This is a genomic window from Bradyrhizobium sp. AZCC 1577, assembly GCF_036924575.1.
Lineage (GTDB): Bacteria > Pseudomonadota > Alphaproteobacteria > Rhizobiales > Xanthobacteraceae > Bradyrhizobium.
This window is the reverse complement of the sequence record NZ_JAZHRQ010000001.1, coordinates 4,493,829-4,716,943: the sequence shown is the minus strand read 5'-3', so window position 1 is coordinate 4,716,943 and position 223,115 is coordinate 4,493,829. Positions and strand designations below refer to the sequence as shown.

General features: G+C 62.6%; 222 protein-coding genes, 2 tRNA genes and 3 pseudogenes (2 of these 227 cut by a window edge). 103 read left to right on the top strand and 124 right to left on the bottom strand.

All coding sequences use genetic code 11. From position 1 onward, the window contains the following. Positions 1–494, bottom strand: the 5' end (the start) of a protein-coding gene (locus V1278_RS22365; protein ID WP_334362540.1) for an ATP-binding protein. The gene continues 1,015 nt to the left of window position 1, outside the view; only the first 494 of its 1,509 coding nucleotides appear in the window; the start codon lies at positions 492–494; the stop codon falls past the left edge of the window. A 271-nt stretch (positions 495–765) separates the two neighbouring features. Continuing rightward, positions 766–894, bottom strand: a complete 129-nt coding sequence (locus V1278_RS37020) for a hypothetical protein (protein ID WP_442894653.1) — start codon at positions 892–894, stop codon at positions 766–768. Positions 895–1,149: 255 nt separating this feature from the next. Here V1278_RS37020 and gvpJ point away from each other — a divergent pair, with 255 nt between their 5' ends. From gvpJ to V1278_RS22310, 10 genes are all read left to right on the top strand, one after another. Beyond that, on the top strand, positions 1,150–1,446 hold the full coding sequence (gene gvpJ, locus V1278_RS37015) for a gas vesicle protein GvpJ (protein ID WP_141686522.1): 297 nt from the start codon (positions 1,150–1,152) through the stop codon (positions 1,444–1,446). A 20-nt stretch (positions 1,447–1,466) separates the two neighbouring features. Continuing rightward, positions 1,467–2,201: a GvpL/GvpF family gas vesicle protein gene (locus V1278_RS22350; RefSeq protein ID WP_334382216.1), complete on the top strand. Its 735-nt coding sequence runs from the start codon at positions 1,467–1,469 to the stop codon at positions 2,199–2,201. Further along, entirely contained in the window at positions 2,198–2,458 is a 261-nt protein-coding gene (locus V1278_RS22345) for a gas vesicle protein GvpG (protein ID WP_334382215.1), read from the top strand. Before V1278_RS22350 ends, V1278_RS22345 begins: the two co-directional genes overlap by 4 nt. Further along, a complete protein-coding gene (locus tag V1278_RS22340; protein ID WP_334362542.1) occupies positions 2,455–2,778 on the top strand; it encodes a gas vesicle protein in 324 nt (107 codons plus the stop codon). The genes V1278_RS22345 and V1278_RS22340 overlap by 4 nt, the downstream gene beginning before the upstream one ends. Then, positions 2,775–3,560: a GvpL/GvpF family gas vesicle protein gene (locus V1278_RS22335; protein WP_334362543.1), complete on the top strand. Its 786-nt coding sequence runs from the start codon at positions 2,775–2,777 to the stop codon at positions 3,558–3,560. The genes V1278_RS22340 and V1278_RS22335 overlap by 4 nt, the downstream gene beginning before the upstream one ends. Continuing rightward, a complete protein-coding gene (locus tag V1278_RS22330; protein ID WP_334360054.1) occupies positions 3,557–3,754 on the top strand; it encodes a gas vesicle protein in 198 nt (65 codons plus the stop codon). The genes V1278_RS22335 and V1278_RS22330 overlap by 4 nt, the downstream gene beginning before the upstream one ends. After that, the gene (locus tag V1278_RS22325) at positions 3,751–4,056 is read left to right on the top strand and encodes a gas vesicle protein K (protein WP_275188756.1); all 306 of its coding nucleotides are present in this window, start codon (positions 3,751–3,753) and stop codon (positions 4,054–4,056) included. The genes V1278_RS22330 and V1278_RS22325 overlap by 4 nt, the downstream gene beginning before the upstream one ends. A 436-nt stretch (positions 4,057–4,492) precedes the next feature. Further along, positions 4,493–5,512: a TRAP transporter substrate-binding protein gene (locus V1278_RS22320; RefSeq protein ID WP_334362545.1), complete on the top strand. Its 1,020-nt coding sequence runs from the start codon at positions 4,493–4,495 to the stop codon at positions 5,510–5,512. A gap of 19 nt (positions 5,513–5,531) precedes the next feature. Then, positions 5,532–7,430, top strand: coding sequence for a TRAP transporter large permease (locus V1278_RS22315; protein ID WP_334362546.1), 1,899 nt, complete (start codon positions 5,532–5,534; stop codon positions 7,428–7,430). A gap of 30 nt (positions 7,431–7,460) precedes the next feature. After that, complete coding sequence (locus V1278_RS22310; protein ID WP_334382214.1) at positions 7,461–9,110, top strand: acyl-CoA synthetase; 1,650 nt, start codon at positions 7,461–7,463, stop codon at positions 9,108–9,110. A gap of 3 nt (positions 9,111–9,113) precedes the next feature. Here V1278_RS22310 and V1278_RS22305 read toward each other — a convergent pair whose 3' ends face one another. Genes V1278_RS22305 through V1278_RS22275 form a run of 7 tightly spaced genes read right to left on the bottom strand, consistent with a single transcriptional unit; the run spans position 9,114 to position 16,380 of the window. After that, positions 9,114–9,746: an antibiotic biosynthesis monooxygenase family protein gene (locus tag V1278_RS22305; protein WP_334382213.1), complete on the bottom strand. Its 633-nt coding sequence runs from the start codon at positions 9,744–9,746 to the stop codon at positions 9,114–9,116. Positions 9,747–9,789: 43 nt separating this feature from the next. Continuing rightward, positions 9,790–10,596 carry an MBL fold metallo-hydrolase gene (locus V1278_RS22300; protein WP_334382212.1) on the bottom strand — a complete coding sequence of 269 codons (807 nt, stop codon included), beginning with the start codon at positions 10,594–10,596 and terminating at the stop codon, positions 9,790–9,792. Further along, the gene (locus V1278_RS22295; RefSeq protein WP_334384229.1) at positions 10,593–11,384 is read right to left on the bottom strand and encodes a TatD family hydrolase; all 792 of its coding nucleotides are present in this window, start codon (positions 11,382–11,384) and stop codon (positions 10,593–10,595) included. The genes V1278_RS22300 and V1278_RS22295 overlap by 4 nt, the downstream gene beginning before the upstream one ends. A 14-nt stretch (positions 11,385–11,398) precedes the next feature. After that, positions 11,399–13,339 carry a methionine--tRNA ligase gene (metG, locus tag V1278_RS22290; RefSeq protein ID WP_334382211.1) on the bottom strand — a complete coding sequence of 647 codons (1,941 nt, stop codon included), beginning with the start codon at positions 13,337–13,339 and terminating at the stop codon, positions 11,399–11,401. A gap of 52 nt (positions 13,340–13,391) precedes the next feature. Continuing rightward, a complete protein-coding gene (locus tag V1278_RS22285; protein ID WP_334382210.1) occupies positions 13,392–14,432 on the bottom strand; it encodes a DNA polymerase III subunit delta' in 1,041 nt (346 codons plus the stop codon). Further along, complete coding sequence (gene tmk, locus V1278_RS22280; RefSeq protein WP_334382209.1) at positions 14,429–15,115, bottom strand: dTMP kinase; 687 nt, start codon at positions 15,113–15,115, stop codon at positions 14,429–14,431. The genes V1278_RS22285 and tmk overlap by 4 nt, the downstream gene beginning before the upstream one ends. 2 nt (positions 15,116–15,117) lie before the next feature. After that, positions 15,118–16,380 (bottom strand): D-alanyl-D-alanine carboxypeptidase family protein, encoded by a 1,263-nt coding sequence (locus tag V1278_RS22275; protein WP_334382208.1) that lies wholly within the window; start codon positions 16,378–16,380, stop codon positions 15,118–15,120. A 165-nt stretch (positions 16,381–16,545) separates the two neighbouring features. Between V1278_RS22275 and V1278_RS22270 the strand changes: the two genes are divergently transcribed. Beyond that, complete coding sequence (locus V1278_RS22270; RefSeq protein ID WP_334382207.1) at positions 16,546–17,490, top strand: alpha/beta fold hydrolase; 945 nt, start codon at positions 16,546–16,548, stop codon at positions 17,488–17,490. Between the two features lie 74 nt (positions 17,491–17,564). Here the strand turns inward: V1278_RS22270 and V1278_RS22265 are convergent, their stop codons facing one another. Beyond that, on the bottom strand, positions 17,565–18,488 hold the full coding sequence (locus V1278_RS22265; RefSeq protein ID WP_334382206.1) for a septal ring lytic transglycosylase RlpA family protein: 924 nt from the start codon (positions 18,486–18,488) through the stop codon (positions 17,565–17,567). A gap of 939 nt (positions 18,489–19,427) precedes the next feature. Here V1278_RS22265 and V1278_RS22260 point away from each other — a divergent pair. Further along, a tRNA-Ser gene (locus V1278_RS22260) sits at positions 19,428–19,517 on the top strand. A gap of 201 nt (positions 19,518–19,718) precedes the next feature. Here the strand turns inward: V1278_RS22260 and V1278_RS22255 are convergent. From V1278_RS22255 to V1278_RS22245, 3 genes and pseudogenes are all read right to left on the bottom strand, one after another. Beyond that, on the bottom strand, positions 19,719–19,964 hold the full coding sequence (locus V1278_RS22255) for a DUF2934 domain-containing protein (protein ID WP_334382205.1): 246 nt from the start codon (positions 19,962–19,964) through the stop codon (positions 19,719–19,721). A 183-nt stretch (positions 19,965–20,147) separates the two neighbouring features. Further along, positions 20,148–20,333 (bottom strand): cbb3-type cytochrome oxidase assembly protein CcoS, encoded by a 186-nt coding sequence (gene ccoS, locus V1278_RS22250; RefSeq protein ID WP_334382204.1) that lies wholly within the window; start codon positions 20,331–20,333, stop codon positions 20,148–20,150. Then, a pseudogene (locus V1278_RS22245) lies at positions 20,333–20,705 on the bottom strand (HAD family hydrolase); the annotation flags it as partial. The pseudogene V1278_RS22245 and the gene ccoS, both read right to left, overlap by 1 nt. Before the next feature lie 139 nt (positions 20,706–20,844). On the opposite strand from V1278_RS22245, the gene V1278_RS22240 reads away from it, so the two are divergent. Both V1278_RS22240 and V1278_RS22235 read left to right on the top strand, forming a co-directional pair. After that, positions 20,845–21,132, top strand: coding sequence for a hypothetical protein (locus V1278_RS22240; protein ID WP_334382203.1), 288 nt, complete (start codon positions 20,845–20,847; stop codon positions 21,130–21,132). Between the two features lie 4 nt (positions 21,133–21,136). Next, on the top strand, positions 21,137–21,448 hold the full coding sequence (locus V1278_RS22235; protein ID WP_334382202.1) for a universal stress protein: 312 nt from the start codon (positions 21,137–21,139) through the stop codon (positions 21,446–21,448). A 61-nt stretch (positions 21,449–21,509) separates the two neighbouring features. On the opposite strand, the gene V1278_RS22230 is transcribed toward V1278_RS22235, so the two are convergent. The 6 genes from V1278_RS22230 to V1278_RS22205 all read right to left on the bottom strand — a co-directional run bounded on the left by V1278_RS22230 (position 21,510) and on the right by V1278_RS22205 (position 30,103). Beyond that, positions 21,510–24,203, bottom strand: a complete 2,694-nt coding sequence (locus tag V1278_RS22230) for a bifunctional acetate--CoA ligase family protein/GNAT family N-acetyltransferase (protein ID WP_334382201.1) — start codon at positions 24,201–24,203, stop codon at positions 21,510–21,512. Positions 24,204–24,368: 165 nt separating this feature from the next. After that, positions 24,369–24,737 (bottom strand): hypothetical protein, encoded by a 369-nt coding sequence (locus tag V1278_RS22225; RefSeq protein WP_334382200.1) that lies wholly within the window; start codon positions 24,735–24,737, stop codon positions 24,369–24,371. A 265-nt stretch (positions 24,738–25,002) separates the two neighbouring features. Continuing rightward, a complete protein-coding gene (locus tag V1278_RS22220; RefSeq protein ID WP_334384228.1) occupies positions 25,003–25,893 on the bottom strand; it encodes a CHAD domain-containing protein in 891 nt (296 codons plus the stop codon). A 2-nt stretch (positions 25,894–25,895) separates the two neighbouring features. Then, positions 25,896–27,461, bottom strand: coding sequence for a bifunctional aminoglycoside phosphotransferase/ATP-binding protein (locus tag V1278_RS22215; protein ID WP_334382199.1), 1,566 nt, complete (start codon positions 27,459–27,461; stop codon positions 25,896–25,898). 2 nt (positions 27,462–27,463) lie between these two features. Next, on the bottom strand, positions 27,464–28,447 hold the full coding sequence (locus V1278_RS22210) for a zinc-dependent alcohol dehydrogenase family protein (RefSeq protein ID WP_334382198.1): 984 nt from the start codon (positions 28,445–28,447) through the stop codon (positions 27,464–27,466). Positions 28,448–28,840: 393 nt separating this feature from the next. Then, entirely contained in the window at positions 28,841–30,103 is a 1,263-nt protein-coding gene (locus V1278_RS22205) for an aminotransferase class III-fold pyridoxal phosphate-dependent enzyme (protein ID WP_334382197.1), read from the bottom strand. A 248-nt stretch (positions 30,104–30,351) separates the two neighbouring features. On the opposite strand from V1278_RS22205, the gene V1278_RS22200 reads away from it, so the two are divergent. After that, complete coding sequence (locus tag V1278_RS22200; protein WP_334362702.1) at positions 30,352–30,987, top strand: DsbA family protein; 636 nt, start codon at positions 30,352–30,354, stop codon at positions 30,985–30,987. Positions 30,988–31,072: 85 nt separating this feature from the next. Next, on the top strand, positions 31,073–32,041 hold the full coding sequence (locus tag V1278_RS22195; RefSeq protein ID WP_334382196.1) for a Bug family tripartite tricarboxylate transporter substrate binding protein: 969 nt from the start codon (positions 31,073–31,075) through the stop codon (positions 32,039–32,041). Positions 32,042–32,046: 5 nt separating this feature from the next. Here V1278_RS22195 and V1278_RS22190 read toward each other — a convergent pair whose 3' ends face one another. After that, complete coding sequence (locus tag V1278_RS22190) at positions 32,047–32,337, bottom strand: PilZ domain-containing protein (RefSeq protein WP_334382195.1); 291 nt, start codon at positions 32,335–32,337, stop codon at positions 32,047–32,049. A gap of 248 nt (positions 32,338–32,585) precedes the next feature. Here V1278_RS22190 and V1278_RS22185 point away from each other — a divergent pair, with 248 nt between their 5' ends. Beyond that, complete coding sequence (locus V1278_RS22185; protein ID WP_334382194.1) at positions 32,586–33,782, top strand: acyl-CoA dehydrogenase family protein; 1,197 nt, start codon at positions 32,586–32,588, stop codon at positions 33,780–33,782. An 11-nt stretch (positions 33,783–33,793) separates the two neighbouring features. After that, positions 33,794–34,195: a VOC family protein gene (locus V1278_RS22180; protein WP_028346045.1), complete on the top strand. Its 402-nt coding sequence runs from the start codon at positions 33,794–33,796 to the stop codon at positions 34,193–34,195. Positions 34,196–34,489: 294 nt separating this feature from the next. Here the strand turns inward: V1278_RS22180 and V1278_RS22175 are convergent, their stop codons facing one another. Next, entirely contained in the window at positions 34,490–35,257 is a 768-nt protein-coding gene (locus tag V1278_RS22175; protein WP_334382193.1) for a Spy/CpxP family protein refolding chaperone, read from the bottom strand. Positions 35,258–35,713: 456 nt separating this feature from the next. On the opposite strand from V1278_RS22175, the gene V1278_RS22170 reads away from it, so the two are divergent. The 7 genes from V1278_RS22170 to V1278_RS22140 all read left to right on the top strand — a co-directional run bounded on the left by V1278_RS22170 (position 35,714) and on the right by V1278_RS22140 (position 43,172). Further along, positions 35,714–37,054: an ABC transporter substrate-binding protein gene (locus V1278_RS22170; protein ID WP_334382192.1), complete on the top strand. Its 1,341-nt coding sequence runs from the start codon at positions 35,714–35,716 to the stop codon at positions 37,052–37,054. A gap of 112 nt (positions 37,055–37,166) precedes the next feature. Further along, positions 37,167–38,102 carry a carbohydrate ABC transporter permease gene (locus V1278_RS22165; protein WP_334362710.1) on the top strand — a complete coding sequence of 312 codons (936 nt, stop codon included), beginning with the start codon at positions 37,167–37,169 and terminating at the stop codon, positions 38,100–38,102. Continuing rightward, on the top strand, positions 38,102–39,013 hold the full coding sequence (locus tag V1278_RS22160; RefSeq protein WP_334362711.1) for a carbohydrate ABC transporter permease: 912 nt from the start codon (positions 38,102–38,104) through the stop codon (positions 39,011–39,013). The genes V1278_RS22165 and V1278_RS22160 overlap by 1 nt, the downstream gene beginning before the upstream one ends. A gap of 4 nt (positions 39,014–39,017) precedes the next feature. After that, positions 39,018–40,118, top strand: coding sequence for an ABC transporter ATP-binding protein (locus tag V1278_RS22155; protein WP_334362712.1), 1,101 nt, complete (start codon positions 39,018–39,020; stop codon positions 40,116–40,118). A gap of 30 nt (positions 40,119–40,148) precedes the next feature. After that, positions 40,149–41,138, top strand: coding sequence for a hydroxyacid dehydrogenase (locus V1278_RS22150; RefSeq protein ID WP_334382191.1), 990 nt, complete (start codon positions 40,149–40,151; stop codon positions 41,136–41,138). Between the two features lie 66 nt (positions 41,139–41,204). After that, entirely contained in the window at positions 41,205–42,629 is a 1,425-nt protein-coding gene (locus V1278_RS22145) for an amidase (protein ID WP_334382190.1), read from the top strand. Positions 42,630–42,746: 117 nt separating this feature from the next. Next, positions 42,747–43,172 carry a hypothetical protein gene (locus tag V1278_RS22140; protein WP_334382189.1) on the top strand — a complete coding sequence of 142 codons (426 nt, stop codon included), beginning with the start codon at positions 42,747–42,749 and terminating at the stop codon, positions 43,170–43,172. 19 nt (positions 43,173–43,191) lie between these two features. Here V1278_RS22140 and V1278_RS22135 read toward each other — a convergent pair whose 3' ends face one another. Then, a complete protein-coding gene (locus tag V1278_RS22135; RefSeq protein ID WP_334382188.1) occupies positions 43,192–43,704 on the bottom strand; it encodes a DUF1993 domain-containing protein in 513 nt (170 codons plus the stop codon). A 96-nt stretch (positions 43,705–43,800) separates the two neighbouring features. Between V1278_RS22135 and V1278_RS22130 the strand changes: the two genes are divergently transcribed. The 3 genes from V1278_RS22130 to V1278_RS22120 all read left to right on the top strand — a co-directional run bounded on the left by V1278_RS22130 (position 43,801) and on the right by V1278_RS22120 (position 46,122). Then, on the top strand, positions 43,801–44,577 hold the full coding sequence (locus V1278_RS22130; RefSeq protein ID WP_334382187.1) for a transporter substrate-binding domain-containing protein: 777 nt from the start codon (positions 43,801–43,803) through the stop codon (positions 44,575–44,577). 195 nt (positions 44,578–44,772) lie between these two features. Then, positions 44,773–45,624 carry a DUF2147 domain-containing protein gene (locus V1278_RS22125; protein ID WP_334382186.1) on the top strand — a complete coding sequence of 284 codons (852 nt, stop codon included), beginning with the start codon at positions 44,773–44,775 and terminating at the stop codon, positions 45,622–45,624. 144 nt (positions 45,625–45,768) lie between these two features. Beyond that, positions 45,769–46,122 (top strand): hypothetical protein, encoded by a 354-nt coding sequence (locus tag V1278_RS22120; RefSeq protein ID WP_334382185.1) that lies wholly within the window; start codon positions 45,769–45,771, stop codon positions 46,120–46,122. Positions 46,123–46,134: 12 nt separating this feature from the next. Here V1278_RS22120 and V1278_RS22115 read toward each other — a convergent pair whose 3' ends face one another. Both V1278_RS22115 and V1278_RS22110 read right to left on the bottom strand, forming a co-directional pair. Then, a complete protein-coding gene (locus tag V1278_RS22115) occupies positions 46,135–46,539 on the bottom strand; it encodes a (R)-mandelonitrile lyase (protein WP_057845510.1) in 405 nt (134 codons plus the stop codon). 24 nt (positions 46,540–46,563) lie between these two features. Then, positions 46,564–47,262, bottom strand: coding sequence for a ribonuclease activity regulator RraA (locus tag V1278_RS22110; protein ID WP_028346033.1), 699 nt, complete (start codon positions 47,260–47,262; stop codon positions 46,564–46,566). Between the two features lie 227 nt (positions 47,263–47,489). Here V1278_RS22110 and pxpB point away from each other — a divergent pair, with 227 nt between their 5' ends. Genes pxpB through V1278_RS22095 form a run of 3 tightly spaced genes read left to right on the top strand, consistent with a single transcriptional unit; the run spans position 47,490 to position 50,078 of the window. Beyond that, positions 47,490–48,221 (top strand): 5-oxoprolinase subunit PxpB, encoded by a 732-nt coding sequence (gene pxpB / locus V1278_RS22105; protein WP_334382184.1) that lies wholly within the window; start codon positions 47,490–47,492, stop codon positions 48,219–48,221. Next, the gene (locus V1278_RS22100; protein ID WP_334382183.1) at positions 48,218–49,273 is read left to right on the top strand and encodes a biotin-dependent carboxyltransferase family protein; all 1,056 of its coding nucleotides are present in this window, start codon (positions 48,218–48,220) and stop codon (positions 49,271–49,273) included. The genes pxpB and V1278_RS22100 overlap by 4 nt, the downstream gene beginning before the upstream one ends. A 34-nt stretch (positions 49,274–49,307) precedes the next feature. After that, positions 49,308–50,078: a LamB/YcsF family protein gene (locus V1278_RS22095; protein ID WP_334382182.1), complete on the top strand. Its 771-nt coding sequence runs from the start codon at positions 49,308–49,310 to the stop codon at positions 50,076–50,078. A 2-nt stretch (positions 50,079–50,080) separates the two neighbouring features. Here the strand turns inward: V1278_RS22095 and V1278_RS22090 are convergent, their stop codons facing one another. The 5 genes from V1278_RS22090 to V1278_RS22070 all read right to left on the bottom strand — a co-directional run bounded on the left by V1278_RS22090 (position 50,081) and on the right by V1278_RS22070 (position 55,913). Then, entirely contained in the window at positions 50,081–50,233 is a 153-nt protein-coding gene (locus V1278_RS22090; RefSeq protein WP_176721835.1) for a hypothetical protein, read from the bottom strand. Between the two features lie 179 nt (positions 50,234–50,412). Next, entirely contained in the window at positions 50,413–52,014 is a 1,602-nt protein-coding gene (locus V1278_RS22085) for a sulfite reductase subunit alpha (protein WP_334362729.1), read from the bottom strand. Beyond that, a complete protein-coding gene (locus tag V1278_RS22080; protein WP_334362730.1) occupies positions 52,011–53,807 on the bottom strand; it encodes a NirA family protein in 1,797 nt (598 codons plus the stop codon). Before V1278_RS22080 ends, V1278_RS22085 begins: the two co-directional genes overlap by 4 nt. Positions 53,808–54,159: 352 nt before the next feature. After that, positions 54,160–55,326, bottom strand: coding sequence for a CmpA/NrtA family ABC transporter substrate-binding protein (locus V1278_RS22075; RefSeq protein ID WP_334362731.1), 1,167 nt, complete (start codon positions 55,324–55,326; stop codon positions 54,160–54,162). Then, positions 55,323–55,913 carry an ANTAR domain-containing response regulator gene (locus V1278_RS22070; protein WP_028346026.1) on the bottom strand — a complete coding sequence of 197 codons (591 nt, stop codon included), beginning with the start codon at positions 55,911–55,913 and terminating at the stop codon, positions 55,323–55,325. Before V1278_RS22070 ends, V1278_RS22075 begins: the two co-directional genes overlap by 4 nt. A 112-nt stretch (positions 55,914–56,025) precedes the next feature. Here V1278_RS22070 and rimO point away from each other — a divergent pair, with 112 nt between their 5' ends. Together rimO and V1278_RS22060 are read left to right on the top strand one after the other, a co-directional pair. Continuing rightward, a complete protein-coding gene (gene rimO, locus V1278_RS22065; protein WP_334362732.1) occupies positions 56,026–57,351 on the top strand; it encodes a 30S ribosomal protein S12 methylthiotransferase RimO in 1,326 nt (441 codons plus the stop codon). Between the two features lie 243 nt (positions 57,352–57,594). Beyond that, entirely contained in the window at positions 57,595–58,791 is a 1,197-nt protein-coding gene (locus V1278_RS22060; RefSeq protein WP_334362733.1) for an acetylornithine transaminase, read from the top strand. A gap of 100 nt (positions 58,792–58,891) precedes the next feature. Here V1278_RS22060 and V1278_RS22055 read toward each other — a convergent pair whose 3' ends face one another. The 3 genes from V1278_RS22055 to pcsA all read right to left on the bottom strand — a co-directional run bounded on the left by V1278_RS22055 (position 58,892) and on the right by pcsA (position 61,418). Beyond that, complete coding sequence (locus tag V1278_RS22055; protein ID WP_334362734.1) at positions 58,892–59,866, bottom strand: quinone oxidoreductase family protein; 975 nt, start codon at positions 59,864–59,866, stop codon at positions 58,892–58,894. Positions 59,867–59,961: 95 nt separating this feature from the next. After that, positions 59,962–60,690 carry a TerC family protein gene (locus V1278_RS22050; RefSeq protein ID WP_334362735.1) on the bottom strand — a complete coding sequence of 243 codons (729 nt, stop codon included), beginning with the start codon at positions 60,688–60,690 and terminating at the stop codon, positions 59,962–59,964. Further along, entirely contained in the window at positions 60,687–61,418 is a 732-nt protein-coding gene (pcsA, locus tag V1278_RS22045; protein WP_334362736.1) for a phosphatidylcholine synthase, read from the bottom strand. The genes V1278_RS22050 and pcsA overlap by 4 nt, the downstream gene beginning before the upstream one ends. A gap of 135 nt (positions 61,419–61,553) precedes the next feature. On the opposite strand from pcsA, the gene V1278_RS22040 reads away from it, so the two are divergent. Beyond that, positions 61,554–62,744, top strand: coding sequence for a UbiH/UbiF family hydroxylase (locus V1278_RS22040; RefSeq protein ID WP_334362737.1), 1,191 nt, complete (start codon positions 61,554–61,556; stop codon positions 62,742–62,744). 87 nt (positions 62,745–62,831) lie between these two features. On the opposite strand, the gene V1278_RS22035 is transcribed toward V1278_RS22040, so the two are convergent. Continuing rightward, a complete protein-coding gene (locus V1278_RS22035; protein WP_334362738.1) occupies positions 62,832–63,785 on the bottom strand; it encodes an AEC family transporter in 954 nt (317 codons plus the stop codon). Between the two features lie 124 nt (positions 63,786–63,909). Here V1278_RS22035 and hspQ point away from each other — a divergent pair, with 124 nt between their 5' ends. Further along, entirely contained in the window at positions 63,910–64,242 is a 333-nt protein-coding gene (gene hspQ, locus V1278_RS22030; protein ID WP_028346018.1) for a heat shock protein HspQ, read from the top strand. Between the two features lie 69 nt (positions 64,243–64,311). Here the strand turns inward: hspQ and V1278_RS22025 are convergent, their stop codons facing one another. Beyond that, a complete protein-coding gene (locus V1278_RS22025) occupies positions 64,312–65,130 on the bottom strand; it encodes an invasion associated locus B family protein (protein ID WP_334362739.1) in 819 nt (272 codons plus the stop codon). Between the two features lie 262 nt (positions 65,131–65,392). On the opposite strand from V1278_RS22025, the gene V1278_RS22020 reads away from it, so the two are divergent. From V1278_RS22020 to V1278_RS22010, 3 genes are all read left to right on the top strand, one after another. Further along, a complete protein-coding gene (locus V1278_RS22020; protein WP_334368907.1) occupies positions 65,393–67,219 on the top strand; it encodes an extracellular solute-binding protein in 1,827 nt (608 codons plus the stop codon). Between the two features lie 45 nt (positions 67,220–67,264). Next, positions 67,265–68,770, top strand: coding sequence for a class I adenylate-forming enzyme family protein (locus V1278_RS22015; protein WP_334382181.1), 1,506 nt, complete (start codon positions 67,265–67,267; stop codon positions 68,768–68,770). Between the two features lie 91 nt (positions 68,771–68,861). Next, positions 68,862–69,836, top strand: coding sequence for a GGDEF domain-containing protein (locus V1278_RS22010; RefSeq protein WP_334382180.1), 975 nt, complete (start codon positions 68,862–68,864; stop codon positions 69,834–69,836). Between the two features lie 122 nt (positions 69,837–69,958). Here the strand turns inward: V1278_RS22010 and mfd are convergent, their stop codons facing one another. Together mfd and V1278_RS22000 are read right to left on the bottom strand one after the other, a co-directional pair. Continuing rightward, the gene (gene mfd / locus V1278_RS22005) at positions 69,959–73,474 is read right to left on the bottom strand and encodes a transcription-repair coupling factor (RefSeq protein ID WP_334382179.1); all 3,516 of its coding nucleotides are present in this window, start codon (positions 73,472–73,474) and stop codon (positions 69,959–69,961) included. Next, on the bottom strand, positions 73,471–73,761 hold the full coding sequence (locus tag V1278_RS22000; RefSeq protein ID WP_334382178.1) for an FAD assembly factor SdhE: 291 nt from the start codon (positions 73,759–73,761) through the stop codon (positions 73,471–73,473). The genes mfd and V1278_RS22000 overlap by 4 nt, the downstream gene beginning before the upstream one ends. A 187-nt stretch (positions 73,762–73,948) precedes the next feature. Here V1278_RS22000 and recG point away from each other — a divergent pair, with 187 nt between their 5' ends. Next, on the top strand, positions 73,949–76,057 hold the full coding sequence (recG, locus tag V1278_RS21995; RefSeq protein WP_334382177.1) for an ATP-dependent DNA helicase RecG: 2,109 nt from the start codon (positions 73,949–73,951) through the stop codon (positions 76,055–76,057). Here the strand turns inward: recG and V1278_RS21990 are convergent. From V1278_RS21990 to V1278_RS21975, 4 genes are all read right to left on the bottom strand, one after another. Further along, positions 76,009–76,989 carry a dihydrodipicolinate synthase family protein gene (locus V1278_RS21990; protein WP_334382176.1) on the bottom strand — a complete coding sequence of 327 codons (981 nt, stop codon included), beginning with the start codon at positions 76,987–76,989 and terminating at the stop codon, positions 76,009–76,011. The two genes, recG and V1278_RS21990, sit on opposite strands and share 49 nt — an antisense overlap. Before the next feature lie 15 nt (positions 76,990–77,004). Beyond that, complete coding sequence (locus V1278_RS21985) at positions 77,005–77,790, bottom strand: DUF502 domain-containing protein (RefSeq protein WP_334382175.1); 786 nt, start codon at positions 77,788–77,790, stop codon at positions 77,005–77,007. A 146-nt stretch (positions 77,791–77,936) separates the two neighbouring features. Continuing rightward, positions 77,937–79,763, bottom strand: a complete 1,827-nt coding sequence (gene glmS / locus V1278_RS21980; RefSeq protein WP_334382174.1) for a glutamine--fructose-6-phosphate transaminase (isomerizing) — start codon at positions 79,761–79,763, stop codon at positions 77,937–77,939. Between the two features lie 822 nt (positions 79,764–80,585). Then, on the bottom strand, positions 80,586–81,164 hold the full coding sequence (locus V1278_RS21975; protein WP_334382173.1) for a hypothetical protein: 579 nt from the start codon (positions 81,162–81,164) through the stop codon (positions 80,586–80,588). Between the two features lie 661 nt (positions 81,165–81,825). Between V1278_RS21975 and V1278_RS21970 the strand changes: the two genes are divergently transcribed. Further along, the gene (locus tag V1278_RS21970) at positions 81,826–82,302 is read left to right on the top strand and encodes a hypothetical protein (RefSeq protein WP_334362752.1); all 477 of its coding nucleotides are present in this window, start codon (positions 81,826–81,828) and stop codon (positions 82,300–82,302) included. A gap of 239 nt (positions 82,303–82,541) precedes the next feature. On the opposite strand, the gene V1278_RS21965 is transcribed toward V1278_RS21970, so the two are convergent. Continuing rightward, positions 82,542–82,922 (bottom strand): winged helix-turn-helix transcriptional regulator, encoded by a 381-nt coding sequence (locus tag V1278_RS21965; protein ID WP_334382172.1) that lies wholly within the window; start codon positions 82,920–82,922, stop codon positions 82,542–82,544. 142 nt (positions 82,923–83,064) lie between these two features. On the opposite strand from V1278_RS21965, the gene V1278_RS21960 reads away from it, so the two are divergent. Together V1278_RS21960 and V1278_RS21955 are read left to right on the top strand one after the other, a co-directional pair. Then, entirely contained in the window at positions 83,065–83,454 is a 390-nt protein-coding gene (locus V1278_RS21960; RefSeq protein ID WP_334382171.1) for a DoxX family protein, read from the top strand. Positions 83,455–83,583: 129 nt separating this feature from the next. Then, on the top strand, positions 83,584–84,225 hold the full coding sequence (locus tag V1278_RS21955) for an NAD(P)-dependent oxidoreductase (RefSeq protein ID WP_334382170.1): 642 nt from the start codon (positions 83,584–83,586) through the stop codon (positions 84,223–84,225). A gap of 109 nt (positions 84,226–84,334) precedes the next feature. On the opposite strand, the pseudogene glmU (V1278_RS21950) reads toward V1278_RS21955, so the two are convergent. The 3 genes and pseudogenes from glmU (V1278_RS21950) to glmU (V1278_RS21940) all read right to left on the bottom strand — a co-directional run. Continuing rightward, positions 84,335–84,821, bottom strand: a pseudogene (gene glmU, locus V1278_RS21950) (bifunctional UDP-N-acetylglucosamine diphosphorylase/glucosamine-1-phosphate N-acetyltransferase GlmU); the annotation flags it as partial. Between the two features lie 231 nt (positions 84,822–85,052). Then, positions 85,053–85,211 carry a hypothetical protein gene (locus tag V1278_RS21945; RefSeq protein WP_334362756.1) on the bottom strand — a complete coding sequence of 53 codons (159 nt, stop codon included), beginning with the start codon at positions 85,209–85,211 and terminating at the stop codon, positions 85,053–85,055. 762 nt (positions 85,212–85,973) lie between these two features. After that, entirely contained in the window at positions 85,974–87,332 is a 1,359-nt protein-coding gene (gene glmU, locus V1278_RS21940; RefSeq protein WP_334382169.1) for a bifunctional UDP-N-acetylglucosamine diphosphorylase/glucosamine-1-phosphate N-acetyltransferase GlmU, read from the bottom strand. 164 nt (positions 87,333–87,496) lie between these two features. Between glmU (V1278_RS21940) and V1278_RS21935 the strand changes: the two genes are divergently transcribed. Both V1278_RS21935 and V1278_RS21930 read left to right on the top strand, forming a co-directional pair. Beyond that, positions 87,497–88,834, top strand: a complete 1,338-nt coding sequence (locus V1278_RS21935; protein ID WP_334382168.1) for a hypothetical protein — start codon at positions 87,497–87,499, stop codon at positions 88,832–88,834. A 97-nt stretch (positions 88,835–88,931) separates the two neighbouring features. Next, a complete protein-coding gene (locus V1278_RS21930) occupies positions 88,932–89,312 on the top strand; it encodes a hypothetical protein (RefSeq protein WP_028346004.1) in 381 nt (126 codons plus the stop codon). Here the strand turns inward: V1278_RS21930 and V1278_RS21925 are convergent. Further along, positions 89,272–90,897, bottom strand: a complete 1,626-nt coding sequence (locus V1278_RS21925) for a glycoside hydrolase family 17 protein (protein WP_334382167.1) — start codon at positions 90,895–90,897, stop codon at positions 89,272–89,274. The genes V1278_RS21930 and V1278_RS21925 overlap by 41 nt on opposite strands. Positions 90,898–91,146: 249 nt before the next feature. Between V1278_RS21925 and V1278_RS21920 the strand changes: the two genes are divergently transcribed. The 3 genes from V1278_RS21920 (at position 91,147) to V1278_RS21910 (ending at position 94,833) form a co-directional block, all read left to right on the top strand. After that, a complete protein-coding gene (locus tag V1278_RS21920) occupies positions 91,147–91,716 on the top strand; it encodes a beta-1-3, beta-1-6-glucan biosynthesis protein (protein ID WP_334362761.1) in 570 nt (189 codons plus the stop codon). Between the two features lie 215 nt (positions 91,717–91,931). Then, positions 91,932–94,610 carry a glycosyltransferase gene (locus V1278_RS21915; protein ID WP_334382166.1) on the top strand — a complete coding sequence of 893 codons (2,679 nt, stop codon included), beginning with the start codon at positions 91,932–91,934 and terminating at the stop codon, positions 94,608–94,610. Positions 94,611–94,757: 147 nt separating this feature from the next. Beyond that, positions 94,758–94,833 (top strand) — tRNA-Lys (locus V1278_RS21910). A gap of 287 nt (positions 94,834–95,120) precedes the next feature. On the opposite strand, the gene V1278_RS21905 is transcribed toward V1278_RS21910, so the two are convergent. Beyond that, entirely contained in the window at positions 95,121–95,354 is a 234-nt protein-coding gene (locus V1278_RS21905) for a hypothetical protein (RefSeq protein WP_334382165.1), read from the bottom strand. 587 nt (positions 95,355–95,941) lie between these two features. Here V1278_RS21905 and V1278_RS21900 point away from each other — a divergent pair. Next, a complete protein-coding gene (locus tag V1278_RS21900) occupies positions 95,942–96,133 on the top strand; it encodes a hypothetical protein (RefSeq protein ID WP_156908450.1) in 192 nt (63 codons plus the stop codon). A gap of 1,245 nt (positions 96,134–97,378) precedes the next feature. Then, the gene (locus tag V1278_RS21895; protein ID WP_334382164.1) at positions 97,379–97,507 is read left to right on the top strand and encodes a hypothetical protein; all 129 of its coding nucleotides are present in this window, start codon (positions 97,379–97,381) and stop codon (positions 97,505–97,507) included. Positions 97,508–97,512: 5 nt separating this feature from the next. Here the strand turns inward: V1278_RS21895 and V1278_RS21890 are convergent, their stop codons facing one another. Then, positions 97,513–98,439 (bottom strand): sialate O-acetylesterase, encoded by a 927-nt coding sequence (locus V1278_RS21890; RefSeq protein ID WP_334382163.1) that lies wholly within the window; start codon positions 98,437–98,439, stop codon positions 97,513–97,515. Positions 98,440–99,058: 619 nt separating this feature from the next. Between V1278_RS21890 and V1278_RS21885 the strand changes: the two genes are divergently transcribed. The 3 genes from V1278_RS21885 (at position 99,059) to V1278_RS21875 (ending at position 101,121) form a co-directional block, all read left to right on the top strand. Beyond that, entirely contained in the window at positions 99,059–99,850 is a 792-nt protein-coding gene (locus V1278_RS21885; RefSeq protein WP_334382162.1) for a hypothetical protein, read from the top strand. A 723-nt stretch (positions 99,851–100,573) separates the two neighbouring features. After that, positions 100,574–100,807 (top strand): hypothetical protein, encoded by a 234-nt coding sequence (locus tag V1278_RS21880; RefSeq protein ID WP_334362769.1) that lies wholly within the window; start codon positions 100,574–100,576, stop codon positions 100,805–100,807. Between the two features lie 170 nt (positions 100,808–100,977). Next, positions 100,978–101,121, top strand: a complete 144-nt coding sequence (locus V1278_RS21875; protein ID WP_334362770.1) for a hypothetical protein — start codon at positions 100,978–100,980, stop codon at positions 101,119–101,121. Between the two features lie 306 nt (positions 101,122–101,427). Here the strand turns inward: V1278_RS21875 and V1278_RS21870 are convergent, their stop codons facing one another. Next, on the bottom strand, positions 101,428–101,598 hold the full coding sequence (locus tag V1278_RS21870) for a hypothetical protein (protein ID WP_334362771.1): 171 nt from the start codon (positions 101,596–101,598) through the stop codon (positions 101,428–101,430). A gap of 444 nt (positions 101,599–102,042) precedes the next feature. On the opposite strand from V1278_RS21870, the gene V1278_RS21865 reads away from it, so the two are divergent. Then, positions 102,043–102,276 carry a hypothetical protein gene (locus tag V1278_RS21865; RefSeq protein ID WP_334382161.1) on the top strand — a complete coding sequence of 78 codons (234 nt, stop codon included), beginning with the start codon at positions 102,043–102,045 and terminating at the stop codon, positions 102,274–102,276. Positions 102,277–102,309: 33 nt separating this feature from the next. Here V1278_RS21865 and V1278_RS37010 read toward each other — a convergent pair whose 3' ends face one another. Continuing rightward, entirely contained in the window at positions 102,310–102,792 is a 483-nt protein-coding gene (locus V1278_RS37010) for a DUF6894 family protein (protein ID WP_442893748.1), read from the bottom strand. A 365-nt stretch (positions 102,793–103,157) separates the two neighbouring features. Here V1278_RS37010 and V1278_RS21860 point away from each other — a divergent pair, with 365 nt between their 5' ends. The 4 genes from V1278_RS21860 (at position 103,158) to V1278_RS21845 (ending at position 106,149) form a co-directional block, all read left to right on the top strand. Then, positions 103,158–103,352 carry a hypothetical protein gene (locus tag V1278_RS21860; RefSeq protein ID WP_334362773.1) on the top strand — a complete coding sequence of 65 codons (195 nt, stop codon included), beginning with the start codon at positions 103,158–103,160 and terminating at the stop codon, positions 103,350–103,352. 837 nt (positions 103,353–104,189) lie between these two features. Continuing rightward, positions 104,190–105,056, top strand: a complete 867-nt coding sequence (locus tag V1278_RS21855) for a class I SAM-dependent methyltransferase (RefSeq protein ID WP_334382160.1) — start codon at positions 104,190–104,192, stop codon at positions 105,054–105,056. Beyond that, complete coding sequence (locus V1278_RS21850) at positions 105,053–105,742, top strand: glycosyltransferase family 2 protein (RefSeq protein WP_334382159.1); 690 nt, start codon at positions 105,053–105,055, stop codon at positions 105,740–105,742. Before V1278_RS21855 ends, V1278_RS21850 begins: the two co-directional genes overlap by 4 nt. Then, positions 105,739–106,149: a DUF2304 domain-containing protein gene (locus V1278_RS21845; RefSeq protein ID WP_334382158.1), complete on the top strand. Its 411-nt coding sequence runs from the start codon at positions 105,739–105,741 to the stop codon at positions 106,147–106,149. Before V1278_RS21850 ends, V1278_RS21845 begins: the two co-directional genes overlap by 4 nt. A gap of 32 nt (positions 106,150–106,181) precedes the next feature. Here V1278_RS21845 and V1278_RS21840 read toward each other — a convergent pair whose 3' ends face one another. The 3 genes from V1278_RS21840 to V1278_RS21830 all read right to left on the bottom strand — a co-directional run bounded on the left by V1278_RS21840 (position 106,182) and on the right by V1278_RS21830 (position 110,190). Continuing rightward, the gene (locus V1278_RS21840; RefSeq protein ID WP_334382157.1) at positions 106,182–107,783 is read right to left on the bottom strand and encodes a hypothetical protein; all 1,602 of its coding nucleotides are present in this window, start codon (positions 107,781–107,783) and stop codon (positions 106,182–106,184) included. Between the two features lie 537 nt (positions 107,784–108,320). Next, a complete protein-coding gene (locus V1278_RS21835) occupies positions 108,321–109,391 on the bottom strand; it encodes a glycoside hydrolase family 88/105 protein (protein WP_334382156.1) in 1,071 nt (356 codons plus the stop codon). 634 nt (positions 109,392–110,025) lie between these two features. After that, the gene (locus V1278_RS21830; protein WP_334362779.1) at positions 110,026–110,190 is read right to left on the bottom strand and encodes a hypothetical protein; all 165 of its coding nucleotides are present in this window, start codon (positions 110,188–110,190) and stop codon (positions 110,026–110,028) included. A 50-nt stretch (positions 110,191–110,240) separates the two neighbouring features. Here V1278_RS21830 and V1278_RS21825 point away from each other — a divergent pair, with 50 nt between their 5' ends. Both V1278_RS21825 and V1278_RS21820 read left to right on the top strand, forming a co-directional pair. Next, positions 110,241–110,579 carry a PilZ domain-containing protein gene (locus V1278_RS21825; protein WP_334362780.1) on the top strand — a complete coding sequence of 113 codons (339 nt, stop codon included), beginning with the start codon at positions 110,241–110,243 and terminating at the stop codon, positions 110,577–110,579. Between the two features lie 426 nt (positions 110,580–111,005). After that, positions 111,006–111,320: a hypothetical protein gene (locus V1278_RS21820; RefSeq protein WP_334362781.1), complete on the top strand. Its 315-nt coding sequence runs from the start codon at positions 111,006–111,008 to the stop codon at positions 111,318–111,320. A gap of 500 nt (positions 111,321–111,820) precedes the next feature. On the opposite strand, the gene V1278_RS21815 is transcribed toward V1278_RS21820, so the two are convergent. The 3 genes and pseudogenes from V1278_RS21815 to V1278_RS21805 all read right to left on the bottom strand — a co-directional run bounded on the left by V1278_RS21815 (position 111,821) and on the right by V1278_RS21805 (position 114,745). After that, positions 111,821–112,243 carry a response regulator gene (locus tag V1278_RS21815; RefSeq protein WP_334382155.1) on the bottom strand — a complete coding sequence of 141 codons (423 nt, stop codon included), beginning with the start codon at positions 112,241–112,243 and terminating at the stop codon, positions 111,821–111,823. Between the two features lie 68 nt (positions 112,244–112,311). Continuing rightward, positions 112,312–114,069, bottom strand: a pseudogene (locus tag V1278_RS21810) (PAS domain S-box protein); the annotation flags it as partial. Positions 114,070–114,352: 283 nt separating this feature from the next. After that, positions 114,353–114,745 carry a hypothetical protein gene (locus V1278_RS21805; protein ID WP_334362784.1) on the bottom strand — a complete coding sequence of 131 codons (393 nt, stop codon included), beginning with the start codon at positions 114,743–114,745 and terminating at the stop codon, positions 114,353–114,355. A 162-nt stretch (positions 114,746–114,907) separates the two neighbouring features. Here V1278_RS21805 and V1278_RS21800 point away from each other — a divergent pair, with 162 nt between their 5' ends. From V1278_RS21800 to V1278_RS21785, 4 genes are all read left to right on the top strand, one after another. Beyond that, positions 114,908–115,156, top strand: coding sequence for a hypothetical protein (locus V1278_RS21800; RefSeq protein ID WP_334382153.1), 249 nt, complete (start codon positions 114,908–114,910; stop codon positions 115,154–115,156). Positions 115,157–115,298: 142 nt separating this feature from the next. Then, entirely contained in the window at positions 115,299–115,898 is a 600-nt protein-coding gene (locus V1278_RS21795; protein WP_334382152.1) for a formyltransferase family protein, read from the top strand. Between the two features lie 202 nt (positions 115,899–116,100). Further along, on the top strand, positions 116,101–116,454 hold the full coding sequence (locus tag V1278_RS21790; RefSeq protein WP_083754438.1) for a hypothetical protein: 354 nt from the start codon (positions 116,101–116,103) through the stop codon (positions 116,452–116,454). A gap of 67 nt (positions 116,455–116,521) precedes the next feature. Continuing rightward, on the top strand, positions 116,522–116,956 hold the full coding sequence (locus V1278_RS21785) for a hypothetical protein (RefSeq protein WP_334382151.1): 435 nt from the start codon (positions 116,522–116,524) through the stop codon (positions 116,954–116,956). Positions 116,957–117,113: 157 nt separating this feature from the next. Here V1278_RS21785 and V1278_RS21780 read toward each other — a convergent pair whose 3' ends face one another. Next, a complete protein-coding gene (locus tag V1278_RS21780; protein ID WP_334382150.1) occupies positions 117,114–117,317 on the bottom strand; it encodes a hypothetical protein in 204 nt (67 codons plus the stop codon). Between the two features lie 78 nt (positions 117,318–117,395). Beyond that, positions 117,396–117,794 (bottom strand): RidA family protein, encoded by a 399-nt coding sequence (locus V1278_RS21775; RefSeq protein ID WP_065729279.1) that lies wholly within the window; start codon positions 117,792–117,794, stop codon positions 117,396–117,398. A gap of 158 nt (positions 117,795–117,952) precedes the next feature. Between V1278_RS21775 and V1278_RS21770 the strand changes: the two genes are divergently transcribed. The 3 genes from V1278_RS21770 (at position 117,953) to V1278_RS21760 (ending at position 121,525) form a co-directional block, all read left to right on the top strand. Then, the gene (locus V1278_RS21770; protein ID WP_334362789.1) at positions 117,953–118,828 is read left to right on the top strand and encodes a DMT family transporter; all 876 of its coding nucleotides are present in this window, start codon (positions 117,953–117,955) and stop codon (positions 118,826–118,828) included. Between the two features lie 174 nt (positions 118,829–119,002). After that, positions 119,003–120,430, top strand: a complete 1,428-nt coding sequence (locus V1278_RS21765) for a caspase family protein (RefSeq protein WP_334362790.1) — start codon at positions 119,003–119,005, stop codon at positions 120,428–120,430. Positions 120,431–120,529: 99 nt separating this feature from the next. Beyond that, positions 120,530–121,525 (top strand): hypothetical protein, encoded by a 996-nt coding sequence (locus V1278_RS21760; RefSeq protein WP_334382149.1) that lies wholly within the window; start codon positions 120,530–120,532, stop codon positions 121,523–121,525. A 153-nt stretch (positions 121,526–121,678) separates the two neighbouring features. Here the strand turns inward: V1278_RS21760 and V1278_RS21755 are convergent, their stop codons facing one another. Together V1278_RS21755 and cysK are read right to left on the bottom strand one after the other, a co-directional pair. Beyond that, positions 121,679–121,918, bottom strand: coding sequence for a BrnA antitoxin family protein (locus V1278_RS21755; RefSeq protein WP_334382148.1), 240 nt, complete (start codon positions 121,916–121,918; stop codon positions 121,679–121,681). Positions 121,919–121,920: 2 nt separating this feature from the next. Continuing rightward, the gene (cysK, locus tag V1278_RS21750; RefSeq protein WP_334382147.1) at positions 121,921–122,898 is read right to left on the bottom strand and encodes a cysteine synthase A; all 978 of its coding nucleotides are present in this window, start codon (positions 122,896–122,898) and stop codon (positions 121,921–121,923) included. A 231-nt stretch (positions 122,899–123,129) separates the two neighbouring features. On the opposite strand from cysK, the gene V1278_RS21745 reads away from it, so the two are divergent. Continuing rightward, positions 123,130–123,345, top strand: coding sequence for a hypothetical protein (locus V1278_RS21745; RefSeq protein WP_057845369.1), 216 nt, complete (start codon positions 123,130–123,132; stop codon positions 123,343–123,345). Positions 123,346–123,477: 132 nt separating this feature from the next. Here V1278_RS21745 and V1278_RS21740 read toward each other — a convergent pair whose 3' ends face one another. Beyond that, positions 123,478–124,092, bottom strand: coding sequence for a bifunctional transcriptional activator/DNA repair enzyme AdaA (locus V1278_RS21740; protein WP_334382146.1), 615 nt, complete (start codon positions 124,090–124,092; stop codon positions 123,478–123,480). 115 nt (positions 124,093–124,207) lie between these two features. Between V1278_RS21740 and V1278_RS21735 the strand changes: the two genes are divergently transcribed. Further along, positions 124,208–125,377 carry an MFS transporter gene (locus V1278_RS21735; protein ID WP_334382145.1) on the top strand — a complete coding sequence of 390 codons (1,170 nt, stop codon included), beginning with the start codon at positions 124,208–124,210 and terminating at the stop codon, positions 125,375–125,377. Positions 125,378–125,408: 31 nt separating this feature from the next. Here V1278_RS21735 and tgt read toward each other — a convergent pair whose 3' ends face one another. From tgt to V1278_RS21710, 5 genes are all read right to left on the bottom strand, one after another. Next, complete coding sequence (tgt, locus tag V1278_RS21730; protein WP_334382144.1) at positions 125,409–126,542, bottom strand: tRNA guanosine(34) transglycosylase Tgt; 1,134 nt, start codon at positions 126,540–126,542, stop codon at positions 125,409–125,411. 323 nt (positions 126,543–126,865) lie between these two features. Next, entirely contained in the window at positions 126,866–127,120 is a 255-nt protein-coding gene (locus V1278_RS21725) for a hypothetical protein (protein ID WP_334362796.1), read from the bottom strand. Positions 127,121–127,388: 268 nt separating this feature from the next. Beyond that, positions 127,389–127,673 (bottom strand): DUF1488 domain-containing protein, encoded by a 285-nt coding sequence (locus V1278_RS21720; protein ID WP_334362797.1) that lies wholly within the window; start codon positions 127,671–127,673, stop codon positions 127,389–127,391. Between the two features lie 48 nt (positions 127,674–127,721). Continuing rightward, positions 127,722–128,018, bottom strand: coding sequence for a hypothetical protein (locus tag V1278_RS21715; RefSeq protein WP_213288844.1), 297 nt, complete (start codon positions 128,016–128,018; stop codon positions 127,722–127,724). Beyond that, positions 128,011–128,280 (bottom strand): hypothetical protein, encoded by a 270-nt coding sequence (locus V1278_RS21710; protein ID WP_334362798.1) that lies wholly within the window; start codon positions 128,278–128,280, stop codon positions 128,011–128,013. Before V1278_RS21710 ends, V1278_RS21715 begins: the two co-directional genes overlap by 8 nt. 367 nt (positions 128,281–128,647) lie before the next feature. Between V1278_RS21710 and V1278_RS21705 the strand changes: the two genes are divergently transcribed. The 5 genes from V1278_RS21705 (at position 128,648) to V1278_RS21685 (ending at position 133,120) form a co-directional block, all read left to right on the top strand. After that, entirely contained in the window at positions 128,648–128,797 is a 150-nt protein-coding gene (locus V1278_RS21705; RefSeq protein ID WP_334362800.1) for a hypothetical protein, read from the top strand. Between the two features lie 184 nt (positions 128,798–128,981). After that, the gene (locus V1278_RS21700; protein WP_334362801.1) at positions 128,982–130,073 is read left to right on the top strand and encodes a patatin-like phospholipase family protein; all 1,092 of its coding nucleotides are present in this window, start codon (positions 128,982–128,984) and stop codon (positions 130,071–130,073) included. A 136-nt stretch (positions 130,074–130,209) separates the two neighbouring features. Further along, positions 130,210–130,962, top strand: a complete 753-nt coding sequence (locus V1278_RS21695) for a TetR/AcrR family transcriptional regulator (protein WP_334368908.1) — start codon at positions 130,210–130,212, stop codon at positions 130,960–130,962. Positions 130,963–131,263: 301 nt separating this feature from the next. Beyond that, on the top strand, positions 131,264–131,842 hold the full coding sequence (locus V1278_RS21690; protein WP_334362802.1) for a PepSY domain-containing protein: 579 nt from the start codon (positions 131,264–131,266) through the stop codon (positions 131,840–131,842). Positions 131,843–132,094: 252 nt separating this feature from the next. Next, positions 132,095–133,120, top strand: coding sequence for an aspartate-semialdehyde dehydrogenase (locus V1278_RS21685; protein WP_334362803.1), 1,026 nt, complete (start codon positions 132,095–132,097; stop codon positions 133,118–133,120). Between the two features lie 186 nt (positions 133,121–133,306). Here the strand turns inward: V1278_RS21685 and purT are convergent, their stop codons facing one another. The 7 genes from purT to coaD all read right to left on the bottom strand — a co-directional run bounded on the left by purT (position 133,307) and on the right by coaD (position 139,314). Continuing rightward, positions 133,307–134,470, bottom strand: a complete 1,164-nt coding sequence (gene purT / locus V1278_RS21680; protein ID WP_334362804.1) for a formate-dependent phosphoribosylglycinamide formyltransferase — start codon at positions 134,468–134,470, stop codon at positions 133,307–133,309. A 168-nt stretch (positions 134,471–134,638) separates the two neighbouring features. Beyond that, a complete protein-coding gene (locus V1278_RS21675; RefSeq protein ID WP_334362805.1) occupies positions 134,639–135,940 on the bottom strand; it encodes a PQQ-dependent sugar dehydrogenase in 1,302 nt (433 codons plus the stop codon). Between the two features lie 180 nt (positions 135,941–136,120). Beyond that, entirely contained in the window at positions 136,121–137,197 is a 1,077-nt protein-coding gene (gene queA / locus V1278_RS21670) for a tRNA preQ1(34) S-adenosylmethionine ribosyltransferase-isomerase QueA (RefSeq protein ID WP_334382143.1), read from the bottom strand. Positions 137,198–137,344: 147 nt separating this feature from the next. Beyond that, positions 137,345–137,809 (bottom strand): peptidylprolyl isomerase, encoded by a 465-nt coding sequence (locus V1278_RS21665; RefSeq protein WP_334362807.1) that lies wholly within the window; start codon positions 137,807–137,809, stop codon positions 137,345–137,347. Continuing rightward, a complete protein-coding gene (locus V1278_RS21660; protein WP_334362808.1) occupies positions 137,785–138,225 on the bottom strand; it encodes a hypothetical protein in 441 nt (146 codons plus the stop codon). The genes V1278_RS21665 and V1278_RS21660 overlap by 25 nt, the downstream gene beginning before the upstream one ends. A 4-nt stretch (positions 138,226–138,229) precedes the next feature. After that, positions 138,230–138,772, bottom strand: coding sequence for a peptidylprolyl isomerase (locus tag V1278_RS21655; protein WP_028345954.1), 543 nt, complete (start codon positions 138,770–138,772; stop codon positions 138,230–138,232). A gap of 44 nt (positions 138,773–138,816) precedes the next feature. Next, positions 138,817–139,314, bottom strand: a complete 498-nt coding sequence (coaD, locus tag V1278_RS21650) for a pantetheine-phosphate adenylyltransferase (protein WP_334362809.1) — start codon at positions 139,312–139,314, stop codon at positions 138,817–138,819. 272 nt (positions 139,315–139,586) lie between these two features. Here coaD and V1278_RS21645 point away from each other — a divergent pair, with 272 nt between their 5' ends. From V1278_RS21645 to V1278_RS21635, 3 genes are all read left to right on the top strand, one after another. Further along, a complete protein-coding gene (locus tag V1278_RS21645) occupies positions 139,587–139,844 on the top strand; it encodes a hypothetical protein (RefSeq protein WP_334362810.1) in 258 nt (85 codons plus the stop codon). Between the two features lie 233 nt (positions 139,845–140,077). After that, positions 140,078–141,415 (top strand): 3-carboxy-cis,cis-muconate cycloisomerase, encoded by a 1,338-nt coding sequence (gene pcaB / locus V1278_RS21640; RefSeq protein WP_334384227.1) that lies wholly within the window; start codon positions 140,078–140,080, stop codon positions 141,413–141,415. A gap of 173 nt (positions 141,416–141,588) precedes the next feature. After that, positions 141,589–144,933: an adenylate/guanylate cyclase domain-containing protein gene (locus tag V1278_RS21635; RefSeq protein WP_334382142.1), complete on the top strand. Its 3,345-nt coding sequence runs from the start codon at positions 141,589–141,591 to the stop codon at positions 144,931–144,933. Positions 144,934–145,052: 119 nt separating this feature from the next. On the opposite strand, the gene V1278_RS21630 is transcribed toward V1278_RS21635, so the two are convergent. The 4 genes from V1278_RS21630 to V1278_RS21615 all read right to left on the bottom strand — a co-directional run bounded on the left by V1278_RS21630 (position 145,053) and on the right by V1278_RS21615 (position 149,815). Further along, a complete protein-coding gene (locus tag V1278_RS21630; protein ID WP_334362812.1) occupies positions 145,053–145,562 on the bottom strand; it encodes a hypothetical protein in 510 nt (169 codons plus the stop codon). A gap of 189 nt (positions 145,563–145,751) precedes the next feature. Further along, on the bottom strand, positions 145,752–148,478 hold the full coding sequence (gyrA, locus tag V1278_RS21625; protein WP_334382141.1) for a DNA gyrase subunit A: 2,727 nt from the start codon (positions 148,476–148,478) through the stop codon (positions 145,752–145,754). Positions 148,479–148,681: 203 nt separating this feature from the next. Further along, a complete protein-coding gene (locus tag V1278_RS21620; protein ID WP_334382140.1) occupies positions 148,682–149,080 on the bottom strand; it encodes a DUF2306 domain-containing protein in 399 nt (132 codons plus the stop codon). A gap of 246 nt (positions 149,081–149,326) precedes the next feature. Then, the gene (locus tag V1278_RS21615) at positions 149,327–149,815 is read right to left on the bottom strand and encodes a single-stranded DNA-binding protein (protein ID WP_057841921.1); all 489 of its coding nucleotides are present in this window, start codon (positions 149,813–149,815) and stop codon (positions 149,327–149,329) included. A gap of 505 nt (positions 149,816–150,320) precedes the next feature. On the opposite strand from V1278_RS21615, the gene V1278_RS21610 reads away from it, so the two are divergent. From V1278_RS21610 to V1278_RS21595, 4 genes are all read left to right on the top strand, one after another. Continuing rightward, entirely contained in the window at positions 150,321–151,100 is a 780-nt protein-coding gene (locus V1278_RS21610; protein WP_334362814.1) for an outer membrane protein, read from the top strand. Positions 151,101–151,378: 278 nt separating this feature from the next. Beyond that, the gene (locus V1278_RS21605; protein ID WP_334382139.1) at positions 151,379–152,035 is read left to right on the top strand and encodes an outer membrane protein; all 657 of its coding nucleotides are present in this window, start codon (positions 151,379–151,381) and stop codon (positions 152,033–152,035) included. Positions 152,036–152,312: 277 nt separating this feature from the next. Beyond that, the gene (uvrA, locus tag V1278_RS21600; RefSeq protein ID WP_334382138.1) at positions 152,313–155,294 is read left to right on the top strand and encodes an excinuclease ABC subunit UvrA; all 2,982 of its coding nucleotides are present in this window, start codon (positions 152,313–152,315) and stop codon (positions 155,292–155,294) included. A 6-nt stretch (positions 155,295–155,300) separates the two neighbouring features. Then, positions 155,301–156,086 (top strand): hypothetical protein, encoded by a 786-nt coding sequence (locus V1278_RS21595; RefSeq protein ID WP_334382137.1) that lies wholly within the window; start codon positions 155,301–155,303, stop codon positions 156,084–156,086. 93 nt (positions 156,087–156,179) lie between these two features. Here V1278_RS21595 and V1278_RS21590 read toward each other — a convergent pair whose 3' ends face one another. Together V1278_RS21590 and V1278_RS21585 are read right to left on the bottom strand one after the other, a co-directional pair. Further along, positions 156,180–156,506, bottom strand: coding sequence for a PRC-barrel domain-containing protein (locus V1278_RS21590; protein WP_334362818.1), 327 nt, complete (start codon positions 156,504–156,506; stop codon positions 156,180–156,182). A gap of 252 nt (positions 156,507–156,758) precedes the next feature. Next, positions 156,759–157,529 (bottom strand): AAA family ATPase, encoded by a 771-nt coding sequence (locus V1278_RS21585; protein WP_334382136.1) that lies wholly within the window; start codon positions 157,527–157,529, stop codon positions 156,759–156,761. 79 nt (positions 157,530–157,608) lie between these two features. Here V1278_RS21585 and V1278_RS21580 point away from each other — a divergent pair, with 79 nt between their 5' ends. Together V1278_RS21580 and V1278_RS21575 are read left to right on the top strand one after the other, a co-directional pair. Next, complete coding sequence (locus V1278_RS21580) at positions 157,609–157,932, top strand: hypothetical protein (protein ID WP_334362820.1); 324 nt, start codon at positions 157,609–157,611, stop codon at positions 157,930–157,932. A gap of 325 nt (positions 157,933–158,257) precedes the next feature. Continuing rightward, on the top strand, positions 158,258–158,923 hold the full coding sequence (locus V1278_RS21575; RefSeq protein WP_334362821.1) for an outer membrane protein: 666 nt from the start codon (positions 158,258–158,260) through the stop codon (positions 158,921–158,923). Positions 158,924–159,077: 154 nt separating this feature from the next. Here V1278_RS21575 and V1278_RS21570 read toward each other — a convergent pair whose 3' ends face one another. Together V1278_RS21570 and V1278_RS21565 are read right to left on the bottom strand one after the other, a co-directional pair. After that, positions 159,078–159,935: a PCC domain-containing protein gene (locus tag V1278_RS21570; RefSeq protein WP_334362822.1), complete on the bottom strand. Its 858-nt coding sequence runs from the start codon at positions 159,933–159,935 to the stop codon at positions 159,078–159,080. A gap of 4 nt (positions 159,936–159,939) precedes the next feature. After that, a complete protein-coding gene (locus tag V1278_RS21565; protein WP_442893749.1) occupies positions 159,940–161,577 on the bottom strand; it encodes an acyl-CoA synthetase in 1,638 nt (545 codons plus the stop codon). A 133-nt stretch (positions 161,578–161,710) separates the two neighbouring features. Here V1278_RS21565 and V1278_RS21560 point away from each other — a divergent pair, with 133 nt between their 5' ends. Then, positions 161,711–161,854 (top strand): hypothetical protein, encoded by a 144-nt coding sequence (locus V1278_RS21560; protein ID WP_334362825.1) that lies wholly within the window; start codon positions 161,711–161,713, stop codon positions 161,852–161,854. A gap of 63 nt (positions 161,855–161,917) precedes the next feature. On the opposite strand, the gene V1278_RS21555 is transcribed toward V1278_RS21560, so the two are convergent. Next, a complete protein-coding gene (locus tag V1278_RS21555; RefSeq protein ID WP_334362826.1) occupies positions 161,918–162,319 on the bottom strand; it encodes an SPW repeat protein in 402 nt (133 codons plus the stop codon). Positions 162,320–162,701: 382 nt separating this feature from the next. Here V1278_RS21555 and V1278_RS21550 point away from each other — a divergent pair, with 382 nt between their 5' ends. Then, positions 162,702–162,974, top strand: a complete 273-nt coding sequence (locus V1278_RS21550; RefSeq protein ID WP_334362827.1) for a GNAT family N-acetyltransferase — start codon at positions 162,702–162,704, stop codon at positions 162,972–162,974. Between the two features lie 157 nt (positions 162,975–163,131). Here V1278_RS21550 and V1278_RS21545 read toward each other — a convergent pair whose 3' ends face one another. After that, positions 163,132–163,923 (bottom strand): fumarylacetoacetate hydrolase family protein, encoded by a 792-nt coding sequence (locus V1278_RS21545; RefSeq protein ID WP_334362828.1) that lies wholly within the window; start codon positions 163,921–163,923, stop codon positions 163,132–163,134. 158 nt (positions 163,924–164,081) lie between these two features. Further along, positions 164,082–164,462 carry a DUF3597 domain-containing protein gene (locus tag V1278_RS21540; RefSeq protein ID WP_334382135.1) on the bottom strand — a complete coding sequence of 127 codons (381 nt, stop codon included), beginning with the start codon at positions 164,460–164,462 and terminating at the stop codon, positions 164,082–164,084. Positions 164,463–164,758: 296 nt separating this feature from the next. Here V1278_RS21540 and V1278_RS21535 point away from each other — a divergent pair, with 296 nt between their 5' ends. The 5 genes from V1278_RS21535 (at position 164,759) to V1278_RS21515 (ending at position 170,004) form a co-directional block, all read left to right on the top strand. After that, entirely contained in the window at positions 164,759–165,664 is a 906-nt protein-coding gene (locus V1278_RS21535) for a DUF2189 domain-containing protein (RefSeq protein WP_334382134.1), read from the top strand. Positions 165,665–165,881: 217 nt separating this feature from the next. After that, complete coding sequence (locus tag V1278_RS21530) at positions 165,882–166,694, top strand: lytic murein transglycosylase (RefSeq protein WP_334382133.1); 813 nt, start codon at positions 165,882–165,884, stop codon at positions 166,692–166,694. 493 nt (positions 166,695–167,187) lie between these two features. Further along, positions 167,188–167,340, top strand: a complete 153-nt coding sequence (locus V1278_RS21525; protein WP_074278622.1) for a DUF1127 domain-containing protein — start codon at positions 167,188–167,190, stop codon at positions 167,338–167,340. A 132-nt stretch (positions 167,341–167,472) separates the two neighbouring features. After that, on the top strand, positions 167,473–168,906 hold the full coding sequence (gene trmFO, locus V1278_RS21520) for a methylenetetrahydrofolate--tRNA-(uracil(54)-C(5))-methyltransferase (FADH(2)-oxidizing) TrmFO (protein ID WP_334382132.1): 1,434 nt from the start codon (positions 167,473–167,475) through the stop codon (positions 168,904–168,906). Between the two features lie 3 nt (positions 168,907–168,909). Beyond that, on the top strand, positions 168,910–170,004 hold the full coding sequence (locus V1278_RS21515) for a serine/threonine protein kinase (protein WP_334382131.1): 1,095 nt from the start codon (positions 168,910–168,912) through the stop codon (positions 170,002–170,004). Positions 170,005–170,120: 116 nt separating this feature from the next. Here V1278_RS21515 and V1278_RS21510 read toward each other — a convergent pair whose 3' ends face one another. From V1278_RS21510 to yajC, 5 genes are read right to left on the bottom strand one after another with little or no spacing between them, the layout of a single operon-like run. Next, positions 170,121–170,984 carry a phytoene/squalene synthase family protein gene (locus tag V1278_RS21510; RefSeq protein ID WP_334382130.1) on the bottom strand — a complete coding sequence of 288 codons (864 nt, stop codon included), beginning with the start codon at positions 170,982–170,984 and terminating at the stop codon, positions 170,121–170,123. Further along, on the bottom strand, positions 170,981–171,364 hold the full coding sequence (locus V1278_RS21505; RefSeq protein ID WP_334382129.1) for an Mth938-like domain-containing protein: 384 nt from the start codon (positions 171,362–171,364) through the stop codon (positions 170,981–170,983). Before V1278_RS21505 ends, V1278_RS21510 begins: the two co-directional genes overlap by 4 nt. Before the next feature lie 2 nt (positions 171,365–171,366). Next, a complete protein-coding gene (gene secF / locus V1278_RS21500) occupies positions 171,367–172,389 on the bottom strand; it encodes a protein translocase subunit SecF (protein WP_334362836.1) in 1,023 nt (340 codons plus the stop codon). Between the two features lie 9 nt (positions 172,390–172,398). Then, entirely contained in the window at positions 172,399–173,997 is a 1,599-nt protein-coding gene (gene secD, locus V1278_RS21495; RefSeq protein WP_334382128.1) for a protein translocase subunit SecD, read from the bottom strand. A gap of 54 nt (positions 173,998–174,051) precedes the next feature. Next, the gene (yajC, locus tag V1278_RS21490; protein WP_028345926.1) at positions 174,052–174,414 is read right to left on the bottom strand and encodes a preprotein translocase subunit YajC; all 363 of its coding nucleotides are present in this window, start codon (positions 174,412–174,414) and stop codon (positions 174,052–174,054) included. Between the two features lie 194 nt (positions 174,415–174,608). On the opposite strand from yajC, the gene V1278_RS21485 reads away from it, so the two are divergent. Then, positions 174,609–175,607 carry an ATP-binding protein gene (locus V1278_RS21485; RefSeq protein ID WP_334382127.1) on the top strand — a complete coding sequence of 333 codons (999 nt, stop codon included), beginning with the start codon at positions 174,609–174,611 and terminating at the stop codon, positions 175,605–175,607. 138 nt (positions 175,608–175,745) lie between these two features. Here the strand turns inward: V1278_RS21485 and V1278_RS21480 are convergent, their stop codons facing one another. Both V1278_RS21480 and V1278_RS21475 read right to left on the bottom strand, forming a co-directional pair. After that, positions 175,746–177,125, bottom strand: coding sequence for a LysM peptidoglycan-binding domain-containing M23 family metallopeptidase (locus tag V1278_RS21480; RefSeq protein WP_334362839.1), 1,380 nt, complete (start codon positions 177,123–177,125; stop codon positions 175,746–175,748). A gap of 109 nt (positions 177,126–177,234) precedes the next feature. Next, positions 177,235–177,879 (bottom strand): protein-L-isoaspartate(D-aspartate) O-methyltransferase, encoded by a 645-nt coding sequence (locus tag V1278_RS21475; protein ID WP_334382126.1) that lies wholly within the window; start codon positions 177,877–177,879, stop codon positions 177,235–177,237. A gap of 258 nt (positions 177,880–178,137) precedes the next feature. Between V1278_RS21475 and V1278_RS21470 the strand changes: the two genes are divergently transcribed. The 3 genes from V1278_RS21470 (at position 178,138) to V1278_RS21460 (ending at position 179,766) form a co-directional block, all read left to right on the top strand. Further along, a complete protein-coding gene (locus tag V1278_RS21470; RefSeq protein WP_082637436.1) occupies positions 178,138–178,515 on the top strand; it encodes a response regulator in 378 nt (125 codons plus the stop codon). A gap of 53 nt (positions 178,516–178,568) precedes the next feature. Next, complete coding sequence (locus V1278_RS21465) at positions 178,569–179,261, top strand: helix-turn-helix transcriptional regulator (RefSeq protein WP_334382125.1); 693 nt, start codon at positions 178,569–178,571, stop codon at positions 179,259–179,261. A gap of 85 nt (positions 179,262–179,346) precedes the next feature. Then, positions 179,347–179,766 (top strand): nuclear transport factor 2 family protein, encoded by a 420-nt coding sequence (locus V1278_RS21460; RefSeq protein WP_334382124.1) that lies wholly within the window; start codon positions 179,347–179,349, stop codon positions 179,764–179,766. Positions 179,767–179,809: 43 nt separating this feature from the next. On the opposite strand, the gene surE is transcribed toward V1278_RS21460, so the two are convergent. The 12 genes from surE to V1278_RS21400 all read right to left on the bottom strand — a co-directional run bounded on the left by surE (position 179,810) and on the right by V1278_RS21400 (position 191,717). Then, complete coding sequence (surE, locus tag V1278_RS21455) at positions 179,810–180,577, bottom strand: 5'/3'-nucleotidase SurE (RefSeq protein ID WP_334382123.1); 768 nt, start codon at positions 180,575–180,577, stop codon at positions 179,810–179,812. Between the two features lie 96 nt (positions 180,578–180,673). Continuing rightward, on the bottom strand, positions 180,674–181,027 hold the full coding sequence (locus V1278_RS21450) for a hypothetical protein (protein ID WP_442893833.1): 354 nt from the start codon (positions 181,025–181,027) through the stop codon (positions 180,674–180,676). 71 nt (positions 181,028–181,098) lie between these two features. Further along, positions 181,099–182,430 (bottom strand): serine--tRNA ligase, encoded by a 1,332-nt coding sequence (gene serS, locus V1278_RS21445; protein WP_334382121.1) that lies wholly within the window; start codon positions 182,428–182,430, stop codon positions 181,099–181,101. A gap of 176 nt (positions 182,431–182,606) precedes the next feature. Then, positions 182,607–183,428 (bottom strand): twin-arginine translocase subunit TatC, encoded by an 822-nt coding sequence (tatC, locus tag V1278_RS21440; RefSeq protein WP_213287475.1) that lies wholly within the window; start codon positions 183,426–183,428, stop codon positions 182,607–182,609. Then, a complete protein-coding gene (gene tatB, locus V1278_RS21435; protein WP_334382120.1) occupies positions 183,425–183,940 on the bottom strand; it encodes a Sec-independent protein translocase protein TatB in 516 nt (171 codons plus the stop codon). The genes tatC and tatB overlap by 4 nt, the downstream gene beginning before the upstream one ends. 121 nt (positions 183,941–184,061) lie before the next feature. Next, positions 184,062–184,301: a twin-arginine translocase TatA/TatE family subunit gene (locus V1278_RS21430; RefSeq protein ID WP_028345916.1), complete on the bottom strand. Its 240-nt coding sequence runs from the start codon at positions 184,299–184,301 to the stop codon at positions 184,062–184,064. A gap of 168 nt (positions 184,302–184,469) precedes the next feature. After that, positions 184,470–185,201 carry an SMC-Scp complex subunit ScpB gene (scpB, locus tag V1278_RS21425; protein WP_247512925.1) on the bottom strand — a complete coding sequence of 244 codons (732 nt, stop codon included), beginning with the start codon at positions 185,199–185,201 and terminating at the stop codon, positions 184,470–184,472. Between the two features lie 18 nt (positions 185,202–185,219). Then, entirely contained in the window at positions 185,220–186,047 is an 828-nt protein-coding gene (locus V1278_RS21420; RefSeq protein WP_334362846.1) for a segregation and condensation protein A, read from the bottom strand. Further along, complete coding sequence (gene nagZ, locus V1278_RS21415) at positions 186,044–187,066, bottom strand: beta-N-acetylhexosaminidase (RefSeq protein WP_334382119.1); 1,023 nt, start codon at positions 187,064–187,066, stop codon at positions 186,044–186,046. The genes V1278_RS21420 and nagZ overlap by 4 nt, the downstream gene beginning before the upstream one ends. 47 nt (positions 187,067–187,113) lie before the next feature. After that, positions 187,114–188,586 carry an SPOR domain-containing protein gene (locus V1278_RS21410; RefSeq protein WP_334382118.1) on the bottom strand — a complete coding sequence of 491 codons (1,473 nt, stop codon included), beginning with the start codon at positions 188,584–188,586 and terminating at the stop codon, positions 187,114–187,116. A 119-nt stretch (positions 188,587–188,705) separates the two neighbouring features. Beyond that, entirely contained in the window at positions 188,706–190,499 is a 1,794-nt protein-coding gene (gene argS / locus V1278_RS21405; protein ID WP_334382117.1) for an arginine--tRNA ligase, read from the bottom strand. Between the two features lie 9 nt (positions 190,500–190,508). After that, the gene (locus tag V1278_RS21400) at positions 190,509–191,717 is read right to left on the bottom strand and encodes a deoxyguanosinetriphosphate triphosphohydrolase (RefSeq protein ID WP_334382116.1); all 1,209 of its coding nucleotides are present in this window, start codon (positions 191,715–191,717) and stop codon (positions 190,509–190,511) included. 104 nt (positions 191,718–191,821) lie between these two features. On the opposite strand from V1278_RS21400, the gene erpA reads away from it, so the two are divergent. Continuing rightward, a complete protein-coding gene (gene erpA / locus V1278_RS21395) occupies positions 191,822–192,151 on the top strand; it encodes an iron-sulfur cluster insertion protein ErpA (RefSeq protein WP_028345909.1) in 330 nt (109 codons plus the stop codon). 192 nt (positions 192,152–192,343) lie between these two features. Here the strand turns inward: erpA and V1278_RS21390 are convergent, their stop codons facing one another. Then, complete coding sequence (locus tag V1278_RS21390) at positions 192,344–193,249, bottom strand: LysR family transcriptional regulator (protein WP_334362851.1); 906 nt, start codon at positions 193,247–193,249, stop codon at positions 192,344–192,346. A 227-nt stretch (positions 193,250–193,476) separates the two neighbouring features. Between V1278_RS21390 and V1278_RS21385 the strand changes: the two genes are divergently transcribed. Beyond that, positions 193,477–194,550, top strand: a complete 1,074-nt coding sequence (locus V1278_RS21385; protein ID WP_334362852.1) for a tartrate dehydrogenase — start codon at positions 193,477–193,479, stop codon at positions 194,548–194,550. 78 nt (positions 194,551–194,628) lie between these two features. Continuing rightward, positions 194,629–195,597 (top strand): tripartite tricarboxylate transporter substrate binding protein BugD, encoded by a 969-nt coding sequence (locus V1278_RS21380; protein WP_334362853.1) that lies wholly within the window; start codon positions 194,629–194,631, stop codon positions 195,595–195,597. Between the two features lie 75 nt (positions 195,598–195,672). Here V1278_RS21380 and V1278_RS21375 read toward each other — a convergent pair whose 3' ends face one another. The 3 genes from V1278_RS21375 to V1278_RS21365 are packed head-to-tail and all read right to left on the bottom strand — an operon-like array spanning position 195,673 to position 196,586. Continuing rightward, positions 195,673–195,897, bottom strand: coding sequence for a GDCCVxC domain-containing (seleno)protein (locus V1278_RS21375; protein WP_334362854.1), 225 nt, complete (start codon positions 195,895–195,897; stop codon positions 195,673–195,675). Between the two features lie 4 nt (positions 195,898–195,901). Beyond that, positions 195,902–196,186, bottom strand: a complete 285-nt coding sequence (locus tag V1278_RS21370) for a cation transporter (RefSeq protein ID WP_334362855.1) — start codon at positions 196,184–196,186, stop codon at positions 195,902–195,904. Between the two features lie 13 nt (positions 196,187–196,199). Further along, entirely contained in the window at positions 196,200–196,586 is a 387-nt protein-coding gene (locus V1278_RS21365; protein WP_334362856.1) for a mercuric transporter MerT family protein, read from the bottom strand. Positions 196,587–196,634: 48 nt separating this feature from the next. On the opposite strand from V1278_RS21365, the gene V1278_RS21360 reads away from it, so the two are divergent. After that, positions 196,635–197,078, top strand: a complete 444-nt coding sequence (locus V1278_RS21360; RefSeq protein WP_334362857.1) for a MerR family transcriptional regulator — start codon at positions 196,635–196,637, stop codon at positions 197,076–197,078. 5 nt (positions 197,079–197,083) lie between these two features. Here the strand turns inward: V1278_RS21360 and V1278_RS21355 are convergent, their stop codons facing one another. From V1278_RS21355 to V1278_RS21345, 3 genes are read right to left on the bottom strand one after another with little or no spacing between them, the layout of a single operon-like run. Further along, a complete protein-coding gene (locus V1278_RS21355; protein WP_334362858.1) occupies positions 197,084–197,938 on the bottom strand; it encodes an amidohydrolase family protein in 855 nt (284 codons plus the stop codon). Continuing rightward, the gene (locus tag V1278_RS21350; protein WP_334362859.1) at positions 197,935–201,063 is read right to left on the bottom strand and encodes an efflux RND transporter permease subunit; all 3,129 of its coding nucleotides are present in this window, start codon (positions 201,061–201,063) and stop codon (positions 197,935–197,937) included. Before V1278_RS21350 ends, V1278_RS21355 begins: the two co-directional genes overlap by 4 nt. Before the next feature lie 3 nt (positions 201,064–201,066). Continuing rightward, positions 201,067–202,197 carry an efflux RND transporter periplasmic adaptor subunit gene (locus V1278_RS21345; protein WP_334382115.1) on the bottom strand — a complete coding sequence of 377 codons (1,131 nt, stop codon included), beginning with the start codon at positions 202,195–202,197 and terminating at the stop codon, positions 201,067–201,069. A gap of 157 nt (positions 202,198–202,354) precedes the next feature. Between V1278_RS21345 and xth the strand changes: the two genes are divergently transcribed. Next, complete coding sequence (gene xth, locus V1278_RS21340; protein WP_334382114.1) at positions 202,355–203,146, top strand: exodeoxyribonuclease III; 792 nt, start codon at positions 202,355–202,357, stop codon at positions 203,144–203,146. A 152-nt stretch (positions 203,147–203,298) separates the two neighbouring features. Here xth and V1278_RS21335 read toward each other — a convergent pair whose 3' ends face one another. Continuing rightward, entirely contained in the window at positions 203,299–204,150 is an 852-nt protein-coding gene (locus tag V1278_RS21335) for a tetratricopeptide repeat protein (RefSeq protein WP_334362862.1), read from the bottom strand. Continuing rightward, a complete protein-coding gene (ilvD, locus tag V1278_RS21330; RefSeq protein ID WP_334362863.1) occupies positions 204,137–205,861 on the bottom strand; it encodes a dihydroxy-acid dehydratase in 1,725 nt (574 codons plus the stop codon). Before ilvD ends, V1278_RS21335 begins: the two co-directional genes overlap by 14 nt. A gap of 819 nt (positions 205,862–206,680) precedes the next feature. Between ilvD and V1278_RS21325 the strand changes: the two genes are divergently transcribed. Continuing rightward, positions 206,681–207,637: a calcium-binding protein gene (locus V1278_RS21325; RefSeq protein ID WP_334362864.1), complete on the top strand. Its 957-nt coding sequence runs from the start codon at positions 206,681–206,683 to the stop codon at positions 207,635–207,637. 163 nt (positions 207,638–207,800) lie between these two features. Here the strand turns inward: V1278_RS21325 and V1278_RS21320 are convergent, their stop codons facing one another. The 13 genes from V1278_RS21320 to eno form a co-directional block, all read right to left on the bottom strand. Further along, positions 207,801–207,965: a hypothetical protein gene (locus V1278_RS21320; RefSeq protein WP_334382113.1), complete on the bottom strand. Its 165-nt coding sequence runs from the start codon at positions 207,963–207,965 to the stop codon at positions 207,801–207,803. A gap of 59 nt (positions 207,966–208,024) precedes the next feature. Continuing rightward, the gene (locus V1278_RS21315) at positions 208,025–208,993 is read right to left on the bottom strand and encodes a tripartite tricarboxylate transporter substrate binding protein BugD (protein ID WP_334382112.1); all 969 of its coding nucleotides are present in this window, start codon (positions 208,991–208,993) and stop codon (positions 208,025–208,027) included. A gap of 33 nt (positions 208,994–209,026) precedes the next feature. After that, the gene (locus V1278_RS21310; protein WP_334382111.1) at positions 209,027–210,268 is read right to left on the bottom strand and encodes a threonine synthase; all 1,242 of its coding nucleotides are present in this window, start codon (positions 210,266–210,268) and stop codon (positions 209,027–209,029) included. Between the two features lie 121 nt (positions 210,269–210,389). Continuing rightward, on the bottom strand, positions 210,390–211,808 hold the full coding sequence (gene lpdA / locus V1278_RS21305; RefSeq protein ID WP_334362868.1) for a dihydrolipoyl dehydrogenase: 1,419 nt from the start codon (positions 211,806–211,808) through the stop codon (positions 210,390–210,392). Between the two features lie 76 nt (positions 211,809–211,884). Further along, positions 211,885–212,430: a PH domain-containing protein gene (locus tag V1278_RS21300; protein WP_334382110.1), complete on the bottom strand. Its 546-nt coding sequence runs from the start codon at positions 212,428–212,430 to the stop codon at positions 211,885–211,887. Between the two features lie 68 nt (positions 212,431–212,498). After that, a complete protein-coding gene (locus V1278_RS21295) occupies positions 212,499–213,860 on the bottom strand; it encodes a pyruvate dehydrogenase complex dihydrolipoamide acetyltransferase (RefSeq protein WP_334382109.1) in 1,362 nt (453 codons plus the stop codon). Between the two features lie 2 nt (positions 213,861–213,862). Continuing rightward, the gene (locus V1278_RS21290) at positions 213,863–214,168 is read right to left on the bottom strand and encodes a DUF5076 domain-containing protein (protein WP_028345892.1); all 306 of its coding nucleotides are present in this window, start codon (positions 214,166–214,168) and stop codon (positions 213,863–213,865) included. A 4-nt stretch (positions 214,169–214,172) separates the two neighbouring features. Continuing rightward, entirely contained in the window at positions 214,173–215,573 is a 1,401-nt protein-coding gene (locus V1278_RS21285; RefSeq protein ID WP_334382108.1) for a pyruvate dehydrogenase complex E1 component subunit beta, read from the bottom strand. A 105-nt stretch (positions 215,574–215,678) separates the two neighbouring features. Next, a complete protein-coding gene (gene pdhA / locus V1278_RS21280) occupies positions 215,679–216,701 on the bottom strand; it encodes a pyruvate dehydrogenase (acetyl-transferring) E1 component subunit alpha (protein ID WP_334362874.1) in 1,023 nt (340 codons plus the stop codon). A 214-nt stretch (positions 216,702–216,915) separates the two neighbouring features. Next, positions 216,916–217,233, bottom strand: coding sequence for an FtsB family cell division protein (locus V1278_RS21275; protein WP_057843085.1), 318 nt, complete (start codon positions 217,231–217,233; stop codon positions 216,916–216,918). A gap of 161 nt (positions 217,234–217,394) precedes the next feature. Continuing rightward, positions 217,395–217,952: an NADPH-dependent FMN reductase gene (locus V1278_RS21270; RefSeq protein WP_334382107.1), complete on the bottom strand. Its 558-nt coding sequence runs from the start codon at positions 217,950–217,952 to the stop codon at positions 217,395–217,397. Positions 217,953–218,101: 149 nt separating this feature from the next. Continuing rightward, positions 218,102–219,238: a zinc-binding dehydrogenase gene (locus V1278_RS21265; protein WP_334382106.1), complete on the bottom strand. Its 1,137-nt coding sequence runs from the start codon at positions 219,236–219,238 to the stop codon at positions 218,102–218,104. A gap of 46 nt (positions 219,239–219,284) precedes the next feature. Further along, complete coding sequence (gene eno / locus V1278_RS21260; protein WP_334382105.1) at positions 219,285–220,568, bottom strand: phosphopyruvate hydratase; 1,284 nt, start codon at positions 220,566–220,568, stop codon at positions 219,285–219,287. 176 nt (positions 220,569–220,744) lie between these two features. Here eno and V1278_RS21255 point away from each other — a divergent pair, with 176 nt between their 5' ends. The 4 genes from V1278_RS21255 to V1278_RS21240 all read left to right on the top strand — a co-directional run. After that, positions 220,745–221,731, top strand: a complete 987-nt coding sequence (locus V1278_RS21255; RefSeq protein WP_334382104.1) for a Vgb family protein — start codon at positions 220,745–220,747, stop codon at positions 221,729–221,731. After that, positions 221,728–222,099: a c-type cytochrome gene (locus V1278_RS21250; RefSeq protein ID WP_334382103.1), complete on the top strand. Its 372-nt coding sequence runs from the start codon at positions 221,728–221,730 to the stop codon at positions 222,097–222,099. Before V1278_RS21255 ends, V1278_RS21250 begins: the two co-directional genes overlap by 4 nt. Before the next feature lie 56 nt (positions 222,100–222,155). Then, the gene (gene queF, locus V1278_RS21245) at positions 222,156–222,620 is read left to right on the top strand and encodes a preQ(1) synthase (RefSeq protein WP_334382102.1); all 465 of its coding nucleotides are present in this window, start codon (positions 222,156–222,158) and stop codon (positions 222,618–222,620) included. 240 nt (positions 222,621–222,860) lie between these two features. Beyond that, positions 222,861–223,115: the beginning of an FkbM family methyltransferase gene (locus V1278_RS21240; protein WP_334382101.1), read on the top strand. Its footprint extends 627 nt past the window's final position; 255 of the gene's 882 nt are visible here — the first part of the coding sequence; it begins with the start codon at positions 222,861–222,863; its stop codon lies off the right edge, out of view.

Here is a 223,115-nt window from a genome sequence, read left to right as displayed (position 1 = left end):
GTCATGGCGCCGAGCGAGAGTTTGCGCGCCTCGTCCGAAACCTCGCCGGCGACTGCCGGTGCGAAGAGCTGCGCCTCATCCACCACCACCAGCATAGGATACCAGTGGTCGCGGACGACTTCGAAAAGCCCGCTGAGGAAGGCGGCGGCGCGCCGCATCTGGTTCTCGGCGTCGAGCCCCTCGAGATTGAGCACCGTGGAGACGCGATGGATGCGCGCCCGTTCGCCGGCGACCTGCAGACCCCGCTCGGTATGGTCCTCGGCATCGATCAGGAGGTGGCCGAAACGGTCGGAAAGCGCGACGAAGTCGCCTTCGGGATCGATGACGGTCTGTTGCACCCAGGGGGCACTCTGTTCCAGCAGCCGGCGCAGCAGATGGGATTTGCCGGAGCCCGAATTACCTTGGACCAGCAGGCGAGTCGCAAGCAGTTCCTCAAGGTCCAGAGTCGCCGGGGCGCCTGCGGTCGTGTGTCCCATCTCGATCGCAACGGTCATGTCTCGACTCAAAGTCTCTCCAGGGAGGCGGGGCTTAACAACCTGATCGCAGCCCGTCGAGCAGCCCATGGCCGATCACTCTGCGTTCTCCACGGTTTGTCGTTTCTGATCGGATCTAAGTCTCGGCAGCAAAAAACGGAGATGTTCGCCGGCTGTTTCACCGCTGCATTCGAGTCCACTCTTGGTTCCATTCGAGTCAAACCGCCGATTTTCCTAGTTGCATCGGAGTCCCCTAAGAGCACCAAGGCGCGACGCCCGATTGGAAGTTTGGCTAGGACATGATCTTTGAACGTACGATTAAAAACCGTACGCGACTGATTACGGTAATTAGCGATGGGCGAGGGAACTGATGGAGCAGATGACCATGCGCTCCGTGGATCTCGATCCCTTCGAGTCCAATTTTGGCAGCCCGGCGGGCGGCCGCTGCAAATCGTCGCGCACGCGCTGCCAGCGAAGCGCCGCGTTATGCCGGCAGTGAGGCCCGACGGAAACCCTTTGCGCTGACAGTGAAAATTGGCGGCGAGCGCATGCGGCAGCGCGAGGCGACGCGGCTTACGTCCTCGTTTTGAAACCAGTGCGAAGCCATGCGCGTATCAGTTTCCTGAAGGACAAATCGTGTTTTCCGGAAGGAGCAAACCGTATGACTGGAATAGCAATGACTCAAACGCCTCAAGCAAACGGCAGATTGTCGGGCGAGCTGTACAAAGTCGTTGAGTTGATCCTGGACCGCGGGCTGGTCATCGACGTGTTCGTGCGTGTGTCGGTGATCGGCCTCGAGGTGGTCACCATCGATGCGCGGGTCGTCGTGGCCGGCGTCGATGCTTACCTGCGCTTCGCCGAGATGTGTGGCCGCCTCGATCTCACCGGCAGCAGCCCCCGGATCGGCCGCTCGCTGCCCGACGGCGCGCTGCCGCTCGAGCTACCCGGCCGGGCGCGCACGGAAATCGGCTGACCCAACGGAAAGGATGACTGATGAGCAGCTATGTCTACTGTGTCACGCGTGCCTCGCACCCACTACCGCTCGAAGGCGCGGTGGGGGTGGGGGAGCGAGCTCCCGCCCTCCGGCTCGTGCGCGAGCAGGATCTCGTCGCGGTGGTTAGCGACGCGCCGGAGAACTTGCGCGCGAAGCGGCGCGATCTGGTGAAGCACGATGCGGTCATCGGACGGATCTACGCAGCCGGCACCGTGCTGCCGATGCGGTTCGGGATGGTCGCGCCCGACGACGAGGCCGTGCAGACGGAGCTTCGATCGAGGGCGCGTCGCTATGGCGAACTGCTGTGCCGGATCGATGGCCATGTCGAGCTCAACGTCAAAGGCTTTCATGCGGAGGAAGCTCTTCTCCGCGACCTCTTGCTTCAGAACGACGAGTTACGCGCGCGAAATCACGCACTTCGCGCCGCAGATGGCGGCAGCCATCAGGACAAGGTGGCGTTCGGCGAGCGCGTGGCCGCCGCCGTTGCGGAGCGGCGCGCGCGTGACGCGGGCCAGGTCATCGCCCGCCTGCAACCACATGCCGCGCAGATACGTCGGGGCCCGCCGGTCGACGGTTGCTTCGTCAACGTATCGTTCCTGGTGGCGTCGGGCGCCCGGGCGGACTTCGATGGTGCCCTGTCGCCGCTGCGCCGCGAGCTGCCCGGCTACGCAAGCGTCGAGCTGTACGGGCCCTTGCCGCCTTACAGCTTCGTCGGCAACGAAGCGGACGTGTGAGGGCCGTGGCGGTGGGACTCCTGTCGCATGTCTTGTTGCTGCCGCTCGCGCCGGCCCGCTTCGCGCTGTGGACCATCGACCGGGTCGTCGACGCCGCTGCCGAACAGCATTGCGGCCCGGCAGCCATCCGGCGCGAGCTGGCCGAGCTTTCGCGGCAACTGGATGAAGGGTTGATCGATGCCGAGGAATTCGATCGACGTGAGGACGAGATCCTCGACCGGCTGGACGAGGGACGAAAGCGAGGAATGATCGCATGATGGAATCTGATCGCATGATGGAGTGGCACGGACCCCAGGGTGCTTCGCCGAACCTGGCTGACATTCTGGAGCGGGTTCTGGACAAGGGGCTGATCATCGCAGGCGACATCAAGATCAACCTGCTCGACATCGAGCTTCTAACCATCAAGCTCCGGCTGTTGGTCGCGTCGGTGGACAAGGCCAAGGCGATGGGGATCAACTGGTGGGAGCACGATCCGGCGCTTTCCCAGACGCGGCCGCGGCAGCTCGCGGCCGAGAACGCGCGGTTGCGCAAGAAGATCAGGGCGCTGGAAACCGCCACTCTGGAGGCACAGCGATGAGCACGGCGAGCTATACTTACGCGGTCGCGCGCCCGTTCAATCCAACCCAGGCGGCCGGTCTCGTCGGCGTCGACGGCGCCGCGATCCATCTGGTCCGCCACCAAGACCTGGTCGCCGTGGTCAGTCCGCTTGCACCTGCCGACGCCGACGAGACCGCGCTGCGAGCCAGGCTGGAGACGCTGGCCGAGCTAGAGGTGATCGCACGCGCGCACCACAGGGTCGTGGCGGCGGTTGCCGCGTGCACACCAACGCTGCCGTTCCGCCTCGCGACCGTTCACCGCACCGACGACCGCGTTGCGCAGTTGCTACGCCGGGAGCACCGGCGCTTCCGCGAGACGCTGGATCGATTCGCGGGCCGCGTGGAGGTGGGGGTGAAGGTCTACGTGCAGCACGCGGGTGCATCTGCCGGCGCCATGTCCGTGGCCGAGAAAACCGACGGGTCCGGATCGGCGGGCGCGGGCAGGGACTACCTGCGCAACCGCCGCGAGCAGCGCGATCGGCGCCAGCACGCGTGGCGGCGCGCAACCACTGCGGCCGAGCAGATGGACGCCGTTCTCGCCGGGCTTGCCGTCGATCGCCGCCAACACCGAACGCAGAGCGCCGAGCTGTCCGCTGCTCCAGGCGAAAATGTATTCAACGCAGCCTACCTGGTGGATGCCGGGCGCGCCGAAGAACTCGCCGCCCGTGTACAGCGGCTGGGCGCCGAAAACCCGCACGTGACGCTCGAGATCACGGGCCCCTGGCCGCCCTATTCGTTCGCCGACAGCGAGGAGCGCACGTGAGCCCCGCCGCGTTCCCGGACCGAGAGGTCGCACTAGTCGACCTGCTCGACCGGCTCCTGGCGGGTGGCATCGTGCTGGCCGGAGACATCACGCTGGCGATCGCCGACATCGACATGGTGCAGATCTCGCTTCGCGCTCTGATCACGTCGCTCGGCCGGACCACGCGATCTGGCGCAGCGGAGCGAGACCAGTGAGCGCCGGCGTCGCTGGACATGAGCCGGGACCGCGCCAGCGAATTTCGATGGCGCCTGACACGGTCGAACGAGATCTGGCCCGCCTGGTGCTCACCGTCGTGGAGTTGCTGCGTCAGCTCGTGGAGCGACAGGCGCTTCGTCGTGTCGACGAGGGCGGCTTGACCGAAGCGGAGGAGGAGCGCGTCGGCATGACGCTGATGCTTCTAGACAACCGCATATCGCGCCTGCGGGAGCACTTCGGGCTCGCCGCCGAGGACCTGAATATCGACCTGGGACCTCTCGGTCCGCTGCTTCCGCGTTGAGTTCCCTCGGTCTAACGTCGAGCACATTCTGGCTGCGAAATTCCTAGACCTGAAATTCCTAGACCTGAAGTGCACAGGGCGCCGTAAATCCAGGCAGACTCAAATAGAGCACGAATGACTCGGATCGAACCCGAAACGACGAGGCGCGAGTGCCGGATACACCCTAAATTCGCATAAGGTATATTATGGAATATCAACATCTACAATTAGATCAGATATTTAGGCGAATATGCTGGCAAATCTAGTCAGCTCTGGCGCCGAAGCTGCTCGTCTTTGTCGGCCATGACAGTCCTGATCTGCTGCGTCCCGGCCATTCCTATTGCCGACACTTGCTGACGCTGCAATAAGCGCGCGAGCGCGGTGATCGCTGATGATGCCGTGGACCGCAGGTCCGTGTCGCGGACCTCAAGAACAATAACTCTCAAGGGAGACTGGAATGAGCTTTTCACGACGCACGCTTCTCAAGGCATCCGCTGCGTCAGCGGTTTTGGGCGGCATCGGCGCACCGTTGGTGGCGCGGGCCCAGAGCGCGGAATTCACCTACAAGTACGCCAATAATCTTCCGGACGGCCATCCCATGAACGCCCGCGCCAAGGAAATGGCCGCGGCGATCAAGGCCGAGACCAACGGCCGGTTCGATCTGCAGATTTTTCCGAATAACCAGCTCGGTTCCGATACGGACATGCTGAGCCAGATCAGGTCTGGCGGCGTCGAGTTTTTCACGCTCTCGGGGCTCATTTTGGCGACGCTGGTGCCGGCGGCGTCCATCAGCGGCATCGGTTTTGCGTTCCCGGATTACGACACGGTCTGGAAGGCCATGGACGGCGGCCTGGGTGCCTATATCCGCGGCGAGATCACCAAGGCGAACCTCGTGGTGATGGACAAGATCTGGGACAACGGCTTCCGCCAGACCACATCCTCGACCAAGCCGATCAACGGCCCGGAGGATCTCAAGGGCTTCAAGATCCGGGTGCCGGTGTCGCCGCTCTGGACCTCAATGTTCAAGGCGTTCGATGCAGCGCCCGCCTCGATCAATTTCAGCGAGGTTTACTCGGCGCTACAGACCAAGATCGTCGAGGGCCAGGAAAACCCGCTGGCGATCATCTCGACTGCCAAACTATACGAAGTGCAGAAATTCTGTTCGCTGACGAATCATATGTGGGACGGCTTCTGGTTCCTGGCGAACCGCCGCGCCTGGGAAAAGCTGCCTGAGGATGTCAGGACGATTGTCGCCAAGAATATCAACGCGGCGGCCATCAAGGAGCGCGAGGACGTCGCCAAGCTGAACGCCGGGCTGCAGCAGGAACTGGCCGGCAAGGGCCTGACCTTCAACCAGCCCAACGTGACGCCGTTCCGCGACAAGCTGCGCTCGGCCGGCTTCTACGCGGAATGGAAAGGTAAATACGGCGAGCAAGCTTGGGAGCTGCTCGAGAAATCCGTGGGCAAGCTGTCCTAAGCGCATGTGAGGGGCCGTCGTGGCTCATGCCGAACTGAGTGAAGTGGTTGGCGGTGAGGTGGCTCAGCCCCCTCGCCGCCGTTCGTTGCTGGCGTCGATCGAGCACGCCCTTGGAATGCTGGTCGAGCTTCCCGCAGCGCTGCTGGTCGTCGCCGAAATCGTCATCCTGTTTGCCGGCGTAGTGGCGCGCTACGCGCTGCACCGGCCGCTGGTCTGGTCTGACGAACTGGCCTCAATCCTGTTCCTGTGGCTCGCCATGCTCGGCGCCGCCGTCGCATTCCGACGCGCCGAGCATATGCGGATGACGGCGGTCGTCGCCAACGCGAAGCCTGCGATGCGCGCCTATCTCGATCTGGTGGCGACAGCAGCCGCCCTGGCGTTCCTCATCCTGATCGCCTGGCCGGCTTATGAATACGCCTACGAGGAAAGCTACATCACCACGCCGGCCCTGCAGATCCTCAATAGTTGGCGTGCCGCGGCGCTGCCGGTCGGCATTGCCCTGATGGCGCTGTTTGCTTTCCTGCGTCTGGCCCGCGTCGGCAACATTCGCACGGTGCTGGGCGCGATCCTGTCGGTCGCACTTGTCATCGCGATATTCTGGCTGCTCAGGGGCTCGCTCAAACCGCTCGGCAACCTCAATCTGATCATCTTCTTTGTCGGCGTGGCCGGCTTCTGCGTGTTTGCCGGCGTACCGATTGCGTTCGGCTTTGGCTTGGCGACCTACGGTTATCTGGCACTGACCACGGGCACGCCGCTGATGGTGCTGGTCGGGCGCATGGACGAGGGCATGAGCCACCTCATCCTCTTGTCGGTGCCGCTGTTCGTGTTCCTGGGCCTGCTGATCGAAATGACCGGCATGGCGCGCGCCATGGTGGCGTTCCTCGCAAGCTTGCTCGGCCATGTCCGCGGCGGGCTACATTACGTGCTGGTCGGCGCGATGTATCTGGTATCGGGTATCTCGGGCTCCAAGGCCGCTGACATGGCCGCCGTGGCGCCGGTGCTGTTTCCCGAGATGAAGGCGCGCGGCGCCAAGCCGGGCGATCTGGTCGCCCTCCTCTCCGCCACGGGCGCGCAGACTGAAACCATTCCGCCGAGCCTCGTGCTGATCACCATCGGCTCGGTCACCGGCGTCTCTATCGCGGCGCTGTTCACCGGCGGCCTGTTGCCGGGCCTCGTGCTGGCGATCACGCTGTCGGCGCTGGTGTGGTGGCGTTACCGGAACGAGGATCTGCGCCACGTCACGCGGGCGAGCGCCGCCGAGATCGCCCGCGCGTTTGCCATCGCCCTGCCGGCGATCGCGCTGCCCTTCGTGATCCGCTACGCCGTGGTCGAAGGCATCGCGACCGCAACCGAGGTTTCCACCATCGGCATCGTTTATGCCTTTGTCGTCGGCTACCTGATTTACGGTCTCTTGATCTACCGCAATTTCGACTGGCGGCGGATCGTGCCAATGTTGGTCGAGACCGCGTGCCTGTCGGGCGCGATCTTGCTGATCATCGGCTGCGCCACCGGCATGGCCTGGGGCCTCACGCAGTCCGGCTTTTCGCGGACGCTGGCGGCCGCCATGACCGGCCTGCCCGGTGGCTCGGCGACGTTCATCGCGGTCTCGATCGTGGCCTTCGTGATCCTGGGCAGCGTGCTCGAGGGGATTCCTGCGATCGTGCTGTTCGGGCCGTTATTGTTTCCGATCGCCCGTGCGGTCGGCGTCCACGAGGTCCATTACGCGATGATCGTTATTCTCGCGATGGGTATCGGGCTATTCGCGCCGCCCTTCGGAGTGGGCTATTATGCGGCCTGCGCCATCGGTCGCGTCGATCCGGCCGAGGGTATCCGGCCGATCTGGGGTTACCTGCTGGCGCTGATGGTCGGCCTGATTATCGTGGCGATCTTCCCGTGGATTTCCATCGGGTTCCTGTAAGGTTACACCTTTGTAGATGGGACACAGCCAATGAGCGCAGCCCAGAACCAGTATTCGGCCGGATTGGACAAGACTCCCGCGAACTACGTACCGCTGACGCCGCTGAGCTTCCTCGCCCGCAGCGCCGCGGTCTATCCCGATCACATCAGCACGGTCTATGAAGGCCGCAGCTTTACCTGGGTCGAGACTCATGAACGCTGCCGGCGCTTTGCGTCGTGGCTCGCCGGGCGGGGTATTGGCGTCGGCGACACCGTCGCGGCGATGTTGCCCAACGTACCCGCGATGAACGAGGTGCATTTCGCCGTGCCGATGGCGGGTGCGGTGCTGAATGCGCTGAACATCCGGCTCGACGCGCCCTCGATTGCCTTCCAGCTCGACCATGGCGGCGCGAAAATCATCCTGGTCGATCCCGAATTTGCCGGCGTGATTGCGGAAGCGCTGACGCTGATGAACGGGCCAAAGCCCTTCGTCGTCGACGTCGATGATGTGGCGTTTGCAGGCGGCAAGCGGATTGGTGAGATCGAGTACGAGGCGGCGGTCGCGGCGGGCGATCCTGGCTTCGTCGCACGGCTTCCGGGCGATGAATGGGACGCGATTGCGCTCAGCTATACCTCGGGCACGACGGGCAACCCGAAAGGTGTCGTTACTCATCACCGCGGCGCTTATCTCAATGCTGTCAGCAATATTCTGGCCGGCAATCTCGGCCAGCATCCCGTGTATCTCTGGACGCTGCCGATGTTTCATTGCAACGGCTGGTGCTTCCCGTGGACGGTCGCGGCCGCCGCCGGCACCAATGTCTGCCTGCGTAAGGTCGATCCGGCAAAAATCTTCGAGTTGATCGCCAAGCACGGCGTCACCCACATGTGCGGTGCACCGATCGTCTACAACACGCTGATCAACGCGCCCGGTGCGCCCAAGGGTGACAAGGCTCGCCGCGTGGTCGGGTTGATCGCGGGTGCCGCACCTCCGGTCGCCGTGCTCGAGGGCGCCGAAAGCATCGGCATCAAGCTGACGCACGTCTATGGTCTGACCGAAGTCTACGGCCCCGCCTCCGTCTGCGCCGAGCAGCCGGGCTGGGACGAACTGCCGGCCGACCAGCGCGCGCAGCTCAAGCGCCGGCAGGGCGTGCCCTACCCGCTGGAAGAAGCCGTCACCGTGCTCGACCCGCAAACCATGCAGGAGGTGCCGCGCGATGGCGAAACCATCGGCGAGGTGATGTTCCGCGGCAATATCGTGATGAAGGGCTATCTGAAGAACGAGAAAGCGACGCAGGAAGCCTTCGCCGGCGGGTGGTTTCACACCGGCGATCTCGGCGTGCTCGACGAGCATGGCTACGTCATCATCAAGGACCGCTCCAAGGACATCATCATATCCGGCGGCGAGAACATTTCCTCCGTCGAGGTCGAGGATGTCCTCTACAAACATCCTGCCGTGCTGTTCGCAGCGGTGGTCGCAAAGCCCGACTCCAAGTGGGGCGAAGTGCCTTGTGCCTTTGTCGAGCTGAAGGATGGCGCCAAGGCGACGGAGGCCGAGATCATCGCCTTCTGCCGCAGCCATATGTCTGGCTTCAAGACGCCCAAGGCCGTCGTGTTTGGCGCCATCCCGAAGACATCCACCGGCAAGATCCAGAAATTCATGCTGCGCAACCAGGTGGACTCGGCGAAGGCGATTTCGGCGTGACCGTTATTGCGAGCGAAGCGTGACGGGCGGATAGTACTGCGGCGCTTCGGTCCGTTCGTACATCCCGTAGTCGCGCATGACCTCGAAAACGCGGAAATACTCGGTTGTCGGATCGGCAAACAGCCGGGCGCCGAATTCGATGCCGGCTTGATCGTCTGGTAGATCGATCAAATGCGCGAAGCGCCCGTCACGATAGACGCTTGCGAAAGCGTCACGGCGCCATCCGGTCTCTGCCGGAAGCGTGGCGTTCTTCGATTCAGCCACCAGCACATAAGTCGGCTTGCGCCTTGCCGGATCGTTGTAGGGCGTACGCCGCTCGGGCTGCCAGATCGGCTGGCCGGGCTTTGCTTCGTGGATCACCTGGGCGACCCGGATGCGATAGTCCGAAAAGACCTTCTCGCGGCCGATCGTCTGGACGTCGTGATGGTGAGCATGGGCTCGCCACGCCGTCAGGGTCCCCTCGTCCTGCCATATCTGATACGACAGCAGCAGGTTCTCCCGTGTCAAACTGCTGAAGCGATCGATGAAGAGGCAGCCGCCCATCGCTTCAAGCTCGGGCTTCAGCGAGGCCGCAAGATCGAGATATTGATCGCGGTGCCCGGGCCTTGTCTGGACTTCAAAGAACAGACCAATCATCGACGTCCCTCCGCTTCCGGCGCGCAGACTTGCCGCGGCAGGCTCAGCCTGCGCTGTTCAACATCAGCCGCAAGCCATCATAGGCCGGGATCACGCCCGGCGGCAGGCTCTGGCGCAATACCTCGTAGTCGAGGTCGGAATGCATGTTGGTGATTACAGCCTGCTTTGGTTTGAAGCGCTCGATCCAGGACAGCGCGTCGTTGACGCTGAAATGGCTGGGATGCCCGGCATAGCGCAGCCCGTCGACGATCCAGAGATCGAGGTTTCGCAACGCAGGCCAGCTCTCCTCGGGAATGTCGTGGAGATCGGGCGTGTAGGCGGCGTTGCCGATGCGGAAGCCGAGCGCGGGAATTCTGCCGTGGTGAACCAGGAAAGCGGAAAGCTTCACCGGCCCGCCCTTCCCTTCGGTCTCATGACTCTCACCGGCTTCGATCGCGTGGCGCGTCAGGATCGGCGGATATTCGCTCCCCTCCGGCGAGATGAAGCAATAGGAGAACCGCGCCATGATGTCTTTGGCGGTCGACTGGTTGAAGTAGACGGGAATGCGGCGGCGCTGGTGCAGCACGACCGATCGGAGGTCGTCTATGCCGTGGGTCTGGTCGGCGTGCTCATGGGTCAGGAACACCGCGTCGATGTGATCGACCTCCGCATCGATCAACTGCTCGCGCAGATCGGGCGAGGTGTCGATCACGATCCGCGTGGTGCCGTGGGCACCCGTCCGCTCGACCAGCAGCGAGCAACGGCGGCGACGGTTCTTGGGATTGTTGGGATCGCAGGCGCCCCAGCCGAGTGCTGGCCGCGGTACACCGGCGGAAGAACCACAGCCGAGGATCGTCAGCGTCAGCGTCATGCCGCAACCTTCGGCACCGGCACTTTGGAGAATAGGCGGAAGAAGTTTTCGGTCGTCTGCCGCGAAATCTCTTCCAGCGAGACGCCGCGCGTTTCCGCCAGCACTTTGGCGACTTCGACCACGTAAGACGGCTCGTTGCGCTTGCCGCGAAACTTGCCGGGCGCCAGATAGGGCGAGTCGGTTTCGACCATGATGCGGTCGGCCGGAAGTTCGGCCGCGAGCTCGCGCAAGGCTTCCGATTTCTTGAACGTCAAAATGCCCGTGAACGAGATCGACAGGCCCAACGCAATTGCCTTCATCGCCAGTTCGCGGCCGCCGGTGTAGCAATGGAGGACGGCTTTAAACGGTCCCTTTGCCACTTCGTCTTCGAGAATACGGCCGCAATCCTCGTCGGCTTCGCGGGTGTGAACGACCAGCGGCAGGCCCGTGGCGCGCGCGGCCGCGATATGTGCGCGAAAGCCGCGCTCCTGCGCCTCTCGCGAACCGTGCTGGTAGAAGTAATCCAGCCCCGCCTCACCGAGCGCCACGATCTTCGGATGCCTCGTCAGCTCGATCAGCTCACTGGCCGGAATGCCGTCTTCCTCATCGGCTTGATGCGGATGGGTGCCGACCGAGCAATAGACGTTGGGGAACCGCTCGGCGATCGCGAGCAGTCCGCCGAGTCGCTTCACCCGGGTCGAAATCGTGACGATACGACCGATCCCGGTGGCCTCGGCGCGCGCGACGATGGCGTCGAGATCCTCGGCAAAATCCGGGAAGTCGAGATGGCAGTGGCTATCGACGAGCATGGCTTGCAAACGGCTCAATCCACCTTTGGTTCGACGTAGCGTGGAAATACGCCGACCGGCGGCGGCAGCGTCGTTCCCGGCTTAATCCGCGTGGCAAGCGCCGCGAAATCGCGCGCTTGTTTCTCGTTGGGAATGCCGAGGCTATCCAGCAACTTGGCCGACGCATCCGGCATCACCGGCTGGGTCAGAATCGCGACCTGACGCACCACCTCCGCCGTCACGTACAGCACGGTTTTCTGTCTGTCAGGATCGGTCTTGGCCAGCGCCCAGGGCGCCTCGCCCGCGAAATAGCGGTTGGCCTCTGCCACCACGGCCCACACCGCGTTCAGCCATTGATGGATCTGCTGGGTCGCCATCGCAGTGCGCGAGGTTTCCAGCATGGCGTCGGCCTGCGCCAGGATCGCCTTGTCGTTGTCGGTGAACTCGCCGGGCTCCGGCAGCACGCCGCCGAGCTGCTTTGCGATCATCGACAGCGAGCGTTGCGCCAGATTGCCGAGATCGTTGGCGAGGTCGGCGTTGATGCGCGCGACGATGGCTTCATGGCTGTAGTTGCCGTCCTGTCCGAACGGCACCTCGCGCAGGAAGAAATAGCGCATCTGGTCGACGCCATACTGATCGGCCAGATTGAAGGGATCGACGACGTTGCCGACGGACTTCGACATCTTCTCGCCCCTGCTAAACAGGAAGCCGTGCGCGTAGACCCGCTTCTGCACCGGAATGCCGGCCGACATCAGGAACGCCGGCCAGTACACTGCGTGGAAGCGAATAATGTCCTTGCCGATGACGTGGACGTCCGCCGGCCAGTAGCGCCAATTCGGATCGTTTTCATCGGGAAAGCCGACGCCTGTGATGTAGTTGGTCAGCGCATCGACCCAGACATACATCACATGCTCGGGATCGTTCGGCACCTTGACGCCCCAGTCGAACGTCGTGCGCGAAATCGACAGATCCTTCAGACCGCTCTTTACGAAACTGACGACCTCGTTGCGGCGCGAATCCGGGCCGATGAAATCCGGCTGGGTTTCGTAGAGCTGCAGCAAGCGGTCCTGATAGGCGGATAGCTTGAAGAAGTAGCTCTTCTCCTCGACCCACTCGACCGGCGAGCCCTGCGGGCCAAGGCGCACATTGTCCTCGCCGAGGACGGTTTCCTCCTCGGCGTAATAGGCTTCGTCGCGCACCGAATACCAGCCGGAATAGGTATCGATATAGATATCGCCATTCTGCTGCATCCGGTCCCAGACCACCTGAACCGAGCGATGATGGTCAGGCTCCGTGGTGCGGATGAAGCGGTCGAACGAGACGTTGAGGCGCTCGTCCATCTCCTTGAACCGGCCGGCATTGCGCGCGGCAAGCTCGGCAACGCCCATTCCTTCGGCTTCAGCGGTTTGGACCATCTTGAGGCCGTGCTCGTCGGTGCCGGTAAGGAAAAAGACGTCCTTGCCGTTGAGCCGCTGAAACCGCGCGAGCGCATCGGTCGCAATCGCCTCGTAGGCGTGGCCGATATGCGGAAGGCCGTTCGGATAGGCGATCGCGGTCGTGATGAAGTAGGTGTCGCGCTCGGCGGCTGCTGCCGGCTTGGCGGCGGGAGCCGGCTTCGCACGTGGCGCTGCGGGCTTCGGAATTTCTGCGACCGGCGCCGCTTGAAAGGCAGGGCTCGCTTCCTTCGGCGTTACCGCGCGCTTCTTCGACGGAGTTTTCGTAACGGATTTCTTCGCCGACTTTTTGACAGCTTTCTTGACAGCTTTTTTGGTCGACTTCTTCGCCGACTTCTTCGAAGCCTTCTTTGCGGCCGTTTTCGAAGCCTTGCCGTCCTTCTTCACGACGCGCTTGCTCTTGGTCGCACCTTTCCTGGCCGCACGCTTCTTCGCCGCCTTCTTGCTGGCACTAGCGGGCGGCGATTTGCGAGCCTTCTTCGCCTTGCGCTTTTTCGAAGCTTTCTTTGCAGCCGTCGCCACCACGAATTCCTTTATTGCTCATAGATTGTCGGGATTGATATCCGGCGGAGGATTACCGCGTCGCGTCCGCGAGCATCCCGAACACCGAGAAAACCAGCGGTTTTCGCTCCAAATTATACGCTTCGGTGTCGCGCGCGGCGCGGATGATCTTTTCCCATACCTCCGCCAGCCGTGCAAGGCGGGGCAGATTTGCATTGGCATCGTCGACGCGCAGCTTTTCGCCGATCCAGCGATCGATGCCGTCGATGAAAGCAGCCAGCGCAACCCGGTCGCTGGTGCCCAGCGCATCGCCAAGTGCATGCAGCTCGCGCGGGTCGACCTGCGGCAGCGTCGCCAGCAGCGCCGCTGTCCGCTGCTGCAACTTCAGCGCGTCGCCGCCGAGCAGCGTCAGTGCGCGGGACACGCTCCCCTCCGAGGCATCGGCAGCTTCCGACAGCGCGGCATCATCGGGTGCGATGTCGGCGGCTCGCGCAGCCGCGCGCACGACGTCGCCGGTCGCAAGCGGCCGCAGCGGCAGCTTTCGGCAGCGGGACAGAATCGTGGGCAGAGCCCGCGCCGGCGAATGGCTGACGAGCAGAAACAGCGATCGGTGCGGCGGCTCCTCGAGGATCTTGAGCAGCGCGTTGGCGGCGTTTGGATTGAGCTCGTCGACGGTGTCGACAATACATACGCGCCAGCCGTCGACCGCCGCGGTCGAGCCGAAAAACGAAATCGTCTCCCGCGTATCATCCACGGTGATGACTGTCCGCATCACGCCGCGATCGTTGAGACCTCGTTCCAGCACCAACAGGCCACCATGGGAACCGGCGGTGATCTGACGCGCGACCGGATCACCCGGATCGAGTGCCAGCGTCTCGGCGCGCTGCACCGAAGGCTGCAATGGATTGGGATTGGCAAGCACGAAACGGGCCATGCGATAGGCCAGCGTCGCCTTGCCGATGCCCTGCGGGCCGCCGATCAGCCAGGCATGCGGAATGCGCCCACTGCGATAGGCATTCAGCAGGGCCGTCTCCGCCTCGCGGTGACCGAACAGATCTGCCGTCTCGCGAGGATGTGTGACTGCCGTTTCCTGCTCGACCTTGCGCGCGCTCATGCCGTTCCCGCCGGGCTCGGGACCGCGAACACGTGGTCGCGCAGCGCCGTCCAGACGCGGGCAGCGACCGCGTCGGCATCGGCATTGGCGTCGATCAGCACGCAGCGCTGCGGGTCTTCGGCGGCGATTTGCTTGTAGGCGTCGCGTAGGTGCTGATGGAATTGCAGGTCTTCCGACTCGAACCGGTCAGGCACGCCGCTGCCGCGGCGAGCCGCCGCGCGCTGCAAACCAACTTCAACCGGGATGTCCAGAATGATGGTGAGGTCCGGCTTCAGATCACCGATGGTGACGCGCTGCATGGCGTTGAGCACGAGCGGAGAGACCTGCCCCAGGCTGCCCTGGTAGGCGCGGGTCGAATCCGAGAAGCGGTCGCACAGCACCCATGTTCCCTGGCTGAGCGCGGGCTGGATGACGGAACGAACGTGATCGTCGCGGGCCGCCGCAAACAGCAACGTCTCGGCGTCCGGTCCGAGCAGCTTGCCCATTCCCGACAGCACAAGATGCCGCATGATTTCCGCCCCCGGCGAGCCGCCCGGCTCGCGGGTGACGATGGTACGCAGCTTTGCCGCGGCAAGGCGCTCGGCGAGTTTCTTGATCTGCGTGGACTTGCCCGAGCCCTCGCCGCCTTCAAAGGTAATGAACTTCCCGCGTCCGGAAGGTCGCTGCAGCGTTGCCTGGGTCATGCTCAGAGCTTCTCTGCGCCCGCGCGGAACATGCCGATGACGAGCTCGCTGACCCCGTCGATTGCGCGACGCACGGTCGAACCGGTTCCGATCGCTTCAGCGGCATAGACCGGTGCCTCCACGGCGATATTGGCGCCGCGCCACACCTTGACGACGCCGACCGGCTGGCCGGATTGGATCGGCGCCTGGACCGGGCCCTTGTAAACGATCCGCGCGATCAATTTCTCACTGCCGTTCTTCGGCACCATCACCTTGATCGGCTCGGGGCTGGCAAGCTTCACCGAGCGGCTTTCGCCGCCAAACACCTTGGCGTAGCCGACCTGCTGGTTGGCCGCGAACAGCGTGCGCGTCTCGAAATTGCGAAAACCCCACTCCAGCATCTTCTTGGCCTCTGAGGCACGGTCGTCGGGATCCTCCAGTCCGTTAATCGCAACAATCAGCCTCGTGTCGTTCTGCACGGCCGAGCCGACCATGCCGTAGCCGCCCTCCTTGGTGTAGCCAGTCTTCAGCCCGTCGGCGCCATTTAGCGTGTTCAGCAGCGGATTGCGGTTCTGCTGCCGGATCTTGTTCCAGGTGAATTCTCTCTCGCCGAACAATTTGTACGTGTCGGGATAGGCCAGGATCAGGTGGCGGGCGAGTTTGGCTAGTTCGCGAACCGTCATCTTGTTGGCAGGGTCCGGCAGCCCGCTGGAGTTTCCGAAGGTCGATTTCGTCAGGCCGAGTTCGTGCGCCCGTTTGGTCATGAAGTCGGCGGCAAAAATCCGCTCGTTGCCGGCCATGCCTTCGGCAAGCGCAATGCAGGAATCGTTGCCGCTCTGGATGATCGCGCCCTTCAGCAGGTCGTCCACCGACACCTTGCTGTTGAGAATGGCAAACATGGTCGAGCCGCCGGCCGGCGCGCCGCCCTTGCGCCAGGCGTTTTCGCTGATCCGATATTCGTCTGTCGGTTTGACCTTGCCCTGCTTGATGGCGTCGAACACAACCTCGACCGTCATCAGCTTCATCATGCTGGACGGCGCCCGCAATTCGTCGGCGTTCTTCTCGAACAGCACGCTGCCGCTGGAAGCCTCGACCAGGATCGCGGTCGGCGCATCGCCGTCAAAGCCGCCGTCGTCCTTCTTCGGAGCGCCCTGCACGCTGTTGTTGGCGGCATACACGATGCCGCCCCAGCCGACCGAGAGCGCGACGACCGCGGCCATCAGGCCACGCCACGGGATGATGGTCGCCGTGTCGGATTTACGGGAAACGGAAGTCTCTGCTGCCATCGGCGATGTCCTGAATCCGTGCGTTCTAACAGTTGGAAGTATCGCAAACAACACAGGTTTTTGGACTTGTGGCCGTGTCGATCTGATTGCGGTGCCGAACGAAGAAACGTATCGTTGCGATGCTGCAATTTCCGGACAAGATACGAAAAACGGGGCGGAAACGCGATGCCAACCTCTCGCACTATTTCCGTCAGCGGGCTCGACTTCTTTGTCTTCGAACAGGGCCAGGGGCCGCTGGTGCTGCTCTGCCATGGCTGGCCCGAGTTATCCTACTCCTGGCGGCACCAGGTCGGAGCCATCGCGGAAGCCGGTTTCCACGTCGTAGCCCCCGACATGCGCGGGTTCGGCCGGACCAGCGCGCCGGCGGACGTCGGCGCCTACACCATCTTCCACAATGTCGGCGACATGGTCGCGCTGGTGGCGGCACTTGGCGAAAAGCAGGCCGTCATTGTCGGCCATGACTGGGGCGCGCCGGTCGCCTGGCACGCGGCGATGTTCCGGCCCGATATCTTTACCAAGGTGGCGGGCCTCAGTGTTCCGCCCCCTTCCCGCGGACGCGGCCTGCCGCTGGAGACCTTGCGAAACAACGGCATCACCAATTTCTACTGGCAGTATTTTCAGGCGCCGGGCGTCGCAGAGGCCGAATTCGAGCGCGATGTCGCAGCGACCATGCGAATCGTGCTGGCCGGGCGCGGGTTCTCCGATCCGGCGGCCCACCAATTTGTTCAGGAGGGCAAGGGATTTCTCGCTGGCGCCGATCCGAATCGGCCATTGCCGGACTGGCTGACCGAGGCCGACCTCGCCTATTTCGCGGCCGTCTACCAGGAGTCCGGCTTTCGCGGCGGACTGAATTGGTACCGCAATATCGACCGCAATTGGGAACTGACCGCACCCTGGCAGGGCGCGCAAATCCACCAGCCGTCGCTGTTCATCGCGGGATCGAAGGATGGCGTCATCACCGGGCTGATCGGCGCCAAGCTGGTCAACGAGATGGAGCGGGTGCTGCCGAACTTGCGGCAAAAACTCATACTCGACGGGGCCGGTCACTGGATTCAGCAGGAGCGGCCTGATGAGGTCAACGCCGCCCTGATCGCCTTCCTGAAGGAGTAGTTATATTTGGCCCGTTGCGAACCGGGCGCCACCCACGGATCATGTCCGAGGGCATGCTTCGCTTGAAACGCTATCTAGTACAGCCCTCGCCCGCTGAGGACTTCGCTCGGGCCACGTGGATCGATCGGCAGGTAAGCCTGGCGTGGTGCCACATAGCTGGCCTCGTTCTCGTAGGACACGGCGCGCGGATTTTCCGTGGCACGGCCACGCGTGCGACTGGAAGCCGACATTTCCGAGGTTGCGTTGATCGAGGCATGGTCCGCTGAGGTATTGCCGAGGCTATAGGGCCGTCCCTCCGGCATCGGCACCTCGCCCCGGATTCGGCCGGCGGACGACGGCATCTCGGGAACAAACGGACGAGCCGAGGCGACCCGGACCGTCGCCGGGGACGGCGCGGGCTCGCCGGTCCGCAGCGTCGCCAGGAGCTGGCGGTCGTCGGAACCCTCAAGCGGGGCCCGGCCGACATATTCAACCCGCACCCGAGCGACGCCATTTGCTTTGAAATCAAGCAGTTCGGCGGCCTTGTTCGAGACGTCAATGAGGCGGTTGCCGTGGTAAGGGCCACGGTCGTTGACCCGGACGATCAGCGACTTGCCGTTCCGAACATTGGTGACGCGGGCGTAGCTCGGGATCGGCAGGGTCGGATGGGCGGCCGTCAATGAGGTCATATCGAAAACCTCGCCATTGGCGGTCAACCGGCCGTGGAAATCGTCGCCATACCAGGAAGCCATTCCCTCGGCGCGATAGTTCGGATCCTCTTCCGGCACGTAGACCCGGCCCGCGACGGTGTAGGGCTTGCCGATACGGTAAGTTCCCCCGCCCTTCGGCACAGCCTCTCCGAACGCTACCACCCGGGGGCTCGAGGAGACGCCGTATTTGGGATCGATCCGCCTGGCGAATTTGTCCGACGAGGCGCAATTGGCAAGGACGAGGCATGTTGCCACGGCAACAGTACCACGAACTGCCAGAACGATTGTTGTTGGCCGTCGAATCCCCATCACCCCAACTACCATTTCCAGCGGCCGACTGCCTATGTCGAAGCGTTGCGGCCTTACCCCACGATGCGGCCCACCTCCGCATCACGTGGTGAAGATATCGCAACCGGAACACGGCGGAAATGGGGTGTGGTCCCACGTGGTGAATGAATGGTTGCTTCGCGCGCCGCCCGTCGAACTGGGCGAAACGCTTCGATTCACACTGTATGCGCCCTTCGTCATGGCCTCCCTGTGCCGCTTTCAGACAATCTGTTGCACCAAATCATCACTCACGACCGATATGCGATTCCAGCCCGTGAATCTTTTTGACTGTGCAACGATGCAGTCGTTCTGTGCGTCGCAGGGGCGCAAAGGATTTGTGCGATGATCGAGACAGTAACAGCGTTGATGGGCCTGGTGAGCGCAGGCATTTTTCTTGCCCATGCATTTGAAGGCTATCGTTCCAGAGCGTGAGTTTTGACGGCCGGCGGCGTCAGCCGCCCGGGCTTCAGAGAGAAATGGCTCGGTCGTTCCGATCGGGGATTCGGAAAAGGTCTAATAAATTCGGACGAGCATCGGATGTGGTAGGTGTCTCATGCGCAACCACGACATCGTCTCCAACGGATTTCTTGTGCTGACGACTGCCAGCTTCGTGCTGCTGTGCTCCAGCCTGCTGGCCGTTGTGTTCGGTTAACAAACGTCCGAACCAATTCAGGCAACGGTACCGGGACGATGTCATCCCGGCAGAATCAGCATCCGCCCGGCGAACGCATTTCGGCCGATGTCGCCACCCATGATTTCCCGACGCGTATGAAATGCACCACGCAACGTGCACGCGGCTAGCCAAAGGCAACGCCCTCACCGCTGGGTTTCTTCCAAAATAAAGGGATGGGATGCACATCGGGGCCATGTTCGCATTGCGTTCGAGCCAGCCCTACGCTAAGCGACTGAAATTCCAGAGCTGGAAGGGTGGCCGAGTGGTTTAAGGCACCGGTCTTGAAAACCGGCGTGCCTGCAAGGGTACCGTGGGTTCGAATCCCACCCCTTCCGCCAGTACCCTGTTTCCCTTCGTGCCTCCCTGTTTCGAATCCACAGTGAAATCAAAGACTCCCGCCGTTGAGGCATTGACCGATCGTTGGCAACGGCTGGGCAGGCCCGCCGTAGCCCTCCTTGCGAAATCGACCAGGCCTGCCCCCCTCGGCACGGTCTGCCTCCTGTCGTCGTTACGGTCCGCGTGACGATGCTCGCATGGAATTATGCGGCGCGGGTTTTGCTTTTTCCGGATCGGGCGACTTTTGCCTTTTTAGCGGTTTTCATCGCAACTAATCCCGTGTCGGCGGGCGCTGCAGCGGGAGCGTTGCTGCCTGAGCTTTCAACCGATGTCGCGAGAATTTCGCGTTGAGCATTGAGCCAATAGTTGTCTGCCTGGCCCTCGGGTTGACCGTCGGCGATCCAGAGGTAGTAGGCGCGTTCGCGAATGGCCTCGTCCAGATTTGGCATGGGAGTCTCCTTTTATGATGCGCCCAGCCCCGGCAGGCAAAGTCTTGCTCTCGTAAGGTTAACGAAATCTTACCTGCCGGTTAGATTGCCTAGTCGGATTGCGATCAGCAGGTGTCTTTGAAGCGCGTCAAGATATTTGGGCGGGCGAAGTCGTCTTTCCGAAGAGCGGGTATCGAATAGCGCCTAGCGGCATCCGGTCCTGGTCGAAGGCACCGGCTCTTCCGCACCCGGCTCGTCATCAGCAATCGCGCGCCAGCCTGCCCCTTCGAGGTCGTCGTACTGGCCGTTCTTGAGTGACCAGAGGAAACCCATCAGGCCGATGGCGCCGAGCGTGAGTGCCAGCGGCACGAGGAATACCAAAACTTCCATCAGCAAAACTCCCTGGCGCCGCGATGCGCGCGCAGCGCATTCAAGATCACCAGCAGCGACGAACCCGACATGGCGGCGGCAGCGACCAGCGGCGTGGCGAGGCCTGCGATTGCGAGCGGCACGGCAAATAGGTTGTAGCCTGCGTGCAATCTTGTCCGCCGGCGTGACGGCCGCGCGCCATCCATGGATACCGAGCTGTTCGGCCGCATGGCGTACGGCTGGCTCGCGATCGCCGGACAGAATCTCGACTTCGATCCCGGTCTTAAGAAGCGTGGCAATGGCGGCCGCCGCATCGGGGCGCAGGCGCTGGCGCATGGCGAAGACGTGCCGCGTCTCGCCGTGACGGAAGGCTACGATGGATGCCTCGGGATCCCGGCACAGGATCTACCTTTCGGCGCTAGCTTGCGAGGTGCATGTGGAAGTGCCCGGGCACTTCCTTTCCGGATCGACCGCCAATATTCCCGGGATCATTGCGGGCGAAATGGAAAAGAGCCGGAAGAGCGCCAGGGACATGCTGGCCGCATTCGATGTCGCCGCAAACAAGACCGGCATTCCGCACGAAAACATTCTCGAGAAATGCCCGACCTTCGCTGTCCCGGATCTCCTCGTGGATTACGCGCGGCTTCGCGACCTCACCATTGTGCCGGTGCCGGAAAGCTACGATCAGTGGTACGCAGAAGCCGTGATATTCGGATCGGGCCGTCCTACTCTCGTCCTGCCCGCGGGCCCGTCCGTTCGAACTGGGGACGGTCGCAATCGCCTGGGATTTCAGTCGTGCTGCGGCCCGGGCGATTTCTGATGCGATGCCGATGCTCGAAAAGGCGAGTGAGGTGCGGATCGTTACCGTCACCAACGAGAAGAAGCTGGATAGCAAGCATTCCGCCGCAGCGCTGGCAAAAAACCTGGCGCGACACGGCATCGACGTCGTGCTCGACAAGGTCGACGCCAACGACCAGCCGATCGGCGAGGTGCTCGAAGCCTATACGGCATCACATCGGGTCGACGTTCCCGTGATGGGCGCTTATGGATATTCGCGATGGCGCGAATTCATCCTCGGCGGCGCCACCAAGAGCCTGCTGTCGAGGCCGCCGCTCCCGATCCTGTTTTCGCACTGACGGCCAGCCGCCATTGTCGTCGTGCGGCAGCGTCACGAAGGCGCATGCGCTCAAAAAAGGGCTAAAGCGCGAGCCTGACGTTGCAGATATCGTGCTCCTGGGGGTCCGACTTCACCTCGAAGCCGAGGCTGCGGCACATCGCCAGCATCACCGTGTTTTCGGTCAGCACGTCGCCGGAAATCGCCCTCAATCCTTCGGACTTTGCATATTCGATGATCATCTGCATCAGGGTCCAGCCGAGCCCCCTGCCCTTGAGATCGGATCGGAGCAGGATCGCGTATTCGCCGCTCTCATAGATCGAGTCCGAATGGATCCTGACCACCCCGACCAGTTCGTTGGTCGCCTCGTCGAAGGCGACAAAGGCCATCGCCCGGGCGTAGTCGAGCTGGGTCAGGCGGGCGATGAATTCATGGGAAAATTCCTTCATCGGTGCAAAGAACCGGAGCCGCAGATCCTGCATCGTGACGTGTTTCAACATCTCGTGGATCGCTGGCTCGTCCTCAGGCCGGATCGGACGGACGAACACCCGCCAGCCGTCCTTGACCTCGATGTGACGCTGCCATTGCGAGGGATATGGCCGCACGGCAAAATTCGCCGGGCCCGAGCCACGAAATTTTCGTTCCACGCGCCCGATCACAACCCGCGCATCGACCGCCAGCACGCCCGCCTCATCCGCCAGCAGCGGATTGATGTCGAGCCCACGGATATCGGGTATGTCGGCGGCCATCTGCGCCAGCTTGACCAGAACCATTGCGACTGCGTCCTGCTTCACCGCCGGCACGTCGCGATAGGCGCGCAATAGCCGCGAGACACGGGTACGTTCGATCAGGCTGCGCGCCAGTTGCAGGTCGAGCGGCGGCAGCGCCAGCGCCTTGTCATTGATGATCTCGACTGCCGTTCCGCCACGGCCGAACACGACAACAGTACCAAAGGTCGGATCGTCGGCGAGGCCGAGAATGAGCTCGCGCGCCTTCGCGCGCACCACCATCGCCTGCACCATCACGCCCGATATTCGCGCCTCCGGCCGCAGCGATCTTGCCCGCGCGAGAATCTCGCTGGTCGCCTTGCGCACCGCATCGGCGCTGGTGAGATTGAGTACCACGCCGCCGACATCGGATTTGTGGACGATGTCGCGCGACATGATCTTGAGCACGACGGTCGCCCCCTGCGCAAAGATCGCATTCGCATGCGTGACCGCCTCGTCGGCATCGGCGGCGGCAAAGGTAGGCACGGCCGCGATATCGTAGGCGTCAAGGAGCCGCTTGACCTCGATCGGATCGAGCCATGAACGGCCGTCGGCCAGCGCCGCAGCAACGATCTGCCGCGCTGCATTGATATCGGGAGCGAATTCGCTCGGCATGGCGGGCGGAACCTGCGCCAGCGCCTCCACCACCTCGCGATGGCGGACCAGATGCATGAAACCGCGCACGGCGTCGTCTTCGGTCGGATGGTTCGGAATGCCGGCCGCGCTCAAGAGATCGCCAATCGATGGCTCCGCGCCGACCCAGACTGCGAGAACGGGCTTCGGCGCCGTGCGCTGCCCGGCGCGATATTTCTGCACCGCGTCGGTCACGGCCACAGCGATTTCGTCGGCGCGCGCAATCGCCGTCTGCACGTTCATCACCAGCACGGCATCGTTTTCGGGATCGGCCAGCAACGCTTCGAGCGCTGCGGCATAGCGCGCGGGATCGGCATCGCCGACGATATCGACCGGGTTCGATTTCGACCATGTCGGCGGCAAAACCGCGTCCAGCTTCTCGCGGATCGCCGGCGAGAGAGCCGCAGGAATACCGCCGAGTTCGACCAGCCGATCAACCGCCAGCACGCCGATGCCGCCGCCATTGGTCAGAATCGCAAGCCGCTTTCCCGGCGGCGATTTGACCCGGCCGAGCGTCTCGGCGCAGTCGAACAATTCGCGTAGATTCGATACGCGCAGGATGCCGGCGCGTTGAAACGCAGCGTCATAGACGGCATCAGCGCCGGCGAGCGCTCCGGTATGGGTTGCTGCGGCCCGCGCGCCTTGCGCCATGCGGCCTGACTTGACGACCACGACCGGTTTTATTCTGGCGGCTGCCCGGGCGGCCGACATGAACTTGCGGGCATCCTTGATCGCCTCGATGTACAGCAGGATGGCGTGGGTCTTTTCATCCAGCGCGAAGTAATCGAGCAGATCGGCGATATCGACATCGAGCTGGTCACCGATCGAAACAATGCCGGAAAATCCGACGGCCCGCTGTGCCGCCCAATCCACCATGCCGGCGGCAATGGCGCCGGACTGCGAGATGAGCGCTAAATGGCCCGCGGCCGGCATATGTGCGGAAAAGCTCGCATTGAGACTGACGCCCGGCATCATGATGCCAAGGCAATTCGGGCCGATCAACCGCATGCCGTATTCTTGCGCTGCGCGCTCCGCTGCTTCCGCGAGCGAGCCCGGACCGTGGCCGAGCCCAGCACTGACAATGACGGCGCCGGCCGCGCCGCGCCGACCCGCCTCATCTATCAGGCCGGCGATGGTATGGGCAGGCGCCGTGAGGACAACGAGTTCCGGCGCAAAAGACAGTTTTGCGATGCTGTCTGCGGTCGCGACGCCATCGATCTCGTGATAGCGCAGATTGACGAGGCCGAATTCGCCCTTGAACTGGGCCTTGCGAATATTGTTGAGAATGGCACGGCCTACCGAGCCGTGGCGCGGGCTAGCCCCTACCAATGCGACGGAATGCGGCGAAAGCAAATTTTTCAGACGATAGGTGGACATCGTTTTCCAGTACCGGCAGGTCGCGGCCTACTGTGAGCCTGGAAAGATGTGCAGCGCAATGTTACGTTTGCGCGACAAGTTGGCCTGGAACTGTTCACGCGCCATAACAAATCGCACTCGGCGCGCCGTCGGCAGGGGCGATTTCAGGTGCATGCTACTGGCCAATCAGTTCAACGAGCGTCCGCTGATCAAATTCGACGTGGCCGCAATCATCCGCTCGGCATGCCTGAACAGCCGTTCGGAATCGCGGCGGAAGAAGTCGAGCTGATGCTGGCCGCATTCCTGGCACATCGTCCTGAGGTCCCGCACCGAATGCGCGCTCGCCATCTTCGCGACGAACTCCGTGTACAAGTGCATCTCGGTCCGTGTCCGCTCCAGCATCTCGTCGCCGAGAAACACCCATTCCTCGAGCATCATCTTCTGGACACCGAGCATGAACTCCAGCGCGCCCTGGTTCAGTTTGGTGGCTTCCACTTCAGCATTTGCGGCCGCAGGAAAGGAACCGGAAGCGGCCCGCTCAGACAGCTCTGACATGACAATCTCCGATTTCTGAATTTCCGCCGAAACGGTGCTGACCGGATAGCGATACTGACCGGATTCGGATCGAACATTGAGGTCCATCAAACTGGCGTTATTGCGTCCGCAGCACCGCCGCAAGGAGATGAGACAAGGAACTCACGGAGACGAAAGGTCGCATCCCTGCCGCCCAGGGATCAGTACGACATCAGCACCGGCACGGTCATGCAGTCGAACGCACTGCGCGTGACAATGTCCGACGGGAGCGCTGCGAACGATGACGTCAGCAGGCTCGGGCCTGTTTCAGTTCACGATAAGACGCGATGGCGGCGTCGAGCAGCACTTTCCTTCGATGGCGATAGCCCGGCGGCACCTTGCTTCGTTTACCGCTTTCGGCCTGCGGCGATCGGCTGGGAAGGCCGGCGAAACGCCTGAGATCGCGGAGGTCGCCCAATGCGCGTTGCATTCGCTTTGCCGGCCGATGGAGGTGATGCAATTCGCCGCGGCTCTGCAGCGCGACGGTTTCCGTGAGCGCTTCCAGCATGTAGCGGAAGCGTTTGACCCTGATCCGCAGCCGGTGACGGCGCGATTCACCCAGCGCCTTCAGGTGGCGTCCCTTGCGGATCAACCGTTCGTGCCAACGGTTGAGTTCGCGCGCGCAATAGGCTTGCAAAGCCTCCGTCTCATTCCGCTTGCACCGCGCCAGCCACTCTCCCTGTCTGGTCCACTCAGCGATTGCCGAGATCAGGCGGCGCGTCCGAACGGTGCGCAGACAGCGAACCAGGCGGCGGTGATCCCGCGTCTGGCACTGATCGGCCTGCTTGATGATGTGCTCTGCCCAACCGCGGTAACGCTTGCGGCGTGCATATTCGACCAGGACGTCGCTGTCGCGTGCGGCGCCGAGCGAACCATTCAGCCAGGCGATTTCTTTTTTTAGACGCAGCCATTCCGCATCGACCACGATCGGCGCGAAGAACGCCACAGCGGCGCGCAACCGTGTAATCGCGACGCGGATCTGATGCACCGCCTCGGCATCGCCGGCGCATGCGCTGCTGTGCTGGGCCTTGATAGAAGCGATGCAGTCGAGCGCAATCGTCTGGAATGCGGTTGCACAGTCGAGACTCACCGCGGAGGTGTTGTGCAGGCCGGATGTACTGGTTGGGCGGCCGCGCATCGTCAAGGCTCGTCCGGCACCAAAGGCAGGACCGCCCGGGCGTTGCGCAGCGACTGTTCCGGCGTCCCAGAGGCATCGATCATATGCCATTGTACCGCGCCGAGCGCGAAAGTCTCCTGCTTCAGGGCGACGCTTCGTGTCGCATCGGACGCATCATCCCTGCGCTGCTCGATCCGCGCCAGCCGCGTCGCGAGATCGGTCGTCAGAAAAAGGCCGACGAACCGCGCATTGTGCGTGCCCGCGAGATTCTCGATTTCCTTCCGTTCCGCCTCCTGCAGATAGGCGGCATCGAGCACCACGGAACAGCCCTGGGCGAGCACGCGCAGCGCAGCGCTCGAAAGCGCTTCATACACTCGCTCCGTCGTTGCGGGTCGATAGGCAGATTCCGGCAGAGCGGTGGTTTCGCTGGTACCGAACAGGCGCTTGCGGACGACATCCGAGCGCACGATGAGCGCGCCGGGTGGCGGCTCGATCAGACCCGCGAGTCCGCGTGCAAGCACCGATTTTCCTGTCCCCGACAACCCGCCGATTGCCACCAGCAACGGCGGCTTGGGCGCAATGAGGCGTCCGGCCAGATCGAAGTAGCGCTTGGCCTCCTGCCGCACTGCGTCGCTCTCTCCGGCATGTTCGCTCTTCACGAACAGCACATGCGCGCGGATCGCTGCCCGCATCGACAAGAACAGCGGCAGCAGGCGTAGCCCATCGAAGTCTTCATCCGCGGCTGCGGTAACGTAGCGATTGAACACTGCGTTTGCCGCTGCCCCCTGATTGAAGTGGATCATATCCATAAGCGTAAACGCGAGATCGTAGAGAATGTCCGTCGTGGCAATGACGGGATCGAACTCAATGGCATCGAACAGCAGCGGCCGGCCGTCGACCAATGTAATATTCGCCAGATGCAGGTCGCCGTGGCAACGGCGCACGAACCCTTGCTCGGCGCGCTGTCTGAGCAGCGGCTGCAATGTCGTCGCAGAGGCGCGGCTGGCGGCATCGAGTTGATCGATCGCAACGGAATCAAGTCCGTGCACGGTTTCAAACTTTGCGGTATTGCGGTCGATGATGGGTAGAATGGAGGCAAGCCAGCTTTCGCCGCCGTGGCGCGATGCCCTGTCGTGGGACCGCAGAACCGCATCGGCCACGGCGGTCGCAAGCGACGGATCGATCGTCTTCGAAGCAGCGATACGGTCGAGCGACTGCGTCTCGTCGAACCGTGTCATTTCGACCGCCCATTCGACCACGGTGCCCGAGCCGCCGATTTCGAAGGCGCCATCGGAGTTACGCGTGATGGGAACAACGCCTCGGTAGAGCTCGGGAGCGTTGCCGGCGTTGACCTTCAGTTCCTCCTCGCAGGCGTTCTTGCGCTTCTCTAATGTCGAATAATCGAGGAATGGTAACCGCACGGCACGCTTGATCTTCAATACCCGATCAGCTCCTAGAAAAACCATGGAGGCATGGGTATCGATCCGCTTGCCGCCCCCGGCTGCACCGAAACTGGAGCGATCGAGGAAATCGAGCACGTGTTGCTGATTGTCAGCATCGGCTGCGGCAGCATCTGGGGGTGGTCGCATAGTCATGGCTGCAGCACAGCGGCGCCCGTGATCTGCCCGGCGCGCAGTTTGGAGAGGACTTCATTCGCTTCCTGCAACGGAAACACGCTGGTGTGCGTCTTGATGCCAGCCTGCGCCGCGACCTTGAAGAACTCGATCCCGTCGCCCCGCGTCAGGTTGGCAACCGAAAGCAGCCGCCGCTCCTCCCAGAGCATGCGGTAAGGGAACGAGGGAATGTCCGACATGTGAATGCCGGCGCAGACCACGCGCCCGCCTTTGCGCACCGCTTGCAATGCCAGCGGCACCAGGGAGCCGACCGGCGCGTAGATGATAGCTGCGTCGAGCGGCACCGGAGGCTGCTCCTCTGACCCGCCGGCCCAAGCTGCGCCGAGCGATAGTGCAAGGCGCTGCGCCACGACGTCGCCCGCACGAGTGAACGCGTAGACCGAACGCCCCTGCCAGCGGGCCACCTGCGCGATGATGTGGCCGGCTGCACCAAAGCCGAAAATACCGAGATGTTTTCCATCGCCCGCCATCACCAGCGAGCGCCAGCCGATCAGGCCCGCACACAGCAAGGGAGCGACAGCGACATCGTCGTCGGCCTCGCCGAGTGGGAAGCAATAGCGCGCGTCCGCGACGAGATGCGTGGCAAATCCGCCGTCGCGCGTGTAGCCGGTGAAGCGCGGGTGGTCGCAAAGGTTCTCACGGCCGCTCCGGCAATAGGGACAGTCGCCGCAGGTATGACCGAGCCAGGGAACGCCGACCCTTTCGCCGATCCTTAGAGACGTCACAGCGGGACCAAGAGCTTCCACCCGACCGACCACCTCGTGGCCGGGAACGATCGGGTAGGCAATATCAGGCAGTTCTCCATCGACGACATGCAGGTCGGTCCGGCACACGCCGCACGCGCCAACCTTGATACGTACTTCGTCGGCCCCGGGCACCGGGTCCTCGCGCGGCTCAAGCCGCAGTAACGCGCCGGGCGCTTGCAGGACCATGGCGTGCATTTCGTCCGCTATCCTCACGCAAACATGTGCGCTCTATCCGCGACGAGCGGGTCATTCCTGAGTCCGTCAATCGAACCCACCCGAACTTTTCCTAACATGGCTACGTCGGCAGCGCAGCACCAGCCACGGCGTTTTGCCATTTCTTGAGCACATGGAACAGGAGATCGCCACATGCGCGCCCATTTATAGTGACTCGCTCCGTCACGATCGGACCATATCTGGAATCGCTCGAAGACGCCGACATGACAAGGGCGGGCTGGGTACGCCGGCGCCTCCCGCGAAAGCAACGACTTACCCGCGCGCGCTCTCGCCGTTTTCTCCTAAGACTGCCCTGCCATCGCCGGTCGTAAAGGCCGCGTTGCGGGGCATTTTTATTGATGCCCGCCAATCGATCTATCGATTGGATCTCGCCTCCAATTCTCGCACGGCCTTGAAGCCGTGCGAGGCTGCCTGCAGCGCCTCGTCGATATCGGATGCGCGATGCGCCGAGGACAGGAACATGTTGTGCTGGGGATGAAAGAACGCGCCGTGGCGGAGCGCGACTGAGCAGAACGTCCTACCCTTGCGTACTTCCGGATCAGCCTCGAACAGCATCAGCGGCATTTGTGGCGGGCCGCTTTGGCGGATCGCGATGCCGTGCTCGTTCGCCAACGATGCCAATCCCTCGCGCAGCTTCATGCCCATCGCACGAATATGCCCGGGCACATCCGTCTCGCGCGCGATCCGCAGCGTCGTTCGCGCTGCCGCCATCGCCACCGTGCCGCACCAGAACGACCCGGTAACGAATACCTTGGTGGCGGCTTCGCGGAAGCGGTCGTTGCCGGTAACGGCGGCCAGCGCGTAGCCGTTGGCGATCGCCTTGCTCCAGGCACACAGGTCCGGACGCACGCCGAACGCTTCCCAGGTCCCCCTGATATCGAGACGCAGGCCGGCCCGCACTTCGTCGATGATCAAAGCGGCGTCGGCCGCGTCGCATGCCGCACGCGCGGCTGCCGCGAATTCCTTTGTCGGCAGTTCGAGATCGCGCCCCATGTCGTGGCGGAAAGCCGTCACCAGGACTGCAGCGAGATCCTTGCCCGCTTCTTCGACCGCCGCACGCAGGCTCTGCACGTCGTTGTACTCGAAGTGTACCAGATGCGCGCGATCCTCGGCGGTCACGCCGGCAACGCTCGGCGAGCACCATGGCAGCGCGCCGTGATAGCTGCCACGCGCAACCAGCACCTTGCGGCGTCCGGTGCCGGCACGGGCGATCGTCACGCAGCACGTGGTCGCATCGCCGCCGTTCTTCTGAAACATCGCCCAATCGGCATGCGGCAGCTTGGCGACGAGATCCTCGGCAAGCTCCACCATGACCTCGCCCGGGCCGTTCAAGCAGTCGCCTTTGGCGGCCTGCGCTTCAGCCGCCGCCTGAACTTCGGAATGCCGGTGGCCGAGCAGGATGGGCCCCCAACTGCACATGAAGTCGATGTATTCGCGCCCGTCGACGTCGCGCACGCGACAGCCCTCCGCGGACGCGAAGAACTGCGGATAGCCTTCCGGGAGCCGCGCGGCATTCAAGTGGCCCCACATGCCGCCGGGAACGACCCGCTTGGCCCGCGCCCGCAACATGGCGTCCGCTGTGTGCGTTTCGCCCAACAGCGCCGTGTGCTCGGTCATGACGTTCTCTTGTTGTAGTTCGCTGAGCGGAATGAGGCCCCGGCCGCGTGGGTGGGCGGCGCAGGCGTCACACTTGCATCAAACCATCGGTCAAGACAGGCGACAACATCCCTTTGGCACGGCGCGGTCGCAAATGGCGACGGTTCCCGGTGCGCAATCAATCTGATCGGGTGGCTTTTGGCTCGCTAAGCCAATAAAAGACGCACTCCCGTCGCACGGTCGCTTGCCAAATTCGGTTCGGAGCCACGTTGAACGACTATCGTCCCATCGCCGTCCTCGCGCTCGTTGCATTCGCGTCGCTCGCCTTCGCGGGCTCCGCGACGGCGCAAAGCGCGATTGCCGCCAACGTCGCCAAACCGGGATCCCTCCCCGAAATCGCCATTGGGGCTGCCAAGGCGCCGGTGACCATCACCGAATATTCTTCGATGAGTTGCCCGCATTGCGCGGCGTTCAGCCAAAATGTGCTTCCGATGCTGCGTTCGAAATACATCGACACCGGCAAGGTACGCTTCGTGTTCCGCGAATTTCCACTCGACATCAAAGCTGCCGCAGCCTCGATACTGGCGCGCTGCGCCGGCAAGGGCGATTCCGAAAGATACCTCAGCGCAGTCGAGACCCTGTTCAAGCTGCAGGAACGCCTGATGGCGCAGACCAAGGATACGCTGATCTACGTCGGCAAATTGCATGGAATGAGCGAGCAGGAAGTCGAGACCTGCGAGCAGGATCAGGCGCAATTCGACAAGCTTACCGCCGACCAACAATACGCTTATAGCGAGTTGAAGGTTACCTCGACGCCGACTTTCTTCCTCAACGGCGTGCGGCTGCAGGGCTCGATGTCGTTCGAGGAGCTGGAAGAACGGCTCAAGCCGCTGCTGATGAAGTAACGCTCGCCGGCCGTCGCAATAACCCCTTGTCCGGCGTCGCGGCCTCGCCGATGATGGTCCCAACAAACATATTGGGGAGAGCGCCATGGCCACGGCTTTGCGGGTCTTGTTGGCAACCGCGTGGTTGCTATCCGGTGTCCTGGCGTCGTCGGCGCAAAACTATCCAAGCAAGCCGGTGCGCGTCGTGGTCGGCTTCCCAGCGGGCGGACCGACCGATGCCATCGCCCGTATCGTGGCGCAGAAGCTCACCGACCATCTCGGCCAGCAATTCTTCGTCGAGAACATCGGCGGCGCCGGCGGCAACACGGCAGCCGGCCAGGTCGCGCGCGTGACGCCGGACGGCTACACCATCATGGTGGTCAGCACCGGATTTGTCGTCAATCCCAGCCTCTATGCCAAGGTGCCATACGATCCGGTCAAGGATTTCGCGCCGGTAACGTTGGTCGCGGTTTCGCCGAATGTCGTCGTGGTCAACCCGCAGGTGCCGGCCAAAACGTTGCCGGAACTGGTGCAGCTCGTCAGGGACAAGCCCGGCAAATACAGCTTTGCCGGCCCCGGCGTCGGATCGACGCCGCATCTGGGTGGCGAGCTGTTTCGGTTGGCTTTCAAGCTTGACCTGGTCCACGTCCCGTTCACGGGCGCTGCCCCGGCTATTCAGGCGACCATCGGGGGGCACACGCCGATCGCCTTTACCGCGCTGCCGCCTGCTCTCTCGGCGGTGCAGAGCGGACAATTGCGCGCGCTTGCTGTGGCTTCGACCGAGCGGGCCGCAGGCCTGCCTGACGTACCAACCTTCGCCGAACAGGGCATCAAGGATCAGGAGGCCGACACACTCACCGGGATCGTCGCCCCCGCAGGGACGCCGAAAGAAATCGTCGATTTGCTTCACCGTGAGATTGCCAGGATTGTCGCACAGCCGGACGTGACGCAACGCCTCACGACGCTCGGCTTCAAGGCGATCGCGAATACGCCAGATCAGTTCGGCGCGCGCATCAGGCTGGAGATGGATAAGTGGGGCAAGGTGGTACGCGATGCAAAGCTGCGGATCGAGTAGTGTGCTCAGCGCGTCCCGTTCGACGTCGGCCGATCCGTAACCGCGTCCACCATCCTGATGAAGGTCAAGCCGATACGATTGTTCTGGATCCATGCGACCCGGCACTCGTGCACGATCGACGGATCCTTTGCCATCACCAGGCGAAAGTGCTGCGGGACGAAGGCCGGATTGTCGACATCGATCGCAGCGCCCTCGCGCGAGATGTTCCGCACCACGCAGCGCATCACGGAGCCACCCGACGAAACATAGGCAGGCTCCTCGATCTCCGTGCGCGGAAACTTTCGTCGCTCTTCCATCCCGTCTGTCCCATCCCGGATCGATTCCGGTCAAACTGTTAGGCTAGCGCAAAACCTTAAACAAATCGGACGTGTTCGCCGTACGGACCTCATTGTGCAAAGCGGCACGAAATCCCCATCGCCTACGCGCAGGCGTGCTCCGCGTCGCCATGGACTTGCCGATCGTGGCGATGGCGCGATAGCCTTAATCTACTGATCACTATCTACTGGTCACTGGCACGCGAACGCGACGAACCGGCAGGCTGGCCTTGAATACACCGATCGCAGACTCTGCCGATCTTGCGGGCGACCAGGCAGTGATCGCCCGGGCCGAGGCCATACGTTCTGATGTCGCAGCCGCTTCCGACGACATCGAGGCCGCGCGGCGGCTGCCGCCCACGCTGCTCGACAAGCTGCACGACGCGCAATCATTCCGTCTGTTGCTGCCCCGCTCGACCAACGGGATCGAAACCGATCCGGTGACTTTCTTCCACGTCATCGAAACCATTGCCAAGGCCGATGCTTCCACCGCCTGGTGTCTCAGCCAGGCCGGCGGTTGCGCGATGTCGGCGGCCTATCTCGACCTGCCGGTGGCGCAGGCGATCTTTGGCGATCCGCGCGCCGTACTAGCGTGGGGCCCCGGCCCCAGGGTTCGCGCGGTCGAATGCGACGGCGGCTACCGGGTAACCGGCGTCTGGTCCTTTGCATCCGGCGGCCGGCACGCGACCTGGCTCGGCGCGCATTGCCCGATCTATGCGGCCGACGGTTCGCCCAGATACGACGCCAATGGAGCCCCGCTCGAGCGCACCATGCTGGTACGCGCCGAAGACGTCGAGTGGACCGACATCTGGAACACCGTGGGCCTGCGCGGTACCGCCAGCGACCAGTTCGCGCTCAACGACTTTTTCGTACGCGCCGACCATTCGATTACGCGTGAGTTCGACCGGGAATGCCGCGAGCGCGGCCCGCTCTACCGCATGAGCAACCACACCTGCTATCAGGTCGGCTTTGCCGGTGTCGCCTGCGGCATCGCCCGCACCGCCCTCGACAACTTCGTCGATACGATGCGTAACAAGGTGCCGCGTGGCGCGAGGATCTCGTTGCGGGATAATGCCGTGGTCCAGTGCAACCTCGCCCAGGCGGAAGTTAATCTCCGCGCCGCGCGGGGCTACGTGTTGCAATCGATGGCCGACACCTGGAAGGATCTCACCGCGGGCGCCACCATCACGGTCGCGCAGCGCATGAACATCCGCATGGCCTCGACCCATGCCATCCACAAGGCGCGCGAGGCGGTCGACTTTGCCTACAACGCCGCTGGCGCGACCGCGATCTTCGAAGACCATCCGCTGGAGCGGCGGTTCCGCGACATCCATACTGTGACCCAGCAGTTGCAAGGCCAGCTCAGGCATTTTGAAACCGTCGGCGCCTGGATGATGGGCGTCGATACGGACCTTAGCTTTGTTTAGGGAGAGCGACCATGGGACTTGGCGGATTGCAGCATTACACCATCGAGCCCGCCGATCTTGAGCGCACCAAGGATTTCTATTGCGATGTGCTCGGGCTGGAAAACGGCGATCGCCCGCCGCTCGATTTCCCCGGCTATTGGCTCTATTCCGGCGGCACGGCCACGGTGCATCTGATGGGCACGCGCAAGCCGCGTGAGGGCATCGTCGTCCGTGGTACCGAGAAGAAGTATGAGGATACCGGCCGGCTTGACCATATCGCCTTTGCCGCCACCGACGTTGAGGGCATGCGCAAGCGGCTGCAGTCGAAAGGCGTCAAATTCCGCGAGAGCGTCGTGCCGCGCACCGGCGACATCCAGTTCTTTCTCTACGATCCCGATGGCGTCGGCGTGGAGCTGAACTTTCCGAAAACCTAAGGCCTGCGCCCCGCCTGGGTCCGGGCTCGACTGGCTGAGCCGTGCCTATCAGACGAGCAGGACACAGCAGCGCCAAGGCCGCACGTGATGTTGGGGTGCAACACTACCGATGAAAGACTGAAGTTCCCGACAACGCCGCAAGTCAGCCACGACTAAGGCGCGAGTTGGTCCGGTTTTCTTCATCATTGCAATGAGATTGGAGGAGCCGCGCCGCTGCGGCAGAATAGCCGGGTGCCGCGCCTTTCAACCTACCCCAGGGCACGCGTGCCCGGCTATTCGTCCGACCAACCCGCTTTAGTCGAGCCCGCGCTCGTGGCTCAGGTTGACCATTTCCTGAATGAAGACAGCCTTTTGCTTGTCGTCCAGGGTGGCAAATAGCGGCTCGGCGGCATCGGCCACGTTGCGCTGATCGACGGCGCGATCATTGAGAAATTGAGCCTCGTTGCGCATCTGCTCGATGATGTCGTCGGGAGGATCGCGTTTGGCGCGCGCGACGCGGAGATTGAGCCGGTCGGCACCGTTATGGCCGAGATAGTGCATCGCACTGTTGAACGCAGCCCAATGCTTCTCCTGCTCGGGCGTGAGATTTAGCTCCTTCTTGATCCGCTCGATATTGGCATCACTGTTGGCGACGATCTGTTCGGCGGTCAGTTGCGGCGCGCCGGCCTGGGTGAGGACGGCCGGCTGCTGCGGTTGTTGCTGCTTTGCGGTCTTCGTCGCTTTGGACCCCTTCGAAGGCTTCGCGGTATCGCCCTGCTTGGAAGCCTCGCCTTGTTTGGAATCCTTCGCCGCCGGTGCCTGTCCGCCCTTGTTGTTATTGTTGCCCCCGGTCAGGACGCCGGTGACACCGGTGACCACGCCGACGACGCCGCCGATCGCGCCGCCCAGCACGCCACCGACCGGGCCGGCAGCCTTGTTGCCTTCGCGCGCCCCTTGTTGCACGCCCTGCACCAGCCCTTGCGCGTTCGCGGTCGCACATGTGCCAAGAGCCAGCACGGCTATGGCGCGAAGTACAAAACACCAACGCGACGGCGTCGGCGCAAGCTGCTGAGGACGTATCATTGTCGGGTCTCCATGGTCCGATCGAGAAATTTGCCACGCGCAATCGCCAAGGCGCGCGAGAATCCCTCTTTGCCTAAACTATCGTTTCCGCCCCAAACTCGTCCACCGCTGCGCCGGACGGTTCCCGGCAGGAAACAGCTTCCGGGCAAGGCGTTACATGCGCGTTCGATCGACTGCGGCGCAATTGCGCACCCGCTCGAGCGCAGAGTGTGCGGCGCAATATCGTCGTCGATTATTGACGATGCCGACGACACGACATCGTCGCTCCCGCGGCCCGGAATTTCCACGCAACGTTAGTTCAATGACGGCGGCCGCTGTGTTTTCTCGACAGATGCAAACAATTCTGGTCTGATCCGATTACAAAATCTCCGCTGGCGGCCGCCTCGAAGCGGCTCTCTCCTCCAGACGGAGAAGAATAATAAGAAGCAAAATCTGGCTCAGCAAAGAGGAAACGCTATGTCACGCAGGAAGCTTTCTCGCCGACAATTCGTTGCTGCGACAGCGCTATCATCCGCAGCGCTCATCACCGCGCCCTATGTGCGCGGCGCCCACGCCGCCGGTAAGCTCTCGATCGGTTTCTGGGACCACTGGGTTCCCGGCGCCAACAAGGCCTCGACAGATATCGTCAATGCCTGGAAGGAGAAGGAGAAGGTCGAGGTTCAGATCGACTACATCCCGAGCCAGGGCAACAAGAACCTGCTCACCATCGCAGCCGAAGCACAGGCGAAATCCGGCCACGACATTCTCGCCATGCCGACCTGGTGGCCGCATGCGCAGGCCGAGTTGCTGGAACCCATGAACGACGTCATGGAAGGCCTCATCAAGCAGAACGGCGAACCTAACGGTACCGTGAAATATCTCGGCCAGTCCAAAGGCAAATGGCTCGCCGTGCCCGCGAGCGTCGGCAGCCAGATCAAGGGGCCCTGTTCCCGCATCGATCTGATGAAGCAGCATGCCGGCATCGACGTGCAAGCACTGTATCCTGCCGGTGCCCCGCCGAAGGCCGATAGCTGGACCCTGGACACCTTCCTCAAGGCCGCGGAGGCTTGCCAGAAAGGCGGCGTTCCGTTCGGCATCGGACTTGGCGAGACCAGCGACAACGTCGATACAGCGGGAGCAATCTTCCAGTCGTTCGGTGCAGCCCTCGTCGATGAGAAGGGTAACGTCACCGTCAAGACCGATGCGGTACGCCAGGCACTGGAATTCTACAAGAAGCTGATCTCCTTCCTGCCGCCGGACGCCGGCGCCTGGGATGACTCCTCCAACAACAAATGGCTGGTCTCCGGCAGGGGCGCCATGGTCATGAACCCGCCGAGCGCCTGGGCGGTCGCCAAGCGCGACGCACCGCAGGTGGCCGAGCAGTGCTGGACTCATGGCTTCCCGGCCGGACCGAAGGGCCGCTACGCGCCGTACCTCTCCTACTTCTGGGGCACCTGGTCGTTCTCCAAGAACAAGGAAGCGGCCAAGAGCGTGCTCAGGGCGCTTTCGCAACCGGATGCGATCGAGAAGATGTGCGTAGCGAGCGGAGGCTACGATCTGCCCTGCTACGAAAAACTAACCACGCTGAAGGTCTGGCAGGAGGAAGGGCCGCCAAAGGGCACGCTCTACCACTATCCGAACCCGCACAACCATCAGACCCTTTCGATCGCCGCGGCACCGGCCCCACCGAAGATCGCACAGCAGATCTACACGCAGGCGACCCTGACCAAGATGTGCCTGCGCTATCATCAGGGTGAAGCGATGGAAAAGGTGCTCGCCTGGGCCGAAGGTGAGTGCGAAGGCTTCATGCGGAGCTGACGGACGGGGATACCCTGGCGGCCTGCCTGATCGCAGGCCGCCATTTCCCTATCCGCCTTCAATCGTAGGCCCGGCAAAGCCGACAGAAACGTATCAGGGATGAAAGCACACCATGGCTGACGTCGCATTGCAGCCGAACCGGGGCGCCGCACAAGCCGCGCGCAAGCGCTCGAGCCTGCACAAAATGCTCAGGCGCAAATCGACAGTGGCGTTCCTGATGACGCTGCCGCTGATCCTCCTGATCGCGACCCTCGTGATCTATCCGGCCTTCTATGCGCTGCACTTGGCGACCTTGAACAAGTCGATGCAGCGCTTCGTCGCGCTCAGCAATTTCGAATTCCTGTTCAGGCGCGAGACGTTCTGGCTCGTCGTCAAGCAGTCCTGCATCTTCGCGATCACGGCCGTCGTCTTCAAAGCGCTGCTGGGCTTTATCATTGCGCATTTCGTTCACAACATACCGGCCAAGGGCCAGCGCAAATGGCGCGGCATGCTGCTGGTGCCGTGGGTGATTCCGCCGGCGATGAGCACGCTCGCCTGGCTGTGGCTGTTCGATCCCTCCTACAGTGCGTTCAACTATACGCTCTCCTTCTTCGGCATCGGGCCGATCCCATGGACCGGCGATGCCATGTGGGCGCGCTTCTCGGTCATTCTCGTCAACATCTGGGTCGGTGCGCCGTTCTTTATGATCATGTACCTGGCGGCGCTGAAATCCGTGCCGGAACAGCTTTACGAGGCCGCCGCCATCGATGGCGCCAATTGGTGGCAACGCATCTGGTACGTGACGCTGCCGATGATGCGAAATATCATCGCGATTACGACGCTGTTCTCGCTGATCGTGACGTTCGCCAATTTTGACATCGTACGCATCCTGACCGCGGGCGGCCCGCTCGATCACACCCATATCTTCGCGACGTGGGCGTTCCGCATCGGAATCGAGGGCAGCGATATACCGCTGGGCGCCAGCGTCTCCCTCTTCATGGTGCCGATCCTGGCGATCGCAGCGATTTTCATCCTGCGCGACATCAACAAACGCGGGAACGAAGCCTGATGACCACGGCAACAATCGACAAGGCCGCGCCGACCCGCAAGGTCAAGTATGGCAGCATGAGCCGCGACCGGGCCTGGGCGCTGCGCTGGTCGTATTTCTTCCTGGTGATCTTCGCGATCTTCTCACTGACGCCGCCGATCTACATGCTCATCACGTCATTGAAGAGCAGCGCGGAGATTTCGGCGGCGACAAATCCGTGGTGGGTGTTCCATCCTACGCTGGACAATTACATCTCGCTGCTCACATCGAACCAGTTCCTGCGCTTCTTCTGGAACTCGGCGATCGTCTCCATCTTCGTCGTCACCATCACCATGCTGATATCGGTGCCGGCGGCTTTCGCCCTGGCGCGAATGCGGTTCTGGGGTTCGGCAACGCTCGCGACGGGCGTGTTCCTGACCTATCTCATTCCCGAGACACTGCTCTTCATTCCGCTTTTCAAGATGTTCGCGGTGATCGGCGACTGGACCGGCATCCAGCTCATCAACAGATGGTACGTGCTGCTCATTCTCTATCCGACGCTCACGGTGCCGTTCTGCACGTGGATCATGATTGGCTACTTCGCCTCGATCCCGAAGGAGCTGGATGAAGCGGCCGTCATCGACGGCGCCTCATGGATCCAGACGCTGACGCGGATATTCATTCCGGTTGCCTTTCCCGGCATCATCGCGGCGACCATCTTCGCTTTCACAGTCTCCTGGGCGCAATTCCTCTATCCGCTGGTGTTCACGACGTCGACCGATCAACTCGTGATGCCGGTCGGGATCATCACCACGCTGATCAAGGGTGACGTGTTCAACTGGGGGCAGATCATGACCGGCGCCTTGCTCGGCGCAGCGCCGCCGCTCATCATCTACGCGTTCCTGATGGACTATTACATTGCCGGCCTGACCGCCGGTGCGACAAAGGGTTGATCTCATGGCTGACGTGACGTTGCGTAAGGTTGTGAAGCGCTATGACGAGGTCGAGGCGGTGCGCGGCATCGACCTCGACATCGCGGACCATGAGTTCGTGGTGTTGGTCGGACCATCGGGGTGCGGAAAGTCGACAACGCTGCGGATGATCGCCGGCCTGGAAGATATCTCCGACGGCGACATCATGATCGGCGGCGACATCGTCAACGACGTGCCACCGAAGGATCGCGATATCGCGATGGTGTTTCAGAACTACGCGCTCTATCCGCATATGACGGTCGCGGAGAACATGTCGTTCGGATTGCGGCTGAAGCGCTATCCGAAGGCCGAGATCAAGAGCCGTATCGACGAGGCTGCGCGCATGCTCGACATCGTCGAACTGGTCGACCGCAAGCCGAAGCAATTGTCCGGCGGCCAGCGCCAGCGCGTCGCCATGGGCCGCGCCATCGTGCGTAACCCAAAGGTGTTTCTGTTCGACGAGCCGTTGTCCAACCTCGACGCCAAGCTGCGCGTGCAGATGCGGATCGAGATCAAGAAGGTGCACCAGAAGGTTCGCACCACGACGGTCTACGTGACCCACGACCAGGTGGAGGCGATGACGCTGGCCGACCGCGTGGTGGTGATGAACCATGGCCGGATCGAGCAGATCGGCACGCCGAACGAGCTCTATCACAAGCCGGCAACGAAATTCGTCGCCAGCTTCATCGGTTCGCCGGCGATGAATTTCATCCCGTGCCGGTTGGAGGATCTCGCCGGCAAGTTGCACATCCGGTTGACCGACCGCATCGCCTTCCCGCTGCCGCCGGCCCGCGCCGCCCGATATCAGGGCATTCCGCGCACCGACAAATTGCTGCTGGGGCTGCGGCCCGAGCATATCACCGAGGCTCGGCCGCATCTTGCACCCGGCGTGGAGGCCTTCGACACCGTGCTCGACGTCACCGAGCCGATGGGAATGGAGACGCTGATCTATTTTACGTTGGAAGGCTCGCAGGTCTGCGGCCGGGTCAACCCCAATGCCGGCGCGCAGGATGGCGCCCCCCTCCGATTGGCTGTGGACCTCAACAATATGCACCTGCTAAACGAGGTGACTGGCGTCGTCCTTTGACGGCGCAATTGCGTGACCTAAGGGCAGGAAATGACTACCAACAAGAAGAAAATCTTCATTACGGAATCGATGTCGCAGCAGGGAAGAGCGCTGCTTCACGCGCGAGACGACATCGAACTCGTCGAATTTCCCAACATGATTTCGCAGGAAGATTTCAACATCAAGCTGAAGGAGCATGCGCCGGTCCATGGCGTTGCCCTCGGAGCCACCCGCTTCGGCGAGCCCGAGCTCGAATCCTCCAAGGACATGCTGGTCGTCACCCGGATCGGCGTCGGGTTCGACGCCGTCGACGTTCCCGCGCTGAGCCGTCGCAAGGTGCCGCTGATGGTGGCCGGCACCGCCAATTCGCCGTCGGTTGCCGAACATGCGCTGTTCATGATGCTGACGCTCGCCAAGCGCGCAATGGAAATGCATTCGCTGGTCAGGGACGACAGATGGGCTGATAGGCTCGGGATGCTGCCCTACGACCTCTTCGGCAAGACCGTCCTGATCGTCGGTTTCGGGCGCATCGGCACGCGCACCGCCAAGCGCTGCCTCGCGATGGAAATGAACGTCCTGGTTTTCGACCCCTATAAGCCCCCCGCCGACATCAAGGCCGCCGGTTGCGAACCGGTCGCCGACCTCAACGCGGCACTGCCGCGCGCCGACTTCGTCAGCATCCATTGCCCAAAGAACCCGGAGACGGTCGGCATGTTCAATGCCGACAGGCTGAATCGGATGCAGCCGTCAGCCTATCTGATCAACACGGCGCGCGGCGGAATCGTGGACGAGGCCGCGCTGCACGCCGCGCTGGTGTCCGGCAAGCTTGCCGGCGCGGGCCTCGATGTTTTCGAGCAGGAGCCGCCGCCAGCCGGTCAGGCGTTGCTCGCCCTGCCGAACGTCATCATGGCGCCGCATATCGCCGGCGTCACCGTGGAAGCCGTGGACCGGATGAGCGAGCAGACCGCCCGCAACATTCTGAGCGTATTGGACGGCGATCCCTTGCGCCAGAACGTGATCAATCAGGACGTGCTCGGCTAGATCGTCCGCAGCAAATGGCCCCAGGCATGGCCGGTCTATCGGCCGGCCGGCAAACGAGGTGTGTGCATGGCCTTCAAGGCATACGGCGATTACGACGCGGTCGGCCTTGCCGAACTGGTTCGGAAGAAGGAGGTCTCGGCCAAGGAATTGCTCGACGAGGCCATCGCCCGCACGGCAAAGGTCGATCCGCAGATCAATGCGGTGGTCGTCAAGCATTACGAGTATGCCGAGCGTCAGATCGAACACGGCCTGCCCGACGGTCCCTTTACCGGCGTGCCATTTCTGCTGAAGGACCTCGACCTCCTGGAGGGCACGCGCACGACGTCAGGAGCCACGGTCCTGAAGGATTTCGTGGCTGACCACACCGGGACGCTGGCGCGGCGTTTCCTCGAGACCGGCGTATCCATCTTCGGCAAGAGCTCCAGTCCCGAATTCGGACTGATGCCGACGACGGAGTCGCGCCTGTTCGGGCCAACCCGCAATCCCTGGAATCTGGAGCATTCTTCCGGCGGGTCGTCCGGCGGCGCCGCTGCGGCCGTTGCAGCCCGCATCCTTCCTGTCGCGCACGCCAGCGATGGCGGCGGCTCGATCCGCATCCCCGCCTCCGCTTCCGGCGTGTTTGGCTTAAAGCCTACACGAGCGCGCAATCCGCTCGGCCCCGATCGCGGCGAAGGCTGGGGCGGATTCTCCTGTGGCCATGTCGTGAGCATCAGCGTGCGCGATAGCGCGGTGATGATGGACGCGATCCACGGCCCGGAGCCGTCGAGCCCCTATTTCGCGCCGCCGCCTGAGCGGCCGTTTTCGCAGGAAGTCGGCCGCGACCCGGGCAAGCTCCGTATCTCGTTCACCGATAAATCGCCTTATGGCGATGCCATCGATCCGGAAATCGCGGCAGCCGTGCGCGAGATCGCAAGCCTTCTGGCGGGGCTCGGCCATCACGTCGAGGAACAGGCGCCGGCGCTTGCCGCCGATCCAGCCGCGGTCATGACCACTATCGTCAGCAGCAACACCGCACTGACGGTTCGTTTGATCGAGCAGCGGCTCGGGCGAGAAATGACGGATAATGATCTCGAGATATTGACGCTGGCGCAGTCGCGCAACGCGACGAGGACCTCGGCGACCGACTATGTGGCCGCCCAGCTCGCCGCCTTCCAGATTTCCCGCTCACTGGCGACCTTCTTCGAGAGCTGCGACGTCTTCCTGTGCCCGACCCTGTGCGCACCGCCGCTGCGCATCGGCGAACTCAACACCATGTCAAACGATCTGTCGCACATTGCCCCGATCCTGCGCCGCTATATGCCCGGCACCTCCATGTTCAACATGTCCGGGCAGCCGGCGATGTCGGTGCCGCTGGCCTGGAATATGGCCGGATTGCCGCTTGGCATGATGTTTTCGGCCAGGTTCGGCGACGAGGCCACCCTGTTCCGCCTGGCCGGCCAACTCGAACAGGTCCGGCCCTGGAAGAACAAATTACCGCCGGTGCGCGCTTAGCTACGCCCCAAAAAAGCCACGGATTGACAAAGCATGGCTTTATTCGGAAGCAAGCAAAGGGCCGTGGGCGGCGACGGATACTGATTCCGCAAACGGGCTCGATCCGGAGGCTGAATCGTGACCCTGAGCGACCCGACCGACAACGCCCTGGCGACCATCGCCAGCATCCTTGACCCGCCGGAAAGCCGTCGCGAACCCGACAAGCCCGCGGTCGCGGCGCAGATACCGGTGGGCCCTCCGCCCATCCCCACATCTCCTCCGCCCATCGAGGCTCACGGCTACTGCAAGTTCGGGCCCGGTCCGATGACCGCGATCCGTTTCAAATGGACGGTCCGCCTCGACAATGGCGATTACTATGTCGACGAGACCATCGGCGAGAACTCCACGCCGATAGTCACCGGGCCGATGTCGAGGGAAGCCGCGATCCAGATGGTCGACGATCGCGAAAGCAACGCGCGCCGACGCTTCGAGCAATTGAAGAGCGAGATGACCGAGCGTAGCGCCGCCGCCAATCTGGCGCGCAAGGATAACGGCGAGGCGTAACTTCCGCCGTTGTTGACGGCTATCTCGGCGGTCCCAGAAAATCCTTCTTGGCCAGATCGACACCGGCATGGCGCAGGATGTCGTAGGCCGTCGTGACATGAAAGAAGAACTGCGGAACGCTGAACGTCAACAGCAACGATTTTCCGGTGAATTTCCGCCGGGTTCCGTTCTTGAACGTGAATGCGACTTCCTTGTCGGCTGCGGCGTCGATCTCGGCACGCGGCAACTCTTGCAGGAAATCGATCGCCTCCGATGTCCGCGACTTGAGCGCGACAATGTCGGGCTCGGCATCCGAAAATTCGTGAGGCGCATGGCCGGCCAGCAACGCGCAGGCAACCACCGCATGCCGATTGGCCTCTGCTACCTGCTGCTTCAGGCTGTACATGGTGGGTGAGAGCCGCATGTTCAGAAGGACAGCGGGATCGATGTTTCGGGCTTCAGCATGGGCGGCGGCCTTGTCGAGAAGACCGGACAGATTTCCGAGACACGGCACGAACACGCCGACGGAAGCCTCGTAGAGCGAGATGGTCACGATTGCAATTTCTCCGGCTGGCACCGCGCGGATATCTGGTTTAAATCGGCGCCATCGATTCAGAGTGTCATTTAATTTGTCGGCGGAGAAGACCTGATGCTTCGAGTGTTCGTTAGCCTTGCAATGGCTGTCGTGTGGACCGTTGTCGCCCACGCTCAGCCGGCGAATTCCCGCCTCGACGACATCATCAAGCGCGGCACGCTGCGGGTCGGCATGACCGGCGACTATTTGCCGTTCACCTATCTCGACAAGGCGACGTCAAAATTCCGCGGCTTCGACGTAGACATGGCGGAAGCGCTGGGCAAGGCGCTCGGCGTGAAGGTCGAGTTCGTTCAAACAGCGTGGCCGCAGCTCATGAAGGATTTCGAAGCCGACAATTTCGATATCGCGATGGGCGGCGTCTCGATCACGCTCGACCGACAGAAAAAGGGCCTGTTCTCGACTCCGATCATGCGTGAAGGCAAGACGCCGATCGCCCGCTGCGCCGATCAGGGCAAGTATGAGACCATCACCGATATCGACAAGGCCGGCACCCGCGTCATCGTCAATCCCGGCGGGACCAATGAACGCTTCGCCAAGGCGAACATCAAGAACGCCGAGATCAAGATGTGGAACGACAACGTCACGATTTTCGACGAGATCGCCAAGGGCAATGCCGACCTGATGATGACGGACGCTTCGGAGACCCGCTATCAGCAAAAGCAGCACGCCGGCGTGCTCTGCGCGGTGCATCCGGACAAACCGTTCGACTTTGCCGAGAAGGCCTACTGGCTGCAGCGCGACATGGCGCTGAAGGCCTTTGTCGATCAATGGCTGCACATTGCTATCCAGGACGGAAGCTTCAGGAAAATTTATGCCACCTGGTTCGATTGATTCTCGGTTGGACGAACGTTGTTTTCCGAGGAAATTGACCGTCCATTGGGCGCAACTTAGACTGCCGCGGTCGAATTGAACCAAAGCGGCTAGTACACGACTTATAGTTTGAAAGTGATCTGGATCACGTTGAGTGAAGCTGCCGCTGCGTAGTAGCTGCGGGAATCCGGATTCCCTGTTCAGGAGGTCGTTATAATGAAGAAGTGCCTCGCTATCGCCGCGCTCTTGCTGGCTGGCACCGTCACCGCTGCGCACGCGCAGTACACTTTCGAGTATGGCGGCCGCACCATTACGATCGATCCCGATCGCGGCACCGTTTCCATTCCGGGCGTCTACGACAATACCGGCAAGAAGACCAAACGCGCGCGTGGCGAGGAAGGGGATCTTGATCGTCCGACCAGGAAGGCTCCGCAGCAGGCAAAGACTTCCCCGCAGGCCGCACCCGAGGCTGCGCCAGCGCCGGCCGCGCCGGCACCAGCAGAGCAAGCGGCTGCCCCTGCGACCGCGCCGGCACCTGCTGCCCCCGCTCCGGCCGCTCCCGCCGCGGCAACAGCAGCGCCGTCGAGCACGACGGCAGCCGTTGCACCGGCTGACGCCGCCGCGCCTGCGGCGGCAGCGCCCGCTGCCCCCCCAGTGGCACAGAACGCCGCGCCGGCAGTCCCGCCAGCACCAGCTCCCGTTGCCGCGCCGGCGCCACCGCCGCCGCAACAGAAACAGGCCGCGGCTCCGGCAGATTCGGCGGCGCCTGCGAACTCACCGCTCGGCGTTTGGCTGACCGAGGAGAAGGAAGGCAAGGTGCGGATCGAACCGTGCGGCCCCAATCTCTGCGGCTATTCCGTCGACAAGAAGTCGAACCAGAACGGCGAGCAGGTCCTGATCAACATGAAGCCCGGCAAGGACAAGTGGAGCGGCCGGATTTTCGATCCGAACACCGGCAGCACCTACGATTCCACGATCGCCCTCAAGGGCACTGACAGCCTGCGCGTTCAGGGCTGCGCCTTCGGCGGCATGTTCTGCGGCGGCCAGACCTGGACCCGCGTCAACTGACTCCTCGCGTCATTTTGACGAGCGTGACGCTGTTGGACGGAGTCCTTCTTTGAGATCTTGTCCCACGTCCCGCGCGTGATGACAGTCACGGTCGCCTTGGAGCGGCTATGGAACTATGGACGTGTCCAACAACAGGGGCACGCCATGGGAACTCTTCGCAAATCTGCTCTCGCCGTTTCGCTACTTGCCGTGTTGGCCACCACGACGCCATCCGCAGCCGCAACATTCGACGGCGACTGGAATGTGCAGATCACATCGTCGAACGCCGCTTGCAGCAGCGGCGCGTCAGTCTTGATCGGCATCAACAACGGCCAGGTCGCCTCGCACAACGCGGCTGTCACGGCCTCCGGCCGCGTAGCGGAGGCCGGCGCCATCCGCGTGACCCTTGCAAGCGGCATGAAGCGAGCAGTCGGCTCCGGCGTTCTCACGGGCACGTCGGGATCGGGCACATGGCGCGCGGCCCTCTGCTCCGGCACCTGGACTGCGCAGCGGATGTGAAGCGGCAGGAACTCAGCCGACCTTCTCGGAATATTCCGCGTCTGTCACATGTTCCATCCAGGTCACGTAGCTACCGTCGAGCGCTTCCTGCATGGCGATGTGGGTCATGGCGTTGGTCGGCGAGGCGCCATGCCAGTGCTTCTCGCCGGGCGGAATCCAGACGACATCACCGGGGCGAATTTCCCTGATCGGACCGCCCTTGGCCTGCACCCGTCCGACCCCCGAGATGACGTAGAGCGTCTGACCCAGCGGATGCGTATGCCACGCCGTGCGCGCGCCGGGCTCAAAGGAGACGCGCGTCGAGGCCAGCCGTGCCGGCGCCTCGGTCTGGATGATCGGATCCTGCAGCACCGTGCCGGTGAAATATTCGGTCGGCGCCCGGCGCGTTGGCCGGGAGCCCGCGAGATGGATTTCCATGGAGTTGCCTCTGCCTGTTTGAAGTTACTTCTTCGTCGCGGCGTAGCGCGCCTTGGTCTCGGCGTTCATCGGATAGAGGCCGGGCAATGCCGCGCCGTTGTTCACCTCGTTGACGATCCAGGCTTCCATCCGTTCCTGCTCCGGCCCTTCGGCCAGCACGTGGTCGAGCAGGGCCTGCGGGATCAGCACGGCGCCGTCCTGGTCGGCGACGACGATGTCGTTCGGGAACACCGCGACTCCGCCGCAGCCGATCGGCTCGCCCCAGCCCACGAAGGTCAGCCCCGCCACGGAAGGCGGCGCGGCGAAGCCGTCGCACCAGACCGGGAGATTGGTGCCGAGCACGCCTTCGACATCGCGCACCACGCCATCGGTGATCAGCGCCGCAACGCCACGCTTGACCATGCGGGCGCAGAGGATGTCGCCGAAGATGCCGGCATCGGAGACGCCCATGGCATCGACTACGGCGATGCAGCCTTTCGGCATGGCTTCAATCGCAGTGCGGGTCGAAATCGGCGACGACCAGGATTCAGGCGTGGCGAGATCTTCGCGCGCGGGCACGAAGCGCAGCGTGAAGGCCGGTCCGACCAGCCGCGGCTGCCCCGGCCGCAGCGGCTTGGTGCCGCGCATCCAGACGTTTCGCAGGCCCTTCTTGAGCAGCACGGTGGTGATGGTGGCGGTCGAGACGCCGGACAGGGTTGCGATGGCTTCGGGGGACAGGGACATCTGGAATGCAGGCTCCGGAGGATAGGTGAAAGGTAGCGCATCTTGCGAAGCGCTTGTAGCGCGTCAAGGTCTCGTGGAAAGAAGCGCGATCATAACATCTTATCGTCGGACTGCAGATTAATTTATTGAACTTACTGGCGGATTTCGCGCGAAGCGAATTCCACTCGCGCCCAAAACACGTTAGAGGTTGAGGCTAGCATGAGAGCTGCGAGATAAGTTTAGAGGCCATGGCCGCGACGCTACCCCCGCCCCGCCTGTTGCCGAGTGGCGACAGCGCCATCACGGTAGAATTCAGCCGTAACATCGACGATGCCGCCAACCGGCGGGTGCTGGCGCTCGACCGTGCGCTGGCCGCTGAGCCGATCGCAGGCATCATCGAGACGGTGCCGACCTATCGTTCGCTGCTAGTCCACTACGACCCGGTCCAGATCGGTTTCGACAAGCTTGGCGAAAAGCTTCTCGCGCTCGCCGAGCTCCCGGTACCGGCGACGACAAAAACCCGGCGCTGGCGCATTCCAGTCGTTTATGGCGGCGAGCACGGTATCGATCTCGAGGACGTCGCAAAAACCCTCAACACCACGCCTGACGAGATCGTGGCGCGGCACGTCGCGGGCGACTACCGGGTCGCGATGATCGGCTTTACGCCCGGCTGGTCCTATCTCAGCGGCCTTGCGGATAGCCTACATATGCCGCGGCGGCAGAATCCGCGCTTGCTGACCCCGGCCGGTACCATCTCGATCGGCGGGGTGCAGACCGGCGTGCAGTGTCTCGCCGGCCCGAGCGGCTGGCATCTTCTGGGGCGGACAGCCGTTCGCACCTACCAGCTTCACCGCGACCCGATTTTTTTGCTGGAGCCGGGCGACAACGTCACCTTCACGCCCGTCGATGCCAAGACTTTTGCAGAACAGGATCGCGCCGCCGAAGCCGGCGAAATCATTGCCGAGCAGATCGCCACATGAGCAAGCTCGTCATTGCATCGATCGGTCCGGCGAGTTCGGTACAGGACGGCGGGCGTCCCGGCGCCCAGCGCTACGGCCTGGTACCGAGCGGCGCCATGGATCGGCTGGCGCTGGCGGCAGCCAACACGCTGGTTGGCAATGAGCCATTCACGGCGGCCGTCGAAGTCGGCCCGTTCGGGGCGAAATTTACCGCGCGCGGGGCTGCGGTGCGCGTCGCGCTGACGGGAGCCCCGCGCAATGCCGATATTGCCGGCCGCGCCGTGGCACCGGATACATCCGCAACCATCGCCGATGGCGAGACGCTGACGCTCGGCTTCGCCCGCGGCGGCGCGTTCAGCTATCTCGCGATTGAAGGCGGCATTGCCGGCGAGCCGATGTTCGGCAGCCTCGCCGTCAATGCCCGCGCAGGCCTCGGCAGCCCCTACCCTCGCCCACTGCAGGCCGGCGACGAGCTACCAGCGAAGGCCGCAGTCGGCGCGGCGGAACGGCGGATCGAATTGCCGGCGGTAACCGACGCGCCGATCCGCATGGTCTGGGGTCCGCAGGACGACGAATTCACCGATGAGACCAAAAAACTGTTCGTCGACAGCGAATGGAGGATATCGGCGACCAGCGACCGCATGGGCTACCGGCTTGAAGGCCCCACCCTCAAGCACCTCCACGGCCATAACATTGTCTCCGACGGCACCGTCAACGGCAGCCTGCAGGTGCCCGGTAATGGCCAGCCGATCGTGCTGATGCCGGACCGCGGCACCAGCGGCGGCTATCCCAAGATCGCAACGGTGATTTCGGCCGACCTCGGGCGATTGGCACAGATCCCCGCCGGGCGCGCCTTTCGCTTTCGCGCCGTCAGCATGGCGGAAGCGCAGGCCGAAGCGCGCAAATTTGCGGAACTGTTGCGCACCCTGCCCGAGCGGCTGCGCGCAATCGAAAGCGTTGATCTCAACATCGACGCGCTGCACGATGCCAATGTCGCGGGCCACGCCGTCAGCGCGGTCGATGCCGGAACCTGGCACGCGGTATCGATGGCCGACATAGCGGGCCCGGACTGAGCACCAATCCACTCACGAGAAGCGGACGGATAACATGACAACCATCGACCTCAATTGCGATCTCGGCGAAGGATTTGGCGCGTGGGAAATGGGCAATGACGCCGCGATGATCGAGCTTGCGACGTCGGTGAACGTCGCCTGCGGCTTTCATGCCGGCGATCCTGACATCATGCGCCGCACGGTCGAACTGGCGAAAGCGCGCGGCGTCTCGGTCGGCGCGCACCCTGGATATCGCGACCTGCACGGCTTCGGTCGGCGGCCGATCCCGGGCCTAAAATCTTCGGAGATCGAGAACCTCATCGCCTACCAGATCGGCGCGCTGCAGGCGATTGCGACCGCGGCCGGTTACAAGGTTACCCACGTCAAGGCGCATGGCGCGCTCTCCAACGTCGCCTGCGAGGACGACATGACGGCGAAAGCGATCGCCAACGGCATCAAGGCGGTCGACCCCAATCTGATTTTCGTGGTGCTCGCCAATTCCAAGCTGGTGCAGGCCGGCGAGGCCGCCAATTTGCCGATGGTGCACGAGGTGTTTGCCGACCGCGCCTATGAAGACAATGGCTCACTGGTGTCGCGCAAGAAGCCCGGCGCCGTGCTGCACGATGCCAAACAAATCGCCGATCGCGTGGTGCGGATGGTGCAGGACGGCGCGGTGGTGTCGGTCACCGGCAAGGTGATCAAGATGCGCACCGACACCGTCTGCATTCATGGCGACACGCCGGGTGCAGTCGACATCGCACGCGGCGTGCGTCAGGCGTTGAAGAATGCAGGGATTACGGTCGCGCCGTTCAAGACGGCACGTTGATCTCAGAACGGATGGACCGACAGCGTACCGAACACGATGGCGGCAATGAGCGCGAACGCGCTGTAGAGCGCGGCGGTGTGAAAGCCGGTGCCGGAACGGCGGGACACCGAGCGTGCGTAAAGGTGCAGGCGGGCTTCCGCCGATAGTTCGCGCATGGTCGATCTCCAACGCAGCATGGAGTGCATATGGAATATCGATCGCGCACCGATGCAAGGTATCCGCCGAAATAGCGATGGGGGCGCTCCGGCGCGCTCCATTTCGAGGGGAAATTTCCCTTCTTTCCGACCAGAGCGAGAATTTTATTCGGGCCGATTTGAGGGGGTTGGAGCCCGGATTAGTAAACGTCCTGCTGGAACCGGCCCGTTTTCTTGAGTTCCCCGACGAAGCTGACGGCCTCGTCGGTGGTTCGGGCGCCGAATTGCGCGACGATGTCGACCAGCGCGCGCTCGACGTCCTTGGCCATCCGCTTGGCATCCCCGCAGATGTAGACATGGGCGCCTTCGGCAAGCCAGGTCCATACCTCGCGGCCAACCTCGCGCATGCGGTCCTGTACGTAAAATTTCTTGTTGCCATCGCGCGACCACGCCAGTGACAACCGCGTCAGGAGGCCCGACGTCTTCATCGCATTGAGTTCGTCGGCATAGAAGAAGTCGCAATCGCTGCGCTGATGGCCGAAGAACAGCCAGTTCTTGCCGGGTGCGCCGGTGGCGCGGCGATCGAGCAGGAAGGCGCGGAACGGCGCGATACCCGTCCCAGGGCCGACCATGATGATTGGGGTCTTCGGGTCTTGCGGCAGCGCGAAGCCATGGGCCTTCTGTACATAGACCTTGACCTCGTCGCCGGGACTGATGCGCTCGGCAAGGAATGTCGAGGCCAGTCCCAAACGACGACGCTTGTTGACCACATAACGCACGCAGTCGACGGTCAGCGACAGCTTTCCGGGCGTCGCATTGTGCGACGACGAGATCGAGTAAAGCCGCGGCTGTAATGGCTCCAGCGCCTCGACAAAGGCCTCGGGATGCGGGCCGATGCGGAAGAACTTCTGCAATACCGCCATGACGTCGAGCGTCGCCGCGTCGCCGTCGGGATCTTCGCCCTGCGCCAGCGCGCGGGCTTTCTCGCGTAGCGCGCCGCCGGTCAGGTACGAGATCAACTCGAACAGTGAATCCGGCGCAGGCGACAGTGAGACGTCGTCGCGCAATACTTCACGCAGCGTCTTTCCCCTCACCTCCGTCGTATGCGATGCGCCCAGAAGTGCGATGATCTGGTCGACCAGGCCGATGTCGTTGCGCGCAAAGATGCCGAACGAATCGCCCACGACATAGTCGAGGCCACATCCGGAGAGATCGAACTCGATATGCCAGGTCTCCTTCTCCGAGCCCTTGCCGTTGAGCAGTCGCCGCGACAGGAATCTTGCGTTTGCGGGATTGTCGCGCGAGCGGCCGGGCTCGCCTGGAGCCGCCGGCGCAACCGCGGCCGCTGCTGTCGCGGGCGCCGATGACGGTGCGGGTGCCTTGTCGATCTCCTCATAAAGCGACTTCAGCATCCGCGCGGTTTCCTTGCCGCCGGGGACGCAGAGGTTGAGCCGCGCTTCGCTCTTGTTCGCAATCGCTTCCGAATAGTTATGGCAGTCATAGCCGCACTGACCGCAGTCCTGCTGTGCCATTGCCGCCATCATCCGCCGCCGCAACGGCCGGCCCTCGGCAAGCTTCATGCGATCGGCGATCGGCATGGTCTGGTCGTGCCACGGCGCTTCGCCGTCATCGCCATCGCCGACCGCGCCCTGCATGACTTCAGCGCCTTGTTCGGCCGACAACGGCGTCGCATCGGACAGGAGCCCGGCAAAGAACCCGTTCAGCCAGGAGCGCTGCGCTTCGGAGAATGGCGCGTTCGAGGGAATGATCTCGACCTTGGGTGGAGGCGTGATCTGATTCATGAGGACACCTGAGCGTCAGTGACCTGGGCATCGGCCAGCTTGCGCAGCGTCTCGCCGTCATGGCGGCGCGCAAAGGTCAGGAACGTTTCATCGGGTGATGCGCGATGCGTAAGATAGGCCTTCAGCAATTTCTCGACCGTCCTCGGCGCATCCTCGGCCTTGACGTCGCGATAGACCTCCTGCCCGACATCGGCGTCGGGTCCGAAGCCGCCGCCGGTGAAGAGATGATAGCCCTCGACGGGATCGGCATCTTCGCCAATATCCACTTTCGCGGCGATCAGCCCGATATCGCTGATGTAGTGCTGCGCGCAGGAATGATGGCAGCCGGTGACGTGGATGTTGATCGGCGTCTCGATGTCGACGCGTGGCTCGCACCAGTCGCCGATTTCGGCGGCATGGCGCTTGGTATTCGCCGCCGCAAATCGGCAGCCGGCATTGCCGGTGCAGGCGATCAGCCCGGCCCGGATTTGCGACGCCTCGACCGCGAGACCGATCTTCTTGATCGCGGCGACCGCAAGCTCGACGTTCTCGTCGCGCACGCCCGGAATCAGCAGGTTCTGCCACACCGTCAGGCGGATATCGCCGTCGCCAAGATCCTGCGCGATTTTGGCCAGCCCCCGCATCTGCTCACACGTGATCTTGCCGAGTGGCAGCGACACGCCGATCCAGTTCAGCCCCACCTGTTTCTGCCTGTGCACGCCGATATGCGCCGTGCGATCCGAGGCCGGCCGCGGTGCCAGCGCTTCGGGCGGCACGCGGGTGAAGGGCTTGCCGAGCCGCTCCTCGACCAGCGCGTGGAATTTTTCGTGCCCCATCCCATCGAGCACATATTTCAGCCGCGCCTTGTTGCGGTTGGTGCGGTCGCCCAGCTCAATGAAGATGCGCACGATGGCATCCGCCACTCTGGTGGCATCGGCCGGCTTCACGATGATGTCGCTATATTTGGCAAAATCCTTGTGACCGGTGATGCCGCCGATCCCCAAGCGAAACCAGATGCCGGGCTCGGCGCCAAAGCCGTCCTTCACCTCGACCGCGGTGAACGCGATGTCGTTAGTGTCTTCCAGCACGGCGATCTTGCCGGCGCCATCGAAAGCGACATTGAACTTGCGTGGTAGGCCATACAGCGAGCGATCGTTGAGGATGTGGTAGTGCCACTCGCGGGCATATTCGCGGGTGTCGACCAGTTCCTGCGGGTCGATCCCCGCCGTCGGCGTGCCCGTGACGTTGCGGATATTATCGGCGCCGGTGCCGCGCGAACACAGGCCCAGATCCTGGATGCCCTCGATCAAAGCCACCGCATGCTTGGGCGGAATTTCGCGCACCTGCAAGTTAGCGCGCGTGGTGACGTGGCAGAACGGCCCGCATAGCCGCTCGGCGAAATCGGCCAATCCCGAAAACTGCCAGTGCTTCAGGATGCCGTTCGGAATCCTGAGGCGGCACATGTAGGAATCCTGCGCCGGCGCGACGTAGAACAGGCCGTAGTAGCGCCAGCGGAAATTATCTGCGGGGTTCGGCGGCGCGTTGTCGAGCGCCTGCTGCTTCAGCCGGGGATAGGCATCGAACGGATGCTCCTCGCGCTTGAACTTCTCCGGATCGGCGAGCTTTTTGCCGGAGGCCGTGACCTTGTCCTGCGCCTTGATATGGGCGGCATCCGGCCCCGTTGGTTCGGCATTCGCCTTTCCCGCGTTACCGAGGCCGCGCCCGACCCGGCTGATCTGCAAACCTGCGGTAAAGCCTTCGAGGTAGCGCTTCTGCTCGTCGGTAAAGTCGACTGTAATCGGTTCGATTTTCATGCGCGACGAAGCTCCTGCGGCCACGATTGGTGGCGTCAACGAATGGGATGGACCGCCCAGGAGAATCGGCCAGGCGTGGTGCCGGGCTGTGATTCTGGGTATGCGGTCCGACCAGCTTCGTTGCTGCGGAAATCCATCTTGGACGTAGGTCAGCAGGCATCTGCGACGAGCCGACCGCACTGCACCATACAAGTTGCGTGCCAAATGGAGTCGCGACGAATGTCTTGGAGTTTCAATCTGTTCCAACGAGGAACTCGAAACTATGAAGCAAGCTTCATAGTTGCATTCTGAGCAATCTGCTTAAGAACTGGGCGGCCAGTGCAATTGCCCAATATTTCTTCAATCGACTGGCTTACGGCTTCCAATGCCCAATCTTGAAAGCCGCCAGATGCCCGGCGATATCCGCGGGGTCGAATGCGGGGCCGGCAAAGGCGCCGATGGCACCAGGCGCGTCGGGAGCCGCCCCCGGACGTCCCATGGCGGCGTCGTAGAGTTCGGGCCTGAAGACCGCCATGGCGGTCCGCAGCGCATCGGGCCGCATCTGTGTCTGTCCCCAGCGTACCATTTGGGCGTAAAGCCAGGCGGCCTGCGCCGGATCGGGCCGGCCCGCCCCTTCGCGCCCGACCAGCAGATAGCGGCCGCTCTCGCGCCGCTGGCCGTCCGGTGAAATCTTCAGTCGGCCGTCGAGGGTGCGTTGGATCACCTCGGCGCCGACGCCAAGCCGGTCGGGCCGCGCCAGGACATCGGCGGTCTCGGCGCGGTTTCCGGGCTCCTCGATGTATTCGGCGGCGTGGGCAGCCGCGCGGATCAGCGCAGCCAGCGCGTTCGGATTCTTTTCCGACCAGCTTTGCCTGACCGCGAGAACCTTTTCGGCCGCGCGCACCAAAATATCAGAGACGAAATGCAGTATGTGGCCGACGCCGAGATCGACCGCGACCGAGTTCCAGGGCGCGCCGACGCAGAACGCATCGACATGGCCATTGGCGAGGCTGTCCACCATGTAGGGCGGCGGCAGCACCACGAGGCGAACATCCTCATCGGGATCGACCCCGCCCGCCGCCATCCAGAACCGGAGCTGGTAATTGTGGGTGGAGAACGGGAACGTCATGCCGAACGTCAGCGGTTCCGCGCCGCTCTTGCGCCTGGCGGCAACGACGCGGGCGAGCGCCAGTGCCGTGGCCATGGGATCGAGCGGATCGCCGTCGATCTCGCTCATGATTGCGGCGTGCAGCGCCGGCGATACCGTGATCGCGTTGCCATTGAGGCCCAGATTGAATGGCGCAACGATCGGCACCTTGACGTGGCCGAGCCCCAAGCTCGAGGCGATCGCCACCGGTGCCAGCAGATGCGCCGCGTCGAACATGCCGATATTGAGCTTGTCGCGGACGTTGGACCACGACACTTCACGCACCAGCGTGACGTCGAGCCCTTCGGCGGCCGTAAAGCCCTTGTCGACGGCGATGATCAGCGCGGCCGCGTCGACCAGGGGAATGAAGCCGATATGCAGCGGTGTCGTCATTTCAGCAGCTCCGACGCGGTCAGGATCGACTGCGCGATCTCGCCGATTTTCTTCTTCTCGCGCATCGCGGTGGAACGCATCAGCACATAGGCCTCCTCTTCGGTGAGGCCCTTCACCTTCATCAGGATTCCCTTGGCGCGGTCGATCACCTTGCGCTCCTCGAGCGCCGACTTGGTGCGGTCGAGTTCGTCCTGCAGCTTGGAGAAGGCGTTGAAGCGGGAAATGCAGAGGTCGAGGATCGGCTTGATCCGTTCTTTCTTCAGGCCGTCCACGATATAGGCGGAAACGCCGGCATCGACGGAGGCCTGGATCGAGGCCGCATCGCTCTGGTCGACGAACATCGCGATCGGCCGCCGTACCGCGCGGCTGACCTGGAACATCTGTTCCAGAACGTCGCGGCTGGGGTTTTCCAGGTCGATCAGGATGACGTCCGGGTCGAGCGCATAGATCCGTGCCAGCAGGCTCTGCATTTCGCTGATATGCACAACGCCGGTAAAGCCCGCCTCCCGCAACCCCTCTTCCAGGATTGCGGCCCGGATCGGACTTTCGTCGACAATGACGATTTTCGGCGACGACTCAGCGCTCATCGATCAACTCATACCCCGGCCGGGCATCCATAGCACGTCAGAAGCTGGCGCAAAGCCTTGTAATTATGGGCAATTAGGACTAGCTCGTGCCGATCAATCAGGCAGATGAAATATGCAACAGGCCGCTGCGCCCAAAGTCAGCTTTGTTTCCCTTGGGTGCCCCAAAGCGCTGGTGGATTCCGAGCGCATTATCACCCGGCTGCGCGCCGAAGGCTATGAGCTGGCCCGCAAGCATGACGGCGCCGACATCGTGATCGTCAACACCTGCGGCTTCCTCGACAGCGCCAAGCAGGAATCGCTTGGCGCCATCGGCGAGGCGATGGCGGAGAACGGCAAGGTCATCGTCACCGGCTGCATGGGCGCGGAACCCGAGCAGATCGAGGCGGCCTATCCGGGCGTGCTCTCGATATCGGGCCCGCAGCAATATGAGAGCGTGCTGGAGGCCGTGCACCGGGCCCTGCCGCCGGTCCATAATCCGCACCTCGATCTGGTGCCGCCGCAGGGCGTCAAGCTGACGCCGCGCCACTACGCCTATTTGAAGATTTCCGAAGGCTGCAACAACCGCTGCAGTTTCTGCATCATCCCAAAACTGCGCGGCGACCTGGTGTCGCGTCCGGCCAATGACGTGCTGCGCGAGGCGGAAAGGCTCGTCGCAGCCGGCGTCAAGGAATTGCTGGTCATCTCGCAGGACACGTCGGCCTATGGCGTCGACGTGAAGTATTCCGAAAGCCCCTGGAAGGACCGCCAGGTCCGCGCCAAATTCTTCGACCTCGCCAAGGAACTCGGCGACCTCGGCGCCTGGGTGCGGCTGCAATATGTCTATCCCTACCCGCACGTCGATGAAGTCATCGGGCTGATGACCGAGGGCAAGATCCTGCCCTATCTCGATATTCCCTTCCAGCATGCGAGCCCGGACGTCCTGAAAGCCATGAAGCGCCCCGCCGCGCAGGAAAAGACGCTGGCGCGGATCAAGAAGTGGCGCGAGGAATGTCCTGAACTCACGCTGCGCTCGACCTTCATCGTCGGTTTCCCCGGCGAGACCGATTCCGACTTCGCCTATCTGCTCGACTGGCTGGAAGAGGCCGAGATCGATCGTCTCGGCTGCTTCAAATACGAGCCGGTGGCGGGCGCCGCTTCCAACGCGATCGGCAATGCCGTGCCCGACGAGATCAAGCAGGAGCGCTGGAACGCGCTGATGGCGCGGCAGCAGAAAATCTCCTCTCGCCGTCTCAAGCGCAAGGTCGGCACGAGACAGCAGATCATCGTCGACGAGGTCGGACCGACGGTCGCAAGGGGTCGTTCAAAAGCCGACGCGCCGCAGATCGATGGAGCGGTCTATCTTTCCAGCCGCCGCCCGCTGAAGGTCGGCGAGATCGTCACCGCGAAGATCGAGCGGTCGGATCAGTATGACCTGCACGGCAGCGTCGCGGGATTCTGAACACCGGACGCGGCTTGACATGGCGCACCGTTCGGCTGTATGGGCCATCGCCATGAAACTGAACCGGACCAACCGCCGCGCCTGCCTGCGTCGTCGCTCTGTCGACGATGATGGGTCGCGCCGTGTCCGACGACAACGCTGATTAGCTAGTTTCAGCCAAGTTTTCGAGAAGGCCGCACCCTCAAAGTGCGGCCTTCTTGCGTTTCGGCCTGCCCCTTCCCCCAAACCCCTGAGGAGATCGACATGACCCATGCTGCCCATCCGTTCGACGCGCTGATGAACATCACCGCGCGCCCGCAGGCCGTGTTCGTTCGCGGCGAAGGCGCGTATCTCTGGGATGACGCCGGCAAGCGCTACCTCGATTTCATGCAGGGTTGGGCCGTCAACTGCCTCGGCCATTCGCCGTCGGTCGTCGCCGAAGCGCTTGCCGCGCAGGCAAAACTGCTGCTGACGCCAAGCCCCGCCTTCTACAACGGCCCCAGCCTGAAACTCGCGCAAGCACTTCGCGAGAAGAGCTGCTTCGATCAGGTGTTCTTCGCCAATTCCGGCGCGGAGGCCAATGAAGGCGCCATCAAGCTCGCGCGGAAATACGGCACGAAATACAAGAACGGCGCGTTCGAAATCATCACCTTCGAAGGCGGATTTCACGGCCGCACGCTCGCGACCATGTCTGCATCGGGCAAAAAGGCGTTCGAGCCGCTGTTCGAGCCGAAAGTGTCAGGCTTCCGCAAAGCCAAGCTCAACGATCTCGATTCGGTGAAGGCGCTGATATCGGACAATACGGTCGCGGTGATGCTGGAGCCGATCCAGGGCGAAGCCGGCGTCTGGCCGGCAACCGATCAATTCATGAAGGAGTTGCGCGCACTGACGAAAGAGCACGGCCTGCTGCTGATCGTCGACGAAATCCAGACGGGGATGGGCCGGACTGGAAAGCTGTTTCACTATGAACATGCCGGCATCGAGCCCGACATCATGACCCTCGGCAAGGGTATTGGCGGCGGCGTGCCGCTGGCCGCCTTGCTCGCGACCGAGCATGCTTCCTGCTTCGAGCATGGCGACCAGGGCGGCACGTTCAACGGCAATCCGTTGATGTGCGCTGCGGGGCTTGCGGTGCTTGAGGAGGTTTCGAAGCCGGAATTTCTGAAAGCGGCTGCGGATGCCGGCCTGCTTCTGGAAAGCGAGCTGCAGAAACTGTCCGCGCGTCACGGGCTCGGCGAAGTCCGGGGCCGTGGACTGTTGCTGGCGCTCGATCTGAAGCTGCCGATCGGTGCCGCGATCGTGGCCGAAGCGTTCGCGGACGGCGTGCTCATCAACTCGCCGCAGCCCGATGCGCTCCGCTTCATGCCGGCGCTCAACGTCACGCGCGAGGAGATATCGCTGATGATCGATTGCCTTGATGCGATCCTGGTCAAGACAGGTGCGGCAAGGCGGGTGGCGTAGTCCGATCGTCATTGCGAGCGTAGCGAAGCAATCCATCGTGCCACGAGTGGAGATATGGATTGCTTCGTCGCTTCGCTCCTCGCAATGACGGCGGAGAGACTCACGGCCGCAGGATCGCAGCCCCCGTGGTCGCCCTGCTCTCGAGCTCGATATGCGCCTTCGCCGCATCCTTCAGCGCGTAGGCATGATTGATCGGCACGTGCAGTTTGCCGTTGATGACGGCGGCAAACAGCGTGTCGGCGCCTTCAAGCAGCTCCTTGCGGGTGCTGACATAGTCATTGAGCTTGGGCCGGGTGGCAAACAGCGAGCCGTGATTGTTGAGCTCGGCAAGCGGGAACGGCGGCACCGGACCGGAGGCGTTGCCGAAGCTCACGAACAGGCCGCGGGGCCGCAGGCACGACAGCGAGCCCGGGAAAGTGGTCTTGCCGACGCCGTCATAGACGACGTCGCAGAGCTCGTTGCGGCTGATCTGTTTCACGCGTGCGACGAAGTCCTCTTCGTTATAGAGGATAACGTGATCGCAGCCATTGGCGAGAGCGAGATCGGCCTTGGCCTTGGAGCCGACGGTGCCAATCACATGCGCGCCGAGCGCCTTGGCCCATTGGCAGGCCAACAGGCCGATGCCGCCCGCGGCGGCATGGATCAGCACGCGATGGCCGGGTTCGACCTTGAAGGTCTTGTGCAGGAGGTACCAGACCGTCAGCCCCTTCAGCATCAGGACGGCGCCCTGCTCATAGGTGATGTGGTCGGGCAGCTTGACCAGCTTGTCGGCCGGGATCACCCGCTCGCTGGTGTAGCCGCCGAGCGTGAAATAATAGGCCACGCGGTCACCGGGATGAAAATTGGTAACGCCCGGGCCCACGGCCAGGACCTCGCCGGCGGCCTCATTGCCGGCAATGAACGGCAGCCCCGGCGCCTTGTAGAGACCGGTGCGGAAATAGACGTCAATGAAGTTCAGCCCGACGGCATGCTGGCGGAGGCGAACCTCACCCGGCCCCGGCGCCGGGACCTCGACGTCCTCATACACCAGGGCTTCCGGTCCCCCCACCTTGTGCACGCGCACAGCCTTGGTCATGACAGTCTCTCCCTCGGTATTTGCTGAACGCCCCAGCTACGAAGCGAAACGAAAGCCATCGCCGTCGCCTTGTCAACTGATCGGTCGAAAAACGCCTATTTGGCGGCGGCTTTTCTGCGGTTGCGCCTGGCGAGCACATTGAACATTTCGACCGCGGCCGCGAACAACATGGCAAAATAGATGTAGCCGCGCGGGATATGGAATTGGAATCCGTCCGCCACCAGCGCCACGCCGATCAGCACCAGGAATGCCAGTGCCAGCATCTTGGTGGTCGGGTGATTGGCCACGAACCGGGCCACCGGACCCGACGAGACGTACATGACGACGCATGCGATCACGACGGCGGCGATCATGATCTCCAGATCCTGCGCCATACCGATCGCGGTGATGATCGAGTCCAGGGAGAACACGATGTCGATGATGATGATCTGCACGATCACCCAGAAGAATGCGCTGGCCCTGGGTTCGGCATCGAGCTCGCCATCGCTCGCCTCGACCTCGCCATGAATTTCATGCGTCGCCTTCGCGATCAGGAAGGCTCCACCGGCAATCAGGATGATGTCCCGCCAGGACAGTTCGACATTTCTTATCGTGATGACCGGCTCCGTCAGGCCGATCAGCCACACCAGCAGGGTGAGCAGTAGGATGCGGAACACCAGTGCCAGCAGCAAGCCGATTTGACGCGCGCGTTTGGCCTGCGCCGGCGGGATGCGCGAGACGATCACGGAGATGAAAATGACGTTGTCGATGCCGAGCACGATTTCCAGCGCCGTCAATGTCAACAGCGCCGCCCAGGCTTCCGGGCTCGTCAATAATTCCATCATGCCTTGAACGACTTGATTTGCCGGATCACGGCGTCACTTCCTATTACGTAAGCCGCAATGGCGCACAGCGCGGCGACGATGGGAGCGCCCACGTTGAAATCGCAGCTCAGCGTATAGATCGCCAGCACGGCTCCAATGGCCATCAGCCACAGGGTCAGCCAGCGTAGCCGCACCACCCTGATCGGATGCAGCACATGAAACGGGGCGAATGTGAGCGCGATCAGGATTGCAATTCCAAGAGTCGAGAGTGCCGGCGGCAAGTGCAGCAAGAACAAATAAAACGCCGCCGCGTTCCACAGCGCCGGAAAGCCGCGAAAGTGGTTGTCGGACGCCTTCATGCGCCGGTCCGCGAAATAGAGCGCACCGGAAACCATAATGCCGATGCCGAGTAGCGGCGCCGCCACCGGCAGCAGCAGCCCGCTCGCGGTGATGGCATAGGCCGGAACGAAGACGTAGGTCACGAAATCGACGACGAGATCGAGCACGTCGCCCGACCAGTTCGGCTGCAGCCGCACGACATCCAGCTTTCGCGCCAGCGGCCCGTCGATGGCATCGATGATCAGGGCGACGCCAAGCCAGCCGAACATATTGGCCCAATGTTCGCGGACGGCCTCGAGCATCGCCAGCAGCGCGACGCCCGCGCCCAGTGCCGTGAAAATGTGTACGGCGAATGCGGCGGTCCGCATTCGGCTGGTGGGGACGGAATCTGGCTCTGTGGTCTGGTCCATTGCTCCGGCAGTGCTATCAGGAATCGCCCCGATTTGCATATCGGCGCTTTGCGGCGTTCCGCCGCGCGATTGAGCGGAAACATTTCGGCCGGTTGATGACTTGAAAATGCCAGCCCGAGCGTCAATTGTCCCGATATGAATGACGCATCTCAAGTTTATGACGCTGCCGTGATCGGCGGCGGGCCAGCGGGCCTGACCGCAGCCGTCGCGCTGGCCGCTACCGGCGCGAGAACCGCCCTGCTCGCCCGCCGCGCCCCCTATGCCGACAACCGCACCACGGCGCTGTTGGGGGCTTCCACCGAGCTGCTCGAACGTCTCGAGGTCTGGCCGCGCTGCCAGGACAGGGCTGCCGCCTTGCGGATCATGCGCCTTGTCGACGACACCGACCGGCTAATCCGCGCGCCCGAGGTGCGGTTTTCCTCGGACGAGATCGGTCTCGAACAGTTCGGCTACAACATCGACAACCGATCGTTAATGGTTGCCCTTGAAGAGCGCGCCGCCGAACTTTCCAATTTGACTCGATTTGACGATGAGGCCGCCGCAATCGACCCGCAGGATGCGATCGTCGCCATCCGTACCGGCAAGGGCGAGCAGCTTTTCGCGCGGCTGGTGATCGGCGCAGACGGCCGGCAATCACCGTCCCGCGAGGCGGCCGGCATCAAGACCAGCCGTCGCGACCTTCATCAGTCGGCGCTTACCTTCAACATTTCCCATTCTCGACCGCACAACTGCATCTCCACCGAGTTTCACACCGCGCAAGGTCCATGCGTATTCGTGCCCCTGCCCGGCAACCGCTGCAGCGTGGTGTGGGTCTCGGAAACCAGAGAAGCGGAGCGGCTGATCTCGCTTGGCGACGAGGAATTGTCGGAAGCCACGGAAAGACAATCGCACTCCATTTTCGGCCGCGTCCAGGTGGAAGCCGGGCGCAACCTGTTTCCGCTGACGATCGAGCGTCCCGAGCAATTCGCCAGCCATCGTGTCGCGCTGGTCGGCGAATCCGCCCACGTGGTGCCGCCGATCGGCGCCCAAGGCCTCAACATGGGATTGCGCGATGCGGCCGATATCGCCGATATCGCCGGCAATGCGATCTCGCTCGGCGAGGATCCGGGGGCGCCGGCCGTACTGGCGCGCTATCAATCCGCGCGCCGTGCCGACGTCGCAAGCCGGCTGATCGCGATCGACGTCGCCAACCGTTCATTGCTTAGCGATTTCCTGCCGATGCAATCGCTGCGCGCGGCCGGTATGCACCTCCTCGCCTCGTTCGGCCCGCTGCGGCGGCTTGCCATGCGCGAGGGGCTGGCGCCGACCTGGAAGCGCGTGAGCTAGCTCCGGACGCCAGCGCGAGGGCTGCGAACCTGGCTCACTCTACTTTGCATGGGGTTGTTTTCGCGATTTTGTGTCTCCGCGCCACGCTTACGGAAACACCAGCCGCCCGCTCTGGATGAACCACATCACGCTGGTCAGCGTGACCACGGAGGCGAAGGTTCCGATCAGGACGGCCACCGACGCCGGCTCGATCCAGGTATTGTTCTGCCGGGCGATCACGAACACGTTCAGCGCCGGCGGCAGCGCGGCCATCAGTACGGCGGTCGCGGCCCAGGGCTGCGCGAACGGGCCAAAAAGCAGCATCAGCCCGAATACGATGAGCGGATGGATCAGGAGCTTGATCGCGATCACGCCGGGCACTTCCCAGGGCACCCGATCGAACGGCCGCAGTGCCACGGTGACGCCGAGCACGAACAGCGCCGTCGGCGCCGCCGCGTTCTGGAGAAATAGCAAGGTCCTGTCGATGGCGACCGGCACTTGAATGTGCAACGCCGCGACAAGCGCTCCCGCGGCGGCCGACATGATCAGCGGATTGAGCACGATCTGCCGCGCGGCGATGCCGATGGCGTACAGGAGCGACGGATGCTTGCGATCGCTCAGCGCCATCAGCAGCGGCACGATCGTGAACAGGAAAATGCTGTCGCAGCAGAAGATCAACGCGGTCGGCGCCGCTGCCTTGGCTCCGAGCACCGCCAGCGCCAGCCCGGGGCCCATATAGCCGATATTGCCGTAGGCTCCGGCAAGGCCCGCCATCGTCGCCTTGCGCAGCGACAGTTCGCCGATGATGCGGCCTGCCACCATGGCAAGCACGAAGGCGCTCACGGTCGCCAGCGTGGTTGCGATCAGAAACGGCGGGTTGTTCAGTTCGGAAAATGGCGTCTCCGACATGATGCGGAATAGCAAGGCCGGCAGCGAGACGTAGAGCAGAAAGAAGTTCATCCAGGCGAGGCCAGATTCCGGCAGCCCTCGGGTCTTGCCGCAGGCAAAGCCGATGAAGATCAGGCCGAAATAGGGGAGCGCGAGGTTGAGGATGTCGACCATCTCGTAAAGCGTCTTTTCGTCAGTGATTTTGGGGAGATGGCGCCGGATATGGCCACCACGCGTAAAGGTTAATTCGTCCTATTGCCCCTAGCATCGGCCACAATCATGGTCTATTCGACGGGATATGATCAAAGCGCGCACCGCCAAATTTCAGATCGGGCAGATCGTCCGCCACCGGGTGTTTTCATTCCGGGGCGTGATTTTCGATATCGATCCGGAATTCAACAATACCGAGGAATGGTGGTTGTCGATCCCAGAGGAGGTTCGGCCTGACAAGGATCAGCCGTTCTATCACCTGCTCGCGGAAAACTCGGAGTCCGAATACGTCGCCTACGTCTCCGAGCAAAATCTGCTGCCGGACGATTCCGGCGAGCCGATCCGGCACTCGCAGGTGGCCGAGATTTTCGTGAAGGACAAGTCCGGCGGCTACCGCCCGCGCAACCCGTCGCTCAACTAGCATTCTTCTTCCGGCAAGGAAAAAGGCGCCCCGGTCGGGCGCCTTTTGTTTTGTCGAATGGCGCGGCTGTTACTTCGCCGCCGGATTTGCAGTGGCGCCCGGCTGGGTGCCCTCCAGCTTCTTGCGCTGCTCCTCAGCACGCTTCTGCAGCTCTTCCTGCAGTTTCTTCTGGTTTTCCTCGAACTGCTTCGGATCAGTCGGCGGACCGTCAAAGGCCTTGGCGAATTCACCGGCGAGCGGCAGCGGCAGCGTCAGCGGCGCGCCGTTGGAATTGATCGCCTGAACAACCAGATTCTGGCCCTTCTTCAAGTTGGCGATCAGCTCGGGGGTTGCTTCGTAGTCCGACATGCAGCCGTTCTGGAAGCAGATCACATAGGGGCCCTGCTGCGGCGGATTGTTATCAACGATGATCCGGGTTCCGTGCACGAGCTGCATGCCGAGCGGCAAGGTCACGCGCAGGAGCTTCTTCGGCTCGCCTTCCGGCTCGATGATGACGGCGGCGATGACGGGTTGGCCCGACTCGATGCGGCCGTCCTTGCCGGTGAAGCAAACCTGCTTGGCGCCGGCTTCCTGACCCTTGAGACAGAACTTGGTCCAGGGCGCGTAGATTAGCTGGACCTGCTGCTCCTGGGGCGGGGCGGCGCCGGCAGGAGCGCCAGCCGGAGGGGCTTGTGCCGCGGGAGCGCCGGCGGGACCCTTGGGAGCAGCCTTCGGCGGCGCTTTCGGAGCGGCAGGCGCCGGGGCGGCCTTCGGGGCCCCGGGCGCTGGCGCGGGCTGCTGAGCTTGCGCGCCCGACGCGATCAACGTTGCCGACAATGCCGAGGCCGCCAACAGGGCCAAGACCTGCCCACGCGGCCGAATCGACGCGGCGAAGATACGGAAATTCATTGCGGAAAACCCTTTCTGAACCGGAGCGCCCGAAACCGCTACAGGCACCGACACCAACCCGCGCTGGGGCGGCTGTCTCGTTGGCAATTGAGGCGGATACGTGACCGGCGTTCCCGCGGTCATCAACTGCCCGCCTTCAATACAGCGGCAGACGAAAAGATCAATGCCGACAAGCATCTTTGGGGGTTCCTCGCAGGCCGAGGCCGAAGCCTATGGTAAAGCTTTCTTCGTGCGCATTTTCGAATCAGATACCTGCCCGTCTATGACCCGCTTCGGTCGTATCCGCCTGCGTGTGCTCGCGGGCATTGCCCTGGCGCTGGCTGTGACGCCGCTCGCGCCGGTCCACGAAACCAGAGCGGCCGAAAGCAACGCGCTGGCGATGCACGGTGCGCCTGCTCTTCCCGCCGGTTTCACGCATATGCCCTACGCCAATCCCGAAGCGCCGAAGGGCGGACGGCTGGTCTGGGGCGCCTTGGGAACCTTCGACAGCCTCAACCCCCTGATCGTCCGCGGCCTCGCGGTTCAGCAGATCAGGGGCTTTGTGGTCGAGAGTCTGATGGCGCGCGGCAACGATGAGGCTTTCACGCTCTATGGCTTGCTGGCCAAAACCGTCGAGACCGACGACGCGCGCAGCTACGTCTCGTTCCACCTCGACCCGCGGGCGCGCTTCGCCGACGGCAAGCCAGTCACGGCGGAGGACGTCCTGTTTTCGTGGGCCTTGCTGCGCGACAAGGGGCGCCCCAATCACCGCCAGTATTATTCCAAAGTGGTAAAGGCCGAAGCACCCGATCCGCTCACCGTGCGGTTCGATTTCGGCGGCGGCAACGACCGCGAGCTGCCGCTGATCCTCGGGCTGATGCCCGTCTTGCCGAAGCATGCGGTCGATCCGGCAACGTTCGAGGAAACCACGATGACCGGACCAGTCGGTTCCGGCCCCTATCGCGTCACCGCCGTTAAGCCCGGCGCCAGCGTCACGCTGACCCGCAATCCCGACTATTGGGGCCGCGACCTGCCGGTGAATCGCGGATTGTGGAACTTCGACGAGATCAGGCTCGACTTCTATCGCGAGTCCAACGGCCAGTTCGAGGCATTCAAGCGTAGCCTCTATGACTTTCGCGCCGAGCACGAGCCGCTGCGCTGGCATGACGGTTACGATTTTCCGGCCGCTCGCAACGGCGAAGTGATCCGCGATACCATCAAGACCGGAATGCCGCAGCCCTCGGAATTCCTGGTGTTCAACACGCGGCGTCCGGTGTTTTCAGACATCCGCGTGCGGCAGGCCCTGACGCTGCTGTTCGATTTCGAGTGGGTCAACCGCAATTACTTTTTCGGACTCTATGCGCGTGCGGCGGGCTTCTTCGCAGGGTCCGAACTATCCGCCTACGCCCGCCCGGCCGACGAGCGCGAGCGCGAACTCTTGAAGCCGTTCGCGGCACGGATCCGGCCGGATATTCTCGATGGCACGTACCGCCTGCCCGTCACCGACGGATCGGGCCGCGATCGCACGACGCTGCGCAGCGCGCTCAAATTGCTGTCGGAAGCCGGCTACGATCTCGATGGGGCCGTGCTGCGGCAGCGTTCGTCCAGGACGCCGCTCACCTTCGAAATCCTGGTGACGACGCGCGACCAGGAGCGGATTGCGCTTTCCTATCAGCGCGACCTCAAGCGCGCCGGCATCGAGGCCAGCGTCCGCGCGGTCGACCCCGTGCAGTTCGACCAGCGCCGGCTGAGCTACGAGTTCGATATGCTGCAGAACCGCTGGGACCAGTCGCTATCCCCCGGCAACGAGCAGTCCTTCTACTGGGGCAGCCAGGCCGCCGACATTCCCGGCACCCGGAATTACATGGGGGCCAAGGAGCCCGCGATCGATGCCATGATCGCTGCCCTGCTCGAGGCGCGCGAACGTCCGCCTTTCGTCTCCGCGGTGCGGGCCCTCGACCGCGTCCTGATGTCGGGCTTCTACGCAATTCCAGTGTTTAACGTGCAGGAGCAATGGATTGCGCGGTGGAATCGGATAGAACAACCTACAGCGACCGCGTTGACGGGCTATCTGCCGGAAACCTGGTGGCAGAAGCCGGAAATGAAGTGAGCCCGCCAAGCGATCCAACCTCCGTGACAGAGCCGAAGTAACGCCGTGACCCAGCCCACCGCTTCGCCAACGCTCGATACGTTGTTCAAACGGAACCTGGCACGGCAGCCGGACGCGCTGGCGCTGGTCGATCCCCCCAACAAGCAGCGCATCACCGGCCAGCCGCCGAAGCGTCTTACCTTCGCGCAGGCCGACCGTATGATCTCGTCGCTGGCCGCGCACTTCATTGAATCCGGCTTGCCGTCCAATTCCGTGATCGCGGTTCAATTGCCGAACACCATCGAATTCGCGCTCACCGTGCTCGCCGCTTTCCGCGCCGGCCTCGTCGTCGCGGTGCTGCCGCTGCTCTGGCGGCAGTCGGAATTGACCATGGCGCTCAACCGCACCGCCGCGCGAGCGATCGTGACCTCGGGCAAGGTCGACGGCGTGATCTACTCGGATCTCGCCATGAACGCTGCTGCCGAAGCGTTCTCGATCCGCCATGTCTGCGGCTTCGGCGGCGAGCTGCCCGAAGGCATGGCCTCGCTCGACAACGCCATCTTCCGGGAATCCCCGACCACGCGGGCCGTGGTCCAGGACGGCCGCAAGGCGGCGCTGATTTCCTTCGATGTCACCGCGGACGGTTTTCGGCCGGTCCCGCGCGCCCATCTCGGCCTGATTGCGGGCGGCCTTGCCATGTCGCTCGAAAGCGACTTGCCGCAGGGCGCAACGATCCTATCGGCCTTCTCGCCGATGTCATTTGCCGGCCTCGCCTCGTCGCTGGCGATCTGGCTGCTGTCGGGCGGAACACTGGTGTTGCACCATCCGTTCGACGACGAGGTGCTCGAACAGCAGATCAACGAGCAGGCCTGCGACACGCTGATCGCACCTGCCCAACTGGCGCTGCGGCTGGACGAACTGGACCTCGGCGCGCGGATGCCGAGCCTGCGCAACGTCATCGGCCTGTGGCGGACCCCGGAGCAGGTCGGCTCCAGCGCGGGCTGGGCCGCGCAACAGGCGACGCTGACGGATGTCTATCTATTCGGCGAGGCCGGATTGTTCGGTGCCCGCCGGATCGCGGAAGACGGCTCCCCGGCCCTGATCAAGCCGGGCCCCCACGGGGCGCCGCGCGACCTGCCGGGATCGTCGATCGCGGGCGAGATATTGCTGACGCCGCGCGGCACGTTGGGACTGCGCGGGCCGATGGTGCCGGTCGCGGCCTATGCGCCGCCTCCACCGCCGAGCGATTCCCTGATCGCGGCGCCGCCGCGCGACTACGTCGATACGGATTACGCGGCGCGGCTCGACCGCGTGACCGGCGCGGTCAATATCACCGCGCCGCCGTCCGGCGTGATCGCTGTCGGCGGCTACCGGTTCCTGGCGCAGGACCTGCAGGAGTGGGCGCGCCGGCTCGGTCAGGGCGCGCTGCTGACCGCGCTGCCGGACCGCCTCAGCGGCCACCGGCTCGCCGGCCGTGCGCTCGACAATGCCCGCGCCCGAGACGCGCTGACAGAACTCGGACTTAACCCGTTGATGGTGGAAGCATTTCGGGATCGGAGCAACGCCGCCTGAGAGACCGCTGGCGGGGCGCCCGTTGACGCCGCATTAAGCGCGGCAAACTAGGATCGTAGCTTCCTATTGCCCGCCTGATCCGAGTTCTCAGATGTCCCAGCAAGGTCCGATCCTCGTCGTATCGACGGCGAAACCGCCTTCCTTTGCCGCCACGCTCGATGTCGCGCGACTGTTTCCGGTGGTCGAGAGCGGGTGGACGGATGCGGCGCGCGCGGTCGAGCAGGTGCAACCGGCGGCCGTACTGGCCGAAACCTCCGGCACCAATGCAGCCGGACTGGCGGAGCTGGCCATGCGGGTCGCGGCGCTGTCGGTCGCGCTTGGCGAGCGCACCGGCGTGGTCGGGGCGCTTTCGATCGAAGCGGCAGCGAAGCATCTCAACGTCAGGGACATCGACGGCATCGTGCTCGGCGAAGGATTCAGCCTGCGCGTGGTCGATGCCTTCCTCACCGTGCTGACTGAGGACGCCCGTTTCCGCAATCTTCCCGTCGTCGTGGCGGCGGGCGATCTGGCGCCGGCCTATGATTTGCCAAACCTCGAGATCGTCTCCGGCGACGCCGTCCAGGTGGCAGCGATTGGGCTGCCGCTGATCCGCCAGCACGCCTTTGAAGCGCATCTGAGCCGCACGCTGAAGGCCATCGACGCCGACGGCCTGATCGACGCACAGACCGGTCTGCTCACCCCGGAGGCCTTCGAGCGCGACTTTGCCAGCGCCATCTACCAGACCCAGCAACGCGGCGGCGGATTGTCGGTGGCGCGCTTTGCGTTCGATCCCGCACACCCCCGCGCGCAATTCGACGGCGCGCGGATTATCAGCCGCCTGATGCGACAAATGGATTTCGGCGCCGCACAGGACGACGGCTCGGTTGTCGTGGTGTTTGCCGAGGCCGACCTGAAGTCGGCTCACGCCATCGCGCGGCGGCTGTCGAGCGTGATGCGCCATACCAGCCACGGCCAGCGCGACGCACGGTCGGAGCCAACCGTGACGGTCGCAACGCTGCTGCCGAACGATTCCGTGAAATCGCTGCGGTCACGGCTCCAGGAAGACGCGCAACGGGCAGCGTCTTAGAGCACCATATCTATCCCCGTCATTGCGAGCGAAGCGAAGCAATCCATCTCTCCGCATATACGGTGGGTATGGATTGCTTCGTCGCTTTGCTCCTCGCAATGACGGGGAGGGATCGACGCGTTTCACGCCGCTTTTTTGCTCTCCGCGAGATTGGCGAGCTGCCGCAAGATCTCGGTCGTACCCATCAGCCGCTCCTCAGGCGTCTTCCATTGCTGCAGGAACACCACCTTCATATCCGGCCGCACCTTCGCGGCCTGGCCGTGCTGACGGATAAAGGCGACGAGGCGATCCGGCTGGGCAAAGCTATTGTCGCGGAACGAGATCACGGCGCCCTTCGGACCGGCGTCGACCTTCTCGACATTGGCGCGGCGGCAGTAGGCCTTGATGGCCGCGACCTTGAAGAGATAGCGAACCTCGTCCGGCAGCACGCCGAAACGGTCGCGCATCTCGGCGGCAAAATTGTCGATCTCCTCGTCGGTGTCGAGATCGGCGAGCCGACGGTACAGCGACAGCCGCACCGAAAGATCGTTGACGTAATCCTCGGGGATTAGCACCGGCATGCCGATGGTGATCTGCGGCGACCAGCGATCGGCGGCGGGTTCAGCCACGCCGGCCTTGAGGTTGAGGATCGCCTCCTCCAGCATCGATTGATAGAGCTCGAAGCCGACTTCCTTGATGTGGCCGGATTGTTCTTCTCCGAGCAGATTGCCGGCGCCGCGGATGTCGAGGTCGTGAGATGCGAGCTGAAAGCCCGCGCCCAGTGTTTCCAGCGACTGCAGCACCTTAAGCCGCCGCTCGGCCTGGGCTGTAATCTTCTGCTGCGCCGGCAGCGTGAACAGCGCGTAAGCGCGCAGCTTCGAGCGCCCCACCCGCCCGCGCAACTGATAGAGCTGCGCAAGCCCGAACATGTCGGCGCGATGCACGATCAGCGTATTGGCGTTCGGGATGTCGAGGCCGGACTCGATGATGGTGGTCGAAAGCAGGATGTCGTACTTGCCGTCATAGAAGGCCGATATGATGTCCTCGATCACGGTCGGCGGCATCTGGCCATGCGCAACCGCGACCTTCATCTCCGGCACGTTCTTGTCGAGGAAGTCCTTGACGCCGGCAAGGTCCTCGATCCGCGGCACGACGTAGAACGCCTGCCCGCCGCGGTAGCGTTCGCGCAGCAGCGCCTCGCGGATCATCAGGGGATCGTGCGGCGCCACGAAGGTGCGCACCGCGAGGCGATCGACCGGGGGTGACGCGATAATCGAAAGATCGCGCACGCCGGTCAGCGCAAGCTGCAGCGTCCGCGGGATGGGCGTCGCGCTCAGCGTCAAGACATGCACCTGCGCCCGCAACTGTTTCAGCTTTTCCTTGTGGCTGACGCCAAAGTGCTGCTCCTCGTCGACAATCAAAAGGCCCAGATCGCGGAACTTGATCGACTTGCCGAGCAGCGCATGGGTGCCGACCACGATGTCGACATTGCCTTCGGCAAGCCCCTTCTTGACCTGCGTCAGCTCCTTGGCCGGGATCAGCCGGGACGCCTGCGCGACATTGACTGGGAAACCTCTGAAGCGTTCGGCAAAATTCTTGCTGTGCTGACGGGCGAGCAGCGTGGTCGGCACGACGACGGCGACCTGCTTGCCTTCGAGCGCGACAGCGAATGCCGCGCGCAACGCCACCTCAGTCTTGCCGAAGCCGACGTCGCCGCAAATCAGCCGGTCCATGGGACGGCCAGTTTCAAGGTCTTTCAGCGTGGATGTGATGGCGCCAAGCTGATCCTCGGTCTCCTCATAAGGGAAGCGCGCACAGAATTCGTCATAGACATGCGGCTGCACCGGCATTTTCGGCGCTTCGTGCAGTTGCCGCTCGGCTGCGATCTTGATCAGTTCGCCGGCAATCTCGCGGATCCGGTTCTTCAGCTTGGCCTTGCGCGCCTGCCAACCGCCGCCACCCAGCCGGTCCAATTCGACATTGGTGTGGTCAGAGCCGTACCGCGACAACAGCTCGATGTTCTCGACCGGCAGGAACAGCTTTGTTTCAGCGGCATAATGCAGTTCGAGACAGTCGTGCGGCGCTCCGCCCACCTCGATCGTCTGCAAGCCGACAAAGCGCCCGATGCCGTGCTCGACATGCACCACGAGATCGCCGGTCGAAAGGCTCGTGACTTCCGAGATGAAATTGTCGAGCTTGCGGCTTGATTTGCGCTGGCGCACCAGGCGGTCGCCGAGGATGTCCTGCTCGCTGATGACGGCGAATTCGTCGGTCTCGAAACCGCTCTCCATGCCGACCACCGCCAGCATGGCCTCGTTGCGCGGCGTCGCCTGCACGGTACGCCAGGCGTTGACGGTGGTGATATTGGCGAGCTTGTGGTCCCGCAGCATGCTGGCCATGCGGTCGCGCGAGCCTTCGCTCCACAGCGCGATCACCACCTTCTTGCGCTGCGCCTGCAATGCCAGCACATGCGCCACGACGGCTTCGAACACGTTGACGGAAGTGTCGGCCCGCTCGGGCGTGAAATTGCGGCCCTGCCTCGCGCCGGCGTCGAATAAGTCGCCAGTGCCCTCAGGCACGGCAAACGGCGTCAGCCGCGCCACCGCGGCGTCGCTCAGCCGCGTCGTCCACTCCGCTTCCGTCAGATAGAGCCGATCCGGAGGTAACGGCTTGTAGATCGCACCCGATCCGGGATGCTCCAGCGCCTCGCGCCTGGCCTCGTAATAGTCTGCGATCTGCTTGAAGCGTTCGCGTGCGGCGTCCTCGCCTTGCGGTTCGATCGCGATCGGCGCACCGTCGAGATAATCGAACAGCGTATCCATCCGCTCCTGGAACAGCGGCAGCCAGTGCTCCATGCCAGGATGGCGGCGGCCCTCACTGACGGCCTCATAGAGCGGATCGTCGCGCTCGGGCGCGCCGAAGGCCGCGACATAGCCCATGCGAAAGCGGCGGATGGTTTCGGTGACGAGCTGGAATTCCGAGATCGGCACTAGGTCGAGCGCGCGCATGTCGAGCAGCGTGCGCTGAGTTTCCGCATCGAAGGTGCGGATCGATTCGAGGGAGTCGCCGAAGAAGTCGAACCGCACCGGCTGGTCGAGCCCGGCCGGAAACAGATCGAGGATGCCGCCGCGCACGGCGTACTCGCCGGGCTCGCGCACGGTCGAGGAGCGGTTGTAGCCATTGTGCTCCAGCCAGGCGACGATCGAATCCATCGGTACGACATGGCCGGGCGCGACCGACAGCGCCTGCGCCGCTACCTCGCGCGCGGGCACGCGCTGCACGATGGCGTTGACCGTCGTCAGCACGATCAGCGGCTTGTCGCTGCCCCGCAGGCGCGATAGCCGCGCCAGCGTCGTCAGCCGCTGCGCCAGGATGCCGCCATGCGGCGACACCCGGTCATACGGCTGGCAGTCCCAGGCCGGAAACTGCATCACGGGCAAATCAGGGGCGAAAAATTCCAGCGCCCGTGCCAGTTGTTGCATGCGCGGACCATCGCGGCAGACCACGGCAAGGCTGACCGCTGGCGGTTTCGGCTTGGCCGCGACCGCACGCGCGAGGTCGGAGACGACAAGCCCCTCCGCGCCCTCGGCGACATTGGCAAACGTCAGTGCGCGGCCGGGTGCCAGCAGCGCGGCGGGCGATTTGACGGGCGCCTTCACGCGTGGTGATCCACGGCGCGAAACGCCTTGATACGGTCGAACAGCGCGGTCGCATATTCCGGATCGAGTGGCTTGTCGCCGGTCAGCGCGGCATAGAGGTCGGGATCGGGCACCTCGATCAGGCGCTCCAGCTCGGTCAACTCGTCATCGCGCATGCCCGATATCTCGGCATCGGCAAAGCGCCCGAGGATGAGGTCCATCTCACGGGTGCCGCGATGCCAGCAGCGAAATAGAAGCCGCTTGCGGCGGTCATCGAGGCCACCGCTCGATCGTGTCGTACCCGTCATTTCCCTGGTCCCATCCGAACGCCAAACGCCCGGACGTGCCGGGCGGGGGTTGATATAGCGGTCGAGATGACGAATGTCAGCCCCAACAGTTCCGTGAATTACCACTACGTCGTCATTGCCGGGCTTGACCCGGCAATCCATCATCTTTTGAAGAGTGATGGATGCGCTATGTGCGACGAGAGACCTGATGCGCCCCGCCCTGCTCAATCCCTTGTTTGCGCCCGTTACGAGCCTGCCTGGCGTCGGGCCGAAGCAGGACAAGCTGCTGCGCTATCTCCTCAGCCGCGACGAGACCCCGCGGCTGGTCGATCTCTTGCTGCATCTCCCGGCCAGCGTGATCGACCGCCGGGCACGGCCGAAAATCCGCGAGGCTGTACCGGGAACCGTGGTGACGCTGGAGGTCACCATCGACCGTCACCGGCCGCCCCCGCCGCGCAATGCCCGGGCGCCCTACCTCGTCTATGCCTCTGACGATACGGGCGACGTGGTGCTGACGTTTTTTCGCGCCAAGCCCGGCTATGTCGAAAAGCTGCTGCCGGTCGGCGAGAAGCGCTACGTTTCCGGCACGCTGCAGATGTATGACGGCATCCCGCAGATCGTGCATCCCGACCGCGTCGTCGACGAAGCGGGATTTGCAAAACTCAGCGGTATCGATCCGGTCTATCCCCTGACCGAAGGCCTCGCGCTGGGTTCGCTGCGCCGGGCGATCGCGCAGGCGCTGCAGAAGTTGCCGGAACTGCCCGAATGGATCAGCCCGGAAGTGATCCGCCGCTGCAACTTTCCGCCGATTCGCCAAGCGCTCACCCGCGTGCATGTGCCGGTCGAACTCACGGACATTTTGCCTGACGGCCCGTTCTGGTCACGGCTCGCCTTCGACGAACTGCTCGCCGGCCAACTGGCACTGGCGCTGGTTCGCGCGCAATTGCGGCGTCCGGCCGGCGACCGCAACGCCGGCGACGGTCACCTGCGCCACAAGATCATCGATGCGCTGCCCTACGCGCTCACCGGCTCGCAGCGCGCGGCGGTCGCCGCCATCACCGAGGATTTGCTCCAGCCGGTGCGGATGTTGCGGCTGCTGCAGGGTGACGTCGGGTCCGGCAAGACGGTGGTGGCGCTGCTCGCCGCGGCCGCCGTGACCGAGGTCGGCAAGCAGGCCGCGCTGATGGCGCCGACCGAAATCCTCGCGCGCCAGCATATCAAGACAATCGCGCCGCTGGCCGAGCGCGCAGGTCTTCGTGTGGCGATCCTGACCGGCCGCGAAAAAGGCAAGGAGCGGCGTGAAATTCTGGCGCGGCTCGAAGCCGGCGAAATCGACTTTCTGGTCGGCACCCACGCGCTGATCCAGGACGACGTGATATTCAAGGCGCTGGCGCTCGCGGTGGTCGACGAGCAGCATCGCTTCGGCGTGCGCGAACGGCTCGCGCTCACCAACAAGGGCGAGGCCGTCGACGTGCTGGTCTTGAGCGCAACGCCGATCCCCCGCACGCTGGTACTCACCTATTTCGGCGACATGGACGTCTCCGAATTGCGCGAGAAACCGGCTGGCCGCCAGCCGATCGACACCCGCGCGGTTCCGGCCAGCCGCCTCGATGAAGTGGTCGATGCCGTCGGCCGCGCGCTGAAATCCGGCAAGCTGGTTTACTGGATCTGTCCGCTGGTCGAGGAATCCGAGGCCGAGGGCACCGAACATCTCACCAACGCCACCGAGCGTTTCGAGCGGCTGCAGAAGCGCTTCGGCGACCGCGTCGGGCTGGTGCATGGGCAGATGAAGGGTCCGGATAAGGATCGTGTGATGGCGCAGTTCGCCGCCCACGAGATCGGGCTCCTGGTTGCCACCACCGTGGTCGAGGTCGGCGTCGACGTCCCCGCCGCGACCATCATGGTGATCGAAAACGCCGAACGCTTCGGGCTCGCGCAATTGCACCAGCTCCGCGGCCGGATCGGCCGCGGATCGGAGTCCTCGACCTGCCTGTTGCTCTACAAGGAGCCGCTCGGTGAGATGTCGGCGGCACGGCTGAAGGTGATCCGGGAAACCACCGACGGCTTCCGGATTGCGGAAGAGGATCTCAAACTGCGCGGCGAAGGCGACGTGCTCGGCATCCGCCAGAGCGGCCTGCCCGGCTATCGCATCGCCCGCTCCGACGTGCACGGCCAGCTCATCACGCAGGCGCGCGACGAAGCGCTGCGCATCATGAAGGACAATCCGAAACTCAAGGGCGAGCGCGGCGAAGCGCTGCGCTGCCTGCTCTATCTGTATGAGCGCGATGAAGCGGTGCCGCTGATCGGCGCGGGATAACTCGTAACCGTGGCAATGCGGGTCCGGTAGTGCTCGGCGCCCTCGACGATCTTGTCGAGCAGCGCCTCCAGCGCCCAGAATTTCTCGCGGATATCGAAGGTGACGGCGCGGCTGTCGGTGCAGGAGAACGTGCCGAGGCGCTGGTGATAGAGCTTGGCAAGCTTCGGATAGCCCATCGGTTCGGCCATGGCCGACAGCGCGAGGTAGACGGAAAGCTCGTCCGCCAGCGCCGGATGATAGGCATGCTCGGTCATCAGCCACTTGTAGAGATCGGGATGAAAGTTCGTGAATACGCCGGTAAACCCGCGTGAGCCGGCTTTCATTGCCTCAAAGGCAATCGCCGCATTGGCATTGACGATGGAAAGCGGCGTGCCCCTGGTCAGCGTCACGCGGCGCTTCACCGTTGCGAGGTCGCAGGACACGTCTTTGAGGATGACGAAGCGGCCGGTGTTGGCGCAGAACGTCAGCTCGTCGTCGGTGAGCAGACGCCGATAGGGCGCCGGGCATTCGTACAGACCAAGGGGAATCTGCTTCGGCAGCCGATCGAGCAGCCAAGTCAGATCGTCGATGAACCTGCTCCCGCCCTCCTGCTTGGCGTCGAGCCGGTTGGTGACGAGCACCATGCCGTCAACTCCGGTCGCGGCAATCGCGGTCAATTCGGCAAGCTGGTCGTCCAGGCTTTCGCTGATGTGACCGGACGCAATCACCGGGACATGGCCGGCTGCGGCTTGTCTGACGAAAGCGGCGAGCGCAACCCGTTCGTCGAGAGTGAGAAACTGCATCTCGCTGGACTGGCAGACCGCAAACAGCGCGTCCGAACCATTGTCGATGTACCATTCCACCAGCCGGCCGAGGCCGGGATAGTCGATCTGGCCGCTTTCGGTAAACGGCGTGATCATCACCGGAATGATGCCTTCGATCTTCTTGGTCATGATGTCGGCGCCGCCCTACTCCACCTTCGCCTTCGCGGGAGCCGGCTTCAGCCCCGCAGCCGAATTCGCCACGCGCGCCGCGTTCGCCATGCCGGCCAGCGCGCCGTTACGCTTCTGCTGATCGGAGCCGGGCTGCACCACGCCGGCCGACATGATCAGCGTCGCCGCGTCTTCGGTCGTCATGTCGACTTCGATGATCTTGCTCTTCGGGACGTAGAAAAAGAAACCCGTGGTCGGGTTCGGCGCGCAGGGCAGGAACACCGAGATGTGCTCTTCCTGGCCGGGAAGCTGGCTTGCCACATTCGCACTCGGCGACTGCGAGATCAAAACGATCGACCACATGCCCGGCGAGGGAAATTCAACCAGGCCGACCTTGCGAAAGCTCGACCCCTTGCCCGAGAACAGCGTCTCGAACACCTGCTTCAGGCCGCGATAGATCGCGCGCACCACGGGCATGCGGCCGAGCAGCCGCTCGCCGAGATCGACCAGCGTCCGCCCGATCAAATTGGCGGTGAGGAACCCGAGCAGCGTCAGCGCCACCACGGCGACGATCAGTCCCGAACCGGGCAGACCGAACGGCAGGTAGGTTTCGGGACGGTAGACCGTCGGAACGAACGGGCGGACGAGGTTGTCGACCCAGTTCACGAACCACCAGGTCAGATAGAGCGTGATCGCGACCGGCCCTGCGACAATCAGTCCGGTCAGAAAATAGTTCCGGAAACGGGCCATTAGCCCGGCGTGGTGCGCCTCCGGCAGGGGTTCCTCCGGGGACGCGGGCGGGGGCAGTTCTTCGCGGTTCATCGTGGTTCCAGGTCAGGGCGGCCGAATTCGACATTCGGGCGCGACCGGACGCAAAACCGGGGTCCCACTTTTGCTGATCGCGCCTATGCCAGCTAAGCCATCTTAGCAGGTTTTTGAAGGGCCAGCGTGACAGCGGATGGTCTTGACTATTCGACCGTTACCGATTTCGCGAGATTTCGCGGCTGATCCACGTCGGTGCCCATCACCACGGCGGTATGATAGGCCAAAAGCTGCACCGGGATGGCGTAGACCATCGGGGTGAACGCCGACGCCATGTCGGGCAGCACGATCGTGACCAGCGAGTCGACGGTGGCTTCCGCCGCGCCCTTGGCATCGGTCATCAGGATGATGTTGCCGCCGCGGGCCGCGACTTCCTGCATGTTGGAGACCGTCTTCTCGAACACCCGGTCGAACGGCGCGATCACCACCACCGGCATGTTCTCGTCGATCAGCGCGATCGGCCCGTGCTTGAGTTCGCCGGCGGCATAGCCCTCGGCGTGGATGTAGGAAATTTCCTTCAGCTTCAGCGCGCCTTCCAGCGCCATCGGGTAGCTGGTGCCGCGGCCGAGATAGAGCACGTCCTTCGATTTCGAGATGTCGCGCGCCAGTTTTTCGATCTGCGGTTCCAACGTCAGCGCCGCCGCCATCAGCCGCGGAATCTCGACGAGGCCGTGGACGAGCTTGGTCTCGTCTTCGTCAGACAATTCGCCGCGCGCCTTGCCGGCCGCAACCGCGAGCGAGGCCAGCACCATCAACTGGCAGGTGAAGGCCTTGGTCGAGGCGACGCCGATCTCGGGACCGGCCAGCGTCTGCAGCACGGTTTCGCTTTCGCGCGCAATCGTCGAGGTCGGCACGTTCACCACCGACAGGGTGTGAACGCCCTCGGCCTTGGCGTAGCGCAGCGCTGCCAGCGTGTCGGCGGTCTCGCCGGATTGCGAAATGAAGATCGCGAGATCGCCCTTGCGCAAGGGCGCCTCGCGGTAGCGGAATTCGGATGCGATATCGATTTCGACCGGAATGCGCGCCAGCCGTTCGAACCAGTATTTGGCTATATAGCCGGCATAGTTCGCGGTGCCGCAGGCCGTGATCGAAATGCGCTGGATGTCCTTGAAGTCGAACGGCAGCTTGACCGGCAACATGACGCGCTCGCTCGCCATGTCGATGTAACGTGCCAGCGTGTGGCCGACCACTTCGGGCTGCTCGTGGATTTCCTTGGCCATGAAGTGGCGGTAGTTCGCCTTGTCGACCAGCGAGGTCGAGGCGCTGTGCTTGACCGCGTCGCGGTGAACGATCGCGTTGGTCTTGTCGTAAATGGTCGCGCCCTTGCGCGTCAGCACCACCCAGTCGCCGTCTTCGAGGTAGCTGATCGTGTCGGTGAACGGCCCGAGCGCGATCGCATCCGACCCCAGATACATTTCGCCGTCGCCGTGACCGATCGCCAGCGGCGGGCCATTGCGGGCGCCGATCATCAGATCGTCGTCGCCTGAGAAGATGAACCCGAGCGCGAATGCGCCGCGCAGTTCCGACAGCGCCGCCCTCACCGCCTCGACCGGCTTGATGCCCTTCTGGAGAAAACTATCGACGAGGTGGAGAACGATTTCGGTGTCGGTTTCGGTCTTGAAGACCGCGCCCTTCTTCTCCAGCGCCTCGCGCAGCTCGCGAAAGTTCTCGATGATGCCGTTGTGGACCACGGCGACACGATCGGTCGCGTGCGGGTGTGCATTGTTCTCGGTCGGCTTGCCGTGCGTCGCCCAGCGGGTGTGCCCGATTCCGGTGTGCCCCTTCAGCGGTTCCGCATCCAGCCGCTTCTCGAGGTTCTTCAGCTTGCCCTCGGCCCGGCGGCGCGCGAGGTGATCGCCTTCCAGCGTGGCGACACCTGCGGAATCATAGCCGCGATATTCAAGCCGTTTGAGTGAGTCTACCAGAAGCTCCGCGACCGGAGCTTTCCCAAGAATGCCGACAATGCCGCACATGCGGTTCAATTTCCCCAAATCGACGAAATGCGTCGCAACCCGCTAATCTCTTACCGGCAATGGCGGGCAGACAGATACTCAATAATTGTTGCGTATTGAGACAGTCTTAAGCGGAAAGCTTAACAGCCGCCACCCAGGGATTACCCTGTCACATCCGCCTGGCCGACGGAATATGAGCCCGCGATCTCGCGGCATGAACTGCCCGAGGGTTGGCCTTGGTTCCCCCCGAGAAGGAGGAAGCAGGGAATGCCGGGTGCTTGCTGCACCCGCGGTCTCGTGTGCAATGGGTAGAAGGAAGCGCACACGAGCATACAGGTTCAGCGGAGGCAATCCGGCATTCCTTGCGCAATGGCTTTACGGCTTACTTCGCGCTCTCCGGAGACGAATTGCTCTTGTCTCCGTCACCAGCGGATTGAGATTTGTCTAAGCCCGGTCGGGCCGACGCATCTCCGCTGGCTTGACATCAGCCACGGATGCCAGAACCACACGACTTCGCCGTACGCAGCGCCCTCTACCGCCACTCCGATCGACGAAATGCCGTCCGAAGTTCTGGCGAAGGCCTTGAAACGCCGGTCGTCTGCGCAAACGTAAGATCACTCACGGGAGAACCCGCCCTGCGACCACGATCGCGCCCGACGCCGCTGCGTCCACCGCATCCAACCCCGCGTCCGTGACGATCGCGATACGCCCCTCTTGCCGGGGTGGATGGACGGATTGACGCGACCACCGGTGCAATTTGTGCAATATCACCGTAATTCCGCTGTCACCGTAATCCCGCGCAAAGACGCATCAGCGGGGCTCGGACTTTGGCGGCGGTGATGCTCATCGGGTTTTCATCGCCGCGCAGAACTGTTCCGTGACCGCCGTCGTTTCCTCGGTGACGTTCCAGCCGTTCGTCTCGGCGTTTTCCCTGGCCAACTTTTGCTCGGCCTGAAGCATCTTTTTGATTTGCGCGTACGGTTTCCAGTCGGCCTTGGACAGCTTGACAGGGGGCGCACCGCAGACGTTGTGGGCGATCGCTTTCTGCACACTGGTGCTGACGTCGCTCATGTGGCCCTCGACCACGGCGGTGAAGCGCGCCTTGGCGTATTGGCTGTTGGCTGTGATGAAGTCCTTGCAGAAGGCGACCCGTTGACCTCCGTCGCGGGCCTTGATGTAGGCCGTCTGCGTTTCGTAATGGACGCGGTAGGCGAGTTTGTTGGCGTTCGGGTCGGATTTCGCCGCTTCGAGCATGGCGCGGTGGTCACCCAAGGTGGCGTCATTGATCCTGAGGTCACATACTTTGGCGAGGGAGACGACCGGAACGTAGGCCCGCACCTTGGCTTCCAAGGCATCGTTGGCGTGCGCAACTAGTGCGAACAGGCTGGCGGCGATTGCGAAAGCAGCAAGGCAGCGTTTCATTGTTGACGTCCTCCACAAGCGGCTTGTGAGCGCGGTGGCCCAGCCGAGGAGTGTCCAGCCCAAGGCGAATTTCTTGGGCGACTGTCGAGCGCCCATCTTGGATCTGGATCATGCCGCTCCGCATCCGGACCGGATCGTCGGTCGCGCCCATCAATACCACGCCGCAATCCGCCATTGCTGGGCGAAAACTCGCCGGTCGGATCGGTTCTGATCAATAAGTGCCGCCATGTCGGTTGCGGGCCGATGTCGCAATAGAAAGCTGCACCAAGCGCCGGAAAGCCGCGCGATTGGATCGCCAGCCACGCGGCGAACACGGGGGAGCCGCCGGCTGCGCCGGACATTGGTTCTGCCTGCTCTCATGCTGGCCGCGCGCTTGAGCCTCACCGTCGCGAATAGGACGGGGAACCACCCTGCGCCAGCGGCGTGGCCGCCCTGGCGCGCCCGTCGGGAATTACGGTGACAGTGCAGGACTGTCACCGTAATTGCACCGCAATTCCTACAGCCTCGAATAACCTTCGATGCCCGTGATCCTATGCGGTTGAGGCGGTCGGGGGTGGTCGACCAGTGTTTACCGGGGGTTGAAAAAAATGTCGCCCCTCCTTCGAAAGAAGCATAACATTTGGAGCTGCTCTTTGTACCGCGCAAAGGGAGGATCAGTGAAATGTCAAAAGAGGAAACATTCTATCTCGAGGAATACAAGTCACTGAGGCAGGACATGATATCCAAACTCAAGGACCGGCTCGACTACAGTCGCTGGGGCGTCATCGGAATTGCCGCATTATACAGCTACTCCATTTCAAACCCTGGCTATCCGGTTCTTTTTTGGGTGCCTGTATTGTTCTCAATCTTGATGATCGCGCACTTGAACGAGGAACACAGGATGGTTCAAAAAATGAGCCAATACGTCGAGGAGCAAATCGAGCCTTGGATCGCCGGCGGAAAAGCTCCAGAGGGCTGGCAACAATTCCTCAAACGAGAAAAAACGCCACGATGGTGGTTATTATCGAAACGATTTCCATGGCATCTTTGGGACTGGTCGCCCGTGCCAATGTGGGTGGTATTGTTTTTTGGCACCTTTTTGGCTGCGATAGCCGTTACGAGGGGCCTAATTCCCTCCGTAAGTGTACCCAAGTGCTAACGCCTCATCTCTAATTACAGCAAGTAGCCCGCATGAGCGCAGCGATATGCGGGATAACCCCGGATGTCGCTGCGCATCCGGGCTACGCTTGCTAAGCAAACAGGGGCCGTTAAAGCGGCCCCCTGTTTACGTTGAACAATCGTCAGGCGATGGAGCCTGCACGAGTCAACACGCATAAAACGTCAAGACGCATCGCAAGGCGATCTGTAGACGAGCCGTCTGCAGCAGCGTCTTGGAATTCAGCCGCCCTTGGCTTTGCGGCCGCGCGCGCTCGGCTTTACCGGCACGCTCTGTCCATACTTAATCCACCAAGCCGTCAGGGCCTCCATCGTGGGTCCAAGCGCGAGTGCCTTTTGCGTCATCTCATACTCGACCCGCAGCGGCACTTCTGCGAACACGGTGCGCGAGACCAGACCGTCCGCTTCGAGCTCGCGGAGTTGTGCGGTCAGCATGTGCTGGGTGATGCCGGGGATCGCCTTTCGCAGCTCCCCGAAGCGGTAGACCCGCTGGTTGAGCAGCCACATGATCTCCAGCTTCCACTTGCCCGAGAGCAATGCGAACGCGCGCCGCATCTCCTCATGCATGTTGATTTCTTTATTGGCCATAGTCTGGTTTTCCATACTTGCTGCAAGTTATTCATCCTACTTGCGAGAAGCAATCTTATCCTACATTTTCGATGCACAAGGCGCGCAGTAAAGTGCGCATCCTGACAAACGAACAAGATGAAGGAGATTGCTGCTCAACAGCAATCAACGAGACCTCATGGCTGCAATTTACTCTTACTGGATCAGCACGGCGCTTCTGTCCCTGCTGTATCTGACTTCCGCTTACATGTGCGTCACCAAAGGAGATTGGGTCCGGCAGGCGCTCGAGGAGCTTGGCTACCCGACCTACCTCGTGCCGTTGATGATCGTCGTGAAAGTTTTGGGCCCGGCCGCAATTCTGTTGCGCTTCAATGTGACGCTCAGCGATCTCGCCTATGCGGGTATGTTCTATCACCTGCTGTTGGCCTTCTTGGCGCACGTTGCGGTCCGTAAGCCCAGCGCCGCCCTGCCAGCCGTCGTGGGTCTCGTACTATTGGCCGCCTCGTTCGTCACGCAAAACGCCGCTCGCGAGGTCCCGTCGCCCTATATGCAGGCGGCAACGTTCTGACCCGCCCGGCCATCATCAACTATGGAAAGAACATCAATATGAGCCGCATTAAAGGATGGCTGCCATCGTCACAGGTTCGCGGCGCGGGATTGCTTGCGCCACGGCAAAGCTGTTGCCGTTAGGTGCAACATGAAAGTGACCCTCTTTGGTGCTACCGGAACTACAGGTAGGTACTTGATCGATGAGGCTTTGAAACGCGGCATTGACGTTACGGTCTTTGCGCGGTCGAGCAGCCCCTTTGAAAACGCCAAGGTGAATATCGTTCGCGGTGAGCTTACCGATAGTGCTCTTCTGCGAGAAGCCATCAGCGGATCTGACGCCGTCTTGTCAGCGCTTGGGCCGACGAAGTTACGGCACTCGGAAGATTTGCCGATTACGAGGGCTACGGAAGCGATTATTTCAGCGATAAAGCAGACGCGGGTGCAACGCCTCATTGCCGTTTCTACCGGTACGGCTGCCGACCCCGGGGATCGATTTGACTGGAAAATCGGGCTCCCCGCGTTACTGATCAAGCATCTGATGCGCAACTGCTACAATGACATCCTTGGGCTCGCAAGAGTGATACGAGCTTCGGAATTGGAATGGACAATGGTGCGTGTGGCATTCTTGAAGAACCATCCCGCAACCGCTCACCTCAACGTAGGGCTATATGGCGTTTCCAGACATTCGCTGACCGTCAATCGCGAAAACGTTGCAAAGTTCATGTTCGATCAAATCACCGACCGTCGGTATATCCATCAAGCGCCAGGGATCAGTACGAAAGAAGTTTGACTTCTCGCGGACGCGTCGAAGCCACGGCTCCCCCTTGAACAGGCCAGATCGGCTATGTGGCCCAGGGAATCAATTGTTAGCTACTGAGAGGACTTAAAATCCGTCGCGCCTAACCTTCTTTCTCCGCCTTCGCCCGCATCTTCATCTCGCGGTACCTCGCCGCTCCGCCCTCTCGGTTGCTCTGCGGGCTGCGCTCCACGGCCATCGCGTCGTCGGGCACATCCTTGGTGATAACCGAGCCCGAACCGATATAGGCACATCCTTGGTGATAACCGAGCCCGAACCGATATAGGCGCCTTGCCGATTTTGACCGGCGCGACCAGTGAGGAGTTGGTGACGACGAACGCACCCTCGCCGATCAGCGTCTTGTGCTTGAAGAAGCCGTCGTAGTTGCAGGAGATGGTGCGTGCCGAGGTTGGAATTGGCGCCGACATGGGCGTCGCCGACATAGGAGAGGTGGTTGACCTTGATGCCTGCCTCCAATGTCGCGGTCTTGGTTTCGACGGAGTTGCCGATCCGAACGCCGTCGCCTGCCTAGCGAGGTGCCGGGCCGCAAGCGCATAGGGCCCGACGGACGCCTTGCCGATCGAAGTCTGCGCAGTGCCGTCTTCAAAGAAACAGTCGCGCTCTGCCCGCATGCAAGGTACGCCCGCCCGCAAGGTGCGACGGTTCGGTTCCAGCGGGACGAAAGTATGCGCCCGTACTCTTCCGGATAGACGGTTCCGAAATCCGCATCAAAATAGCCGCATTGCAGCGGCGCGGTATTAGTTTACCTAGTATTTGCGTAAAGCCCGGCAGTCCGAAATGGCTGCCGGGCTTTTGCGTGACTATCTGTCAGGCTTCTCCAGGGCCGCTTCCAATTCTGTGACGATGTCGTGCAGGAGCCCAATTGCAAGCGGGTCCGTAACTTCGCGCTCCATCACGCGGAAGCGCATCACCCGCTCTTGAAGTTCACGCTGTTCCCTGTCGTCGTCCATGTCGTCCATGACGCGCTCCGCACTGAAGGCATGACGCCGAACGAGACCGATGGTTGCAGGAACTTGAATAAATATTCATCAAGGTGGTTAAGGCGTTGCCTTCGGCGTCAACCGAAGTGGCCTAGTTTGTTTTGACGCGTTTTCTTCACGCGAACCGGGATCCACTTCGCTTGAAAACGCTCTCACAGGCGGTCGCAATTCAGCCGATGCCAGCCGGGTTGCAGGTCAAATACCGAACGAGTGCCTGATCTGCCTCAGCATCGATATGGCGGCATCGGTATACCGACCATGGGTGAGATAATGGTCTACCTGCGACGCACCAAACAGCATCAAGGCTGCGATTACAAAGCCTTTGAACATAGTGGGCCTCTCCAAAGGAAAGAGACCGCCAACCGGGCTGGTCGAGTTAAAGCCTTTCGGAATTCGCTGTCGCCGATCGCGACCGATCCGCAATGGCGGAATGCTGGCACCAATTGGTAGCCAAATTGCTAAATCGTGCTGCGATGGCTGCGGGTGTCTCCACAATTGACACTCCCCGTGTGGAGAGAGCCCGCACCCGGCGCTCCGCCATAGCCGAGGCTTTGCCTCGGCGTCTCAGAGGACGGCCACCGAAGGTGGCCTACGCCTCCCCCACAAGCGGGAGAGGTGAAGCAAGTCCGCGGCCAAATCGATCTAACCGAGAGTCATCAAGCTGTGGTCACGGCATTTTCGACCGAAAGGCGTATTGCCGATTGAGACAGTCTAAGCGGGAAAGCTTAACACGCCCTGCGCCTAACCCTCTTTCTTTGCCTTCGCCCGCAACTTCATCTCGCGGTAGCGCGCAGCACCACCCTCGCGGTTGCTTTGCGGGCTGCGCTCCACGGCCATCGCGTCGTCGGGAACGTCCTTGGTGATGACCGAGCCCGAGCCGATATAGGCGCCGTTGCCGATTTTCACCGGCGCCACTAGCGAGGAGTTGGTGCCGACGAACGCGCCCTCGCCGATCAGCGTCTTGTGCTTGAAGAAGCCGTCATAGTTGCAGGTGATGGTGCCGGCGCCGAGGTTGGAATTGGCGCCGACATGGGCGTCGCCGACATAGGAGAGGTGGTTGACCTTGACGCCGGCCTCCAGCGTCGCGGCCTTGGTCTCGACGAAGTTGCCGATCCGAACGCCGTCGCCGAGCGAAGTGCCCGGGCGCAAGCGCGCATAGGGACCGATGGAGGCGCGTCTGCCGATCGAGGCCTGCACGATGTGCGAGAACGAATGGATCACTGCGCCGTCGGCGATGGTGACGCCGGGGCCGATCACCACGAACGGCTCGATGGTGACGTCGCTGCCGAACTTGGTATCGGCGGCGAGATAAACCGTCTCCGGCGCGATCAGTGTCACGCCGGCATCGAGCGCCGCCTGGCGCAACCGCGCCTGCAGCACCGCTTCGGCCTCCGCAAGCTGCGCCTTGTTGTTGATGCCGCGCACTTCGTCCTCGCTGGTTTCGATCACGACGGCCTCCAATCCCATTTCCTTGACGATGGCGACGGCATCGACCAGATAATACTCGCCCTTGCTGTTGGCGTTACCGATCCGGTCGAGAATTTCCAGCGCGCGGCGGCCGTCGAACGCCATTACACCGGCATTGCACAGCGTGACTTTACGCTCATCTGCAGTCGCGTCGGCGTGTTCGCGGATCGCCATCAGACGGTCGCCATCGAGCAGCAACCGGCCGTAACCGGTCGGATCGGCGGCGCGGAAACCAAGCACGGCCAGCGCCGCGCCCTGCGCCAGCGGCGCGCGCAGCCGGGCGAAGGTTTCGGGCGAAATCAGCGGCGTATCGCCGAACGCCACCAGCAGATCGTCGGCGCCGCGCGCGATCGCCTCGCGGGCGGCCAAGACGGCATGCGCGGTGCCGAGGCGCTCGGCCTGAACGAAGGTCGCAGCGTCCGCGCGGACGCGCCCGACCTCCTCAGTGACCGCCTTGTGGTCCGGACCGATCACGACCGCGAGCGAAGCGCCCGCGCCGTGCGGGGCCGCATCCAGCACATGCGCCAGCAGCGACTGGCCGGCGACCTGGTGCAGCACCTTCGGCAGCGAAGATCGCATGCGTGTGCCCTCACCGGCCGCAAGCACGACTGTCAGGCTGGATCGAGCGATCATTCTGGTCCTCAGGCGAACAAGGTTGCGCGGTCCGTCTTTAATTGTTTTCCCCCGGAGATCAAACCGATTCGCCGCCCCGAAAACGTCCGGATTCAAGTGGGCGTCGCTTTTCCTGTTAATGTTTACCCTGTGATTCGGCGGGCCTCGAGGAGGGCCAGGGGCGCTTGGCCAAGAAACCAGACCATCTCGCAGACTTCGAGGCGGATGACAGCGGCGGCGTGCTGAGCAACCTGTTCGCCGACGAAGATGAACTCGACCGCCGCGCGCTGTGGCGGATCGGGTCCTGGGGTGTCGGCGCCACGGCTGCGGTGACTCTGGCCGTCATGGCCAACCAGTCATCCCTTGGATTGAAGCGCGAACAGGTCGCCGCCGCAGATCACACCCGGCAGGCGCAACAAATTCAGCTCCTAGCCAAGGAAACCCAGAAGGAAACCCAGATTGAGGCGCGGCGGCTCGCCGTCGCCATCGATACGCTGAACGGCGATCGCGACCGGCTGTATTCCCGTGTCACCAGCCTGGAACAGGGGCTCGAATCCGTCACCGGGGCTATCGCCCGCCAGGGTTCCGCGCAGGCTTCGCCGCCTGCCGCAAATGCAGAACCGCAAGCCGCCCATAGGCCGCCGTCGCCAAGCGTCGCGCCGGTAGCGACCGCCCCGGCCGCAGCGCCGGTCGCAGACAAGGCCACCGCCGAGCCTGCCCCGGCGACGGTTTCGCACGCGGCAAAGGATGCGGCGAAGACCGACGCAGCCAAAACAGAGAGCGCCAAGCTGGAAACGGCCAAGGCTGAGATGACAAAGGCTGAGATGGCAAAGGCCGACGCCGTCACGCTGGAGCCTGCCAAGCCGGAGCCTGCCAAGCCGGAGCCCGCGAAACCTTCGCCCGCCACGCCACTGATGGCCGCGCAGTCGATGATGGCTCCGCCCGACCCCGCCGCCGGCAAACTGATCGAACTGGGCAAAGGGCCGAACCCGGTGATCGCAAGCCCGATCCCCGATGTCGTGGCGTCGGCGCCGACCGATGCGGAGGCGGATGACGCCGCCGCGCCAAAAATATCCCTGCAGCGGACCGAGTTCGGGGTCGATCTCGGCAGCGCCAATTCGGTGAACGGCCTGCGCGCGTTGTGGCGCGGCCTGCTGAAATCCAGATCGAACGCGCCGCTGACGGCACTGCGCCCGATCATTGTCGTGAAGGAAAGTACCAACGGCCTCGGCATGCAGCTTCGCCTGGTCGCCGGTCCGCTGAACGACGCCGGTGCCGCCGCCAGGATCTGCGCCATTCTTGCCGAAAACAGCCGCCCCTGCGAGACCGCGATCTTCGATGGCCAGCGGTTGTCGTTGAACGATCCGCCGCCCACTGCCGCCAAGCCTGGCCCGCGCCGGCGCGTCATCGCCAAGCAGTCGGCGGCGACAGTCGTTGAGGAGGTGGCGAAGAAGCCGGAGCCGCCGCCGGAGCCAACGCAGACGACATTTTCGTCCATCTTCGGCAGGAAAAATTCACAATAAGCTTTTGGCTACAGAGCGTTATGACGAAATTCTGACGTGCATTTTCGCTAGCCTGCGAACGCTTGTCCCGGCCGCCAATCCCGACCATATTGCGCCGATGAAAAAATCCCCGTTCCGGCTCACGCCCTATCAAGTCCAGTTCCTGCTGGTGGTCGGCTTCGTCACCGTCGGCTACGCGCTCTATCTGCGCTACCTCACGGTCGAGTTCTCGACGGTCGCGCTGGCCTGCGACGCCGGCCTGCAGACCATGCAGTGCAAGTCGCGGACGCTCGCCACCTACCTGTTCAAGAATTCGGTATTCGGCATCACCGCGCTGATCATTGCGACGCTTCACGTCATGCGGCCGTCGATCGTGCTGCTGACCGGCGGCCTGATCGCGGCGGGATTCGGGATCGTGCTCTACAATATTGCGCTGTCGGGAATTGCGATCGGCCTGCTCATTTTGGGATTTGCACGGCCCGCGCCCGCCACAGCGTGAGCGCCAACAAGAGATAGATCGCGCAGGTCCACATCGCCTGCCAGTTCTGATTGCCCTCGTTGAAGCCGGTGAAGAGCGCGGCCGCGACCAGCAAGCCGGCAAAGGCGGATTCGGCAATCGGGCGAACGCCGTCTTTCGGCCGGTTCAGCAGCATCAGCGCCGCGAACGGCACCACCGCCATGGTCAGCGACGCGAACGGAAAATCGCGGTAGCGCGGATCGAACGTAAAGCCGAGCGCGGTTTGCGCCGCAATCAGCGTGGTGACGACAAGCGCAAGCCCCAGCAACGCCGATAGCACCGACTTGGTCCGGCCCTCGCGCGGCCCGAGCAATTCGAGGAAGGTCGGCAGCGACCGCCCCGACATCGCGGCGTTCGCACACAGCATCGGCGCGGCAATGGCGGCTGCCAGCAGCGCGCCCCATTGCAGCCAGCCGCCTGCCCCGTAGCTCTCGTAAAACATCTTGTCCGCGGCGACGCCGAGCAGCATGCCGGCGGTCGTCGCCGACGTCCCGACTGCGACCCACGAAGCCAGCCCGGGCTTCCACGGCCGCCGCCGCAGCGTCAACCAGCCCGCCAGGAAGACGAAAGCGCTGAGCGCCATCCCGCCTCCCATCTGCAGTTTCCAGAACGGATAATTGCTGATCGGCTCTCCAGGCGGATATTTCACCGCCCGCTGCGCGTCATTGATCATGCCCCAATAGCCGCCGACGGTGCCTTCGAGCTGACGCTTCCACGGCTGGTCGTAGGCCTCGATCAGATTGACCCGAAATTTTTCGCGCTTGGCGAGATCGAGGATTTCCGACACCACGCGCGCCTGGTTGGTGCGTGACGGCAGCGCGCCTTCGCGCATCCGCCCCGCGCTCGGCCAGCCGGTTTCGCCGATCAGGATTTCCTTGGCTGGAAATGCCACCGCCATCCGCTTGCGAATATCGTCGACATGGCCGGCGGCGTGTTTTGCACGCACCGGCATGTCTTCCCAGTACGGCAGGATGTGGATCGTGACGAAGTCGACCGCGTCGTAGATTTCGCGGTTGCGCAGCCAGAACTCCCAGACGTCGGCATAGGTGACGGGCACGGTGACCCGCGACTTGACCGAGCGGATGTGGGCGGCGAGATCCGATGTCGTCATCTCGCCGCGCAGCAGCACCTCGTTGCCGACCACCAGCGCCGTAATGACGTCCGGATGTTCCTTGGTCAGTTCGATCGCAACCGAAATCTGGGCAAGATTCTTGATTCGATTGCTCGAGAGCCAGATCCCCTGGATCACCTTCAGCCCGACCTTGGCGGCCAGCGCCGGAACCTGGTCGAGCCCATTCTCGATCGAATAGGTCCGCACGCAGTCGGTAATCTTGGCGAGCTGCGCCAGGTCCTGCGCGATCTGTTCAGGAGGGATCTGCGTGGTCGGGATCAGGGGTGTCTGCGCGCCGCGGAACGGCGCGTAGGAGACGCATTGCAGCTTGGCCGTGGGATCGATCGGCGCGCGCACAAGCGTAATCGGCGTGGCGAGCCACCACCAAAGAGCCGCGATCATAGCGAGCGATGAAAGGAGAAGCGCCAGCGGCGTACGAAGAGAAATCGGTTCCATCCTCCGGGCGGGGACCGTCGATTACCCGTTCATCGGCGTTCTGCCAAGATGCACGATCGCCCTATTCTGCCTCATCCCTGCGGCAGTTTTACCAGCGCCTATGATAAAGTTGTGACTTTGCTGGACAAAATCTGAAATACCCGTCATGTGAATCGCCGGATGTTTCCGCCGCATTGGGGACCTATTTGGGCGGCAACAAGCCAGAACACCACACCAGCCGCTCGCGGCAGGAAATTGATCGGGGAATGTATGCGTCGACGGGTGCTTGATCCAAGAGTTGCGGTTTTGAGGCGCTTTGCCGCTGCCGGCCTGGCCCTCCTGATCGGATCGGGCGGGGCGTTTGCCCAGAGCGGCAGCCCGACCCCGCAGGATCAAGGCAAGGCGCCGGCCAGTGCCGCCGACGCCAGCAAGGACAACCAGCGCAAGACCGACGAATTCGTCGAGGCAGCCCAGGCGATCAACGGCCCGGCCGGGAATCCCGAATGCGTCTGGCTCGGCCGCCGGGTGGTTCGCCTGATGTGGCGAGACGATCTGGATACCGCGTTCCGGCACCTCGATCTCTATGACCGGTTCGGCTGCCCCGGCGGGCATGTCCAGGCCACCTTCCGCTGCCTGACCCGCTTTGGCGGACAGATCGATCCCAAGGTGGCGGAGACGCTCGACAGCCGCATCCACGTCTGCTGGATCAATCCGGGCGCCCAGCCGCAGGCTGCCGCAGCAGCCAACCCGGCGCCTGCGACCGCCGGCAATGCGACGCCTGCGCCGGCCGCTTCGCCCTCGCCGGCCCCCAGCGCCGCGCCTAGCCCGCAGGCGAAATAGACGTCCGGCATTCAGGATACGTTCAGCGGAACGATCCTATTTATCCGGCGTTTGGATTCGTCACGCCCTTAAGGCGCCGTCCTTAAAAAAGTCATGGCGTCATACCAGTTGTGAAAACGCAGGGCAGGACTATCCTTATGATGCCGCCGTGTCGGTCGAACCTAGGGGACAGGTTCGCTTCCCATAAATTGCAGCCCCGTATGGTTTAGCCCCCGATGCGCGCCATCGTTGCCGTTCTGCTGTTTGTAACCGCAGCTCACGCCGGGCTGTGGGGCCTCTTCCAGGAAAAGCAATCGGCGCCCGATTTCAGGGGCATTTTGCCGAGCGTCTCGTACGCGCCGTTCGAGGGTTCGGCGCATCCCGACGTCGACAATATTCCGCAGATCGAAAAGATCCGCGCCGACCTGAAGAAGCTCTCGACGATCACGCGCGCGATTCGTCTCTACTCCTCGACCGGTGGCGTCGAACTGGTGCCGCCGATCGCTGCCGAATTCGGCCTGAAGGTCACCGTCGGCGCCTGGATCGACAAGAATTCCGATCGCAACAAGCGCGAGATCGAGGCGGCGATCAACCTCGCCAAGCGCAACAGCAACGTTAACGGAATCGTCGTCGGCAACGAAACGATTTTCCGCGGCGAGCAGAAGATCAACGACTTGGTCGACCTGATCAAGCAGGTCAAGAAATCCGTCAACGTTCCCGTGACGACCGGTGAGATCTGGAACATCTGGCGCGACAATCCGGAACTGGCGTCCTCTGTCGATTTCATCGCCGCGCACGTGCTGCCCTATTGGGAGAACTTCACCGACAAGCAAGCCGTCGATCAGGCGGTGGCCATGTTCCAGCTCTTGCGCGATCAGTTTCCCGGCAAACGGATCGTGATTGCCGAGTTCGGCTGGCCGAGCGCCGGATACAATTTGAGGAACGCCGAGCCCGGCCCGTTCGAACAGGCCTCGGTGCTGCGTAATTTCGTCACCCGCGCGGAAGCGATCGGCATCGACTACAACATCGTCGAGGCGATCGATCAGCCCTGGAAATTCTTCGAAGGCGGCGTCGGCCCCTATTGGGGCATCCTCGATGCCAATCGCGAACCGAAATTCGCGTGGACCGGTCCGATCGTGAACGAGAACTATTGGAAGCTCGCCGCGATCGCGCTGCTGATGGGCATCCTGATGTCGCTGCCGATCCTGCGGCTCGAGCAGCCGACAATCATGCAGGCGCTGCTGCTTTCAGCGGCAGCGAACGGCGTCGGCGCCTGGGTTTCCACCGTGTTCGCCTACTGGGCCGGGCATTATTTCGTGTTCGGCTCGGCCTTTGCGCTGACGCTTGGCCTGATCCTGCTGGTTCCGCTGATCCTGATCGCGATGGCGCGCATCGACGAAATCGCGGCGATTGCCTTCGGCCGCGGGCCGCGCCGGCTGATTACCAAGAGCGCGCCGCTAGCGCCCGCCACCATCGGCGAGAGCGTCGCCTTCCCGAAGGTTTCGATTCACATCCCCGCTTACTACGAGCCGGTCGAGATGCTGAAGCAGACGCTGGATGCGGTGTCGCGGCTCGACTATCCGAATTTCGAATGCGTCTGCATCATCAACAACACGCCCGACCCGGAATTCTGGCGGCCGATCCAGGATCACTGCCGTGCGCTCGGCGAACGCTTCAAGTTCATCAATGCCGAGAAGGTGCAGGGCTTCAAGGCCGGCGCGCTTCGCATCGCCATGGAGCGCACCGCGGCGGATGCCGAGATCATCGGCATCATCGACGCCGACTATGTCGTGCATCCGGACTGGCTGAAGGATCTCGTGCCGGTGTTCGCCGACGCGCGCGTCGGCCTGGTGCAGGCGCCGCAGGAGCACCGCGACGGCGACCGCTCGCTGATGCACTACATCATGAACGGCGAATATGCCGGGTTCTTCGACATCGGCATGGTTCAGCGCAACGAGTTCAACTCGATCATCGTGCACGGCACGATGTGCCTGATCCGCCGTTCCGCGATGGACATGGCCGGAGGCTGGTCCAGCGACACCATCTGCGAGGATACCGATCTCGGCCTGACCATCCAGCAGCAGGGCTGGCTGACGCATTACACCAATGTCCGCTATGGCGAGGGCCTCCTGCCCGACACCTATGAGGCGTTCAAGAAGCAGCGGCATCGCTGGGCCTATGGCGGCTTCCAGATCGTCAAGAAGCACTGGCGGCGTTTCCTGCCCGGCGCCAGCCGGCTGACGCCGGACCAGCGCCGCGAATTCTCGCTGGGCTGGCTGAACTGGCTAGGGGCCGAAAGCTTGGGCGTCGTCGTGGCGATCCTCAACCTGATCTGGGTGCCGATCGTGGCGTTTGCCGACATCGCCATTCCCGACAAGATCCTGACGCTGCCGATCATCGCCTCCTTCGCAGTCTCGCTGATCCATTTCGTCGCGCTCTACCGCTTGCGGGTGAAGATCAAGGCCGGCCAGATGCTGGGCGCCATGATAGCGGCGATGAGCGTACAGTGGACGGTGTCGCGCGCGGTGGCCCAGGGCCTGATCACCGAGCACCTCGCCTTTGCCCGCACCTCCAAGGGCGGTCTGTCGCGGATGTCGATCGAATTCCAGGCGTTCTGGGAGGCCGTGATCGGCGTGCTGCTGCTGATCGGCGCCGCCGTTCTGGTCGTCACCAACGGCTACAAGGAAGTGCGCGAGATCTATATCTTCGCGGGCGTGCTGGTGCTGCAAAGCCTGCCGTTCCTCGCGGCGGTCGCGATCGCGCTTTTGGAAAACTCCCGTATCAATTCCTTCGCTTTCTGGCGTAACAGCGCGGTGCGGACGGCGGAACTGATCGGGCTGCGCCCGGTCACCCTGCCGACGGTCAACACCCAGTCCCAGCCGGTCGCCTCCGAGATTCGCCGGGAGGTCAACTAACCGCCGTGGATCGATTGGCGACGGGTGGTTGAAGAAGCCGAACTAACCTTTAGCTACCTAAAGAGAATTGGGATCAAGCAGACCACGAATTTGCCGTGCTTGTGCTATTGACCCGCAGGGGCCCGCCCCCTACACAGCGCGGCGAGTGAGCGCGTAGCTCAGGCGGTAGAGCACGTGACTTTTAATCATGGGGTCGAGGGTTCGAGTCCCTCCGCGCTCACCAATAGAATCAAATACTTGTAGGTCATTTCACACCTCTGCTTTCGGACATCAGCAAGCGCGGAGGTCGTGCTGCCCCGTTTTGGGTGGTTAGCCGACCCGTACGGCTTGTTCAGGAAGCAATCGCGATTGCCCAGCGCCTTCTCTGCGTACTGATCGATCGCGACTGTGATCGCCTGGACGTGTTGATAGCGTAACCTTCACGCGCAGCCCGCTGGCGCAGTTCGGCCAGCGCTCTGAGCCATGGAGAGCTGTCGCCTTTCTCGTCGGACCACTGCAGCGGCTCCGGCATCACCAACTCCGGCCGCCGAGCACGCGCCCTTTTGTTGGACCGCCCTGCCCTGCTTTGAGCAGATCCCACTCGGTGCACAGCCCCTCGATCTTCGCCAGCATCCTCGTGAGCAGCAGCTCGGCCGATGCAGTGGAAATGCCGGCACGCTGAAGCTGCAGGATCTCCTTACGCTGTCTTCCGACCTGGACCTGCATGTGGTCGATTTCGGCTCGGTAAAAGTCGATACCGGGCATGCTACATCCCCTGAACTGCCAGATTTTCCCGACAAGAACAACACATGAACATTTAAGCAAGCCATTAGTAACGGTGGTCTGTCAGAGCACCGCCCCAAACAATTGAAAGAAGTCATTTCCGTGCCTTGGTCCGCCTCGTTTGAGGATCCAATACCGCTCCCGGATGGCCGGCGCCTCCTCACCTTGAAAGAAGCCGCCAGCTACATCACGAAGCTATCGAAGGCTGAGCACTCCGCGCCAGAATGGCAGGCCGCCATGGAGGCGCTGATCCTCGTTGCAGAGAACGGCGGCCACGATGCTGGCCCGGATCGGCGTCATGCGGGCGTTGAACCGTCACGTCGAGCGGGTTTTTAATCCCGATCGCAAAACTCATCATTGGGGCAAGCGCAAGCTGAAGAGAGACCAATGACCGTTTTTGTCTACGTCAATACCAGCAAGCAGGTGGAGATCCCGAGCACATCAAGGGGTTTGCCAATGTGGACGCCGCAGAAAGGTGGTTTGAGGAAAACGATCCTGAAGGCGTAGCCTTTGAGTATGAGGTCTTGGAGTAAACCGCTGCCTTCCAATTACAACTAGCGGAGAGCGAAATGGCTGAGAGAATAGACGTTGAGGTTACCGGCAAATCGCAGTTTGAAGTCGCCCACGACATGGCGAGGTTCATTCTAATTAATATGGAAGGGCGTCAGGTGAAGCGCATAAAGCGGCAAGAGTTCTTGCATTTGGTGGCTGACTGCATCGAGGCCTTGCGCGGCATCAAGGTCAGGGAGATTGTCAGCTAAAAAGTAAGGCACTCCTGCAGGCTCCAGCCTCCACTTGTCCGCACAAGCAATCAAGTTGGTGACAAGGTTTGCGAGCGAGGACGCCCCGGAAAAATGGTTCGAGATTACCGGCATGTGGCGTCACTTCGTTGCCAGCGGTGATCAGGACCTTTTTGCGGTCGTAAGCCCGCACGCGCGAATTGATCAGCGACCGGCCGACCGCACCCGGTGAAGGAAGCCTGCGCATCTGCGCCAGCAAAGCCGGCGTCACACCGTATGGGTGACTGGCATGGTTTCTGCTGCCTAGGTGCCGCTGGGGATTTAAGCGACCCAGTTTAGGACGGAAACGCCGCCGGGCATGTATTTTGATACCGGCGGCGTCCTTTTCCAAGACAACAGGCCACGAAACCTTTTCCAAAACTGACGAAAAACTGAAACAAAGCCGGCCTACCATCCACCGTACAAAATACGGTGCCAGCAAGGGGACGTACGGCACGCGATTCGAGGCCGGCCTCCCATTATTGCCGATATAGTTTGTTGATGGGCAGGAGTATTTCAATGGGACAGTCATTTAAAAAGGCAGAGCACCTTCTTTTGCAGATCTCGACCGATCTTCAAAACCGGATGGCCGAGATCCGGACACTCAGAGAGGCAATACGGATTGTGGAGGCGATACGGCACCAAGAGCCTATCGCCCCTGCAGTCGTCGCGCATCCCCGAGCAACGAGCTGCGCGGCAAACTGAGCGCACCAGGAACTGCGAGACTTCGCCGGCCCGGCATCGCTCGACGCCATATTGAGTGCCTGCAACTTGCGCTCGAGCTCGGTCTTTCTTAGCCTCAGCTTCGCGCTGAGGACATGTTGCACGGCGCAAACAGCTCATCGATCCGTCAAGGCGCTCTTCATGACGCGCCCACGATAATGAGCCATATCGACTCAAGCTGTTTTGAAGGACAGCGAATTCATAGAGATTGACGTACGAGATTGACGGTACCGAACTCGGCAAACCGGCCGACTATTCCATCCCCTCAAGCTCGCGAACGTCCCATAGTGAAACTGCCAGGATAATGAGCGATGGCGTCCACGCGAGCATGGCTCCAAATGCTATCGCTTGCAAAGTGGTCATGGATCGTTCCCCAAACTCCAACCCGCGACCATTAGTGTTGACAGCTCGAATTTTGATTTGTCGATGACGATATGAAGGCATTTTATGTGATGCGAACAGTTGCCCGCTTGGTCTGACTTTCCTGGTACAATTGTGCGTGCGATGCAGCGCGAACAGAAAATCCCCTTCGGCGACGTGCGCGAAAGCGGCGCCACCAAGATACTTGTGCATTGCATCTGTGGTCGCGCCATCCAGATGGAAACCGGCCGCATGAGTTTTGCGGGCGCGTGAGGTGCTCACGGCGCGTTTGAGAGCAAGTCTGCCCAGGCTTTGGCGACCTTCTGTTCTCCCGATGAGCCGAAATGGCAATCGTCGTATCGATCCAAATCGTCAAGCAGGGCGTCTGAATTAACTCCGCTTCTCAGATTGGCACCGGGCTCAGGGAGCGCCAGTTGAGCGCGCGCGACGGCGTTGTCGGGAGAGTGGGAGCGCGTTCCTCCATTTGTTGCTCCCAAGCACTTTGTCGCTATGCCAATGTATACCGGCGCCGCTACGTTATAAGATCTCAACGAGTTAACCAGCGACAAGAAGCGGTCGCGGTAGTCCTTCTCGCTCGTTCCCTTCACGTAGTCGATCTCACCTTGCACCCAGAGTACGTGCGTCACAAGATACCCTTGCCGCTGCAGATGGCTCGCGGTGTCGGTCATGATTGCGTTCAAATCGCCGCCCGGCCCCCAACGAGAGACCTCAGAGCCGCTTATGGACACGGGAGCCAGTACGACTTGGTCGAACGATCCGCGTTCCAGCAGAGGATTGCCGAGCTGGGTCCAATACTCACCGCCGATGCCGTCGGATCCCAGCAGGGGCGACGCGGCGACATAGCATCGTCCATCGAAAAAATTCACAACCTTCTCTCCGTGTTCCGAGCGGAACCGTTGCCCCCCGTGATTTCCAGCGTTGGACTGCCCGATCAGCAGCAGAACGGCTGTACGGCTCGTCTGCTCCGGGCAGGTGACAGCTTTCTTCTGATCGCCCGAAACGAGCCGTCCCGTTTGATCAAACGTGTAGAGGTCTTCAGGAGCCGTCCTGCCCGCGACGCCAGCCTTCAGCGCCTGCAAAAACGGAAACGGAAATAATTGCTGGCGAGCGCTATACGCTCCAAACAAGTACGTCGCGGTCAGGACAAGAATTGCTAACAAAAGCCTCACGGGCGACATCTGCATTCAGAACACCTGAAAATTTGGCTCAGCGTTTTGGGCAATTAGCGCAAAGATTGATGGCGCGAAAAGGACCTTGGCCAGCGGTGCGTTATTCTGACGCCCGAGCGGGACACCACAGTTGCGGCCGTCATTTTGCTCTTCGCGTGACTTTGAGCCACCTCCAGCTGGTGCCCTCACGGGCGCGCATATCAATCTCCGGTCAAGCGCTTTGCCAGCGGCCTCTGCTACTCGCGCTGCGCCGGTCTCGATATCGTTCGCGCAGCGGCAGAGCGCCCCGACTGGCATAGTCGATGCAGATGAGGCTCCCATGATCAAGGGGAGCAAAGGCCGCGCCTGATCACCATCCTGTTGACCGGGAAGGAGGCCTTTCGCTGGCGCCGGAACTGCGAAGGGTCAGGACTCCTTCCGTAGTTCTCCGGCCGTGAACATAGTTCCGCCTTCCCGGTTGCGTTAATTGCGCCGGTACAGTTCCGGGTGAATTAGAAAAAGACGACGTGACGTGTAGTTGAATGCTCATCCCTTGGAAGCTTCGTAGGCTCAAAACCGTCCCGTCGAAATGTTAGTTCGTCGTAGCGCAGATGCGCGGTGGCGGGTGCCATTGCATTTGACACGGAGTACCAAAATGGTTTCCACGCCGGACAACAAGTTCGTGGAAGGGCAGATCGAGAGTTGTCTTTCGAACCTGCTAAGCGAAGCCGGAGTGCATCCTTCGGCCCCGCCGACCACCATGAAGACGTCTCGCGCCCCGCGGGCAACGATTCATCGATCGGCGGGTTGGCGCTATGTGGTTTTCGTCGGCTCTCTCGTGACAGCATCCGTTGGTGGCGCTACTTGGTGGTTGTCCTCCTCCGCTCATACAGCGATGATCGCCCCCTCGGATCCAGCACCTCTGTCAGAGGCCGCGCCGGGAGCCGTCAAAGACGCAGCGCCGACTGCCGTCGCCATGTCTTCCGACTTGGCGCAGCAACTCCAACCGATGACGCGCGATCTCGCTGCCTTGAGGCAAGCGGTAGAACAGCTCAATGTTAGGCAAGAACAACTGGTCCGCGACAATGAAAATGTCGCGAGCCAACTCAAGGCGAGCCATCAAGAAATGGCACGCAACAACAGTATCATCGAGCAGGTCAAAGCGACCCAGATCCAGATGGCGCGCGAAAGCCAAACGCTCACCGAGCGGCTCAACGCAAGCCAGGAACAACTCGCCCTCGTCATCGCCAACGCTTCTGAGCCAACGGTGATGCCTGCAGAGCCAAAGGTAAGCCCCGAACAGCCAAGGGCAATGCCCGAGATACCACTGCCGCGTCCGCGGCAGTCGGCCAATGTCGCCCAGGCGCAAAAGCCGTCGCCAACCGCAGCCCGACCGCAAGCCCAAAAACAGCAATCGCCATTAGCATGGCCGTGGTCAGTGCGCTAATGCCGTCTACCTTCCTTTCTGCGACGTGATGAGAGGTAGCGCAGCATTGCAGTTGTTCGCATGACATTGGCATCTCCCGTCCAGCGCGTGATTGCGCCGGCAGATGCAAGAGCCTGGGTCGACAATCCATGAAGTGCGTTTCGCGCTGAACTGACTGGGTGTGACAGGCACGAAGATAGCCGGCCTTTATGCAGGAGCGCGAACCGGGGCCGCGGGAATTCACAGAGATTGACGTACGAGATTGACGGTACCGAACTCGGCAAACCGGCCGACTATTCCATCCCCTCAAGCTCGCGAACGTCCCATAGTGAAACTGCCAGGATAATGAGCGATGGCGTCCACGCGAGCATTGGCTCCAAATGCTATCGCTTGCAAAGTGGTCATGGATCTTTCCCAAATTTCCACTCACCAACTAACATCAGGAAACTAATTTTAACCTTCAGTTTGACCAGAACATCAGTTTGACCAGAAGTTGCCAACACCAAGCCTTTTCTGCGCGAAGAGTTCCCCGCCTGGTGTGACTTTTCGGGAACAATTGTGTGTGCGATGCAGTGCTCCCAAACAAGCGTGGCGCCGACGTCAGGCCGCCCTTCGATCACGCTGGGGTGTCAAATTTCCTCCAAGTGTCGCCCAACGGGCAGACAGTGATTTGAATTAAATATTATTATCATCTCAAATTAAATCAGGATAACTCTCATCTAAATTGCCGGTTCGGAGGCAGTCATGGATGACCGCGAGCAACAAGAGACCGAAGACCGCCGGAAATTTCTGATTTCGGCTGGCAGGTTTGCAGCCGTAACACCCCCAGCAATAACGCTGCTGCTATCGACCTCTCTCACCTCCGATGCGGTCGCGCATTCTGGCGCGAACGGCCATTGGGGGCCGAAAGGCAACAACGGCAACGGCAACGGCGGCGGCGACGGCAGCCCAAACGGCAAGCCTGACAAGTATCGCTAGGTAGCGAGTATCGACCGCCGATATCAGACGACTTTTTGAGCCAACCAGTTCTGGGGACCAGCTGCCCAACCCCAACCCGGAAGAAGGCAGCCCCGGCTTCTTCCGCAGCGCTGGTGCCGTTTTCTTTAGATGCATACAAGGTCTGCGGCCATCAAGCTGTGGAGAGACCATTGACCGTTTTTGTCTACGTCAACACGACCAAGCAGGTTGGCAACCCAGAGCACGTCAAGGTCTTCACCACCACCGTCGCGGAAAGCTGGTTCGAGGAAAATGATCCCGAAGGCGTGGCCTTCGAGTATGAGGTTCTGGAGTGAACAGCATCTGCAGCAGGTTCCGCAAGCAGCCCCTGTCCACGTCAGGATAAATAGGCAACGACTTAGGAACTTATCATCGCGAGAGTGGTATCCTTCGATCACTGGGTGCAGGGTGAGCGTAGGAGGGGCTGATGAGGGCTAAAGTCCAAATTCCAAGCTACTACCTGTATCAATTAGACAAAGATAACACTGAGATACTCCGAAAGTTTGCGGAGCTCGCGACTCTGCGGGAACTGGTTCGACAAAAAGAGGCAGCCCTGCGCGCGGAGCGAGCGTATCGCGAAAGATCGACGACTATGTTGCCGATTAAGGCCGGCGATCCTTCCCGCCGTCACTATCGGACGGCTGGTTGAGTTGACGTATTCGATCTTCCAGCAGCTTCTTCCTGGCGGTCAATTTTTCACGAAGAACTGACTGCATCAGTTGGTGAAGCTCGAACAGTTCTTCAATCGACATTGACTCCCACTCACTAGGCATGACGCGTCTCCGCGATCACGAAAAGCAATTGATTGTTGCTCACGATGTCGAAACTTCAGAGATATGGGAGGGAGGCTCAGTCGCAACGCACAGAAAGTATTAAATTAGGATCTACGGTTCGAGAACCTGACCGCGCGCCCTAAGCTGGCAAACGTGAAGAAAAATGGCCCTGGCGCGGGGATCGCGCCAGGGCCATCGGAGTACTCCCATTCCAGTCAGCCAGACAGCGTAGTGGGTACCCGTCTGGCGCTCCCAAATATACGGGAAAATCTGGCAATGTCTGCCGAATAGTCAACGAGCGGTGAACATGAGGGCGGACAATGAAACTAGTTCCGCCGCTTGTAGCTTGGGTGGAAGGCGCCAAATGATCGCCTAGGAACCACTCGGTTGCCCCGCAAGTTTCTACCACGTGTCAACTTGTTTGACTTTGCACAGGGGCGTTTGATGAAGGAGCTCTCTGCGCTCGAGTTGGCCATAGCGTCAAGCCTAATGGCCGGCGCCATGCAAGCGGCAATGCTTCAGTCGATGGTCCGCAATAATCTCATTACCGCCGAGGAAGGCCATGAGATCTACGAGCAGGCACTTTTGATGCTTGAGACTAACCAGACCGTGACTTCCTCGCCAGACGTGTTCGAGGCCGCTCGCGAACTGATCGAGCAACATCTTCGGAGTCCATAGACCAATCGGCCGCCTATTCGGAAAGTTATTGGTCTACCGCAAGGCGGATCCGACACATGGTCGCCTATTGCTCGTCCTCGGCCACACCCCACAATCGGCAACTTCACCTGCAGAACCGTCGTCGTCACGGACTTCGATTGCCATTTGGTGCCCCGCCCCGGCGTCGTTCTTTCTGATCGCGTCCCGTGCCATGTCGGCTAGTGAGCGGGCGGCCTCTTCCTGCACCCGCTCACTGCCAAGAAGTTCCAGTCCTTCGTCGTCGGGGGCGAGATCGTCGCCCTCTCTCAAGTCAAAGTGGTAGCGCGGCGTCGGCACCGCCTCCGCCCCAAAGGTAGAACTGGAAAATCGGAAGTTGTTCACGCGCACAAGCACGCGGCGAAAAAGAACGAGGCCCCGGGGATGCCTAGGAGTTCCAGTTGCCCTCAGGATAAGGCCCTGGATCACCGATACTTTTTCGTCTTTGCCGTTCGTAGCCGTTGTTGCCCCTTGGCCCGCCACCCGTATGCGCGATTGCATCCGAGGTCAGAGCAGTTGAAAGCAGCAGCGTAATTGCGGGGGCGTCACGGCTGCAAACGACCAGCTGAGATTAGGAACTGGCGCCGGTCTTCGATCTGCTCGCGATCGTCATCGCGAGCGCTCTCTTTTCGGAATGAAAATATTAATTCCACCATTTAAGGGGCAGCAATATGAAAGGGAGCTGTTTAATCATATTATATGACGCTTCGGAACCATGTTTATTTGGGCGTCCAGCCATTTCGAGCCGCCATACATGCTTTCGCTCATATTTGTCCAGCCATGTGTAACAAAGCGGGCAGACCTTCACGCGCCCACGGGAATAACCTGCAAGGTTCTGAGTGGTGCGTTGGTGAGAGGATTAAAAGATGAATCAGTTTATTTTATCTGAGCAGCGTCTCTCGCAAATAGACCTCGATCTTTCCCACCGCATGGCCGAACTTCAAAAGCTCAGAGAAGCGGTCCGTCTTGCAGAGGCGCTGCAAGCGTCAACGGCGCAAAGGCGCCCCCGACCTTCACCGAGCGACACCGCTTCTTACACCGAATCTCGATTGGCGGTTTAGTTAGATCGACGGCTTCACCCGCCGAGTGGGCTTCGCGCTTGCTAAATCGCTCCGCGGCTGGTTGAACTGATGAAATCGATCTTCTAGCGCTGCCCTTTTGGCGAGCAGTTCTTCGCGGAAAAACTGACTGCATCGGTTGGTGCAGCTCGAACATTTTTTCAATCGACATTGACTCCCACTCACTCCGCATGACGCACCCTGGCGATCATGAAACCATTTGAATTATTGCTCGCGAAGAAACTTCAGAGAAGAGATATGGGAGAGAGGCTCAGTCTCAATGCACTGAAGAAAACGATCCTGACCGCGTAGCCCGTCATAAGAGCTGTCTGTGGTGAATAAAAATGGTCCCAGCGCAGGGTCAGGCCATACAAAGTATTCCCCCACTTTCAAACAACCAGACAGGGTAGCGGGTACCCCGTCTTACGCTCTCATACAGGCGGACAATCTGGCAATATCTGTCGAATGGTCAACAGAGCGGTGAACAACGCAATTGAGCGCCATCCTCTGAACAGGACTGCGGCAGCGCTCCGCATTCGCGCGCCCTCAGCCGTCGCGGGCATCCGCGCCGCATTATACGATGCCACGTGTGAATCGGCGCGCTCTGCCCACACCAATCGGTGTCCAAGGTTGACCCCTGCGCGTTGCACCTAACCATCTGAAGCATTGTCGAAATAAGACTCTGACCAGGGTCACGGTCGGACGCCGAAAGGGTCAATATTCGAAGTCCAGACACAGGAAAGCAACCTGCGACCCCGTGGCTGTTCGCCAAGCGGAACAGTTCGGCATCGGAGGCGTTTTTTTCGCGCTGGAGAAACGTCGTTGGGGACGCATGTGCTGATGCGAAACGACCGCGCTGCGTTTACGCTTAAGTGTCCCGCGTGCAGTCGGGCGACGCCACATCGGTTTCTTTACGTCAAGAACGGTTGCGACATCTTTCAATGTCGGGACTGTGGACTGGGACGCACCGAGGCATCGAGCTTCGATCCCCTCGCCTATTATGACGACGGCTACTTTTCCGGCCGTCAGTCCGACGGCTACGCCGATTATCGCGGCGCCGAACCCGTGCTACGGCGCGAGTTCGCCCGCACGGTCGAGTTCATCCAGCACCGCAAGCCACGGGGCCGCCTGCTCGAGATCGGTTGCGCCTACGGCTTCTTTCTCGATGAAGCTCGCCGCGCGGGATTTGAGGTGCGCGGCATCGAGCCGGCGGGCCAGGCTGCTGCCCATGCTGGCGATCTCGGCTTGAACGTCATCTGCGGCCTGCTGAACGAAGCGACTCTCGAGTCGCTTGGCACCCTGGATGTTATCGTCCTCCTCGACGTCATTGAGCATCTGCCCGATCCGCAGGAAGCCCTCGCCCTACTCGCGGACCATCTCCGGCCGGACGGAATCATCGTGCTGACGACCGGAGACTTCGGTTCCTTGGCGGCGCGGTCGACCGGCGCGCACTGGCGCCTGATGACGCCTCCCCAGCACCTGTGGTTCTTCAATCGCGCCAGCATCGCGTCTCTGGCCCATTCGGTCGGCCTTCGCGTCGAGAGTTCCGATTACCCCTGGAAATTCGTGCCGTTCTCGCTGATCGCCTTCCAGGTCGGTCGCATGCTCGGTCGCAAGTTCGCGGCCAGCCCGACCGGCAACCGGTTCGCCATTCCGGTGAACCTGTTTGACGCGATGCGCGTGGTCTTGAGCAAGGCGCCACCATGACCGGCCGGATTCGCAATCCCTGGGTCGTTGTTGCGGCGTACAATGAAGCGCCGGTGGTTGGCAGCGTCGTGTCCGGTATTCGCCGCGCCGGATACGCGGTCGTCGTGGTCGATGATGGCTCCAGTGACCGGACCGGCGACGTCGCGTTGCTCGCAGGCGCGGTCGTCGTCCGGCATCCGGTCAACCTCGGACAGGGCGCCGCGCTGCAGACCGGTATCGACTACGCCCTCGAGCAGCGTGCGGATGCGCTCGTCACGTTCGACGCCGACGGCCAGCATTCCCCCGTGGCCATCGCGGCGCTGCTCGCGGCGATCGAGCAGCCCGGCATCGATTTCGCGCTCGGCAGCCGCTTTCTCGCCGGCGCGACGGCAAATCTGCCGGTGTCGCGCCGTATCCTGCTCAGCACCGCGCTTTGGTTCACGCGCGCGAGCACCGGACTGCCGGTCACCGATACCCACAACGGCCTACGGGCGATGACCGCGCGCGGCGCCCGCGCGATCTCCTTGCGACAGAACCGAATGGCGCACGCGTCCGAGATCCTGCACCAGATCGCGCAGAGCCGCCTGCGCTTTGTCGAGGTGCCGGTGAACATCGAGTACAGCGCCTATTCGCTGGCCAAGGGTCAACGCATCACCGATGCGCTGGCCATCCTGATCGATCTGTTTGCGCGGAGGCTCTACCGATGATCGCGCAGCTATTGTTGACCGCCTTTCTGGCGTTGGTTCTGGTCTACGCCTGGTCGGAGCATCGGACAGTGCCGATCATCGGCCCGCTCGCGAGCGGCGCCGCGCTCGCCGGCCTCTACTTCGTCTGGGTGCCGGAGCATGCCACCGCGCTTGCGGCCTTCGTGGGAATCGGCCGCGGCTCCGACCTCATCGTCTACACCTGGGTCGTGATCAGCCTGCTCATCATGCTCAACTTGCATCTCAAGTTGCGGCTCCAGCTCGATATGATCACGCGTCTGGCGCGCGCCGTCGCGATCAATCGCGCCAAGGAGAGCCGGCGTGAGGCAGGCCCGCCGCGAAAACGGCGGCCGGTCATGTTGGGCCGAAAGGCCGAGGCGCCCCCGATCGAATTGCAGGCGAAGAAATAGATCCCATTGTCAAGTCACGCCCGGAGTTGGCGTCACTCGCCGAGCCCGCGATTGGCGTAGATCCGGGCGAACGGGCGGCCAAATCGTGTGACCTCATCAACCAGTACGGCCGACGTGCCGTCGGCACAAGGCCAGCGCTCGGTGGCGATCAGGTAGTCCGCCTTGTGCAGATCGGTTTCGGCAATCCAGTTGCGACGGAACATCACGCCGGCCAGTTGCTCGCGCCAGCCCAGGCAGACCAGCACGCGCGGTGGATCGCCCGCGAACCGGCCTTCGGCGTCAATTCGACCCTCGAGGCGGCGCAGCGCCTCGGGAGCCGCCATGCCCCAATAGTCGAGGTCGAATCGGCCGTAAGCGCCGGCGACGCCGCCTGCCACACTGTTCATCGCGATATATTCGAGCGGATGCAGGATGACGAGCGTCACCACGATGACGGCCGTGTGCGCGACCCCGAGGGCCGCGGGCACAATCGGGCGGCGTCGCAAGAAGGGCAAAAGGCTCGTCAGCCCGCGCGCGGCCACGATGGCGAGCATTGGGATCACGAACAATATGTGGCGGACACCGTCATAGAGCGTCGAGCCCTGCAGGATGAGCACCCCGATGGGCCCGAACGCCGCCACGCTGACGACCAGCACCGCGCGCGATCCTGCGAGCTCGGCCGCGACCGGTCGCAATCCCACGACGCCGGACCGACGCAGGGCGCCGAGGGCGGCGCCCGTCCACGACCCTGCAGCACTGATCCAGACCGCCATGCCGAGCAACAGCAGCGCCAAAAAACCCTCGGGCAAACGCGCCAGAAGCTGTCCGGGGATGTACCAGGCGGGCAGCTTATCGGTGAACGTGCGCTGGCCCCAGTTCTGGAATTCGAACGAGGTGTCGAGCGGAGCAAAGTGCCGATAGGCCTCGAGGAATTGTGTGAGCGGATGTCCAATCTGCAACCACGGCCAGAGCGCGATCGCCGTCAGCCAGGCGACGAGGATGGCGAGCAGCGTATGCAAGGCGATCTGGCGCAATTGGCCATAGCCCGCGCGGCCATGGCGCAGCAGCGCCTCGAGCGCGCACAGGCTCATGCCGCCGACGAGGTAGGCGTGCGTGATCACCCCGCCGGTGCGCGTCGCGATGGCAAGGCCAGTGGCAAGGCCGGTCGCAAGGGTCAGACGCCAGCTCGGCACCTCCTGCCGCACCATCAGGACGATCGCGAGCGTCGACCAGCTCATGGCGAACAGGAACGGCACGTCGATGGGGGCAAAGAACAGGTTGCCGTACAGGTAGCCGGTCAGCAAGCACAGGGTTAGCGCCGTCAACCCAGCCCAATGCCCGACCGTGAGCCGTGCCATCGGCACGACGGCGGCGAGCCCAGCGAGGCCAAACAGGAAGGTCATGGCGTGCCGGACCGTGATCGGGCTCGCGAGGTCAAGCGACTGCACGGCCGCGACGAGCATCTGAAACCACGGTCCATACATCCACAGATACTCTTCGACCGTCTCGAACTGAGACCGGTCCGCAAAGCCGCTCGTGTACCAGGCAAGCGCCTTGGGGCCGTAATCGTCGGTGTTGAATTCGTCGGTCGACAGCCCGTAATCCGCGGCGGTCGCAAGCCCGATGACCAAGGCCACGCTCAGCACAAGGAGCACGAGAAACGTCTCGGCATGGCGAGCAGCAAATGCGAGGCCGAGTTTCGGCCTCGCAAACCCAGAGCCGTCGCCATCCACCTGTTCAAGCGCCATGCATTGTCCTTAACCGGTTGCATGACAACGGCACTGGTGCCGCCTGGAAATGTGGTGGGAATTCGCGCGGCGGAGTCGCCACATCGCCACTACCACCAATCCGATCGAGCGACTGCACGAGGAGTTTCACGCGGCGGATCGAGGCGCAGACGGTTCTGCCATCGGCCGACACCGCCGCCTGCATCACATCAGGCGACACCCAGCTAAATCGCTTGATCGGGAACGAACCCCCAGCGCACCTCGAGTGTTGTCCTTGGCATCGGGATAACACTCCTGAAGGGAACTTTGTTCCGAAGTTCAAATCAGGTCTCCTAAGGCGATAGTAATGGCGATCCTTGTCACCGGAGGTGCCCGGATACATTGAAAGCCACATGGCGAATGCAGTCCTTCGCACCGTAGATGCGGCAATGCCGCGACCGCAACTAGTCCGCGCGAACTGTTGTGTTAATGGACGAGTTCAGATGCAGCCAACAAGAGAGCGCCAGACCCGTAGAGCTGGGTGTCTGTGATCTGAACGGCGTCCGGCTTGTCGCCGATCTGCTGCACGCGGCCGAGCCGGCCGTTAACCGTCGCCGATGCCAGAGCCCGCCAACCTCGTTCAATCACAGGACTAAACCGCTTTGCGTCGAGAAGTCCCATCCGCACCCCGGCGGCCAGGCCGTAGGTCAGGAGACCAGTGCAACTGGATTCTGGGGTGCCTACATCGGGCGGAGCGAGCAGCGACGTGGACCAGAAGCCATCCGGGCGCTGGAGGCTCGCTACCCGATCGGCGATCTCGACGAACAGGTTGACGTATTTCTCGTGCAGCGGGTCGCCGGAGCGCAGCTCGCGTAGGATATTGACAAGCCCAGCGAGCACCCAGCCGTTACCACGGCCCCACAATATCTTTTCGCCATGCGCACCAGTTTTCCCGATGAAGCGGCTATCGCGGTAGAACAGGTGCTCTTCGCTATCAAACAGGAAGTCTTTCGTGGCCCAGAATTCCTTGTCGGCATAGTCTCGGAAGCGCTGGTCCTTTTTGATGCGTGCAATGCCGAACCATGTCGCCGGCCCCATGAAGATGGCGTCGGACCAACACCATCGCTGTAGGCACTTCGCATTGTCGAATTCGAGCGGAACCAGCGGTGGGTGCTGCAAGATATACTCTAGCCGCTGCACTGTCGGCTCGATCATGCGTTCATCGCCGAAATGATCGTAGGCGGCTATGTAGACCTGCCCGATGGCGTGATCGTCGGCAAAGTAGATCGGGGGCGCCCAGTCGCTGTTGCCGATCTGCCAACCGGTGCGTTCTCCAAGCTCTCGGATCGCGTCGAAGTGTTTCATCTGACCTGGTGTGGCGGCCCATCTTGCGAGACCGATATAGAAGGCGGCACGCGTCCAATCAGTTTCAGGCGCCTGGGGTACTTCATGGAAGTGCGACATCTGCCAGCTCGCGACTTGCTGAGCCGTACTGCGTATGATTTCCGGCGCAAGTGAAGCGGTGAGCAGGATGGCCGCCAGTGCAATTGCTTTCATGCTTCTGTCCCTACACTGAACGAAAATGGCCCGCCAGCGTGACCGGCGGCAGCTTGGATCCGAGCATGGGCAAAGGAACGGTATTCACGGCGCCAATTTAACCCATGCAATCAAGACAGCGAGGAGCCGCCATGATGATCCGCTTTGCTTGCTTAGGGGCCTTCTTTGCAGCTTTTGCTCTTGCCGAACCAGCTTTGGCCGCGGGCAGATGTGGAGTCGGGTGCAGCAGCACGTCTGAAGGGGCCGGTGTCCGCGATGGATGGCAGCAAGGTTTGCCGGTCCGGAACGTGTGCCCGGCCACATCCCAGCCATCTCCGCCTTGCGGCCCATATTACCGATGGAGTCGGCAATCCATGATGTGCATACCGCGTTGAATCGACCGGTTAGCGGCCCCGGCAATACGCAACGCACCGGGGCCGCCGCACAGAGGCCCCCCGGCGGGGGCTTTGGGAGCATTGCCGGGGGGAACGTTCAAAATAGTCCGCCATCGGACCGTCGTCTGTACGGCCGCCGACAAAGAACACGCCCGCCAGCCTGAACCGGAAGGCTCTGCGCACGACGTTGCCGGACGACATGCGCAGAGCCATGCCACGCCAGGGCACTCCCCAAAAGGGCACTCCCCAAAATGGCTTATTCAGGCTGATTTCGATTCTTGGCAGAATTGGGCGCGATGCAGCGCCCGCAGAAAATTACCTTTGGAGAGATGCGCGAATCCGGCGTCTTCGGTGCCGTCGTGTTCTGCGGCGGTTATCACGGTAGCCATTCGACTGTCCTCGACGCCGATCGCCAGCGGAATCAAGTGCGGCTGTCAGGTCGTGCGGCAAGCGGAGCTCGGATGGGCGCCGCTATTTGAGAAAGCACGATGTGCCTGAAACCGGGTTCCTTCTTTGGACCGCTTTAAGAATTCAGTGCTACAAAGGCTGTATTTCAAAGTGGGTTATTGCGATGGTGGAAACTCGGATTGCTCCACGTGTTCGCGTGATGAAGCCTGCCAAGATCGATTACGGCGGCGACAAGTATCCTTGCATCGTTCGTGACATATCCAGCACGGGCGCGGCGCTAGACTTTTCCGAGCTGATCCGCATTCCCAATGAGTTCACATTGATCTTGCCGGATGACAAGCTAAAGCTGCCTTGTCGCGTTGTGTGGCGCAAGGAGTACAGACTTGGCGTGGTCTTCGACCTGTAGCTCTATGCAGCCGTTTGGCGCCCGATGTCCGGCTGCGCTACCCTCGCCGGCGTTGGCTTGCCGCCCGAAATAGTTATGACGCTCTTCGCTTTCGGGCTAGCAATTCGAAGCGGACAAGAATAGCCGTGCAAGCGGCCAGCGCGGTCAAAGCCATCAAGAGAACCGTCGTGAGCATGGCAAATCTCCAGCCCGATGATTCGCAATTTCTTAAACTCTGAACTATCTCAACCGAATCCTTAAGAAAAAGTTAACGCCCCGGATTCTATGGGGCCGTTGCTCAGCTCGGGCATCCGGACTGAGCCTGCCCGGGAGCACCTCTAATGCGGACACCCTCCCGGCGGTCGTCTTGTTTCTGGCAAGCTCCTTGCTCTCTGCACAGCATTACCAAGTGTCGCTGCCAGCGATGTGCCATTGCGGAGCAAACAAATGAACCAGCCCCAATTCGAGACAGCGGATCTACGACATCTTGTTCGCGCTCAGGCCAAGGGACAGGCCATGGCAGAGCGCAAGCGGCTCGCAACGGACGACGCGCGGAGGCGGAGGCGTCAACAGACCGAAGCAATGCTAATCGATATCAAGAACGCCCTCCGCTTGCTTGATCAAAGCATTGAGGCTGAACTACAGAAAAGTCCGACGAGAGATCCTCATCACTTTGCATTTCCGATGACGGTGAGAGCTTTGACCACGCGCCGTGAAAATCTTAAATCGACTATTGCGCTGCTTTTGCTTGAGCTCACCTAGAGCGACCGCGGACGCGCAATAGTATGACCAAACAGCACACCGCGGGGGGGCCGCCGCCCTCCCCTTTGCCATTTAGCCCCGCTGTTCCTCGCCAAACGTCAAATTCGAAGATTGCTCGACCGCTGCCTGAAACAAACGGCTGCATACCTTGTTATTAACGAAAACAGGGAACGCCACCGTGCAATTCTTTTTCAACCTCATCTGGAACCGGTCACGCGACAGGCTCCTCGCTGCAATGGATAGGCGGGAGGCCGAACAATGATCGAGCTCTCAGCGATCCTCGCCCTGATTAGCATCGGGATCTTCGCCGCCCACGCGCTGGATGCCTACCGCACCGACTAGCGCGCGAGCGGAGAAACAAGACGTCGTCAGGCGCCGCGGCAACGTTTGTTGAACGTCTGCTGCCCTTATCGATGTCCTGTCCGATGGAGGTCCGCGGCCGCCGGACCGGTGAGTTCCGAGCGCGGCTTTAGCCAAACCAGTCGGGCGCGACGCCTCCGCTACGGCCGGCGCAACTGCGCGAGAGCCTCGACGACCACCGATACCAGCGACGCCATGGTGTACGGCTTCGGCAGCCATCCGAGCGGGGCGTAGGGCTCGGCGCGCCCGCGCGTGTACACATCGTCGTGAGCGGTCGCAAAGATGCACCGAATGGCGAAGTCCTGATAGAGTTGTCGTGCGGCGTCGATACCGTCGCGGGTGCTGGCCAGGCGAATATCCATCACGGCAAGCGTCGGTTGGGCCTCGCTGGCGAGCGCGACGGCTTCCTCGGCGGTCGTGGCCGGACCGACAACTTCAAAGCCGGCAGCCGTCAGCGCAACTTCGGTCTGCAAGGCGATCAGGAAATCATCCTCGACGACAAGAACCCTGGGCGGGCCCTGCGTGTCTTCTAAGCGCTGGGTCTGTTCGGCAGGTGGTAACAAGTTCCGATCCGGTTCGGATGGCAACGCAAAATGACCCGCGCTTTGCGGATGCCTCATCGGTCACCGCTTTAGATTTTAGCGGCGGGGAAATCCAGGCACGCCCGCGATGGATTTTTCGTGATGTGAAGCGTTCCATGGAGCTGGCGTGCGAGGCCGAGTACGAGCCGGAGCCCGGACGAGGTCTTGCGCACTGCCTCCAGGTCGAACCCCTCGCCGTCGTCCTCGACACAGAGCGCCAGCCGTTCGTCCTGTCTGGTCAGGCTGACGCGAACGGCCTGCCTCGCATAGTCCCTGATGCCGTGCTTCACGGCGTTTGTCAGCAGTTCGTTCAATATCAATGCCAGCGGCATCGCTATGTCGTTGGAAAGCGCGCCGCGCGCCGCGCCACACTCAATTCGTGCATCCAGCGGCAGCAACTGCCGAATGGTTTGACAAACCGCCGGCAGAAATTCCTCCGCAGCGAAGCAGGTGGCATCGCTTCGGCCGTACAGCACACGCTGCGCCGCAGCCATGGCCGCGATCCGTGCGCTAGCTTCTTTCAGGACTTTGCGTGCCTCCTCGCTGGGTGCGGTCCTCGCCGCGGAGAAAAGCAGCGACTGCAGCATCTGCATGTTGTTCTTGGTGCGATGATTGAGTTCATCGAGCAAAAGCCGTTGCTGGGTTTCCGCTTGCCGTCGCTCGCTGATATCAACCAGCATGTTGATGGCGCCGGTGATCTGGCCGGAAGTGTCCCGCAGCGGCGTCGGGAACGGAATGAACGGCACCCGCGTCCCGTCCGGCCGTTCTGCAACTGCTTCGGCGCCGCGCACGGCGCGTCCTTCCTTCAGCGCAACCGCCATCGGGCACTCGTCGTGCGGAAGCGGCGTGCCGTCGGGGTTGAACAGCTTCCATGTGACACACCATTCGTCGCTGCCGAGCGCCGGCGTCCGCCCCGAGAACTCGACTGCGGCCGGATTGAAATAGGTAATTTTCCCTTGCGCGTCGGTCGTGTAGACCGCAGCGGGAATCGCCCCGAGCAATTCCGAAAGACGCTGCTCGCTCTCCCGCAGCTTGCGTTCGGCTTGCTTGCGATCGGTGATGTCGCGGGCGATCTTCGACGCGCCGACGATAGTTCCGGCGCGGTCGCGCACGGGCGAGACGGTCAGCGAGATGTCCACAAGGCTCCCGTCCTTCCGCCGGCGAACCGTTTCGTAATGGTGGATGCGCTCGCCTCGCCGTATGCGCGCGAGGATCCCGGGCTCCTCGTTTTCGCGTCCTGGCGGAAAAAGAATCGTCACGGGCTCGCCGAGGACCTCGCCGGCGGTATAGCCGAACAGCCGCTCGGCGCCCGAATTCCAAGTCCTGATGATCCCGTCGAGATCCTTGCTGATGATCGCGTCGTCGGAGGATTCCACGATCGACGCGAGTTGCTGCGCACGGTCTTCGGCGGCGCACCGCGCCTGTTCGGCTTGCTTGCGGGCGCTGATGTCATGCTGAGCGCGCACCGCGTAGAGGAAATTTCCCGACGCATCGCAAACGCTTGAGGATGTGACCTCCGCCCAGACGTATGACCCGTCCTTGCGCGCGAGACGCGTTTCGACGGTGTAGCGATCGATTTCGCCCGCGATCTGTCGTCTGAACTGCGCGAGATCCTGCGCGACGTCCTGTGGCGAGGTCTCGTCAAAGATGGAACGGCCGAGCAAGTCGGCCGCTTCTCGTCCCACCAGATCGCAGGCCTTCTGGTTGACGCGCAGCATCCGTCCAGCCTCATCGATCTCGACGATGCCGAAGCCGACATATTCGTAGGCGACAGCCAGCCGGTCTTCGTGCGCCGGCCGCCATTCATCGCGAGGCAGATGAGGCACGTCCAGGAAGGCGGACCGGCCTGGCTGGGAGAAAGTCTTGGCCGTCCGTCGCTGGATGTTCATTCCCGCCATCCCTGCCGAAGGGCAATATTGCGTTGCACGATACTCGGAGTCGGCACATGGAGGGACCAGCACGCACGACCACTGAGCGCTTGACGTTGGACAAATCCGGCAAGAGAAAATTTGTTCCTAGCTGTGGCCGGGCACGGAAATGTCAGTCTTCCGGCGCGCTTCGCTTCCCGCAGGATGGATCGCAATTTGATTGCTAGCACCCGCGGCAGATCCCGGTGAACCTACTCACCTCCGGCCGCCCCCGTGGCCGAACCGGCGCCTTACGCGGGGCCTTGCGCGCACTGATGATCCGCTGCGAGGCGCTTGGATATGGCGGCGTTACGACACGTGCGCGCGGCGCTTCGACTGAGCCGTAGGAGACGGCCGGCGGCGGGGGGTTGGGGCGGAGCGGTGGCACGTTCGCGGCATTGCCGATGCCGCTGGGATCGGAGAGCGCCCTGGGGTTGGCCGGTCCGAACGGCACGCCCGATATCGGCGAATTGCCGGCGCCAGCCGAGCCGGCGGGCGGCGTCAGTTGTGCGAATGCCTTTACGGGAACGGTCAGGCTGAGCGCCACGAAGAGAACAAGCGCCGGATTGCGGGACATCTAGGTCTCTCCAGGAGGCTCCCACTCAACGAACATATAGGGCGCGCGTTCCTCAGCTTCCAGGCGAGCCCATTTTCGTGCCGCCCGTCCTGTTACGGAGTAGGCGTCGGCGGGAGAATCAGTCCTAATCAAGGCGCGATCACGTTTTGAGATTCCGGCGGCATGAACCAGCCCGAAGTGCTCGATTCCGATATCCGCGCCCTGCAGCAATGGCTGCGCGCTGCCTGGCAGCAGCTTGGCGATCCCACCCTCACCACCTTCGCCCGGCGCGAGCTTCGCAACCAGATGAAGCAGTGCAGCGCCGACTTGCGGGCGTGCCTGCAAAGGGTGGCTGATGAACAACAGCCCGAGCCGGTCCGATCACCGGCCTCGCCCTATTCCAGGCCAGACCTGCGAATCCTGTCATGGTGACGGAACAGGATTAGGCCCCGCCGGTCCGCCTCTGCTGTTCCGGCCCGCCTGTTGATAACCCGCGCCCCTGTTGGCGAGCATCGAAACAGGCCGGCATCGTGTGCTATCGGCATACCGGCCTGATTAACGACGGACAGAACATATGCGGATTACCCTGGTCGGTTCCCGCCATTTTGGCGTGACAACATTCAATACCCTACGCCAACATGGGGTCGATATCGTTCGCGTCGTCGTTCACGACGGCGAGGACCGGCTTGCCGCCGCGGCGCGGGCCGCCAGGGTTGACGTCGTGGTGCAGGCCGATCCGAAGCGCGTGATCGCTTCGGAAATCGCACCAGCAACCGACCTGATCGTCACTGCACACAGCCATGCCCGCGTCACCAGGGAGGCACTGGCCACAGCCAAACTCGGCGGCATTGGCTATCACCCCTCGCTGCTGCCCCGGCATCGCGGCATCGCCGCAGTCGAATGGACCATCAAGGAAGGCGATCCGATCACTGGCGGTACCATCTACCATCTCGCTGATCGGATGGATGCCGGTGCGATCGCCGCGCAGGAATGGGTGTTCGTCAAAAAAGGGGAAACCGCCCGAGAGCTCTGGGAGCGCGCGCTGGCGCCGCTCGGCCAGAAACTGTTGGCCGATGTCATTTACCACGCCAAAGCCCACGGCAGCCTGCCGGCCACGCCCCAGGATGAGGAATTTGCCACCAAGGCACCGAGCCTGACCGACGCCAAGCAGTAACCTCTACCATCATACCGCAAATCCCCGCAATTTGCCGCAATCACGACGAAACTGCGAATTTTTCCGTTCCTCCGCCGGAACCAGATTCACCTTGATGTGTTTGAGATCGCGGGAACTTTCCACAGTGCTGCGGCGCACCCAAGTTTGAACACATTGTGACCAGATAAGGTGTGCCATCACACACATTTCGGGGACTTGACCCATGCGCTCCAACCGCATTCACAACCTGTTGTTTGTTTCGTTGCTTGCTTCCGCCGCCACCTTTGCCAGCGCTCCCGCCTCCGCCCAGAACCCCTACGACGGTCTTTGGCAGGTCACCGTTGTCACAAAAACGGGCAATTGCGATGCGCAGACTACGTCGACCGTGAATGTCACCGGCGGCAAGATTTCGGGCGGTCCGGTTTCCGGCAGCGTCGGCAGCGGGGGACTTGTACGAGTCTCGATCAATGGTGCATATGCGAACGGTCAACTCAGTGGCAACTCCGGATCGGGGAAATGGAATGGGGCTTCAGCGGGTGTCGCATGTAGCGGTCGATGGGAAGCGTCCCGTCAGTAAGGCAAGCCAGACCTTTGAATCTTCTGCCAAAGCGCGGCGGCTGACATTCGCAGCCGTCGCTTTTTTTATGACGGCCTTTGCCACCACCACTACGAGCCACGCCCAGTCCAGCACGTTCGCCGGCATGGCCGGCACATGGTCCGGTCCCGGCACAGTGACGCTGGATGACGGTTCAAGTGAGCGGATCCGCTGCCGGTCCACCTACAAGGTGATCGGGGCCAGCATGGAAATGGCCCTCACCTGCGCCAGCGACGCCTACAGGTTCAACCTGCAAGCGGCGGTGGTCTCAGCCGGAGGCGAAGTCAGTGGCACCTGGAGCGAAACCAGCCGGAACATCGGCGGCACCATCCAGGGCCGCGGGGCTGGCGGCAGTTTCCAGGTGATCGCCCAGGCGGCCGGATTCGCCGCCAACATCTCGCTGAAGACCTCCGGCAACAAGCAGCAGATCGCCCTGAGGGCCGACAGCGTGTTCCGCGCTGCCAATATCTCGCTGTCGAAGTAGACCAATCCCGCCCTAAACCGTCATCGCCCGCGAAAAGCCTTCGCGGGCGATCCAGTATTCCAGAGACGTCACGGCTTGAAGGGATGGGCCGCGGCGTACTGGATCGCCCGCCTTCGCGCCTTCGCGGGCGACGACAAGTGTGGATCTCGTTCAACCCTTAGCTCGTCTTCGGCTTCTCGAGTTTCGCCGCGGTCTCCTTGATCGTCTTGGCGATCAGCAAGGCCTGCTGCTTGTTGAACGCAAAATCCTGCACGCCGCGGTGCGTGGTCAACGACAGCACCATGATGTCGGGCTGGTGCTCGGGCCAGCCGGTTGCGAAGGCGGTCACGAAATCTGCAGAGGTCGATCGAGTAGTGGTCATTGGCTCACGGTATCCTTTTGTCTTTGCCGGCGCGCCTGATGAAACGGACAGCGCCCGTCCGGTGGTTGTGATGTCCGGTTACGCCTTGGGCACGAAGGCGGTGACTTCGATTTCGACCTTGGCCCTGACATCGACCAACCCGTCGATGTAGAGCAGCGTCGACGGCGGGAAATTGCGCCCGAGTGTTTCCTTCCAGGCCGCACCGATGCCGGGACCTGCGGCCTCGTATTCGCTGCGGCTGGTCAGGTACCAGGTCAAGCGAACGATGTGCTCGGGGCCGGCGCCTGCTTCGCCAAGCAGCTTGACGATGCGCTTGAGTGCCGTGCCTACCTGCGCGGCCATGTCGGGGGCATAATCGCCCTTCTCGTCGCCGCCGGTCTGGCCGGCCAACACGATCCATTTGCCTGAAGCGTCGACCTCGACACCATGCGAGAAGCCGCGGGGTTTCGACCATTCGGCCGGTTGCAAGATGCGCATGCGTAAGTCCTCCCTGAGGCCGCCGCTCTTAGCACTGAACCGGCAGCCGCTCCCACAGTGAAATTGCGAAGGCGTGCATCGCTGCCCCCACGCATTTGCGCGTTGCAAATTGTGGCCCGCTCGCCGATACCGGCCTGCCCTCAACAATCTCCCCGCGAATGGACCGCACACAATCCAAAACCCTGGCCGCGCTGTGGATGGCCGGCTGGCTGACCCTGATGCTGATCATCGCGATCGCCGGACGCGAGGCGGCGCGCGAGATCAACGTGTTCCAGCTCATGGAGATGCGTTCGATCCTCGGCTTTCTGATGCTGTACCCTCTGATCCGCGCCAGTGGCGGATTTGCCATGATGAAGACGGCGCGGTTGCCGCAGCACGTTGCGCGCAACCTCATTCACTACGGCGCGCAGCTCGGCTGGTTCTTTGCGCTCACGCTGATCCCGATCGGTCAGGTGGTGGCGATCGAATTCACCATGCCGATCTGGACCGCGATCCTGGCCGCTACGTTTCTGGGCGAGCGCATGACACCCTGGAAGATTACGGCGATCGTGCTCGGCCTCATCGGCGTCGTGGTCATCGTTCGCCCCGCTGCCAGCGAGATCAATCCGGGGCAGTTAATCGCCCTGGCGGCCGCGGTCGGATTCGGCGTTTCGGTAGCGATGGTGAAGTCGCTTACCCGGACCGAGCAGACGCTCTCGATCATGTTCTGGATGCTGGTGATACAGTCCGCGGCTGGTCTTCTACCCGCACTCTACGTCTGGACGTGGCCGCCAGCCCATCTCTGGGGCTGGGTGGTGGTGATCGCGTTTTGCGGCACGTTTTCCCACTACTGCATGGCGCGTGCGATGCTGCACGCGGATGCCACCGTGGTGATCCCGATGGATTTTCTGCGGGTTCCGTTGAGCGCCGCCGCGGGCTGGCTGATCTATTCGGAACGGCTGGATGCATTCACCGTGCTCGGCGCGGCGCTGATCCTCACCGGCAATCTGTTGAACCTGAGACCGAATCCTTCGCCTGCGCGCGTGCAAGGCTGAAGTTTATTTCCCGGGCTGTGATCTAGATCACGCTACGGCGCGTGTCGCGACGGTAACGGATGGCTCCGGATTTGGCCGTTCGGCTGCTTTTTTGTGGTGCGAAGCGGGCGATATTTGTAATGTCCAGCCAGCGTTACAGCCAAAGCCTTTGTTGATTCTGCAGGGGGATTTCATATGCGTTACCCAACGCTCATTTTGTCCGTCATATGCATGGTCTTTGCGGCCGGAACCGCTCAAGCCGAAAAGCGCGTCGCTTTCGTCGTCGGCAACGGCACCTACAAGAACGTTGCTCCGCTTCCGAATCCTTCCGTTGACGCAAAGGCGATGGCCGCCGCGCTGCGCAATGTCGGATTCGAGGTGGTCGAAGGGTCCAACCTCACGCGCGACAAGATGACCGAACGTCTGCTCGACTTCGGGAAGAAGGCGCAAGGCGCCGACGTCGCGCTGTTCTTCTATGCCGGCCATGGCATTGCCATCTCCGGCACCAACTATCTGTTGCCGATCGACGCCGACATCAAATCCGAAATGGACGTCAAGCTTGGCGCCGCGATCAATATCGACCTCACCCTCGAGCAGACCATGGGCGATGCCAAGGTCAAGCTGGTGTTCCTCGACGCTTGCCGCGACAACCCGTTCGCAGCCAAGATCAAGTCGAACTCCGCCACCCGCAGCGTCAACGTGCAGACCGGTCTCGCCGAAATGAAGTCCGGCGAAGGCACGCTGATCGCGTTTGCGACCGGCCCGGGCCAGACTGCGCTCGATGGCCAGGAAGGCGGCAACAGCCCGTTCACGCGCGCCCTGCTCGCCAACCTCACCCAGCCCGGCGTCGAGATCCAGCAAGCGATGACCAAGGTCCGCGCCCAGGTCAACGAAGAGACCAACAAGGGTCAGCTCCCTTGGGGTCACACCAACCTGATCGGCGCGGTCTACCTGAACGGCGCGCCCGCGCCCGGCGCCGTGGCGGCTGCAGCGCCGGCGTCGGGTCCAAAGCCGGGCTCTGACGTCGAACTGGAGTTCTGGCGCTCGATCAAGGATTCCAACAAGCCGGAAGAGTTCAACGCGTATCTGACCAACTATCCTAACGGTCAGTTCCGGTCACTGGCGCTGTCGCGGATTGCGTCGCTGGAGAGCGGTGCAAAGGATGCAACCCGCAACTTGAGCACCGGCATCGATCCCGCGACCTTCAAGGAAGAAGCAAGCCAGACCACCGAGGACCAGATCGGCCTCGATAAAGGCCAGCGCCGCGACGTGCAGCGCCGCCTCAACGGGCTCGGTTTCGATACCAAGGTCACCGGCCAGTTCGACGCCCCGACCCGCGCCGTGATCACGCGCTGGCAAGCGGCGCGCGGCTATCCGAAGAGCGGCTACCTCAACAAGCTGCAGCACAAGGCGCTGCTGACGGAGATCGTGGCGGCCGCACCGACCGCGAGTTCCGATGAGGAGCGTCCCGCCCCCAAGCGCCGCGCCCCCAGCACCGTTCAGGCGCAGCCTCAACCGCACCAGCCCCCTCCGCAGCGTCAGTACAGCGCTCCTGCTCCCGGCCCCGATCCGGCCGGTGCCGGCCGCTTCATCGGCGGCGTCGTCGGCGGCATGCTGCGCTAACGGCAAACAGATCCACAAAAGGCCCGGGGATGATCCCGGGCCTTTTATTTTGCGCTTCGCTATGCCTGCAATCACATCGGTAAGAGTCGAATGGCAACTATGAGCACCCTGATCCTGACGCCGGACGACTCGGGTGCGGGATGCCTCGCTGCGTCTGGAATTGCCGACCGTGTGATCGGATTTTCGTACAGGCTCGTCACTGGGCCGGTCCCGGCCGTTTCGGAACCCGAGGCTTTCTTTGCCGAGCGGGCGAGGCTTGGTGGCGCCGCGATCCAGCGCTGGGACACAGACGGCCCAGACCGGCTCTGCGATGAATGGCGCGACATGATCCGCGTCATGAGCGACTTCGACCGCGTCGAGATTTGGGCTGACCATGATCCCAATTCTCAACTTCAGCTTGTCCAACTGCTTGATTGGCTCAGGGCCTATCCGAGCCTCATTCCGAAGTTGTCGCTAAGAAGTCCTGATTTTTTGATCCGCAGCCAAATACCGGAAAGCGTCTCGGCACTTCGACTGCGGGCCGAGAATATCTCCGATATCCAGTTGCAGACCGCGAGGGTCGCATTGCAGGCTTTTCAACATCCTAGCCCCGAGGCGTGGTTCGCCCTGCTGCGCGAAGATCTCCAGGCCCTGCCTCATCTGCGGCCCACGGTCGACCAGTTGTTGGAGGAATTGCCAGCTACCGACACGGCGCTCACGGCTGCAGAAACGAGACTGCTCGAAATCATCTCAACCGGTCCCATCGCGCCGATGCGCGCCATCGCTGAGTATTGCCGCGATAATCCCGTAAGCGTTCTCGATTACTGGGAAGTCGGGACGAGGCTCCACGGGCTCGCCCATTGCGAAACACCCGCAATTGTGGGCCTCGACGAGGATGGTCCTTTCAACCTGGCCCTGCACGACGATTGCGAGCGCTTCGAGCGCTACAAAGGGAGCAGGCTATCGTTGTCGGAACTCGGACGAACACTGTTGAAGCGACAGGCGGATTTTGCCCAGCACTGCACAATCGATCGGTGGTGGGGAGGCACGAGATTGACCAACGATCGACTTTGGCGCTGGGACAACGCCAATCGTGCTCTGGTTCCTTCCGTTTAGTCCCGCAAACAGTCCTGGCGGACGGGCTGGCATCGTCCGCCCAGGGTCAAGACCGAAAAGGCTCGCATCGAGCAAAATATTTCCGCCTAGCCCGCAAGATCCGACATCCGAGCTTACGTACACGCCCCAAAATCAGTGCAGACAGTGGCGTTCCTACTTGCCCGCAGCCTTTCGCAGCGCCTCGTTGATGCGATCCTGCCAACCCGGACCACCCTCCTGAAACCATTCCAGCACGTCCTGATCGATCCGCAGCGTGATCTGCTCGCGCACGCCGGGAACGGTGGCTTGTTTGGCGGGTGCCTGCGCCACCTTCGCGGTCGCGCGCTTGAACGCGGCCTCGGCTTCGGTGCGCGCATCGTTCAGGGTTCTCGGCCGCCGCGGCTGGTCCGCCATCGCTAAATTCCTTCAAACAAGGCCGTCGACAAATATCGTTCGGAGAATGACGGCACGACAGCCAGAATGGTCTTGCCGTCGCTCTCGGGACGCTTGCCGATCGCAAGCGCCGCCGCGATCGCAGCGCCCGAGGAGATGCCGCCTGGAATGCCCTCCATGCGCGCCAGCGCGCGCGACATCTCGATCGCCGCCGGGCCGTTGACCCTGACGATCTCGTCGATCACGGAACGATCCAGAATGTCCGGAATGAAGCCGGCGCCGATGCCCTGGATCTTGTGCGGCGTATGTTGCCCGCCGCCCAGTACCGGACTCTCCTCTGGCTCGACGGCAACGATCCGCAAGCTCGGCTTGCGGGGTTTAAGCACCTGTCCGACGCCGGTGATGGTGCCGCCGGTGCCGACGCCGGCAACGAAGAAATCGATGTTGCCGCCGGTGTCGTTCCAGATCTCTTCCGCCGTGGTGCGGCGATGAATTTCGGGGTTGGCGAGGTTCTTGAACTGTTGCGGCATCACGGCGTTGGGCGTACTCCGCACCAGTTCCTCGGCGGTTGCGATCGAGCCCTTCATGCCCTGCGCGGCGGGCGTGAGGATGATCTCGGCGCCGAGGAACGCCAGCATCTTGCGCCGCTCGATCGACATCGATTCCGGCATCACAAGCTTCAGCCGGTAGCCGCGTGAAGCCGCGACGAACGCCAGCGCAATGCCGGTATTGCCCGAGGTCGGCTCGATCAGCACGGTGTCGGCGTTGATCACGCCCGCCTTTTCCATCGCGATCACCATCGCCGCGCCAATGCGGTCTTTGACGCTCGCGGCGGGATTGAAATATTCCAGCTTGGCCAGGATGGTTGCGCTAACGCCATGCGCCTCCGGCAATTTGCGCAGACGAACGATTGGCGTGTCACCGATCGCATCGACGATGGAGTCGAAGACCCGTCCCCGCCCCGGACGTTGCACTGCACTCGCGGCTGACGACGCATCCATCTCGACACTCCCAAAGCGATCATGTGCGGGAAAAAGCGCTCTCCTACTTAGGAGGCGGCCACGTCGATGCGCAAGCCGGAATTGCCGGAACGAACAATTCGCTGCATTGCAAAACAAGAACTTCGCTAAATATCGTGAAATCAACGCATTTGTGTTGCGACATCGTCAAAGATTTCTGCTTATACTTTGGTTGGGAGCTGGGCCTGAGGTTCAGATCGCACGGAGGTCACGATGCCAGCTATTGCTGAAATCCTGTCGACCCTAGCGTCCAGGCCCGATCCGCGTGGCTGTGATTTGCCGACCTGCCCCGTGTGTGCCGACACGATGGTGGCCGCGGAAGCCTCCGCCTACCTGCAGGACAACGTGATCAGCTATCTCTGGACCTGTGACACCTGCGGTTACGGCTTCGTGACCAAGCATTCGGTCAAGAGGTTCGCCTGTAATTGATTCAAGCTATCTCGGAGCTATGTCAGCGCGCGCCCATCCGGCGCGCGCTTGTTTTTGGAAAGTCTCGAACGTGCCGGCGGCGGCGATCGGTTCTGTGCGAAGTGCGACCATGCCGCATCGGCCCCGAAGCTTCTAGACGTTCCGCGGCCTCCGCCGAATTTCACTCGGAGGACGCTTGTAGACCTCCGCAAAGACCGCATTGAAGCGGCGCAGGCTGCGAAAGCCAGCCAGCGACGCAATCTCGGTCATCGGCAGTTTGGTATCATCTAAAAGTCGCTTCGCCCGCTGTACCCGTGCCGTCTTGGCAACCTGACCGGGGCTCGCGCCGAGATGCTTGTCGAACAATCGAGATAGATGCCGCGCCCCTACGCCAACGCGGGCCGCGAGCGCTTCAACAGTCGCCCGATCGAGTGCGCCCCTGGCGATCAGTCGCATCGCGCGTTCGACCGTCGCCAATGAGCCCTTCCATGCCGGAGAGAATGGCGCCGTCTCCGGCCGGCACCGCAGGCACGGCCGAAATCCGGCACGCTCCGCCGCCGCTGCAGATGGATAAAAGGACACGTTCTCCGCCTTCGCGGGGCGAACCGGACAGACCGGCCGGCAGTAAATGCGCGTTGTCCTGACACCTGAGAAGAACCGACCATCGAACCTTCGATCACGGCTGACGCGAGCCCGCTCGCAGGCTGCGACGTCCAGATTGCCAAGCTCCGTCCTTGCCGACGACGGAGTCCGTTTGCGGCGAGCCATTGCGCGCTCCTGATGCTACGTCGTCTCATCTTATGTTTCGGGAGAACGGAGACAATGGTCGCGGCGAGCCCGCTTCTTTGGATGGTCGGTTGCCTGGTCGGCGTTTGCGATCGCCGTGTTCGCCTGGGGCATCGGGTTCTACGGCCCTTCGGTATTTCTCCAATCGCTGCACGAATCGCGAGGTTGGCCGATCTCGAAGATTTCAATGGCCATCACGGCTCACTTCTTGGTCAGCGCAATCATCATAGCCTATCTGCCGGAGATTCATCGCCGACTGGGGATCGCCATAACGACGTTCATTGGGGCGGTCGCGACGGCGACGGGCCTGATTTCATGGTCCGGCGCACGCGAGCCATGGCAGTTGTTCGTCGCGACCATCCCGAGCGGGGCTGGTTGGGCCATGACGAGCGGAGCAGCGCTGAACGCTATCGTGGCAAAATGGTTCGATCGCGACCGGCCGATGGCGATCGCCCTGGCATTCAACGGCGCCAGCGTCGGCGGCGTGCTGTTCGTGCCGATATGGGTCCACCTGATACGATCGATCGGATTCCCATCAGCGGCGCTCCTCGTCGGAGGCTGCATGGTGGCTACGGTTGCATATCTCTGCGTCAGGTTCCTGGCTAAATCGCCCGGCCAAATGGGCCTGGCTCCAGACGGCGATGCATCGCATAGGGCAGCACCGAGCCAAAGGCCACGACGGACACGCACCGAGATCATTCGAACCTCACGCTTCATCACGATTTCGGCCGCCTTCTCGCTTGGCCTGTTCGCACAGATCGGCCTGCTCGCTCACCTGGTAGCTCGTCTGACGCCGGATCTTGGGATTGGCTACGCTGGGTTTCTTGTCAGCCTGGCTACGATATGTGCCATCATAGGCCGAACGCTGGCTGGGAAATGGATCGGTGAGCATGATCGCCGTTTCGCGGCTGCGATCAACTTTGCCGTGCAGATTGGCGGCGTCCTATGGCTGATTTTCAGTACTGGATGGGTGGGTCTTACGCTCGGATGCGTTCTCTTCGGTCTCGGCATCGGCAATCTGACGTCACTCCCGCCGTTGATCGTGCAGAAGGAGTTCGAACGCGAGGATGTCGGCACCGCAGTGGCGCTCATTATCGCGATCAACCAAGGGGTATTTGCATTCGCACCTGCAATCATTGGCGCCATGCGTGACACGACGGCCAATTATCAATTGCCGTTCGCGCTCATTGCAGTGGTTCAGTTTCTGGCCCTGGCGATCATTCTGCTTGGCCGAAGGTCCGCACCCGCTCCAGCGACTTCAACTTGAAGGTCGAGTTGCGCCCTGGCCAATCCGCTCCCTAGCGCGGCGGTATATCACCCTTCGCCCATCGCGCGCGCGTTTGTTTTTGGAAAGTCTCGAACGTGCCGGCGGTGATCGCGTCGCGCATGCCCCGCATCAGATGCTGGTAATAGGCCACGTTGATTTCCGACAACAGCATCGCGCCGAGCGTCTCTCCTGACCTCACCAGATGATGCAAATAGGCGCGTGAGATGTTGCGCGCCGAGGGCCACTCACTCTCCTCGTCGAGCGGCCGCGGATCGTCGGCATGACGGGCGTTGCGCAGATTGATCTGGCCGAAGCGGGTGAATGCCATGCCGTGACGCCCGTTCCGCGTCGGCAGCACGCAATCGAACATGTCGATGCCGCGCGCCACCGCCTCCAGCAAATCCTCGGGCGTGCCGACGCCCATCAGATAGCGCGGACGATCCGCGGGCAGCGCCGGCGCCGTTTCCTCGATCATCGCAAGCATCACCGCCTGTGGCTCACCCACGGCAAGCCCGCCGATCGCGTAGCCGTGAAAACCGATATCCACCAATTCACGCGCGTTGATGTGGCGCATCTCGGGAATGTCGCCGCCCTGCACGATCCCGAACAACATGTAACCATCAGGCGCGCTCTCGAAGGCGCGCTTGCTGCGCTCCGCCCAGCGCAGCGACAGCTGCATCGCGCGTTCGATGTCGTCGCGCGACGCCGGCAGCCGCACGCACTCGTCCATCTGCATGGCGATGTCGGCGCCGAGCAGCCGCTGCACCTCGATCGAACGCTCCGGCGACAGCTCGACCTTGGCGCCGTCGATATGCGAGCGAAACGTCACGGCCTTTTCGCTCACCTTGCGCAGGTCCGACAGCGACATCACCTGGAAGCCGCCGGAGTCGGTCAGCATCGGGCCGTTCCAGCCGGTGAAGACCTGCAGGCCCCCGAGATCAGCGATCCGCTCGGCGCCCGGCCGTAGCATCAGATGATAAGTATTGCCGAGCACGATATCGGCGCCGGCATCGCGCACGTCGCGCCAGTGCATGCCCTTCATCGCGCCCGCCGTGCCGACCGGCATGAAGGCCGGCGTCTGCACCACGCCATGCGGCGTGGTCAGGCGGCCGGTGCGGGCCTGGCCGTTGGTGGCGAGCAATTCGAAATGATTGGGAAGACTCATGGCGCTGCTTATTGCGTGCCGAGAACGGCCAATCAACCGCCCAGTGGATGAAATCTGACACTTGGTGCCCAACACGGAAGCACTCGGGCTCCCTTGCTGCTGGATAAAACTCGGCACTTTGCCTCAGTTATTGCGGCGCGATATTACGGTAGCTATTGGGAGGAAAGCGGACGTCGCGCGGACACCCCATTTCAGTAGCGATTGACCCCTATCGGACATTCGGCGTGGTGGTCTCGTGCATCCACAGTCCGCACCTGCGCCTTTATGGGGCGGCTTCGGTCACCGCCGCGCTGTCTCTGCCGAGCACAAGGCAGGCCAATGGCTCATTGAGCTGGCTTCGTTGAACCCACGCCGGGATCAGCAATCGTCTCCCAGTTGTTGCCGCAAGCGGAACACCGCCATTCGTTGACAACGCCCGTTGGCAGATAGGTTGAACTGACCGGGGCAGTGACAAGTTGTCCGCAGCTGCAGGTGTTGGTCCCTCGTGATGGAGAGCGGCGCGGCTCGCTGACCATTCTAGAAGCCCAGCGGCGCTCGAACCTTCGCTGAAAATGCAATGGATAGATGATCGAATTCATGGGCTCCCTCCTGTTGGGCGGCGGGAGCACGGTAAGGTCTCTCAGTCACTGAAGCCTTTTTACGATCAGTGATACTAGCTATATGGGGCTTGAGCCACCCTATGGCTAGTCCGAAGCTCTTGGAAACCTTCGCGTCGGCTGCGGGAAACGATGAACCGCCTCCAGCGGATCTGCCAGCGGGCGTTCGTTTGCGTGCTGCCGAGCGCATAGAGCGGTCGCTAACCCCGACAGCAGCACGTCCCCATGTGCCGCGGCGAGCCGCGCGGTCTTATCGCAGCTTTCGGAAATCGATGCTGCGCAGGACAATTCCGGGCGGCGTTCCCTCGAACTCGGTCGCCCGATATTTGCTGGCGGCGCACGCCTCGATGCGCTCGCGCAACCGCATGAATTGCCCCTCACGCTGGCCCGCTCTCGCGCGCACCACACCATCCAGCTCATCCATGGCGGAGGTCGAGACCGCGCAAGGGATCTCCCTGTTGCCGTCGAGCATTGAGAACAGCACCACCATCCTGTCGTACTCGTAACTGATGAAGCGTCCGTGCGTGAGCGTCATGTGACCTACTCCTTAGACGCGGCGCCGTGATCCCAACCGTCGTTTACCTCAGCCCTGCTCAGTGAGCCGGGCAAAGTCCTCGAGGATGGCCGCGACGAGGTCGCGATGCCTTGTGTCTTCCGGCGCCAGTCCTGCAGCATACAGCTTCAGGATGTAGCGCGCCTTGGCGGCCGCCTCCGGCCACGACGCGGCGGGAAACGCCAGGAGGTGATCTTCGATCTCGGCCCGCCGTTCGCGCAGCTCCCGCGCATGGGTCTCGACTTCCGCCAGCGCGCGGCGGATGTCGGTCGCTTTCTGCGCCGCCATGCCGCGGTGGCTGTCGAGGTCAAGTGGTTCGTCAGTCATCGGATGTGCTCGCGTCGATGCGCTGGGCGTCCGACAAATCGACCGGGCCGATCGAGACCACCTCCATCGCCAACCCGCGCGAGCCTTCCGCCGGCACCTTGATCATGGTGGCGACGCGGCGGAACGCCGCGAACGAAAGGCCGTCGATCGTCTCCTCATCGGTGACGACCTCGTAGGCGCCCGCGGACAACAGGCGATCGATGCCCTTGATCCGGAACGGATGTTTGAAGGTGACGACTTCACGTCGGGAACGGATGGTCATGCGCGCCTGCCTTTCGCAAAAGTGCCGGCGCCGGCGCTGCCCGCAGAGCAGCATGCGCCCCCTCCGCCGCAATAGCCATCGCTTTCTTGCCGCGCGGCGAATGGAGGCAGTTCCTTGTCGCTTCCTGCGCGCTCTTGCCGCGGCCGACGCGAAGCGTTTTGGCGTTCGCTATGGCTGGAACATCAGCGTAGGGTCAGCCATCACCGCATTTCCCACGGCATCCACCGGTGACTGAGGGCCGCGCGCGCTCCCGCCACAAAGCGGAGGAGCATCCCCTTGCGGCAGCTTCGCCTGGCCGAGTGGATCGTACCGCCCGTCATCATCCCGCTGCTGCTTGCGATCGTGGTGATCGCGGTGGCCGTCCTCCATGCCTAAACTGAAATACCGGGTCAGTGGCAACCATGAAGGGGCCCGCGAAAATCTCGGCCGCATCACGGCGGCGGCCGCGCTGAAGAAGGCCAGGCAGTTCGTGCAAGAAGTCTACATCGACGTGAGCGCCCTCAGCCTCTCTTGTTAAACAAAACGATACCGTATAGTTTTATGAGCGAGGCACGAAACGCCGCTAGCGATGAGGCCGGCGGCGGCAAGTGCGTGTGTACAGTGACTGACGGCGAATGCCCTCCCCCTCTTTCCTGACTGGATCAATCCTCTTCAACAGTCGGCCCCGGTGGCCCGCCTCACGCCTGCTCAGGTCAGCCGTCTTGCTGTGCAGCCTCGCGGCTGCCGCCTGCACGTCGGTGCCGCGGACGCCCTACAGCGCTGCCGATGCCTCTAGCGCCCGCGTGCTCGATATCGACGGCCTGCGGCGCTACACCGACGAACCCGTTACAAAATTCCGCTTCGAGAAAGACCAGTTCTCCTCAACCAAGACCTATCTCGCGCTCTCCGGCGGCGGCGCCGATGGCGCCTACGGCGTGGGCGTGTTGAACGGCTGGGCCGCAGCCGGAACCCGCCCGACCTTCTCGGTCGTCTCAGGCGTAAGCACCGGCGGCCTGATTGCGCCTTTTGCGTTTCTCGGATCCCAATACGACGACACGCTGTGGGAGGTCTACACCAGCGGCATAGCAGAGAGCTTGCTCGCTGATCCTAGCATCATTCGCGTGCTCTTCGGCTCCGGCCTGTTCGGCAATAAGCGACTGCGCGAGCTGGTGGCCCGCTATGTCGGGCCGGAGATCCTGGCCGCCGTTGCGCGCGAAAATGCCAAGGGCCGAAAACTCCTGGTGGTGACGACCGATCTCGACACCCAACGTACGGTCGTTTGGGACATGGGGAAAATCGCAGCCGTCGGTTCGCCCGAGGCGCTGCGCCTGTTTCGCGACGTGATGGCGGCCTCCGCCAGCATTCCCCTGGTCTTCCCGCCGATCCTGATCGAAGCCGAGGGCCAGGGCCGGCGCTTTGAGGAGATGCATGTCGACGGCGGCGTGACCGCTCCTGTCCTGACGCTGCCGGATGCCCTGCTCTTCCAGGGACGTCTGCCCGGAAACAGCCGGATGAACATCTACATCCTCGTCAACAAGAAGCTCGAACGAACTTTTGAGCTCGTGTCCAACAGCACGATCGACGTCGCCTCGCGCAGCCTGTCGTCGATCACCCAGTCCCAGACGCGCTCGGTCATCTTCTCGACCTACGATTTCGCCAAGCGCAATCGGTGGGGCTTCCATTTGTCCTATATTGAGCGCGACTATCCCGCCGCGCCCTCGGAGGGATTCGACACCGCCTATATGCGCGCCCTCTATCAGTACGGCTATGAGAAGGCTGCATCGGGCCGCGCCTGGACCTCGACGCTTCCGTGAGCCGCGCGGGAGCGGAACGGCGACCTGCCGGGACCGTTGACGATATGGCCAATTCGGCCAGATTCGCGATGACGCCCCTGTTACTGCGCGTTATAGAGCAATGACTGATATCACGATCGCGCAGGAATCGATGGGGATGGGATTGACTGCGACCAAGGCCAGACCGGCAAGACGAGACGTCCCGAAGTCGCGCGGCGGCCGGCCGACGAAGAGCGCCGCCATCGAGCGCGATCAGCGGCTGATCGAAGTCGCCACCCGTCTTTTCTTGGACCGGGGCTATGATGCGACCTCGCTCGATGCGGTCGCGGAAGCAGCCCGGGTCAGCAAGCCCACCGTCTATTCGCGCTACGGCGACAAGCGCGGACTGTTTGCGGAGGTGTTGAGGCGCGAAATTGACCGTTGGCTTGCGCCGCTTGCCGAGGCGGCGGAGGGGCAGCTCACGCGTTCCTCGGACATTTCGGTCGAGCAGCGCCTGATAGAAGTCGGGCGCGAGATGCTGACGTTCACCTGCGGGCCCGATGCCGTTGCGTTCAGCCGCATGATGACGGCGCAGGCCATCAACTTTCCCGACATTGCCAAACTTGGCAAGGAAGAGGGCTGGTTGAAGGCGGTTTCCACGACCGCGCGCTTCTTTGATCATTTGGTCGCACAGGGCGCCATGGACGTCGAGGATACCGGCATCGCGGCAGAGGTCTTTCTCGACGTGGTCGTCGGTCACACCCACCGCATGGCAACGTTCGGAACGCCGCTGGAGATGAAGTCTGCCGAAAAACGCATGCGCTTGGCGATCAGGCTGTTCCTGGCCGGTGCGCTTGGGCCAGCGAGCCGCGTTCAGTCCGTTCCCAAGGGAACCGTTAAGGGAACCGTTCGGCGACGTCCCTCCCGCTGACAATTCCGTGAGAACGGCATTTCACGTGCGTTACCCCATGGCGGCATCGTTGACCAAAACAAAACGATACGGTATGGTTTTATTATAAGCGAGTGCAGGCTTCCGCTTTCACTGGTCCCAGCGGGGGCTCGCACCGCTTCGATCGCCGCAAGCGGCGGTACCTTTGCGGCGTTCCGCGGCCGGCCCGAATACCTCCAAAGGGTCGGCCGCGCTTTCTTCGAGGCGATCCGGCCCAACGCCGGCAGAGACAGGCTCATCGATGGAGACTGCAACGATGCATGCGCCGAGATCCTGGAGACATTTGCTTGCAGCCATCCTGGTGGCGTTCATCCTGCCTGCCCCGGTCTATGCCGCCGCGCCGTCGACCGGCGAGCCAGCCTCCCTCCGCAACGAGGGCGGCGATGGCGCCGCGTCCGACCAGCAGACGGTCAGCCGCGAGCTGGCGCTTTTCCGCGGGTCGGCGGTCTCGCTGAGCCAGGCGATGGCGATTGCCGAAGCCCTGCATGCCGGCGCGACGACCGCCGATGTCAGCTTCGACGGCGCGCCGGATTCACCGGTCTTCCGCGTCAAGACCCTTCACAACGACCGCATCTGGCACCACGCCATCGACGCCACGACTGGCAAGATCGTCGGCGGCGAAGCCGCCCTGCCCCTGAAGGAGTTCGATGCCGCGGACCGCAGCAACCTCGTTGCACTCAAGACGATCCGGCAGCGCCTGGCAGATGCCGTCCGCGTGGCCGAGCACGCGGCGTCGGGCAAGGCCATCAGCGGCGGCCTGATCCGCGAACGCGGCCGGCTGAATTTCGCGATCGTCGTCATGAGTGGCAACGACCTGAAAGCGGTGATCCTCGAGCCTCCCGGCGCCGCAAGGCGGCGATGATGCTGGCTCGTCTGCCCCCGTTGCAGCCCGGATGAGGCGAAAAGCCGTTGACGGCAGTGCCCGTCTGCCGCATAAGTCCGCGCCATGACGATCTCGACCAAAGCGACCACGAAAACCAAAGCACCCTCCGGGGGCTCGGGAGCCGTGCGCGCGTAGTCGAACGATCGCATTATCTGAACCGAAGCCCCGCCTGAAAAGGACCGGGGCTTTTTTATTGCCCGCAGCATCGATGCTCAACCAGAGGATAGACCCGTGAGCCACGAACCCGTTGTAGCCATTGCCGGCGTGACCGGCGCGGTCGGCGCCGAATTCATCGCCACCATGGACAGGCGCAACTTTCCCGTCCGCAAGCTCAAGGCGCTGGCGAGCGCCCGCTCGGCCGGCAAGACCATCGATTTCCGCGGCGAGAAGATCGTGATCGAGGAACTCACGGAAAAGTCGTTCGAGGGCGTCGACATTGCGTTGTTCTCGGCCGGTGCCGGCACCTCCCGGAAGTTCTCGCCCGCGGCCGTCAAGGCCGGCGCGGTCGTGATCGACAATTCCTCTGCCTTCCGCATGGACCCGAACGTGCCGCTGGTGATTCCGGAGATCAACGCGGGCCGCATCCGCGAGCACAAGGGCATCATCGCCGTTCCGAACTGTTCGGCGATCACGGCACTGGTGCCACTGTGGCCGATCCACAAGGCCAACCGCATCAAGCGCGTCATCCTGTCGACCTATCAGGCGGCGAGCGGCGGTGGTGCCGCCGTGATGCAGGAGCTGGTGGAGTCGACCCGCGCCTATCTCGATGGCCGGCCGTTTGAACCCAAGGTGATCCAGCATCCCTACGCCTTCAACCTGTTCAGCCACAACACGGCAATCGATCCCGAGACCGGCTACAACGACGAAGAAACCAAGGTGATCAAGGAGACCCGCAAGATCTTCGAGGACGACAAGATCGCCATCGGCGTCACCTGCGTCCGCGTGCCGGTGCTGCGCGCCCATTGCGAAGCCATCACCTTCGAATGCGAAAAGCCGATCACCGAGGATGAAGTGCGCACGATCCTGTCGAAGGCGCCGGGCGTCAGAATCGTCGACGACCGGGCGAAGAACTATTTCCCGATGCCGATCGACGCCTCAGGCCAGGACGACGTTCTCGTCGGCCGTATCCGCAAGGACCTCAGCGACGCCTCCGGCCACTCGATCTCGATGTTCGTGTCGGCCGACCAGCTCTTGAAGGGCGCCGCGCTGAACGCGATCCAGATCGCGGAACTGCTGCCGCAGCGCGCGATGGCGTGAAGTGAGCTCGCAGGGTGGGCAAAGCGGAAGCGTGCCCACCACTCAGACTGACAATGCGGCACGATGGCGGGCACGGCTCAAGTGCGCGAGCACCGCCCTTCGGTGCTCGCCCGCCCGCTACGCATAGCGCGTTGAAAGCAGCGCCGTCGGCTGTCATAAGCACGTCGTGACGTTGATCTGCGCCAACTAAGTGTAGCTGATCTTCACTTTGCTCGCCGCTTGCTTAGCCTTGCGGCGGGCTTCGTCTGTAGATTTGCCGCGCGCAAGGGCCACGCCCATACGGCGATACTTGCGAGTTGCGGGTTTGCCGAATAAACGCACATCAATGTTTTTAACTTTCAGCGCGCTTTCAAGCCCGCTGATTTCAAACGACTCGCTTTCCCGATCGGCAAGAATCACCGCGGATGCAGAAGCACCGAGATACGTGATTTCGGGGATCGGTAAACCCAGGACCGCACGCAGGTGCAAATCGAATTCACTGAGATCCTGCGAGCAGAGCGTGACCATTCCCGTATCATGCGGCCGCGGTGACAGTTCCGAAAAATAAACATCGCGGCCTGAAATAAAAAACTCCACACCGAAAATCCCCGCGCCACCGAGAGCGTCGGTCAATTTCTTCGCCATCTTCTGCGCGGCCACGAGCTGCGCTTTGCCGATCTTCGCCGGCATCCAAGACTCTTGGTAGTCGCCGCGCTCTTGGCGATGGCCGATCGGATTCACAAATAGAGTCGGCCCACGCTTTTGCTTGATAGTGAGAAGCGTGATCTCGAGATCGAATTTAATAAACTGCTCTACAATCACCTTGGCCTTATCACCACGCATACCTTCCACAGCGTAGTCCCAAGCCGTGCCGGCGTCCTCGGCGCGCTTCACCACCGTTTGGCCTTTGCCAGACGACGACATCACCGGCTTCACCACATTCGGGTAGCCAATGTCTTCGCTCATGCGAATCAGTTCCTCGCGCGATTCCGCATACGCAAAGCGCGCGGTTCTGAGTTTCAGTTGATTGGCAGCAAGATCACGAATGGCGTCGCGGTTCATAGTGAGGTGTGCAGCCTTGGCCGATGGCGTGACTTGAATTCCTCGCTGCTCGAACTCAAGGAGCTTCTCGGTGCGAATAGCTTCGATTTCGGGAACGACAATGTCAGGTTTGTGCTCGGCGACTACGCGTTCAAGATCAGTGGCACTCAGCATATCGATCACCTCAAAATGATCGGCCACTTGCATCGCGGGTGCTCCGACATAGCGATCGACCGCGATCACATTGAGGCCAAGGCGTTGGGCCGAAATCACGAATTCCTTACCGAGTTCACCGGACCCGAGCAGCATCAGTTTGCGCGAATTTTTCATGGGCCTCCCTACTTCCAAATGTTATGATCCAAACATAGAGCTGCGTCTATTTCATAAAATCGGCGAAGATGGCGAGGAGAGCGCCGCCGTCCGCCGGTTTATTGTGCAAAACTCTTTGGACGAACTGGTTGAATTCTCGAACGTCATGGCCTTTACCCACCCTACCCACTACGCGCCCGTCACGCGCCAGATGACATTGCCGACATCATCCGCCACCAGTAGCGAACGGTCGGGACCGAGCGTCACGCCAACCGGCCTCCCGTAGGAGACTTTCTCGTCAGGGGCGAGAAAGCCCGTCAGAATATCGCGCGGCGGACCGGAGGGGCGGCCGTTCTCGAACGGCACGAAGACGACGGCGTAGCCGCTCAGTGTGCTGCGATTCCAGGAGCCGTGTTGGCCGATCACCATGCCGTCCGGAAAGCCCGGCAGCGTGCCTGATGGCATCCAGCACAGGCCGAGCGAGGCGGTGTGCCCGCCGAGCGCATAGTCGGGTTGAATCGCCTTCGCGACCATGGCCGGGTCCTGCGGCACGCGGTCGTCCACCGTCTGTCCCCAGTAGCAATAGGGCCAGCCGTAGAAGCCGCCGTCGCGCACTGAAGTCAGATAGTCCGGCGGCGTCTCGTCGCCGAGGCCGTCGCGCTCGTTGACGACGGTCCAGAGCACGCCCGTGTTGGGCTCCCAGGCGAGGCCCACGGGGTTGCGCAGGCCGCTGGCGAAGATACGGCTCGTACCGGCTGCAAGATCGAGCTCATAGATCGCGGCGCGGCCCTCCTCCACTTCCATGCCCATCTCGGCGATGTTGCTGAGCGAGCCGACGCCGGCGTAGAGCTTTTTGCCATCCGCGCTCGGCAGCAGGCTCCGCGTCCAATGCCCGCCGGGCTTGAATGTCACGAGTTTTCGTCCCTCTGCGGTGATGCGGTCCGCGCCAGCCACATAGGGAAAGGCGACCACGCCGTCGGTGTTGCCGACATAGAAGGTGTCGCCGACCAGCGCCATGCCGAACGGCTGGCTCAATCCCTCCATGAAAATCCCGCGCCCCTCCGCAACGCCGTCACCGTCGCGATCACGCAATAGCGTAATGCGGTCGGCGCTGACGCCGAGCGCCGCAGCGCGCCGCATCGTTGCCTGCATCGCATAATGGAACACGCTCCTAGGCGGTCCCGCGATCTGGGTGGCTTCTGCGATGAGCACGTCGCCATTGGGCAGCACGTTGATCCAGCGCGGATGGTCCAGGCCGGTCGCAAACGCGTTGACCCTGAGCCCGGGCGCCGCGGTCGGCGTCTCGCCGTCACTCCAGCCCTGCGCCGTCGGCATCTTGAGCGTCGGGATCGCGCCTTGTGGCTTCGCCGCCGGAATTGCCGGCGCGCTGCCCCAGGCCGCTTTGGGCGCGGATCCCTGTAGACGTCGCCACAGCAGCGCCGCGGCGCCGATCAGCGCGACCATTCGCGCGAAAATGCCGGAAAAGTTCATGCAAGGCCCCTGTTGTTCCCGCGCACCGATGCGCCGAGAGACGGTAGTTATACGATCTTGGCGACATCCACCGAATCAAAGAGACAGGTGTTGGCGCTTTATTGTCAGAGCGCTTCCTCCCTGACCTTTGCCCGCCCAACTGGCGGGCCTCTTTTTCAAGCGAAGACGTCCGGCTTTGCCTCAATCCGGCGCGCGAAACAGCAAGCAAGCATCGCCATAGGAATAGAACCGGTAGCCGGCTGCGATCGCATGCGCGTAAGCCTGCTTCATCGTGTCCAGACCGGAGAACGCCGACACCAGCATGAACAGCGTCGAGCGCGGCAGATGGAAATTGGTCATGAGGATATCGACCGCGCGAAAGCGATAGCCCGGCGTGATGAAGATCGAGGTCTCGCCGTCGAACGGCTGAACGGTGCCGTCTTCGGCCGTGGCGCTCTCCAATAGCCGTAGCGATGTGGTGCCGACAGCTATGATGCGCCCGCCCTGCGCGCGCGCGGCATTCAATGCGGCAGCGGTATCAACCGAGATCGATCCCCATTCGGCATGCATCCTGTGCTCGGAGGTCTCATCCACCTTCACGGGCAGGAAGGTCCCTGCCCCGACATGCAGCGTTATCCGATGCAATTCGACGCCGTGGCGGCGTAGCGCCGTCTCGAGCTCAGGCGTGAAATGCAGTCCCGCCGTCGGCGCCGCAACCGCCCCTTCATTTGCGGCGAACATCGTCTGATAGTCGGCGGCATCGCGATCGTCGGGCGTGCGTTTGGAGGCGATATAGGGCGGCAGCGGCGGCGTGCCGAGATCGGCGATGGCCTGATCCAGCGCCGGACCGTGAAACGAAAACGACAGCGTGATCTCGCCCTCTTCGCCCTTGGCCTCGACTTCGGCGTCGAGATGGCCGAGCAGGCAGACCTTGCCCTCGTTGCCGAAGCGAACGATGTCGCCGGGCGCGAGCTTCTTCGCAGGCCTAACCAGCGCGCGCCAGCGCGAGCCGTCCAGCCGCTTGATCAACGTCGCCTCGATCTTCGGCTCGGTCTCGCGGCCGATGCGCCGGCCCTTGAGTTGGGCGGAGACAACCTTGGTGTCGTTGACGACCAGTTGGTCGCCAGGCTCCAGCCATTGCGGCAACTCAGCGACGGTGCGGTCGCGCAGCACGCCATCGGGTTGCACCACCAGCATCCGCGCAGCATCGCGCGGGCTCGCGGGCCGCAGCGCGACACTGGTGGCGGGAAGGTCGAAGTCGAAGAGATCGGTGCGCATTGGCTGAAGCCGTCATCGCCCGCCTTGTGCGCAATTGCGCACTGGGGCGGGGCGATCCAGTACTCACAGACCGCTCTTATAACGAAGACTGGCGAGTACTGGATGCCCCGCCTTCGCGGGGCATGACATTGGAGTGAGTTGTGAAGCTCAAGCCGCGTCCAGCGCCATGTGCGCTTTGACGATCTTGTCCGGGTTCTGCACCGGCTCGCCGCGCTTGATCTTGTCGACGTTCTCCATGCCCGACGTCACCTTGCCCCAGACCGTGTACTGGCCGTTGAGGAAGGAGGCGTCGTCGAAGCAGATGAAGAACTGGCTGTCGCCGGAATCCGGGCTCGCGGCGCGAGCCATCGAGACGGTGCCGCGCACATGCGGTTCCTTGTTGAACTCGGCCTTCAGCTTGTTGCCGGAACCGCCGGTGCCGGTGCCGTGCGGGCAGCCGGTCTGCGCCATGAAGCCCTCGATGACGCGATGGAACACGATGCCGTCGTAAAATCCCTCACGCACCAGCTTCTTGATCTGAGCGACGTGGCCAGGTGCAAGGTCGGGACGCATTTCGATGGTGACGGGGCCCTGGGTGGTTTCAAGGATCAAAGTATTTTCGGTATCAGCCATGCGTTTTTCTCTTCCGGTTTGGGTGGACGTTTGCGGGTTCTAAATTGGACCGCGAAAGGCCGGCCGGCGACCGCACCGCCCAGTCCCTCGGTAAATGGCAACGGCGTGCAGCGTTGCAATGTCTCCATCACGGCAATTCGGTACGCGACCCTGTCGTTATCGCTGGCGCGTTCCGATTCGTAGGTGATCCTGGGTTGACCGAGAATGGCGCCCACGCGGTTGAAGCTGACGACGACCGTGATGTCCATCGGGTTGGCGCGCGAGTAAGGCGGCGGCTGCCAGCAGGAATACAGTTTGGCGAATATGTCCTTGATGGTGTCGAGTTGCTGCGGCTGAGCCTCCGCATGCGCCCCCGATGCGAGACACACGAGAACAGCGGCAAACCAGACGAATGGCTTGCTGCGGCCCGCCGTCATGGCCTCACTTGACGTCGGATGCGACTTGCACCTTCACCATCTTGTCGGGATCGACGACCGGTTCGCCACGCTTGATCTTGTCGACCACGTCCATGCCCGACACCACTTCGCCGATCACCGTGTATTTGCCGTTCAGCGACGCGCCTTCCGCGAACATGATGAAGAACTGCGAATTCGCCGAGTTGGGATCGCTGGTGCGTGCCATGCCGACGATGCCGCGCTTGTACGGTACGTTGGAGAACTCGGCCGGAAGGTTCGGATGTTTCGAGCCGCCGGTGCCGTTGAAATTCTTGCCGTCGCCGGTCTGCGCCATGAAGCCTTCGATCACGCGATGGAACGGCACGTTGTTGTAGTAGCCCTCGCGCGCGAGCAGCTTGATGCGTTCGGCATGCTGGGGCGCGATGTCGTTGCGCAGCTTGATCACGATGCGGCCCTTGGTGGTGTCGATCACGATCGCATTCGCCTTGTCGAGATTGGCGGGCAGAGGCTGCGCGATCGCGGGGGCCACAACGAACAACGCGGCGAGAACGGCGAGAATTCGGATCATGAAAGCTCCGGTCATGTGGAAACAGGAAAGCGCGTAGAAGCGCGTTAGCCCGCGAACTTGGCCTTCAGCCTCGCGGCAATCTGGGGCGGCACGAAGGCGGAGAAATCGCCGCCCATGCCGGCGATCTGGCGAACCAGGGTGGCGGTGATCGGGCGGACCACAGGCGACGCCGGGACGAACACGGTGTGCACCTCTGGCGCCATCACCTCGTTCATGCCGGCAAGCTGCATTTCGTAGTCCATATCGGTTCCGTCGCGAAGGCCGCGAATCATGATGGTCGCGCCGACCTGCCGCGCCGCAGCTACGGTGAGGTTGTCGTAGGTGGTGCAATCGAAGGCACAGCCGGCTTCTTGCGCAATCGGCTCGCAGGTCATACGGACCATTTCGAGCCGCTCCTCAATCGAAAACAGCGGCTTTTTGCCGGAATTGACGCCGATGGCGACAATCAGCCGGTCACAAAGCGGAACGGCGTGCCGCAGCACGTCCAGATGGCCGTTGGTGATGGGATCGAATGAACCGGGATAGAGCGCGATACGGGACATATTCCCCTCCTACCCCGCCCCGGGCGGCCCGGCAAGCCGGGTTAGGTTCCCTTCGGGTCCGGGGTTTTTACTTCGGGTCGGCCAATGAACCAGTTACGGGACCCTGCGTCTCGGGCGGGCCGGCAATGTTTCGTCCGCCACCGGCCGACGAAACAAAACTCGGTCCGGACGAAACCATTTTCCGCACCCGCGAAGACGGCCGGAAACTTGCGCCCCCTACAAGTCCACCCAACGAAACGACGGGCCGCGAAGGCCCATGACAGGGGACCGTCATGATCAAGGCTTTTTCCGCCATCGCTGTTGCCGCGTTCATTGCCGCCGCGCTGACCGTTTTGCCCGGCTTTGCCCCCCAGGTCGAAGCCAGCGTGCCGCAGGCGCTTGCCAAGGGTGACCGCCTGGACATCCGCAACGTCGGCAAGGATTGCTCGCAGCAGGCCTGGCCGAATTTCGAAGCTTCCTGCCTCCGCGCCGCCGGCTCCAAGGCCGTGGTGAGGGAAGCCCGCCTGGTGACCGCCGACCGCACCCCGTAACGGCAAAATTTTCGTTCCGACCCGACCTCCAAGGAACCGCAGTGATGGCGAGTAGGGATGCCCCCCTGCTCGCCATTGGCGTTCTGGGAGCTTGGATTGCGCGAAATTCTCCTGCTGCCTCAGGCGCGCGAGCATGCGTTCGAGGTCTTCGCGGGCCGCGCTTGACGGATTTGTACGTATCAATCAGATGGCCGGACATTTAGCAGAGAGGAAACACGCGCGTGGCCAGCACGATGTTCGACAGCGCCCTCTATCGCGACGTTTTCTCGACGCCGGCCATGCGGACGGTGTTTTCCGACGAGGCGCAGCTCAAGGCCTATGTGCAGGCCGAAGTGGCGCTTGCCACCGCGCAAGGCGAGACCGGCGTGATTCCGCGCGAGGCGGCCGAGGCGATCGCGCGGCAGGCGCCGACGATCGTGCTCGATATCGAGCAGTTGAAGCGCGACACCGAGAACGTCGGCTATCCCATCGTCGGCCTGGTCCGCCAGCTATCGGAGCGACTCGGCGAGGCCGGCCGCTATCTGCACTGGGGCGCGACCACCCAGGACATCATGGATACCGCGACCGTCCTGCAACTGCGCGAAGCGGTCGCGCTGATCGAAGCGCACCTCGGCGAGGTCATGGCAACCCTTGCCAATCTCGCCCGCCTCCACCGCGATACGCCGATGGCCGGCCGAACCCATCTGCAGCAGGCGCTGCCGATCACGTTCGGGCACAAGGCAGCGATCTGGCTGTCGGCGTTGCAGCGCTCGGCCGATCGGCTCGAACAGGTCAAGCCTCGCGCCCTTCAGGCGCAGCTCGGCGGCGCGGCGGGAACGCTGGCTTCACTCGGCGATCGCGGACTGGATGTACGTGCCGCCTATGCCCGCGTGCTCGGTCTGGTCGAACCCGACATCACCTGGCACGTCGCCCGCGACGGACTGGTTGAACTGGCACAGACGCTCGCCGTGATCTGCGGCGCTCTCGGCAAGATCGGCTACGACGTCATGATTCTGATGGCGACCGAGATCGGCGAGGTGTTCGAGCCGTTCTCCTCGCATCGCGGCGCATCCTCGACCATGCCGCAGAAGCGCAACCCGATCTCCTCGGAAATTCTGCTGGCGAACGCGAAGGCATCGCGCGACGCCGCTTCGCTGATGTTAGATGCCATGGTTCAGGATCTCGAGCGCGCCACCGGGCCCTGGCACTGCGAATGGCTGGCATTGCCCCAGGTCTGTTTGCTGACGGCCGGGTCGCTGGCGCAGGCGCAATTCATGCTGTCCGGCCTGATCGTCGATCCCGAAGCGATGAAGCGAAACCTCCATGCCACGCGCGGGCTGATCGTGGCGGAGGCGGTCATGATGGGGCTCGCGCCCGCGCTCGGTCGTCAGTTGGCCCATGACGAGGTCTATGCCGCCTGCCGCGATGCGTTCGAGCGTGGCGACGCGCTGCTCGATGCCCTGCTGCGACGCCCGACCATCGCGTCGGCCCTGCCGCGCGACCAACTCGCTGCCTTGTGCGAGCCGTCCAATTATCTCGGCACCGCGGGAGCGATGGTGGACCGCGTGCTCGCGCGTCAGAGCAAACGATAAGCACGATCGATAAACATCGACGCGTTACCACGGCAGCGAAATGACGCGAATGGCCACGACCCGACTATCGGATCGGAGCCGAACCTGCCGCTTTCGGAACTCCTGCAGGCGGCAGAGATCCCTTTGGAGCGCGCGCTCGATCTGGTAGAATTCGCACAAGCGAGGAGGAAGCCGTGGACGAGCTGGAGCGCTGGCTGGCGCCGCTTGGCCTGGTGCAGCTCGCACCCGCGTTGCGAGCGAACGATGTCGATCTCAAGATCCTGCCTGAGCTGAGCGAGGCGGACCTGGAGAAGCTCGGTCTCTCGCTTGGCCAGCGCAAGAAGCTATTGAAAGCGGCCGCATGCCTGCCACAGCCCTCCGAGTTGGCAGGCCCGAGCGCCGCGCCGGCACCAAGCCTGAGTGCCGTCTCTTCGGCCGAACGGCGGCAGCTCACGGTGATGTTCTGCGACCTTGTGGATTCTACCGCGCTATCGGCTGGTCTTGACGCCGAGGACCTACGCGAAGTGATCGGCGCCTATCACCGCTGCGTCGCTGAGACGGTCGCCCGCTTCGACGGCTTCGTCGCCAAGTACATGGGCGACGGCGTACTGCTTTATTTCGGCTACCCACAGGCGCACGAGGACGATGCCGAGCGAGCGGTGCGCGCCGGTTTGGCCCTCATCGACGCCGTCGACCAACTGGAAACGTCCGAGAGTCTTCGGGTCCGGATCGGCATCGGCACAGGGCTTGTCGTGGTCGGCGACCTCATTGGCTCGGGCGCAGCACAGGAACGCGCCGTGGTAGGCGAGACGCCCAACCTCGCGGCGCGCCTGCAAGCTCTTGGCGAGCCGAACACCATTGTCGTCGGCCCCATGACGCGTCACCTGCTGGGCGATCTTTTCGAGTACCGCGATCTCGGAACGGTCGCGATGAAGGGCTTTCCGCAGCCGGTCCAAGCCTATCAGGTGCTCCGGTCGAGCGCCGTCGAGAGCCGGTTTGAAGCCTTCCATTCGGCCGGCCTGACGCCACTGGTCGGCCGCGAGGAAGAGCTCGAACTGCTGCTGCGCCGGTGGCAGCGCGCGACCTCTGGGGAGGGGCAGGTGGTGCTGCTCTCAGCGGAGCCCGGGGTCGGGAAATCGCGACTCGTGGCGGCCCTCCAGGAGAAGCTTCAAGCCGAACCGTACTCGCGCTTGCGCTGCTTCTGCTCGCCGCACTACCAGGGCAGCGCGCTGTACCCCGTCATCAAGCAACTGGAGCGGGCGGCCCGGTTTACCCGGGACGATCCGCCGATGGTCAAGTTGGACAAACTCGAGGCGCTGTTGGCGGGCGCAGCGACCGCCACCGAGGACGTGCCGCTGTTGGCGGAACTGCTGTCGTTGCCCTCCGACCGCTATTGCCCGGTGTCGCTCAGTCCGCCAGCGAAGAAGGAGCGCACGCTTCAGGCGCTGGTCCGGCAAATGGAGGACCTGTCTCGGCGCAACCCCGTGCTGTGGGTCTTCGAAGATGTGCACTGGATCGACCCGACCTCGCTCGAGCTCCTGCAGGTGATGGTCGATCGCGTGCAGCACCTGCCGATTCTGCTACTCCTCACCTTCCGACCGGAGTTCCCGCCACCGTGGATCGGCCAGCCGCACGTCACGATGCTGGCGCTCGGCCGCCTGAACAGGCGTGACACCGCCGCCCTCGTGGAGCGGGTGGTCGGCGACAAGGCGCTTCCCCCTGCGATTGTTCATGAGATCGTCGACCGCACGGACGGCGTGCCGCTGTTCGTGGAGGAACTGACCAAGGCTGTGCTAGAAGCGGGAGCCGAAGGGGATGGCAGGGCCGTGCTTTCGCGAACCTCGCCGGGTGCACTCGCCGTCCCGGCTACCCTGCACGCCTCGCTCCTGGCCCGTCTCGACCGTCTCAGTCCGGAAGCCAAAGAAATCGCCCAGAGCGGTGCGGCCATTGGCCGGGAGTTCACCGACGATCTGATACGGACCGTGTCGCCGCTGCCGGAGGCGCCCTTGCAATCGGCCCTCGAACAGCTCGCTGCATCACAACTGATTTTCCGTCGTGGCTCATCGGCTCACAGCTTCAAGCACTCCCTCGTTCGGGACACTGCCTACGGCACGTTGCTGCGCGGCAAGCGGCAAGCGCTGCACGCGCGCATCGCCCGGGCGCTCGAGGAGAAGTTCGCGGACATTGCGGCTACCCAGCCAGAGGTGCTGGCGCACCACTTCACCGAGGCTGACCTCACGGAACACGCTGTGGCCTACTGGCGCAAGGCTGGCCAGCGTGCGGCCGAGCGCTCGGCGCACGCGGAGGCGATCGCCCATCTCCGCAAGGGGCTCATGCTCGTCGATCGGATCGCCGAGCCAGCGGAACGCGCCCGCCGCGAACTCGACCTGCAGCTCGTGCTTGCGCCGGTGCTGATCAGCACCAAGAGCTGGTCGGCACCGGAGGTGGAGCAAGCCTACTTGCGTGCGCGTGACCTATGCCGGCAAGCCGGCGATGTGGCGCAGCTCTTTACCGTGAGCTGGGGGTTGTGGCTCGTTTACCAGCAACGCTGCGAGTTCAAGACCGCTCGCGATCTGCTGGACGAGCTGTTCGCACTCGCTCGGCGCAGCGCCGATCCGGCGCTCCTCCTGCAGGCGCATCATGCCGCATGGACAACTCTTCTCAATCTCCCGGATCTGACCGCGTGCAGGGCGCATCTCGAGGCGGGATTGGCGCTCTATCGGCCGGACGCGTACCGTGCCCATAAATTCCTCTATGGCAGCCACGACGCGGCTGTCTGCAACCGATACACCGCGGCAGCCGCGCTGTGGCCGCTTGGCTTCCCCGAGCAGGCGCTTGCCGCTGCGCGCGAAGCTGTGAGCATGGCTCGGGAGCTGTCGCATCCTTTTAGCCTTGTTCTCGCGCTTGTGTACGCGGCGATGATCTACCAGCATCGGCGGGAAGCGGAGCCGACCCGGGAGCAAGCGGAAGCCGCGATCGCGGTATGCGCCGAGCATGGCATCGCACCGCACCTGGCGGCGGCGGGAAGCATCTTGCGGGGCTGGGCGATCGCGGAACGCGGACAGGCTGTGGAAGGGATCGCGGAGGTTCGCGGCGGTCTCGTCGCCGTCGAGCCCACGGGCGTGCGCATCCGTCGGCCCTTTTATCTCGCGCTGCTGGCTGAAGCTTCGGCGCGCGCCGGAGAAATCGAGCAAGGATTGAATGCGCTAGCCGAAGCTGCGGCCGCTGTCGAGGAGACAGGCGAGCGGCGATGGGAGGCGGAAATTTATCGCTTGATTGGGGAGCTGACGGCGGCGAGGCCAGGCGGCGACAGGACCGAAGCGGAAGCGTACTTTCGGCGAGCGCTTGACGTGGCCGGTCGCCAGAGCGCGAAGACGCTGGAGTTGCGCGGCACCACGAGCTTGGCCCGGCTCTGGCGTGATCAGGGCAAGCAGCAGCAGGCCAGTGATCTCCTCGCGCCGACCTATGGCTGGTTCACGGAAGGGTTCGATACCCCTGACCTGCGGGAGGCCAAGGCGCTGCTTGATGCGCTCCACTGACGCTCCTGTGCGTCAATCGGCGCCGAGGTTGAACCTAGATCGGCAACGCTCCGGAGAGTCCGGTGTGATCTGAAGTTTGTGCCAATCGCGGCAAAGCACCGACACGTTGGCAGGCCGGTTCAATTCTGTGACTGGGCTACGGGGCCGGCGCTCTCGCGAGGGTTGGAGGCGACTTGTGGCAAAGCAAGGGTGAAGGCATCGACCAGCCGGCGTCGCCAGGGTTGCGTTAGCATCGATAGCTTGCCTTCGAGCAGAGCTGCCCTTTCCCGGGCGCCCACGCTTTCCGTGCTCACTTTGAGCAGTTCGGCCAACAGCTTGTTCGTGCGTTCGCACTCTCTCTCAAAGTCGGCCCGGTGGCCGCTGGCAATCACCTTCATCTCTGCCAGCTCAGTCTGCAAGGCCTCAATTCGTTGCTTTAGGGCGGTGACCACCTGGTGACCGGCCTGCGTTTGCGGCTGACGGGGTATTGGCGAATGACTGAATTCGGTGAGATCGACCTGGACAAGCGTCTTGCCGTCGTTGGAGCGGGAGCGCGGCCATCGGTGTCGTTTCACCAGAGCGCGGGCGGCCTCTGGGGAAATCTTGAGCCGTTCGCCCAGATCGGCATACGTCAGCATCTCGACGGGCATGATATCCGCTCCCGTTTGGCCGGACGGTCACCACCCGGACACAGCAAATGTGTAGCAATCTATAGTTAAGGGCTGGTTTACCGCGTGCGCAGCACGCAGGCCCGGAACCCATCGCGCTGCAAACGCAAATGGCGGGATGGATTCCGGGCTCATCACATTCGCGATGCCCCGGAATGACGGTGGACGGCGCTAACCGCCGTTCCCGTTCACGCCGTTCTCGTCTTCCGAGATATGCTCGACCGACACCACGTGCTCGTCCTCCGCCGTATCGAACACGATGACGCCTTGGGTCGAGCGGCCGGCGATGCGGATGTCCTCGACCGGACAGCGGATGAGCTGGCCCTTGTCGGTGACCAGCATGATCTGATCGCTATGCTCCACCGGGAACGACGCCACCAGCTTGCCGTTGCGGTTGTTGACGCTCATCGCGACGATGCCTTTGCCGCCGCGGCCGGTGGTGCGGTACTCGTAGGACGAGGTGCGCTTGCCGTAGCCGTTGACGGAGACCGTCAGCACCACCTGCTCCTGCGCCGACATTTCGGCGTAGCGCTCCTGCGAGAGCTGCAGCGAACCCGAAGTCTCCTCGCCCTCGGCATCAACAGGCTCTTCAACCGCGGTTTCGCCGGCGACCGCGCGGCGCATCTTCAGGTAGGCCGACCGTTCGTCCGAGGTGGTCTCGACATGGCGCAGGATCGCCAGCGAGATCAATTTGTCGCCTCCCGCCAGCGCAATGCCGCGCACGCCCATCGAGGTGCGCCCCGTGAAGACGCGCACATCGGTGACGGGGAAGCGGATGCACTGCCCGCCGGCCGCCGTCAGCAGCACGTCGTCGCGCTCGGTGCAGATCTGCACGTCGACGATCGATTCACCCTCCCCGAGCTTCATGGCGATGATGCCGGAGCGGCGGACGTCGACGAAGTCGGACAGCTTGTTGCGGCGGACCGTGCCCCCGGTGGTAGCGAACATCACGTCGAGATTGCCCCAGGAGGATTCATCCTCCGGCAGCGGCATGATGGTGGTAATGCGCTCGCCCTGCTCCAGCGGCAGGATGTTGATCATCGCCTTGCCGCGGGCGTTCGGCGCCGCCACCGGCAGCCGCCAGACCTTTTCCTTGTAGACCTGGCCGCGCGAGGAGAAGAACAGCACCGGCGTGTGGGTCGAGGCCACGAACAGCCGGCTGACGAAATCCTCGTCGCGGGTCTGCATGCCCGCGCGGCCTTTGCCGCCGCGCCGCTGCGCCCGATAGGTCGAGAGCGGCACGCGCTTGACGTAGCCGGCGTGCGAGACCGTGACCACCATATCCTCGCGCTGGATCAGGTCCTCGTCCTCGACCTCGCCTTCCTGCTCGACGATCACGGTTTTCCGCGGGGTGGCGAATTCGTCTTTCACCGCGGCAAGTTCGTCCTTGATGATCGCCTGCACGCGCGCGCGCGAGCGCAAGATTTCCAGGTAATCGGCGATTTCCACCGCGAGCTTGTCGAGCTCTTCGGAAATCTCCTCGCGGCCGAGCGCGGTCAGGCGCTGCAGGCGCAGGTCGAGAATGGCCCGGGCCTGCTCCAGCGACAGCCGCGCAGTGCCGTCCGGCGCCATCCGGTGACGGGGGTCGTCGATCAGCGTGATCATCGCTTCGACGTCCTTGGCCGGCCAGTCGCGCGACATCAACGTATCCCGCGCCGTGTTCGGATCGGGCGAAGTTCTGATGACGCGAATGATCTCGTCGATATTCGCAACCGCAATCGCAAGACCGACCAGGATATGGGCGCGGTCGCGCGCCTTGTTGAGCAGGAACTTGGTGCGACGGGTGACTACCTGCTCGCGGAACGCGATGAACAGCGTCAGCAGATCCCTTAAGTTCATCGTCTGCGGGCGGCCGTTATCCAGCGCCAGCATATTGGCCGGGAAGTTCGATTGCAGCGGCGTGAAGCGATAGAGCTGATTCAGAACGACATCGGCCATCGCCTCGCGCTTCAACTCGACGACGACACGGAAGCCGTCGCGGTCGGATTCATCGCGCAGGTCGGCGACACCTTCGATCTTCTTTTCGCGCACCAGTTCGGCGATGCGCTCGACCATGGTGGCCTTGTTTATCTGATAGGGAATTTCAGTGATGATGATCGCTTCGCGATCCTTGCGGATGGTGTCGATCGTGACCTTGCCGCGCATCACGATCGACCCGCGGCCGAGGTGGTAGGCCGAGCGGATGCCCTGGCGGCCGAGGATGATGCCGCCGGTCGGGAAATCCGGCCCCGGAATGATGTTGATGAGATCGTCGATGCCGAGCGCAGGATTGTCGATCAACGCCACGCAGGCGTCGACGACTTCGCCCAGATTGTGCGGCGGGATGTTGGTTGCCATGCCGACGGCGATGCCGCCGGCACCGTTGACCAGCAGGTTCGGGAACCTCGCCGGCAGAACCGACGGCTCCTTCTCGGAATTGTCGTAGTTCGGCTGGAAATCGACAGTGTCCTTGTCGATATCGCCAAGAACTTCCAGTGCGGACCGGGTCAGACGGGCTTCGGTATATCGATAGGCCGCGGGCGGATCGCCGTCGACCGAGCCGAAATTGCCCTGGCCGTCGATCAACGGCACGCGCATGGAGAAATCCTGCGCCATCCGTACCATCGCGTCGTAAATCGACTGGTCGCCGTGCGGATGATATTTACCGATCACGTCACCGACGACGCGCGCGGATTTGACGTACTTCTTGTCCGGCGTGTGCCCCTGCTCGTACATCGAATACAGGATGCGCCGATGCACGGGCTTCAGCCCGTCGCGCGCGTCCGGCAGCGCCCGCGCCACGATCACGCTCATGGCGTAATCGAGGTAGGAGCGTTTCATCTCGTCGAGGATGGAAACGGGGCGAATGTCGGAGTGCTCCGGCGGCTCGCCGGGCTTGTCGTCTTCGTTGTCGGACAAAGGGGAATCCAGTCAGTTCTCAGCTAAGAATCATATAGCGCATCGAGGGTCTGATAACCACCCCGAAGCCGTCAGGAGGAAGCTGTTTTTCCGCTCGTTTTTTCATGGACTTACGAGGATCGGAGACAGCTCTCCCGAGCCCTGCCGGAACCACCGTTTCAGGGCCGGAAGACAGTGTCAAAAACGATGTTCCCACGACAGGCCTAGTGGCCGAAAACCACCGCATGCATGATCCGTCCCGGCAGGAAGGTGAACAAGCCGGCGACGACGAGCGCTCCAAAGAAGATCGACACCATCGCTTTGCGGTGACCGCCGACATTGTGCCGGCGGGCATGCAGGACCGCGAGCGTCAGCATGATCGGCACAAAGATCGACAGCAGATGGATCGGGCTGAACAGCCCGAACATCCGAATCTCATGGATCCAGAGCGAACTGATCGCGACCGCCGCCATCAGCACGACCCAGATCCAGCCGATGGTCCGGTGCGGCAGGGTTCCCTTCGGTGCTGCGAATTGCACGATGCCAAGCGCAAACGCCGCCATGGCTGCGAAGGCATGCAACGGGATCGTCCCGGGCGCCTCTAGCAGCGGTGCGAGGCTCATGGTGGGCGCTCCAGATCCGGTTGGCGTTCAAGGCTGGAGCAGTCTAAGTGAAATACCTCATGCGAATATTAATAGCATGACGGCTGAGCGAGCCGACCGCACACTCGGCGCAACGCGCCCGTAGATAGGTTTTCAGCCGAATGCAGCGGATTCCCGCGGCGGCACATTAGCTGTAATGGCAGGCGTGAACGCCCCCTCTCGCAAGCGAATTTCTTGCTAGCCGATGCGCCGGCCGAAGGCTCGGCTCTAGAACGGGATGTCGTCGTCCATATCGCTGTTGCGGCTGCCCGCTGCGACCGCCCGCCGCGGCGCCGAGCTAGCCGGACCGCTCGAGCCGAAATCACCGGAATCATCGGACCCGAAGCTGCCGCCCCCGCCGCCGCTGCGGCCGTCGAGCATGGTCAGGTTCGAGTTAAAGCCCTGCAGCACGACCTCGGTCGAGTATTTGTCGACCCCGCTCTGGTCGGTCCATTTGCGCGTCTGCAACTGACCCTCGATGTAAACCTTGGCGCCCTTCTTCAGATACTGTTCGGCGACCTTGCAGAGCCCCTCGTTGAAGATCACCACGCGGTGCCACTCGGTCTTTTCCTTGCGCTCGCCGGTGCCTTTGTCGCGCCAGGTCTCCGATGTCGCGATGCTCAGATTGGCGATCGGTCGCCCGTCCTGTGTCCGCCGGATTTCAGGATCCTTGCCGAGGTTTCCGACCAGAATCACCTTGTTCACGCTTCCCGCCATCGCCGCTCTCCACTCGATATCGCCGGCAAAAATCACTGGTTCGGCCGCTTCCGTGCCGGCCGTCTTCAATTCTTGACCTGTCGCTTGTCCGTTTCCGCGTCCGCTCCCGGACATCCGGACCTATACACTGACAGACCCCGCTGACTTGGCGATCCCTCGGCAAGTCGCCGGTTATCCACATATAGCATCGCCTACGTGCGCGTTCCAGCTTTGTTCCGGATAACGCCCTATATGCGCCTGCTGGCGGCTTTGCAATCTCCAAGCGAACCCCGGAAACCCACGGGAGAACCGAAAGAAGCGAAATGGAACCCGAAAGTTCCCGTCTCGGTTCCAATTATACCAGATAAATCATAAGCTTCGTTCCATAAACTTGGTTGGCGCCTGTTGCATCCAGGACACGCCATTTCCGGTCGAGTCGCGCTATAGAATGCTTCAGCGGCGCGGGCGCTCGCGTCACAACAACGCTTCAGGCCTAGCGGGAAGCGGACAAAACTGGGGATAGATCATGAAGAAGTATCTGTTAGCTTCGGTTGCTCTCATTGCGTTCGCTGCACCTGCGGCGGCGGCCGACCTCGCTGCGCGCCCTTACACCAAGGCGCCGCCTGCTCCGGTCGCTGCCGTGTATGATTGGACCGGCTTCTATATCGGTGCCAACGGTGGTTGGGGTTCGGGCCGCAAATGTTGGGACCTCACCGCCGACGCTGGGGGTCCGTTCATTCCGCCCGTGGCCGAAGGCTGCCACGATGCGACTGGCGGCACGGCCGGTGGTCAACTCGGCTACCGCTGGCAGGCCGGCACCTGGGTGTTCGGCGTGGAAGGGCAAGGCAACTGGGCTGACTTCACGGGTTCCAACACAAGTCTGGCCTTTGTCCCTCTCGTCGAGAATGAGTCGAGGATCAACGCGTTCGGGCTGATCACCGGTCAGGTTGGCTATGCCTGGAACAACGTCCTGCTCTACGTAAAGGGCGGTGCTGCGGTGACCAGCGACAAGTACAAGGGGTTCGATGTCGCGACCGGGCTGCTGATCGACAGCGCCAAGGAAACGCGTTGGGGCGGCGTCGTTGGTGCCGGTCTCGAAGTCGGCTTCGCCCCGAACTGGTCGGTTGGCGTCGAGTACAACCACCTGTTCATGGGTGACCGCGACGTCGACTTTGCTGCATCCGGCAACTTTGTTGGTGTTCCGGCCGGCTCGTTTTCGAGGACTAGTAACATCAGCCAGGACGTCGATCTCGTCACGGTCCGCGTCAACTACCGCTGGGGTGGCCCAGTCATCGCGAGGTACTGATCGCAAAGCCAGCGCGGTACTACGGAAAGGCCGGCTTCACGCCGGCCTTTTTGTTTGCGGTGATAACCAGCACTGAAAAGGCCGGCCTTGCGCCGGCCTTTTTGTTTGGTTGTAGACCGGCACACCCGACACCCGGAACGGTTGTATTTCCATGCTTTTGCCGCTGATGTGGTATTTCCGCGACAGCATTTTTCGGGAACTTCGCGCTATATCGCCAAGCAACCTCAAATTGACGGCTGAGGAAAGTTGCGTTGGAGAGCCGCGAAAGGAAAAAGAAAATGAAGAAGATTCTGCTGACCACCACTGGCCTGATCGCGCTTGGGATGGCGCCTGCGATGGCCGCCGATCTCGCTGCTAGGCCCTACACCAAGGCGCCGGCCGCAGCGATTGCGATCAATAACTGGACCGGCTTCTACATCGGTGCGATGGGCGGCTACGCGCAGGAAAACAGCGATGGCATTGGTACGCTCAGCGGCGGCTTCGCCGGCGGCACCGTCGGCTACAATTGGCAGACCGGCCATCTCGTTCTCGGCGTTGAAGCCGATGGCGCCTGGGCTGACGTGGGCGCGACACTGGGCGTTCCCGGCCTAGCTTCGGTTGACTACACGATTCGTTCGATGGGCACCGTTCGCGGCCGCATCGGCTACGCCTTCGATCAGGTCCTGCTCTACGGCACCGGCGGTTACGCATGGTCTGATAACCGCCTGACTGCAACGCTCCTCGGCTTGAGCGCCTCGGACAGCAAATTCCACTCCGGCTGGACTGTCGGTGCCGGTGTCGAAGTCATGTTCGCACCGAAATGGTCGGTCAAGGCTGAGTACCTCTATCGCAGCCTCGAAAGCGCGAACTACTTCACCGGTGCTGTCCCGGGCGGCGTTCCGATCGGAACGATCAATCTCAACAGCGTTCAGGTCGGCGTGAACTACCACTTCTGAGCGCAAAAAACATAAGCCCTTCTGCTAAAGCTGAGGCGCCTCCGTTCCGAGAACCGGAACGGAGGCGCTTCTGTTTGTGAAGTTCGGATCGGAGCTGCTGACTGCTGCTGCCAAAAATATGACAGCACAAACAATCCGTTGATGATTCGCGCGCAGCACTGGAAATTCCCTGCCGTTCTTCCTATGTTCCGACTTTCAATCAACGGCGCCTGATCCCGGTCCCTCGCCGGCAATGCGCGCCCAACGTGGCGCGTGCCTCGCGCCTGGAAATGCCGATATGGATGAAGTGCTAAGGGCGAAGCGCCAACAGAACGCCGGCTCCGCATCGCGTGCGATCACCATACGCGGCGCACGCGAGCACAATCTCAAGAATGTCGATCTCGAGATTCCCCGCGACAAGCTCGTGGTGTTCACCGGCCTCTCCGGCTCCGGCAAATCCTCGCTCGCCTTCGATACCATCTATGCCGAGGGCCAGCGCCGCTACGTCGAATCCCTCTCGGCTTACGCGCGCCAGTTCCTGGAGATGATGCAGAAGCCGGACGTCGACCAGATCGACGGGCTGTCTCCTGCGATCTCGATCGAGCAGAAGACCACGTCGAAGAACCCGCGCTCCACCGTCGGCACCGTCACCGAGATCTACGACTACATGCGCTTGCTATGGGCGCGCGTCGGCGTGCCCTACTCGCCGGCCACGGGATTGCCGATCGAAAGCCAAGTCGTCTCGCAGATGGTCGATCGCGTGCTGGCACTGCCCGAAGGCACTCGGCTCTATCTGCTGGCGCCGGTCGTGCGCGGCCGCAAGGGCGAGTACAAGAAAGAGCTAGCCGAATGGCTCAAGAAGGGTTTTCAGCGCGTCAAGATCGACGGCACTTTCTATGAGCTGTCCGAGGCGCCGGCGCTCGACAAGAAATTCCCGCACGACATCGACGTCGTGGTCGATCGCATCGTGGTCCGTCCCGATCTCGGCCAGCGCCTCGCCGAAAGTTTTGAGACGGCACTGAAGCTCGCCGAGGGGCTCGCCGTGATCGAATATGCCGATGCGCCGGCGGGCGCGCCTGCGGCCGAGGACAAGAAGAAGACCGCCAAGATCCACGACAAGAGCGGGCCGGAGCGGATTCTGTTCTCGGAGAAATTCGCCTGCCCGGTCTCCGGATTCACGATTCCTGAAATCGAGCCGCGGTTGTTCTCGTTCAACAATCCCTATGGCGCCTGCCCTGCCTGCGGCGGCCTCGGCATCGAGCAGCATATCGACGAGGACCTCGTCATTCCCGACAAGGAATTGACCTTACGCAAGGGTGCGATTGCGCCCTGGGCAAAGTCGTCCTCGCCCTACTACATCCAGACGCTGACCGCGCTCGGCAAGTTCTACAAGTTCACGCTCGACACCAAGTGGAAGGACCTGCCGAAGAAGACGCAAGCAGCGCTGCTGCATGGCTCCGGCGACGACGAGATAAAGTTCTCCTACGAGGATGGCGTCCGCTCCTACGATACCAAAAAGCCGTTCGAGGGCGTCATCACCAACCTCGAGCGCCGCTACCGCGAGACCGAGAGCGAATGGGCGCGCGAGGAACTGGCAAAGTATTTCTCCGACATCCCCTGCGAGGCCTGCAAGGGCCATCGGCTCAAGCCCGAGGCGCTCTGCGTCAAGATCGGCGGCAAGCATATCGGCGAGATCTCCGAACTGTCGGTGAAGCGCGCCGGCGAATGGTTCGAAAGCGTGCCGAAGGCGCTCAACGACCAGCAAAACGAGATCGCCGCGCGCGTCTTGAAGGAGATCCGCGAGCGGCTGTCCTTCCTGCTCGACGTCGGCCTGAACTACCTCACGCTCTCCCGCTCTTCCGGCACGCTCTCCGGCGGCGAAAGCCAGCGCATCCGCCTCGCTTCGCAGATCGGCTCCGGGCTGACCGGCGTGCTCTACGTCCTGGACGAGCCCTCGATCGGCCTGCACCAGCGCGACAATGCGCGCCTACTGGAGACGCTGAAGCGGCTGCGCGACCTCGGCAATACCGTGATCGTGGTCGAGCACGACGAGGACGCGATACGTCTAGCGGACTACGTGCTCGACATCGGTCCCGGCGCCGGCATGCATGGCGGCCACATCGTGGCGCAAGGCACGCCCGCCGACATCATGCGGAATCCGAAATCGCTGACCGGCAAATACCTCACCGGCGAGTTGTCGGTGCCGATCCCCGAGCGCCGGCCGCCGAACCATCGCCGCACCATCAAGGTCGTCAACGCCCGCGGCAACAATCTGAAAAACGTCTCGGCGGAAATTCCGTTGGGGCTATTCACCTGCGTTACCGGCGTTTCCGGCGGCGGCAAGTCCACGCTGCTGATCGACACGCTCTACCGTGCCATCGCGCGCAAACTCAACAACGCCAGCGAAGGCGCCGCCCCCCACGACCGCATCGAGGGGCTGGAGCATATCGACAAGATCATCGATATCGATCAGTCGCCGATCGGCCGCACCCCGCGCTCCAACCCTGCAACCTATACCGGCGCCTTCACCCCGATCCGCGAATGGTTTGCCGGCCTGCCCGAAGCCAAGGCGCGCGGCTATGAGCCCGGCCGCTTCTCCTTCAACGTCAAGGGCGGCCGCTGCGAGGCCTGCCAGGGCGACGGCGTCATCAAGATCGAGATGCACTTTTTGCCCGACGTCTACGTCACCTGCGACACCTGCAAGGGCAAGCGCTACAACCGCGAGACGCTCGAGGTCCTGTTCAAGGGCAAGTCGATCTCGGACGTGCTCGACATGACGGTGGAAGAAGCCGCCGAATTCTTCAAGGCGGTGCCGCGTGTGCGCGAAACGTTCAAGACGCTGCACCACGTCGGCCTCGACTACATCCATGTCGGCCAGCAGGCCACCACCCTCTCCGGCGGCGAAGCCCAGCGCGTCAAGCTCGCCAAAGAGCTCTCAAAGCGCGCCACCGGGCGCACGCTCTACATCCTGGACGAGCCGACGACGGGACTGCACTTCCACGACGTGGCAAAGCTCCTGGAAGTGCTGCACGAGCTCGTCGCCCAGGGCAACACGGTCGTCGTGATCGAGCACAACCTCGAGGTCGTCAAGACCGCCGACTGGGTCATCGACCTCGGCCCCGAAGGCGGCGACGGCGGCGGCGAAATCGTCGCCTGGGGCCCGCCGGAGGACATCGTCAAGGCGCCGCGAAGCTATACGGGGAAGTTTCTGGCGCCGGTGCTGAAGAAGGCGGAGGGCAAGCCGCGGAAGAGTGCGGGAGCGAGTGAGGCGGCGGAGTAAGGACGCATGGCCGCAAAGAAACTGGAGCTTCGAAATTTTATCCAGATCGATGAAAAACAGATCGACTCAATCCTGGCTCAGCTTTCAACTTCGTATTCGGTGATTGAGAATCTCAAAGCTAAGTTCGGGTTTTCATATGCGAGCGCTACGTTTGAACTCGAAGCCAACTCAAGAAGAGACACAAGCGTGGTCAGGAAGATTGCTCGACTTGAGCGCTATTTGGAGCGCAACCGTCTCATCAGCACGGCACGCCCACGACGGATGCCGCACGCGCTTTTGAATTCATCCCAATATTGGTGGGTGAAGGAAACATTCACTGCGCGAAGAGTGACTATTCCGGCATCGTCCATACTCAAGACCTCTGGTGCCGAGGTACTGACGGTATGGGTATCTGACCCAAAGCGTGCTCCTAAGCCGAGGCACGAATGGGACTTCACTGGCAGCTTTTTATTCTTACCAACCATGCACTACGACGAAGGAAAGACTAGCACTGTCTGGTCTGGTTGCTCGGCTTTGCGGTTCATCGCAAATGCAGCGCTGGGACAGCCGCTAGCCGCTACCGATCCCAACGAGAGTCTCGGGAGGTTCAGCACTAAGCATCCAATTGAAAAACTCGCTGAACTCAACGCTACGGTGCACGAAGCACGGAGGCTCGAAAGCCTCTATTACGTAAGATACATCACGAACGAACAGACTTACCTAGTGAAGGACCGCGAAGTGAGAGTGAATGATGTAGTCGGTTATCCGATTTACATCTCAGCGTACCCTGAGCTCTTTAGATCCGCTTCATAAGCCTTGGACAGTACGTGGGATTAGTAGAGCGCAGCGAAACCCATCACCGTCGTAAAGCGGTGGGGTTTCGCTACGCTCTACCCCCGTACGGCCCTACACCCCCCAATAATGCGGATGCGGTCGCGAGCGGTCGCCCCAGTCGAAGGCGTCGTCGTCGAGTTCGGACGGGCCTGCGCGCAGATCCTCCAGTGTCACGTCGGATTGGTAGGCCTGACGCGCGGGATCAAATCGGAGTGCGTCCCACCGGATCGGACAATGATGGTGGCTGCCGAGTAGCCCTCCGGTCTTGATCACGGCGTAGGCAACCGTTCCGCTCACCTTGTCGAGCATCAGCCGCTCGATCGAGCCGAGCTTTGTGCCGTCGCGCCCATACACGCTCACGCGCTCGACGCGATCACTAGGCACCAGGGTATGAGGCATGGCGACCTCCCTGCTTTCCCTTGTTCGGTCAATATATAGCACAACAGCGGACCGGCTTGGATGATCCAACCTGCGACAAAGTTTGCAGTTGCTGTGGGATGGGTGGAGCGACTTGTCCGCCCAAGCCCAACGAGCATAGGCGGAAGCGATACCCATCGAAGTTGCCGCGCGATGCACAATGGTGGTTTCGCGGAGCTTATCATCGGGCCGGCCGACAGGCCGGCCCCGTTGGCTCCGCCCACCCACAAACCCTCACTCCTCGATCGCGGCCTGCACAAATCCATCCGGATCGTCGCAAAACTCGCGCAGCACCTTGTAGTGGTCGGTCTCGCGCACCGTCACCGGCTCCAGCCCGTACTTCGTCAGCCGCAGCAGCGTCGCGTTCGGATACGCCATCAGCACTGGCGAATGCGTGGCCATGATGATCTGGCAATGGCCGATCTGGTCCATCCGCCGCATCAGTTTGAGAAACTCGATCTGCCGCGATGGCGACAGCGCGGATTCCGGTTCGTCGAAGATGAAGATGCCCTGGCGCTGGCAGCGCTCCTCGAAGAAACGCAAAAAGCCTTCGCCGTGGGAATGGGAGAGAAAGTCAGGCGGAGGTGGCCCGGGCGTTCCGATGGCGGCCTCATCGAGGTATCGCGCGACGGAGAAAAAACTCTCAGCGCGGAAGAACCAGCCATGGGTGATCTTGGGCAGCCAACTTGCGCGAAGCGCAGTTGACAGCGTGCCACCCATTTTCTCCAACGCCTTCGAATGATCGACGGGCATGTATCCCTTGCCGCCACCGGCTTCGTCGTAGCCGGCGAGCACAGCAATGCCTTCGAGCAAGGTCGATTTGCCGGTGCCGTTCTCGCCGACGATGATCGTGATCGCCTTGTTGAAACTCAGTTCGAACTCATCGCGCAGCAGCGGCAGGCAGAACGGATAGACCTCGCGGTTGGTGATGCGTGCCGGCTGCAGCCAGATGCGCTTGAGGTACGGCGCCGGCAGATTGATCGCACGATTGCGCTTGTAAGCCATGGTTCGCAGCCCCGCGGAACAAAGTCATTCGGAAGGGTTATACAGACAATGCCGCACAATCCTAGATGGTACCCTGCCGATGCCGAGCGCCGCCTACACCCTCTTCCGCAATGCCATCCTCGGCGAGCAGCAGGTCGTCTGCGTTTATGACGGCCGCGTCCGCGAACTATGCCCGCACATCATCGGCGCCAACAAGAGCGGTGAAGAGGTCGTGCTGGCCTGGCAGTTTGCCGGCGAAAGCAGTGGCCCGCTGCCGCAATGGCGCTGCCTGAAGCTCGCGAATGTCAGGGATGCGCGCACGCGCCCGGGCCGCTGGCACGAGGGTCGCTCGCATCGCACGACGCAGACCTGCGTCAACGAGATCGATCTCGACATCAACGTTCACGTTCGAAAGCGGCGCTGACGCGAGGCCTGCCTGCCCTCTCTCTCTCGCGCGCGCGCAAATCGAGAACGCACTCCACGCCACACGTCGCCGCACTGCTGTCGAAATAGCAACCTGTCCGCGCCAATGAGCGAACGCGCTTCGGTCCAATTTTTGCCGGCATACATGACGTATGGTTAACCTGCGAACGACGTTCTCACATCCGCGCAAACGTCGCTTGCAGACGGCTCTTTGGGGGCGCATTCGCGCCCGCTTTCCGAAAACGATACGTCACCATGCCGGTGCAATCGGTCCGCTATGGGGCCTGCAGGGGGTTATACGAGTGTTCAACTTCAGGGGACAAAATATGAAACGACTACTTTTAGCTGGTGTGGCTCTTTCGGTCGCGAGCGCGGCCTCGGCCGCCGACCTTCGGGCGCGGCCCTATCCCAAGGCCGCCCCGGCGACGGTGGTTGCCGCGTATAACTGGTCCGGCTTCTATATCGGCGCGATGGGCGGCTATGGCTGGGAGAGCGAGGGCGATGGCGGCGGCGGCTTCGGCGGCGGCACTATCGGCTACAACTGGCAGCTTCCCGGTAGCCAGTTCGTATTCGGTGTCGAAGTCGACGCCGCCGGCGCCAGCATCAAGGACAGCCTCACCGCAGACATCGGCGGGGGCGTCCTGGCCACGGAGGAACTCAAGATCAACTCGTTCGGCAGCGTGACCGGCCGCGCGGGCTTCGCATTGGATGCGGCCCTCATCTACGCCAAGGGCGGTTTTGCGTGGGCCAACAGAAAGGACTCCCTTTCAGTGCCCGCGCTCGGCGTGTCGCTTTCGGATAGCCAGTCTCACACCGGATACACCATCGGCGGCGGCCTCGAATATTTGTTCACGCCGAACTGGTCGGCCAAGGCCGAATACATGTACACCAGCCTCGGCAGCGAGACCTACAATCTGGGCGGCGACGTGTTTGACTCCGGCACGATCGATTTTCACACCATCAAGGTCGGCGTGAATTATCACTTCAGGTGAGCCGAGAATTGTAACTAATACGAACCGTCGTCACCCGCGAAAGCGGGTGACCCAGTATTCCAGAGACAGCGGTGTTTGGCCGATAAGCCGCGGCGTACTGGATACCCCGCATTCGCGGGGTATGACACCGAGTTTGTAACGAACAACGGACCGCTCAAAGCACCTCGAGCACTAGCTCCATCGTCATCAGCACCGGATTGTCACCGCGCATCAGCCGCCCCTCGGCGATGCCGCCGAGATAATCGACCAGCGCGACATCGAGCTCAGCCTGCAGTATGCCGTCGGCGCCGGGCGCGATCAGGCCGTCCCTGATCGCAAGCTCGGTTGCAAACGGCACCACGGTTCGGCCATCGGTGAAATGGGCGCCGATGGTGGAGCCGACGCCGCCGTGAATCCGCGCACGCAGGAATCCGTGCTGCCGGCAGAACGTCTCCAGCGCCGCTGCAAAATCCTGGTTCGGCCGCAGCCGCAACGCAAAGGCGCGGCTGGTGGTCTCGCCGGCCGTGCTCGCGCACGCCACCGGCCCGAACAATTTGAAATTGGTCTCGGGATCAGGCTCAGCCACAAACATCGCGCCGTCGATGCCGAATGCTTCCACCGCGAACGATTCGGCGACGACGCTTTCCTCTGGAAGAATGTGGCCGCCGTGCAGATGTCCGTCCGTCTCGGTCCACAGCCCGTGGCAATGGAAGAACGGCGCGCCGTCGCGCCCGCCGAGCGTCATCGCGCCGAGCTTCAGTCGCGTGATGCCGGCGGGCCGAAACGTGTCGCTGTAGAACGCGGCATTGGCGCCGGTCTTCGACAGCGCCGGCATCACATAGGCAAACGGCCCGAGTGCCCCTCCCCGCATGCTCAACACGCCGCCGGAAAATCCGGCTTCGGCAAAGCCGCGGCGCGCGGCCTCGAGCAGCGGCAGGCCCGCCTGCAGCGTGAACGAGAACGCCCGTCCCCGCGCCTCAACCCATTGGATGCGCTCGGGCGCGGGCGGCCCGGGCTGCGCGACGCTGCGCATCGCCTCAGCTATCCGTCTTGGAGATAAGGTCAAGCAGTCCCCTCGCCTCCAGTTCATCGCGAACCAGCCGCTTCGGAATCTTGCCGTAACCGGATTTCGGCAGCGCCTCCCAGAAGAAGAAGCGCTTCGGCATTTTGTAGCGCGGCACCTTGGGCGCCAGGAATGCGGCAAGCTCCGCTTCGCTCACGGCGCCAGCGCCCTCGCGCGCGACGCAGACGGCGACGCCGACCTCGCCCCAGAACGCGTCGGGCACGCCAAGCACCGCCACCTCGCCGATCGCGGGATGGGTGAGAATCTTCTCCTCGACCTCGCGCGGATAGATGTTGGAGCCGCCGGAGATGTACATGTCCGAGGCGCGGCCGGTGATGTAGACGAATCCCTCCTCGTCCATGTGGCCGAGATCGCCAGTGCGAAACCAGCCGTCGCGAAACGCCTTCGCGTTGGCCTCGGGGTTGTCATAATAGCCGGCGAACACGGCGGGGCCGATCACGCAGATCTCGCCGGTCTCGAACGGTTTGAGCTCGCGCCCATCATCGCCCTGGATCGACACCTGCATGCCGGTGCGCTCGAAACCGCAGGTGCCGATGCGGGCCTGCGGACCGTCCTCCGTGTCGTGTAGACTGGCCGGCATCACCGTGATGTTGCCAGTGACCTCGCCGAGGCCGAAATACTGCACGAGCACCTTGCCGAGTTTGTTCAGCGCGGCCTTCTGGTCCTCGCGATACATCGGCGCGCCGGCATAGATCACGAAGCGCAGCGAGGAATGATCATATTTGTCGACCGCCGGATGCTCGACCATCATCTTCAAAATCGTCGGCACGGTAAAGATGTTGCTGACGCGATGAGCCTCAATCAACCGGAACGCCTCGGCGATGTCGAATTTTTCCGACGGCAGCAGGATGGTCGGTACGCCGCGCGCCGCCTGCACGAGCTGGTGCACGCCGGCGCCGTGCGACAGCGGCGCGACCACCAGCGAGGCATCCGTCTCTATCGTGCCCGGCATCAAATCGGCGAGATGATTTGTCACCACAAAGGCCATCTGACCATGGGTAAGAACCGCGGCCTTGGAGCGCCCGGTCGTGCCCGAGGTAAAGAAGAACCAGCAGGGATCGTCGTAGTCGACCGCCGCATTCTCGACCTTGGCGCCGGCATGCTCGGCGATCACGTCACTGACTGCCCTCTCGCCGAGGGCGCCCTCGCCGATCCGCCAGATGAATTCGAGCGCCGGATTAGCCGCCGCCGTAGCGTGATCGGGGAAATCGCCATGGCACAAAAAAGCCTTCGCACCGGAGGCGCTGGCGAGATAGGCGGCCTCGTCCGGCATCAGGCGGAAATTGGTCGGCACCCAGACTGCGCCGAGCCGAAACGCCGCGAACATCGACCAGAACATCTCGTCGCAATTTTTGGAATGGACGAGGATGCGGTCGCCCTTGGCGATACCGCGCGCGGCGAGGCCGGCGGCCAGAGCCGACACGGCACCATCGATCTCGCGCCAGGTCCAGGATTTGTCGCCCCAAATGAAGCCAATGCGGTCGCCATGGCGGCGGGCATTCTGGGTCAGCATATACGCCAGATTCATCACCCGGCGCGACATCCGCGCGAGACCGCCGCGCGGGATAGGAATGGTCACCGTTTCAGTCACAGGGAATCAACCATCACGCTTCGGAAAACAGAACATATCATGGCAACGATAGCAGAAAGCCCGCTGTGAGCTCAAATCCGCCGTCGCGGCTTACCGGCCATGATAGTCTCCCCGCCAGCGGGCCGACGTCACCATGATGCAGCCACGCGTTCGCGTCCATAAGCCAGCGCAAATGATTTTCGTCGGCCAATGGAAGATCGACGACATCAAGGGCGCGGTCAACGGCAGCGCGGTCGGTCGCGCGCTGCTCGTCGAGTCGTTCAAGTACCGGGATTGAATCGAGAGCCCGCCAGCCACGTGTGGGGCCGACGGGCTCTCCAGAATCTACTCTCTCCAGAATTTACTGCGGATGATTGGCCAGTTCCTGATCGCTCAAGCGCCAGTCCTGCCAGAGCTGAAGCGCACCCAGCAGGACGACGATTCCACCGAGGGCGACGTGCCAGGCCCGAAGCATGTCGTCACCGGCATAGCCGAACATGAAGGGCGAGGCGGCCAACCAGAGGCCGAGCGCGATCTCCCCCACCTCCTCCCAGCGCTGCAGTGCGACATATTCGAGCTGGGCCAGACCGAAGACCAGCATACCGATGACAAACGTATTGAGGATCATGGTGCTGCGTTCGGCGTCCATCACGTCGTGGCTGGAGAACGGAAACCACGGCGATACCACGATCAGCACGCCAAGCAGCATGCCGAGCCAATCTTCCCATGTGCGATGCTTGCTGATGAAACCAAAGCCCGACATTGTAGACCTCCCCTTGAAAAGAGGCACACGTCGGCGGCCGCGATCACAGCATTTCCGATATCGAACCCAGACCCGGCCGCCTCAGCGGCGTATGTCATTCTAAAGACGTAGGAACCTCACCCCCGGTTGCAAGACCTCGCCGGCAAAGTTCCTGTGCAATTACGCGTCCTTATTGCACTGCACCGAGGCGCTGCGCGCTCTCGCGCTTGCGCCAGCGAGCTCGTTGAGGTGGTCGGTTGCGACGGTATCACCGCGGTGCCCAGCAATGCAGGGGTCAAGGCTCAAGACAGCATATCAGCGAGGCAGTCGTCCGTTCGTCGCCGGTTTGCATCGGCGGGTTCATGTCTCTAAATCGAACGGTGAATCATCCGGGAATCGCTGCATGGCCGCCGTCCGCGACAACAAGACTCAAAACCGCTTCGAACTCGATGTCGATGGCGCCGTGGCGTTCGCGAATTATCGCATCACACCCGCGGCGGTCATCATCACCCATACCGAAACGCCGCGCGCCCTGCGCGGCCGCGGCATCGCTTCTGAGCTGGTCAGGGGCGCCCTCGAACTGATCCGCGCCGACGGACGCAAGGTCATCGCCGGCTGCGGCTTTGTCGTGGATTATCTGCGCAGAAATCCGGAATTTGCCGATCTGACGGGGTGACGTGGCACACCAAAGCACCGTCGTCCCTGCGAACGCACGCCGTGTAGTCAATTGCTGCGCTCGATGAAAGACAACGCGGGCGACATTCTCACCCATCATTGCCTTCCGTGGTCATGGGCCCCTGCTTTCGCAGGGGCGACGGCGATAGCTGGCACTCTCACGTAATCCGGATCGACATATCCGGCAGGCCCTCGAGCTTACACAGGATAACGTCGCCCTTCACGACGGGACCGACATTTTCCGGTGTGCCCGAGTAGATGATGTCACCAGCCTTGAGCTCGAAAGCTTCCGATAGCTTGGCGATTTGCTCCGCCACGTTCCAGATCATATTCCGCAGATCGGAGTTTTGCTTGACGGTGCCATTCACCGCCAGCGAGATCGCGCCCTTGGTAAAATGGCCGGTCTTCGTGGCTGGATGAATCGGCCCGAGCACCGCGGAGCGATCAAAGCTCTTGCCGATTTCCCATGGCTTCTTCTCGTCGCCCATTGCCCGCTGCAGATCGCGCCGCGTCATGTCGAGGCCTAACGCATAGCCGTAGACATGATCGAGTGCCTGCTCCACGGGGATCTTGGTGCCGCCAGATTTCAGCGCCGCCACCAACTCGACCTCATAATGATAGTTCTTGGTGAGCGACGGATACGGATGATCGCCAACCGTTCCGATGGCGACATTCTGGATCGCGTCGGTCGGCTTTTGAAAGAAGAACGGCGGCTCGCGATTGGGATCCGAGCCCATTTCGCGGGCATGCGCGGCATAGTTGCGCCCAATGCAATAGATTCGCCGCACCGGAAAAACATCGGTCTCGCCGACGATGGGTATGGTCGTCGTGCCAACAGGAAAAATCGATTTCGGACCGGCCTGCGCTGCGGCCGTGCCCCCTTGCGCCGCCGTACCCGCCAGCGCCAGCGCGCCCGTGGCCAGAATGGTCCTGCGATCAACATTGCTCATTGGCATCCTCCTTGTTTTATGAGTCTTCTTGTCCGCCTGCATCTACAGCGTTTTCTCCACGAAGTAGATACCGTTTACGCGTTTGCTGCGTTACAATCGCACCAAAAAAGAAGGCCCGCGCCGCCGCGGACCTTCGCATGCCAGGACCGAGCGAAGCGTCAGTGCTTGATATCAGGCGGCAGCTTGCCGCCATTGGCGGCCAACTTGGCCATGACCTGCTTGTGCAGCCAGATGTTCATGCTGGCGGAATCGTTGCTGTCCCCGGTGTAGCCGAGCTCCTTCGCGAGCTCCTTGCGCGCGGCGAAGCTGGAATCGATGTCGAGCGCCTTCATCAGATCGACGATCGAAGTCCGCCACGCCAGCTTCTCGCCCTTGGCCCTCACCGCCTGGTCGAGGATCGGCGCGACGTCGACGGTCGCAGCGGCCGGTGTAGCGGCCGCACCAGATGACTCGGCCCCCGCGGCCGCGCCGCCGCCAGCCGGCGCAGCGTCTGCCTTGGTGCCGAAGATCGCGCTCATGATTTTTCCGAAAATGCTCATCGTTTTGCTCCCAATGACTTGAGGATGGGGTGAGTCTTTGGCGGCACTGTTTGACCGGCAGCACCACGCCGGGATCGCCTGCAAGTCTAGCCACCCAAGGGAAGCTTGCCAATGAAACATTCACCTAAGCGTGAGTGTGTTTGTTGCTGTTTGGAAGTATCCTATCTCGACAGTTCGCGACACGGTCAGTTCCACCCTCTGTCTTCGCGTCTGGCCTGATCGTGATCGTTTTATGAAACGGCGCGTGTGCGTCTTTCGATTGGCGCGCAAATACGACGACGAGGGAGACAGCGACCATGGCCACCTATCACGGCAATGTCACATCGATGGCGCAGCGCGCACCGGATGCCGCTGCCGCGCCAGTCATCCGAACCATCGGCTTTGCCGAACTCGGCCGCGCGTTGCGGCGCGGCTGGGAAGATTTCAAGGCGGTGCCAAGCCACGCCATCCTCCTGTGTGTGATCTATCCCGTCCTCGGACTGGTGCTGGCACGCGCCGTTCTCGGCTATTCTGTCATACCGCTGTTGTTTCCGCTGGCCGCCGGCTTCGCCCTGATCGGCCCATTCGCCGCGCTCGGCCTCTACGAGATGAGCCGCCGTCGCGAACGCGGTGAACCGGCAAGCGCCTGGGATGCGCTCGAGGTGGTACGCTCGCCGTCGTTCGGCGCGATGCTCGGGTTCGGCGTGCTGCTGCTGGCACTTTTTGCGACCTGGGTGGCGACCGCGCAGGCGATCTACATCGCTGCGTTCGGCTATGCGGGAGTGACCGGCTTTTCCGATTTCGTGACGCGCGTGCTGACGACGCCACAAGGCTGGTGGCTAATCGTGGTTGGCTGCGGCGTCGGCTTCCTGTTTGCCCTCGTCGCGCTCTGCATCAGCGTGGTCTCGTTCCCACTGATGCTGGAACGTCATGCCAGCGCTGCCGATGCGATGGTGACCTCGCTGCGCGCGGTCGCACACAACCCGGTGCCGATGGCTGCCTGGGGCTTGATCGTCGCGGTGCTGCTGTTCGCGGGAACGTTGCCGTTCTTCCTCGGCCTTGCCGTCGTCATCCCGCTGCTTGGGCATGCTACCTGGCATCTCTATCGGGAGACGATAGAGCCGGAACTCGATCCGCAGCCGTTTCCGCCCCGCGCGCACCGCGAACGCAAGCCTGCTGCCGACTTCCCGGCCAATCTGTTCCCCTGGCGGCGCAGGGAATAACGTATAGGCCTGCACGGAACCTGATCGATCAATCCGCCGGTCGAATCCGACCGGCGGATTGGCAGTTCACCTCTCACTAACGATGAATTGAGCACATCCAACGGAATGGCATTGCGGGCACCTACATAAGCCTTGTTTTGGCCGACCTTGCTTCGAACATTCGGCGTGGCGTCGACACTAATGCTGAAGACGCATCGATCGTGGAGCGAACGGCACGATGATCTCTCGCCTTTCCCTACGCGCCCTGACCTTGGGCGCGCTGTTACTGACCTCTGCGGCCGCGCTCGGTGCGCCCTGCGGCACGGCCCCGTTCGAAACATGGCTGGAAGACTTCAAGAAGGAAGCGGCCTCCAAGGGAATATCGGCGTCCGCCATCCAGGCCGGCTTGACCGGCGTCACGCTCGACAAGAGCGTGTTGGCCCGCGACCAATCGCAAAAGGTCTTCAGCCAGAGTTTTGAGGAATTCTCCGGCCGCATGGTCCCGCCCCGGCTGACGCGTGGATCCAACATGCTCAAGCAATACGGCTCGGTGCTCGGGCGCATCGAACAGGCTTATGGCGTGCCCGGCGAAGTGCTGGTGGCGATCTGGGGCTTGGAAACCGATTTCGGCGTCAACATCGGAAAATTCCCGACGCTGCGCGCGCTGGCGACGCTGGCTTATGATTGCCGCCGCGCCGACATGTTCAAGGCCGAGTTGATGGACGCACTGCGCATCGTCGAACGCGGCGATATCGCGCCGCAGGAAATGCGCGGCGCCTGGGCCGGCGAAATCGGCCAGACCCAATTCATGCCGTCGTCCTACATCAAGTTCGCGGTCGATTTCGACGGCAACGGACGCCGCGACCTCCTGCGCAGCCCGCCCGACGTGCTGGCCTCGACCGCCAACTTCCTCGCCAACCACGGCTGGCAGCGCGGCAAGGACTGGGAACCCGGGAGCGCCAATTTCGCTGCGATCAAGGAGTGGAACAGGAGCGAGGTCTACGCAAAGACCATCGGCTATTTCGCGACGCAGCTTTCGCGGGCGCCTTAACGCGAACTCAGAGGGCCGGCCGTAGTAACCGGCCCTGCAGGCCGACCTATTCACCAAAGCTGCTATTGCGGCAGCCCCATTTACGACAGTCCACCGTAATAGTGAATATATATTCATTTCGTTTTGCAAACAACATGCGATTCACGCATAAGAAAATTTTGAAAGCGTCGGTATTTGCGGCACGTTTGTCGGCCCTTGAAAGCCCTCAAGCTGGTTTCTGACCTCCCTGGCCGCCAGTTAAGGGTAATCTGACGATTACGAGAAACCCGCAAATCTACGGCATTACTTTACATGTTTGGCGCGCGCCCATCGCGCTTCCGTCGGCTAATCCGCCACGATGTCGACTCGTTAAGCGGCCGTTACCGTCGTTATGCGTTCTGGGATTAGCTGCATCGCAACATAAGAAGTTCTGCACTGCAAAAAACCGAGCTATATTCATTTCAACGATGAAGCCGTCCTCCAAGGGCTGAATCGTAACTGCAAGGAGACTACCATGTTGCTCTCGCTCATCCGCATGATCCAGGCTTTCCGGGATTATCAGCGCAATGTCAGCGAACTGTCCCAGCTCAGCGATCGGGAACTGGCCGATATCGGCCTTGATCGTTCGGACATTCCGCGCGTTGCCGCCGGAAACTATAACGGCTGATCATTGCTCAGCCGCCTGGATGAACGGATAACGCCCGCCCCGCTGCGGGCGTTGTCGTTTGCACCAGGCCAGGCTTCGCTTGGAAGCGCTTCGTAGGTGCGCCGTGCGCGAAAACGCGCTAACCCTGCGCGCATGATTTCCAACACTCCCCAAACTGACACCGTCCATGTGATCGGCGGCGGCCTCGCCGGCTCGGAAGCGGCCTGGCAGATCGCCAATGCGGGCGTTCGCGTCGTCCTGCACGAGATGCGACCCTTGCGGATGACCGAGGCCCATCGCACCGAGGGCCTGGCCGAACTCGTCTGCTCCAACTCGTTCCGCTCGGACGACGCCGCCAACAACGCCGTGGGCCTGCTGCACGCCGAAATGCGCCGGCTGGGCTCGCTGATCATGCGCTCCGCCGACGCCAACCAGGTGCCTGCGGGCGGGGCGCTGGCGGTCGACCGCGACGGCTTTTCCGCCGCCGTCACCCGTGCCTTGCACGACCATCCCCTGATCGAGATCGACCGCTCGGAAATCGCCGGCCTGCCGCCGGCCGAATGGGGCAACGTGATCGTCGCGACCGGCCCCCTCACCTCGGCGCCGCTGGCGGACGCCATTCGCGAACTGACCGACGAGAACGCGCTGGCGTTCTTCGATGCGATCGCGCCGATCGTGCATAAGGACTCCATCGACATGTCGGTAGCGTGGTTTCAGTCGCGCTACGACAAGGTCGGGCCCGGCGGCACCGGCGCGGATTACATCAACTGCCCGATGACGAAGGAGCAATACGACACCTTCGTCGCGGCATTGCTCGCGGGCGAGAAGGTGGACTTCAAGGACTGGGAGACCAATACGCCCTATTTCGACGGCTGCCTGCCGGTCGAGGTGATGGCCGAACGCGGCCACGAGACGCTGCGGCACGGTCCGATGAAGCCGGTCGGATTGACCAACCCGCACAATCCGACGATCAAGCCTTACGCCATCGTGCAGTTGCGACAGGACAACAAGCTCGGCACGCTCTACAACATGGTGGGCTTCCAGACCAAACTGAACTACGGCGCGCAGCAGCGCGTGTTTCGTACCATTCCGGGGCTCGAGAACGCCGAATTCGCGCGGCTCGGCGGCCTGCATCGCAACACCTTCCTGAATTCGCCAAAGCTGCTGGATGGGCAATTGCGGCTGCGCGCGCAGCCACGGCTGCGCTTTGCCGGCCAGATGACCGGCTGCGAGGGCTATGTGGAATCCGCGAGCATCGGCCTGATCGCAGGTCTCTACGCTGCGGCAAATGCGCGAGGACAGTCGCTCGAACCGCCGCCTGCGACCACGGCGCTGGGCTCGCTGCTCGGCCATATCACCGGCGGCCACATCGAAACGATCGAGGCCGGAACACGCTCGTTCCAGCCGATGAACATCAATTTCGGCCTGTTTCTCCCGCTTGCCAGCGTGCCGACCAAGAAGGCCGATGGCAGCAGGCTGCGCGGCAACGAGAAGACGGTCGCCAAGAAGCAGGCGCTCAGTGCCCGTGCGCTGACCGATCTCGATCGCTGGATCGCCGATCATCTGCGCGTAGCGGCGGCGGCGTAATCCATGGGCTTGCCGAAAGACGACGCTGCCATTTTGTCGGCGCGATGGACCGAAGGCGTGCTGCTGAAGCGTGACGTCTTTTCGACCGTCGAACGCGGCCGATTTAGCGACGATGCCGGTGAGGTCGATGCCGTGCTGCGCCGGCTCGATCAGGTGCCGCCATGGTCCTATCCGCTCGCCCAACATCTGTTCGTCCGCGAGCGCCGCGCGCTGGCATTGGCACGCGATCTCGACGTCGGCCCGAGACTGCTATGGGCCGGTCGGCAGGCATTGGTGCGCGGCTTCATCGACGGCGTCGCGCTGCATCTGGCAAAGCCCCATGGCGACATCGCCTATTTCCGTTCAGCCAAGCTCGCTCTTCGCAAGCTGCACCGCGCCGGGATCTGCCACAACGATCTCGCCAAGGAGCAGAATTGGCTGGTGGGCCGCGACGGCCGCGCCTACCTCACCGATTTTCAACTCGCGGCGTGCTTCAAGTCCCGCAGCCGGCTATTCCGGATCGCGGCTTACGAAGATCTGCGGCATATGCTGAAGCACAAGCGCAGCTACGCGCCGGCCGCCCTGACGCCGATGGAGCGCAAGATTTTAGCGCGCAAATCCCTTGTCGCCAGTATCTGGCTCAAGACCGGGAAGAAGGTCTATCAGGCCATCACCCGCGGCCTGTTCAACTTCACCGATCGCGAAGGCGGCGGCCGCCGGCTGGTCAACGATGCGCCGGTGCTGAGCGCCCTGATCAGGAAAAATCCTGAAGTGCGCGATACCGCCATTGTCGCCTTCGCCGACCGCCGTACCGGCGTCGGGCTGTATGCCTTCGTCGAGGCCGACAAGGTCGCGCTGGAAAAGCAGCTACGCAGCGAGCTTTCCTCCGCCAAGGGCGTCAAACCGCCGGAGCACATCCAGGTGGTGCATGCCCTGCCCCGTGATGCCGCCGGCAAGCCGCGCACGGAGATCCTGCAGCTCGTCGCCATGAACCAGCTCGACCTGATCGAGCCGCTGATCACGAGCGATATCGACCGCGCGTTCCTGAAGGACATTCTGGAGAGCCGTAAGAATCTGCGCGATCGGTTCAATTTTGAGAGTAGCGAGTTGAATTCGTGACAGCCACTCCAGCGTCATTGCGGGGAGCGCAGCGACGAAGCAATCCATTCTTCCGTTATGCCGCGAGATGGATTGCTTCGCTCCGCTCGCAATGACGCTGCAAGAGCAGCGGCCACCTACCCGCCAAACTCCCGCGAGCGCGAAGCGCGCCAGAGCGTCCACAGCGTCCGGAGTCGTGACGTTACATGCGGCACGAACGGATCGACATCAGCCCGTGACATACGCTCCAGATCGCGGCGGACCATCGCCAGCGGAAGGAATACCGGCCGCGCTTGGGGCGTCACATGCGTGAGCAACTCGAAGGCCGTACGGAGATGTTTTTGCCCCTCTCCAATCAACTGATCGATCGCGGCACGCGCCTGCGGCGTCTGCTTGCCCGAAAAGACCTGCTCCATGCCGCTGCCATGTTGCTGCAGCAATTGCAGTGGCACGAACAACTGCCGCCGCGCAGCATCGAGCGGCAGCGCTGCGATCACCTGCGCCATGCCCTGGGCGAGACCCGCATGGCGGGAGAGATGGTCGATCGCCACCGACGGCTGTGCCGCAGTCCGCGCAGCCAACGAGAACAGCGCCGAGGCAGTGTCGGTGACATAGCCTTCCAGCGCCGCCATCGACGGCATTGGATCATTGTAGAGATCGAATTGGTGCTCCTCGATCAGCCGCGACAGCGGCTCGATCGGCAGGCGGAATTCGGCAATGGTCTGCAGGAGTTCGGCTGTAACCGGATTGCCTTCGACGCCGCCGCGGCCGGCGCCTTCCAGCATATCGGTCCACCATTGCAGCCGGATTTCGCCCGGCAACGGCTGGCTGACCTGCTCGCGCACGCGCAAAATCTCGACGTTGAAGGCATAGATCGACAGCAATGCGCGGCGCTGGATCTGAGGCAGGAACAGTGTCGAGGCATAGCGGACAAAGTCGTGCGTGCGCACCAGATCGGCGCAGAACGCAGCAGATTCTTTCGACGTCGCCGTGGCGCTCATAGCACGGCGATCAACGCCGCAGCGACGCGCCGCCGCTCGCCCAGCATGATATTGTAGGTGCGGATCGCCGGCCCGGTCTGCATCGGGTCCAGCACCACCCTGACCGCACGCAGCGCCTCGCGCAGCCCACGCGGGGGCAGCCAGATTTCGGTGCCGGTGCCGACGATCAGCGTATCGATGGAATTGGCCGCCTTGAACACGCGGTCCAGCGAATATTGATCGATCTCCGCGGGCTTTGTCACCGGCCAGGCCCAGATGCCGTCCGGCAGGCACAGCAGCGAGCCGCGATGCGACATGTCGGCGAAAGCGAAGCCGCCCTTGCCGTAGGCTTCGATCGGTGCCGGCCTCGGAAGATGCGGAGCGTCCGAGGATGTTGCCATGACTATTTCTTTGCCGGCGTATCCGGCTTCTTCGCAGGCGTATCCGGCGCCTCGCGGTGCTCGCCAACGCCGAGATAGATCAGGATCGGTGCGGCGATGAAGATCGAGGTGTAGGTGCCGACCAGCACCACGCCGAACATCATGACCGCCGTGAAGCTGTGAATCGCGTGGCCGCCGAACACCAGCAGCGCCAGCAACGCCAGCGTCACCGTGACGTGGGTGATGATCGAGCGCGACAATGTCGAATTGATGGATTCGTTGAGCAGTTGCGGCATCGGCATTTTCTTGTAGCGCCGCAGCATTTCCCGGATGCGGTCATAGATGACGACCGTGTCGTTCAGGGAGTAGCCGAGGATCGTCAATAGCGCTGCGATGCTGGTGAGGTCGAAATCGACCTGCGAGATCGACATGAAGCCGATCGTCAGCACGATGTCGTGGACGTTGGCGATCATGGCGCCGAGCGCGAACTGCCATTCGAACCGGAACCAGAGATAGATCAGGATCGAGAAGATCGCGAGCATCAGGCCGATCATGCCGTAGGCCAGGAGTTCACCCGAAACGCGCGGCCCTACCACCTCGACGCGACGGTAGTCGACACTGTCGCCGAGCGCGCCGCGAACTTTCTGTACGGCCGCCTGCTGGGCGGCGTCGCCACCCGGCTGCTCGGCCACCCGGATCAGCACGTCGTTCGGACCGCCGAACTGCTGCAACTGGACTTCGCCGAGCCCGAGCGCGCTCAAAGTCGTGCGCATCGCGCCGATATCGGCGGGACCGGACTTGTTCTGCACTTCCAGCAGCGTGCCGCCCCTGAAATCGATGCCGAAATTCAGCCCGTGGGTAAAGAACAACACGATCGCGACGATCGAAAGCGCCGCCGAGATCGGAAAGCTGATGCGCCGGAAGCGCGTGAAATCGAAATGCGTGTCGTCAGGGACGATGCGCAGCGGCGGCAACAGGTCGAGCACGGCAACTACCGTCAGAATGACGATCAGAACGCCCAACCCAATGAGAACGTAACTAGTCACAGCAAATCCTTAGATCGGCACGGTCTTCGGCCGCTTCCACCGCACCCAACCGGCGACAATCAGGCTCGTGAGCGTAAACGCTGTGAAGACGGTGGTGATGATGCCGATGCCGAGCGTAACGGCAAAGCCGCGAACCGGGCCGGTGCCGATATAGAACAGCACCGCGGCGGCGATGAAGGTAGTGATGTTGGAGTCCAGAATGGTCGACAGCGCGCGCCGGAAACCGGCGTCGATCGCCGAAATCGCGTTGCGGCCGCCGCGCAATTCCTCGCGGATGCGCTCGTAGATCAGCACGTTGGAATCGACCGCGATGCCGACCGTCAGCACGATGCCGGCGATACCGGGCAGCGTCAGCGTGGCGTTGAGGAGCGACAGGATGCCGAAGATCATCGCAACGTTGATCGCAACCGCGATGTTGGCGAACACGCCGAACAGGCGATAGGTCACCAGCATGAACACGATGACCATGATCGAACCGACATAGGCCGCAAGCTCGCCCTTTTCGATCGAGTCCTGGCCGAGGCCGGGGCCGACCGTGCGCTCCTCGATCACGGTCAGCGGCGCCGGCAGCGCGCCGGCGCGCAACAGGATGGCCAGATCGTTGGCGGCCTGCACGGTAAAGCTGCCGGAAATCTGGCCGGAGCCGCCGGTGATCGGCTCTCGGATCACAGGGGCGGAAATCACCTCGTTGTCGAGCACGATCGCAAAGGGCTGTCCGACATTCTCGGTGGTCGCTTGGGCGAATTTTCGCGCGCCGGAAGTGTTGAAGCGGAAGCTGACGATCGGCTCGTTGGTACGCTGGTCAAACCCCGGCTGCGCGTCGGTGAGGTCACCGCCAGACACCAGCACCTGCCTTTTGATGACGTAAGGCACTTTTGGCGACGAGGCACTCATTAGCACCTCTGAGTCCGCAGGCACCCGGCCCCCCTGCGCCTGCTCTGGCGACACAGTCGGATCGACCATGCGGAATTCCATTTTGGCGGTCTTGCCGAGCAGATCCTTCAATCGCGTCGGGTCCTGCAAGCCCGGCACCTGCACCAGAATCCGGTCGGTGCCCTGCCGCTGGATCACCGGCTCCACGGTGCCGAGCTGGTTGACGCGGCGCTCGACGATCTGGATCGACTGTTCGATCGTTTGCCGGATGCGGTCGGTGATCGCAGCTTGCGGTACGGCAAGGCGGATCAGGCCGCCGCCGGCGTCCGAAACCTCGAGGCTGCGCTGCCCACTTGAGCCGAGCAGACCACCAAGCGGCTGCGACAGTTCACGCACCTTGGGGAGCGCCGCCTGCAGGTCGCTCTCCTTGACGCGGACCTCGACGGCGTCGGCGCGCACGGCCAAGCCCGTATACCCGATCTTGGCGTCGCGCAGCACGCGACGGACTTCGTCGCGCACCTGATCGAGCTTTTCCTTCTTCACGTAGTTGGAATCGACTTCGAGCAGCAGATACGAACCGCCCTGCAAATCGAGGCCGAGCACGATGTGGCGCTGCGCCCAAAGCGGCCAGGTCTTCACCCGCTCCTGGGGGAAGAAATTCGGAACCGCGCAAAGGCAAACGATCAAGGCGGTCAAAATGATCGCCAGCGCCTTCCACCGGGTGAAATACAACATCGAGTAGACCCGTTAGATCCAGGAAAATGCACCGCGGCAAGCGGCGCGGAAAACTCAGCTCGCGGACGTCTCGTCCTTGGCTTCACTCTTTTCCTTGGCCGGCTCGCCCTTGGCGCGAACGCCCGAAATCATCTGCCGCATCTGCCGCACGCGGACGCCGTCCGAAATCTCGAACTCGATCTGGTCGTCGTCCACCACCTTGGTCACCTTGCCGACCAGGCCGCCCGAGGTGACGACGGTGTCGCCGCGGCGGATGTTTTTGACCAGTTCCTGATGATCCTTGATCTTCTTCTGCTGCGGTCGCAGAATCAGGAAGTACATGATCACGAAGATCAGTGCGAACGGCAGCAGCGACATCAACATGCTGTTGGCATCGCCACCGGCTGCAGCCTGGGCGTACGCAGGGGTAATCAGCATTCGAACAATCCTCGTGAGACGGAAAAGAACCGGCCATGCCTGGGCACAGCAGCTTGGGCATGTCGCCGGTCCGGGTAAATTTGCGCGGACTATAGCGGCGGCGGGCCCAATTGCAACGTTGGCCGCCCCCTCATTTAGGCCGCTTGCGAGAGCTTCCAAGGCCCGTTAAGGCTGCCCCGTCAGGAACTCGGGAAATGTCGAAAAAAGCCAAGAAAACTGCGGCCAAAACTGCGGCTCAAACAGCGTCCCGCGCCGCCCCCAAGGCCGCCGCGCGAGGACATGGGAAAACCGCGACAAAAGGTCCGGCAAACAGGCTTAACGGCGCCACCGCCGAGCGGATCGCCATCGCGCTGGAAGCGATCGCCGGCCATCTCTCGGCGGCCTCGCCGGCGACGGGAGGCCCCGAGGCGTTCGGCTCGGCCGATGCCTTTGTCTGGCATCCGGAGGGGCGCCTTTCGCCGGTGCCGCGCGTCAGCCGCGTCGACCTCGGCCTGCTCAAGGGCATCGACCGGATGCGCGACATCCTGATCGAAAATACCGAGCGCTTTGCCGATGGCCTGCCCGCCAACAATGCGCTGCTGTGGGGCGCACGCGGCATGGGCAAGTCGTCGCTGGTGAAGGCCGCTCACGCCAGCATCAACATCGACCGCAAGCCGGCCGACCGGCTCAAGCTGATCGAGATTCACCGCGAGGACATCGAGAGCCTGCCCGGCCTGATGGACCTCTTACGCAGCTCCGATTTCCGCTTCATTGTGTTCTGCGACGACCTCTCCTTCGACGGCAATGACGCCTCCTACAAATCGCTGAAGGCGGTGCTGGAGGGCGGCATCGAGGGACGCCCCGACAATGTCATCCTCTACGCCACCTCGAACCGGCGGCACCTCTTGGCGCGCGAGATGATCGAGAACGAGCGCTCGACCGCGATCAACCCCGGCGAAGCCGTCGAGGAGAAGGTGTCGCTGTCGGATCGTTTTGGCCTATGGCTCGGCTTCCACCGTTGCAGCCAGGATGAATACCTCGCCATGGTGCGCGGCTATTGCGGCCATTTCGGCATCAAGATTGCCGACGAAGAGCTGGAACGCGAGGCGCTGGAATGGTCGACCACCCGCGGCTCCCGCTCGGGGCGCGTCGCCTGGCAGTTCACGCAGGAATTGGCCGGAAGGCTCGGCGTGAGGCTGGCCGGGAAGTCGTGAAGGACTGCGTTCCCCGGGCGCTGCGCTGCGCGTAGCGGTGCGCTGAAGAACCGGGGTCCAACTTCACGGCGCGCTACAGCGATGGGTCCCGGCTCTGCGGCGCAGCGTCCCGCTGCACCGCGTCCGGGACACGAAGCCTCACGCCCCGTTCAGGAATTGAAGCGGGTCAACCGGTGACGATCCCTTGCGGATTTCGAAGTGGAGCTGCGGCGACCCCACCTCGCCCGATTGACCCGATTTGGCAATGATCTGGCCGCGCTTGATCGTATCGCCGCGCTTCACCAGCAGTTCACTCGCATGGGCATATGCGGTGACGTAACCGTTGGAGTGCCGCACCAGAACCAGATTGCCGTAGCCCTTGAGCTCGTTGCCGGAATAGGCGACCACACCATCTTCCGCGGCTTTCACCGGCGTTCCTTCCGGCACCGCCAGGTTGATGCCGTCATTCGACTTGCCGTTGGTCTTGGCGCCATAGCTCGTGATCACCTTGCCGCGCACCGGCCAGCGGAAGGTCGGCAGCGCGCCGGTGGCTTCGCTGGGCTTGATCGAGGCTTGCTCGACGACGGGCTTCTCTTCAGTGACGTTAGTGACGTTGGTGGTCGCCTGTGCCAGCCGGGCGCTCTGCGGCGGGCCGCCGGCGGCAGCCATCTTGGTGGCCGGTGCCGCAACCGCTGCGACCGGCTGGGCGGGAGCTGCGACAACGGGCTGCGCCACTGGTGCTGCGGCGGCGGATTTCGAACCAGGCACGGTCAGCTTCATGCCGAGGCTGAGCTTGGCGGACTGATCGAGATTGTTGGCCTTGGCGAGCTCGCTGACCGAAACCTGATTGCGCCGGGCGATGCTCATCAGCGTATCGCCGCGATTGACGACATGGACGGTCGGCGCTGCCGCCGCGGCAACCGGCTTGCTGGCCGCAGGCGCGAGGGCCGGCGCGGGCGCTGCCGTCGCCGTCTGGCGCGGAATGATCAGTTGCTGGCCGGGCGACAGCACGCGCGGGCCCTTATAGCCATTGGCCTGCAGGATCGCAGCGGCTGAAACGTTGTAGCGCTTGGCCAGAATGTCGAGCGTGTCGCTGGTGCCGACGATAATCGTAGTGCCGCCCGGCGCGGATGGGCGCGCAGCGGCCACCGAGCGCGGCGGCACCGTGGCGGTGGTCTCGATGGGCGGACGGGAAGGCGGCGCATAGGACGAAATCCCCCGCCCTCCTCCCGACACCCCGCCCGAGTTGGCGGGATAGGCCGGCGGCGCAGCAACGGCGGGCGGCGGCAGGTCCTGGGACTGATATTGCGGGGTCGAGGCCTGCGGCCGGGCATATTGCGGCGGCTCGCGGCGTTCGACGGCGGGAGCGCGCACCGAACCGGTCGCTTCGGGCTGAGAGGCAAAGGGATTGGAGAACGAGCTATCGGAAAAGCGCGTCTGCATATCGGCGCTGCAGCCGGCAAAGCCGACCGACATCAGCGCCAGCACCGCGGCCTGCGGCACCCGACGCGAGCGAAGCAACTCGGCGAGACGGGACATGGTTACTCACTCGTACGCAACAAAATACTGTTTTGAGTAAACACGTACCGAGTAAATAACCGCTTAACCCTTGGAATAAGATGTTGGCGGGAACCGCCAATCCGGGATTCTACAGTTCGCGCGCAATTCCCGGCAGGGCCGGGACGAAGCGGACATCGACCAATTCCTTGCGCTCAAAACCGCTGTCCGTTCGGGTCACCCTGACCAGCGTCTGGCTGCCATGATGGGGCCCGACCGGCGCGATCAGGATGCCACCCGGCAGCAGCCGCTCCAGCAGCTTTTCGGGGATTTGCTCCATCGCAGCCGTCACGATGATGCGGTCGAAGTCGCCGGCGCCAGGCGGAATCTGGAATCCGTCGCCCAACATCACTTCGATATTGAAATAGCCCAGCGCTTCGAGCCGGTCGCGCGCGGTGTCCGCCAGCGTCCGGTAGCGCTCGATGGTCAGGACATGCGCGCATAGCCGCGACAGCACCGCGGCCTGGTAGCCGGAGCCGGTCCCGATCTCGAGTACCTTGTGGTGCTTTTGCAGTTGCAACTGCTCGGTCATGTAGGCGACCACGAAGGGCTGGCTGATGGTCTGCCCGCAGGCGATGCCGAGCGCGCTGTCACGATAGGCATGGCTGCGATCGCCAGCCGCCACGAAAGCCTCGCGGGGCACCTCTTCCATGGTCCGCAGCACCGCCTGGTCGCTGATCCCCCGCCGCCGCAGAGTGAGCTGAAACATCATCTTTTCGAGCGGTTCTTGGGACATCGCGGTCTCGTGGCGGGAGGCCTGCCGCCAATCCGGTACTTCGGCCTCGCCGAGATGTAGTATAGCGTCCGCGCACTTAAGGAACGATTTCCTTAAAGATTGTTGTTCCTCGTCCGGAACTGGGACCGCGTCCCGACGTTAGGGGCCCGGAAAATCCTTCGCGAAGAGTCTTTACACAGCGCCTACCCGCCCATACCGACATTGCACCCAGGTCCGTTTTTTGCGAACCTCGACACTCGGAAGGGCAAGGAATCCATCATGGTAGCGACACGGCCGGCGGGCTGTTCAGTTTTCCTCGTTGAAGACGAGGTCATGATCCGCATGATGGTCGCTGACATGCTGGAAGAGTTGGGCCACAGCGTAGCCGCCGAGGCCGGCGAAATCGGTGAAGCGGTCAAGCTGGTGCAATCCACCGAATTCGATCTCGCAATTCTCGACGTCAACGTCAACGGCAAGGTGATCACGCCGGTGGCCGAACTGATCACAGCGCGCAACCGTCCGTTCATCTTTGCAACCGGCTACGGCTCCTCCGGCCTGCCGCAGGAATATCGCGACCGCCCCGCGCTGCAGAAGCCATTCCAACTGGAAACCCTGGCCCAGGTGATCGCCTCTACGTTGAAGAGCGCGCCGGTTTAGGCCGCATAACGGCTATCGTCCCGGCGAACACCGGAATGGCAAGAGATGCTTACATGTCACGAACAGCAAGGCTGCTCGACTTGATCCAGACGCTGCGGCGATACCGCCGTCCGGTGAGTGGAGCGCGACTTGCCGATGAACTCGATGTTTCACTGCGCACCATTTATCGCGACATACAGACACTGATCGCGCAAGGTGCGCCGATCGAAGGCGGAGCCGGGATCGGCTATGTACTCCGGCCCGGCTTTACCTTGCCGCCGCTGATGTTCTCCCGTGACGAGATCGAGGCGCTCATGCTTGGTTCCGGCATGGTGGCGCGGGCCGCTGACCCTAGCTTGGCGAAGGCTGCGCACGACGCATTGGCAAAGATCACCGCTGTGTTGCCGGCGGGTCGGAGCAACGAGGTCGACGCGTCAGGACTTTTCGCGGGCCCTATCGAACCAGCCGTGGTCGATCGTATGAATCTGGCACCCCTTCGCAACGCCATCCGAACCGAGCAAAAAGTCTGGATCGCCTACCACGACGGGGGTGGCGCTGCCACCGAGCGGCGAATATGGCCGATTTCGATCACCTTCTGCGCACGCGTTCGACTACTCGCCGCCTGGTGTGAACTTCGCCAGAGCTACCGTCATTTCCGGACCGACCGGATCGTTGGGTTCGCCGAGGTGAGGGAAAGATATCCGCGACGGCGCCGGGCCCTGATCAAGGAATGGCGCGAAATTGAAGGTCTGCCGGATCGGGCGTGACGTCACTACTGACGGAATCTGTCGCTTGGATATCTCAAGTTCGAGCTGTCACGCGGTCATGTCGGCCGCACATCAGGAGTACGATATGGCGGCAGATCGAGCTATTAGAGAACTTACGTTTGGCGACGCTGAAGCCGTGCTTGAGCGTGCCCAACGGTTACTAAACACAGGCGATATTTCGGAAGTCATGAAAACTTTCGCTTCGGATGTCGTGGTCCGATTTGCCGACTTTCCCGAAACATATGGCAGGGCACCGCTCGAAGCATTTCTGAAGGCAAGGTTCGCGCGCCAAAAGAATTACCGGTTGCAGAAGCAGTTGCGCGCCGTGTCAGGTAACGTCATCGTTTGCCATTGGGACGCTGAATGGGAGGACGGATTGGACGGGCGCCGAATGGAAGGCCGCGGGATCGAACTCCTCACCATGCGGGGCGACGAAATCGCCAAATGGGAAGCAACCTTCAACGTTTGGGGAAAGGGCGATGCGCCGTCCTTGCCGATCGTTTAATCGGATTGCTTCGCCGCTGCGCTTCTCGCAATGCCGCGAGCCTCTACTTCAGCGTCGTCGTGAGCTCTTCCGAGAACGCTTCGTCAGTCCGATCGAGCCGCAGCGGCGTGACTGACACGTAGCGCGCCGCGAGTGCCGCCAGATCGGTGCCATCGGCCGGTGTATCCATCGCCGCGGCGCGTTCGAACCCGATCCAGTAATACGGATTGCCGCGGCCGTCGTGGCGCTTGTCGATTTTCAGGAAGCCGAGATTGCGCTTGCCCTGCCGCGTCACCCGAACACCCTTGACCTGATCGGGCGTGCAGGCGGGAAAGTTGACGTTGATCACGGTATTTTTCGGCACGCCGGCGTCGATCACCTTGCGCAGGATGCCGGGGCCGAATTTCAGCGCGGTATCCCACAGCGGCGCGTGACGGGTCTCGATGGAAAATTCCTGGCTCAGGGCAAACGACGGGATGCCCAGAATCGTGCCCTCGAGCGCGCCCGCGATCGTGCCGGAATAGACGACGTCCTCGGCGACGTTGCGGCCCTTGTTGACGCCGGACAGCACGAGATCGGGCATCTTCTCGCCGAGGATATGGCGCGAGCCCATGATCACGCAATCCGTCGGCGTGCCCCGCACCGCGAAATGGCGCGGACCGATTTCGCGTAAGCGCAAGGGATCGTTCAGCGACAGTGAATGCGAGACACCGGACTGATCGAGCTCCGGCGCCACGATCCAGACGTCGTCGGACAGCGCGCGGGCGATCTCCTCGACGATCTTCAGACCCGGCGCATGAATGCCGTCGTCGTTGGTGCAGAGAATTCGCATCCGTCAAAATGCCTTCAGGTTCAGGTCGAGGTAGGCTTTTGCCTTTGGCTGTCGTCTTATCCGGCTATCGCGGCTGAGGCAAACCGGCCTATTTCCTCATGTTTTCTTCATCCAGACACGCCAAGGGCGGGCAAATCTGGCGCCGCCATCGATTTTCATCTGCAGGTCTGGCGATGCCAGTTGCGCCGATTCGATGGGCAGAGAGGGCGCGCTCGCGTCCGCTGGCTTGGGCGAAGGTGCCGCGACGGGCTCGATCGCCGGAAGCGCCGCTGCTACCGGCGCCCCCGCCTCCGGCGGTTTGTGCCGCGTCCGCGCAACCGCCAGCCCCTTGTCGAAGTCGGCGACGTTGAGCCACTCCTTGGCATGCATGCGTTCGATCAGATCGTCGTCCCACAGGCGGGCCACTTCGATATCGAAGGCGCCCATCAGCCGCTGGTCGATCAATTGCATCCCGTGGCCGGTGACAGCCCATTGCTTCCCGATCCAAAGGATGTCGCGATGCAATGCCATTTTGCTTTGCGCTATTTGTCCTGCTCGATCGTTTTGAGCCCGCCCATATAGGGCTGCAGCACCGCAGGCACCGCAATGGAGCCGTCTTCCTGCTGATAAGTTTCCATCACCGCGATCAGCGCGCGGCCGACCGCCGTGCCGGATCCGTTCAGCGTGTGCACGAAACGCGGCTTGCCGTCGGGCCCGCGCGAACGCGCATCCATGCGCCGCGCCTGGAAGTCACCGCACACCGAGCAGCTCGAAATTTCGCGATAAGCGCCGCCCTCGCCCTGCCCGGGCATCCAGACTTCGATGTCGTAGGTCTTCTGCGCGGAGAACCCCATGTCGCCGGAGCACAGCGTCATCACCCGGTAATGCAGGTCGAGCCGGCGCAGCACTTCCTCGGCGCAGGACAGCATGCGCTCGTGCTCGTCACGGCTGGTCTCCGGCGTCGCTATCGAAACCAGTTCGACTTTTGTAAATTGATGCTGCCGGATCATGCCGCGGGTATCGCGCCCGGCGGCGCCCGCTTCGGCGCGGAAGCACGGCGTCAGCGCGGTGAGCCGCATCGGCAGTTCTTTTTCATCGACGATGGATTCGCGAACAAGGTTCGTGAGCGAGACTTCGGCGGTGGGGATGAGACCCAGACGTTCAGTTTTCAATCGCTCATCCGGCGCTGCCAGCAGCTCCCCCTTGATGGCCCAGAACTGGTCGTCCTCAAATTTCGGTAATTGGCCAGTGCCGAACATCACGTCGTTGCGCACCAACAGCGGCGGATTGACCTCCGTGTAACCGTGTTCGTTGGTGTGCAGATCGAGCATGAACTGCCCAATCGCGCGCTCCAGCCGCGCCAGGCCCTTCTTCAGCACCACGAAGCGCGCGCCGGAGAGTTTCGCAGCGGCTTCGAAATCCATGTAGCCGAGCGCGCCGCCGAGATCGTCATGCGGCTTTGTCGTGAAGGCGTAGTTGCGGATCTTGCCGTAGACATGGCGCTGCACATTGCCATGCTCGTCTGCGCCTTCGGGCACGTCGTCGAGCGGCAGGTTCGGAATCGCGGCAAGTTCTTTCGCGAGTTCCTCGTCGGCCGTCTTCGCCGCAAGCTCGAGCTCCGGCATTGTGGTCTTGAGCTCGGCGACCTCCGCCATCAGCTTGTTGGCGCGCGCGTCATCCTTGGCCTTCTTCGCCTCGCCGATTTCCTTCGAAGCCGCGTTGCGCCGCGCCTGCGCCTGCTCGGACGCCAGGATCGCTGCCCGGCGCTTCTCGTCGATCGCCAGCAGCGAAGCCGACAACGGCGCCAGCCCCCGGCGCTTCAGTCCGGCGTCGAACGCCTGGGGGTTGTCGCGGATCGATTTGATGTCGTGCATGGGTGGTCAATCCTGAATCGTGCCGAAAAGGCGCGATCCCAGTACCACACTGGTCATCGTCAGCGAAAGCGGGTGATCCAGAATTCCAGAGCAGCGGCCATGAATCGAGAGGCCTCGGCGCACTGGATTCCCCGCTTTCGCAGGGAATGACGGCTCTCGGAGAGGAGAATGGCGCCCTACTCGGCCGGATTAGCCTCTGGCGGCGGGCTTGCGGGCGGCGTCCCCGTGGACGCCCGCGCGGCGGCGGCCTTCTTTTCCACCATGCGGACTGCGACGATCGCGCCCTCGTAGAGCGCCATCAGCGGGATCGCGAGCGAGGCCTGGCTGATGACGTCGGGGGGCGTCAGCACGGCGGCAATCACGAAGGCGATCACGATGAAATAGCGCCGCTTCTCGCGCAGCATCTGGGAAGTGACGATGCCGATCCGGCCCAGCAGCGTCAGGATCACCGGCAACTGGAACGCGACGCCAAAGGCGAAGATCAGCGACATCATCAACGACAAATATTCGCCGACCTTGGGCAGCAACTGAATCTGCGCACTCTCGTCGCCGCCCATCTGTTGCATGCCGAGCGAGAACCGCACCAGCATCGGCAGCACCACGAAATAGACCAGGAGCGAGCCGAGCACGAAGAAGAACGGAGTTGCGATCAGGTACGGCAGGAACGCGCCACGCTCGTGCTTGTAGAGGCCGGGCGCCACGAATTTATAAATCTGCGTCGCCACGATCGGGAACGAGATGAAGGCGGCGCCGAACAGCGCGAGCTTCAATTGCGTGAGGAAATATTCCAGCAGCGCGGTGTAGATGAATTTCGAATTTTCGGCGCCCGCCACCCAGACGAACGGCCAGACCAGCACGTTGTAGATCTGCTTGGCGAAGAAGAAGCAGAAGATGAACGCAATGCCAAAGCCGAGCAGCGCCTTGATCAGCCGCGAGCGCAGCTCGATCAAGTGGTCCATCAACGGCGCCTTGCTGGCCTCGATGTCTTCGATGGTCATGACGCTTTGGCGTCCTTGAGAATGTCGGGCGCCGCCGGCGCGATATCCTGCGGCGCGGCCTGAACTTCACGCGTGATCGCCAGCGGCTCGGAGACCGCCACATGCGCCTCGGCCTCGACGAAGGTTTCCGGTGTGGGCAGCGCTGGGGTAGTTGGCGAGACAGGCTCGCCGGTCGCGGAGGCAACTTGCGCATCCACCGGTTTGTCGGCAGGCTTGTCGATATCCCCAATCTGCAGGGCGTCGTTGACGTCTTTTTGCAGCGAGGTCATGACGTTGGCCGGCGAAAGGCCCGTAGCCACGTCCTTGACCTCATCAAAGCTCTTCTTGAGGTCCGCCATTTCGGCCTCGCGCATGGCTTCCTGGAACTGGCCCTGGAATTCGGCGGCCATCTTGCGCGCCTTGCCCATCCATTGCCCGACCATGCGCAGCACACCGGGAAGCTCTTTCGGGCCGATGGCGATCAGCGCGACGACCGCGATGACGACCAGTTCACTCCACCCGATGTCGAACATGAATTCTTCCGCTCACGCGAGACGTCTGCGCCCCAATCCCTTTAGCAAAGATTTGGAGCCACCCGCGTCTTTTCTCAACCGGCGTCTTTTCCCGGTGCCTGGTTCAAGATGTCTGGTTGGTTCAGACAGCCTTGCTGCCGACATCCGTCCGCGCTGTCGGCGCCGGCGTCGCATTGTGATCGATGGTCTTCACCGGTTCGGCGGGCTTTTCGGGCGCCTTCTCATCGTCCTGCATGCCCTTCTTGAAGGCCTTGATGCCATTTGCGACATCGCCCATCAGGTCAGAAATCTTGCCGCGGCCGAACAACAGCAGGACCACTGCGATCACGACGATCCAGTGCCAAATGCTAAGCGAACCCATCCTGCAACCCTCCAAAAGAGACGGCCGGCTTCCGGCCAAGCTTTTGCGGAAGGTAGGCCCGCGGGGTGTCAAAAACAAGGACCCCTGCCGCGGCAAATCGCTGTCGCGGCTACGTATTATGGCTATTATTAACCCCGCCTGAGTGGATAATCGGCGGAGCCATCGGAACTAGCTTTCGCTGCCGCCTTCAGGCTCGGCGGCAGGAGCCAGCAGCAGTTCCAGGTTGTCGCCAGCGTCCAGCGGATCCTCGTCCTCACGCAGCGCCACATCATCCGACGGCGTCGGAACGCTGAAGCCGGAAGGCAGCCGCGAATCCAGGAGCCCCGTACCCTTCAGCTCTTCCAGGCCCGGCAGGTCGCTCAGCGCCTCCAGGCTGAACTGCGAAAGGAACGCTTCCGTTGTGCCGAACGTCAGCGGCCGCCCCGGCGTCTTGCGGCGGCCGCGGGGCCGAATCCAGCCGGTTTCGAGCAGCACATCCAGCGTTCCCTTTGACGTGATCACGCCGCGGATCTCCTCGATCTCGGCGCGCGTCACGGGCTGGTGATAGGCAATGATCGCGAGCACCTCGATCGCCGCCCGCGACAGCCGCCGCGTCTCCGTGCTTTCGCGCGTCATCAGCCACGACAGGTCGCCCGCGGTGCGGAACGTCCATTTGTTGGCGACCCGCACCAGATTGACGCCGCGCGGCGCATACTCCGCCTGCAACTGCGCCAGCGCCGCCTTGACGTCGACGCCGTCGGGCATGCGCTTGGCAAGCGCCGCCTGATCGATCGGCTCCGCGGAGGCAAACAGCAACGCTTCGAGCAGCCGCAATTCCTCGGGCCGCGCGGCCTGATCGGTATGTTGGTCGATGGGATGGTCCTCGGCATCTTCCATGCGTTTTTCCGCCAGGCTTGCCATGGCTAGGTCTCCTTCCACTTACTCGACCGTCATATCCGGCGCAGGCATTGCGGCCTGCGGCGGACGCTTACGAAAATACAGCGGCGCGAACGCCTCTTTCTGGTTCAATTCCATCTCGCCTTCGCGCACCAGTTCGAGGGCTGCGGCAAAGCTCGACGCAAACACCGTTGCGCGCTGCGAGGGATCGACCACGTAGCTGAGCAGGTAATCGTCGAGGCAGTTCCACTCCTCGGACTCGGCCATGCCGACCAGCCGCTCCAGCGAGGCGCGCGCTTCGGCCAGCGACCACACCGTGCGCTTGGCCAAATGCACCGTCGCCAGCACGCGCTGCTGGCGCTGCGTGGCATAGGCGGTGAGCAGGTCGAACAGCGTCGCCGTGAATTTGGGGTGCTTGATTTCGGCGATCGTTTCCGGATTGCCGCGCGGGAAGATATCGCGCTGGAACTGCGGCCGGTTCATCAACCGGTTGGCGGCTTCGCGGATGGCTTCGAGCCGGCGCAGCCGGTTGGCCAGGGCGGTGGCCATTTCCTCGGCGCTTGGCCCATCGGGCGTGGCCGGTTCGGGCAACAATAGCCGCGATTTCAGGAACGCAAGCCAGGCGGCCATCACGAGGTAATCGGCGGCGAGTTCGAGGCGGATCTTTCGCGCCGCCTCGATGAAGGTCAGATACTGGTCTGCCAGCGCCAGGATCGAAATCTTGGCGAGATCGACCTTCTGCTGCCGCGCCAGCGTGAGCAGCAAGTCGAGCGGGCCCTCATAGCCCTCGACGTCGACGACCAGCGCCGGCTCGCCTTCGGTGATTTCGGCGGGCCGTCCGGTTTCAAACGATAGAATCTCAGCCGTCATGCCGTTCCTACCCGATCCATCAACGCTTCAAGTTCAGCCCGCGCCGCCTGCCGGTCAAACGGCTCAGGCTGCTTTCGCGAGGACAGCGCCCGTGTGGCGCGGCTCAAGGCCTCGCCCGCCAGTCCCGGCGTCTCGCGCGCTACATCGCGCATTTCGTCGAGCTTGCCGTTGCAATGCAGAACTATGTCGCAGCCGGCGCTGACGATGGCGCGGGTCCGATCCGAGATCGATCCCGCCAACGCATTCATCGACACGTCATCACTCATCAACAAACCCTGGAACCCAATTACGCCGCGAATCACCTGCCGGATGATTGTCGCAGAAGTCGTCGCCGGTTGGACGGGGTCTAACGCGCTAAACACAACATGCGCGGTCATGGCCATCGGAAGGTCCGCCAGCGGCTGAAAGGCGGCGAAATCAGTCCGTTCCAGCTCTTCCCGCGCTGTATCAACGATCGGGAGCCGGAAATGGCTATCCGCATTTGCCCGGCCATGGCCGGGAACGTGCTTCAGCACAGGCAGCACGCCGCCCTGCTCCAGCCCCTCTGTGACGGCGCGGGCGATCGCTGAGACCTTGCCCGGCTCGGTTCCATAGGCCCGGTTGCCGATCACGGCGTCCGCGCCAGCCACCGGCACGTCCGCCAGCGGCAGGCAATCGACAGTGATGCCGAGGTCGATCAGGTCGACCGCGATCAGGCGCGAGCTCAAGCGCGCGGCTTGCAGGCCCAGCGTTGGCTCGATGTCGTAGAGCGCACCGAAGGTGGCGCCGGGCGGATATGTCGGCCAATGCGGCGGCCCGAGCCGGGCCACCCGCCCGCCTTCCTGGTCGATCAGGACCGGCGCATCCGCCTCGCCTATAAGACCCCGGAATTCATCAACAAGCGCAGATACTTGGTCCGGCGTCTCGACATTGCGTTTGAACAGGATCAGGCCCCATGGCCGTTCGCCACGGATGAATTCGCGCTCCGCGGCGCTCAGCTCCAGTCCCGATACGCCCGTGATGAATGCGCGGCTTGTCATGGGGGCCGATTAGGCCCCTCACGGCCCCGGGGTCAAGGAAACCGCCGTTAATTCCTTTGGACGAAGCACTGCCCGCCGGCAGATTTCAGGCTGCTGCAGACCTGTGCTGCCTCTTCGGACGAGCCGAACGGGCCGGCGAATGCGCGGTAATAGACGCCCTTCTCGCCGAGATCGACGCGTTTCACCAGCGACGAGTGCGATCCCAGCACGCTCGGGAACTTGCTCTGCAGCGCCCGGTAGGAGGCCTGCGCGTCGGCCTCGTTCTTCTGCGAGGAGACCTGGACCAGGTAGCCTCCGCCGGTCGGGGCAGCCGGCTGGGCCGGATTGGTCGCCGCCATTCGGGTTGGCGGGGCGGGATCGGCCTGCGGCGCGAGCGACACTGGCGTATTGGCGCTGGCATTGGCTGAAGCCGGATTACGCGCTGGCGGTGTTACGGGAGCCGCAGCCGGGGCAGCCGCGCTTCGCGTCGTCGGTGCCGGCCTCGGCGGCGGCGCGCTGGCCCCTGCCGGAATGCCGCCATTGTCAGCGGGGTCGCCCTTGACGGCGAGCGTCCTGATCCTGCGCGGCTCGTTGTTCGGCATCGTACCGTTCACGCCGGTCTGCGGGGGCGGGCCGGACGGCGAAACGCTCGCGACCGGCGGCGGATTGCTATTCGGATTCAGCGGCGGAAACACCACGCGCGGCGCGCCGGACCTTGCATTGACGTCGACCGGCGTCTCTTCGCGCGACACCAGCTTCTCGCCGCCATCGCCCGGCAGCATGCGGTCAGGGGCCTTGGCGGCGCCCACGTCGGACGGTGCCGGCATTACCTTGGTCGGGCTATTGTCGGCCCTGATGATCGGCGGCTCGCCCGAGCGGGGCGAACCGATGTAAGTGCGATAGCCAAAGGCAGCGCCCGTCCCGACCACAGCCAACGCCAGCACCGCAGCGACCGTCATCAGGCCGCTCGAGCGCTTCTTCGGAGCGGGCTCCTCCTCGTATTCGCCCTGGTACGCATAGGGATCGTCCGGATAGGCCGGATCGCGTTGATAGTCGTGCTCGCCATTTTCGAGCCGTCCATACAGCGCTTCGTCGTAGCGCGACGGGTCCTGCTGCGGCTCGTCGGCATCTTGCTGCGGAGCCTCGTAATAGTCCTGCGAGTCCTGCGCGGGCGCCTGATGCTGGGCCGCGTAGCGGTGCAAGGGATGCACCGCCGCCGGCTGGTAATCCGGCTCGTCGTCGTAAGCCTGATCCTGCGGCAAAGGCGATGGAAGTGGCGGCGGCGGGGTTTCCTGGCGCGTTTCCTGGCGCGCGCGCTGCATCCATGCCGGCGGGGCTGGAGGCGCGTCGAGATCTTCCGGTGGATCATACCGCTGTGGACGCACATTCGCCCGCGACTGCAGCGGATGCGGTGTCGGTTTGGCGGCAGCCCCGTACGGGTCGTTCTGCCCGATCAGCCTTGCGAGCTCGGCAAGCGGATCGCTCTCGCCGCGATCTTGGTCGGCGGAGGGAAAATGTCGGTCCTGATATCGATCAGCCATCGTGATGATGCATCCCCTACGGGACAGCGCCAACCCGCCATGTCAAACAAACCATGACGAGCGTGGCCCCTGCCAGATACCCCCACGAACCCCCATTCGTGAAGGGCCTTCGCCCCTGCCTACCGCATCTCGGTCGGAGCGTGGACGCCGAGAACGGCTAAGCCCGATGCCAGAACCGAGACGACGCCCTGGACCATAGCCAGTCGCGCCCTCGTGATCTCTGCATCATTAGTTATAATGAAGCGTAAATAGGGCAAATCCCGCCCCTTCGTCCACAACGCGTGAAATTCACTGGCCAAATCATATAGATAAAAAGCGATTCGGTGCGGTTCATGTGCGACCGCCGCCGCCTCGATTATCCGGGGATAGAGCGCCAGCCGCTTCAAAAGGTCAAGTTCGGCCGGATCCGTCAGCCGCTCCACCGGGGAATCCCACAAATAGGCCGTCCGGGCCACGTCATCCTCGGGGAGGTCTGGAACCACCTCGCTGGCATTCTTGAAAATTGAGTGGCCGCGGGCGTGCCCGTACTGGACGTAGAAAACCGGATTGTCCTTCGATTGCTCGAGCACCTTGGCGAGATCGAAATCGAGCACGGCATCGTTCTTGCGGAACAGCATCATGAACCGCACCGCATCGGACCCGACTTCGTCGACCACTTCGCGCAGCGTGACGAAATCGCCGGAGCGCTTCGACATCCGCACCGGCTCGCCGGCGCGCAGCAGGCGAACGAGCTGCACCACCTTGACGTCGAGCGCCGCCTTGCCGCCGCTGACGCCCTTCACCGCCGCCTGCATGCGCTTGATGTAACCGCCATGGTCGGCGCCGAACACGTCGATCATGTCGAGGAAGCCGCGATCGACCTTGTTCTTGTGATAGGCGATGTCGGAAGCGAAGTAAGTGTAAGAGCCATCCGACTTGATCAACGGACGATCGACATCGTCGCCGTAGGCGGTGGCGCGGAACAGCGTCTGGATCCGGTCCTCGTAATCCTCGACCGGCTTGCCCTTCGGCGGCGGCAGGCGGCCCTCGTAGATATCGCCCTTGGCGCGCAGGAAATCGATGGTCTCGGTAACCTTGTTGTTGCCGGTCTCGATCAGCGACCGCTCCGAGAAGAACACCTCGTGCCTGATATTGAGCGCGGCGAGATCGCTCTTGATCATGTCCATCATCATGGCGATCGCCTTGGCGCGCACGATCGGCAGCCAGGCAGCTTCAGCCATCGCCTTCAGCCTGTCTCCGTGCTCGGCCGCAAGCGCCTGCCCGACCGGCACGAGATAGTCGCCGGGGTAAAGCCCTTCCGGGATCTCGCCGATGACTTCGCCGAGCGCTTCCAGATAGCGCAGGTAGACCGAGCGCGCGAGCACGTCGACCTGCGCGCCGGCGTCATTGATGTAATATTCGCGTGTGACGTCGTAGCCTGCAAAATCCAGCAGGCCGCACAGCGCATCGCCAAACACCGCGCCGCGGCAATGGCCGACATGCATCGGCCCGGTCGGGTTGGCCGAGACATATTCGACGTTGACCTTGGCGCCGGCGCCGACTGCGCTTTTGCCATAGGCCGCGCCTTCGCGCAGCATGGTGCGCAATTCGTCGGCCCAGACCTGGGGCTTCAAGGTGAGATTGATGAAGCCGGGCCCCGCGACCTCGACGGCGGCAACCAGATCGTCGGCGCGCAATTTTTCCGCGATCTTGTCGGCGAGTTCGCGCGGCTTTGCCTTGGCGTCCTTGGCCAGCACCATCGCGGCGTTGGTCGCCATGTCGCCATGGCTCGCGTCGCGCGGCGGTTCGACCACGACGCGGGAGAAATCGATGCCGGCGGGCCATTGGCCCTCGGCTGCGAGCGCGGCGCAGATCGCCTGCACGCGCGCCAGCGCGTCGGCGAACAGATGCTGTGTGGCTGGCTGATCGGACATGGCCGCCGCCTAACGCAAATCCGGGGTCGAGTCAAAAAGCCGCTGGTGCTCCATCAGGGCGTAGCGGTCGGTCATCCCGGCGATGAAATTGCCAATCCGGCGCGCCCGCTCGCCATCCGTGACGCGCTCGGTACCCTCCACCCATTCGGCCGGCAGGTCCCCCGGCGAATTCTGGTAGCGCGCGAACAGGTCGAACAGGATGCCTTCCGCCTCGCCCATCACCCGCATCACCCGATTGTGGCGGTACATGCGCTGCTTCAGGAACGCCTTGATGGCGGCCTCCTCCTCGGCGACGTCAGGCGGAAAGGCGATCAGCGGCTGGTGATGGTGGCGGACGTCATGAGCCGATTGCGGTTTCGCTTCTGCCAAGCGCCTGCCCGCCTCCGACATGACCGCCATGATCATGTAGGAAATTAGCTCGCGTACCAGTTCCGCGCCGCGCCTGGCGTCGTCAAGGTTGGGATAATGCCGGTCGATTTCGGCGATGATCGCCTCAGTCAGCGGCATCACCTTGAGATCGTCGACAGCAAACAGTCCGGCGCGTAGGCCGTCGTCGATATCGTGGGCATCATAGGCGATGTCGTCGGCAAACGCTGCGGCCTGCGCCTCCAGCGAGGCGTAGCTCCACAGCTCGAGATCGAATTTTTGATCGAAGTCGGAAATGCCGATCGGGATGCCGCGGTCGCGGTAAGGCCCGGCCGGGGCCCCGTCTCGCTCGGTCAGCGGGCCGTTGTGCTTGACGATGCCCTCCAGCGATTCCCAGGTCAGGTTCAGCCCGTCGAACTCAGGATAGCGATGCTCCAGCGAGGTCACGACCCGCAGCGCCTGCGCGTTGTGGTCGAAGCCGCCGTGATCCCTGAGGCATTTGTCGAGCGCCCGCTCGCCAGCATGGCCGAACGGGGGATGGCCGAGGTCATGGGCCAGCGCCAGCGTTTCGGTAAGATCCTCGTCGAGGCCGAGCTGGCGGGCCAGCGCGCGGGCGATCTGCGCCACTTCCAGCGAATGGGTCAGCCGGGTGCGGTAGTGGTCGCCCTCGTGGAACACGAAAACTTGTGTCTTGTGCTTCAGCCGGCGGAACGCGGTGGAATGGATCACCCGGTCGCAATCGCGCCGGAACGGGCTGCGGGTCCGGCTCGGCGGCTCCGGAAACAGCCGGCCGCGGCTCCGGTCAGGGTCGCAGCCATAAAGCGCGCGGGGGGCAGCCATTCCGACCGACACGGTTTTTTAGTCCTTATCCATTTGATTCCGCGAGATTGCGCACTTAACTATGTCTAACGCGCCATACCAAATGAATTGGGTATGACGGGGCCGGAGACCATGCAATGACCACTGCCATCACCGTCAGCGAGCGGGCCGCCCGCCGCATCGGGGAAATCCTCAGGAATGAAGGCGACGGCGCCATGCTGCGCATCTCCGTCGAGGGCGGCGGCTGCTCTGGCTTCCAGTACAAGTTCGACGTCGACCGCGCCAAGGCCGAGGACGACCTCGTGATCGCGCGTGAGGGCGCGGTGGTGCTGGTCGATCCAGCCTCGGTGCCGTTCCTCGCCGGATCCGAAGTCGATTTCGTCGACGACCTGATCGGCGCGTCGTTCCGCGTGGTCAATCCGAATGCCACGGCGTCGTGCGGCTGCGGGACGAGCTTTTCGGTTTGAGAAGGGACGCGAAGGCGTCTCCACTTGTCGTCCCTGCGAACGCAGGGACCCATAACCACCGTCGCCAATTGTTGAAGCACAGCCGGCGACCACCCTCCCCGGATAATATCCGCCGCGGCGTATGGGTCCCGGATCGCGCTCGCTACGCTCGCTTGTCCGGGACGACGGTGTAGATCGTCGCAAACAAGCGCTCTACGCCTCGCGCGCGTAGCGCGGCAAATCGGCTTTCAGCATTTCGAGAACGTCATCCCTGACCGGATCGCGCGTGCCCCGCGTCCAGGCAGCCGCTAGCGGCAGCTTGTTCATGTCGGAGGCGGCAAGGCGGATGAAGCGGACGCCGCGCGTCGCCATGCGCGAGGTCCAGCGCGGGACGATGGCGACGCCAAGGCCGGTGGAAACCAGGTTGACGATGGTCTGCTTCTCGTCAGCGATTTGCGACACGCGCGCCTCACACCCCGCCTCGGCGAACAGTTTCATGGTGAGGTCGTGGCTGTGCGGACGCGAGCGTCGTTCGGGCACGATCAACGGCTCGCGCTCGAGATCGGCGATGGTCACGCGCTTGCGCTGTGACAGCGGATGCCGATCGGCGACCGCGACGACGGCCGTCTCGTGCAGCAGAAACAGAAACTCCAGACGCTTGTCGGGCCGCTCCGGCGGGCGCACGAAGGCGAGATCGAGCCGGCCGGACAACAGCCGCGGCAGCAGGCGCACGGTCTTGTCCTCGACCAGTTGCACGGTGACGTCAGGCCGCCGCCCGCGGAAATCGTGCAACAGCCGCGGCAACAGCCCGGCGGCGGCGCTGTCGATGGCGCCGACGCGAATGATCGCGGCGCGCTTGCGGCCGCCGGTGCGAAACCGCCCTGCAAGCGCATCGGCCTGCGTCAACAGCGCCCGCGCCTCCTTGAGCAGTTCGGCGCCATCATCTGTCAGCGCGACGCTTCGCGTCGTGCGCGTCATCAGCCGCGTGCCGAGATCCTCTTCAAGCAGGCGGATGAAACGGCCGAGCGCCGACGGCAGCATGTCGAGCCGCTGCGCTGCCCGGCCAAAATGCAGTTCCTCGGCGGCAGCCACGAAGCAACGCAAGTGATGAAGGTCCATCGCTCCTCCCCACCAGGATTATATCAATTTTTTGTATAAACGCGAGCCGGTTGTCCATCGGCGGCGGCCGCCACAGGATGCTCCGAGCAAGGCCCGCAGGTGCCCCTGTCATTGCGAGCGCAGCGAAGCAATCCATAGCGCCGCACGTGGAGCGATTGGATTGCTTCGTCGCTTCGCTCCTCGCAATGACTGGTCTACGAGCGGAGATCGTTTCCAAGGAGAATTCGATGCGTGAATATTCAATCGCCGCCATTCCGGCCGATGGCATCGGCCCGGAAGTTATCGCCGCCGGCGTCACTGCGCTCGAAAACCTCGCGAGGCGGCTCGGCGACGTGAAATTCAACGTCGAAACCTTCGATTGGGGCTCGGCCTATTATCGCAAGCACGGCGTGATGATGCCGGCCGACGGCCTCGCCACGCTGAAGAAATTCGACGCGATCTATTTCGGCGCGGTCGGCGCGCCCGACGTGCCCGATCACATCACGCTGTGGGGCCTGCGCCTGCCGATCTGCCAGGGCTTTGACCAATACGCCAACGTGCGGCCGACCCGGATCCTGCCCGGCATCACCTCGCCGCTTCGCCATGCCGAGGTGGGCGACCTAGACTGGGTGATCGTGCGTGAAAACTCCGAAGGCGAATATGCCGGCTGCGGCGGACGGGTGCATCGCGGCCTGCCGGAAGAAGTCGGCACGGAAGTCGCCGTCTTCACCCGCGTCGGGGTCCAGCGCATCATGCGCTACGCGTTCCGCCTGGCGCAATCGCGGCCGCGAAAACTGCTCACGGTGGTGACAAAATCGAATGCGCAGCGGCATGGCATGGTGATGTGGGACGAGATCGCCGAGCAGGTCTCGAAAGAGTTTCCTGACGTCACCTGGGACAAGATGCTGGTCGACGCGATGACAGTGCGGATGACGCTGAAGCCGCAGAGCCTCGACACCATCGTCGCGACCAACCTTCACGCCGATATCCTGTCCGATCTCGCCGGTGCGCTCGCCGGCAGCCTCGGCGTAGCGCCGACGGCGAACATCGATCCAGAGCGGCGCTTTCCCTCGATGTTCGAACCGATCCACGGCTCGGCGTTCGACATCACCGGAAAGGGCATTGCCAACCCGGTTGCGAGTTTCTGGACGGCATCGCAGATGCTCGACCATCTCGGCGAGGTTGAAGCCTCGGCGCGGCTGATGCGTGCCGTGGAAAAGGTCACGGGCGCCGGCATCACGACGCCCGATGTCGGCGGCACAGCGACGACCAAGGATGTCACCGCGGCCGTTGTGGAGGCGATCCATAGCTCCAATGTGTGAGGCCCGCACGGCGAACCGGTCGTGCGGCAAGAGGCCTGCGTTCAAAGCCAAACAAAACAAATTCTCCGGGAGGCACGTATGAGGAAAACAGCCGTCATCGCCGCAGCGCTTACGATGCTCAGTTCGACCGCTTTGGCGCAGAACTATCCCAACAGGCCTATTACGTTGCTGGTCCCGTTCGCCGCCGGCGGCGCCACCGACACGGTCGCGCGGGTGACGGCGCAATCGATGTCAAAACTCCTGGGCCAGACCATCGTCATCGAGAACGCGACCGGCGCCGGCGGCACCATCGCGGCCACGCGCGCCTCACGCGCGGAGGCGGACGGCTACACGCTCCTGATCCACCATATCGGCATCTCCACAGCCGCCACGCTCTATCGCAAGCTGCCTTACGACACCAAGACGGCATTCGCGCCGATCGGCCTTGTCACCAATGCGCCGATGACGATCATCGGGCGGCCCGATTTGCCGCCGAACACACTCGCCGAACTCGTTACCTACATCAAGGCCAACGGCGACAAGATGACGTTCGGCAATGCCGGCCTCGGCGCCGCGTCGCACCTCTGCGGCATGCTGTTCATGACTGCGGTCGGCAAGGAAATCCTGACCGTGCCCTACAAGGGCAATGCGCCCGTCATGAACGATCTGATCGCCAAGCAGATCGACCTCTCCTGCGACCAGACCACCAACACCACGAGCCCGATCGCGTCGAAGATGGTCAAGGCTTACGCCATCACGACGAAGACACGGCTCGCGTCCATGCCCGATCTGCCTGCCGCCGACGAAGCGGGCCTGAAAGGCTTTGAAGTCGGCGCATGGCACGGCATCTACGCGCCGAAGGGTACGCCCGACGAGATCGTTCAAAAACTCTCCAAGACGCTGCAAGAGGCATTGCGCGATCCGGATTTGGTGAAGCGCTTCAACGACATCAACACGGAGCCTGTCTCGCAAAGCGAAGCGACGCCCGACGCCTTGAAGGCGAAATTGATCAGCGAAGTCGATCGCTGGGCGCCGATCATCAAGGCGGCGGGGCAGTTTGCGGATTGAGGAAAAGCTGTCAAATCGCGCGCCCGCCGCCGCGCGGGCCGCGCGTGATGTCAGTCGTTGATGTGCTATAAGCAACTACGAGCAACACGCCGCGCCGTCCGACTCGCCGATTCGCTGGGCCTGAATAGGTGGACACGGTATCGACCCGTAGGAACAGAACACGCAACAATCGCCCGCTTTCGGCTTCAGCTTCGTGCCGCAGCCCGTGCATTCATAGAAAAACTGACAGGCATCGGTGGGCATCGTCTCCATTTTTGAAACGGCGCAGTGCGGACATGTGATCGTCGATTCCAGCATCATGGCATCAGCTCTTCGGCGCCGACGGATAGCCGGCGTTGGTCGTCGCCGACATCAACCGGCTCACATCGGTTTTGGCATCGTCATAGACGATCGTTGCCGTCTTGTCCCTGAAGGACACGGCAACCTTGGCGACGCCGGGAACGGCCTGCAAGCTGCTCTTGACGATGGAAGGGCATGACGCGCAGTCCATGTTGACCACGGCCAGGGTGATCGTTCTGTCTTCGGCCAATGCTGCTGGCGAAGCGATGATGCCGATTGCAAATGCTGTGCGGGCGAAAACCTTATGCATGGCAGTTCTCCGGTCACGAATTGAGAAACAGTGGCGCGATGAGGTCGACGCCAATCGCGGCGGCGACGAGGATCGTCGCCAGGATAAGCGTCGTTTTGACGATGCGATCCGAAACCGGGCGCGCGCACGCTTCCAAATCGGCGCAGGCGCGCGTTGAAGATCGGTAAACCCGCCAATAGCCGTATCCGAGGAGCATGAGCGTCGCAGCGATGAAGAAAGGCTGATAGGGGGCGATCCGGGTGAAATTTCCAATCCATGCACCGCTGACGCCAAGACCGAACAAGACCAGCGGCAGGATACAGCAGGAGGACGCCGCCAGCGCCCCAAGCAGGCCGCCCGCGGCAACCAGACTTTGCCGCCGTCGGCTATCGTCAAAGTGATCAACTTCGTTGAATTTCATGGGCTAAAGCGTGCATCCTGTAGTCACTACAGGATCAAGGACAATATCATGCGCACCATCACGACTTCGCGAGCCGAAACTCTTTCGATCGGCGAGCTGTCCCGGCTTAGCGGCGTGAACATTGAGACCATCCGCTACTACGAGCGGATCAAGATGCTGCCGACACCACCCCGAACGACGAGCGGCCGGCGGGTTTACGGACCAGCCGAAAAACGGGCATTGGGTTTCATCCGTCGTTCTCGCGAACTCGGGTTCACGCTAGAGGAGATCCGGGCCTTGCTCGCCCTGGGCGGACCAGCGCGGGCCTCCTGTGCCGACGTACACAAGATCGCAAGCACTCATCTGAACAACGTTCGCAGCAAACTTGCGGACCTCGTTAAGCTCGAGTCCGTTTTGGCGGAAACAATTGCGCAATGCAGTGACGGAACGAGTCCCGATTGCCCGGTGCTCGATATTCTGGATGCAGACAGGCAAGGCGACGTAACTCTTTAACGTCCTCACCGCTCCGAGCCGAATAACGCCCGCGCATTCCCATTGGCAATTTGCGCTGCGATCTTCGGCGGCAACTGGCCGAGCCAGGCACGGTACTCCGCGATGATCTCGCCGTAGCTTTCCCAGCGCTGATTGATCCAGGTGTCGGAGCCGAGCAGAAAGCGGTCCGGGAAGCGCTCGAACAGCGCGCGCCATTCCGCCGTCAGCTTGCCGCTGCCGTTCACGATGCCGCCGCGGTAGGACAATTCGCCCCACAGCTTCGGATATTTTGTGAGCATTTCCGCGACGCGGTCGGTCGAGAGACCGAAACCGGTATGGGCCCAGATGATGCGGGCGCGCGGATTGTGGCGCATCAGGATTTCGACGGCCACGTCATCGGCATGGGCATGCAGATAGAGGTCGTGCTCGACCGCGAAATCGACGGTCTTCTTCACCCACTCGGTATCGGCCGCCTTGCCCGAAATGTGGAACTCGCCGATGCCGCGGTAATAGCCGCGTTTGAACTCGTCCTGCACGAGGTCGAAGATGAAGGGGTCGCCGAACCAGGTCTGGATGTCGGCGCGCACCCGATAGGGCCGGATGAACGGCACGATCCAAAGGCCCTGCGGCTTGGCATCCATGAGCGCATGCGTGCCGGTGTTCGGACGGCTGGTTGCGAGGATGCCGGTGACGCGGTGCTTTTTGAACAGCGCCAGCACCTCGTCGACGCCAAAATGAGGCTTTGGCTCCCAATTGTAGTGCAGATGGGCGTCGAAGATTTCGATCGGCTCGTCGGCGTTGGCGCGATCGATCGTGCCCGCCGCCCATGCGAACGCGATCAGCAAGGCGATGAATCGCGATGCCCACCCGAACGTGGTCATTCGGCGGCGACCACGTGCGGCCGCTCGGCCTCGCCCGCTTCCTGCAGTTGCGGTTCGAGCTTGCGCCGCAGGCGGCGGTCGATGCGGTCGAGATAAATGTAGATCACGGGCGTGATGTACAGCGTCAGCAGTTGCGACAGGCAGAGACCGCCGACCACGGCGACGCCGAGCGGCTGGCGCAGTTCGGCGCCGGCACCGGCGCCGAGCGCGATCGGCAGCGTGCCGAAGATCGCGGCGAACGTCGTCATCATGATCGGACGGAAGCGCAACAGCGCCGCTTCCCGGATCGCGTGTTCCGCGCTTAAGCCGACGCGGCGACGCTCCAGCGCGAAGTCGACCATCATGATGGCGTTCTTCTTGACGATGCCGACCAGCATCACGATGCCGATCATCGCAATCACGGACATTTCCATCCCGAACATCATCAGGGTCAGGATCGCGCCGATACCGGCCGACGGCAGGCCGGAGATGATGGTGATCGGATGGATGAAGCTCTCGTAGAGAATGCCGAGGATGACGAAGGCGGCGAACACTGCGGCGAGGATCAGGACGCCCTGCCCGCGCAGCGAATCCTGGAACACCTGCGCGGTGCCGGAGAATCCGGTGGCGATCGTCGCCGGCAGATTCGAAGCCTGCTCCAGCTTGGTAATCTCGTCGACCGCGTAGCCCAGCGAATAGCCCGGCGCGAGGTTGAAGGAGATCGTCACCGCCGGCTGCTGCGCCTGGTGGTTGATCTGCAGCGGACCGACGGTCGGAACCAGTTTTGCCACCGCCGACAGCGGGATGGTCTGGTTGTTCTGGGTCTTCATGTAGAGCTTGGAGAGATCGGACGGATCGATCCGGAACTGCGGCTGCACCTCCAGGATGATCTGGTAGTCGTTCGACGGCATGTAGATGGTGCCGATCTGGCGCGAGCCATAGGCGTTGTAGAGTTGGTTGCGGACCTGATCGACGGTGACGCCGTAGACCGCGGCCTTCTCGCGGTCGATATCGACCGTCATCTGCGGGTTCTTGATGTAGAGGTCGGTGGTGACGTCGAGCAGGCCCGGCAGCTTCTCGATCTTCTCGCGCATTTCCGGCGCCAGCCGGTACAGCGAGTCGGTGTCGCCGCTCTGCATCACATACTGATACTGGCTCTTCGAGATCCGGCCGCCGATGTTGAGGTTCTGGATCGGCTGGAAGAACGCCTGCATGCCCGGAACCTGCCGCGCCTTGCCGCGCAGCCGCCCGATGATCGTGTTGAGGTTGTCGCGCTCCTTTTTCGGCTTCAGGGCGATGAACAGGCGTCCATAATTCGCCGTCGGATTGGGGCCGCCCGAGCCGACGGTGGAGTTGATGTAGTCGATCGCCGGATCGGATCTCAGCACGTCGACCAGCGCCTGCTGCCGCTCCTTCATCGCATCGAAGGAAGTATCGGTGGCGGCTTCGGTCACGCCGATCAGGAAGCCGGTGTCCTCCTGCGGGAAGAAGCCCTTGGGCACGATCATGTAGAGGTAGACGGTGCCGCCAAGCGTCGCCAGCGTCACCATCAGCATCATGAATTTGCGGGCCAGCACCCAGTCGAGCGTCCATTCATAGGCGCGCAGCCAGGATTCGAACATCCTCTCGAAGATGCGAAGCACGATGTTCGGCCGCTTGGTCGCGTCATGCGCCCGCAGCACGCGCGCGCACAGCATCGGGGTCAGCGTCAGCGACACGAATCCGGACACCAGGATGGCGACCGATACAGTCACCGCAAATTCGCGGAACACGCGGCCGACGATGCCGCCCATCAGGAGCACCGGAATGAACACCGCGATCAGCGAAAAGGTGATCGAAATGATGGTAAAGCCGATCTCGCGGGCGCCCTTCAGCGCCGCCTCGAACGGCCGCATGCCGTGCTCGATGTGGCGGACGATGTTTTCCAGCATGACGATGGCGTCGTCGACCACGAAGCCGACCGACAGCGTCATCGCCAGCAGCGTCATGTTGTTGATGGAATAGTCGAGCGCGTACATCACCGCGCAGGTGCCGAACAGCGAAATCGGCACCGCCAGCGCCGGAATGAAGGTCGCGGACGCCGAGCGCAGGAACAGGAAGATCACCAGGATCACCAGCCCGATCGCGATCAAAAGCGTTTCCTCGACGTCGGCCACCGCCTGGCGGATCGAGATCGAACGGTCCATCAGCACGTTGATCGAGACCGATGGCGGAATCTGCGCCCGCAGCACCGGCAGTTTGGCCAGGATGGAGTCGACCACCGCCACCGTGTTGGCGTCCGGCTGCTTCTGGATGCCGAGCACGATGGAACGGTCGCCGTTCAGCCAGCTCGCGATCCGCTCGTTCTCGACGCTGTCGTAGATCCGCGCCACCTCGTCGAGCTTGACCGGGGAGCCGTTGCGCCAGGCCACCACGATCTGGCGATAGTCCATCGCCTTATCCATCTGGCCCGAGGCCTGCAGGGCTACGTCCTGCTTCGGTCCGTTCAGCGTACCGACCGGGGTCGAGGAATTGGCGGCCGAAACTGCATTGCGAATGTCCTCGAGCGACAGCCCGCGCGCCGCGGCGGCCTCCGGATCGGCCTGAACGCGGATGGCGAATTTCTGCGCGCCGTAGACGCTGACCTGGGCGACGCCTGGAATCTGCGACAGGGTTTGGCCGATCGTGATCTCGCCATACTCGTTGACCGCCGACAGCGGCAGCGTCGACGAGCCGAGCACCACGAACAGCACCGGGAAATCGGCCGGATTCACTTTGCGGAAACTCGGCGGGATGATCATCTCGCGCGGCAACCGGCGCTGCGCGATCGTCAGCGCGGTCTGCACGTCGAGCGCGGCGGCATCGATGTTGCGGTTGAGGTCGAACTGGATGGTGATGGTGCTGGTGCCCTGTGACGAGTTCGACGACATCGACGAGATGCCGGCGATCGTCGAGAGCTGGCGCTCGATGACGCCCGCAACCGAAGACGCCATGGTGTCCGCGCTCGCGCCCGGCAGAGTCGCGGTCACGGCGATGGTCGGGAAATCGACCCGCGGCAGCGCCGAGACCGGCAGCAGGCGAAAGCCGAAGATCCCGAACGCGATGATCGACGCCGTGATCAGCGTCGTCATGACCGGCCGGCGGATGCAGAGTTCGGACAGGGTCATCGGCTACGCCCCGGCCTTTTTGGCCCGCGGCTCGACCCGCGTTCCGTCAGACAGCAATAATTGCCCGTCGACCACCACGTTCTCGTCGCCGGCGAGCCCCTCCGAAATCACCGAGATGCCCTGCGACGTCCGGTCGACCGTGACCGGTTGGACCTTGGCGACCCCGTCCTTGACCACAAAGACGAAATTGCCGCTCTGGCTGCGCTGCACGGCGACCGTCGGCACCACGATTGCGTCTTCGCTGCGAATGACGAGCTTGGTGGCGACCAGCGTGCCCGGCCACAACGTCTCATTCTCGTTGGCCATAATGCCGCGCACGGTGACCATACCGGTGGTCGCGTCCACGGTGTTTTCGACCATCGCGACCTTGCCGGTCTCTGAACGCCGATGGCCCGGGATCATCGCGGTGACGGTGGAGATCCCTTTCGCCATCGATTCCCGCAGATCGACCAGCACGCGCTGCGGTACCGCGAATGTCACATAGACCGGCGCCATCTGGTTGATGACCGCAAGCGGGGTGGTATCGGCGGGGCGCACGAAATTGCCGACCTTCACGTTGGCCGCACCGATCCGGCCCGAGAAAGGCGCGCGGATCATGGTGTAGCTTTTCTGAACCTTCAGGTTGTCCAGCGCAGCCTGATTGGCCTTGATGGTACCGGTCAGGATATCGGACTGTGTCCTGGCGTTGTCGACGTTGACCTGCGTGGTCGCGCCCTTGGCGACCAGATCGTTGAAGCGGCGGAGGTCACGCTGCGCGCCCTCGAGCTGCGCCTGGTCCCTGGCGAGCACACCCTCGGCCTGTTCGATCTGGGCGTCGATCTGGCGGCTATCGAGCGTGAACAGCAAGTCGCCCTGGTTGATCTTGGCGCCATCCTCGAAATGCACCGCGACGATGGTGGTTTCCAGCCGCGATTTCAGCGCGACGCTGGAGATCGGCGTCACCGTCCCATTGGCGTCGACATCGACCGGGACGGATTTGCGCTCCGCCTTCGCCATTTCGACCGAAACCGTCCGCGGCCGCTGCGGGGCTTGAGCGCTGCTGCTGCCGCCCATCCATGAGGAGCGGGTAATGAAGCCGGCCGCGGTAGCAATGGCAATGGCGCCGGTAACAAGTATCAAGGTACGCTTTTTCATATTTTTCACGCTCGCCGGTCCCACAACGGACGGGACGGTTTACTCCTGCCCCTTGACGGCGATGTTCGCGCCTTATTCTTAAACGGTTATCACAGCCCGGCTGCACATGGTATGCCACTGCAGCAGAAATTGTGTAGTTACGATCCGGACAGAATTCATGCGTGTTGCAACCTGGAACGTCAATTCGATCCGGCAGCGGCTCGAGCCTCTCATGACGTGGCTGAAAGACTGCTCGCCGGACGTCGTCTGCCTGCAGGAAACCAAGTGCGTTGACGATGCGTTCCCGCGGCTGGAGATCGAGTCGCTTGGCTATAACGTCGTCACCCACGGCCAGAAGACCTTCAACGGTGTCGCCCTGCTGTCGAAACTGCCGTTCGACGAGACCAAATCGGGCCTGGCCGGCGACGACGAGGACGCCCATGCCAGATTCCTCGAAGGCGTGGTGACGCTGAAGACCGGCGTGATGCGGATAGCCTGCCTCTATCTGCCCAACGGAAACCCGCCGGATACGGACAAATACCCCTATAAACTCAAATGGATGTCGCGGCTTCTTGAGTACTCGAAAGAGCGACTTAAGGCGGAAGAGCCGCTGGTGCTCGCAGGCGACTTCAACGTCATTCCGGCTGCCGCCGACGTCTATAACCCCGTCGCCTGGGGTAACGACGCGCTGTTCCGCCCGCAAACCCGCGAGGCCTTCCAGTCCCTGCTCGGCCTCGGCCTGACCGATGCGCTGCGCGCGGTGACTGACGAACCGGGCCTCTACACCTTCTGGGACTACCAGGCGGGGGCCTGGCAGAAGAACTGGGGCCTTCGAATCGACCACCTCCTGCTGTCGCCGCAGGCCAGCGACCGCCTGACCGACGTCGGCGTCGACAGCTACGTCCGCGCCTGGGAGAAGCCGTCCGACCACGTGCCGGTCTGGGCAGATTTCGATCTGGAGAAGGCTTGAGCGACAGAATCGCAGGGTAGGAAAAGGCGCTCTTGCGCCGTGCCCACCATCTTCTCGGAAGTCGTTGACGTAAGTGGTGGGCACGCGGAGCCTGTCATCGGGCGCGCATTCGCGCGACCCGTTGGCTTTGCCCACCATACGACAGCGCGGCGTCAGTCTCGCTTGCCCTGCACCCAGTGCTCGAGCATTTGCAACGCCGTGGCGCGGTCATCGTCGGAGGCCTTGGCGAAGGCGCGATTATAGCTTTCGCGGATCCAGGTCTCGTCGGGGGCGGCGTTGTCACGCGCCAGCGTCAGCCACATCAATCCGCGGGCGGCCTGCCGCGGCAACCGGTCGCCGTTGAACAGCATCTGGCCGAGCATGGCCTGCGCCTGATGCTGGCCCTTCTGGGCAGCCAGACCAAGCCAGCGCGCCCCATAGCGGAAATCGTCCCGCGAGGCGTCCGGGGTCTTCAGGTAAAGCCGTGCCAGATCGTATTGCGCGTCGGCATTGCCGAAATAGGACGCGGCATAGGAGAACATCTCCCGGGCGCGATCGGTGTCCGCCTTGATCTTGGAATTCGGGATGCCGTTGAGATAGTAGCGCCCCAGCGCCACGAAGGCGTTAGCCACGATCGCGGCCTGCGGCGCCGACGGGCTATCCTCGGCATGCGCGTTGGCGATACGGCTGAAATATTCAAACGCGCGCAGGTCATCCTGCACCACGCCATCGCCGTCGGCATACATCCGGCCGAGCTTCCACTGCGCGACGGGATGGCCACCCTCGGCGGCGTATTGCAGCGAAGTCAGCGAAGGCGCGTTAACCGCAGTCGCCGCGGCGGTAGCTGTCGCGGACGGAGCCTTCTTCAGCGCCTGCGCCGTGACGGCCTGCGCGGCCGCGGGCTGGTTCATTATGGGGAGCGCGGCGTCCGGCTTCACCGGTGCGCCATCAAATGCGAATCCAGGAGCAGCCACTGGTGCGGCCCCCAACATCAACGCAAGAATGATACGCCTAGATGTCCGCATAACACTGTTTCTCGTGCGCACCGCCAGGATGGGTCACAGCCCCATCCACCGCCGGCCCAACCTGTTGGGCATATTTCCACAGCGCACCCGACGTATGGTTAGTCTGTCGAGGCAGCCATTTGGTTTTACGTTCGGCGAGTTCGGCGTCGGTCAATTTTACGTTAAGAGTTCCGGCCTCGGCGTCGATCTCGATAATGTCACCATTCTGCAACAGGGCGATCGGGCCGCCCACGGCCGCCTCCGGTCCGACATGGCCGATGCAGAAGCCGCGGGTGGCGCCAGAGAACCGGCCGTCGGTGATCAGGGCAACCTTGCCGCCCATCCCCTGCCCGGTCAGCGCCGCGGTCGTCGAGAGCATCTCCCGCATGCCGGGACCGCCGCGCGGCCCCTCGTAGCGGATCACGATGACCTCGCCCTCTTTGTAGGTCTTTTTCTGGACTGACTCGAAGGCGTCTTCCTCGCGGTCGAAGCAACGGGCAGGACCAGCAAATTTCAACTTCGACATGCCCGCGACCTTCACGATCGCACCCTCCGGCGCGAGATTACCCTTCAACCCGACAACGCCTCCCGTGACCGTGATCGGGTTGTCGGCGGACCGCACCACATCCTGGTGCGGATTCCATTTCACGCTCTTGAGGTTTTCGGCGATCGTACGGCCCGTGACGGTAATGCAATCTCCGTGCAGGTGGCCATTGTCGAGCAGCGTCTTCATCAGAAGCGGAATGCCGCCAACCTCGAACATGTCTTTGGCAACATAACGGCCCCCTGGCTTCAAATCCGCGACATAAGGAGTCTTTTTGAAGATTTCGGCGACGTCGAATAAGTCAAATTTTATCCCACACTCATGCGCGATCGCCGGCAGGTGCAGCGCAGCATTGGTCGACCCGCCGGAGGCGGCAACCACGGCGGCGGCGTTTTCCAGCGAGCGGCGGGTGACGATGTCGCGCGGGCGGATGTTGGCTGCGATCAGCTCCAGAATCTTCTCGCCGGCGGCGGTGCAAAACGCGTCGCGAATCTCGTAAGGCGCCGGCGCGCCGGCCGAATAGGGCAACGCCAGGCCAATCGCCTCTGACACGGTCGCCATGGTGTTGGCGGTGAATTGCGCGCCGCACGCCCCGGCCGAGGGGCAAGCCACCCGCTCGATTTCGTCGAGATCAGCATCCGACATGTCACCGACCGAGTGTCGGCCTACCGCTTCGAACATGTCCTGCACCGTGACTTGCTGGCCGCGGAAATTGCCCGGCAGAATCGAGCCGCCATAGATGAAGATCGAGGGCACGTTGAGCCTGACCATCGCCATCATCATGCCCGGCAGCGACTTGTCGCAGCCGGCGAGCCCGACGAGGGCGTCATAGGCGTGGCCGCGGACGGTCAGCTCGACCGAGTCGGCGATGCATTCCCTGGACGGCAGGGACGAGCGCATGCCGTCGTGGCCCATGGCGATGCCATCGGTCACGGTGATGGTGCAGAATTCGCGCGGGGTGCCGCCGGCGGCCGCGACGCCCTTCTTGACCGCCTGCGCCTGGCGCATCAGCGAGATATTGCAGGGTGCGGCTTCATTCCAGCAGGACGCGACGCCGACGAAAGGCTGGTGGATCTGCTGGGTGGTCAGCCCCATCGCGTAGAGATAGGACCGATGAGGGGCACGCTCCGGCCCCTCCGTCACGTGACGGCTCGGCAACCTCTTCTTGATGTCGGTCTTGGCGTCCATCAGCGGAACCTGTTCTCCCAGCCATCTCCCCGTCGGTCTCGGGAGCAATTTCCCGTCGCCTTTGCCCGCTGTGGCCAATCAGCTATGAAAGAAATGGTTTCATGGAGGGGTGTGGCCAAAAAGCGGCGCAAGCAAGAGGCAGGCGGGGCGGTTAACCAAATGTTCCCCTGATGTTGCAGTTACGCAACAATCGTGGCCCGCCGGCAACCATTATTCGGGCTTATCAAATCGCGTGCCCGTCGAAGAACCTCGTTCCAGGAGACCGCGCTTTCAACCGATCACAACCTGAGGGCGACGGCGAATGCCGCGCGACCAGCCTCGCCGCGAATCGGACAGTGCAACCCGAACGACATGCACGGCGCCAATCTTCGATTGCCGCCATTGCGCATACCGAAAGTTACATCCCGTGCCATGCCGGGCGTTCGAAAGGATCGCGTCATTTTTGTGCGGCCGGCACTCTTTGCGCCAGTTTTCGTCACGCAATGATGTGGCCCGCGACATGCGTACCGTCGGCGCTTGTCGTTCATATGCAAGAGAGAACAATGCGGTACGCGATTTGTCGCATACGCTTTGATCGCCGGCTGGAATTGAGGCGCTGGCCCAAGGATCGGCGCACGAACGCCTTTCGCGTCACCATATTGCCCCTGCACAGCGCAAATCCGCCGCGCACACGTCCAGCCACCGGCCCGTTTTGCTGTTTCTTCTTCGATGCGGGTGAAGGATCCTGCCTCACGTCCTTCCCGCGCGCATCACGCGAGGCTTTCCCAAAGTCCGTGGTCGTTTCTAGTCCGTGAGGCCTCTGAGTAAGAGGTTCGACTAATGGCACGCTTCAATCTGAACAGGTTCTTCGACGACGGCCGTCTCGATGATTTTTTAGCCCGATTTACGGGCGGCAGCGCCGACCATGATCATCTGAACGGCACAACGGGCAACAACGTCTTGTACTCCGGTGCCAAGGCGGACTCGGTCGCCGGCATGGCCGGTAACGACACGCTCAACGCCGGCTCCGGCGACGACAAGGTGTGGGGTGGCTCGGGCAACGACAATCTCTCGGGCGGCTCCGGCGCCGATCTCCTGGTCGGCGGCTTCGGCGCTGACCGCATGGATGGCGGCTCCGGCAACGACGTGCTGCTCAGCCGGTCGGACGCCGGCGAGATGGTCGCGGCCCAGGACGGCACGACCCAGATCTTCGCTGAGGAAACCGCGGCGTTCAAGGCGGTCAACGACACCCTCACCGGCGGCAGGGGCGGCGACACCTTCCGCTTCGAAGGCATGGTGAACGCCAAGGACGAGATCGTCGCCAAGCATGTCAACGACGACGGCACCATCGACTGGGTTGGCGTCACCGGCGAGAACGGCGCCACGCATGATCACTGGGTCGACGGCTTCGGCAACGACGTGATCCGCGACTTCAACCGCGCCCAGGGCGACAAGATCGAAATCTCGGCGCACACCGCCGAGGTCAAGTCAATCGAGCACAAGGACAGCAACGGCGACGGCAGGAACGACTATAGTGTGATCACCGTCATCAGCCAGCAAGGTAATGCCGGCGCGCATGACGAGGATCTGCTCGGCACCATCACCGTCTACGGCAACCTGGTGAAGCAGAGCGACATCAACGTTACCCAAACCGTGTATGGCGCCTACGAGAAGGTCGGCGAACTCGGCGGCGCGCACTTCGATATCGAAGACGATGGCGTGCTGGCCGGTGGCGGCACCGACGGCGGCCACCACAACGAAATGACGGCGATGGCCAACATGGCCACCTACGCGTAAGCAGCGATCAAGGAACAAGGGTCGCCTCCAGACCCTTGTTCTGCAGCGTCCGGCGCCGATTAAGTCGGAGCCGGGCGCTGGACTGCGTCGATCCATGGACGGCTTAGCCGCTGCAGTCCGAAGAGATCGGACAAATCAGCACACTTACCAACGCATTTTCGCACTATTTCTTTCCCGGCGCGACCGGCGGAAGGTCAGCATCGCTGGTCACCTCTTTGGTCCCGCCCAATTCACCGCCGGTGAGAATGAATGCCGCAGCAGCCAAAGCGATGACTCCGCCGAGAATGAGTCCGATTGTGCCCTTGGTTCGGTTGTCGTTGTCAGCCATCGTGCGCTCCGTATAAGAGCGTTAAACGTCCGCACTCCCCGTAGGTTCCCTGCCCGAAGCTAATCCACCTTGACGTTGGCAGCCTTGATCATCGGCCACCATTTTGCGATTTCGGCCTTTTGCCAGGCGCCGAGCGCTTCGGGCGTGAGCTTGTCTTTGGGCGGCATTTGCAGGCCGAGGTTTTCAAGCTGCTTGCGCACCGCCAGATCGTTCAACGCCTCCACCGTCGCCGCATTCAGCTTAGAGATGACGTCCTTCGGCGTATCCTTGGGCACCCAGAGGCCGGACCATAGCGTCATGTGGAAGCCGGGCAGCCCCGCCTCGTCCACGGTCGGGATGTCGGAGGCGGATTCCACGCGCTTGCTATCGGTGATGGCATAGGCGCGGATGTTGCCGGCCCGCACCTGCCCGATCGAGTTCGAGGTCTGGTCGACGATCATGTCGATCTGGCCGGCGACGAGATCATTCATCGCGGGGCCGGTGCCGCGATACGGCACATATTGCAGCTTGATGCCGGTGACGTTCTCGAAATAGACCCCGGCGATATGGCTGCCGGAGCCGGCGCCGGCCGTGCCCGCGGTCGCCGGCGTCGGCTGCGCCTTCAGCCACGCCACAAATTCCTTCAGTGAGGTTGCGGGCACCGCCTTCTTGCTGACGATGATCATCGGATTGCTCGGCAGCAGCGCGACCGGTTCGAGGTCGGTGACGAGGTCGTAGCCGAGCTTGTAGATCGCGCCATTGGCGACGTGGGTGCCGAGGTGGCCGAAGCTGATCGTGTAGCCATCAGGCGGCGAACGCACCGCGCGGCCGACGCCGACCGAACCGGCCGCTCCCGTCACGTTCTCGACCAGGACCTGCTCGCCGAGCGTGACCTTCATGCGCTCGGCGAGAATCCGCGCCATCGCATCCGACGGACCGCCGGCGGAGAACGGCACGATGATGGTGAGGGGACGCGAGGGAAAGTTTTGCGCTGCCGCAACACCACCGAACGCCAACACTGCAATCGCGGCCAGAATGATCTTTCGCATCTCATGCTCCCATCACATTCCGCCGCATGACGGTCAGAGATTGGCGTAGTCGATCGGCTGGTGGCGATCGAGCGTTCGCGTGACCGGCGGCAGCGGATATTTAAGCCCTGTCGCGCAATTGAACAGCATGACGCGGTCGTTCTTCGTCACGCGGCCGTCGGCAAGGCTTTGCTGATAGGCAGCATACGTCGCCGCCCCTTCCGGACACAACAGCAGGCCCTCCTCGCGCGCGACTTCGTTGAGCGCAGCAGAAATCTTCTCATCCGGGACCGCGATCGCAAATCCCTTGCTCTCGCGGACCGCGCGCAGGATCAGAAAATCTCCGACCGCCTGCGGCACACGGATGCCCGAGGCAATGGTGTGGGCATCCTCCCAGCGCGGGGCGTGCTCGGTACCGTTCTCGAAGGCGCGCACCATCGGCGCGCAGCCGGACGCCTGTACCGCGACCATCCGCGGCCGCTTGGCGCCGATGAAGCCGATGGCTTCCAGTTCGGCAAACGCCTTCCACATGCCGATCAGGCCGGTGCCGCCGCCGGTCGGGTAGAAGATTACGTCGGGCATCTCCCAGCCGAGTTGTTCGGCGAGCTCGAGGCCCATCGTCTTCTTGCCTTCGATCCGGTAAGGCTCCTTCAGCGTCGAGGTATCGAACCAGCCGGCCTTTGCCTTCCCCTCACCGACGATCTTGCCGCAATCGTCGATCAGACCGTTGACGCGATAGACGGTGGCGCCCTGCAGCTCGATCTCGCTGACGTTCACCTCCGGCGTGTCGGCGGGGCAGAAGATCGTCGTCTTGATGCCGCAGGACGTCGCGTAGGCCGCGAGCGCCGCGCCCGCATTGCCGTTGGTCGGCATCGCCATGTGCTTGATACCGAGCGCCTTGCCCATCGACACCGCCATGACAAGGCCGCGGGCCTTGAACGAGCCGGTCGGCAGACGTCCTTCGTCCTTGACGATGATCTCGCCGCCGCCGAGTTTTTTCGCAAGCTTCGGCAGCCGGATCAGCGGCGTCGTCACTTCGCCGAGGCTGACGATGTCCGTGACCTTACGCACCGGCAGCAGCTCGCGATAGCGCCACATGTCGGCCGGGCGCTGCGCGAGGGCTTCCTTGGTCAGCGCCTTCTTCACGCCAGCGAGGTCGTAGCGCACCAGTAGCGGCTTGCCGGCCTTGGAGAGGTTGTGGATCTGGTCGGCCTCGTACCGATCGCCTTCCATAGCGCATTCGAGATGGGTCACAAACGTCGGGCGTTCAATGGTCAGGTTGTCATTGTCTTTCACGCTTCGTTTCTTTCTTATTGAGCGATCTCGTTGTCCGTCATTGCGAGGAGCTCTTGCGACGAAGCAATCCATAGCACCGCAAGCGGATAGATGGATTGCTTCGCTCGCAATGACGGCGGCATCAGATATTCAGCACGCGGCCGTAGGCATCCAACACGGCCTCCTTCATCATCTCGGACAGCGTCGGATGCGGGAATATGGTGTGCATCAACTCCTCCTCCGTAGTCTCCAGGTTCATGGCGACCACGTAACCCTGGATCAACTCGGTCACCTCCGCGCCGATCATGTGGGCGCCGAGCAATTGCCCCGTTCTCTTGTCGAAGATCACCTTGACCAGACCCTGATCCTCACCGAGCGCAATCGCCTTGCCGTTGCCGACGAACGGGAAACGGCCTACGCGGATTTCGCGGCCGCCCTCTTTCGCCTTCGCCTCGGTCAGCCCCACGGAAGCAATCTGCGGGTGACAATAGGTGCAGCCGGGAATGAGGTTCTTGTCCATGGCGTGCGGGTGCAGGCCCTTGATGGCCTCGATGCAGACGACGCCTTCGTGCTCGGCCTTGTGGGCGAGCATCGGCGGACCTGCGACGTCGCCAATGGCATAGATGCCGGGGACATTGGTCTTGCCGTAGCCGTCGATCACGACGACGCCGCGGTCGGTCTTGACGCCGAGTTTTTCGAGGCCGAGCCCTTCGACATTGCCGACCACGCCGACCGCCGAGATCACCCGCTCGAACTCGACCGTCTGCGGCTTCTTGCCGTCGTCGATGGTGGCGACCACGCTGTCGGCCTTCTTCTCGAGCTTCGTGACTTTGGTGTTTGAGAGAATCTTGATGCCCTGCTTCTCGAACCGCTTGCGCGCAAGACCGGCGATCTCGGCGTCCTCGACCGGGAGGATCTGCGGCAACACCTCGACCACGGTGACGTCAGCACCCATGGTGTGGAAGAACGAGGCGAACTCGATGCCGATCGCGCCGGAGCCGACCACCAGCAGCGATTTCGGCATCCGATCCGGGACCATCGCCTCGAAATAGGTCCAGACCAGTTTCTTGTCGGGCTCGAGCCCCGGCAGCACGCGCGGCCGCGCGCCAGTGGCGATGATGATGTGCTTGGCCTGATAAGCCCCCTCGCCCAACGCGCCCTTTGGCGCCTCGACCTGCGACTTCTTCACCGTGACCTTGCCGGGCGCGTCGATCGACGCATCGCCCCAGATCACCGTCACCTTGTTCTTCTTCATCAGGAAGCCGACGCCGTCATTCAGCCGCTTCGAGACGCCGCGCGAGCGCTGCACCACGGCCTTTGGATCGAACGATATTTTCTCCGCGGAGAGTCCGTAATCCTTGGCGTGCTGCATGTAATGAAAGATTTCGGCTGATCGCAGAAGCGCCTTGGTCGGGATGCAGCCCCAGTTCAGGCAGATGCCCCCGAGATAGGACTTTTCGATGATCGCGGTCTTAAAGCCGAGCTGGGCTGCGCGGATCGCGGTGACGTAGCCGCCGGGACCGGAGCCGATGATGATGACGTCGAAGGATGTGTCGGCCATGTTGGTCGGTCTCTGCCTGGATCGTTAGAAAACATCGTTTGGTGGGAGGTCTGGCGCAGGGGGTCTCGGCTTTGTTCTAATCGCTCTTCGCGTCAACCAGCTTCCGGATTGTCTCAAAGGCTTGGTCGGGATCGGAGATATCGCGCACAATGACGCCGCTCGCCGAAACATTACCGAAACCCAGCGACACGAACGGATTCGAATTTCGTGTCGACCCGGTCGCAAGGGTTGCGAGGTAAATTGACCCGAGATCGTAGCTGCGCTGAAGGATGCCCTTGCGCAAGGTGGTCTCCTTTACGTCGCGAAACTTGATCACCTTCTTGTTGATGGTGAGAAAACCTTCATCGAATTCGAGCCGGTCGGAATAGAAGCGGTATTCAGTCCGACTGTAATTCAGCTTCTTGCCGAAATAGGCAACGATCGGAATAACAAAGAATGCAATCGCGCCTATGGCGTAGGACGCATCCCTCGTATTCGGAAAAATGCCGATCGCCGCGCCCATGCCACCGAAGAAGACGCCGCACCACACCGTGAAAAATAGCTGCAACGGAAGCTGGGTCAACAGCGTAATCCAGCCGATGAACACCGGCTTGGCCGACAGTTTGACTTCGCCTGGCGACATCGGCTTTCCCTTGGTCCTGAAGTCGGCGGATTTCGCTCGATGCAAAAAGATTGGTGTCTGCAGCTCCCTTACACCATCATCATGACGGGGTTTTCGATCAACTGCTTGAAGGCGCCGATCAGCTCGGCGCCGAGCGCGCCGTCGATCGCGCGGTGATCGCAGGAGAGCGTCACGCTCATCATCTGCGCGATCTCGATCTTGCCGGCGCGCACCACGGGACGCTCCTCGCTGGTGCCGACCGCGAGGATCGTCGCATGCGGCGGATTGATCACGGCGGTGAAGTGGTTGATGCCGTACATGCCAAGGTTGGATACCGCCGTGGTGCCGCCCTGGTATTCTTCCGGCTTCAGCTTGCGCGCCCGCGCACGCGCGGCAAAGTCTTTCATTTCGGACGAAATCGTGGAGAGTGTCTTGGTCTCGGCTTTCCGGATGATCGGCGTGATCAGGCCGCCGGGCATGGCCACGGCCACGCCGATGTCGGAGTGCTTGTGCTTGAGCATGCCGCTTTCGGTCCAGCTCACGTTGCAATTCGGGATCCGCTGCAGCGCAATCGCCATCGCCTTGATGACGAAGTCGTTGACCGAGAGCTTGTAGAGCGGCTTCTTTTCCTTGTCCTTGGGGGCTGCGGCGTTGATCTCCTCGCGCGCGACCAGAAGCTTGCCGATGTCGCAGTCCATCGTCAGATAGAAATGCGGCACGGTCTGCACCGAAGCGGTGAGCCGTTGCGCGATGGTGCGGCGCATGCCGTCATGCGGCACGATCTCGTAGGAGCCTTCCTCGAACAGCGCCAAAATCTGCTTGTCGGACATCCCGGGCGCAAACGCGCCCATAGGCGCGATGCTCGGACCCGCCGCAGGCGCGGCGGCCGGGGCTTTCAGGCCCTTGCCGGATTTCGCGTCCTCGACGTCGCGGGCGACGACGCGGCCATGCGGGCCCGAGCCGTTGATGCGCGAAAGATCAATGCCCGCATCCTTGGCAAGACGGCGCGCGAGCGGCGACGAGAAGATGCGGCCTTGGCCGTTACCCTTGGCAGCGGCCGCCGCCTGAGGGGCAGGCGCGGGAGCGGCTGCGGGAGCAGGTGTTGGCGCCGGTGCCGCGGCAGCGGGCTTCGGAGCTTCCTTGGGTGCCTCCTTGGGCGCTTCAGCAGCCTTCGGCGCGGGCGCGGCGCCTGCCGCCTTCACATCCTCGTCGTCGCCGGCCAACACCGCGATCACGTCGTTGACGGGGACGTCCTGCGTACCCTCCGGCACCAGAATCCTGGCAATCGTGCCCTCGTCGACCGCCTCGACTTCCATCGTCGCCTTGTCGGTCTCGATCTCGGCGATCACGTCGCCGGACTTGACCTTGTCGCCCTCTTTCTTGAGCCACTTGGCAAGGTTGCCCTTTTCCATCGTGGGCGACAGCGCGGGCATCAAAATGTTGATCGGCATCGTCAGTGACCCTGTTGCGACCGGGGCGTGGTGGAGCCCATGTCGGTCGGCCGGTTGATCTCGGCTTCGAACATCTCGACGATGCGCGCGAGCGCCTCGTCCTCGGTGTAGCCGCTCTCGCGCGCATAGGCGCGGGCGGCGTGGCGGGCGATATCGACCAGCAAGAGGCCCCACATGTCAGGTTCCTCGAAAGCGCGCTGGAACGCGATCGAGAGCCCACCATCGACGACGAAGGCGCGCAGGACTTCAACGGCGTCCTCGCGGCCGATCACGTCCGGCGGCAGCGGTTGTTCGTTAGGACCGGCCATGGGCTTACCGATAAGAAACGGCTTTGGCGGCTGCGACCACCTCGGCTACCGAAGGCAATGCGAGCTTTTCGAGGTTCGCGGCATAAGGCATCGGCACGTCCTTGCCGGATACGCGCGCGACCGGCGCATCGAGGTAGTCGAAGGCGTGCTCCATGATGCGGGCGGCAATCTCGGCGCCGACGCCGGACTGCTGCCAGCCCTCTTCCACCGTCACCGCACGGCCGGTCTTCTTTACCGAGTTGACGATCGTCTCGGTGTCCATCGGGCGCAGCGTGCGCAGGTCGATCACCTCGGCCTCGATGCCTTCCTTCGCGAGCTCGTCGGCGGCTTTCAGCGCGTAGGTCATGCCATTCGACCACGAGATCAGCGTTACGTCCTTGCCCGAGCGAACAATACGCGCCTTGCCGATCGGGATGACGTAGTCGTCGAGTTTTGGCACTTCGCCGGTGTGGCCGTACAAGACTTCGTTTTCGAGGAAGATGACGGGGTTGGGATCGCGGATCGCGGCCTTGAGCAGTCCCTTGTAGTCGGCCGCCGAGAACGGCGCGATCACCTTCAGCCCGGGAATTTGCGAGTACCAGGCCGAGTAGTCCTGGCTATGCTGGGCGGCGACGCGGGCGGCGGCGCCGTTCGGGCCGCGGAAGACGATCGAGCAGCCCATCTGGCCCCCCGACATGTACAGCGTCTTGGCCGCGGAGTTGATGATCTGGTCGATCGCCTGCATGGCGAAATTGAACGTCATGAATTCGACGACCGGCTTCAGCCCCGACATCGCAGCACCAACGCCGACGCCGGCAAAGCCATGCTCGGTGATCGGGGTATCGATCACGCGCCGCGCGCCGAATTCCTGCAAGAGCCCCTGGGTCACCTTGTAGGCGCCCTGATACTCCGCGACCTCTTCGCCCATGATGAACACGTCGGGGTCGCGCCGCATCTCTTCCGCCATCGCATCTCGCAGCGCCTCGCGAATGGTCTGCGTGATCATCTCGGTGCCGGCGGGGACTTCCGGATCGGGCTCGGCGACCGCGGCTGGCGGCGCGGCAGGTGCCTTCTCGGCCTTGGGCTGCGGCGCTTCCGCTTTGGCTTCAGCGGGGGGCGCGGATTCCGCGGCCTTCGCCGCTGGCGCCGGCGCGCTGGCCTTGCCGAGATCGGCGGCGCTCTCGCCGTCGGCCAGAATGGTCGCGATCGGCGTGTTGACGGCGACGTCGGCGGTCCCTTCCGGGATCAATATCTTGCCGAGCGTGCCCTCATCGGTCGCCTCGACTTCCATCGTCGCCTTATCGGTCTCGATCTCGGCGATGACATCGCCCGACTTGATCGTTTCGCCTTCCTTCTTCAGCCACTTCGCCAAGTTGCCCTTCTCCATGGTGGGCGACAGCGCAGGCATCAGCACTTGAATGGGCATATCGGCTCCCGAAAAATCACTCTTTAGATCGTTTGAGCATAATCGTTTCGGAAAACCGGTTTCCACTTTTCCGGATCATGCTCTAGTTCTGCGCGTGGTTTGAATTCAGCGGTAGACGTCGGTCCAGAGCTCGGACGGATCGGGCTCGGGATCGCGCTGGGCGAAATCGGCGGATGCGTTGACGATCTCGCGAACCTCGGCGTCGATCGCCTTCAACTCCTGCTCGCTGACCTTGGCGGCCAGCAGGCGGTTGCGCACCTGCTCGATCGGGTCCTGGTCGGTGCGGATTTTTTCGACCTCTTCGCGGGTCCGGTATTTCGCGGGGTCGGACATCGAGTGGCCGCGGTAGCGATAGGTCTGCATTTCCAGGATGAACGGCCCCTTGCCGGCGCGGCACCAGGCCACCGCCTCGTCGCCGGCGGCCTTCACGGCGCGGACGTCCATGCCGTCGACCTGCTGGCCCGGAATGTTGAAGGAGGCGCCGCGCTTGGAAAAATCGGTCAGGGCGGAGGAGCGCGTCACCGACGTGCCCATGGCGTAGCGGTTGTTCTCGATCACATAGATCACCGGGAGCTTCCACAGCTCCGCCATATTAAAACTCTCGTAGACCTGGCCCTGGTTGGACGCGCCGTCGCCGAAATAGGCGACGCTGACGAAATCATTGCCGCGATAACGATTGGCGAAAGCAAGGCCGGTCCCGAGCGAAACCTGGGCGCCGACGATGCCGTGGCCGCCGTAGAAATTCTTCTCCATGCTGAACATGTGCATGGAGCCGCCTTTGCCCTTGGAATAGCCGCCGCGGCGGCCGGTGAGTTCGGCCATGACGCCGTTGGCGTCCATCCCGCAGGCCAGCATGTGGCCGTGGTCACGGTATCCGGTTATGACCTGATCGCCCTTCTTCAGGGCCATCTGCATTCCGACTACCACAGCTTCCTGGCCGATATAGAGATGGCAGAAGCCGCCGATCGCACCCATGCCGTAGAGCTGGCCGGCCTTTTCCTCGAAGCGGCGGATCAAGAGCATGTCCCGCAGCGCGGCCAGTTCCTGCGCCTTGGTGAATTCCGGTGGGGACCCGTTTGCCTTCTCCTGCCCTGATTCTTTCGCGACGCTTTTCTTGGGTGCAGCCATGGCAATTCCGGGTGAAAGAGAGACGGATCAGCCCTCTCTATCCCAACTCAAACCGCCGTGAAAGGATTGCGTGCGCTGGAGAAAATATTGCTATACCGCAGTGCAATGTGGCCTGCGACATTTTCGAAATTGATTTCGCGATTTTTTGAAATTTGCGGACTGACACGCCGGCATCGTCCCCATGACGGCCGTGTTCGTCACATCGGTTTGAAAATCAGTTCGGCTTGACGATCCGGATCAGATCGCGCGGATTGGCGTAGTCGAGCTGGAAGCGCGCGCGCTCATCCAGCATGTCGGGATCGACCCGGTCGGACCGCAGCAGCGATACCCGCTGCTCGCCCTCTGCCCGCTCCCGCTTCAGCCGCGCCAATTCCGAAGTCAGGGCAATGATTTCCTGATCGAGCTCCTGGCGCGCGTTCAAGCCGTATTTGCCGGTGTAAGCGTTGACGCCGAAATAGCCGACCATCATCGCCGCCACCGTATAGAGGGCTAGGCCGGTCAGGATGGATTTCAATCGAGTTCGGGAGACCATGGGGCCAAGATGCGACGGTCCGGTTAATGGAATGCTAAGAACGCGGCCTGACTGGCTCCTCCCGTCATTGCGAGCGAAGCGAAGCAATCCATCTCTCCGCGCGTGAGGACAGATGGATTGCTTCGTCGCTTGCGCTCCTCGCAATGACGGGGAAGGAGCTGTTACCCGTTCTGCTTCTCGACGAATGCCGCAAACGCGTTGATGTATTGCTGCAGCACCTTCTGCACCGCTTCCTTCACGAGCTCACCCTTCTCGTTAAAAGCGTCGCCGATGCCGTTGAGGTAGATTTCGGGCTGGCCGAGGATCGGGCCGGAAATGCCCGGCAGGATGTTCTGCAAATGCTTGGCGGCGCTGACGCCGCCGAGCGCGCCGGGCGAGTTGCTGACGATGCCGGTCGGCTTGCCGAGGAACGAGCTCTTGCCATAGGGGCGCGACCCGACGTCGATCGCGTTCTTCAACACGCCTGGGATCGAGCGGTTATATTCGGGCGTCACGAACAGCACGCCGTTCGACTTCTGCAGCTTTTCGCGAAACGCCAGCCAGTCAGCCGGCGGTGCCCCTTCCAAATCCTGGTTGAAGAAGGAAATTTCATGCAGCGTGGTCACATCGAGCTTGAGCGAAGCCGGCGCCAGTTTGGCGAGCGCATTGGCGACCTTGAGCGAAAAGCTCTCCTTGCGGAGAGAACCGACGATCGTGACGATGGTGTAATAGGTGGCCATTGAATTTCCTTTTGAAGCGAAAGCGCCAGCGCTCCCTTACGCCAGATCAGCGGAAAGATGCAAGTGCATCAACTTATCTTTACGGCTCCTCGGCATGCAAAAACAGGCCGCCTGAAAGGCAGCCTGTTCGCGGCGATAGAAGCGCGCGCTCACCCCTTGTTCGGGTTGATCAGGAATTTCTCGCCGGTGGAGCGCTTGTTGTAGATGGCGATGTTGGAAAGCTGCAGCGTCTCCTGCAGCGACACTACCTGCGTGTAGTGGCTGGCAAAGGTGGTCTTGAGCTCGGACGCGACACGCTGGCGCAGCCGGCCGATTTCGGCGGGGCCGATCTTTTGCAGGAACGGCGTCAAGAGCCAGCCGCCGACGCCCCAGGTCAGGCCGAATGTACGGCTGAGCTCGGTCGGACGGTTGTCGAGGCTGCCGTAGATATAGACCTGCTTGTACACGTTCGAGCCGTAGCGGCTGTATTCCTTGGCGGTCTTGTTGGCCGCGATTTCCATGCAAGTCAGAATCTGGCTTGCCAGCTTGCCGCCGCCGATCGCATCGAACGCAATGGTGGCGCCGGTTTCCACCAAGGCGTTGGTCAGGTCGTCCATGAACGTGTCTGCGGTGGAATCGACGACATATTTGGCGCCGATCGTGTGCAGGATGTCGGCCTGCTCCTTGCTGCGGACGATATTGACGAGGCCGATGCCGTCCTTGATGCAGATCTTGTTGAGCATCTGCCCGAGATTGGAGGCAGCCGCGGTGTGCACCAGCGCCTTGTGGTTCTCGCGCCGCATCGTCTCGGTCATCCCGAGCGCGGTCAAGGGATTGACGAACCATGATGCGCCGTCGGCCGGCGTTGTGCCTGACGGCAGCTCCATGACGTCCCTGACCTTGATGGTGCGATACTGCGTGTACATCGCGCCGCCGATCATCGAAACCGCCTTGCCCATCAGCGCTTTCGCGGCGTCCGAAGATCCGGTCCTGATCACCACGCCGGCACCTTCATTGCCGACGGGGAGCGACTGGTCGAGCCGCGCCGCCATCATCCGCATCGCCGATTCCGGCATCTTCGCGGTGATGACAGGCGCGTCCGCGCTGCCGGATTCCTTGGCGGTCGACATGTCGGCCGGACCGATCAAGAGCCCGAGATCGGAGGGATTGATCGGGGTCGCCTCGACACGGACCACGACTTCGTCGTCGGCCGGCTCGGGCGTCGGGACATCGACCAGCGACAATTCGAGTTCGCCGCTCTTCTTGAGCAGCGAACGCAGTTGAAGCCCGCTCTTGCCGTCGCTCATCGCCATCCTCCCCCTGGTGTCCGTCCTATCTGGTTGCGCCGATGCGTTATGCCAAGGCCTTCAGCGCCGATTTGCCGGCATATTTTGCCTGCTTGCCGAGTTGCTGCTCGATGCGCAGGAGCTGGTTGTACTTGGCGGTGCGATCGGAGCGCGCCAATGATCCGGTTTTGATCTGGCCGCAATTGGTGGCGACCGCGAGATCGGCGATGGTGGAATCTTCCGTCTCGCCGGAACGGTGCGACATCACGGAAGTGTAGCCGTATTTGTGCGCCAGCTCGACGGCGGCGAGCGTCTCCGTTAGTGTGCCGATCTGGTTGACCTTGATCAGGATCGAATTGGCGCGGCCGTTCTTGATGCCGTCGGCAAGGCGGGTGACGTTGGTGACGAACAGGTCGTCGCCGACGAGCTGGCACTTCTTGCCGATCAGGTCGGTCAATTCCTTCCAGCCGTCCATGTCATCCTCTGACATGCCGTCCTCGATCGTGACGATCGGATAACGCGAGACGAGATCGGCGAGATATTTTGCCTGCTCGGAACGCGAGCGGGTCTTGTTCTCGCCGCCGTAGACGTAACTGCCGTCCTTGAAGAACTCGGTGGCCGCGCAGTCGAGGCCGAGCATCACATCGCTGCCCGCCTTGTAGCCGGCCTTGCCGATCGCGCTCACCACGAACTCGAGGGCTGCGTCCGCTGACGGCAGGTTCGGCGCAAAGCCGCCCTCGTCGCCGACATTGGTGTTATGGCCGGCCTTCTTCAGTTCGCTACGCAGCGTGTGGAAGATTTCCGAACCGCAGCGCAGTGCCTCGGCGAAGCTCGCGGCGCCCACGGGAAGGATCATGAATTCCTGGAAATCGATCGGGTTGTCGGCGTGCGCGCCGCCATTGATGATGTTCATCATCGGCACCGGCAGCGTCCGCGCCGAGGTGCCGCCGACGTAACGATAGAGCGGCATGTCGAAGGATTCGGCCGCTGCCTTGGCGCAGGCCAGCGAGACGCCGAGGATGGCATTGGCGCCGAGCCGGCTCTTGTTCGGCGTGCCGTCGAGATCGATCATGATCTGATCGATGTGGACCTGGTCCTCGACGGCCTGATCGCTCAGCGCCTCGAAGATTTCGCCGTTAACGGCTTCCACCGCCTTTTGCACGCCCTTGCCGAGATAGCGCTGCTTGTCGCCGTCTCGCAGTTCGACCGCCTCATGGGCTCCGGTGGACGCACCGGAGGGAACAGCCGCGCGGCCGATCGAGCCGTCTTCCAGCACCACATCGACTTCAACGGTGGGATTGCCACGGCTATCGAGAATTTCACGGCCAATGATGTCGACGATGGCGGTCATGTCTGCACTTTCCTAAAGTGGTGGGTGGCGATTTCGGGGGCGTCTTACACGGCGCGCAAGCAAATGTGAACGCTTTGGCTAAGGCCTTTTCCGGACGACACCGCCTGGTCAGGATAAACTGCTCCAGAGTTGATATCGGCGTCCAAACCTTCACGTTCACAAGCAGGGGTAACGCAATGAACCGCCGTCAGTTTCTTAAAAGCACCACTGCTGGAATTTTCGCTGCCCCCGCCCTTCTGCGCGCGGCTGCCGCGCAGGAAGGCCCGTTCCGGGTCAAATATTATCCGATCGACGCCGGCGTCGGCCTGCACGACGTCACGCCCGCGCGCGATGGCGCGATCTGGTTCACCGGTCAGCGCAATGGAACGTTGGGGCGATTAGACCCACGGGACGGCGCCTTCAAATTAATCAATCTCGGCAAGGGCGCATCGCCGCATGGCGTCGTGATCGGCCCCGACGGCGCGCCGTGGGTGACCGAAGGCGGACAGAACGCGATCGCGCGCGTCGACCCCAGTGACCACAAGGTGACGCTGTTCCGCCTGCCCGAAAAGGAGGCCTACGCCAACCTCAACACCGGCGTGTTCGACAAGAGCGGCATCTACTGGTTCACCGGCCAGTCCGGCATCTATGGCCGGCTGGATCCGAAATCTGGCGAAATGACCGTGTTCAAGGCGCCGCGCGGCGTCGGTCCTTACGGGATCACGGTCACCCCGAAGGGCGAGATCTGGTACGCCTCGCTCGCCGGCAATCACATTGCAAAGATCGATCTGGCGAGCGGCCAGGCGACCATCGTCGAACCGTCAACGCCAAAGCAGGGCGCGCGGCGGGTGTGGTCGGACTCCAAGAGCCGGATCTGGGTCAGCGAATGGAACAGCGGCCAAGTGTCGGTGCACGATCCCGCCGACGGCTCCTGGAAGGCTTGGAAGCTGCCCGGGAGCAATCCGCGGGCGTATGCCGTCTATGTCGACGACAAGGACAAGGTCTGGCTCACCGATTTCGGCGCCAATGCCATCGTGCGCTTCGATCCCGTAACGGAAAAATTCAACGCCTTCCCGAGCGACAAATCGGGTGCGAATGTGCGCCAGCTCGACGGCCGGCCCGGCGAGACCTGGGGCGCTGAATCCGGCAATGGCCGGGTGGTCGTGATACAGACGGCCGCGTGAGGCGCTTCGTCGTCCTGTCGCTGTTATCCCTTCTCCTGCCCGCTCCCGCCACCGCGGAAGACGGCGCGCGGGCGTTCGCGCCCTGCCGCGCCTGCCATAGCCTCGATCCCGCGGAGCGCGGCCTGCCCGGTCCCAACCTGTCGGGTGTGATCGGACGCCCTGTCGGCAGCGACGCCGGATTCGACTATTCGCCGGTGCTGCGCCAGGCGCGCAACGATGGATTGCGCTGGGACGTGAAGCGGCTGGAAGCCTTCCTCGCCGATCCCGCCGCAATGTTTCCGGGATTGTGGATGTCGATGCGCGGGATCGAGGACGCCGCCGAACGGCAGGCGCTGGTGCGGTTTCTTGGCGACCCAGCCTCGCGCTGACGGTTGACGATCACCCCTGCAGCGTTCATGTCAGCGCTCGCAACAGGACGATCATGATGGCCAAGAAATCATTGCCCACATCATTGCAGCTCGGCCGCGCCGTGGAATGGCCTGATAGCCCGGAAAAGGCGCAGCTCGACCGCGTGCCCAATCCGCAAGCCGGCACCAATTATCTGGTTCGCTTCACCGCACCGGAGTTCACTTCGATCTGCCCGGTGACGGGTCAGCCGGATTTCGCGCATCTTGTGATCGACTATGTGCCGGGACAATGGCTGCTGGAATCCAAATCGCTAAAACTCTATGTCGCGAGCTTTCGCAATCACGGCGCCTTCCATGAGGACTGCACGGTCATGATCGGCAAACGGATCGCGGCCGAGATCAAGCCGAGATGGCTGCGCATTGGCGGCTACTGGTATCCGCGCGGCGGCATCCCAATCGACGTGTTCTGGCAGACGGGCAAGCTGCCCAAGGATGTGTGGGTGCCCGATCAGGGCGTCGCGCCCTATCGCGGGCGGGGGTAGGCACGCCAAGCGTCCGGGCATGGCTTGAACGCCTTCCGCTGCGCGCGCGGAATTTTCAGAAGACGCTTCTAGTGAGGCTCAATTGAGAAATAAACGGCCGCGACAATGATGATTGCATACATCGCAGGCGCAGAAAATTCACGGCTGAGAAAAAACTCTCGAACGATTGACGCCACAGATTAGTCAACTGCCAGCCACAGATCGTCCGCATGTTCGCGACATCACGTTCGCGAGGCCGCCATGATTGCTCGGAAGACCGCCCGCTTCCTCCTGAAATATGCATCGAGCGATCCGCTCAGGCTTGCCGATATCGTACAGCGCCGCGCGATCGAGCAGTTCAGAACGCCGCCGACGGGCCTCGCGACCACGCGCTTCAATGGCGTGCATTACGAGATCGACATGTCATTGCATCGGCTGATGAAGAAGTACTTTTTCCATACCCACGAAATGTTTCTCGAACGCATCTTCAAGCGCTACCTGGCTCCTGGCAATATC

What these genes read in the sequence shown, in the direction of transcription:
- V1278_RS21515 (WP_334382131.1), top strand. Translation starts at nt 168,910, where the DNA reads ATGGGCTTGCCGAAAGACGACGCTGCCATTTTGTCGGCGCGATGGACC.
- V1278_RS21760 (WP_334382149.1), top strand. Translation starts at nt 120,530, where the DNA reads ATGAGCACCCTGATCCTGACGCCGGACGACTCGGGTGCGGGATGCCTC.
- V1278_RS21530 (WP_334382133.1), top strand. Translation starts at nt 165,882, where the DNA reads ATGATCTCTCGCCTTTCCCTACGCGCCCTGACCTTGGGCGCGCTGTTA.
- V1278_RS22090 (WP_176721835.1), bottom strand. Translation starts at nt 50,233, where the DNA reads ATGCGCGAACTATCGGCGGAAGCCCGCCTGCACCTTTACGCACGCTCG.
- V1278_RS22145 (WP_334382190.1), top strand. Translation starts at nt 41,205, where the DNA reads ATGGCCTTCAAGGCATACGGCGATTACGACGCGGTCGGCCTTGCCGAA.
- V1278_RS21945 (WP_334362756.1), bottom strand. Translation starts at nt 85,211, where the DNA reads ATGGACGACATGGACGACGACAGGGAACAGCGTGAACTTCAAGAGCGG.
- V1278_RS21890 (WP_334382163.1), bottom strand. Translation starts at nt 98,439, where the DNA reads ATGCAGATGTCGCCCGTGAGGCTTTTGTTAGCAATTCTTGTCCTGACC.
- V1278_RS21465 (WP_334382125.1), top strand. Translation starts at nt 178,569, where the DNA reads ATGTCACGAACAGCAAGGCTGCTCGACTTGATCCAGACGCTGCGGCGA.
- pcsA (WP_334362736.1), bottom strand. Translation starts at nt 61,418, where the DNA reads ATGGACCAGACCACAGAGCCAGATTCCGTCCCCACCAGCCGAATGCGG.
- V1278_RS21585 (WP_334382136.1), bottom strand. Translation starts at nt 157,529, where the DNA reads ATGGCTTACAAGCGCAATCGTGCGATCAATCTGCCGGCGCCGTACCTC.
- V1278_RS21665 (WP_334362807.1), bottom strand. Translation starts at nt 137,809, where the DNA reads ATGGCTGATACCGAAAATACTTTGATCCTTGAAACCACCCAGGGCCCC.
- V1278_RS22210 (WP_334382198.1), bottom strand. Translation starts at nt 28,447, where the DNA reads ATGCACGCCATGGTCCTGCAAGCGCCCGGCGCGTTACTGCGGCTTGAG.
- V1278_RS21290 (WP_028345892.1), bottom strand. Translation starts at nt 214,168, where the DNA reads ATGGCCGGTCCTAACGAACAACCGCTGCCGCCGGACGTGATCGGCCGC.
- V1278_RS21320 (WP_334382113.1), bottom strand. Translation starts at nt 207,965, where the DNA reads ATGGCTGACAACGACAACCGAACCAAGGGCACAATCGGACTCATTCTC.
- tgt (WP_334382144.1), bottom strand. Translation starts at nt 126,542, where the DNA reads ATGAGTCTTCCCAATCATTTCGAATTGCTCGCCACCAACGGCCAGGCC.
- V1278_RS22255 (WP_334382205.1), bottom strand. Translation starts at nt 19,964, where the DNA reads ATGCCAAATCTGGACGAGGCCATTCGCGAACGCGCCTACTACCTCTGG.
- V1278_RS21275 (WP_057843085.1), bottom strand. Translation starts at nt 217,233, where the DNA reads ATGGTCTCCCGAACTCGATTGAAATCCATCCTGACCGGCCTAGCCCTC.
- trmFO (WP_334382132.1), top strand. Translation starts at nt 167,473, where the DNA reads ATGATTTCCAACACTCCCCAAACTGACACCGTCCATGTGATCGGCGGC.
- cysK (WP_334382147.1), bottom strand. Translation starts at nt 122,898, where the DNA reads ATGGATGCGTCGTCAGCCGCGAGTGCAGTGCAACGTCCGGGGCGGGGA.
- V1278_RS22235 (WP_334382202.1), top strand. Translation starts at nt 21,137, where the DNA reads ATGCCGATGCTCGAAAAGGCGAGTGAGGTGCGGATCGTTACCGTCACC.
- eno (WP_334382105.1), bottom strand. Translation starts at nt 220,568, where the DNA reads ATGACCGCCATCGTCGACATCATTGGCCGTGAAATTCTCGATAGCCGT.
- V1278_RS21860 (WP_334362773.1), top strand. Translation starts at nt 103,158, where the DNA reads ATGAATCAGTTTATTTTATCTGAGCAGCGTCTCTCGCAAATAGACCTC.
- V1278_RS21695 (WP_334368908.1), top strand. Translation starts at nt 130,210, where the DNA reads ATGGGATTGACTGCGACCAAGGCCAGACCGGCAAGACGAGACGTCCCG.
- V1278_RS21785 (WP_334382151.1), top strand. Translation starts at nt 116,522, where the DNA reads ATGACGGCCTTTGCCACCACCACTACGAGCCACGCCCAGTCCAGCACG.
- serS (WP_334382121.1), bottom strand. Translation starts at nt 182,430, where the DNA reads ATGCACGACATCAAATCGATCCGCGACAACCCCCAGGCGTTCGACGCC.
- V1278_RS21885 (WP_334382162.1), top strand. Translation starts at nt 99,059, where the DNA reads ATGGTTTCCACGCCGGACAACAAGTTCGTGGAAGGGCAGATCGAGAGT.
- V1278_RS22095 (WP_334382182.1), top strand. Translation starts at nt 49,308, where the DNA reads ATGACAACCATCGACCTCAATTGCGATCTCGGCGAAGGATTTGGCGCG.
- V1278_RS22170 (WP_334382192.1), top strand. Translation starts at nt 35,714, where the DNA reads ATGTCACGCAGGAAGCTTTCTCGCCGACAATTCGTTGCTGCGACAGCG.
- V1278_RS21770 (WP_334362789.1), top strand. Translation starts at nt 117,953, where the DNA reads ATGGACCGCACACAATCCAAAACCCTGGCCGCGCTGTGGATGGCCGGC.
- V1278_RS22070 (WP_028346026.1), bottom strand. Translation starts at nt 55,913, where the DNA reads ATGAGCGCTGAGTCGTCGCCGAAAATCGTCATTGTCGACGAAAGTCCG.
- V1278_RS21725 (WP_334362796.1), bottom strand. Translation starts at nt 127,120, where the DNA reads ATGAATTCGATCATCTATCCATTGCATTTTCAGCGAAGGTTCGAGCGC.
- V1278_RS21360 (WP_334362857.1), top strand. Translation starts at nt 196,635, where the DNA reads ATGCGCACCATCACGACTTCGCGAGCCGAAACTCTTTCGATCGGCGAG.
- pcaB (WP_334384227.1), top strand. Translation starts at nt 140,078, where the DNA reads ATGTTCGACAGCGCCCTCTATCGCGACGTTTTCTCGACGCCGGCCATG.
- V1278_RS21345 (WP_334382115.1), bottom strand. Translation starts at nt 202,197, where the DNA reads ATGAAAAAGCGTACCTTGATACTTGTTACCGGCGCCATTGCCATTGCT.
- uvrA (WP_334382138.1), top strand. Translation starts at nt 152,313, where the DNA reads ATGGATGAAGTGCTAAGGGCGAAGCGCCAACAGAACGCCGGCTCCGCA.
- V1278_RS21510 (WP_334382130.1), bottom strand. Translation starts at nt 170,984, where the DNA reads ATGAGCGCCACGGCGACGTCGAAAGAATCTGCTGCGTTCTGCGCCGAT.
- V1278_RS22305 (WP_334382213.1), bottom strand. Translation starts at nt 9,746, where the DNA reads ATGATTGGTCTGTTCTTTGAAGTCCAGACAAGGCCCGGGCACCGCGAT.
- V1278_RS21420 (WP_334362846.1), bottom strand. Translation starts at nt 186,047, where the DNA reads ATGACGGCTGAGATTCTATCGTTTGAAACCGGACGGCCCGCCGAAATC.
- nagZ (WP_334382119.1), bottom strand. Translation starts at nt 187,066, where the DNA reads ATGACAAGCCGCGCATTCATCACGGGCGTATCGGGACTGGAGCTGAGC.
- V1278_RS21985 (WP_334382175.1), bottom strand. Translation starts at nt 77,790, where the DNA reads ATGAACCGCGAAGAACTGCCCCCGCCCGCGTCCCCGGAGGAACCCCTG.
- V1278_RS21285 (WP_334382108.1), bottom strand. Translation starts at nt 215,573, where the DNA reads ATGCCCATTCAAGTGCTGATGCCTGCGCTGTCGCCCACCATGGAGAAG.
- V1278_RS21390 (WP_334362851.1), bottom strand. Translation starts at nt 193,249, where the DNA reads ATGGACCTTCATCACTTGCGTTGCTTCGTGGCTGCCGCCGAGGAACTG.
- V1278_RS22130 (WP_334382187.1), top strand. Translation starts at nt 43,801, where the DNA reads ATGCTTCGAGTGTTCGTTAGCCTTGCAATGGCTGTCGTGTGGACCGTT.
- queA (WP_334382143.1), bottom strand. Translation starts at nt 137,197, where the DNA reads ATGCGCACCGATCTCTTCGACTTCGACCTTCCCGCCACCAGTGTCGCG.
- V1278_RS21780 (WP_334382150.1), bottom strand. Translation starts at nt 117,317, where the DNA reads ATGACCACTACTCGATCGACCTCTGCAGATTTCGTGACCGCCTTCGCA.
- V1278_RS21970 (WP_334362752.1), top strand. Translation starts at nt 81,826, where the DNA reads ATGTCAAAAGAGGAAACATTCTATCTCGAGGAATACAAGTCACTGAGG.
- ccoS (WP_334382204.1), bottom strand. Translation starts at nt 20,333, where the DNA reads ATGGAAGTTTTGGTATTCCTCGTGCCGCTGGCACTCACGCTCGGCGCC.
- V1278_RS21805 (WP_334362784.1), bottom strand. Translation starts at nt 114,745, where the DNA reads ATGTCCCGCAATCCGGCGCTTGTTCTCTTCGTGGCGCTCAGCCTGACC.
- V1278_RS21450 (WP_442893833.1), bottom strand. Translation starts at nt 181,027, where the DNA reads ATGCAATTGATCGACCAGCGGCTGATGGGCGCCTTCGATATCGAAGTG.
- V1278_RS21265 (WP_334382106.1), bottom strand. Translation starts at nt 219,238, where the DNA reads ATGAGCGACGGCAAGAGCGGGCTTCAACTGCGTTCGCTGCTCAAGAAG.
- V1278_RS22205 (WP_334382197.1), bottom strand. Translation starts at nt 30,103, where the DNA reads ATGACCGAGCACACGGCGCTGTTGGGCGAAACGCACACAGCGGACGCC.
- V1278_RS21800 (WP_334382153.1), top strand. Translation starts at nt 114,908, where the DNA reads ATGAACCAGCCCGAAGTGCTCGATTCCGATATCCGCGCCCTGCAGCAA.
- V1278_RS21315 (WP_334382112.1), bottom strand. Translation starts at nt 208,993, where the DNA reads ATGCGAAAGATCATTCTGGCCGCGATTGCAGTGTTGGCGTTCGGTGGT.
- V1278_RS21410 (WP_334382118.1), bottom strand. Translation starts at nt 188,586, where the DNA reads ATGGCTGATCGATATCAGGACCGACATTTTCCCTCCGCCGACCAAGAT.
- rimO (WP_334362732.1), top strand. Translation starts at nt 56,026, where the DNA reads ATGCAACAGGCCGCTGCGCCCAAAGTCAGCTTTGTTTCCCTTGGGTGC.
- V1278_RS21615 (WP_057841921.1), bottom strand. Translation starts at nt 149,815, where the DNA reads ATGGCGGGAAGCGTGAACAAGGTGATTCTGGTCGGAAACCTCGGCAAG.
- V1278_RS21790 (WP_083754438.1), top strand. Translation starts at nt 116,101, where the DNA reads ATGCGCTCCAACCGCATTCACAACCTGTTGTTTGTTTCGTTGCTTGCT.
- V1278_RS22175 (WP_334382193.1), bottom strand. Translation starts at nt 35,257, where the DNA reads ATGATACGTCCTCAGCAGCTTGCGCCGACGCCGTCGCGTTGGTGTTTT.
- V1278_RS21470 (WP_082637436.1), top strand. Translation starts at nt 178,138, where the DNA reads ATGGTAGCGACACGGCCGGCGGGCTGTTCAGTTTTCCTCGTTGAAGAC.
- V1278_RS21370 (WP_334362855.1), bottom strand. Translation starts at nt 196,186, where the DNA reads ATGCATAAGGTTTTCGCCCGCACAGCATTTGCAATCGGCATCATCGCT.
- V1278_RS21620 (WP_334382140.1), bottom strand. Translation starts at nt 149,080, where the DNA reads ATGAGCCTCGCACCGCTGCTAGAGGCGCCCGGGACGATCCCGTTGCAT.
- glmS (WP_334382174.1), bottom strand. Translation starts at nt 79,763, where the DNA reads ATGTGCGGCATTGTCGGCATTCTTGGGAAAGCTCCGGTCGCGGAGCTT.
- V1278_RS21375 (WP_334362854.1), bottom strand. Translation starts at nt 195,897, where the DNA reads ATGATGCTGGAATCGACGATCACATGTCCGCACTGCGCCGTTTCAAAA.
- V1278_RS22225 (WP_334382200.1), bottom strand. Translation starts at nt 24,737, where the DNA reads ATGTCAGAGCTGTCTGAGCGGGCCGCTTCCGGTTCCTTTCCTGCGGCC.
- V1278_RS21580 (WP_334362820.1), top strand. Translation starts at nt 157,609, where the DNA reads ATGCCGAGCGCCGCCTACACCCTCTTCCGCAATGCCATCCTCGGCGAG.
- gvpJ (WP_141686522.1), top strand. Translation starts at nt 1,150, where the DNA reads ATGACTCAAACGCCTCAAGCAAACGGCAGATTGTCGGGCGAGCTGTAC.
- pdhA (WP_334362874.1), bottom strand. Translation starts at nt 216,701, where the DNA reads ATGGCTGCACCCAAGAAAAGCGTCGCGAAAGAATCAGGGCAGGAGAAG.
- tmk (WP_334382209.1), bottom strand. Translation starts at nt 15,115, where the DNA reads ATGACCCAGGCAACGCTGCAGCGACCTTCCGGACGCGGGAAGTTCATT.
- V1278_RS21870 (WP_334362771.1), bottom strand. Translation starts at nt 101,598, where the DNA reads ATGCCTAGTGAGTGGGAGTCAATGTCGATTGAAGAACTGTTCGAGCTT.
- V1278_RS22100 (WP_334382183.1), top strand. Translation starts at nt 48,218, where the DNA reads ATGAGCAAGCTCGTCATTGCATCGATCGGTCCGGCGAGTTCGGTACAG.
- V1278_RS21595 (WP_334382137.1), top strand. Translation starts at nt 155,301, where the DNA reads ATGGCCGCAAAGAAACTGGAGCTTCGAAATTTTATCCAGATCGATGAA.
- V1278_RS22275 (WP_334382208.1), bottom strand. Translation starts at nt 16,380, where the DNA reads ATGGCAGCAGAGACTTCCGTTTCCCGTAAATCCGACACGGCGACCATC.
- V1278_RS21535 (WP_334382134.1), top strand. Translation starts at nt 164,759, where the DNA reads ATGGCCACCTATCACGGCAATGTCACATCGATGGCGCAGCGCGCACCG.
- V1278_RS21990 (WP_334382176.1), bottom strand. Translation starts at nt 76,989, where the DNA reads ATGACCAAGAAGATCGAAGGCATCATTCCGGTGATGATCACGCCGTTT.
- V1278_RS21740 (WP_334382146.1), bottom strand. Translation starts at nt 124,092, where the DNA reads ATGGCTCGCCGCAAACGGACTCCGTCGTCGGCAAGGACGGAGCTTGGC.
- V1278_RS21880 (WP_334362769.1), top strand. Translation starts at nt 100,574, where the DNA reads ATGGATGACCGCGAGCAACAAGAGACCGAAGACCGCCGGAAATTTCTG.
- V1278_RS22010 (WP_334382180.1), top strand. Translation starts at nt 68,862, where the DNA reads ATGTCCCAGCAAGGTCCGATCCTCGTCGTATCGACGGCGAAACCGCCT.
- tatB (WP_334382120.1), bottom strand. Translation starts at nt 183,940, where the DNA reads ATGTTCGACATCGGGTGGAGTGAACTGGTCGTCATCGCGGTCGTCGCG.
- V1278_RS21270 (WP_334382107.1), bottom strand. Translation starts at nt 217,952, where the DNA reads ATGGCCACCTATTACACCATCGTCACGATCGTCGGTTCTCTCCGCAAG.
- surE (WP_334382123.1), bottom strand. Translation starts at nt 180,577, where the DNA reads ATGCGAATTCTCTGCACCAACGACGACGGCATTCATGCGCCGGGTCTG.
- V1278_RS21575 (WP_334362821.1), top strand. Translation starts at nt 158,258, where the DNA reads ATGAAACGACTACTTTTAGCTGGTGTGGCTCTTTCGGTCGCGAGCGCG.
- scpB (WP_247512925.1), bottom strand. Translation starts at nt 185,201, where the DNA reads ATGGCAAGCCTGGCGGAAAAACGCATGGAAGATGCCGAGGACCATCCC.
- secD (WP_334382128.1), bottom strand. Translation starts at nt 173,997, where the DNA reads ATGTTGTATTTCACCCGGTGGAAGGCGCTGGCGATCATTTTGACCGCC.
- V1278_RS21765 (WP_334362790.1), top strand. Translation starts at nt 119,003, where the DNA reads ATGCGTTACCCAACGCTCATTTTGTCCGTCATATGCATGGTCTTTGCG.
- V1278_RS21865 (WP_334382161.1), top strand. Translation starts at nt 102,043, where the DNA reads ATGAAGGAGCTCTCTGCGCTCGAGTTGGCCATAGCGTCAAGCCTAATG.
- V1278_RS21255 (WP_334382104.1), top strand. Translation starts at nt 220,745, where the DNA reads ATGAACCGCCGTCAGTTTCTTAAAAGCACCACTGCTGGAATTTTCGCT.
- V1278_RS21975 (WP_334382173.1), bottom strand. Translation starts at nt 81,164, where the DNA reads ATGAAACGCTGCCTTGCTGCTTTCGCAATCGCCGCCAGCCTGTTCGCA.
- hspQ (WP_028346018.1), top strand. Translation starts at nt 63,910, where the DNA reads ATGATCAAAGCGCGCACCGCCAAATTTCAGATCGGGCAGATCGTCCGC.
- V1278_RS21930 (WP_028346004.1), top strand. Translation starts at nt 88,932, where the DNA reads ATGAAAAAATCCCCGTTCCGGCTCACGCCCTATCAAGTCCAGTTCCTG.
- V1278_RS21835 (WP_334382156.1), bottom strand. Translation starts at nt 109,391, where the DNA reads ATGAAAGCAATTGCACTGGCGGCCATCCTGCTCACCGCTTCACTTGCG.
- V1278_RS22310 (WP_334382214.1), top strand. Translation starts at nt 7,461, where the DNA reads ATGAGCGCAGCCCAGAACCAGTATTCGGCCGGATTGGACAAGACTCCC.
- V1278_RS21855 (WP_334382160.1), top strand. Translation starts at nt 104,190, where the DNA reads ATGCGAAACGACCGCGCTGCGTTTACGCTTAAGTGTCCCGCGTGCAGT.
- V1278_RS22060 (WP_334362733.1), top strand. Translation starts at nt 57,595, where the DNA reads ATGACCCATGCTGCCCATCCGTTCGACGCGCTGATGAACATCACCGCG.
- V1278_RS22000 (WP_334382178.1), bottom strand. Translation starts at nt 73,761, where the DNA reads ATGACGGGTACGACACGATCGAGCGGTGGCCTCGATGACCGCCGCAAG.
- V1278_RS22190 (WP_334382195.1), bottom strand. Translation starts at nt 32,337, where the DNA reads ATGGAAGAGCGACGAAAGTTTCCGCGCACGGAGATCGAGGAGCCTGCC.
- V1278_RS21555 (WP_334362826.1), bottom strand. Translation starts at nt 162,319, where the DNA reads ATGTCGGGCTTTGGTTTCATCAGCAAGCATCGCACATGGGAAGATTGG.
- V1278_RS22270 (WP_334382207.1), top strand. Translation starts at nt 16,546, where the DNA reads ATGCCAACCTCTCGCACTATTTCCGTCAGCGGGCTCGACTTCTTTGTC.
- V1278_RS21920 (WP_334362761.1), top strand. Translation starts at nt 91,147, where the DNA reads ATGCGTCGACGGGTGCTTGATCCAAGAGTTGCGGTTTTGAGGCGCTTT.
- V1278_RS21460 (WP_334382124.1), top strand. Translation starts at nt 179,347, where the DNA reads ATGGCGGCAGATCGAGCTATTAGAGAACTTACGTTTGGCGACGCTGAA.
- V1278_RS22110 (WP_028346033.1), bottom strand. Translation starts at nt 47,262, where the DNA reads ATGTCCCTGTCCCCCGAAGCCATCGCAACCCTGTCCGGCGTCTCGACC.
- V1278_RS21720 (WP_334362797.1), bottom strand. Translation starts at nt 127,673, where the DNA reads ATGACGCTCACGCACGGACGCTTCATCAGTTACGAGTACGACAGGATG.
- V1278_RS21755 (WP_334382148.1), bottom strand. Translation starts at nt 121,918, where the DNA reads ATGGCGGACCAGCCGCGGCGGCCGAGAACCCTGAACGATGCGCGCACC.
- V1278_RS21905 (WP_334382165.1), bottom strand. Translation starts at nt 95,354, where the DNA reads ATGCCCGGTATCGACTTTTACCGAGCCGAAATCGACCACATGCAGGTC.
- V1278_RS21675 (WP_334362805.1), bottom strand. Translation starts at nt 135,940, where the DNA reads ATGAACTTTTCCGGCATTTTCGCGCGAATGGTCGCGCTGATCGGCGCC.
- V1278_RS21775 (WP_065729279.1), bottom strand. Translation starts at nt 117,794, where the DNA reads ATGCGCATCTTGCAACCGGCCGAATGGTCGAAACCCCGCGGCTTCTCG.
- V1278_RS21300 (WP_334382110.1), bottom strand. Translation starts at nt 212,430, where the DNA reads ATGTCGCCAGGCGAAGTCAAACTGTCGGCCAAGCCGGTGTTCATCGGC.
- V1278_RS22285 (WP_334382210.1), bottom strand. Translation starts at nt 14,432, where the DNA reads ATGAGCGCGCGCAAGGTCGAGCAGGAAACGGCAGTCACACATCCTCGC.
- V1278_RS21475 (WP_334382126.1), bottom strand. Translation starts at nt 177,879, where the DNA reads ATGTCCCAAGAACCGCTCGAAAAGATGATGTTTCAGCTCACTCTGCGG.
- V1278_RS21380 (WP_334362853.1), top strand. Translation starts at nt 194,629, where the DNA reads ATGAGGAAAACAGCCGTCATCGCCGCAGCGCTTACGATGCTCAGTTCG.
- V1278_RS21820 (WP_334362781.1), top strand. Translation starts at nt 111,006, where the DNA reads ATGAACCAGCCCCAATTCGAGACAGCGGATCTACGACATCTTGTTCGC.
- tatC (WP_213287475.1), bottom strand. Translation starts at nt 183,428, where the DNA reads ATGACCATCGAAGACATCGAGGCCAGCAAGGCGCCGTTGATGGACCAC.
- V1278_RS22150 (WP_334382191.1), top strand. Translation starts at nt 40,149, where the DNA reads ATGACTACCAACAAGAAGAAAATCTTCATTACGGAATCGATGTCGCAG.
- V1278_RS21550 (WP_334362827.1), top strand. Translation starts at nt 162,702, where the DNA reads ATGGCCGCCGTCCGCGACAACAAGACTCAAAACCGCTTCGAACTCGAT.
- V1278_RS22195 (WP_334382196.1), top strand. Translation starts at nt 31,073, where the DNA reads ATGGCCACGGCTTTGCGGGTCTTGTTGGCAACCGCGTGGTTGCTATCC.
- V1278_RS21355 (WP_334362858.1), bottom strand. Translation starts at nt 197,938, where the DNA reads ATGACCACGTTCGGGTGGGCATCGCGATTCATCGCCTTGCTGATCGCG.
- V1278_RS21645 (WP_334362810.1), top strand. Translation starts at nt 139,587, where the DNA reads ATGATCAAGGCTTTTTCCGCCATCGCTGTTGCCGCGTTCATTGCCGCC.
- V1278_RS21540 (WP_334382135.1), bottom strand. Translation starts at nt 164,462, where the DNA reads ATGAGCATTTTCGGAAAAATCATGAGCGCGATCTTCGGCACCAAGGCA.
- V1278_RS21335 (WP_334362862.1), bottom strand. Translation starts at nt 204,150, where the DNA reads ATGCGGACATCTAGGCGTATCATTCTTGCGTTGATGTTGGGGGCCGCA.
- V1278_RS21960 (WP_334382171.1), top strand. Translation starts at nt 83,065, where the DNA reads ATGGCTGCAATTTACTCTTACTGGATCAGCACGGCGCTTCTGTCCCTG.
- V1278_RS22220 (WP_334384228.1), bottom strand. Translation starts at nt 25,893, where the DNA reads ATGCGCGGCCGCCCAACCAGTACATCCGGCCTGCACAACACCTCCGCG.
- V1278_RS21545 (WP_334362828.1), bottom strand. Translation starts at nt 163,923, where the DNA reads ATGAGCAATGTTGATCGCAGGACCATTCTGGCCACGGGCGCGCTGGCG.
- V1278_RS21525 (WP_074278622.1), top strand. Translation starts at nt 167,188, where the DNA reads ATGTTGCTCTCGCTCATCCGCATGATCCAGGCTTTCCGGGATTATCAG.
- V1278_RS22115 (WP_057845510.1), bottom strand. Translation starts at nt 46,539, where the DNA reads ATGGAAATCCATCTCGCGGGCTCCCGGCCAACGCGCCGGGCGCCGACC.
- V1278_RS22320 (WP_334362545.1), top strand. Translation starts at nt 4,493, where the DNA reads ATGAGCTTTTCACGACGCACGCTTCTCAAGGCATCCGCTGCGTCAGCG.
- V1278_RS21915 (WP_334382166.1), top strand. Translation starts at nt 91,932, where the DNA reads ATGCGCGCCATCGTTGCCGTTCTGCTGTTTGTAACCGCAGCTCACGCC.
- V1278_RS22300 (WP_334382212.1), bottom strand. Translation starts at nt 10,596, where the DNA reads ATGACGCTGACGCTGACGATCCTCGGCTGTGGTTCTTCCGCCGGTGTA.
- V1278_RS21325 (WP_334362864.1), top strand. Translation starts at nt 206,681, where the DNA reads ATGGCACGCTTCAATCTGAACAGGTTCTTCGACGACGGCCGTCTCGAT.
- V1278_RS22295 (WP_334384229.1), bottom strand. Translation starts at nt 11,384, where the DNA reads ATGCTCGTCGATAGCCACTGCCATCTCGACTTCCCGGATTTTGCCGAG.
- V1278_RS21955 (WP_334382170.1), top strand. Translation starts at nt 83,584, where the DNA reads ATGAAAGTGACCCTCTTTGGTGCTACCGGAACTACAGGTAGGTACTTG.
- V1278_RS21605 (WP_334382139.1), top strand. Translation starts at nt 151,379, where the DNA reads ATGAAGAAGATTCTGCTGACCACCACTGGCCTGATCGCGCTTGGGATG.
- V1278_RS21385 (WP_334362852.1), top strand. Translation starts at nt 193,477, where the DNA reads ATGCGTGAATATTCAATCGCCGCCATTCCGGCCGATGGCATCGGCCCG.
- V1278_RS21895 (WP_334382164.1), top strand. Translation starts at nt 97,379, where the DNA reads ATGCAGCGCGAACAGAAAATCCCCTTCGGCGACGTGCGCGAAAGCGGC.
- V1278_RS22125 (WP_334382186.1), top strand. Translation starts at nt 44,773, where the DNA reads ATGAAGAAGTGCCTCGCTATCGCCGCGCTCTTGCTGGCTGGCACCGTC.
- V1278_RS22040 (WP_334362737.1), top strand. Translation starts at nt 61,554, where the DNA reads ATGAATGACGCATCTCAAGTTTATGACGCTGCCGTGATCGGCGGCGGG.
- xth (WP_334382114.1), top strand. Translation starts at nt 202,355, where the DNA reads ATGCGTGTTGCAACCTGGAACGTCAATTCGATCCGGCAGCGGCTCGAG.
- queF (WP_334382102.1), top strand. Translation starts at nt 222,156, where the DNA reads ATGGCCAAGAAATCATTGCCCACATCATTGCAGCTCGGCCGCGCCGTG.
- coaD (WP_334362809.1), bottom strand. Translation starts at nt 139,314, where the DNA reads ATGTCCCGTATCGCGCTCTATCCCGGTTCATTCGATCCCATCACCAAC.
- purT (WP_334362804.1), bottom strand. Translation starts at nt 134,470, where the DNA reads ATGAAAAATTCGCGCAAACTGATGCTGCTCGGGTCCGGTGAACTCGGT.
- V1278_RS21610 (WP_334362814.1), top strand. Translation starts at nt 150,321, where the DNA reads ATGAAGAAGTATCTGTTAGCTTCGGTTGCTCTCATTGCGTTCGCTGCA.
- V1278_RS21630 (WP_334362812.1), bottom strand. Translation starts at nt 145,562, where the DNA reads ATGCCCGTCGAGATGCTGACGTATGCCGATCTGGGCGAACGGCTCAAG.
- V1278_RS21430 (WP_028345916.1), bottom strand. Translation starts at nt 184,301, where the DNA reads ATGGGTTCGCTTAGCATTTGGCACTGGATCGTCGTGATCGCAGTGGTC.
- glmU (WP_334382169.1), bottom strand. Translation starts at nt 87,332, where the DNA reads ATGATCGCTCGATCCAGCCTGACAGTCGTGCTTGCGGCCGGTGAGGGC.
- V1278_RS21480 (WP_334362839.1), bottom strand. Translation starts at nt 177,125, where the DNA reads ATGTCCCGTCTCGCCGAGTTGCTTCGCTCGCGTCGGGTGCCGCAGGCC.
- V1278_RS21925 (WP_334382167.1), bottom strand. Translation starts at nt 90,897, where the DNA reads ATGGAACCGATTTCTCTTCGTACGCCGCTGGCGCTTCTCCTTTCATCG.
- ilvD (WP_334362863.1), bottom strand. Translation starts at nt 205,861, where the DNA reads ATGGACGCCAAGACCGACATCAAGAAGAGGTTGCCGAGCCGTCACGTG.
- V1278_RS21845 (WP_334382158.1), top strand. Translation starts at nt 105,739, where the DNA reads ATGATCGCGCAGCTATTGTTGACCGCCTTTCTGGCGTTGGTTCTGGTC.
- V1278_RS21850 (WP_334382159.1), top strand. Translation starts at nt 105,053, where the DNA reads ATGACCGGCCGGATTCGCAATCCCTGGGTCGTTGTTGCGGCGTACAAT.
- argS (WP_334382117.1), bottom strand. Translation starts at nt 190,499, where the DNA reads ATGTCCGATCAGCCAGCCACACAGCATCTGTTCGCCGACGCGCTGGCG.
- V1278_RS22055 (WP_334362734.1), bottom strand. Translation starts at nt 59,866, where the DNA reads ATGACCAAGGCTGTGCGCGTGCACAAGGTGGGGGGACCGGAAGCCCTG.
- V1278_RS37010 (WP_442893748.1), bottom strand. Translation starts at nt 102,792, where the DNA reads ATGCAATCGCGCATACGGGTGGCGGGCCAAGGGGCAACAACGGCTACG.
- V1278_RS22025 (WP_334362739.1), bottom strand. Translation starts at nt 65,130, where the DNA reads ATGAATTTCCGTATCTTCGCCGCGTCGATTCGGCCGCGTGGGCAGGTC.
- V1278_RS21505 (WP_334382129.1), bottom strand. Translation starts at nt 171,364, where the DNA reads ATGGCAACATCCTCGGACGCTCCGCATCTTCCGAGGCCGGCACCGATC.
- V1278_RS22265 (WP_334382206.1), bottom strand. Translation starts at nt 18,488, where the DNA reads ATGGGGATTCGACGGCCAACAACAATCGTTCTGGCAGTTCGTGGTACT.
- V1278_RS22080 (WP_334362730.1), bottom strand. Translation starts at nt 53,807, where the DNA reads ATGAAAATCGAACCGATTACAGTCGACTTTACCGACGAGCAGAAGCGC.
- V1278_RS21705 (WP_334362800.1), top strand. Translation starts at nt 128,648, where the DNA reads ATGCCTAAACTGAAATACCGGGTCAGTGGCAACCATGAAGGGGCCCGC.
- V1278_RS21295 (WP_334382109.1), bottom strand. Translation starts at nt 213,860, where the DNA reads ATGCCGATCAACATTTTGATGCCCGCGCTGTCGCCCACGATGGAAAAG.
- V1278_RS21590 (WP_334362818.1), bottom strand. Translation starts at nt 156,506, where the DNA reads ATGCCTCATACCCTGGTGCCTAGTGATCGCGTCGAGCGCGTGAGCGTG.
- lpdA (WP_334362868.1), bottom strand. Translation starts at nt 211,808, where the DNA reads ATGGCCGACACATCCTTCGACGTCATCATCATCGGCTCCGGTCCCGGC.
- V1278_RS21745 (WP_057845369.1), top strand. Translation starts at nt 123,130, where the DNA reads ATGCCAGCTATTGCTGAAATCCTGTCGACCCTAGCGTCCAGGCCCGAT.
- V1278_RS21350 (WP_334362859.1), bottom strand. Translation starts at nt 201,063, where the DNA reads ATGACCCTGTCCGAACTCTGCATCCGCCGGCCGGTCATGACGACGCTG.
- V1278_RS22230 (WP_334382201.1), bottom strand. Translation starts at nt 24,203, where the DNA reads ATGTCCACCTATCGTCTGAAAAATTTGCTTTCGCCGCATTCCGTCGCA.
- V1278_RS21795 (WP_334382152.1), top strand. Translation starts at nt 115,299, where the DNA reads ATGCGGATTACCCTGGTCGGTTCCCGCCATTTTGGCGTGACAACATTC.
- V1278_RS22075 (WP_334362731.1), bottom strand. Translation starts at nt 55,326, where the DNA reads ATGACGACACCGCTGCATATCGGCTTCATTCCCCTGGTCGACGCGGCC.
- V1278_RS21560 (WP_334362825.1), top strand. Translation starts at nt 161,711, where the DNA reads ATGATGCAGCCACGCGTTCGCGTCCATAAGCCAGCGCAAATGATTTTC.
- V1278_RS22180 (WP_028346045.1), top strand. Translation starts at nt 33,794, where the DNA reads ATGGGACTTGGCGGATTGCAGCATTACACCATCGAGCCCGCCGATCTT.
- recG (WP_334382177.1), top strand. Translation starts at nt 73,949, where the DNA reads ATGCGCCCCGCCCTGCTCAATCCCTTGTTTGCGCCCGTTACGAGCCTG.
- V1278_RS22050 (WP_334362735.1), bottom strand. Translation starts at nt 60,690, where the DNA reads ATGATGGAATTATTGACGAGCCCGGAAGCCTGGGCGGCGCTGTTGACA.
- V1278_RS22340 (WP_334362542.1), top strand. Translation starts at nt 2,455, where the DNA reads ATGATGGAATCTGATCGCATGATGGAGTGGCACGGACCCCAGGGTGCT.
- V1278_RS22160 (WP_334362711.1), top strand. Translation starts at nt 38,102, where the DNA reads ATGACCACGGCAACAATCGACAAGGCCGCGCCGACCCGCAAGGTCAAG.
- V1278_RS21900 (WP_156908450.1), top strand. Translation starts at nt 95,942, where the DNA reads ATGGCTGAGAGAATAGACGTTGAGGTTACCGGCAAATCGCAGTTTGAA.
- V1278_RS22035 (WP_334362738.1), bottom strand. Translation starts at nt 63,785, where the DNA reads ATGGTCGACATCCTCAACCTCGCGCTCCCCTATTTCGGCCTGATCTTC.
- V1278_RS22020 (WP_334368907.1), top strand. Translation starts at nt 65,393, where the DNA reads ATGACCCGCTTCGGTCGTATCCGCCTGCGTGTGCTCGCGGGCATTGCC.
- V1278_RS21660 (WP_334362808.1), bottom strand. Translation starts at nt 138,225, where the DNA reads ATGACGGCGGGCCGCAGCAAGCCATTCGTCTGGTTTGCCGCTGTTCTC.
- V1278_RS22165 (WP_334362710.1), top strand. Translation starts at nt 37,167, where the DNA reads ATGGCTGACGTCGCATTGCAGCCGAACCGGGGCGCCGCACAAGCCGCG.
- V1278_RS21655 (WP_028345954.1), bottom strand. Translation starts at nt 138,772, where the DNA reads ATGATCCGAATTCTCGCCGTTCTCGCCGCGTTGTTCGTTGTGGCCCCC.
- V1278_RS21570 (WP_334362822.1), bottom strand. Translation starts at nt 159,935, where the DNA reads ATGCGCAGCGTCGCGCAGCCCGGGCCGCCCGCGCCCGAGCGCATCCAA.
- V1278_RS22155 (WP_334362712.1), top strand. Translation starts at nt 39,018, where the DNA reads ATGGCTGACGTGACGTTGCGTAAGGTTGTGAAGCGCTATGACGAGGTC.
- V1278_RS21965 (WP_334382172.1), bottom strand. Translation starts at nt 82,922, where the DNA reads ATGGAAAACCAGACTATGGCCAATAAAGAAATCAACATGCATGAGGAG.
- V1278_RS22240 (WP_334382203.1), top strand. Translation starts at nt 20,845, where the DNA reads ATGCTGGCCGCATTCGATGTCGCCGCAAACAAGACCGGCATTCCGCAC.
- V1278_RS21710 (WP_334362798.1), bottom strand. Translation starts at nt 128,280, where the DNA reads ATGACCATCCGTTCCCGACGTGAAGTCGTCACCTTCAAACATCCGTTC.
- V1278_RS22085 (WP_334362729.1), bottom strand. Translation starts at nt 52,014, where the DNA reads ATGAATCAGATCACGCCTCCACCCAAGGTCGAGATCATTCCCTCGAAC.
- V1278_RS22215 (WP_334382199.1), bottom strand. Translation starts at nt 27,461, where the DNA reads ATGCGACCACCCCCAGATGCTGCCGCAGCCGATGCTGACAATCAGCAA.
- V1278_RS21715 (WP_213288844.1), bottom strand. Translation starts at nt 128,018, where the DNA reads ATGACTGACGAACCACTTGACCTCGACAGCCACCGCGGCATGGCGGCG.
- yajC (WP_028345926.1), bottom strand. Translation starts at nt 174,414, where the DNA reads ATGCTGATTACCCCTGCGTACGCCCAGGCTGCAGCCGGTGGCGATGCC.
- erpA (WP_028345909.1), top strand. Translation starts at nt 191,822, where the DNA reads ATGACCACTGCCATCACCGTCAGCGAGCGGGCCGCCCGCCGCATCGGG.
- V1278_RS21365 (WP_334362856.1), bottom strand. Translation starts at nt 196,586, where the DNA reads ATGAAATTCAACGAAGTTGATCACTTTGACGATAGCCGACGGCGGCAA.
- V1278_RS21485 (WP_334382127.1), top strand. Translation starts at nt 174,609, where the DNA reads ATGTCGAAAAAAGCCAAGAAAACTGCGGCCAAAACTGCGGCTCAAACA.
- V1278_RS22120 (WP_334382185.1), top strand. Translation starts at nt 45,769, where the DNA reads ATGGGAACTCTTCGCAAATCTGCTCTCGCCGTTTCGCTACTTGCCGTG.
- pxpB (WP_334382184.1), top strand. Translation starts at nt 47,490, where the DNA reads ATGGCCGCGACGCTACCCCCGCCCCGCCTGTTGCCGAGTGGCGACAGC.
- V1278_RS22335 (WP_334362543.1), top strand. Translation starts at nt 2,775, where the DNA reads ATGAGCACGGCGAGCTATACTTACGCGGTCGCGCGCCCGTTCAATCCA.
- V1278_RS22350 (WP_334382216.1), top strand. Translation starts at nt 1,467, where the DNA reads ATGAGCAGCTATGTCTACTGTGTCACGCGTGCCTCGCACCCACTACCG.